At 35.4% G+C, this 230686-nt stretch carries 212 protein-coding genes, 1 tRNA gene, 1 other RNA gene, 19 pseudogenes and 4 other annotated features (1 of these 237 cut by a window edge); of the genes and pseudogenes, 208 read left to right on the top strand and 25 right to left on the bottom strand.

Going from position 1 to position 230686, the window contains the following annotated elements:
• The 4 genes from K6959_RS12290 to K6959_RS12275 form a co-directional block, all read left to right on the top strand.
• Positions 1-854: the 3' portion of a homogentisate 1,2-dioxygenase gene (locus tag K6959_RS12290; RefSeq protein ID WP_223086638.1), read on the top strand. 319 nt of this gene lie to the left of the window's left edge; 854 of the gene's 1173 nt are visible here — the last part of the coding sequence; the start codon falls outside the window, past its left edge; its stop codon occupies positions 852-854.
• 255 nt (positions 855-1109) lie between these two features.
• Positions 1110-2420, top strand: a complete 1311-nt coding sequence (locus K6959_RS12285) for an MFS transporter (protein WP_223088380.1) — start codon at positions 1110-1112, stop codon at positions 2418-2420.
• Positions 2421-2528: 108 nt separating this feature from the next.
• Positions 2529-3404, top strand: coding sequence for an FAD synthetase family protein (locus K6959_RS12280; protein ID WP_163242143.1), 876 nt, complete (start codon positions 2529-2531; stop codon positions 3402-3404).
• Between the two features lie 1057 nt (positions 3405-4461).
• Entirely contained in the window at positions 4462-5115 is a 654-nt protein-coding gene (locus K6959_RS12275; protein WP_223086636.1) for a cytochrome c oxidase assembly protein, read from the top strand.
• Between the two features lie 195 nt (positions 5116-5310).
• On the opposite strand, the gene K6959_RS12270 is transcribed toward K6959_RS12275, so the two are convergent.
• From K6959_RS12270 to K6959_RS12250, 5 genes are all read right to left on the bottom strand, one after another.
• A complete protein-coding gene (locus K6959_RS12270; RefSeq protein ID WP_163242141.1) occupies positions 5311-6528 on the bottom strand; it encodes an FAD-dependent monooxygenase in 1218 nt (405 codons plus the stop codon).
• Positions 6529-6566: 38 nt separating this feature from the next.
• Positions 6567-7709, bottom strand: coding sequence for a cupin domain-containing protein (locus K6959_RS12265; protein WP_223088379.1), 1143 nt, complete (start codon positions 7707-7709; stop codon positions 6567-6569).
• 46 nt (positions 7710-7755) lie between these two features.
• Positions 7756-8256, bottom strand: a complete 501-nt coding sequence (locus K6959_RS12260; protein ID WP_246234713.1) for a DinB family protein — start codon at positions 8254-8256, stop codon at positions 7756-7758.
• Positions 8249-9214 (bottom strand): fumarylacetoacetate hydrolase family protein, encoded by a 966-nt coding sequence (locus K6959_RS12255; RefSeq protein ID WP_223086634.1) that lies wholly within the window; start codon positions 9212-9214, stop codon positions 8249-8251. The genes K6959_RS12260 and K6959_RS12255 overlap by 8 nt, the downstream gene beginning before the upstream one ends.
• A 507-nt stretch (positions 9215-9721) precedes the next feature.
• Positions 9722-10357 (bottom strand): Yip1 family protein, encoded by a 636-nt coding sequence (locus tag K6959_RS12250; RefSeq protein ID WP_223086632.1) that lies wholly within the window; start codon positions 10355-10357, stop codon positions 9722-9724.
• A gap of 377 nt (positions 10358-10734) precedes the next feature.
• On the opposite strand from K6959_RS12250, the gene K6959_RS12245 reads away from it, so the two are divergent.
• The 30 genes from K6959_RS12245 (at position 10735) to K6959_RS12105 (ending at position 45640) form a co-directional block, all read left to right on the top strand.
• Positions 10735-11751 carry a serine hydrolase domain-containing protein gene (locus tag K6959_RS12245; RefSeq protein ID WP_262421784.1) on the top strand — a complete coding sequence of 339 codons (1017 nt, stop codon included), beginning with the start codon at positions 10735-10737 and terminating at the stop codon, positions 11749-11751.
• Positions 11752-11908: 157 nt separating this feature from the next.
• A complete protein-coding gene (locus K6959_RS12240) occupies positions 11909-12352 on the top strand; it encodes a MarR family winged helix-turn-helix transcriptional regulator (protein WP_163242138.1) in 444 nt (147 codons plus the stop codon).
• A 10-nt stretch (positions 12353-12362) separates the two neighbouring features.
• Complete coding sequence (racE, locus tag K6959_RS12235; protein ID WP_163242137.1) at positions 12363-13157, top strand: glutamate racemase; 795 nt, start codon at positions 12363-12365, stop codon at positions 13155-13157.
• 235 nt (positions 13158-13392) lie between these two features.
• The gene (locus K6959_RS12230) at positions 13393-14475 is read left to right on the top strand and encodes a GerMN domain-containing protein (RefSeq protein WP_163242136.1); all 1083 of its coding nucleotides are present in this window, start codon (positions 13393-13395) and stop codon (positions 14473-14475) included.
• A gap of 106 nt (positions 14476-14581) precedes the next feature.
• The gene (rph, locus tag K6959_RS12225) at positions 14582-15349 is read left to right on the top strand and encodes a ribonuclease PH (protein ID WP_163242135.1); all 768 of its coding nucleotides are present in this window, start codon (positions 14582-14584) and stop codon (positions 15347-15349) included.
• Between the two features lie 7 nt (positions 15350-15356).
• On the top strand, positions 15357-15956 hold the full coding sequence (locus K6959_RS12220; protein ID WP_163242134.1) for an XTP/dITP diphosphatase: 600 nt from the start codon (positions 15357-15359) through the stop codon (positions 15954-15956).
• A 50-nt stretch (positions 15957-16006) separates the two neighbouring features.
• Positions 16007-16525: a metallophosphoesterase family protein gene (locus K6959_RS12215; protein WP_163242133.1), complete on the top strand. Its 519-nt coding sequence runs from the start codon at positions 16007-16009 to the stop codon at positions 16523-16525.
• A 114-nt stretch (positions 16526-16639) separates the two neighbouring features.
• Positions 16640-16713, top strand: a tRNA-Arg gene (locus K6959_RS12210).
• A 117-nt stretch (positions 16714-16830) separates the two neighbouring features.
• Positions 16831-17223, top strand: a complete 393-nt coding sequence (locus tag K6959_RS12205; protein WP_163242132.1) for a hypothetical protein — start codon at positions 16831-16833, stop codon at positions 17221-17223.
• A gap of 820 nt (positions 17224-18043) precedes the next feature.
• Complete coding sequence (gene hprK / locus K6959_RS12200; protein WP_163242168.1) at positions 18044-18964, top strand: HPr(Ser) kinase/phosphatase; 921 nt, start codon at positions 18044-18046, stop codon at positions 18962-18964.
• Between the two features lie 300 nt (positions 18965-19264).
• On the top strand, positions 19265-19702 hold the full coding sequence (locus K6959_RS12195; protein WP_262421783.1) for an N-acetyltransferase: 438 nt from the start codon (positions 19265-19267) through the stop codon (positions 19700-19702).
• A 1211-nt stretch (positions 19703-20913) separates the two neighbouring features.
• Positions 20914-21813 carry a branched-chain-amino-acid transaminase gene (gene ilvE, locus K6959_RS12190; RefSeq protein ID WP_223086631.1) on the top strand — a complete coding sequence of 300 codons (900 nt, stop codon included), beginning with the start codon at positions 20914-20916 and terminating at the stop codon, positions 21811-21813.
• 5 nt (positions 21814-21818) lie between these two features.
• Positions 21819-22229: a binding site (T-box leader), on the top strand.
• 120 nt (positions 22230-22349) lie between these two features.
• Positions 22350-24065 carry an acetolactate synthase large subunit gene (gene ilvB, locus K6959_RS12185; RefSeq protein WP_163242130.1) on the top strand — a complete coding sequence of 572 codons (1716 nt, stop codon included), beginning with the start codon at positions 22350-22352 and terminating at the stop codon, positions 24063-24065.
• Positions 24062-24580 (top strand): acetolactate synthase small subunit, encoded by a 519-nt coding sequence (gene ilvN / locus K6959_RS12180; RefSeq protein WP_163242129.1) that lies wholly within the window; start codon positions 24062-24064, stop codon positions 24578-24580. Before ilvB ends, ilvN begins: the two co-directional genes overlap by 4 nt.
• 194 nt (positions 24581-24774) lie before the next feature.
• Entirely contained in the window at positions 24775-25797 is a 1023-nt protein-coding gene (gene ilvC, locus K6959_RS12175; RefSeq protein ID WP_223086629.1) for a ketol-acid reductoisomerase, read from the top strand.
• Entirely contained in the window at positions 25784-27331 is a 1548-nt protein-coding gene (locus tag K6959_RS12170) for a 2-isopropylmalate synthase (RefSeq protein ID WP_163242127.1), read from the top strand. Before ilvC ends, K6959_RS12170 begins: the two co-directional genes overlap by 14 nt.
• Before the next feature lie 53 nt (positions 27332-27384).
• Complete coding sequence (gene leuB / locus K6959_RS12165; protein ID WP_163242126.1) at positions 27385-28497, top strand: 3-isopropylmalate dehydrogenase; 1113 nt, start codon at positions 27385-27387, stop codon at positions 28495-28497.
• A gap of 66 nt (positions 28498-28563) precedes the next feature.
• On the top strand, positions 28564-29979 hold the full coding sequence (leuC, locus tag K6959_RS12160; RefSeq protein ID WP_163242125.1) for a 3-isopropylmalate dehydratase large subunit: 1416 nt from the start codon (positions 28564-28566) through the stop codon (positions 29977-29979).
• A gap of 48 nt (positions 29980-30027) precedes the next feature.
• The gene (gene leuD / locus K6959_RS12155; protein WP_223086627.1) at positions 30028-30612 is read left to right on the top strand and encodes a 3-isopropylmalate dehydratase small subunit; all 585 of its coding nucleotides are present in this window, start codon (positions 30028-30030) and stop codon (positions 30610-30612) included.
• Between the two features lie 264 nt (positions 30613-30876).
• Positions 30877-31827, top strand: a complete 951-nt coding sequence (locus K6959_RS12150; protein ID WP_223086626.1) for a tetratricopeptide repeat protein — start codon at positions 30877-30879, stop codon at positions 31825-31827.
• 237 nt (positions 31828-32064) lie between these two features.
• A complete protein-coding gene (tig, locus tag K6959_RS12145) occupies positions 32065-33354 on the top strand; it encodes a trigger factor (protein WP_163242122.1) in 1290 nt (429 codons plus the stop codon).
• Between the two features lie 838 nt (positions 33355-34192).
• Entirely contained in the window at positions 34193-35458 is a 1266-nt protein-coding gene (gene clpX, locus K6959_RS12140; RefSeq protein WP_223086624.1) for an ATP-dependent protease ATP-binding subunit ClpX, read from the top strand.
• A gap of 571 nt (positions 35459-36029) precedes the next feature.
• The gene (locus tag K6959_RS19885; RefSeq protein ID WP_394372994.1) at positions 36030-36329 is read left to right on the top strand and encodes a hypothetical protein; all 300 of its coding nucleotides are present in this window, start codon (positions 36030-36032) and stop codon (positions 36327-36329) included.
• On the top strand, positions 36313-37305 hold the full coding sequence (locus tag K6959_RS12135) for a reverse transcriptase domain-containing protein (protein WP_394372993.1): 993 nt from the start codon (positions 36313-36315) through the stop codon (positions 37303-37305). The genes K6959_RS19885 and K6959_RS12135 overlap by 17 nt, the downstream gene beginning before the upstream one ends.
• Positions 37306-37571: 266 nt before the next feature.
• On the top strand, positions 37572-39242 hold the full coding sequence (gene lonB, locus K6959_RS12130; protein WP_163241873.1) for an ATP-dependent protease LonB: 1671 nt from the start codon (positions 37572-37574) through the stop codon (positions 39240-39242).
• 488 nt (positions 39243-39730) lie between these two features.
• Positions 39731-42055, top strand: coding sequence for an endopeptidase La (gene lon / locus K6959_RS12125; RefSeq protein WP_163241872.1), 2325 nt, complete (start codon positions 39731-39733; stop codon positions 42053-42055).
• On the top strand, positions 42052-42633 hold the full coding sequence (gene yihA, locus K6959_RS12120; protein WP_163241871.1) for a ribosome biogenesis GTP-binding protein YihA/YsxC: 582 nt from the start codon (positions 42052-42054) through the stop codon (positions 42631-42633). The genes lon and yihA overlap by 4 nt, the downstream gene beginning before the upstream one ends.
• Positions 42634-43347: 714 nt before the next feature.
• Positions 43348-44127, top strand: a complete 780-nt coding sequence (locus K6959_RS12115) for a transporter substrate-binding domain-containing protein (RefSeq protein ID WP_394372992.1) — start codon at positions 43348-43350, stop codon at positions 44125-44127.
• Between the two features lie 126 nt (positions 44128-44253).
• Positions 44254-44901 (top strand): amino acid ABC transporter permease, encoded by a 648-nt coding sequence (locus tag K6959_RS12110; RefSeq protein ID WP_262421782.1) that lies wholly within the window; start codon positions 44254-44256, stop codon positions 44899-44901.
• A gap of 16 nt (positions 44902-44917) precedes the next feature.
• Positions 44918-45640, top strand: coding sequence for an amino acid ABC transporter ATP-binding protein (locus K6959_RS12105; protein ID WP_223088373.1), 723 nt, complete (start codon positions 44918-44920; stop codon positions 45638-45640).
• Between the two features lie 327 nt (positions 45641-45967).
• Here K6959_RS12105 and K6959_RS12100 read toward each other — a convergent pair whose 3' ends face one another.
• A complete protein-coding gene (locus K6959_RS12100) occupies positions 45968-46498 on the bottom strand; it encodes a hypothetical protein (protein WP_374058355.1) in 531 nt (176 codons plus the stop codon).
• A gap of 170 nt (positions 46499-46668) precedes the next feature.
• Here K6959_RS12100 and hemA point away from each other — a divergent pair, with 170 nt between their 5' ends.
• The 8 genes from hemA (at position 46669) to ysxE (ending at position 55745) form a co-directional block, all read left to right on the top strand.
• Positions 46669-48015, top strand: a complete 1347-nt coding sequence (gene hemA, locus K6959_RS12095; RefSeq protein WP_163241868.1) for a glutamyl-tRNA reductase — start codon at positions 46669-46671, stop codon at positions 48013-48015.
• Positions 48016-48029: 14 nt separating this feature from the next.
• The gene (locus K6959_RS12090) at positions 48030-48863 is read left to right on the top strand and encodes a cytochrome C assembly family protein (protein ID WP_223086621.1); all 834 of its coding nucleotides are present in this window, start codon (positions 48030-48032) and stop codon (positions 48861-48863) included.
• A gap of 60 nt (positions 48864-48923) precedes the next feature.
• Positions 48924-49856 (top strand): hydroxymethylbilane synthase, encoded by a 933-nt coding sequence (gene hemC / locus K6959_RS12085; RefSeq protein ID WP_163241866.1) that lies wholly within the window; start codon positions 48924-48926, stop codon positions 49854-49856.
• A complete protein-coding gene (locus K6959_RS12080) occupies positions 49856-50641 on the top strand; it encodes a uroporphyrinogen-III synthase (protein ID WP_163241865.1) in 786 nt (261 codons plus the stop codon). Before hemC ends, K6959_RS12080 begins: the two co-directional genes overlap by 1 nt.
• On the top strand, positions 50641-51621 hold the full coding sequence (gene hemB, locus K6959_RS12075; protein ID WP_223086619.1) for a porphobilinogen synthase: 981 nt from the start codon (positions 50641-50643) through the stop codon (positions 51619-51621). Before K6959_RS12080 ends, hemB begins: the two co-directional genes overlap by 1 nt.
• Positions 51622-51665: 44 nt before the next feature.
• Positions 51666-52955, top strand: coding sequence for a glutamate-1-semialdehyde 2,1-aminomutase (hemL, locus tag K6959_RS12070; RefSeq protein WP_223086617.1), 1290 nt, complete (start codon positions 51666-51668; stop codon positions 52953-52955).
• A gap of 391 nt (positions 52956-53346) precedes the next feature.
• Positions 53347-54540 (top strand): stage VI sporulation protein D, encoded by a 1194-nt coding sequence (gene spoVID, locus K6959_RS12065; protein WP_163241862.1) that lies wholly within the window; start codon positions 53347-53349, stop codon positions 54538-54540.
• 170 nt (positions 54541-54710) lie between these two features.
• Complete coding sequence (gene ysxE, locus K6959_RS12060; protein ID WP_223086616.1) at positions 54711-55745, top strand: spore coat protein YsxE; 1035 nt, start codon at positions 54711-54713, stop codon at positions 55743-55745.
• 17 nt (positions 55746-55762) lie between these two features.
• Here ysxE and K6959_RS12055 read toward each other — a convergent pair whose 3' ends face one another.
• Positions 55763-55954, bottom strand: coding sequence for a hypothetical protein (locus K6959_RS12055; RefSeq protein ID WP_163241860.1), 192 nt, complete (start codon positions 55952-55954; stop codon positions 55763-55765).
• Positions 55955-56239: 285 nt separating this feature from the next.
• Positions 56240-56478, top strand: a binding site (T-box leader).
• Between the two features lie 105 nt (positions 56479-56583).
• On the opposite strand from K6959_RS12055, the pseudogene K6959_RS12050 reads away from it, so the two are divergent.
• The 28 genes and pseudogenes from K6959_RS12050 to pheA all read left to right on the top strand — a co-directional run bounded on the left by K6959_RS12050 (position 56584) and on the right by pheA (position 83492).
• A pseudogene (locus tag K6959_RS12050) lies at positions 56584-59227 on the top strand (valine--tRNA ligase).
• 128 nt (positions 59228-59355) lie between these two features.
• On the top strand, positions 59356-60669 hold the full coding sequence (locus K6959_RS12045; protein ID WP_163241858.1) for a bifunctional folylpolyglutamate synthase/dihydrofolate synthase: 1314 nt from the start codon (positions 59356-59358) through the stop codon (positions 60667-60669).
• 79 nt (positions 60670-60748) lie between these two features.
• Entirely contained in the window at positions 60749-61270 is a 522-nt protein-coding gene (locus K6959_RS12040; RefSeq protein WP_223086614.1) for a pilus assembly FimT family protein, read from the top strand.
• Positions 61267-62025 carry a prepilin peptidase gene (locus K6959_RS12035; protein ID WP_163241856.1) on the top strand — a complete coding sequence of 253 codons (759 nt, stop codon included), beginning with the start codon at positions 61267-61269 and terminating at the stop codon, positions 62023-62025. The genes K6959_RS12040 and K6959_RS12035 overlap by 4 nt, the downstream gene beginning before the upstream one ends.
• 194 nt (positions 62026-62219) lie before the next feature.
• A complete protein-coding gene (locus tag K6959_RS12030) occupies positions 62220-63347 on the top strand; it encodes a hypothetical protein (RefSeq protein WP_223086613.1) in 1128 nt (375 codons plus the stop codon).
• 788 nt (positions 63348-64135) lie between these two features.
• Positions 64136-64702: a Maf family protein gene (locus tag K6959_RS12025; protein WP_163241854.1), complete on the top strand. Its 567-nt coding sequence runs from the start codon at positions 64136-64138 to the stop codon at positions 64700-64702.
• A gap of 76 nt (positions 64703-64778) precedes the next feature.
• Positions 64779-65252, top strand: a pseudogene (gene radC, locus K6959_RS12020) (RadC family protein); the annotation flags it as partial.
• 695 nt (positions 65253-65947) lie between these two features.
• The gene (locus K6959_RS19880) at positions 65948-66037 is read left to right on the top strand and encodes a JAB domain-containing protein (protein WP_374058354.1); all 90 of its coding nucleotides are present in this window, start codon (positions 65948-65950) and stop codon (positions 66035-66037) included.
• A 1608-nt stretch (positions 66038-67645) separates the two neighbouring features.
• Positions 67646-67795: pseudogene (locus tag K6959_RS12010) on the top strand (JAB domain-containing protein); the annotation flags it as partial.
• A 150-nt stretch (positions 67796-67945) separates the two neighbouring features.
• Positions 67946-68965, top strand: a complete 1020-nt coding sequence (locus K6959_RS12005; protein ID WP_163241853.1) for a rod shape-determining protein — start codon at positions 67946-67948, stop codon at positions 68963-68965.
• A gap of 203 nt (positions 68966-69168) precedes the next feature.
• Positions 69169-70068 (top strand): rod shape-determining protein MreC, encoded by a 900-nt coding sequence (mreC, locus tag K6959_RS12000; protein WP_163241852.1) that lies wholly within the window; start codon positions 69169-69171, stop codon positions 70066-70068.
• On the top strand, positions 70065-70574 hold the full coding sequence (gene mreD / locus K6959_RS11995; RefSeq protein WP_223086612.1) for a rod shape-determining protein MreD: 510 nt from the start codon (positions 70065-70067) through the stop codon (positions 70572-70574). Before mreC ends, mreD begins: the two co-directional genes overlap by 4 nt.
• Before the next feature lie 76 nt (positions 70575-70650).
• Positions 70651-71328: a septum site-determining protein MinC gene (minC, locus tag K6959_RS11990; protein WP_163241850.1), complete on the top strand. Its 678-nt coding sequence runs from the start codon at positions 70651-70653 to the stop codon at positions 71326-71328.
• 2 nt (positions 71329-71330) lie between these two features.
• Complete coding sequence (minD, locus tag K6959_RS11985; RefSeq protein ID WP_223086610.1) at positions 71331-72134, top strand: septum site-determining protein MinD; 804 nt, start codon at positions 71331-71333, stop codon at positions 72132-72134.
• Between the two features lie 282 nt (positions 72135-72416).
• Positions 72417-73109 (top strand): annotated as a pseudogene (locus K6959_RS11980) (response regulator transcription factor).
• Between the two features lie 37 nt (positions 73110-73146).
• Complete coding sequence (locus tag K6959_RS11975; RefSeq protein ID WP_223086609.1) at positions 73147-74259, top strand: sensor histidine kinase; 1113 nt, start codon at positions 73147-73149, stop codon at positions 74257-74259.
• A gap of 105 nt (positions 74260-74364) precedes the next feature.
• On the top strand, positions 74365-75255 hold the full coding sequence (locus tag K6959_RS11970; protein ID WP_223086607.1) for a D-alanyl-D-alanine carboxypeptidase family protein: 891 nt from the start codon (positions 74365-74367) through the stop codon (positions 75253-75255).
• Positions 75256-75532: 277 nt separating this feature from the next.
• The gene (locus K6959_RS11965; protein ID WP_163241845.1) at positions 75533-76321 is read left to right on the top strand and encodes a M23 family metallopeptidase; all 789 of its coding nucleotides are present in this window, start codon (positions 75533-75535) and stop codon (positions 76319-76321) included.
• Positions 76314-77180, top strand: coding sequence for a M50 family metallopeptidase (locus tag K6959_RS11960; protein WP_163241844.1), 867 nt, complete (start codon positions 76314-76316; stop codon positions 77178-77180). Before K6959_RS11965 ends, K6959_RS11960 begins: the two co-directional genes overlap by 8 nt.
• A 55-nt stretch (positions 77181-77235) precedes the next feature.
• Positions 77236-77601 (top strand): S1 RNA-binding domain-containing protein, encoded by a 366-nt coding sequence (locus K6959_RS19680; RefSeq protein WP_316252488.1) that lies wholly within the window; start codon positions 77236-77238, stop codon positions 77599-77601.
• Entirely contained in the window at positions 77549-78721 is a 1173-nt protein-coding gene (locus tag K6959_RS11955; protein WP_316252487.1) for a ribonuclease E/G, read from the top strand. The genes K6959_RS19680 and K6959_RS11955 overlap by 53 nt, the downstream gene beginning before the upstream one ends.
• Before the next feature lie 84 nt (positions 78722-78805).
• Positions 78806-78886, top strand: a sequence feature (ribosomal protein L21 leader region).
• Between the two features lie 13 nt (positions 78887-78899).
• The gene (gene rplU / locus K6959_RS11950) at positions 78900-79208 is read left to right on the top strand and encodes a 50S ribosomal protein L21 (RefSeq protein WP_163241842.1); all 309 of its coding nucleotides are present in this window, start codon (positions 78900-78902) and stop codon (positions 79206-79208) included.
• A 13-nt stretch (positions 79209-79221) separates the two neighbouring features.
• A complete protein-coding gene (locus tag K6959_RS11945; protein WP_163241841.1) occupies positions 79222-79554 on the top strand; it encodes a ribosomal-processing cysteine protease Prp in 333 nt (110 codons plus the stop codon).
• Positions 79555-79566: 12 nt separating this feature from the next.
• Complete coding sequence (rpmA, locus tag K6959_RS11940) at positions 79567-79857, top strand: 50S ribosomal protein L27 (RefSeq protein ID WP_163241840.1); 291 nt, start codon at positions 79567-79569, stop codon at positions 79855-79857.
• Positions 79858-80061: 204 nt separating this feature from the next.
• Positions 80062-80598, top strand: a complete 537-nt coding sequence (locus K6959_RS11935; RefSeq protein ID WP_163241839.1) for a Spo0B C-terminal domain-containing protein — start codon at positions 80062-80064, stop codon at positions 80596-80598.
• Between the two features lie 58 nt (positions 80599-80656).
• Complete coding sequence (obgE, locus tag K6959_RS11930) at positions 80657-81946, top strand: GTPase ObgE (protein ID WP_163241838.1); 1290 nt, start codon at positions 80657-80659, stop codon at positions 81944-81946.
• Between the two features lie 33 nt (positions 81947-81979).
• Positions 81980-82435, top strand: a complete 456-nt coding sequence (locus K6959_RS11925) for an ACT domain-containing protein (protein ID WP_163241837.1) — start codon at positions 81980-81982, stop codon at positions 82433-82435.
• Positions 82436-82613: 178 nt separating this feature from the next.
• On the top strand, positions 82614-83492 hold the full coding sequence (gene pheA, locus K6959_RS11920) for a prephenate dehydratase (RefSeq protein WP_223086605.1): 879 nt from the start codon (positions 82614-82616) through the stop codon (positions 83490-83492).
• A 150-nt stretch (positions 83493-83642) separates the two neighbouring features.
• Here the strand turns inward: pheA and K6959_RS11915 are convergent, their stop codons facing one another.
• Both K6959_RS11915 and K6959_RS11910 read right to left on the bottom strand, forming a co-directional pair.
• Entirely contained in the window at positions 83643-84176 is a 534-nt protein-coding gene (locus K6959_RS11915) for a transcription repressor NadR (RefSeq protein ID WP_163241835.1), read from the bottom strand.
• A 17-nt stretch (positions 84177-84193) separates the two neighbouring features.
• Positions 84194-85324 carry an IscS subfamily cysteine desulfurase gene (locus tag K6959_RS11910; protein ID WP_163241834.1) on the bottom strand — a complete coding sequence of 377 codons (1131 nt, stop codon included), beginning with the start codon at positions 85322-85324 and terminating at the stop codon, positions 84194-84196.
• A gap of 337 nt (positions 85325-85661) precedes the next feature.
• On the opposite strand from K6959_RS11910, the gene nadB reads away from it, so the two are divergent.
• The 16 genes and pseudogenes from nadB to yajC all read left to right on the top strand — a co-directional run bounded on the left by nadB (position 85662) and on the right by yajC (position 99316).
• Positions 85662-87257: an L-aspartate oxidase gene (gene nadB / locus K6959_RS11905; RefSeq protein ID WP_223086603.1), complete on the top strand. Its 1596-nt coding sequence runs from the start codon at positions 85662-85664 to the stop codon at positions 87255-87257.
• Positions 87226-88062, top strand: a complete 837-nt coding sequence (gene nadC, locus K6959_RS11900) for a carboxylating nicotinate-nucleotide diphosphorylase (protein ID WP_223086601.1) — start codon at positions 87226-87228, stop codon at positions 88060-88062. Before nadB ends, nadC begins: the two co-directional genes overlap by 32 nt.
• A 10-nt stretch (positions 88063-88072) precedes the next feature.
• On the top strand, positions 88073-89182 hold the full coding sequence (nadA, locus tag K6959_RS11895; RefSeq protein WP_223086599.1) for a quinolinate synthase NadA: 1110 nt from the start codon (positions 88073-88075) through the stop codon (positions 89180-89182).
• 391 nt (positions 89183-89573) lie between these two features.
• A pseudogene (gene safA, locus K6959_RS20030) lies at positions 89574-89721 on the top strand (SafA/ExsA family spore coat assembly protein); the annotation flags it as partial.
• A 909-nt stretch (positions 89722-90630) separates the two neighbouring features.
• Positions 90631-91449, top strand: coding sequence for a phosphotransferase (locus K6959_RS11885; RefSeq protein WP_223086596.1), 819 nt, complete (start codon positions 90631-90633; stop codon positions 91447-91449).
• 186 nt (positions 91450-91635) lie between these two features.
• Positions 91636-92376, top strand: coding sequence for an NAD(+) synthase (gene nadE, locus K6959_RS11880; RefSeq protein ID WP_163241828.1), 741 nt, complete (start codon positions 91636-91638; stop codon positions 92374-92376).
• Positions 92377-92473: 97 nt separating this feature from the next.
• Complete coding sequence (locus K6959_RS11875; protein ID WP_163241827.1) at positions 92474-93070, top strand: spore cortex protein CoxA; 597 nt, start codon at positions 92474-92476, stop codon at positions 93068-93070.
• A 161-nt stretch (positions 93071-93231) separates the two neighbouring features.
• The gene (locus K6959_RS11870) at positions 93232-93960 is read left to right on the top strand and encodes a YebC/PmpR family DNA-binding transcriptional regulator (protein ID WP_163241826.1); all 729 of its coding nucleotides are present in this window, start codon (positions 93232-93234) and stop codon (positions 93958-93960) included.
• 247 nt (positions 93961-94207) lie between these two features.
• Positions 94208-94624 carry a BofC N-terminal domain-containing protein gene (locus tag K6959_RS11865; protein WP_262421781.1) on the top strand — a complete coding sequence of 139 codons (417 nt, stop codon included), beginning with the start codon at positions 94208-94210 and terminating at the stop codon, positions 94622-94624.
• The gene (locus tag K6959_RS19220) at positions 94597-94782 is read left to right on the top strand and encodes a BofC C-terminal domain-containing protein (protein ID WP_316252550.1); all 186 of its coding nucleotides are present in this window, start codon (positions 94597-94599) and stop codon (positions 94780-94782) included. Before K6959_RS11865 ends, K6959_RS19220 begins: the two co-directional genes overlap by 28 nt.
• A gap of 156 nt (positions 94783-94938) precedes the next feature.
• Positions 94939-95537 (top strand): annotated as a pseudogene (gene ruvA, locus K6959_RS11860) (Holliday junction branch migration protein RuvA).
• 36 nt (positions 95538-95573) lie between these two features.
• Positions 95574-96569 (top strand): Holliday junction branch migration DNA helicase RuvB, encoded by a 996-nt coding sequence (gene ruvB, locus K6959_RS11855; protein WP_163241823.1) that lies wholly within the window; start codon positions 95574-95576, stop codon positions 96567-96569.
• Positions 96570-96572: 3 nt separating this feature from the next.
• The gene (locus K6959_RS11850) at positions 96573-96779 is read left to right on the top strand and encodes a DUF2905 domain-containing protein (protein ID WP_163241822.1); all 207 of its coding nucleotides are present in this window, start codon (positions 96573-96575) and stop codon (positions 96777-96779) included.
• 33 nt (positions 96780-96812) lie between these two features.
• Positions 96813-97841: a tRNA preQ1(34) S-adenosylmethionine ribosyltransferase-isomerase QueA gene (gene queA / locus K6959_RS11845; RefSeq protein ID WP_163241821.1), complete on the top strand. Its 1029-nt coding sequence runs from the start codon at positions 96813-96815 to the stop codon at positions 97839-97841.
• A 47-nt stretch (positions 97842-97888) separates the two neighbouring features.
• Positions 97889-99028: a tRNA guanosine(34) transglycosylase Tgt gene (gene tgt, locus K6959_RS11840; RefSeq protein WP_223086594.1), complete on the top strand. Its 1140-nt coding sequence runs from the start codon at positions 97889-97891 to the stop codon at positions 99026-99028.
• Positions 99029-99055: 27 nt separating this feature from the next.
• Positions 99056-99316: a preprotein translocase subunit YajC gene (gene yajC / locus K6959_RS11835; protein ID WP_163241819.1), complete on the top strand. Its 261-nt coding sequence runs from the start codon at positions 99056-99058 to the stop codon at positions 99314-99316.
• A gap of 48 nt (positions 99317-99364) precedes the next feature.
• Here the strand turns inward: yajC and K6959_RS11830 are convergent, their stop codons facing one another.
• Positions 99365-99748: a TIGR04086 family membrane protein gene (locus K6959_RS11830; protein ID WP_223086592.1), complete on the bottom strand. Its 384-nt coding sequence runs from the start codon at positions 99746-99748 to the stop codon at positions 99365-99367.
• Positions 99749-99935: 187 nt separating this feature from the next.
• On the opposite strand from K6959_RS11830, the gene K6959_RS11825 reads away from it, so the two are divergent.
• On the top strand, positions 99936-100601 hold the full coding sequence (locus K6959_RS11825; RefSeq protein WP_163241817.1) for a DUF421 domain-containing protein: 666 nt from the start codon (positions 99936-99938) through the stop codon (positions 100599-100601).
• A 248-nt stretch (positions 100602-100849) separates the two neighbouring features.
• Here K6959_RS11825 and spoVB read toward each other — a convergent pair whose 3' ends face one another.
• The gene (gene spoVB / locus K6959_RS11820) at positions 100850-102415 is read right to left on the bottom strand and encodes a stage V sporulation protein B (protein ID WP_163241816.1); all 1566 of its coding nucleotides are present in this window, start codon (positions 102413-102415) and stop codon (positions 100850-100852) included.
• Positions 102416-102580: 165 nt separating this feature from the next.
• Between spoVB and K6959_RS11815 the strand changes: the two genes are divergently transcribed.
• The 18 genes from K6959_RS11815 (at position 102581) to K6959_RS11740 (ending at position 121200) form a co-directional block, all read left to right on the top strand.
• Positions 102581-102880, top strand: a complete 300-nt coding sequence (locus K6959_RS11815) for a post-transcriptional regulator (protein WP_163241815.1) — start codon at positions 102581-102583, stop codon at positions 102878-102880.
• A 148-nt stretch (positions 102881-103028) separates the two neighbouring features.
• Positions 103029-105302, top strand: coding sequence for a protein translocase subunit SecDF (secDF, locus tag K6959_RS11810; protein ID WP_223086591.1), 2274 nt, complete (start codon positions 103029-103031; stop codon positions 105300-105302).
• Between the two features lie 700 nt (positions 105303-106002).
• Positions 106003-106221 (top strand): hypothetical protein, encoded by a 219-nt coding sequence (locus tag K6959_RS19215; protein ID WP_262421780.1) that lies wholly within the window; start codon positions 106003-106005, stop codon positions 106219-106221.
• Positions 106222-106315: 94 nt separating this feature from the next.
• Complete coding sequence (locus K6959_RS19210) at positions 106316-106540, top strand: hypothetical protein (protein WP_316252549.1); 225 nt, start codon at positions 106316-106318, stop codon at positions 106538-106540.
• Positions 106489-106857 carry a group II intron maturase-specific domain-containing protein gene (locus tag K6959_RS19205; protein ID WP_316252548.1) on the top strand — a complete coding sequence of 123 codons (369 nt, stop codon included), beginning with the start codon at positions 106489-106491 and terminating at the stop codon, positions 106855-106857. The genes K6959_RS19210 and K6959_RS19205 overlap by 52 nt, the downstream gene beginning before the upstream one ends.
• A 333-nt stretch (positions 106858-107190) precedes the next feature.
• Complete coding sequence (recJ, locus tag K6959_RS11800; protein ID WP_223086589.1) at positions 107191-109557, top strand: single-stranded-DNA-specific exonuclease RecJ; 2367 nt, start codon at positions 107191-107193, stop codon at positions 109555-109557.
• Entirely contained in the window at positions 109548-110060 is a 513-nt protein-coding gene (locus tag K6959_RS11795; RefSeq protein ID WP_163240702.1) for an adenine phosphoribosyltransferase, read from the top strand. Before recJ ends, K6959_RS11795 begins: the two co-directional genes overlap by 10 nt.
• Positions 110061-110363: 303 nt before the next feature.
• Positions 110364-110660 (top strand): TIGR04197 family type VII secretion effector, encoded by a 297-nt coding sequence (locus tag K6959_RS11790; RefSeq protein WP_223086588.1) that lies wholly within the window; start codon positions 110364-110366, stop codon positions 110658-110660.
• Positions 110653-111018, top strand: a complete 366-nt coding sequence (locus K6959_RS11785) for a DUF3958 family protein (protein ID WP_163240698.1) — start codon at positions 110653-110655, stop codon at positions 111016-111018. Before K6959_RS11790 ends, K6959_RS11785 begins: the two co-directional genes overlap by 8 nt.
• A complete protein-coding gene (locus K6959_RS11780) occupies positions 111018-112595 on the top strand; it encodes a T7SS effector LXG polymorphic toxin (protein ID WP_163240696.1) in 1578 nt (525 codons plus the stop codon). The genes K6959_RS11785 and K6959_RS11780 overlap by 1 nt, the downstream gene beginning before the upstream one ends.
• Positions 112592-112774, top strand: a complete 183-nt coding sequence (locus K6959_RS11775) for a hypothetical protein (protein ID WP_223086586.1) — start codon at positions 112592-112594, stop codon at positions 112772-112774. Before K6959_RS11780 ends, K6959_RS11775 begins: the two co-directional genes overlap by 4 nt.
• 76 nt (positions 112775-112850) lie before the next feature.
• Positions 112851-113207: a TipC family immunity protein gene (locus tag K6959_RS11770; RefSeq protein WP_262421779.1), complete on the top strand. Its 357-nt coding sequence runs from the start codon at positions 112851-112853 to the stop codon at positions 113205-113207.
• A gap of 19 nt (positions 113208-113226) precedes the next feature.
• Positions 113227-113760 carry a TipC family immunity protein gene (locus tag K6959_RS11765; protein WP_223086583.1) on the top strand — a complete coding sequence of 178 codons (534 nt, stop codon included), beginning with the start codon at positions 113227-113229 and terminating at the stop codon, positions 113758-113760.
• 434 nt (positions 113761-114194) lie between these two features.
• Complete coding sequence (locus tag K6959_RS11760) at positions 114195-116396, top strand: RelA/SpoT family protein (RefSeq protein WP_223086581.1); 2202 nt, start codon at positions 114195-114197, stop codon at positions 116394-116396.
• Positions 116397-116407: 11 nt separating this feature from the next.
• A complete protein-coding gene (gene dtd / locus K6959_RS11755; RefSeq protein ID WP_163243460.1) occupies positions 116408-116854 on the top strand; it encodes a D-aminoacyl-tRNA deacylase in 447 nt (148 codons plus the stop codon).
• Between the two features lie 440 nt (positions 116855-117294).
• Entirely contained in the window at positions 117295-118368 is a 1074-nt protein-coding gene (locus K6959_RS11750) for an extracellular solute-binding protein (RefSeq protein WP_163243459.1), read from the top strand.
• 11 nt (positions 118369-118379) lie between these two features.
• Positions 118380-120008, top strand: a complete 1629-nt coding sequence (locus K6959_RS11745) for an ABC transporter permease (RefSeq protein WP_223086580.1) — start codon at positions 118380-118382, stop codon at positions 120006-120008.
• Between the two features lie 133 nt (positions 120009-120141).
• Complete coding sequence (locus K6959_RS11740; protein ID WP_163243457.1) at positions 120142-121200, top strand: ABC transporter ATP-binding protein; 1059 nt, start codon at positions 120142-120144, stop codon at positions 121198-121200.
• Between the two features lie 258 nt (positions 121201-121458).
• Here the strand turns inward: K6959_RS11740 and K6959_RS11735 are convergent.
• Positions 121459-122019, bottom strand: a pseudogene (locus K6959_RS11735) (GNAT family N-acetyltransferase).
• Positions 122020-122638: 619 nt separating this feature from the next.
• Between K6959_RS11735 and K6959_RS19200 the strand changes: the two are divergent.
• Complete coding sequence (locus K6959_RS19200; protein WP_262421778.1) at positions 122639-122836, top strand: IS110 family transposase; 198 nt, start codon at positions 122639-122641, stop codon at positions 122834-122836.
• A gap of 173 nt (positions 122837-123009) precedes the next feature.
• A complete protein-coding gene (locus tag K6959_RS11730; RefSeq protein ID WP_316252486.1) occupies positions 123010-123876 on the top strand; it encodes an IS110 family RNA-guided transposase in 867 nt (288 codons plus the stop codon).
• Between the two features lie 267 nt (positions 123877-124143).
• Here K6959_RS11730 and K6959_RS11725 read toward each other — a convergent pair whose 3' ends face one another.
• Entirely contained in the window at positions 124144-125910 is a 1767-nt protein-coding gene (locus tag K6959_RS11725) for an N-acetylmuramoyl-L-alanine amidase family protein (RefSeq protein ID WP_223086579.1), read from the bottom strand.
• Positions 125911-126066: 156 nt separating this feature from the next.
• Here K6959_RS11725 and K6959_RS11720 point away from each other — a divergent pair, with 156 nt between their 5' ends.
• From K6959_RS11720 to K6959_RS11700, 5 genes are all read left to right on the top strand, one after another.
• Positions 126067-126240, top strand: coding sequence for a hypothetical protein (locus K6959_RS11720; RefSeq protein WP_163243192.1), 174 nt, complete (start codon positions 126067-126069; stop codon positions 126238-126240).
• Between the two features lie 63 nt (positions 126241-126303).
• Positions 126304-126541 (top strand) — a binding site (T-box leader).
• A 46-nt stretch (positions 126542-126587) separates the two neighbouring features.
• Positions 126588-127853 (top strand): histidine--tRNA ligase, encoded by a 1266-nt coding sequence (hisS, locus tag K6959_RS11715; RefSeq protein WP_163243193.1) that lies wholly within the window; start codon positions 126588-126590, stop codon positions 127851-127853.
• 18 nt (positions 127854-127871) lie between these two features.
• Positions 127872-129644 (top strand): aspartate--tRNA ligase, encoded by a 1773-nt coding sequence (gene aspS, locus K6959_RS11710; protein ID WP_163243194.1) that lies wholly within the window; start codon positions 127872-127874, stop codon positions 129642-129644.
• Positions 129645-129708: 64 nt separating this feature from the next.
• Positions 129709-129896: non-coding RNA, 6S RNA (gene ssrS / locus K6959_RS11705), on the top strand.
• A 222-nt stretch (positions 129897-130118) separates the two neighbouring features.
• Positions 130119-130883: a tRNA threonylcarbamoyladenosine dehydratase gene (locus tag K6959_RS11700; RefSeq protein WP_223086577.1), complete on the top strand. Its 765-nt coding sequence runs from the start codon at positions 130119-130121 to the stop codon at positions 130881-130883.
• Between the two features lie 58 nt (positions 130884-130941).
• Here the strand turns inward: K6959_RS11700 and K6959_RS11695 are convergent, their stop codons facing one another.
• On the bottom strand, positions 130942-131382 hold the full coding sequence (locus K6959_RS11695; RefSeq protein ID WP_163243196.1) for a Myb-like DNA-binding domain-containing protein: 441 nt from the start codon (positions 131380-131382) through the stop codon (positions 130942-130944).
• A gap of 153 nt (positions 131383-131535) precedes the next feature.
• Here K6959_RS11695 and K6959_RS11690 point away from each other — a divergent pair, with 153 nt between their 5' ends.
• From K6959_RS11690 to K6959_RS11670, 5 genes and pseudogenes are all read left to right on the top strand, one after another.
• The gene (locus tag K6959_RS11690) at positions 131536-132309 is read left to right on the top strand and encodes a hypothetical protein (RefSeq protein ID WP_223086576.1); all 774 of its coding nucleotides are present in this window, start codon (positions 131536-131538) and stop codon (positions 132307-132309) included.
• A 4-nt stretch (positions 132310-132313) separates the two neighbouring features.
• The gene (locus K6959_RS11685; RefSeq protein ID WP_163243198.1) at positions 132314-132697 is read left to right on the top strand and encodes a GntR family transcriptional regulator; all 384 of its coding nucleotides are present in this window, start codon (positions 132314-132316) and stop codon (positions 132695-132697) included.
• Positions 132690-133382: pseudogene (locus tag K6959_RS11680) on the top strand (ABC transporter ATP-binding protein). Before K6959_RS11685 ends, K6959_RS11680 begins: the two are co-directional and overlap by 8 nt.
• Before the next feature lie 18 nt (positions 133383-133400).
• Positions 133401-134327, top strand: coding sequence for an ABC transporter ATP-binding protein (locus tag K6959_RS11675; protein WP_163243199.1), 927 nt, complete (start codon positions 133401-133403; stop codon positions 134325-134327).
• Positions 134320-135276 (top strand): ABC transporter permease, encoded by a 957-nt coding sequence (locus K6959_RS11670; RefSeq protein ID WP_163243200.1) that lies wholly within the window; start codon positions 134320-134322, stop codon positions 135274-135276. Before K6959_RS11675 ends, K6959_RS11670 begins: the two co-directional genes overlap by 8 nt.
• A 65-nt stretch (positions 135277-135341) precedes the next feature.
• On the opposite strand, the gene K6959_RS11665 is transcribed toward K6959_RS11670, so the two are convergent.
• The gene (locus K6959_RS11665) at positions 135342-136625 is read right to left on the bottom strand and encodes a replication-associated recombination protein A (protein ID WP_223088371.1); all 1284 of its coding nucleotides are present in this window, start codon (positions 136623-136625) and stop codon (positions 135342-135344) included.
• 165 nt (positions 136626-136790) lie between these two features.
• On the opposite strand from K6959_RS11665, the gene K6959_RS11660 reads away from it, so the two are divergent.
• The 26 genes from K6959_RS11660 (at position 136791) to K6959_RS11540 (ending at position 157266) form a co-directional block, all read left to right on the top strand.
• Positions 136791-137489, top strand: coding sequence for a YczE/YyaS/YitT family protein (locus K6959_RS11660; protein ID WP_223086574.1), 699 nt, complete (start codon positions 136791-136793; stop codon positions 137487-137489).
• Positions 137486-137911: a cysteine metabolism transcriptional regulator CymR gene (cymR, locus tag K6959_RS11655; protein WP_163243202.1), complete on the top strand. Its 426-nt coding sequence runs from the start codon at positions 137486-137488 to the stop codon at positions 137909-137911. Before K6959_RS11660 ends, cymR begins: the two co-directional genes overlap by 4 nt.
• A gap of 69 nt (positions 137912-137980) precedes the next feature.
• A complete protein-coding gene (locus K6959_RS11650; RefSeq protein WP_223086573.1) occupies positions 137981-139123 on the top strand; it encodes a cysteine desulfurase family protein in 1143 nt (380 codons plus the stop codon).
• Positions 139124-139128: 5 nt separating this feature from the next.
• Positions 139129-140244, top strand: coding sequence for a tRNA 2-thiouridine(34) synthase MnmA (mnmA, locus tag K6959_RS11645; RefSeq protein WP_223086571.1), 1116 nt, complete (start codon positions 139129-139131; stop codon positions 140242-140244).
• A 108-nt stretch (positions 140245-140352) separates the two neighbouring features.
• Complete coding sequence (locus K6959_RS11640; protein WP_163243205.1) at positions 140353-141018, top strand: tetratricopeptide repeat protein; 666 nt, start codon at positions 140353-140355, stop codon at positions 141016-141018.
• 24 nt (positions 141019-141042) lie between these two features.
• A complete protein-coding gene (gene recD2, locus K6959_RS11635; RefSeq protein WP_223086569.1) occupies positions 141043-143448 on the top strand; it encodes an SF1B family DNA helicase RecD2 in 2406 nt (801 codons plus the stop codon).
• A 32-nt stretch (positions 143449-143480) separates the two neighbouring features.
• Positions 143481-143957, top strand: coding sequence for a PRC-barrel domain-containing protein (locus tag K6959_RS11630; RefSeq protein WP_163243207.1), 477 nt, complete (start codon positions 143481-143483; stop codon positions 143955-143957).
• A gap of 11 nt (positions 143958-143968) precedes the next feature.
• Positions 143969-144160 (top strand): hypothetical protein, encoded by a 192-nt coding sequence (locus K6959_RS11625; protein WP_163243208.1) that lies wholly within the window; start codon positions 143969-143971, stop codon positions 144158-144160.
• A gap of 29 nt (positions 144161-144189) precedes the next feature.
• The gene (locus K6959_RS11620; protein WP_163243209.1) at positions 144190-144324 is read left to right on the top strand and encodes a YrzQ family protein; all 135 of its coding nucleotides are present in this window, start codon (positions 144190-144192) and stop codon (positions 144322-144324) included.
• A gap of 135 nt (positions 144325-144459) precedes the next feature.
• On the top strand, positions 144460-144981 hold the full coding sequence (locus tag K6959_RS11615; RefSeq protein ID WP_163243210.1) for a GrpB family protein: 522 nt from the start codon (positions 144460-144462) through the stop codon (positions 144979-144981).
• A 277-nt stretch (positions 144982-145258) separates the two neighbouring features.
• Positions 145259-145606 (top strand): DUF4176 domain-containing protein, encoded by a 348-nt coding sequence (locus K6959_RS11610; RefSeq protein ID WP_223086567.1) that lies wholly within the window; start codon positions 145259-145261, stop codon positions 145604-145606.
• A 41-nt stretch (positions 145607-145647) separates the two neighbouring features.
• Positions 145648-146019 (top strand): hypothetical protein, encoded by a 372-nt coding sequence (locus tag K6959_RS11605; protein WP_223086566.1) that lies wholly within the window; start codon positions 145648-145650, stop codon positions 146017-146019.
• 27 nt (positions 146020-146046) lie between these two features.
• Entirely contained in the window at positions 146047-146325 is a 279-nt protein-coding gene (locus K6959_RS11600) for a hypothetical protein (protein ID WP_223086564.1), read from the top strand.
• 96 nt (positions 146326-146421) lie between these two features.
• Entirely contained in the window at positions 146422-146550 is a 129-nt protein-coding gene (locus tag K6959_RS19195; RefSeq protein ID WP_262421776.1) for a hypothetical protein, read from the top strand.
• A 174-nt stretch (positions 146551-146724) separates the two neighbouring features.
• Complete coding sequence (locus K6959_RS11595) at positions 146725-146946, top strand: hypothetical protein (protein ID WP_223086563.1); 222 nt, start codon at positions 146725-146727, stop codon at positions 146944-146946.
• Positions 146934-147971 (top strand): pre-toxin TG domain-containing protein, encoded by a 1038-nt coding sequence (locus K6959_RS11590; RefSeq protein WP_223086561.1) that lies wholly within the window; start codon positions 146934-146936, stop codon positions 147969-147971. The genes K6959_RS11595 and K6959_RS11590 overlap by 13 nt, the downstream gene beginning before the upstream one ends.
• 4 nt (positions 147972-147975) lie before the next feature.
• Entirely contained in the window at positions 147976-148221 is a 246-nt protein-coding gene (locus K6959_RS11585; RefSeq protein ID WP_223086559.1) for a hypothetical protein, read from the top strand.
• A gap of 849 nt (positions 148222-149070) precedes the next feature.
• Positions 149071-149880 (top strand): hypothetical protein, encoded by an 810-nt coding sequence (locus tag K6959_RS11580; protein WP_223086558.1) that lies wholly within the window; start codon positions 149071-149073, stop codon positions 149878-149880.
• A 13-nt stretch (positions 149881-149893) separates the two neighbouring features.
• Entirely contained in the window at positions 149894-150238 is a 345-nt protein-coding gene (locus K6959_RS11575; RefSeq protein WP_223086557.1) for a hypothetical protein, read from the top strand.
• 143 nt (positions 150239-150381) lie between these two features.
• Positions 150382-150861 carry a colicin D domain-containing protein gene (locus K6959_RS11570; RefSeq protein WP_223086555.1) on the top strand — a complete coding sequence of 160 codons (480 nt, stop codon included), beginning with the start codon at positions 150382-150384 and terminating at the stop codon, positions 150859-150861.
• Between the two features lie 12 nt (positions 150862-150873).
• A complete protein-coding gene (locus tag K6959_RS11565) occupies positions 150874-151446 on the top strand; it encodes an Imm64 family immunity protein (protein ID WP_223086554.1) in 573 nt (190 codons plus the stop codon).
• A gap of 591 nt (positions 151447-152037) precedes the next feature.
• Complete coding sequence (locus K6959_RS11560; RefSeq protein ID WP_163243288.1) at positions 152038-153117, top strand: AI-2E family transporter; 1080 nt, start codon at positions 152038-152040, stop codon at positions 153115-153117.
• A gap of 436 nt (positions 153118-153553) precedes the next feature.
• Entirely contained in the window at positions 153554-156187 is a 2634-nt protein-coding gene (gene alaS / locus K6959_RS11555) for an alanine--tRNA ligase (RefSeq protein WP_223086552.1), read from the top strand.
• 80 nt (positions 156188-156267) lie between these two features.
• Positions 156268-156534: an IreB family regulatory phosphoprotein gene (locus K6959_RS11550; RefSeq protein WP_163243290.1), complete on the top strand. Its 267-nt coding sequence runs from the start codon at positions 156268-156270 to the stop codon at positions 156532-156534.
• Between the two features lie 3 nt (positions 156535-156537).
• On the top strand, positions 156538-156954 hold the full coding sequence (gene ruvX, locus K6959_RS11545; protein ID WP_163243291.1) for a Holliday junction resolvase RuvX: 417 nt from the start codon (positions 156538-156540) through the stop codon (positions 156952-156954).
• Between the two features lie 15 nt (positions 156955-156969).
• A complete protein-coding gene (locus K6959_RS11540; RefSeq protein WP_163243292.1) occupies positions 156970-157266 on the top strand; it encodes a DUF1292 domain-containing protein in 297 nt (98 codons plus the stop codon).
• Positions 157267-157411: 145 nt separating this feature from the next.
• On the opposite strand, the pseudogene K6959_RS11535 reads toward K6959_RS11540, so the two are convergent.
• Positions 157412-158226, bottom strand: a pseudogene (locus K6959_RS11535) (DUF368 domain-containing protein).
• A gap of 259 nt (positions 158227-158485) precedes the next feature.
• On the opposite strand from K6959_RS11535, the pseudogene mltG reads away from it, so the two are divergent.
• The 19 genes and pseudogenes from mltG (at position 158486) to istB (K6959_RS11450) (ending at position 176395) form a co-directional block, all read left to right on the top strand.
• Positions 158486-159574: pseudogene (mltG, locus tag K6959_RS11530) on the top strand (endolytic transglycosylase MltG).
• 271 nt (positions 159575-159845) lie between these two features.
• Positions 159846-160501 (top strand): annotated as a pseudogene (locus tag K6959_RS11525) (O-methyltransferase).
• A complete protein-coding gene (locus K6959_RS11520) occupies positions 160498-161427 on the top strand; it encodes a peptidase U32 family protein (RefSeq protein ID WP_163243296.1) in 930 nt (309 codons plus the stop codon). The pseudogene K6959_RS11525 and the gene K6959_RS11520 overlap by 4 nt, the downstream one beginning before the upstream one ends.
• Before the next feature lie 65 nt (positions 161428-161492).
• Positions 161493-162761, top strand: a complete 1269-nt coding sequence (locus tag K6959_RS11515; RefSeq protein WP_163243297.1) for a peptidase U32 family protein — start codon at positions 161493-161495, stop codon at positions 162759-162761.
• Between the two features lies 1 nt (position 162762).
• On the top strand, positions 162763-163401 hold the full coding sequence (gene udk, locus K6959_RS11510) for a uridine kinase (protein ID WP_163243298.1): 639 nt from the start codon (positions 162763-162765) through the stop codon (positions 163399-163401).
• A 430-nt stretch (positions 163402-163831) separates the two neighbouring features.
• The gene (gene greA / locus K6959_RS11505; RefSeq protein WP_163243299.1) at positions 163832-164308 is read left to right on the top strand and encodes a transcription elongation factor GreA; all 477 of its coding nucleotides are present in this window, start codon (positions 163832-163834) and stop codon (positions 164306-164308) included.
• A 109-nt stretch (positions 164309-164417) separates the two neighbouring features.
• A pseudogene (locus K6959_RS19875) lies at positions 164418-166228 on the top strand (peptidoglycan D,D-transpeptidase FtsI family protein).
• A 124-nt stretch (positions 166229-166352) separates the two neighbouring features.
• Positions 166353-166562: a hypothetical protein gene (locus K6959_RS19190; RefSeq protein ID WP_262421775.1), complete on the top strand. Its 210-nt coding sequence runs from the start codon at positions 166353-166355 to the stop codon at positions 166560-166562.
• Complete coding sequence (locus tag K6959_RS11495; protein ID WP_262421774.1) at positions 166555-167043, top strand: YrrS family protein; 489 nt, start codon at positions 166555-166557, stop codon at positions 167041-167043. The genes K6959_RS19190 and K6959_RS11495 overlap by 8 nt, the downstream gene beginning before the upstream one ends.
• Positions 167044-167078: 35 nt before the next feature.
• Complete coding sequence (mtnN, locus tag K6959_RS11490; protein WP_163243302.1) at positions 167079-167777, top strand: 5'-methylthioadenosine/S-adenosylhomocysteine nucleosidase; 699 nt, start codon at positions 167079-167081, stop codon at positions 167775-167777.
• Positions 167778-167879: 102 nt separating this feature from the next.
• Positions 167880-168011 (top strand): YrhC family protein, encoded by a 132-nt coding sequence (locus K6959_RS11485; RefSeq protein WP_223086551.1) that lies wholly within the window; start codon positions 167880-167882, stop codon positions 168009-168011.
• Positions 168012-168525: 514 nt separating this feature from the next.
• Positions 168526-168666, top strand: a complete 141-nt coding sequence (locus tag K6959_RS11480; protein WP_163243304.1) for a YrzI family small protein — start codon at positions 168526-168528, stop codon at positions 168664-168666.
• 487 nt (positions 168667-169153) lie between these two features.
• Positions 169154-170444: pseudogene (gene istA, locus K6959_RS11475) on the top strand (IS21 family transposase).
• Positions 170441-171201, top strand: a pseudogene (istB, locus tag K6959_RS11470) (IS21-like element helper ATPase IstB). Before istA (K6959_RS11475) ends, istB (K6959_RS11470) begins: the two co-directional pseudogenes overlap by 4 nt.
• Before the next feature lie 479 nt (positions 171202-171680).
• A pseudogene (gene ltrA, locus K6959_RS19870) lies at positions 171681-172948 on the top strand (group II intron reverse transcriptase/maturase).
• A gap of 255 nt (positions 172949-173203) precedes the next feature.
• The gene (gene sigK, locus K6959_RS11460) at positions 173204-173920 is read left to right on the top strand and encodes an RNA polymerase sporulation sigma factor SigK (protein ID WP_223086549.1); all 717 of its coding nucleotides are present in this window, start codon (positions 173204-173206) and stop codon (positions 173918-173920) included.
• A gap of 291 nt (positions 173921-174211) precedes the next feature.
• Positions 174212-174361 (top strand): hypothetical protein, encoded by a 150-nt coding sequence (locus tag K6959_RS19170; protein ID WP_262421770.1) that lies wholly within the window; start codon positions 174212-174214, stop codon positions 174359-174361.
• Between the two features lie 17 nt (positions 174362-174378).
• The gene (gene istA, locus K6959_RS11455; protein WP_262421769.1) at positions 174379-175677 is read left to right on the top strand and encodes an IS21 family transposase; all 1299 of its coding nucleotides are present in this window, start codon (positions 174379-174381) and stop codon (positions 175675-175677) included.
• A pseudogene (gene istB, locus K6959_RS11450) lies at positions 175670-176395 on the top strand (IS21-like element helper ATPase IstB). Before istA (K6959_RS11455) ends, istB (K6959_RS11450) begins: the two are co-directional and overlap by 8 nt.
• A gap of 163 nt (positions 176396-176558) precedes the next feature.
• On the opposite strand, the gene K6959_RS11445 reads toward istB (K6959_RS11450), so the two are convergent.
• From K6959_RS11445 to K6959_RS11435, 3 genes are all read right to left on the bottom strand, one after another.
• Positions 176559-177761, bottom strand: coding sequence for a cell wall-binding repeat-containing protein (locus K6959_RS11445; RefSeq protein WP_223086547.1), 1203 nt, complete (start codon positions 177759-177761; stop codon positions 176559-176561).
• A 292-nt stretch (positions 177762-178053) separates the two neighbouring features.
• Positions 178054-178989 carry a F510_1955 family glycosylhydrolase gene (locus K6959_RS11440; protein ID WP_223086546.1) on the bottom strand — a complete coding sequence of 312 codons (936 nt, stop codon included), beginning with the start codon at positions 178987-178989 and terminating at the stop codon, positions 178054-178056.
• 123 nt (positions 178990-179112) lie between these two features.
• Entirely contained in the window at positions 179113-179790 is a 678-nt protein-coding gene (locus K6959_RS11435; RefSeq protein WP_163239523.1) for a response regulator transcription factor, read from the bottom strand.
• Between the two features lie 278 nt (positions 179791-180068).
• Here K6959_RS11435 and K6959_RS11430 point away from each other — a divergent pair, with 278 nt between their 5' ends.
• Positions 180069-181862, top strand: coding sequence for a M3 family oligoendopeptidase (locus K6959_RS11430; RefSeq protein ID WP_163239521.1), 1794 nt, complete (start codon positions 180069-180071; stop codon positions 181860-181862).
• Between the two features lie 88 nt (positions 181863-181950).
• Here K6959_RS11430 and pssA read toward each other — a convergent pair whose 3' ends face one another.
• Positions 181951-182490, bottom strand: coding sequence for a CDP-diacylglycerol--serine O-phosphatidyltransferase (pssA, locus tag K6959_RS11425; RefSeq protein WP_223086544.1), 540 nt, complete (start codon positions 182488-182490; stop codon positions 181951-181953).
• A gap of 239 nt (positions 182491-182729) precedes the next feature.
• On the opposite strand from pssA, the gene K6959_RS11420 reads away from it, so the two are divergent.
• Entirely contained in the window at positions 182730-183515 is a 786-nt protein-coding gene (locus K6959_RS11420; protein WP_223086542.1) for a phosphatidylserine decarboxylase, read from the top strand.
• 63 nt (positions 183516-183578) lie between these two features.
• Here the strand turns inward: K6959_RS11420 and K6959_RS11415 are convergent, their stop codons facing one another.
• Positions 183579-183719 (bottom strand): sporulation histidine kinase inhibitor Sda, encoded by a 141-nt coding sequence (locus K6959_RS11415; RefSeq protein WP_163239515.1) that lies wholly within the window; start codon positions 183717-183719, stop codon positions 183579-183581.
• Between the two features lie 422 nt (positions 183720-184141).
• On the opposite strand from K6959_RS11415, the gene K6959_RS11410 reads away from it, so the two are divergent.
• The 8 genes and pseudogenes from K6959_RS11410 (at position 184142) to K6959_RS11375 (ending at position 189202) form a co-directional block, all read left to right on the top strand.
• A complete protein-coding gene (locus tag K6959_RS11410; protein WP_163239513.1) occupies positions 184142-184657 on the top strand; it encodes a YqeG family HAD IIIA-type phosphatase in 516 nt (171 codons plus the stop codon).
• Positions 184645-185767 (top strand): annotated as a pseudogene (gene yqeH / locus K6959_RS11405) (ribosome biogenesis GTPase YqeH). Before K6959_RS11410 ends, yqeH begins: the two are co-directional and overlap by 13 nt.
• Before the next feature lie 51 nt (positions 185768-185818).
• Entirely contained in the window at positions 185819-186649 is an 831-nt protein-coding gene (gene aroE / locus K6959_RS11400) for a shikimate dehydrogenase (RefSeq protein ID WP_163239510.1), read from the top strand.
• A 7-nt stretch (positions 186650-186656) separates the two neighbouring features.
• Complete coding sequence (gene yhbY / locus K6959_RS11395) at positions 186657-186947, top strand: ribosome assembly RNA-binding protein YhbY (protein WP_163239508.1); 291 nt, start codon at positions 186657-186659, stop codon at positions 186945-186947.
• Positions 186948-186968: 21 nt separating this feature from the next.
• Positions 186969-187538 (top strand): nicotinate-nucleotide adenylyltransferase, encoded by a 570-nt coding sequence (locus K6959_RS11390; RefSeq protein WP_163239506.1) that lies wholly within the window; start codon positions 186969-186971, stop codon positions 187536-187538.
• On the top strand, positions 187528-188094 hold the full coding sequence (gene yqeK, locus K6959_RS11385) for a bis(5'-nucleosyl)-tetraphosphatase (symmetrical) YqeK (protein ID WP_223086541.1): 567 nt from the start codon (positions 187528-187530) through the stop codon (positions 188092-188094). The genes K6959_RS11390 and yqeK overlap by 11 nt, the downstream gene beginning before the upstream one ends.
• A 4-nt stretch (positions 188095-188098) precedes the next feature.
• On the top strand, positions 188099-188437 hold the full coding sequence (rsfS, locus tag K6959_RS11380; protein WP_163239502.1) for a ribosome silencing factor: 339 nt from the start codon (positions 188099-188101) through the stop codon (positions 188435-188437).
• A gap of 15 nt (positions 188438-188452) precedes the next feature.
• On the top strand, positions 188453-189202 hold the full coding sequence (locus K6959_RS11375) for a class I SAM-dependent DNA methyltransferase (protein WP_163239500.1): 750 nt from the start codon (positions 188453-188455) through the stop codon (positions 189200-189202).
• A gap of 87 nt (positions 189203-189289) precedes the next feature.
• Here K6959_RS11375 and comER read toward each other — a convergent pair whose 3' ends face one another.
• On the bottom strand, positions 189290-190123 hold the full coding sequence (gene comER / locus K6959_RS11370; RefSeq protein ID WP_223086540.1) for a late competence protein ComER: 834 nt from the start codon (positions 190121-190123) through the stop codon (positions 189290-189292).
• A gap of 86 nt (positions 190124-190209) precedes the next feature.
• On the opposite strand from comER, the gene K6959_RS11365 reads away from it, so the two are divergent.
• The 3 genes from K6959_RS11365 to K6959_RS11355 all read left to right on the top strand — a co-directional run bounded on the left by K6959_RS11365 (position 190210) and on the right by K6959_RS11355 (position 193835).
• Positions 190210-190860 carry a helix-hairpin-helix domain-containing protein gene (locus tag K6959_RS11365; RefSeq protein WP_246234466.1) on the top strand — a complete coding sequence of 217 codons (651 nt, stop codon included), beginning with the start codon at positions 190210-190212 and terminating at the stop codon, positions 190858-190860.
• Between the two features lie 74 nt (positions 190861-190934).
• Entirely contained in the window at positions 190935-191399 is a 465-nt protein-coding gene (locus K6959_RS11360; RefSeq protein ID WP_223086538.1) for a ComE operon protein 2, read from the top strand.
• Between the two features lie 9 nt (positions 191400-191408).
• The gene (locus tag K6959_RS11355; RefSeq protein WP_223086536.1) at positions 191409-193835 is read left to right on the top strand and encodes a DNA internalization-related competence protein ComEC/Rec2; all 2427 of its coding nucleotides are present in this window, start codon (positions 191409-191411) and stop codon (positions 193833-193835) included.
• 118 nt (positions 193836-193953) lie between these two features.
• On the opposite strand, the gene K6959_RS11350 is transcribed toward K6959_RS11355, so the two are convergent.
• Complete coding sequence (locus K6959_RS11350; RefSeq protein WP_163239492.1) at positions 193954-194088, bottom strand: YqzM family protein; 135 nt, start codon at positions 194086-194088, stop codon at positions 193954-193956.
• Positions 194089-194388: 300 nt separating this feature from the next.
• Here K6959_RS11350 and holA point away from each other — a divergent pair, with 300 nt between their 5' ends.
• Positions 194389-195408: a DNA polymerase III subunit delta gene (gene holA, locus K6959_RS11345; protein WP_223086535.1), complete on the top strand. Its 1020-nt coding sequence runs from the start codon at positions 194389-194391 to the stop codon at positions 195406-195408.
• 652 nt (positions 195409-196060) lie between these two features.
• On the opposite strand, the gene rpsT is transcribed toward holA, so the two are convergent.
• Positions 196061-196327 (bottom strand): 30S ribosomal protein S20, encoded by a 267-nt coding sequence (gene rpsT / locus K6959_RS11340; protein ID WP_163239488.1) that lies wholly within the window; start codon positions 196325-196327, stop codon positions 196061-196063.
• Positions 196328-196627: 300 nt separating this feature from the next.
• On the opposite strand from rpsT, the gene gpr reads away from it, so the two are divergent.
• The 13 genes from gpr to deoC all read left to right on the top strand — a co-directional run bounded on the left by gpr (position 196628) and on the right by deoC (position 212086).
• Positions 196628-197734 (top strand): GPR endopeptidase, encoded by a 1107-nt coding sequence (gene gpr / locus K6959_RS11335; RefSeq protein ID WP_163239564.1) that lies wholly within the window; start codon positions 196628-196630, stop codon positions 197732-197734.
• A gap of 242 nt (positions 197735-197976) precedes the next feature.
• Positions 197977-199179, top strand: coding sequence for a stage II sporulation protein P (spoIIP, locus tag K6959_RS11330; protein WP_223086533.1), 1203 nt, complete (start codon positions 197977-197979; stop codon positions 199177-199179).
• Between the two features lie 61 nt (positions 199180-199240).
• Complete coding sequence (locus K6959_RS11325) at positions 199241-199606, top strand: YqxA family protein (protein ID WP_163239484.1); 366 nt, start codon at positions 199241-199243, stop codon at positions 199604-199606.
• A gap of 285 nt (positions 199607-199891) precedes the next feature.
• Complete coding sequence (lepA, locus tag K6959_RS11320) at positions 199892-201727, top strand: translation elongation factor 4 (RefSeq protein WP_223086531.1); 1836 nt, start codon at positions 199892-199894, stop codon at positions 201725-201727.
• A 143-nt stretch (positions 201728-201870) separates the two neighbouring features.
• On the top strand, positions 201871-203013 hold the full coding sequence (gene hemW, locus K6959_RS11315; protein ID WP_163239480.1) for a radical SAM family heme chaperone HemW: 1143 nt from the start codon (positions 201871-201873) through the stop codon (positions 203011-203013).
• Positions 203014-203099: 86 nt separating this feature from the next.
• Positions 203100-204134, top strand: a complete 1035-nt coding sequence (gene hrcA, locus K6959_RS11310) for a heat-inducible transcriptional repressor HrcA (protein WP_163239478.1) — start codon at positions 203100-203102, stop codon at positions 204132-204134.
• Positions 204135-204218: 84 nt separating this feature from the next.
• On the top strand, positions 204219-204854 hold the full coding sequence (grpE, locus tag K6959_RS11305) for a nucleotide exchange factor GrpE (protein WP_163239476.1): 636 nt from the start codon (positions 204219-204221) through the stop codon (positions 204852-204854).
• Between the two features lie 29 nt (positions 204855-204883).
• Positions 204884-206725, top strand: coding sequence for a molecular chaperone DnaK (gene dnaK, locus K6959_RS11300; RefSeq protein WP_163239474.1), 1842 nt, complete (start codon positions 204884-204886; stop codon positions 206723-206725).
• 179 nt (positions 206726-206904) lie between these two features.
• Positions 206905-208020, top strand: a complete 1116-nt coding sequence (gene dnaJ / locus K6959_RS11295) for a molecular chaperone DnaJ (protein ID WP_163239472.1) — start codon at positions 206905-206907, stop codon at positions 208018-208020.
• Between the two features lie 19 nt (positions 208021-208039).
• The gene (prmA, locus tag K6959_RS11290; protein ID WP_163239470.1) at positions 208040-208978 is read left to right on the top strand and encodes a 50S ribosomal protein L11 methyltransferase; all 939 of its coding nucleotides are present in this window, start codon (positions 208040-208042) and stop codon (positions 208976-208978) included.
• Between the two features lie 23 nt (positions 208979-209001).
• Positions 209002-209748 carry a 16S rRNA (uracil(1498)-N(3))-methyltransferase gene (locus K6959_RS11285; protein ID WP_163239562.1) on the top strand — a complete coding sequence of 249 codons (747 nt, stop codon included), beginning with the start codon at positions 209002-209004 and terminating at the stop codon, positions 209746-209748.
• Positions 209749-209755: 7 nt separating this feature from the next.
• On the top strand, positions 209756-211105 hold the full coding sequence (mtaB, locus tag K6959_RS11280) for a tRNA (N(6)-L-threonylcarbamoyladenosine(37)-C(2))-methylthiotransferase MtaB (RefSeq protein WP_223086530.1): 1350 nt from the start codon (positions 209756-209758) through the stop codon (positions 211103-211105).
• A gap of 321 nt (positions 211106-211426) precedes the next feature.
• On the top strand, positions 211427-212086 hold the full coding sequence (gene deoC / locus K6959_RS11275) for a deoxyribose-phosphate aldolase (protein ID WP_163239466.1): 660 nt from the start codon (positions 211427-211429) through the stop codon (positions 212084-212086).
• Between the two features lie 8 nt (positions 212087-212094).
• Here the strand turns inward: deoC and K6959_RS11270 are convergent, their stop codons facing one another.
• Positions 212095-213015, bottom strand: a complete 921-nt coding sequence (locus K6959_RS11270; protein ID WP_163239464.1) for a Na/Pi symporter — start codon at positions 213013-213015, stop codon at positions 212095-212097.
• 305 nt (positions 213016-213320) lie between these two features.
• On the opposite strand from K6959_RS11270, the gene rpsU reads away from it, so the two are divergent.
• The 19 genes and pseudogenes from rpsU (at position 213321) to K6959_RS11175 (ending at position 230322) form a co-directional block, all read left to right on the top strand.
• Positions 213321-213494, top strand: a complete 174-nt coding sequence (rpsU, locus tag K6959_RS11265; RefSeq protein WP_163239462.1) for a 30S ribosomal protein S21 — start codon at positions 213321-213323, stop codon at positions 213492-213494.
• A 14-nt stretch (positions 213495-213508) separates the two neighbouring features.
• Positions 213509-213955 carry a GatB/YqeY domain-containing protein gene (locus tag K6959_RS11260; RefSeq protein WP_163239460.1) on the top strand — a complete coding sequence of 149 codons (447 nt, stop codon included), beginning with the start codon at positions 213509-213511 and terminating at the stop codon, positions 213953-213955.
• 220 nt (positions 213956-214175) lie between these two features.
• Positions 214176-215501: an NfeD family protein gene (locus K6959_RS11255; protein ID WP_223086528.1), complete on the top strand. Its 1326-nt coding sequence runs from the start codon at positions 214176-214178 to the stop codon at positions 215499-215501.
• A gap of 28 nt (positions 215502-215529) precedes the next feature.
• Positions 215530-216522, top strand: a complete 993-nt coding sequence (gene floA / locus K6959_RS11250; RefSeq protein WP_163239456.1) for a flotillin-like protein FloA — start codon at positions 215530-215532, stop codon at positions 216520-216522.
• A 38-nt stretch (positions 216523-216560) separates the two neighbouring features.
• Positions 216561-216992, top strand: a complete 432-nt coding sequence (locus K6959_RS11245) for a hypothetical protein (protein ID WP_163239454.1) — start codon at positions 216561-216563, stop codon at positions 216990-216992.
• Between the two features lie 112 nt (positions 216993-217104).
• Positions 217105-217393 (top strand): annotated as a pseudogene (gene yqfC, locus K6959_RS11240) (sporulation protein YqfC).
• Between the two features lie 14 nt (positions 217394-217407).
• A complete protein-coding gene (yqfD, locus tag K6959_RS11235) occupies positions 217408-218595 on the top strand; it encodes a sporulation protein YqfD (RefSeq protein ID WP_163239450.1) in 1188 nt (395 codons plus the stop codon).
• 3 nt (positions 218596-218598) lie between these two features.
• Positions 218599-219558, top strand: coding sequence for a PhoH family protein (locus K6959_RS11230; RefSeq protein WP_163239448.1), 960 nt, complete (start codon positions 218599-218601; stop codon positions 219556-219558).
• Positions 219559-219832: 274 nt separating this feature from the next.
• Positions 219833-221998 carry an HD family phosphohydrolase gene (locus K6959_RS11225; protein WP_223086526.1) on the top strand — a complete coding sequence of 722 codons (2166 nt, stop codon included), beginning with the start codon at positions 219833-219835 and terminating at the stop codon, positions 221996-221998.
• Complete coding sequence (gene ybeY / locus K6959_RS11220; protein ID WP_163239444.1) at positions 221995-222465, top strand: rRNA maturation RNase YbeY; 471 nt, start codon at positions 221995-221997, stop codon at positions 222463-222465. The genes K6959_RS11225 and ybeY overlap by 4 nt, the downstream gene beginning before the upstream one ends.
• On the top strand, positions 222443-222859 hold the full coding sequence (locus tag K6959_RS11215) for a diacylglycerol kinase family protein (protein ID WP_163239442.1): 417 nt from the start codon (positions 222443-222445) through the stop codon (positions 222857-222859). The genes ybeY and K6959_RS11215 overlap by 23 nt, the downstream gene beginning before the upstream one ends.
• 146 nt (positions 222860-223005) lie before the next feature.
• Positions 223006-223407 (top strand): cytidine deaminase, encoded by a 402-nt coding sequence (locus K6959_RS11210; RefSeq protein ID WP_163239440.1) that lies wholly within the window; start codon positions 223006-223008, stop codon positions 223405-223407.
• Positions 223397-224311, top strand: coding sequence for a GTPase Era (gene era / locus K6959_RS11205; protein ID WP_223086525.1), 915 nt, complete (start codon positions 223397-223399; stop codon positions 224309-224311). Before K6959_RS11210 ends, era begins: the two co-directional genes overlap by 11 nt.
• Before the next feature lie 141 nt (positions 224312-224452).
• A complete protein-coding gene (locus K6959_RS11200; RefSeq protein ID WP_163239436.1) occupies positions 224453-224596 on the top strand; it encodes a YqzL family protein in 144 nt (47 codons plus the stop codon).
• Between the two features lie 31 nt (positions 224597-224627).
• Positions 224628-225380 (top strand): DNA repair protein RecO, encoded by a 753-nt coding sequence (gene recO, locus K6959_RS11195; RefSeq protein WP_223088369.1) that lies wholly within the window; start codon positions 224628-224630, stop codon positions 225378-225380.
• Between the two features lie 321 nt (positions 225381-225701).
• Positions 225702-226592: a glycine--tRNA ligase subunit alpha gene (glyQ, locus tag K6959_RS11190; protein WP_163239434.1), complete on the top strand. Its 891-nt coding sequence runs from the start codon at positions 225702-225704 to the stop codon at positions 226590-226592.
• Positions 226585-228658 (top strand): annotated as a pseudogene (glyS, locus tag K6959_RS11185) (glycine--tRNA ligase subunit beta). The gene glyQ and the pseudogene glyS overlap by 8 nt, the downstream one beginning before the upstream one ends.
• Positions 228659-228845: 187 nt before the next feature.
• Positions 228846-229484: a transcriptional regulator CcpN gene (locus tag K6959_RS11180; RefSeq protein ID WP_223086523.1), complete on the top strand. Its 639-nt coding sequence runs from the start codon at positions 228846-228848 to the stop codon at positions 229482-229484.
• Positions 229485-229521: 37 nt separating this feature from the next.
• Positions 229522-230322 carry a pyruvate, water dikinase regulatory protein gene (locus K6959_RS11175; protein WP_223088368.1) on the top strand — a complete coding sequence of 267 codons (801 nt, stop codon included), beginning with the start codon at positions 229522-229524 and terminating at the stop codon, positions 230320-230322.
• The last annotated feature ends 364 nt before the right edge of the window (positions 230323-230686 follow it).

Here is a 230686-nt window from a genome sequence, read left to right as displayed (position 1 = left end):
ATCCTGCTGAAAATATGGATTACTTCTATCGTAATGGTAATGGAGATGAGCTATTGTTTGTCCATTATGGCAGCGGGAAAGTTGAAACTACTTTCGGAACGCTTCAATATAAGCCGGGGGATTATATTGTTATTCCTATAGGAACGATTTATCGGATTGTGCCAGATAAGGGAGAGTCAAAGTTTCTTGTGATCGAAACAAACAGTTGGATCATAACACCTAAACGATATAGAAATGAATTTGGCCAGTTGCTTGAACATAGTCCGTTTTGCGAAAGAGATATAAAAGGACCTGAAAAATTAGTGACCTATAATGAAAAAGGGGAATTTGAAGTTCGAACAAAGTCAGGTAATTACCTACATTCTCATTATTACGCCCATCACCCGTTTGATGTAATAGGATGGGATGGTTATTTATTTCCTTGGATATTTAATATTAGTGATTTTGAACCAATCACTCGACGTATTCATATGCCGCCGCCAATCCATCAAACCTTTGAAGGATATAATTTTATTGTTTGCTCATTTGTTCCCCGGTTGTATGATTATCATCCAGAAGCGATCCCAGCTCCATATTTTCATAGTAATGTAGACAGTGATGAGGTTTTGTATTATGTAGAAGGAAATTTTATGAGCCGGAAAGGGATAAATGAAGAGTCTATTACTCTTCATCCCGCAGGTATTCCGCATGGTCCGCATCCTGGAAAAATTGAAGAAAGTATCGGAAAAAAAGAAACATTAGAGTTAGCAGTTATGATCGATACATTCCGACCGTTAAAAGTTGTTAAAAAGGCGAATCAGATGATGGAAGATGAAAGCTATCAATATAGTTGGATTGAAAAAAATAAATTTTGAAATGATTAATGATAAAGGTTAGGCTGTTAACCCACATGATGGAGTGGGGACAGCCTTAAAATAAATTTTTTGAATATCCAGTCTCACCCTATTTTTGTTCCTTTTCTTTTAAAGGAATACATATGAGGAATTCCTTCTATGAGCAGTAGAAGGAGAGCTTAATAGTGATTGACGCATTAAACATTTTATATGCCTAATTTAAGGAGTGAGATCAGAATGAGTCAAGTAGTTAAAGAAACGCCTCATAATATTAATATGGAAACCGAAGCTCCTTCAAAATCAGGGGTGCCAACTTCTTTAATGTATTTTATCTTAAGTATTTGCTTTTTTAGTATATTGGCTGACGGTTATGATTTAGGTATTTATGGGGCTGTCCTTCCAAGTTTATTAGAATATCAACCTTGGGACTTATCGCCAGCTCAAGCAGGTACAATAGGAAGTTATGCCCTGTTTGGAATGTTGATCGGTGCAATTTTAGTTGGTACAATAACTGATATATTCGGTAGAAAATGGACATTAATCCTATGTATTACCTTGTTTTCATTAACAATGGCGGCTTGTGCTATGGCTACATCATCAGGAGTCTTCGGTTTATTTCGTTTTATAGGAGGGATTGGATTAGGCGGGGTTATTCCAACTGCTTCTGCCCTTGCAGTTGAATATTCACCTCCTCATCGCAGATCGTTAAATTATTCAATTATGTTTATGGGTTATTCCTTCGGTACAGTGTTAGGAGCCATTTTATCGATATATCTTTTGAACTCATTTGGATGGAGATTTATGTTTTGGATCGGAGCTGTTCCATTGTTATTAATTCCGATCATGATTAAGTTTTTACCAGAGTCAGTGAGTTTTCTTCTTTCTAAGTCTAAAAATAAAGAAGCAGAAAAGATATGTAAGCGATTTCATATGAATATTTCATTTTTTAAAGATCAAGTAGTTGAAGCAGAAAAAGGTGCAATAAAGGAACAAACATCATTTAAAGGTCTTTTTTCAAAAAAATATATTAAAGCGACATTGTTTATTTGGTTAACGTATATTATGGGATTTTATTTAGTGTATGGATTAAACACATGGTTGCCACAAATCATGAAAGAATTGGGTTATTCGCTTCATTCTAGCTTATCATTTTTACTAGTTATGAATCTTACAGCTGGAATAGGGGCCCTTTTTGCGAGTATGGTTGCCGACCGTTGGGGTTCAAAAAGAGTAATCGGAGTTTCCTATTTTTTCGCTGCGTTGAGTGCTTTCTGTTTAACGATAGGTGCGCCACCAATTGCAATTACTTACTTATTAGTAGGGATAGCTGGTTTCGGTGCGGTAGGTAGTACCCAAATCTTAAATGCTTTTGTTACAAAATATTATCCTGCTCAATTAAGGGCTACCGCGTTAGGTTGGGGTCTAGGGATTGGAAGAATAGGGGCTATTTCCGGTCCAGTTATTATTGGATTCTTGTTAAGTATGAATGTAGATTTAATATGGAGTTTTTTTACATTCGTTATAGCTGGATTAGTTGCTGTAGTTGGAATGATTTTCACTCCAAAGAAGGAAAATGAAGTAGTTTAATTTTTGTGACTCATATTCTTTCAGTTATGTGAAAGGGTATGAGTCAATTTTGACAGAAAGAATGAAACAAAGCCTAAAAAGTTGGACAGCCGTAAGGAGTTGATCATGATGAAAACAACTTTTCTTAAATCTATTTCAACCTGTGTACAAACTAAAGTAAAACCTTGTGTTATGGCCCTTGGCTTTTTCGATGGGGTTCATTTAGGGCATAAACAATTAATAGAAAAAGCGAAGTATATTGCAAGACAAAAGGGATTGGAATTAACTGTTCTGACGTTTTTCCCCCATCCAAAAGAAGTGCTAAATGATGTGAAGTTTCATTATTTAATATCATTGGAAAGAAAAATAGAAATTTTTGAACAGCTGGGGGTTGAGCGGCTATATGTTATACGTTTTGATAAAGAATTTGCAAGTCTTGAACCGGAGGTATTTGTACAAAAATATCTTATTTCTTTACAAGTAAGAGAAGTAGTTGCCGGATTTGATTTTACATACGGCAGTAAAGGATTAGGTACTATTGAAACGCTTGAAACCCATGGAAAAGGGACATTTCGTGTAACAATGATACCAAAAGTAGAATTATATAAAAAGAAAATTAGCTCTACTTATATTAGAAGCCTTTTAAGGTCTGGAAAGGTAGATCAAATTGCTTATTATTTAGGTGATCATTATGAAACAAAAGGTTGGATCACTCATGTATATGAACTTTCCACCTTAAATTGTATATATAAAGTAAAGATCAAAGCATCCTTATTTAATAGTTTACCAAATTACGGTATTTATAAAGTGAATGTGCAAACGAAGCAACGAAAATTTCAAAGTATTTGTTTTATTTGCGAAAGAAAAGATGGCGAGGTTGATGTTGAGATAGACGTTCCTAAGCAGATCAAATTACGTAATCACGAAAAGGTAATCATCAAGTGGCTTGATGACTTATCTGAACAACTCTGGTTAAATGGCCGAGAAGCGATAAAATTGGTTTAATATATCCGCATACTTCAAAATCTTTAGATAGTTAAAAAGAAAAGGGGAAATTAAATGAGGCTTCAAATTAAATCAAAACTATGGACTTTTCAATACATTATTGTTGCCTTATACCATTTTTAATTTTATTAGAGGGAGTAAGTTTTAGAATTATTACAACAATTTTAGCATCATTAGTATTGGCAGTCATGCTAATTGAACGAACAGGGGAAGGCATTGGGTACTTTGCAATGGCTTCGAGTCTTGAAGCTAGTTTTGCATCAGTACAGCTTGATCTATTTTATTCGAAATATTTATCTAAAACAAATAGAAGGAAAGAAAACCCCCTAGCTTTTTAGTGTATTTGCTCTCTTTAACAAGTGAGGGAATATTTAATTTTTATTAATGGGCTTGGTGAAGAAGGGGGACTAGGTTCAAAGGTCTCCTTGTTTTTTTAGTGATTATCTTTGTAATGTTTTTTTTGTGGCATATTTCTAGGAAGATTTTTTTTTGATCAAATGGGTCTAAAGATTTAATATATCCAGTCTGCTTATGTGGTGAGATCGGATTATTATTTTTGGTGTCATAAATAATCTGTCAGTATTGGCAGTTATTTTTATGGAATAGCTTATAAACCAGTACAAACGACGCTTCAATTGTAGGCTGTTAGTCAAGTAAATTCTAAAAAAAAAGAGGGTTATCGAGATGATACTAGTATGCGATTAAGCGATCACAGTAGGGTCCTCAATCCTTGGCATGGTTACTCTTCGATATATTACTGCTTTTACTTCTATTTTTTTTTTATATTTAAAAGTTACAAAAATTAAGGATATGAGGAAAAAAAGCAAAAGATGTTTTAATGTAGTAGAAAGAGACTAGGGTACATATTACAAAAAATAACACAAGTAGATTTATATTGAAATATCATTTAAAATGCTATATGAGACCCCATTCATACTGATAGTTTTCTTGAAAATGTATCAGGCTCAATTACATAAAGCATTTGTAATATGTTGTGTTTTTATGTTAATGAGGTAAATAAAACTTCAAAGATTAGTAGATCGAGATGAGGGATTATATGCCGATATCGACAATAGCGGATTATTTAGGTTTTCGGGTATTATGGAGTCCTTACTTTTTCATAGTACTGATGTTAATTTTAGTCGGCTACTTTTTAATTACAATGAAATTTCGTACTCGTTTTGTTTCAAGTGAAAAATTAACGAAAAGACAAGCGACATTTTTTACGCTTGGGATCGTTCTGCTTTATATGATAGAAGGATCACAACTACCTAAAATTGGATATTTTTACTTTCATGAAACATACTATATTCAAAAGGCTTGTCTTTATTTAGTTATTCCGCCCTTTTTAATTATAGGCATTCCACAATGGATTTGGCGTGCAATCATAAATAATCCCGCCTTTAAGTTGATATTTAATATTTTCATGAAACCTCTTATTGCTTTGATATTATTTAACATCTTCTTTATTTTTTCTTACCTAACTAATATTCCATATTACGGAAGTTATTATATTGAATTACTTTATAATGGTTTCGTATTTATATTGGCCGTTTTTATGTGGTGGCCATTAGTTAACCAATTACCAGAGCAACGAAAACTGAGTAGGTTAAAAAAGGTCGGTTATATTTTTTTAGGGATTGTTATCGCATTTATCACATTAATGTTTATGGTTTCTTTATTTCTGTTAAGTTCTTCGATACGCTATTGAAAAGAAAGCTAGTTTTAAGTTAAAAATAAACATTAAAGTATTAACATTTTTTTTCATAAGAAAAGGGTGTTTTTATTTGTTAAAAAACTGAATCATAAAACACCCCCTCTTGCTGATTCCTGGGATTCCTAGAATTAAGTGGCTTTAACTACTAGTCTTCTAACAACTTTTTTAGAGCGTTTCGAATCTATTTAATTATAAACTTACAAGTGATTCGTATCGTTTGGAATAGAGCCAATCCACATAAGTAAAGTCATACTCGCCACGCTTTGAGAAAATGTCATTACGCAACATAATTGAGATTGGATCTTCTGCATGGATAATTTCTCCCCAATTCCTAGCATACGTTTGAACTTTGGAAGCACGTGGGATTCTTTCTTTTTGATATTCAAGAAATGCTGTTGTATAGTCGTCTCCGTATTTATGAATCATACTTGTCAAATGTGCTACATCTTCTAACGCCTGAATTCCGCCTTGAGCCATATATTGCAGCATTGGATGAGCGGCGTCACCTAACAATGTAACCCGTCCTTTTGTCCAATTTTGGATTGGATCACGGTCCCACATCGCCCAACGAAATTGCCGCGAGATAAAGGATACGGAATGTTTTACAAATGGACAAGTATTTGCAAAGCGCTCATCCATTTCTTCTGGAGTACCCCAATCATTCGCTTTCCAATCGTCAGCGCCTGGTTTGTACTTGAAGCTTTTGAACACAACAACTTGGTTGTAAAGTTCTCCTCGTCGAACTGGATATTGAACAAGGTGAAGGTTAGGTCCAATCCACATGAGGACATCATCTGGGTTCGTTCCTGCTGTTTCGGTCACTTCCTCCATTGGGATTGTCCCACGGTAGGCGACATATTGGGAACAAACTGGTTGATCGTCACTCACTAATTTGCGCGTGTTTGAATGAATCCCGTCCGCGCCAATTACCGCATCAGATTCATAAATATCCCCGTTTACTAAAGTCACTTTAGCTCGATCGGTTAAATCTTCAACTTTTTCTACTTCACTATTCGTTAGCAACGTAATATTTCCTTTTTCTAGACAAGCTTCATAAAGAACTTTGTGTAAATCAGCACGATGCATCACGATGTATGGATGTCCGTACTGATTTTTGAATGTTTCTTCTAAATTAAGAGCGGTTAATTCCTTTCCAGTAATTGCATCCATTAAAACGAGTCGTTTTGGAAAGACTGCTAATTTGCTAATTTCGTCCATGACTCCTAATCTTTCGAGTACAGCAGTCCCATTTGGAGCTAGTTGAATACCTGCACCGACTTCACTAAATTCAGGAGCTCGCTCTAAAACTAATGATTTTCGCCCTGTTTCTGCCATCCCCAATGCTGCAGCAAGACCACCAATTCCTCCCCCGACAATGATAATCTTTCTAGATTTTTTTTCTGACATTGTTAGTCCCCCTTTTGATGACTTAAAAATTACAGCGCTTATAAATTTGTGAAATTAGGCTTTCTGTATAGACATAAATGCAGTTTTTTTTTAATAAGCACTGGTGTAAATTCACTTTTTATTTCTTGATGACCGTTGTTTGTGTCAAGTTCTTGTTTTTGTTCTAGCTCAAACCGTTCCATTATTGGCAAGTCATTAATAGAAAATAAATACGTATCACTTGTTGCAACATGTTCATGCCATGCCCAGTTTGGAACGACAAAATAGTCTCCTTTTGTCCAATCGAACCGAACACCGTTAATGATCGTATATCCGGATCCTTTAAACACGTGATAAATCGATGAATGTGTGTGGCGATGAGCTTTTGTATGGAATCCCTTTGGTAACAATTGCATAATTGCACCCATTGTTGGATTTGCTGTTTGTCCATTTGATGGATTAATATATTCAACTGCGTATCCGTCAAAAGGATCTGGATCAAAGTTTGCTAATCCTTGTATAGCATCTACGGTTCCCTGCCATTTAAAATTAGCAAGTGGTGCAATTGAATAAGAACGATCGTTGAGCGGACGAACCATCCCACCTTGATAACGTAGCTCCGAGAAATTATCTGGTGTGTTAGGCTGTTGCAAATAACCATCAAATGGATCAAAAAATGTTCCGCCAATAGAATAAACGGTTGGAATATCAAGCGCATCCATCCAAATCATCGGCTTTTCCCCAACGTGTTCATGTCCGTGCCATAGTGTTTTAGGAGTAATTAAGAAATCTCCTTCTTCCATAAAGACTCTTTCTCCTTGGACAATCGTATAAGCGCCTTCTCCCTCAGTAATAAAGCGGATAGCATTTTGAGAATGACGATGAGACGGAGCAACTTCACCCGGAAGGAGCAATTGAACCGCTGCATACAAAGTTTGGGTAGTAGAAGCCCATCCCCAAGGTTGCCTATAAGTTAAACCAGGGTTTTGGAAATATATCGCGCGCCGTTCGCCACCTCGCTCGGGTGTAAAAATTTCAGAAGCCTCCATTAGTTTCTTATTTAACAGTTCACCTTTCCACAAGTAAGCTTGTGCTTGCGGCTTAGGAGTACGATTCATTAATTCAGGAATTGCTTCCCAAAGCGGTCCTAAATGGTATTGTTGAATCTCCTTTGTAAAGTCTTGGACAACTTTGCTTTTCATGAATTCTCTTATTTCTGTCAATTTTTATCCCACTCCTCTGAAGATGCTATTTTTTTAGCTTTGAAAGATTTCGGTGAATTTGACCGTAATGACCTTTTAGATGTTCATCAATAAAATGATCAACAATGAAGGATACGGGCTTATTTCCAAACTTAGCAAAATTGATATGTGGAGATTCAATCGTTAGTTGTTCTTCAGTTAAGGTATTTAGAACAGCCGAAATATGATCTTTCTGTTCTTTCAAGCTATCTAAGATAACCTTTACAGATAGTTCATCTGGATTGGCTACTGCTGATAACCGTGCTTGATCTTGTAATCCACGTCCCCAAGTTGTACCAGGTGTTTCGATGATTTTTATAATTTCTCCTAACCAGTATGGTATCGCTTCATTTATGTGAGATAAAATTTGTAAAATTGACCATTCTGCTTCAGAAGGTTTCCAACGAATCACTTCTTCTGAAAGGCTTTCACTTGTTTGAATCATTTTATTGAGTGATTGTTGAATAGAATCAACATATTCTTGAATACTCATTGTATTTTTAACCATCCTCATTCTCCTTTACAAATGATACTTTATTTTCTAATACACCGACCTTGTCAATTTCAATTTTTACTACGTCACCATCTTTAAGAAATAATTGAGGATCCCTAGCAACACCAACTCCACCAGGTGTTCCTGTCAAGATTATATCCCCTGGTTCAAGTGTCATAAGACGAGACAAAAATACCACTAAATATTGCACACTAAATACAAGGTTGTCTGTGTTTGCTCGTTGACGTTCTTCACCATTAACTGTTAATACCATTTCAAGTCCGCTAGGATCGGTTAATTCATCTGTTGTAACCAACCATGGGCCCATCGGTGCGCTTCCCTCGACAGTTTTCCCCTGTAACCATTGAAGGGTGCGTCGTTGAATATCACGATAAGTAACATCATTTGCAATGGTATAGCCTGCTACATAATCAAGGGCTTGATCTTGTGAAATGTTCCGAGCTTTTCTACCAATAACAAAAGCGAATTCAGCTTCATAATCAAGTTGCTCAGAAATTGGGTAAAATGGAATATCGTGTTGTGGTCCAATAACCGTATTTGCAAATTTCGCAAAGATAACAGGGTGGGAAGGTAATTCTCTTCCCATTTCAAGAATATGATCGCGGTAGTTATGACCAACACAAATCATTTTTCCAGGTGAAGGAACAGGTGCTTCAATTTTTACATCTTCCAACATATGAATGATTTCGTGTTTAAAAGTGTTGTGATTTTTGTGATTTTCAAGGGCAAAAGCAACCGCTTCTTTAGCAAGAGACAAGCTTTCACACCCGCCTTGTAAAAATTCAGTCATATTTGCCGGCACATAAGCTTCAGCGATTTTTTCAAAGCGGTATTTTCCTTGCGATTGTAATAAAGCTTGATAAGCATAATTTAAATCAACAATTTTATTTTCGGCTGGTAAGAATACACCTGTACGGGTAAAACCGTTACGTGAAAAAGTTACTAGTTTCATAATCTTCTCCTTTATTTAAAAAAATTTCCGAATTGGGATAATAATTAGAGAATACTGTTTATTAGTTTGATTTCACCACCTTGAATAATTACACGAATAGTGAACTTGATATACTATTTGTGTAATTATGATAACTTAATATTCAAAAAAGTGCAATAAGGAAATTTTTTATGTAATTTAAACTTAGATAAGTTGGAAATTTTTATTTAAATGTGTTAAGAAAGTAGTGATTTGCATTTTAAACAAGTAAGCTAGAACGATTCATTTGTTGCAAATATATTTTTAAGGATTTAATAATCAATCAGAACAATCATGTTACATTGAACTTAATTGTTTCTGATTGAAAAACTCAATTTCTAATTACATAAAAGGGAACAAAAAAAAAAGGAATCGAGGTCGATCCCTTTCTTTTCAATCGATATCCGCATTAAAATGTTAGTTTGCTTTTCACATAATCGAAGATGGATGTATTTTTTTCCTATGATCTTTTATACCTAAACTAGCACATTAAATACCGAATAATAATAACAAAATGAATACAATGAAAGGCAGTAGGATAAGGAAGCTTAGAAAGATGCTTAAGAGTCCTTTCCAAGCTGAAAAACCATGCACTTGACCGATGCTTTTACATGTAATTATGTAATACCAAACTACAATTATCGTATCAATTGCCATGAATAAGAAAAATAAAATTAATAAAGTAGGATTGCTTGTAGTGTTTGGCATCGAACTTGTAAACATTTCATGACCAAAAAGAATAAGTTGTGGTACCCATAATATTAATTTTGCGATCATTGGAACTCCAGACCAGGCAATGGCAATTCTCATGTCTTTCCAATTGCCTTTTCCTCCAATCCATTTACCTGTCCAATACACTAGCGTACTAAAGATGAACCAATATATATATCCATATAATATACCCCATATAATTGAACCGATAAAAATACTTATTGTATTAGGAATATGGTCACCAACATTCCTGGCAGAAGCTTGATCTAAAAATATCGAAATTCCGAACAGAAAAATAAGTATAAACATTTGCGATTTCCGTGTGTGAGGAAGCATTGCTTGAATTGTTGTTCGCGGATCGGTCCATAATGTTATCCATGGACTCTTTATTTGTTCTTTTGTAGACTCACTCATTCTATTAATCTTTCCTTTCAAAACTCTATTATTTAAACCAATATTTTAATCACATCTGTTATTTTTTCACCTCCATTTTTTATTTTGTAATTAAAATATGGAAAATAAATTTTAACATATAATCATTGTAAATAATAACAATTATTGAGCATTAATGATAAAATTCGACAAAAATAGTCTTAAAGATATATATATTAGTTGAATAGTCATATTATTGTAAAGTTGTTAATTTAGGATAAAAATACTTGATTTTCTAAATAATTAGGAAAAAATACACATATAAAAGAAAAATTTAAATTGACTATTTATACTTGATTGGAATTTTAGCCTATATTAACATATTTAAGAATATTAAAATATCGAAAGGTAATGGTCTGATGATGAAGATTGCTAAAAATCTTTCAAATCAATTTGATTCAGTTATTTTGCATGTGAGGCAAACGCATCATCTCTTATCTGCATCAGGATCTGCTGTAATCGTCATCCATAATGATAAAGTTGTAACAGAAGAATATATAGGCAGGCACTCAAAATCTGTTCATGCTAGACCTATTACAGAAGACTCGCAATTTCATGTTGCATCTGTTCGAAAAAGCTATATTGGATTTGCTGCTGCCTACTCTATTTACAAAGGCTATATCTCTTCTATCGATGATCCAGTAACCAAATACTTATCTATAGATAATGACGGGACTTTAAGCGGGACTACGATAAGACATTTACTTACACATACTCATGGCTTACGAAATAAAAATGGTAAAATCATTCGAGAGTTTATTCCAGGAGAGAGTTGGGCATATCATGGGGTAGGTACGGATCTTATTTGCGAAATCATAAAGAACACAACGGATAAAACGATTTCTGAAATCGTTTCAAACGAAGTATTTAAACCGTTAGGATTAAAAGCATCTAACTGGTACGCTGTGAAAAACGAAAAACTCGTTGAAGTGATTCGAGAACGTGAAGACCCTCATTGGAAAACGTTCCAGCAAACTGATGGAAGCAAGATGAATATGTATGTTTCAGCACTAGAATTAGCTTATTGGGGTTATTTTCATTTAAACGAAGGATTTATAAACAATAAACAAATCGTACCGAAAGACATCATTCGGCTAGCTACCTCATTGCAAAGTCCTCCATTAAAAGATCACACCCTGCCGCAAAATGGATTTTTCTGGTTTGTGAAAGATTTACCAACAACAAAAAAGGAGATTGGCGAACTTGTACCTAAAGGTTCATATCAAATTTTAGGTTATACTAACACAGCTGTTCTTGTCATTCCTCAACATGAAGTTGTTGCTGTTTGTATGTTAAATCGGTTTGGTTCTCCAAAAGGATATCAGTATTTAAAAAACATTAGAGCATTTGGAGATACTGTAATGAAATGTTTATAGTTAATCAGTAGAAAGCAACAATAATATCCTGCTTATCTATCACTCTATCAATTAAATTACAATTTTCCCCTTAAAAAATAAATAGATCTTGAAATTTTTCTTTTAAAAGGTAGAGAATAAAAGAAATTGCTCTTTAGGATAGGTGGGAGTTGTTTGCATGGAACAAAAAACTGATATGAGTCTCGTTGCTGACATTGAAAAAGATTTACGTTACATATCCGTCATTATTAAGCAAAAGGGACGAGAAATATTAAGTAATTACACAATTACTCCACCTCAGTTTATTGCGCTTCAATGGTTATTTGAAGAGGGAGATATGACAATCGGAGAACTTTCGAATAAAATGTATTTGGCTTGCAGTACAACGACTGATCTAGTGGATCGCATGGAGAAAAATAAACTTGTTATAAGAATAAAAGATACGAGAGATCGCCGTGTTGTAAGAATCCATCTTTTAGATGAAGGTAAGCGTATTATCAATGAGGTGATTAAGAAACGACAAGCATATTTACAAGACGTGCTAAAGGATTTTTCAAATAAAGAAATCCTCCAACTAAAAACAAATTTAACGAAACTACATCAAGATATGCAGGGAAAATGAGGGAAACGACTTGGAGCAGCCAATCGGAATAATTGATTCAGGAGTTGGCGGATTAACAGTTGCAAAGGAAGTTATTCGTCAATTGCCTTATGAACAAATTTTTTATGTAGGTGATACGGCTCGTTGTCCGTATGGGCCAAGACAAAGTGAAGAAGTAAAGCAGTTTACATGGGAGATGACCCAATATTTACTAGAGAAAAACATTAAAATGCTTGTTATTGCGTGTAATACAGCAACAGCTGTTGTTTTAGATGAAATACGTAATCAACTAGCCATTCCAGTGCTTGGTGTTATCCACCCTGGGTCAAGAGCTGCAATTCGGCTCACAACAAATTTGAATATCGGTGTTATCGGTACAGAAGGAACAGTTAAAAGTGCAGCATACACAAAAACGTTAAAGTCGATTAATAATCGAGTAAACGTTGAAAGCCTTGCATGTCCTAAATTTGTTCCATTAGTTGAAAGCGGTGAAATAAATGGAACAATTGCAAAAAAAATTGTGACTGCAACGTTACAGCCAATAAAAAAGAAAGAGATTGATACCCTTATTTTAGGCTGTACCCATTACCCTCTTCTTGAACCATTAATTAAAGAAGAGATGGGAGACAAAGTAAGTATTATTAGCTCTGGAGAAGAAACAGCGAAGGAAGTATATCTAATCTTAAATGAGAAAGGTTTACTAAACGGAAAAAGAACTGAACCGGCTCATCAGTTTTTTACAACAGGCTCGGTTGCGCTTTTTGCCCGAATTGCCTCCGCATGGTTAGAAAAAACGATTCATAATGTAACGGCAATTAAGCTTTAACTTTTATAAAAGTTGATCCAATATTGACACGAACGAAAGCGAGTAGAAATTATCATTTATAAGTTTATAATAAAGTGCAAGCAACGTAAGGATGCGTGCGTTTGTAAAACAGTTTCCAAGCTCTCTAATTTAGAGGGTTTTTTTATTTGAATAGCAAAATTTTCTTTCTTAAGACGGTCTAAATTAAAAATAGGCTCGTATATATGTAGTACAAACAGTCTTAGGAGGGATTCATATGTTTAAAATGAAGAAAACAGTTATTGTTTCAGCAATAATTGCTACTTCTATTCTTCTATCAGGGTGCGGTCTATTTGGCGGAAACGAAAAGAGTAAGAAAGTTGATCCGCCTCAAAATGTATCGTATTTAGGGGAAGAAGATGAAATAAATGTATCTGAAAAGACAGACGAAGCAGGCAAAAAGAAAGCGAAGGAAGAAACCACACAAGAAAAGGTGAAAACGGAGCTTTATCTTATAGATAAAGATGGCTATGTCGTGCCGCAAACATTAGATCTCCCACGAACAGAGTCAGTTGCAAAGCAAGCGTTGGAGTACTTAGTTGAAAATGGACCAGTAACTGATATGCTACCAAGTGGATTTCGTGCAGTTTTACCAGCAGATACAGAAATTAAAGGGGTAAATATTAAAGACGGAATAGCATTAGTTGATTTTTCGAAAGAATTTACTGAATACAAGCCTGAAGATGAGCTTAAAATTTTACAATCTGTTACGTGGACGCTTACTCAATTCGATCAAATAAAAAGTGTGAAAATCATGATTAATGGTCATGAATTAAAAGAAATGCCAGCGAATGGAACACCAATTGAAGAAGGCTTAACGAGAAAAATTGGCATTAATTTAGATACATCAGAAATTAGTGATGTAGCAAACACTAAATCAGTAACAGTATATTATATTGCGGAAAATGGGGATTCTTCCTACTATGTTCCTGTTACGAGACGAGTTAGTAATAAAATTGAGAATAATGTTGAAGCTGTCGTAAAGAAATTAATTGAAGGACCGAGTTATACATCTAGTCTGTTGACGGAGTTTCTTCCTGATGTAGCATTAATAGATCCTCCAAAAGTTGATAATGGAAAAGTAACATTAAACTTTAATGAATCTATTTTAGGAAGTTTTGAGGAAAAAATGATTTCAAAACATTTATTGAATAGTCTTGTCCTCTCTTTAACTGAACAGCAAGGGATTGAGAGTGTTTCGGTTATGGTGGATGGAAGTACAGAAGTGATCAACGAAGAGGGTGAAAAGTTGTCTGAACCAGTAACACGTCCAGAAAAAATAAATACAGGTAGTTTTTAAAAAAATATTTTTTTTATACTATATAATGATAGGAATAGAGGTTGGCAATTCATGCCACCTCTTCTTTATTGACTTTGTCATGTTAATTATTGAAGGAGGTACATTAATGCGTGTTGATGGACGTGAGCAACAGCAATTAAGAACGATACATATTGATACAAACTATTTGAAGCATCCGGAAGGCTCTGTTTTAATTAGTGTTGGAGATACAAAAGTCATTTGTACTGCGAGCGTTGAAGATCGCGTTCCGCCGTTTATGCGCGGAGAAGGAAAAGGTTGGATTACTGCAGAATATTCAATGTTGCCAAGGGCGACAGAACAGAGAAATATCCGAGAATCCGCAAGAGGTAAAATATCTGGAAGAACAATGGAGATTCAACGTTTAATTGGTCGTTCCCTTCGTGCTGTCGTTGATTTAGAATCTATAGGAGAAAAAACGATTTGGATTGATTGTGATGTCATTCAAGCCGACGGAGGAACTCGCACAGCTTCTATTACAGGAGCGTTTGTTGCAATGACTCAAGCTTTTGCAAAACTATATGAGCAAAAAGCAATTAAAAAGTTTCCAATAACGGATTACTTAGCTGCAACTAGTGTCGGAATATTAAAAGATATCGGTGCTGTTCTTGATTTAAATTATGCGGAAGATTCAAAGGCAGAAGTAGATATGAATGTTGTCATGACTGGAAATGGGGAATTTGTTGAGCTTCAAGGAACTGGAGAAGAAGCGACTTTTTCTTCTGATCAGCTTAACGAACTATTGGCTGCTGCAAAAGGCGGACTCATGCAATTATTTGAACTTCAGAAAAGCGTTTTAGATGAAAAAATCATTGAACTCATTGAAGGTAATGGAAAGAAGGAAGAGGCGGAATAATAATAAAATGGATGAGGTCATTATTGCGACTAAAAACAAAGGTAAAGCAAAAGAATATGAGCAAATGTTTAGCAAGCGTGGGATACAAGTTAAAACATTATTAGATTATCCTGAAATTAGGGATGTTGAAGAAACTGGAATGACATTTGAGGAAAATGCGATTATGAAAGCTGAAACAATTGCAAATCGCCTTGGTAAAATAGTCATTGCTGATGACTCAGGCTTAATTGTCGATGCCCTCGGAGGCAAGCCAGGAGTGTTTTCAGCCCGCTATGCAGGAGAAGAAAAAAATGACGATGCGAATATTGACAAAGTATTATTAGAGCTTAGCACGGTAAAAGAAAAGGATAGAACAGCCCGATTTTATTGTGCTTTAGCAGTAGCTTCCCCGAGTATGGAGACATTTACTGTTTTTGGTACATGTGAAGGGCGGATACTGAAGGAACGGAAAGGAAGCAACGGTTTCGGCTATGATCCGATATTTTATGTGAATGAAAAAGAGAAATCAATGGCAGAACTGAGTAAAGATGAGAAAAATAAAATAAGTCATCGTGCAAAAGCGTTAAAGAAGTTAGAAAAAGATTTTGCACGCATTTTATCTGAATAGTATAATGATTTCTAGATACGCTAATTTTTTCAAAAGAGGAATTAGAAACGATGAATATATTAATTGTAAGTGATAGTCACGGTTTAACGGAAGAGTTAAAAGTGATTAAAAATAAGCATATGGATGAGATTGATCACATGATTCATTGTGGTGATTCTGAGCTGTCCATTGCTCATAATGCGATCGAAGATTTCATAATAGTAAAAGGAAACTGTGACATTGAAAAACGATTTCCAGAAGAAGTAATCCAGGAAATAGATGGATACAGACTTCTAGTTGTTCACGGTCATCAATACGGTGTAAAGCATACATTAATGAATTTGCACTATCGTGCAGCGGAATTAGATGCGGATATAGTCTGCTTTGGACACTCACATATTTTAGGAGTCGAAATCATTGCTGGGAAGTTGTTTATTAATCCTGGAAGCATCTGTTTACCACGAAAGCGAATAGAAAAAACGTATGTTATTTTAAGACTAGAAAATAACTATGCAAATATTTCTATATTTGAATATGAAAAAGGAGAACTTACTGAATTAAAGCAGAGATTTCCTCTTCCTAAAAAATAAAAAATAGCTTATAATACTCTAGGGAAGTAATTCCCTTGAGTTTTTTTAAAAAAACCATTGACATCCATTGGGTAAAATAATATAATAAAACTTGTCTCTGATACACAAAATCATGTCCCAGTAGCTCAGCTGGATAGAGCAACGGCCTTCTAAGCCGTCGGTCGGGAGTTCGAATCTCTCCTGGGACGTCCTAAAAATGCGATAAAAGCCCGTCAAATCAACGTTTTAGCACGCTAGGTAAACGGTCATGTACACGGTTAACCATCCGATTATACACGTAAATATACTTATCGGGGGGGGTTACCATGATGAGGAAAAAAGACGTCCTAAAAGTAGACGCATACTTGACGGATTTATTTACGTCCAGCCCGCAGAAAAGTGTCGAGAAAGTTTCAAGAAATACAAACGGAATAACACAAAAACAAGCGCTCACTACGGTCTTCCGTCAAATGACGGCGGCAGGACTATGTGAGCGTATTTTGCGTGATTATGAAGTTATTGTTAACCATTTCGCAAGGATAACTAATTTAACAGGCTCTATAATAAAGATCGCTTATCAGCTAAAAGAAAGCTATCAGATCTGGTTTATACAAGCGAAAAAAATAGGGAAAACAGAGATCAATCGTGTGAAAGAAGAGTTGAAGGGATTATACGAGTGGATTGAAGAATCTGGAATTCCAGAGGTGAAACATTTATGAAAGCAAAGCGCATATTCAGTTGCTTGGACACTTGAGAGAATCGGAGGATTATCTGGCAGGTACATGAGTGTGATCAAACCCTTACAAAATAATATATTTGAAGAGATAGAACTTCGAGCTGAAGTGTACTCTAATTTTGATTACAGAGTTTTAGAACGCTATAAAAGGATATGTCTACTTGCTTGATTTACGTTGATTAAAAAATATTACCTCTACTATTCATCAAAACGGGAGCTATAAATGAGTAAAAGCACAATTGCTCATAATAAGTTTGGGCAATTGTGCTTGTTTTTTTAAAAGAATGCTTCTTTTTAATTTACAGGTGAAAGGTCATCGAACAGATCGGAGGTATAAGAAAAGCATGAAACGTAACTTTATAGGCGAAAGAGGGGCAAAGGCTGTCCGTAATATCCGCTAGCTATTGGAATGTCCAACAAAAGAATGAGCGTTATGAAAAAATAAATGAGGCGCTAGTAATATTTATTCAAGCGAAAGAAGCTGAGGGGTTAAAACAACGAACAATGGAACAGTACAGCGATTATATAAAGTATTTAATGGATTCAAATTATACTAGATTGGGGAGGTGCCTATTTTTTATTAACCCTTAGCATAAGGAATGAAAATTATAAAATGAACCTCTAATAATTATTTTAATATAAAATGTGCCAAAAATTAAAATGAATTTTGTACTACTTCCATTTACTTGTATCATCATGAGTTATTCATTACACTACATGAAAGATTGCGGCATCCTCCGACTTTTAGTATTATTTTTTTAAGTAGACTGCTTTTAAGAAGGTTAATGGAGAGTGTAATGGGTGTGAAATCTATAACGATTGATAATTTAATACAAAAATTTTCATTAGAAGTATTGACAGGAAAAAATCAACTACATCGTACAATCACGAAGTCAAGAACACATCGTCCTGGATTAGAATTTATTGATTACTTTGATTTTTTCCCGATGGAACATGTTCAAGTACTTGGAAAAAATGAAATTACTTATTTACATATGTTAAATGAAGATGAACGCAAGCTTCGGGTCGGGAATATCGTCAAATATAATCCGCCTTGCATCATCGTGACTGAACAACAAAAAGGATTAAAATATTTAACTCAATTTTGTACGGAAGAAAATATCCCACTACTCCGTACGCATGAAACAACTTACGAATTTATTGGGAAACTAGATGCCTATTTAGTAAAAACAATGGCACCAGAAATCGCAGTGCATGGAGTTTGTATCAATGTTTCAGGAATCGGCATTTTACTGCGCGGTAAATCAGGGGTAGGCAAAAGTGAGACTGCACACACGTTGATCGGTCGTGGGCATCGTTTAGTTGCCGATGACATTGTTGTGTTAAAAAAGCTTAGTCCACAAACTCTTCTTGGTACTCATAATGAGAGGAACAGAGAATTTCTCGCCTTGCGCAGCATTGGGTTGTTAAATGTAGTGCGGTTATACGGAAGAAAAGCTTTTCAGGATGAGACACGGATTGCGCTCGATATTGAACTAGTAAACTGGCAGAATAATGAATTAAATAATGAGTTAGAAGTAGAATCGAAATTTAGAGAATATATGGGTGTTAAAATTCCTCATATTCAAATTCAGCTTCAACCAGGGCGCGATGTGGCAGGATTAATTGAAGCGGCAGCAAATAATTGGTATCTAAAGCAACAAGGATACAGTGCTGCGGAAGAATTTATGAAACGACTTGAAATTGATTCTCCTTCATTTTAAGTATGAATAATTAAGTAGAGCATTAAAATTTCATAAAAAATTTTAAAACAATTCGATCGTTTAATATAGTTCATGTAGTAAACTACACATATATAACATGTCAAATTTAGACAAAATCAGTATTTGAATCAAGATGATCTCAGATTATTTGAAAACGCTTGTCAGTCGAGGCGCAGGAAGCAAATAGAACTGTTGTGTGCGAGCAACAAAGAATACGAATGTTTGTCAATAATTGATGTTTATCTATCATATTTAAAACTATTATTTAAATCTCGAAAAAGGGAGGTGATTCTTATTTCAGTGGATAATATAAGACCTTTAAAAGAAACAGAAATTGATCAAATAATAGAAATTTGGATAACGGGATCTATCAAAGCCCATAATTTTATTGACAAGGAATACTGGGAATCCAAAAAAATGGACATGAAAACGATGTATATACCCATGTCTAAAACCTTTATCATCCAAGAAAATGAAAAAATTGTTGCTTTCATCTCAATGATAGATCATTATTTAGCAGCATTATTTGTTCATATTGACTATCAGAAAAAAGGTTATGGGAAAAGCTTATTACAATATATTAAGCTACATAAAGACATAGTTAAACTAAAAGTTTATCAAAAAAATAAAAATGCAGTTAAATTTTATTTGAATAACGGATTTGTTATTAAAGAAGAACTCTTTGATGAACATACTTCTGAAAAGGAATTGTTAATGAGTTGGCAAAAGAGCAAATAATATTGTCCAGAAAATTTTTTCTGGACTTGTAATTTAATGAGTATGAAAAAACCATTGTTCCCCTAACTTACTTTCACATCTAAATAAATTTCCGATAGTATTTTAAAATGAGCATTATCTCACCTTTTTTATCCATAGTAATTTTTACTTTTAATAATTCTAAAAATCATGTAATAATATATCAATATATCAGATAATTCAGATTACTATAAAAATGAAGGTGATAATGGAATTAAAAAGAAGAACTCAATTTTAAAGCGTTGGTGGTTTTTTAGTTAATCATTATCGCTTTAGTTTAATGATTTCTCAGTTTTTACCTTCGCCCTTCTCGATGATCAAGACGATTTGGTTCATCATCAAAAGTTGGGGGTGACAACTGATCAGCCTGTTTCTAGGCGAATGTGTTGGAAAAGATGCCCCGTCATTTCGGCTTTTGAGAGTTTAATTTTATTGTTTGTTCTTCCATATGCCATTTGATAAAGGAGGCAAAATAGAGTCTAGTAATGCTTTTTCCTTTAAAATAAGAGTCTTCACCACTTTAGATAAACTCCCACTTTTATGAAACTAATAGCGCCTCGTCCAATCAGAAAGTCCTTTTTGCTTGCGTTCGAATACATAAGGTAGTGCTACAAGGTTTGAAAAAGGTGACATCAGTGTTTTTCTTCCTTTAGCCAATGAAAAATAAACTTCGTTCATCTTTGGTGAGAGTCGCTGGGGTACACGTTAAACAACGGTTAAAGCGAAACAGTATCATGTTTTTTTCGTGCTTAAATAACGTCTCCTTTTTTTATGGATTTTGTGTATTTACTTATTATCAATACAACTCTTTATTATTTAATAATGACTTTTTTGTTGTATTGTTCTTCCAAAAAAGACATCTGTATTTCACCTCGCTACAGTTGTTCTGTTTTTTTTTTTTTTCACAAAAAGTTCAAAAAAAAATTTGCTCTTTAAGAACATTAATGTCTCAACATTGTAAGCGTATTCAACCTTTCCAATAAATCGAAATTATCTAATAATTCATAAAAATGGTGTTGACGTCTGCATAAAATCGGCGTAAGATAGTCCTCAAATAAAAGATAAAGGAACAACTGATAGAAAGTTTTAATTGGATTTAATCAAAATAATACCTTATTTTTAGGAAAAAATTTTAATTTGAAATTTCATCCGTTTAAAGCGTTTTATCGTTAAAGAAGAGGAGTGTCTTTTTCGTGTCCGAACAGTGGATTTTTTTAAATGGCGAATATGTGACAAAAGAGAATGCAAAAATTTCAGTCTACGATCACGGCTTTTTGTACGGAGACGGAATATTTGAGGGGATCCGGGTTTACGATGGGAATATTTTTCGCTTGAAAGATCATATGGATCGTCTTTATAACTCCGCAAAATCAATTTTATTAAATATCTCCTATAAGCAGGAGGAGTTAACACAAATTGTTATCGATACGGTGAAAAAAAATAAATTACAAAGTGCTTATATTCGTTTAGTTGTATCCAGAGGAGTAGGAAACCTTGGCCTTGATCCAGCTCATTGCAAAAAGGAAAATATTGTTATTATTGTTGAACCGCTTACTCTTTTCCCGAAAGAACTTTATGAAAAAGGACTTGAAATTGTCACTGTAGCGACTAGAAGAAATAGACCTGATATTTTAAGTCCGCAAGTTAAGTCTTTAAACTATTTAAACAATGTACTTGTAAAAATTGAAGCTCGCTTAGCTCATGTGAGTGAAGCGTTAATGTTAAATGATCAAGGGTATGTAGCTGAAGGATCAGGAGACAATGTTTTTATCGTAAAAAAAAAAGTATTTTATACACCTCCAAGTTATATTGGAGCACTAGAAGGAATTACAAGAGATGCAGTGATAGATATCATAAAAGAACTCGGTTATGAAGTTAGGGAACAGGCATTCACAAGACATGATGTATATACAGCTGATGAAGTGTTTTTAACTGGGACAGCCGCTGAAGTCATTTCCGTTATTAAAGTAGATGGAAGGATGATTGGCAACGGTAAACCTGGAACTTATACACAGGAAATATTGAAAAAATTCAGAGAAAAAGTAGTAACAGAAGGTATTAAAGTATATAACAAAAAAGCTTCTGCAAGTTAAATATAGAAAAAACGTTGAAGAGGATAAGTAATTTTTTGGAGTGGCATTCACAGAGAGTCGGTGAAGCTGAGAGCCGGTAATGCCCCATAAGGTGAACTCGCCTCAGAGTATCAGTTCGAAAGATAATTTAAGTAGGGCTGATCGGGTGCTAAAACACTCGTTATTAAAAAGAACAATTAAAGTTTGTTCACAGATTGTAGACAAAGTCAGTATTTGAATTCAACTCTTCAGACTGTTTGAAAAAAGCTTGTCAGTCTAGGCGCCGAGCAACAAGGCGGAAAAGAGTAGAACAGTCGTTCAAAATACGTTTGTCAACAGCCTAAGAACAATTAAAATTGTTCAAAAGTGCACGTTTTTCGCGTGAATTAGGGTGGTACCGTGGAAAGGTGGTATTTATGAGCCTTTTCATCCCTTAGCCTAGGATAAGTAGGCTTTTAAGGGATGGAAAGGCTCTTTTTTATATTTAAAAAGCAATCAAAGCATACTAGGTGCCGTTTGTTTAAATTAAAACTTAATTTAAGGAGGTTATTTTTAACATGCAGGAAGCTGCTTTTATGGAAAAGAAAGCTGAAGAAGAAATGATGACCGGTGCAGATTTAATGTTAAATGCGTTAAAAAAGGAAGGCGTTGAAGTAATCTTTGGGTATCCGGGGGGAGCGGTTCTTCCAATTTATGATAAGCTTTATCACTCAGATATCCGCCATATTTTGCCCCGGCATGAACAAGGAGGAATTCATGCCGCAGAAGGATACGCTCGGATTACAGGGAAGCCGGGGGTTGTCATTGTAACATCCGGTCCTGGAGCAACTAATATTGTAACAGGATTAACGGATGCGTTAATGGACTCTTTGCCGCTTGTCGTTTTCACTGGTCAAGTATCAACTGAAGTCATTGGAACAGATGCGTTCCAAGAGGCTGATATTCTCGGAATTACAACTCCGATTACAAAATATAATTATCAAGTTCGGAACATTGAAGATATTCCTTATATTGTAAAAGAAGCTTTTTATATTGCGTCAAGTGGAAGACCTGGTCCTGTATTAATCGATATTCCAAAAGACATTTCAGCCTCCCTTGGATTTATTCCTGAAGAGAAAGAAATTAATTTACCTGGATATCAACCAACATTACAACCAAATTATTTACAAATCTGCAAGTTAACAGAAGCAGTTAGTAAGGCAAAACGTCCGGTTATTTTAGCTGGAGCAGGTGTTTTACATTCAAATGCAGCACAAGAGTTAGAACAATATGCAGAACAACAAAATATTCCGGTTGTTCATACTCTTCTTGGTTTAGGCGGATTTCCGGCTGACAATCCGTTATTTACCGGTATGGGGGGAATGCATGGCTGTTACGCGGCAAATATGGCTCTGTATGAATGTGATTTATTAATTAATATCGGGGCACGTTTTGACGATCGTTTAACAGGTAACTTAACACATTTCGCTCCGAAAGCTCTCGTTGCTCATATTGACATTGATCCAGCGGAAATCGGAAAAAATGTTCCGACAAAAATACCAATTGTTGCGGATGCAAAAGAAGCATTAAAAGAGTTAATCAAACAAAAAGGTCGACCCGGTGACAACGAAGAATGGGTTCAGTTATTAAAAGATTGGAATGAAAAGCATCCATTTTATTATGAAAATGACAGCGAATTATTGAAACCGCAGAAAGTAATCGAAATGCTCTACGAGAAAACAAAAGGAGATGCAATTGTTGTAACAGATGTTGGTCAACATCAAATGTGGGCAGCCCAATTTTACAAGTTTAATTATGCGAATCGCTTTGTAACATCCGGGGGACTTGGAACGATGGGATTTGGTCTTCCTGCTAGTATCGGCGCCCAACTTGCAGATCCTGAAGCATGTGTATTAGCAGTTTTAGGAGATGGCGGTTTCCAAATGGCTATTCAAGAGCTTTCAGTTATCGCAGAATTAAATTTACCAATTAAGATTGTCATCTTAAATAATGAAAATCTTGGAATGGTTAGACAATGGCAGGAACTCTTTTACGAAAAACGTTACTCTTATTCAAATATATCATCTCAGCCGTCTTTTACTAAGTTGGCAGAAGCTTATGGAATTAAGGCTTTTGAAATTTCTACTGAAGAGGAAGCGGAAAAGATTTTAAGCGAGGTAATGAACGATCGTGAGCCAGTTCTTCTTGATTTCCGCGTAGAAAAAATGGAAAAAGTATACCCAATGATTGCTCAAGGGAAAGGGCTGCATGAAATGGTAGGTGTGAAAGAATGAAACGGATTATAACCCTAACAGTTTTAAATCGGCCAGGTGTTTTAAATAGAATTACAAATTTATTTTCAAAACGAAATTATAATATTGAGAGCATTACTGTAGGTCATTCAGAGAATGAAGGCGTATCAAGAATTACTTGTGTTGTTCATGTGGAAAACGATCAAGTGATCGAACAAATTACGAAACAGTTAAATAAACAAATTGATGTATTAAAAGTTACTGATATTACTGATCAAGCAATTGTTTCTAGAGAGCTTGCCTTAATTAAAGTTTTGTCGACTCCACAAAATCGCAATGAAATTTACGCCCTTATTGAACCATTTCGAGCTTCTGTTATTGATGTCGGCAAAGACAGCCTAACAGTGCAAATAACAGGAGAATCAGATAAATTAGATGCTTTTATCGAATTAATTAAACCGTATGGAATTAAAGAATTAGCGAGAACAGGTACAACAGCTTTCTTACGGGGGACGCAAAGAAATGTCCATCAGCAAAAGTCTTATTCAATTGTATAAAGCGAACAAATGTATAACGTCCCGTTAGCATTCGGGACTTAATAACTAGGCTATTTTTGTGGCTCATTTCCAAGAACTTTTTTTCATAGCTGAAAATGCGTGTGAGGCTTCGGTCTCATACGGATGAGCTTCAATATATTTTTAATATAGCTAAAAAATAATAAAATTTAAAAATTAAAGGAGAGAAATAAAAAATGACAAAAATGTATTATAACGGAGATGCGAATGAAGCTTATTTACAAGGAAAAACAGTAGCGATTGTTGGGTATGGTTCACAAGGTCACGCTCATGCACAAAACTTACGGGACAGCGGGGTAGAAGTTGTAATTGGTCTTCGGAAAGGAAAGTCATGGGATAAGGCAGAAAAGGATGGTTTTCCGGTATATGCTGTTTCTGAAGCTACTGCTAAAGCAGATATTATTATGATTTTATTACCAGATGAATTGCAGCCTAAAGTTTATAAAGAAGAAATTGAGCCAAATTTAACAAATCAAGCAATTATGTTTGCGCATGGATTTAATATTTATTTCCATCAAATTGTCGCACCAAAGTCATGTGATGTTTTACTCGTTGCTCCAAAAGGCCCAGGTCATCTTGTAAGACGAACATATGAAGAAGGAGCTGGAGTTCCTGCATTGTTTGCAATTTATCAAGACGTTACTGGAGAAGCAAAAGAACTTGCTTTAGCTTATGCAAAAGGTATTGGGGCATTACGAGCTGGAGCGCTAGAAACATCATTTAAAGAAGAGACTGAAACAGATTTATTTGGAGAGCAGGCGGTTCTGTGCGGAGGTTTAACATCGCTTGTAAAAGCAGGATTTGAAACGCTTGTAGAAGCCGGTTATCAGCCAGAGCTTGCATATTTTGAATGTTTGCATGAATTAAAATTAATTGTGGATTTAATGTATGAAGGCGGATTAGAAGGAATGCGTTATTCCATTTCAGATACAGCACAATGGGGAGACTTCATCAGTGGTCCTAGAGTCATTAATGAAGATGTGAAAAAATCTATGAAAGCAGTATTAAAGGATATTCAAGAAGGAAACTTTGCAAAAGGCTGGATTTTAGAAAACCAAGCTAACAGACCTGTTTTCAACGCTGTGAATGAGCGTGAAAATCAACATCTTATTGAAGAGGTGGGAAGAAAATTACGTAAAATGATGCCATTTGTAAATGAGAGAAAGTCGAAAGAAGTGGTCTCAAGTGCGAAAAATTAACATTTTTGATACGACATTAAGAGATGGTGAGCAATCGGCCGGAGTAAACTTAAACTTTTCAGAAAAGCTGGAAATTGCGAAACAGTTAGAACGTCTAAATGTCGATATTATTGAAGCGGGATTTCCTGCCGCATCTAAAGGAGATTTCTCTTCAGTTCAAGCAATTGCACAGACAATTAAAAACTGTTCAGTGACCGGGTTAGCCCGGTCTGTCAAGTCCGATATTGATGCGGCATGGGAAGCATTGAAAGACGGTGTTGAACCTCGCTTGCACGTGTTTATTGCTACTTCTCCGATTCATCGGGATTATAAGCTTAAATTATCGAAGGAACAAGTGATTGAAACGGCAGTCGAAACTGTAAAATATGCTGCAGAGCGTTTTCCGGTTGTTCAATGGTCAGCGGAAGACGCCTGCCGCACTGAGCTTCCTTATTTAGCTCAGATTGTAGAAGCTGTTATTCAAGCGGGAGCAAAAGTTGTTAATATTCCTGATACGGTAGGATATATCACACCAAAAGAATATGGGGATATTTTCACTTATTTAAGGGAAAATGTACCTTCTATAGATGGAGTTTCATTATCTGCTCATTGTCATGACGATTTAGGAATGGCAATTGCTAATTCATTATCGGCAATCGAGCATGGAGCTACTCAAGTAGAGGGTGCGATAAATGGCATTGGTGAAAGAGCTGGTAATGCCGCACTTGAAGAATTTGCTGTAGCTCTTTATACACGGAAAGATTACTACAAAGCTGAAACGAGACTTGTTTTAAATGAAATTAGCAGAACGAGCAGCTTAGTAAGTAAATTAACGGGAATGATTGTTCCAGCGAACAAAGCAGTTGTTGGCAGAAATGCTTTTGCACATGAATCAGGCATTCACCAAGATGGTGTTTTAAAGGAAAAAACGACATATGAAATTATTTCCCCTGACTTAGTTGGCTTTCAATCGAATTCTATGGTACTTGGTAAACATTCTGGACGTCACGCTTTTAAAACACGGTTACAGGAACTTGGTTTTACGATACCTGATGAAGAAATTAAGCATTTATTTACTGTTTTTAAAGATATGGCTGATCGAAAAAAAGAGATGACAGACGAGGACTTAGTGGCAATCGTTCTTGAAGAAAGACTTTCAACAGAACAGCGCTTTTATGACCTGACTTCCATTCAAGTACAATATGGTACAAATCAAGTACCGACAGCAACTGTTACATTAACTGGATTTCATAATAAAATCATTCAGGAAGCTGCACCCGGATCAGGAAGTATTGAAGCTTTGTACAATACGTTGGAAAGATGTTTGCAAGCACCTGTAAAGCTTCTCGATTTTCGAATTCAATCAGTAGGAAAAGGAAGAGATGCCTTAGCACAAGTATACGTAAAATTACGTTATCAAGAAACTGAAACAAGTGGCCGCGGACTTGCACAAGATGTTCTTGAAGCGTCAGCTAAAGCATATTTAAACGCGATTAATCGAGTCATTTATTTAAATGGGAAGGCGAAGGCAGAACCTGTCGCTCAAACACAATGAATAAGATCAGTTAAGTAAGTAGAAAGCCCCAAAATTCACACGGAGGGATGAAGGTGAAAAAGAGAATCGCAGTATTACCGGGTGATGGAATTGGTAAAGAAGTAACTAAAGGTGCAGTGGAAGTATTACAAGCGATTGGGGAACGGTTCGGTCATCAATTTTCCTTCGTGTATGGAAAAATTGGTGGAGAAGCGGTCAATACAGAAGGAACTCCGCTTCCAGATGAAACAATCGATTTGTGTAAAGGAAGCGATGCAGTTTTATTAGGGGCTGTTGGAGGTCCTAAATGGGATCATCTTCCTGTTCATCTTCGACCGGAAAAGGGTTTATTAAAAATCCGAAAAGAACTGAATTTATATGCTAATCTAAGGCCGACAAATTATTTCGAAAGCCTTGCTGATTCTTCTCCGCTTCGAAAAGAATTTATTGAACATGTTGATATGTTGATCGTTCGTGAACTAACTGGCGGGTTGTACTTTGGCAAGCCAAGTGAACGGGTGAATCAAAATGGCAAGGATGCAGTTGTAGACACATTATTTTATGAAAAAGAGGAAATAGAAAGAGTGATTCGGCTGGCATTTGAATTAGCCAGAAAGCGCGGAAGAAAGGTGACTTCAATTGATAAAGCAAATGTGCTTGAATCTAGTCGTATGTGGAGAGAGGTTGCAGAACAAACCTCGAAAAAATATCCTGAAGTCATTCTTGAACATATGCTTGTCGATAACGCAGCGATGCAAATAATTAAAAACCCGAAACAATTTGATGTAGTCGTGACGGAAAACATGTTTGGAGATATATTAAGTGATGAAGCATCGGTATTAACAGGTTCTTTAGGTATGCTTCCATCTGCTAGTCTTTCGCTATCAGGCCCTTATTTATACGAACCTATCCATGGTTCAGCTCCAGACATTGCAGGGAAAGGAATTGCAAATCCAATTGGAGCGATTTTGTCAGCTGCAATGATGCTACGACATTCATTTAATTTGGAAAAAGAAGCGAAATCTATAGAAAATGCAGTTTCTGAAGTTCTTGAAGCAGGTTATCGAACAGCTGATATTGTTTCTTCTAGTTATAAACGTGTTTCAACATCTGAAATGATAGAAGAAATAAGAGCAACTATTTTAGATAATGAAGCAACTATAAATATAATGAACTGTTATGTGTAATTTTCACAATAAAAAAAGGACACGGTCGTAAGGTCGTGTCCGTTTCATTCATGGAAGGGGGATAAAATGGGTAAGTCAGTGATTGAAAAAATATGGGAAAAGCACGTTGTACATCGAGAAAAGGGGAAACCTGATTTATTATATATAGATCTTCATTTAGTACATGAAGTAACTTCTCCGCAAGCATTTGAAGGGTTACGATTAAAGAAACGGAAAGTCCGCAGGCCAGATAAAACATTTGCTACGATGGATCATAACGTCCCTACTGTTAATCGCTTTCAAATTGATGATAAAGTAGCGTTAAATCAAGTAAATGCATTAGCGAAAAATTGCGCCGAGTTTAATGTGCCGTTAGCAGGATTAGAAAGCCCTGATCAAGGTATCGTCCATGTTATAGGTCCAGAACTTGGTTTAACTAAACCCGGAATGACAATCGTTTGTGGAGATAGTCACACTTCTACTCATGGTGCATTCGGAGCGCTTGCTTTTGGAATTGGAACAAGCGAGGTCGAACATGTACTGGCAACACAAACATTATGGCAAACTAAACCAAAAACATTAAAATTACAAATAGATGGTAAATTAATGCCGGGGGTAACAGCAAAAGACGTTATTCTCTATATAATAGCTAAACATGGAATTAATTTTGGTACTGGCCATGTGATTGAATATTGTGGTGAAGTCATAAGAAATATGACAATGGATGAAAGAATGACTGTTTGTAATATGTCAATTGAAGGTGGAGCAAGAGCTGGTTTAATTAGTCCGGATGAAACTACTTTTGCTTATATAAAAGGAAGAAAATACGCTCCTAAAGAGGCGGAATTTGATAAATGGGTTGAGGAATGGAAAAAGCTATCTTCGGATGAAGATGCTGTTTATGATAATGACATTTACATTGATGGCAATAAAATAACGCCAATGGTCAGCTGGGGAACAAATCCTTCCATGACTACATCTATAACTGGCAGTATTCCGAAAATTGACAATTGTGAAACCGAGGTAGAAAAAGAATCGTTAGAGCGAGCCCTTAAATATATGTCTTTAAAAGATGGACAAAAAATTGAAGACATTCAAATTCAACATGTGTTTATTGGATCGTGTACAAACTCACGGTTAGAGGATTTACGTCAAGCTGCACATATTGTGCAAGGTAAAAAGGTTCATCCTTCAGTTCGAGCTTTAGTCGTTCCAGGTTCTCAACAAGTGAAGAAACTTGCTGAAGCAGAAGGGATAGATAAAATCTTTTTAGAAGCAGGTTTTGAATGGAGAGAATCAGGCTGCAGCATGTGTCTTAGCATGAATGCAGATATTGTACCAGCAGGTGAGCATTGTGCTTCAACTTCAAATCGTAATTTTGAGGGAAGACAAGGAGCAGGTGCTAGAACACATCTTGTAAGTCCCGCAATGGCTGCAGCAGCAGCGATTCATGGTCATTTTGTTGATGTTAGAAAGATGTTGACAGAAAAAGCATATCAATAATGTTATCCTTCCTTACAAATAATTTATACAGAAATGGAGGAGAAAGTGATGAGTAGCTTTTCCACTTTGCAAAGTAAGGCAGCTGTTTTAGACCGGGCTAATGTTGATACCGATCAAATTATTCCGAAGCAATTTTTAAAACGGATAGAAAGAACTGGATTTGGTCAGTTTTTATTTTATGGCTGGCGTTTTTTAGAAGATGGGAGCCTGAACCCGGATTTTGAATTAAATAAGCGTGAAAACGAAGGTGCTCAAATATTAATTGCAAACGAAAACTTTGGATGTGGTTCGTCAAGAGAGCATGCTCCGTGGGCATTGTTAGACTATGGATTTAAAATTATTATTGCCCCATCATTTGCCGATATATTTTACCAAAATTGCTTAAAAAATGGCATGCTTCCAGTAGTCTTACCTTCTGAAGACGTACAATATTTAATGGAGAAATCACAAAACAATGATGTCATGATAACAGTTAATTTAGAGGAGGAAACTGTTTCGGATGAATTTGGATTTGTGCGTTTTTTTAAAATTCATCCATATTGGAAGCAACTCCTATTGAACGGATGGGATGAAATAGAAATTACGTTACAATTAGAAGAGAAAATCTCTCAATATGAAAAAACAATCCCGTGAAAATAATGACACAACTCGTAGACAAAACTAAATAAATTTCTAAAAGGCTAGTTGAACACGCTTGTCAATGGCGCCGCACAGAACCTTTAAGTTCATAGGCTTATAACGTTGAATACGAGCGTTTGTTAACAGTAATGACTGACCGGTATCTTATCTTAGGTCAGTCTTCTTTTCAATTAAATTAAATATCATTTTTTTCTCTTTTGTTTTTTATTTTCCTTCGTGCTAAACTACTTCTACAATCTATAAAGGCGGTTATATCTAATGAAAAAGCGGAGGCGAATAAAGAAAAAGAACAACGTTGTCTTGTTTCCGAATCTTGAAAGGAGATTAGTTGAAAAGGCTTTATATAGTTTAAAAAACAAACAATATACAGAGGCAATACGTTTTTTTGAAGAAGCAAAGGCAATAGATCCTCTTAATGAGGAACTTCTTTTCGGATTAGTAGTTGCTTACTTTGAAGCAGGATATTTTATTGAGGCTAAAGAGGCTGCAAAGGAACTGTTAAATAGTGGCATCGGAGATTATTTTCAAATCGTCGATATATATATAATGATTCTCGTTCAATTACATGAACATGACGAAATAGTGAAGACAATTCAATCATTATTAGAAGAAAAGGAAATCCCAGATGAAAAAGTTGCACATTTTACAAGCTTACTTCAGTTTAGTAAAAAAGTGATTGAAGAAAGTACAGAAATAGAAAAAAGTCCGCAAAACGTTGAAAAGCATCAAAATAAGGATGTTTTCTCAGTTGACGGTGATCCGAAAAAACAAATGCTGCTTATTGCTGAGCTAGCAAATCAAAATATTAGACCTTACATAAGGGAAATAACAGATTTCCTTCAGAATCATCATGCTCATCCTTTTCTAAAAACAATGTTGCTAAATGAGTTAAAAGAACAAGAATATCATAAAGAAATGGTCGTCAACAAATTCGGGTTAACGAAAACGGTTAACCCTGTAAAAGTGCATGATGTTCGTTCACAACCCATGCTAAAAAAAATGATATTGACGATAAGAGAACAAATAGAAAATGAAGATCCAATTTTATTTGAAAATATGAAAACGATTCTCGAAAGACACTTTTTTCTTTTATATCCTTTTGAGCTTGAACAATATCAATTAAATGTATGGATAGCTGCATATCATTCAATATGTTTAGAATATATTGGTTTTGAGGATGCTCAAATAAATATCGCAGCCCGTTATTAAGTGTCAGAGAAAGAATTGCTGGAAGCTTGTGCGTTTATTCAGGAGTTGGAGGAAATTTCTTATCCAATTATTTAAGGCTCCCCTGTTGAAACAAAGTGACCTTATGTTATAATATAATGGTTGTATTGTGTAAACGCCACATATTTTTTCATTGAATGGATGGTATTTACCATGAAGAGGTATTCATTCATTTTATACTTAATGATTAATGAGAAATAGATTGTTGGAGGGAAACGTATGTCTACAAATTGGGAAAAAACAGCAGGGAACGAAGGAGTTCTTACAGTTGAAGTAGACGTGGAAAAAGTAAATAAAGGTTTAGATACAGCTTTTAAGAAAGTTGTTAAAACTCTTAATGTACCTGGATTTCGTAAAGGTAAATTACCGCGTCCTCTTTTTGAAAAGCGTTTTGGTGTCGAGGCTCTTTATCAAGATGCTTTAGATATTCTTCTTCCTGAAGCGTATATGAATGCAATAGAAGAAACTGGAATTGAACCAGTTGATCAACCTAACATTGATATTGAGCAAATGGAAAAAGGAAAACCGCTTATTTTCAAGGCAACGGTTACCGTTAAGCCTGAAGTTAAGCTTGGCAGTTATAAAGGGATTGAAGTTGAACAATTTGACACAAACGTAACAGACGAAGATATTGCGAACGAATTAAAAAATCTTCAACAACAACAGGCGGAATTAGTTGTGAAAGAAGAAGGCGAAGCAGAAAACGGAGACACAGTCGTGATTGATTTTGAAGGCTTTGTTGACGATGAAGCTTTTGAAGGTGGAAAGGCTGAAAATTACTCTCTAAAACTTGGTTCAAATTCTTTTATTCCTGGATTTGAAGATCAGTTAATAGGAATTCGCGCTGGTGAAGAAAGAGATGTAAATGTTACTTTCCCAGAAGAATATCATGCAGCAGAGCTTGCTGGAAAAGCTGCTTTATTTAAAGTGAAAGTGCATGAAATTAAAGCAGAAGAACTTCCTGAACTAGATGATGAGTTCGCAAAAGATGTTGATGAAGAAGTTGAAACTCTTGCTGATTTAAAAGAAAAGGTTAAAAACCGTTTACAAGAGAACAAGAACCATGAAGCAGAACATCATATTCGTGACACTGTCATTGAAAAAGCAACTGAAAATGCCGAAATTGATATACCGCCAGTCATGATTACTACAGAAGTTGATCGAATGATGAAAGAGTTTGAACAACGCTTACAAATGCAAGGAATGAATATGGATTTATATTATCAATTCTCTGGTCAAGACGAAGCAGCACTTCAAGAGCAAATGAAAGCAGAAGCTGAAAAGCGTGTTCGTACAAATTTAACACTTGAAGCAATTGGTAATGCTGAAAATATTTCAGTTAGTGATGAAGAAGTAAATGTTGAGTTAGAAAAAATGGCTGAAATGTACAAAATGACTCCAGAGCAAGTTAAAGAAGCTCTAGGGACGTTGGAAGGCATTCAAAAAGATGTAATCATTCGCAAAACAGTTGACTTCCTAATCGAGAACAGCACAACTTTAGAAGAATAAAACCATAATAACAGGGCGCGATGAATCTGTGCCTCAGCTTGTAGACAAAATCAATCTTTGAGCAAATTCCTCAGACTGATTGAAAACGCTAGTCAGTCGAGGCGCCGACTAACGAGATGGAAGCGAATAGAACAAGTCGTTCATGAGCTTACAACGGAGTGCGAGGAACAAAGAATGCGAGCGTTTGTCAACAGTCTGAGGCGCGATGAAATCGTGCCTTGTTTTATACATAAAATTACAACTTATATTGCCCTAAACATTTAAAAAAATACATATTATTTATATAAAAGTATTGATTTAATGAACACAAAAATGGTTAAGCTTAGATAGTACATAACATATAATAAAATAAAGAAATGTTTTATGGACTAAAGCAAGCGAATAGAACATGTATATATAATACATGAGACCATCTCGTTGTTTTTTTAATCATCCAAAAAAGGGGAAACAGCAGCTACTAGAACAAGTCGTTCATGAGTTTATATGGGGAAATGTGGAAGATTGTCGACAGTCAGAATATCTTATTTCTTCTTTTGTGGATTAGCAAACAAATCATACATAAAATACATACAAATGATAAGCTTTTTCATTGTAAAACGTAAGTGTTATTATTACCTGTCCATGCAAAAAGTATGGTACAATGCAATACATACTATTGAACAACAAATTGATTGTATGTATTGATTCATTGCCAATTTTAGCACAATTATAAGGTGAGCGATATTCACCTGCACGAGTATATAAAATGAAAAACAAATTTATAGCTTTTCTTTAAAATTTGTTTGCTGATAGTCCGATAATTTACATTTGTAAGAAGTTTTTTTAAGGGGTGAAATGATTGTTTAAATTTAATGATGAAAAAGGACAATTAAAGTGTTCTTTCTGTGGTAAAACACAAGATCAAGTGAGAAAATTAGTGGCAGGACCAGGTGTTTATATATGTGATGAATGTATTGAGCTTTGTTCAGAAATCGTAGAAGAGGAATTAGGCACAGAAGAAGAAGCAGAGTTCAAAGATGTACCAAAGCCGGCAGAAATAAAAGAAATCCTTGAAGAGTACGTCATTGGACAGGATCAAGCAAAAAAATCTCTGGCAGTTGCTGTTTATAATCATTACAAAAGAATAAACTCAAATAGTAAAATTGATGATGTAGAGCTTGCTAAGAGTAACATTTGTATGATTGGGCCGACAGGAAGTGGAAAAACATTACTAGCACAAACGTTAGCGAGAATATTAAATGTTCCATTCGCAATTGCTGATGCTACTTCTTTAACAGAAGCAGGTTATGTTGGTGAGGATGTTGAAAATATTTTATTAAAGTTAATCCAGGCCGCTGACTACGATGTTGAAAAAGCAGAAAATGGAATTATTTATATTGATGAAATTGACAAAGTTGCTCGTAAATCTGAAAATCCATCAATTACGCGTGATGTTTCAGGTGAAGGAGTTCAACAGGCGTTATTAAAAATATTAGAAGGTACTGTTGCGAGCGTTCCTCCTCAAGGGGGACGAAAGCATCCACATCAAGAATTTATTCAAATTGATACAACAAATATTTTTTTTATTTGTGGCGGTGCTTTCGATGGAATTGAACAAATTATTAAACGGCGTCTCGGACAAAAGGTAATTGGATTTGGTGCCGATCCAAAGCAAAGTGAGATTGAAGAAAAAGAACTTCTTTCAAAAGTTCTCCCAGAGGATTTATTGAAATTTGGGTTGATCCCAGAATTTATTGGACGTTTGCCAGTAATTGCAAGTCTTCAATCTTTAGATGAAAAAGCTTTAATTGAGATTTTAACAAAACCTAAAAATGCTCTCGTTAAGCAATTCCAAAAAATGCTTGAGTTAGATAATGTAACGTTGGAATTTGAAGATGAGGCATTAGCGGAAATTGCTAAAAAAGCAATTGAACGAAAAACTGGTGCCAGAGGCTTACGATCGATTATTGAAGGGATTATGCTCGATGTAATGTATGAGCTGCCATCTCGTGATGATATTGAAAAATGTATTATTACAAAGGAAACAGTTGTCGATAATAAAGCTCCTAAGCTTATTCTTATTGACGGTACAGTTGAAACGAAAGAGCGTAAAACGTCAGCATAAAAAAATTGAAATTCTCGAGAAACTGGTCAAAAACCAGTTTCTTTTTTTTTAGTGTGCCAGGCATGGCATTTATCTAGGTGGTGCAAGTCCACTGTGGGGGAACACATCATCCAACCACTAGGGAAGTGCAAGGTGCTTGTCGTGAGGCAAGAGCTGAAGGAAGCGTGTACCAAAATCTTGGTCTGACGAACAGAAATCTGATACCAAGGCTTTACAGAAGGATAAGACTACTAAACAAGTCAAAGTCCAAAAGATGTGCGTAACTCTGTGAAGTAAATCAGGCAGATAAAAAGAGGAAAGATAAATGTCTTACCCTGGGAGGTCTCACGAACAGTTGAGGAGTCCCCTATATAAAGAAAACTGGTCGAATAAGGTTTATCGTGAGAAGTCAGCAGAAACCATAGTAATGACAAAAGTCATGAAGGGTGGAACAATTTATAGTGTTTCTAACACCATGGATGCATGAGAGATAAATTTCAGAATGTGTTAATGAGGAAAGTATGGGCGTATCCCAAAGGATACTCAAAAGCGAAATGTCTCTCATCACAGAAAAGGAAAGGAAGAAACGAGTATGGAACTTTTAGAAGAAATATTAAGTAATGAAAATATGAATACTGCCTACAAACAGGTATATCGAAATAAAGGTGCGAGTGGCGTAGATGGTATATCCATTGAAGATTTGGCGTACCATCTTCGGAAGAATAAAGATGGCATACGCAATCAAATCCGAAAGCGAAAATACAAGCCAATGCCTGCGTTACGAGTCGAAATACCGAAAGATAATGGAAAGACGAGAAAACTAGGCATTCCCACAGTTGTTGACCGTGTGATTCAACAGGCGATTAGTCAAAAAGTTGAGTCCAATATTTGAACGACAATTTAGTGAGTATAGCTTTGGATTTCGCCCAGGAAGAAGTTGCGAACAAGCAATCGTTAAAGCATTAGAATTTATGAATGAAGGCTACACGTGGTTAATTGATATTGACCTAGAACGCTTCTTTGATACTGTCCATCATGATAAGTTAATGAGAATAATTTCTTATACAATCAAGGATGGCGATGTCATATCACTCATACGAAAATATCTAACAAGTGGAGTAATGGTGAATGGGAAACGTGAAAACACTCCCATTGGAACACCGCAAGGTGGTAACCTGAGTCCGCTATTAAGCAACATCATGCTTAATGAATTAGATAATGAATTAGAAGCAAGAAATCTAAATTTCGTCAGAGATGCGGATGATAGCATCATCTTCGTCAAAAGTGAAAAAGCAGCCAATCGTGTCATGAAATCTATCACAAATTTTATCGAAAAGAAACTTGGGTTAATCGTAAACGCAGAGAAAAGTAGAATATCAAGACCAGGAAATACGAAATTTCTAGGATTTGGATTCTATTATGATACGCATACGAAAAAATATCAACCACGAGCGCATCAAGATTCGGTACGGAAACTCCAAAGAAAGCTAAAACAGCTAACGAAACGCAACCAAGGAATCTCCCTAAATAACAGGATAATGAAATTAAGACAAGTTATTTACGGATGGGTGAACTACTTTAAAATCGCGAAGTTGAAAAAGATACTCACCACTACTGATGCGAAATTGCGCTCTAGGTTACGAGTCATCATTTGGAAACAATGGAAAAGTAATAAGAAGCGAATCCAATCACTTATTCAATTGGGTATACCTGAAGAAGAAGCCAAAGGACTGACCTATTGCCGAAAAGGATATCGGTACATAGGGCTATCGAAAGTTGTTCAAACAGCATTATCAAATAAACGTCTAAAGCAAAGAGGAATCCCCTTTGCCTTAGATTATTACTTAGAAGTTCATACTGCAATATAAGTTGAACCGCCGTATACGGAACCGTACGTACGGTGGTGTGAGAGGGATGGGAAGTTAAATAACTTTCCTCTCTACTCGATTCCTATCTAATTTGGTAAATTTTTAATTACGCCTGGAGTTCGATCCATTCAAATAACAATGAGTAGGAGGGGAAAAAAGTCCCACTACATGAAGTTTTACTCTATAAAATTTCATTGTTTATTCCAACAATGTGACGGAAATACTAGCAAGTATAAACATAAATATATATCGCAGGAGGGAATACAATGAGTTGGACGGGAATTGCCTTAATTGTTCAGCTATTTTTCGGAATTGTGATCGGCTTATATTTTTGGAATTTACTACGAAATCAGCGGACACAAAAGGTTTCAATTGATCGTGAATCACGAAAAGAAATGGAACAGCTTCGACAGATGAGAGCAATTTCTTTAACTGAACCATTATCCGAAAGGGTGCGCCCTTCCAGCTTTAAAGATATTGTTGGTCAAGAGGATGGAATAAAGGCGTTAAAAGCTGCGTTATGTGGACCAAATCCGCAGCATGTTCTAATTTACGGTCCTCCAGGAGTCGGGAAAACAGCGGCAGCAAGACTTGTGTTAGAAGAAGCAAAAAGAAATAGTAAATCGCCTTTTAAGCGATCCTCGGTTTTTATTGAATTAGATGCAACGACAGCAAGGTTTGATGAGCGAGGAATTGCAGATCCGTTAATTGGATCTGTTCATGATCCGATTTATCAAGGTGCAGGAGCAATGGGACAAGCTGGAATTCCTCAGCCAAAACAAGGAGCAGTTACAAATGCTCATGGTGGAGTGTTATTTATAGACGAGATTGGTGAATTACATCCAATTCAAATGAATAAATTATTAAAAGTGTTGGAGGATCGAAAAGTATTTCTTGAAAGTGCTTATTATCATGAAGAAAACAATCAAATTCCCAGTCATATTCATGACATCTTTAAAAATGGTCTGCCTGCAGATTTTCGGTTAATCGGTGCAACAACTAGAACACCAAACGAAATACCACCAGCAATTCGTTCGCGCTGTATGGAGGTATTTTTCCGCGAGTTAACTGTTGATGAAATAATGAAGGTCGCAAAAAAAGCTGCTGAAAAAGTGAACTTATTAATAAGTGATAACGGAGTAAATACTTTAGCTACATATGCCCGTAATGGAAGAGAAGTAGTAAACATGGTGCAAATAGCCGCTGGTCTTGCCATTACAAAGGATCGTAATTTTATTAAGGACGAAGATATAGAGTGGATTATCCATTCAAGTCAAATGACCCCAAGAATGGAACGAAAAATTGGTCATCGAGCTTCTATCGGTCTAGTAAATGGGCTAGCCGTATATGGTCCTAATACTGGTGCTTTGTTAGAAATTGAGGTGACTGTTATCCCTGCAAAAGATAATGGGACAATTAATATAACTGGTATCGTTGAGGAGGAAAGTATCGGTAACCAAGGGAAATCAATTAGACGGAAAAGTATGGCGAAGGGTTCGATTGAAAATGTGATAACTGTACTAAGGTCAATGGATGTTCCAGCAGATGACTATGATATTCACGTAAATTTTCCAGGGGGCATACCAATTGATGGTCCATCTGCAGGAATTGCAATGGCAACGGGAATTTATTCGGCGATTTATAAATTGCCAATTGATCATCAAGTAGCTATGACAGGTGAAATAAGTATTCACGGGAATGTGAAGCCAGTTGGCGGTGTGTATGCGAAGGTAAAAGCGGCTCAAAAAGCAGGTGCTAAAAAAGTCATTATTCCAAAAGAAAATATGCAAGCAATTTTAAATGAAATAGAAGGAATTGAAGTCATTCCTGTCCACTATTTAAATGAAGTATATAATATTGCATTTGTTAACAACAATTTTCATCAAAATGAAGCTACTACAGCCTCTGTAGAATTATCGAAAAAGGGAAATATTTAATTTTAGTTAGCTTCGGTTTCCAAACTTGAAATCGAAGCTTTTTATCAAGTATGAACTAAAAAAAATTAAGAATGTCGATTTGATGTCAATTTGAATGATAGGTTAAATAATTTGAAGGAATTTGATAGTAGACTCATTCGTGGGAGATTAGTTTCATACACAGTCATTCCAAGGATATAAATTAAGAACAACAACTCGCTTTATTCTTGATTTAGATTGTCAAAAGGAAAAATGAACTGAAAATCAAAAGAGCTGTCTAGACCAACTATTTAAGAAAGAAGATATATTAGTACTACAAATACTTCATGTTAATAGACACAATTTCGCAAATAAGATAGAATTGTACAAAGAATTGATTATATTTTAAGGAGATTATTCAAAAAGTTTAGGAAAATAACTGTCGATAAAAATGGTTCCATGTCCCGTTTTTTAGATGTTATTTTAGACCTGATTTTTTTGAAAAAAGATGCATTTGGAGGTGCAAAGTCATGACGAATAGTAAAGAGATCATCGTCCCCCTCCTGCCGCTTCGAGGCTTGCTTGTTTATCCAACGATGGTATTGCATTTAGACGTAGGGCGGGAAAAATCAATACAAGCACTTGAAAAAGCAATGGTAGATAACCATTTCATTTTTTTAACGACTCAAAAGGATACATCGGTCGATAATCCTGTAGAAGATGATCTATATACGATGGGAACGTTAACGCGTGTAAAGCAGATGTTAAAACTGCCGAACGGAACGATTCGTGTTCTAGTAGAAGGGTTAAATAGAGCTGAAATCATTTCTTTTCATGATAAAGAGGACTACTATGAGGTTAGTTTAAAATTATATGAAGACGATGTAGAAAAAGATGTAGAAACTAAAGCATTAATGAAAACAATTCTTAGTTATTTTGAACAATACATAAAGTTGTCAAAAAAAATTTCAGCAGAAACATATGCGACTGTTTCAGATATTGAAGAGCCGGGGAGAATGGCCGATATCATTGCGTCTCATCTGCCGTTGAAGCCAAAAGAAAAACAAGAAATACTTGAAACAATTAATATTAAGGAAAGACTTAAGCGAGTAATTGAAATTATCCATAACGAAAAAGAAGTGTTAAACCTTGAAAAGAAGATTGGTCAGCGAGTCAAACGTTCGATGGAACGAACGCAAAAGGAGTATTATTTGCGGGAACAAATGAAGGCAATTCAAAAAGAGCTCGGTGATAAGGAAGGTAAGGGCGGTGAAATCGACGAACTGACTGAAAAGATTGCTGAATCTGGGATGCCGGATCATGTAAGAGATACCGCAATGAAAGAGTTAAGCCGTTATGAAAAAGTGCCATCTAGTTCCGCGGAAAGTGCTGTTATTCGAAATTATATCGATTGGCTTATTTCTTTACCTTGGACGAAAGCGACTGAAGATGATTTAAATATTCAAAAAGCAGAACGAATTTTAAATAAAGATCACTATGGGTTGGAAAAAGTAAAAGAGCGGGTTCTAGAATATTTAGCTGTTCAAAAACTAACTAATTCATTAAAGGGACCGATCCTTTGTCTTGCTGGACCGCCGGGTGTTGGAAAAACAAGCTTGGCACGATCAATTGCCTCGTCATTAAATCGAAATTTTGTTCGAATATCACTTGGCGGAGTTCGTGATGAGTCGGAAATTCGAGGACATAGACGTACATATGTTGGAGCGATGCCAGGAAGAATTATTCAAGGAATGAAAAAAGCCCGAACAATTAATCCCGTGTTTCTTCTTGATGAAATTGATAAAATGTCAAGTGATTTTCGTGGTGATCCTTCAGCTGCATTGTTAGAAGTGTTAGATCCTGAACAGAATCATAATTTTAGTGATCACTTTATTGAGGAGCCGTATGACCTTTCAAAAGTTATGTTCATTGCTACGGCAAATAATCTTGCTACAATACCAGATCCGCTCCGTGACCGGATGGAAATTATTACGATTGCTGGATATACAGAGCTTGAAAAGCTTTATATTGCAAAAGACCATCTTTTACCGAAGCAAATTGCTCAACATGGCTTATCTAAAGGACAATTACAAATTCGTGAAGATGCAATTATAAAAATAATTCGCTACTACACCCGGGAAGCAGGTGTCCGGAGCTTAGAGCGACAGCTTGCTTCAATCTGTCGAAAAACAGCTAAAATTATCGTTTCTGGTGAAAAGAAACGGGTTATAATTACAGAAAAAAATATAGAAGATATTTTAGGAAAAACAAAATATCGCTACGGTCAAGCTGAACTTGAAGACCAAATCGGAGTTGCGACTGGTCTTGCATATACTACTGTAGGTGGGGATACTTTACAAATTGAGGTTTCTTTATCACCTGGTAAAGGGAAACTTGTGTTGACAGGAAAGCTTGGAGACGTAATGAAAGAATCGGCACAGGCGGCTTTTAGTTTTGTGCGTTCAAAAGCAAAAGAATTAGGTATTGATGACGAATTCCATGAAAAATTAGATATTCATATTCACGTTCCTGAAGGAGCTGTACCAAAGGATGGACCATCGGCTGGTATTACAATTGCAACTGCATTAGTTTCAGCATTAACAGGGAGGAAAATACGCAAAGAGGTGGGGATGACTGGAGAAATAACGTTAAGAGGTCGAGTCTTGCCCATTGGCGGTCTAAAGGAAAAATCATTAAGTGCTCATCGTGCTGGTTTAACAAAAATTATTTTACCGAAAGATAACGAAAAAGATATTGATGATATCCCTAAAAGTGTTCGGGATGAATTGAAATTTATTCCTGTGTCTCATCTCGATGAAGTACTCGAACATGCCTTGACAGGTGGTGAATTATGAAAGTAACAAGCTCTGAAATTGTCATTAGTGCTGTAAAACCAGAACAATATCCTCAAGAAAGCTTACCTGAGTTTGCTCTAGCAGGACGCTCAAATGTTGGCAAATCATCGTTTATTAATAAAATGATCCAAAGGAAAAGTTTAGCAAGGACTTCATCGAAGCCTGGAAAAACACAAACGTTAAACTTTTACCTTATTAATGAAAAACTATATTTTGTTGATGTTCCTGGATATGGATTTGCAAAAGTGTCAAAAAAAGAGCGTGAGGCTTGGGGGAAAATGATTGAAACGTATTTAACAGAACGCAAACAATTGAAAGCAGTCATTTTAATTGTTGATTTACGCCATCCCCCTACGGATGATGATATATTAATGTATGATTTTTTAAAACATTATCAAATTCCTTGTATTGTTATTGCAACGAAAGCAGATAAAATTCCAAAAGGAAAATGGCAAAAACATTTAAATATAACAAGACAGACATTGCAACTTGATGCAAAAGATCATTTAATATTATTTTCATCTGAAACAGGAGAAGGAACTGAAAGAACTTGGTCAGCACTTGAGTTATACATGTAAATTCATCGTAAATGATGATGTAAAGTTTTGCCCCCCGCCATCATGTTGGCGGGGGGCAAAGTTTTTTCCAAGAGTTCATATGATCTGTCTCTAAGGGCGCTTCTTTGAACTAGACGTACCCATCTAATATAAATAGCACATAGCTATTTATGCTATGCAGAGCATGTAGACAAAGTCAATATTTGAAATAAATACCTGAAAGACTAAGTGCAGGTTTCATTATCTTCTGTCATATTCTCATGTTACACGCTCATTTACACAAGATGCTTGAACTTTATCTTCGTCTTTAATTCCACCAGATTTTGTATTTATATGTAACAACAGAAGCGCTTATCCTTAAACTTTAAAACTATATTTAAGTACATAAATTCCAATTATTTTAATTTTTTTAATCATACATAGAATGATACTTCCAGTTAGGTTCAATAAAATAAATTTTATCCATTTCTATATTTAACGATATCGTTTAAAATGATCATCTTTTTAAATAATATTCACCATAAAAATAAGAATATTCCTTTATTGTTAGCAATATGTACTATTTAAATGCATATCGTTGTAAATAACAGCTTACTAGAGTTGATGCAGTGAGAGAAGAATATAGGTTTATAAATTGCGATTTTTCACGAAATATGAATTTTGAGAATATTGTTCTTGAATGTTAAGGTTAAACATATGTTTTTCATAAATAGATAGAAGGGGGGATGTAGCCTGGTGAAGCATTGTTTTAAGGGATTGCTGTTTTTAGTGTTTATGATTGTTCTTACAGCCTGTGGAGGAAAAGTAACAACAAGCAATGGTTATGAACTTGTTGAGAAAGAGAAATTTATTTTTTCAGCTTCAGGCGAATTTAAACCGTTTAGTTACATGGATAAAGATGGGAAAATGATCGGCTTTGACATAGAAGTTGGTGAAGCAATTGCAAAAGAATTAGGGCTTGAGCCCGTACAGAAAAAATTTAAATTTGGGAGTATTGTAGAAGGTGTAAAGTCAGGTCGATTTGATGCAGCTATTGCAAGTCATACAATAACTGAAGAACGCCTCAAAGAAGTGAACTTTTCAACCCCATATTACTACTCAGGAGCACAAATTTTTGTTCGTCCTGATGATCCATTCAAAACCCTCGATGATTTAAAGGATAAAGAAGTGGCTGTTTCAAGGGGCTCCACATTTGCCAATATTCTTTCGGGAGTAACTGATAATATTATTTTATTAGATAGTGATGTAACCGCACTTGAAGCTTTATCTAAAGGAAAACATGATGCAGTCATTACTGATTTTATTACTGGAAAAGAAGCGATTGGTTCAGGTATGAAGATTGAGGGAAGAGACATGCTTGAACAAAGTGAACAAGGAATCGGAGTTGCAAAGGATAATAAAGTTCTCATTGAAAAAATTAATGAAGCTTTAGAAACGCTACGCAAAAATGGAACATTAAAGGAAATTAGTGTTAAGTATTTTGGTGAGGACATTACGGTTCAACCTGGAAGCTAGGTAAGAGGCGAATGTGTGTTATTTATGCATTCGCCTATTTTTTTCAATACGGCTATACTAAATATCCCTGTTTATCAGGATAAGCTTAAAACAACAAGATTGTTTAACAGTTAAGGAGGAATGTTCTTGGAATTATTTACAAAATTCATTAATACCTACGACATGTTTTTAAAGGGAATGGTTCTCACTTTCCAATTAACAATCATATCTGTGTTGATTGCAATTTTTATTGGTTTATTTTTTTCCTTTTTAAAAATTTCAAAGGTAAAATTATTTGAATGGCTAGCGGATCTGTATATTTTCATTATAAGAGGGACCCCATTAATTGTTCAAATTTTTGTTTTTTTCTATGGACTTACAGCAATTAACATCTCACAATTTTGGGCCGTTATTTTAGGTCTTGCTTTTCACAATGGTGCATATATCGCCGAAATTTTTAGAGGATCAATCCAATCCATTGATAAGGGGCAAATGGAAGCTGGTCGTTCTTTAGGAATGACAGCAGGATTGACGATGAGAAGAATTATTTTACCACAAGCTTTTAAACGAGCTATCCCACCGCTTGGTAACCAATTTATCATCGCTTTAAAGGATTCATCACTCGCCTCATTTATCGGAATGTACGAGCTGTTTAATGTTGCAACAACTTACGGTTCTAATGAATACGATTACATGAGTTATCTATTAATAGTAGCCATATATTATTTAATCCTCGTCTTTATTTTCTCAGCAATCGTAAAGATAGTAGAAAAACGAATGGAGGTTAGTGACTAACTTGGATAAATCAATGATGATTAAAGTAGAGAAATTAAATAAATCATTTGGAGATTTGCATGTATTAAAAGATGTTGATTTGACAGTAAAAGAAAGTGAAGTTGTTTGTTTAATAGGTGCGAGTGGTTCAGGAAAAAGCACGTTGCTCCGCTGTTTAAATTTCCTTGAATTAAAAGATAACGGTAATATTTTTATTGCTGGTGAAAAAATTGAAATGGGAACTCATGATTTAAATAATGTGAGATCTAAGGTTGGAATGGTGTTTCAACATTTCCACCTTTTCCCTCATAAAACGGTAATTGAAAATATCGTAGAGGCACCGATTTATGTTAAAAAAAATCAAAAAGATGAGGCGATAAAAGAAGCAAGAAGTTTGTTAAAGAAAGTGGGACTACTTGATAAAGAGAACGTGTACCCAGCTAAACTTTCAGGAGGTCAAAAACAACGTGTTGCGATTGCAAGAGCATTAGCAATGAAGCCGGCTATTATGTTATTTGATGAACCGACATCAGCATTAGACCCCGAATTAGTTGGTGAAGTATTAGCAACGATGAAGCAATTGGCGAATGAAGGTATGACAATGATTGTTGTTACTCATGAAATGGGTTTCGCACGAGAGGTGGCGGATTGGGCTGTATATATGCATGATGGCCGTATCATTGAAGTAGGTCATCCTGATGAACTATTTGTAAATCCGAAAGAGCAGCGGACAAAAGACTTTTTAGATTCTGTTTTGTAAATATTTAAAGTAAAAATGATTACCCGCCAGACTGTTGAAAAACGAACTTATGAACGTCTGGTCAATTCGCTTCTGCTTCATGCTACGCGCCTTGACTGACAAGCGTTTTCAATCAGTCTGGGGGAATTTACAGATTTTTAAACAAATAGCTCCTAAAAAGACGTTTATTCTCTATATTTTTGAAAAACACTCGTTTGGCCTTCATTGTAAGTTCATGAACGAACGATCGTCCTATTCACTTCCGGCTTGCAAGTGTTTTTAATTAGTTTTTCGACATTTTGTTGAAATAAGTATATACAGTCCGATGGGGGTAGTCTCGAAAAGAGGTTACCCTATTTTTTTGTCTCTTATTAAGAAAAAGGTAAAGCCGAGAACGAGTAAGATAGCTGGTAGTATTCTCCATACAAATGCACTGTCAACTTCAGTTATACCAAGCCATTGAAAAATTTGGTCATAAAAAAGGAGCAAAATGGCCAAAATGAGAAAAAGCGCTCCTTGAAAAAAACCGGTTCGAGTTTTTTGGAAACGTAATAAAAATCCAAGAGCTATGATAAGGATAAAAACTCCAATATGATCTGGCCATAGTTTTAGTTGGTTTATAACGTGAAAGTGCAAACCAAAGCCAAATAAAATAACTCCTGGTAAAATGGCTTCATAATCTTGGGCTAAGAAAGCTTGTCCTAAAAAGGAAATGCCAACAATAATTAATAGTGTAGGCCACTCGAAAAAATTTGGAAATATTGTAATATTTGCTTCTTGAAAAAATAAATAAATACTAAAACCTACTAAAATAAAACCTGAGAAAAAACGTTGTTGTTTCATTAAACCACCACTTCCAATTACTTCACTTGAATCCAAAAATCTTTTTTGATACTGTAAAGAAGGAGCTATGTCTGTCGAAATTTGTTATTTTCTTTATTTATGATAGCATATGTTTCAGATTATGTTCACATTTTTTCAAAAAAGTATCGATTTATCATGCTATAATGGATATATATTATGTATTATTAATTGGGGTGAATGTGAAAATGCATATTCTTGTCGTAGGCCTAAATTACAAAACTGCCCCTGTTGAAATTCGTGAACGATTAACGTTTAACGAAACAGAATTAGCGGATGCGATGAGAACATTGAAAGATAAAAAAAGCATCCTTGAAAATGTCATTCTGTCAACTTGTAATCGGACAGAGATTTATGCTGTCGTCGATCAACTTCACACAGGTCGTTATTATATAAAGCAGTTTCTGTCAGAATGGTTTGAACTTGACCAAGAAGATTTTTCTCCTTATTTGTTTATTTATGAGCAAGATGGTGCGATTGAACATTTATTTAAGGTTGTAAGCGGTTTAAACTCAATGATTTTGGGGGAAACGCAAATTATCGGACAAGTTCGCTCAAGCTTCTTGCTTGCACAAAAAGAGGGTACAACAGGTACTTTATTTAATCAACTGTTTAAGCAGGCAATTACTCTTGCTAAACGCGCTCATTCTGAAACAGAAATTGGTGCAAATGCTGTTTCAGTAAGTTATGCAGCAGTTGAACTTGCAAAAAAAATTTTTGGAACCCTCGAAAACAAGCACGTCCTTATACTAGGTGCAGGAAAAATGGGTGAGCTTGCAATTAAAAACCTCCATGCAAATGGTGCAAGTAAAGTAACGGTCATGAATAGAACTTATGAGAAAGCGAAAGATTTAGCAAAACGATTTTCCGGTGAAGCTAAATCTATTGAAGAGCTCCAATGTGCACTTGCAGATGCAGACATTTTAATTAGTTCAACAGGAGCAAAAAACTTTGTTATTACTAAAGAGATGATGTTAAACGTAGGAAAAGCGCGAAAGGGAAAGCCGCTTTTTATGGTAGATATCGCTGTTCCTCGTGACTTAGATCCGCAGCTAAGCGAGATGGAGAGCGTATTTTTATACGATATAGATGATTTAGAGGGAATTGTACAGGCAAACTTAGCAGAACGTAGAAAAGCAGCAGAAAAAATTATGATAATGATTGAAGGAGAAATGATTGAGTTTAATCAATGGCTCAATATGCTCGGTGTTGTTCCTGTTATTTCCGCTCTCCGGGAGAAAGCGTTAACAATTCAAGCTGAAACGATGAAAAGTATCGAACGAAAACTTCCTAACTTAAGTGATCGTGAACGAAAAGTTTTAAATAAACATACAAAAAGTATCATTAATCAGCTGTTACGCGATCCAATTCTACAAGTAAAAGAACTGGCTGCACAACCTAATGCTGATGAATCGTTAGAGTTGTTTATGAAGATTTTCAATATTGAGCAGCTTGTTGAAGAACAAAGAGCGGAAAAAGCAGTTGAACCTAGAAAAGTTCAAGCTCATGCACCTCAAGCTTCCCTTCAATCTTAAAAGGGGTTTCCTCCATGGTTGAGATTTTTTTGGCGAGGCTGCATGAACTTATGGTTGTATTGTATGCCTTGAGCGTTCTTTTATATTTTATTGATTTTCTTCATAGCAACCGGAAGGCAAATTCAATCGCCTTCTGGTTACTTGCGTTTGTTTGGATTTTACAAACTATTTTTTTAATTTTGTATATGTTAAAAACAGGAAGATTCCCTGTCTTGACAATTTTTGAAGGACTTTATTTTTACGCATGGGTATTGATCACTCTATCGTTAGTAATCAATCGGTTGTTACGGGTTGATTTTACAGTTTTCTTTACAAATGTACTTGGATTTTTAATAATGGTTATTCATACATTTGCACCTTTTCAATTTGAATCAAGGGTGATGAGTGAGCAGCTTGTTTCTGAACTTCTGCTAATTCATATAACGATGGCAATCCTTTCATACGGTGCATTTTCTTTATCATTTGTATTTTCTCTTCTTTATTTAATTCAATATGATTTATTAAAACAGAAAAAATGGGGGGACAGACTATTAAGGATAGCAGATTTAACAAAGTTGGAGAATATGTCCTACGTATTAAATGTAATAGGGGTACCGATGCTAATATTAGCCTTAATTTTAGGTATTCAATGGGCATTTATTAAGTTGCCAAATATGAATTGGTTCGATACTAAAATTATTGGTTCATTTGTTGTCTTAAGTGTTTACAGCTTTAATTTATATTTAAGAGTAAGAAAAGATATTCATGGTAAAACGATAGCCCTTTTGAATGTAGGTTCATTTTTAATTGTGTTAATAAATTTCTTCTTGTTTGGACGGCTATCATCGTTTCATTTTTGGTATTCGTAATAGAAAAGACTTATATTTAGGATTACATTAACAAACAGGATAAAATTACAGGAGGCTGCTATGAGAAAAATTATCGTCGGATCAAGACGGAGTAAGCTTGCGATCACACAAACAAAATGGGTAATTGAACAATTAAAAAAACTCGGTGTCCCTTTTGATTTTGAGATGAAAGAAATTGTTACTAAAGGGGATCGAATATTAGATGTAACGTTATCAAAGGTAGGCGGAAAAGGATTGTTTGTTAAAGAAATTGAGCAGGCGATGCTAAATAAAGAGATTGATATGGCAATACATAGTATGAAAGATATGCCTGCTGTTCTGCCAGAAGGGCTTATGATTGGCTGTATACCTAAACGGGAAGATCATCGTGATGCTCTTATTTCTAAAGGAAATGTTCCCTTTCACGAATTAAAACAAGGTGCAATTATCGGTACAAGCAGTTTGCGACGGGGTGCCCAATTATTAGCGAAACGTCCAGATCTTCATATTAAGTGGATTCGCGGTAACATTGATACACGCTTGAACAAATTAAAAACAGAGGAATACGATGCGATTATATTGGCTGCAGCAGGTTTGTTTCGGATGGGATGGGCAAAAGATGTTATTTCAGATTTTTTAGAGCCTGATATTTGTCTCCCAGCTGTTGGACAAGGAGCTCTTTCAATTGAATGTCGCGATGATGATCATGAGTTGCTTGATCAGTTAAGTAAGCTAACTTGTGATCATACTGAAAAAACTGTTAAAGCAGAAAGAGCCTTTCTTCATAAGATGGAAGGGGGTTGTCAAGTACCAATTGCTGGATATGCAACAATCAATCATAAAGACGACATTGCCCTAACTGCACTTGTTGCTTCACCAGATGGAAAAACGATTCTTAAAGAACGAGTTACTGGTCATGATCCAGTAGAAGTAGGGTGTCGTGCGGCCGAGCTTCTTGCGGATAAGGGTGCACTTCAGTTAATCCATTCTGTAAAAAAGGAGCTCGATCAATAATGAGTGACGTTCCTTTGCAAGGGAAAAATATTCTTATTCCTAGAGGAAAGCTTCAAGCAAAGGCATTTTCTGAAGCTATTAAGGAACACGGGGGAGTGCCGATTGAAATTCCTCTAATCGGCTTTCGGCCTACGCAGATTAGAGAGGAACTTCAACAAGCGATTGAACAAATTGATCAGTATGACTGGCTAATTATTACAAGTATTAACTCAGCCCGGTTTTTTTTAACAAAAATCCCTGCTAATTTGCCATCTATGCCAAAAATCGCGGCAATTGGTGAAAAAACAGAACGAGTTATAAAGGAGCTTGGATTTAACGTAGCTTTTACTCCTAGTGAGTATGTCGCTGAAGGCTTTGTAAAGGAGTTTTTACCAATCATATCACAAGGGGAAAAGGCGCTTTTGCCAAAAGGCGATTTAGCAAGAGGTGTCATTGTCTCCGCGCTACAGAAAAATAATATTCAAGTAAATGAACTCATTATTTATGAAACATTTCTTCCAGAGGAAAGTAAGCAACAGTTAATGAAGACATTAACAGAAACAAAATTACACATTTTAACATTTACGAGTTCGTCAACAGTTGATCATTTTATGGCTGTCGTAAATGAGGCAAAATTGCATGATAAAATAAAGGAAAGTATCGTTGCGTGTATTGGACCAATTGCAAAGAAAACTGCTGAAAGTCACGGACTAACAGTGCATGTTTGTCCATCTATTTATACCGTAGATGCAATGATCTTACAATTAATTCACTATGTATCAGAAACGAGATTGGAGGCTAAATGATGAAAGATTTACATTTTACCCGTCATCGCCGTTTACGGCAAAGTGCGAATATGCGTGCGATTGTTCGAGAAACCCATTTACATGTAGAAGATTTTATCTATCCCCTGTTTATTGTTGTAGGTCAAAATATTAAACAGCAAGTACAGTCTATGCCAGGAGTTTATCAGTTATCAATTGATCAGTTAGAAACAGAAATAGAAGAAATTATTTCTTTAGGAATTAAGTCGATTATATTATTTGGTGTTCCAATTGAAAAAGACGAGCTTGGTATAGGGGCTTACCATAATCATGGAATTGTTCAAGAAGCAACTCGATTTATAAAGAAACACTTTCCAGATATAATTGTTGTAGCTGATACATGTTTATGTGAGTATACAAGTCATGGTCATTGCGGTGTTGTTGAAAAAGGAGGAAAGGTATTAAACGATCCTTCATTAGATTTATTAGCGAAAACGGCAGTTAGTCAAGCAGAGGCTGGAGCGGATATTATCGCACCATCAAATATGATGGATGGGTTTGTGGCAGCAATTCGAGCGGGTCTTGATGAAGCAGGATTTGAAGATGTTCCGATTATGTCTTACGCAGTAAAATATGCCTCCGCTTTTTACGGACCATTTCGTGATGCGGCAGATAGTACGCCTCAATTTGGGGATCGTAAGACGTACCAAATGGATCCAGCCAATCGCCTCGAAGCTATGAGAGAAGCAGAATCGGATGTGTTAGAGGGTGCCGATTTTTTAATAGTAAAGCCTGGTATGCCATATTTAGATATTGTGCGTGACGTAAAAAATAATTTTAATTTGCCGGTTGTAGTTTACAATGTAAGTGGTGAATATTCGCTTATTAAAGCAGCCGCACAAAATGGCTGGATTGATGAAAAAGGTGTCGTGATGGAAATGCTTACGAGTATGAAACGGGCTGGAGCAGATCTTATTATTACTTATTTTGCAAAAGATGCGGCTCGTTGGTTAGCAGAGTAATTTTCGATTATTAAAAATGATGATAGAAAAGAGGGATTTTTTAGATGCGGTCATATGAAAAGTCAAAAAAAGCTTTTAGTGAAGCAAAAACACTTATGCCTGGCGGAGTAAATAGCCCTGTTCGTGCATTTAAATCTGTAAAAATGGATCCAATTTTTATGGAACATGGAAAAGGATCGAAAATATATGATATTGACGGTAATGAATATATTGACTACGTTTTATCATGGGGACCATTAATTCTTGGTCATGCAAATGAAAAAGTAGTTGAGGAAATCAAAAAAGTAGCAGAAAAAGGTACAAGCTTTGGTGCACCTACGATTGTTGAAAATGAACTAGCAAAACTCGTAAAAGAACGCGTTCCTTCTATAGAGATTATTAGAATGGTTTCATCCGGAACAGAAGCGACGATGAGTGCTCTAAGATTAGCACGAGGATATACGAAACGGAATAAAATAATGAAATTTGAAGGTTGCTATCACGGTCACGGGGATTCTTTATTAATTAAAGCCGGGTCTGGAGTGGCAACATTGGGCTTGCCTGATAGCCCTGGTGTTCCAGAAGGCGTCGCAAAAAATACAATTACCGTACCATATAACGATCTAGATAGTGTTAAATATGCTTTTGAACGCTATGGTGAAGATATTGCTTGTATTATCGTTGAACCTGTTGCAGGAAATATGGGTGTCGTTCCTCCGCAACCAGGTTTTTTAGAAGGGTTGCGTGAAATTACAGAGCAATATGGTTCATTGTTAATTTTTGATGAAGTCATGACAGGGTTCCGTGTTGATTATCATTGTGCACAAGGCTATTTTGGGATTACGCCTGATATTACTTGTTTAGGGAAAGTAATTGGAGGAGGTCTTCCTGTTGGAGCATATGGGGGCAAGGCTGAAATAATGGAAAAAATTGCTCCAAGCGGTTCAATTTATCAAGCCGGTACACTTTCAGGTAATCCATTGGCTATGACTGCAGGGTTGTACACACTAAGCCAGTTAACACGGGAAAGCTATAGCGAATTTATACGAAAAGCTGATATGCTTGAGGCAGGGTTAAAGAAGGCTGCTGAAAAGTATAATATTCCACATACAATTAATCGAGCCGGTTCGATGATTGGCTTTTTCTTTACGACTGAGGATGTTGTTAACTACGAAAAAACGAAAACTTCCAACCTGGATTATTTTGCGAAATACTATCAAGAGATGGCTAATGGAGGTATTTTCTTACCGCCATCACAGTTTGAAGGACTGTTTTTATCAACAGCCCATACTGATGAAGATATCGAAAAAACAATTAGTGCGGCTGAAACTGCATTTTCAAAATTGAAAGGTTAAATTTTTAAACGAGAACATAGACAAACTCAACATTTGTATCAATTTTATGCAGGTGTCAGTCGAGAAGCGCAGCACTAGGCAAAAACGATAAAAACTGTCGTTCATCAGTTTATTTGTCAACAATCTGACCACTTACTGTTTTTACAGGTAAGTGGTTTTTTTATGCATATTTTTATGTAAAGAAGCATTGATGTTTAAGAGGAACTATTTTTTTAAATCATCTGATGTGTTTTTTTGCAGAGAAACCAATAAAGGAGGTTTCGTCTTTTCACGTAAAAAATTCGCATTTATTATTGTTTAATTGGGCAATCATCATAAAAAAACAGTCTATTCATAAAGTGATTATGACAAAGAAATTTTCGTAAGGGAGGATAAGAAAGGAGGAGTTATTTTGTCTCAAGAAAATCAATCATTTTTGAAGTTTTCAATAGAGGAGTCAATTTGGTTCCAAAAAGGACAGGAAGTAGCAGAACTTATTTCAATTTCACTTGATCCTGATGTTACGCTACAAGAAAGCGAGCGTTTTGTTACTATTAATGGCTTATTACAATTGTCTGGAGAATATAAGCGTGTTGGAGCAGATGAAATAGAGGAGGAGCCATTTTCTGCTCCAAAATTTATTCATTTTGTAGAAGAAAGAGACGATGGTGTTTGTGAGTTCAATCACCACTTCCCTGTTGACATTACGATTCCACTTAATCGTGTGAAAAATATTTACGATGTTAATGTAGAAATTGAATCGTTTGATTATTTATTACCCGAACGCAGTTGTTTAAAGCTTACAGCTGATTTAAGAATTTCAGGGCTATATGAGGAAAACCAACAGAGTGAAGAGATAGTGGAGGAAGCAACTAGGCATGCTGCTTCACTAGTTGAAGAAAAGACAACACATGCTGAACTTGATCAAGAGGAGCAAATAGAGGAAACAGAGGAACCACAAAACACGTTGTTTCAGCCTTTTGAAGTGGAAGCCAGAAAAGAACCGACAGAAAAAATGAATACAGTTGAAACTCATCATATTTCCAAAAAAGAAAATGTACTATCTTTAGAAAACTTTGAAGCTGACAAAAAAGAAGAAGAGATTTTCACAAAAACAAAAAAACCTCTCAAGATTGAGGAAAATAGAGAAACAATTAACATAACAGAGGAAGAAAGCAATGAATCTAGCTTTGAAATATCCTTTTCTGCTCAGCGGAATGAAGAACAAAAAATAACGATACAACAAGAACATGAAATTGGAGAAGAATCATCATTTGAATCTTATGATCTAGAAATTGAATCGATAGAATCTAGTGATGATATTGAAGAAAGTGAATCTTCACCAGAGGATGTAAAATATAAAAAGAAGAAGAAAATAACGAAAAAGAAAGGACTATCATTAACAGAGTTTTTTGCAAGAAAAGAAGAAGAAGAACATACGAAAATTAGAGTATGTATTGTTCAAGAAGGAGAGACATTAGATCGGCTTGCTCAAAAATATAATGTTAGCAGACAACAGATTTTACGAGTCAACGAACTTGATGAAACTCAAAACGTATATAAAGGGCAAGTTTTATATGTACCAGTATTTCAAAAAACTAAATAACAAACTAGTATTTATCTTATGCGTTTCTCCCACCTAATACAATAATAAAGTTTAGGTGGGAGAGATACGTTATCAGATTATGCTTTTTAATATTATTTTTAATTTAACTACTCATAGGGATAAAGATTTCTATTTTATCATTTGTAACGATTCGAAAGAGAGTGACATCTATGGATGAACAGAATCGTCTGAAACACTTTACTCCTATTTTAAAACAATACTCGCTGAAACCATATTTTGTTGAAGATTTTGGGAATATACAAAAAGTATATTCAAATAAAGGTGTTTTTGCCTTAAAAAAAATTACCCCTTTTTCAGGTATTGACTTTATTCATCATGTACAGTTTCTATATCAAAAAGGTTATAATCGAATTGTTCCGATTTATCCAACTATTGATGGCCGTTATGGAATTTTGGATAATCATAAGCTTTATTATTTAATGCCGTGGTTGTCGAATGAAATGAAAGAAAATCGAGATGGGCGTCATAAACAGCTTTTTCGGGAATTGGCAAGGCTACACACATTATCAGCTAAAGAAATAGCGATTGATAAAGATGAAAAAACGGAACACTACGAAAATACCGTTTTAAAATGGCAAAAAGATGAGGAATTTATAAATGGATTTATTGAGATCTGTGAGAAAAATTGGTATATGTCACCTTTTGAATTGCTATTTTGCCTTTATTTTAATGACATCAATCAGGCTCTTCGTTTTGCTAAGGGAAAGCTTGAAGAGTGGTATGAAAAAACAAAGGAAGAAACGAATGTGCGGGCAGTTATCATTCACGGGAAGGTCTCGACTGAGCATTTTTTATACGATGACCGCGGCTACGGCTTTTTTATTAATTTTGAGAATTCCAAACTAGCTCCACCTTTTCATGATTTGCTGCCGTTTCTATCCCGCTCTTTAAAAGGCTATCCTAAACAGCATGAAGCTTGTCTTGATTGGATATACACTTACTTTAAGTACTTTCCTTTTAAAGAAGATGAATTGTCATTATTTTTAAGCTATTTTGCTTATCCAGGATCATTAATTCGTGTTGCCCAAAACTACTACTTAAAAAAAACACGAAAAAAAGAATTTAAATTTGTACAGCAATTGCAACAAGAGTATTGGCATATGAAAAATATTGAGTATATCGTAATGAAAATAGATGAAAGTGAAAGACAAAAAAAGCATGCTCAGGAAGGAGCCAAGGAATAAAAAAAACACTTGGCTCCTTAAATCCATTCGTAATGAAAAGCAACTGCGAGGGCGATTAAAATCGTTAAAAATAAAACATCGAATGTAGTCGGTAATAAAAGTGTGCGGATGCCTTGAAATATTGAAAATGGAATAATAAATTGAGCGGTTACATTTCTAATGTTTTTTAACCATGGCGGAAATGTATATGGGTTAAATTTCTTCCTCATTCATCCATCCCCCCAATCTAGACTTTCTCCACTCTTTTACTATCATATGATTAGACGAATGCGTAAGTGATAAAACTTTTCCGATACTATGTTAGGGTTACAATTATGTTTTGCATCTTCCATGTTGAGGCGACTGATTATATAAAATTTTATTCGTTATCCAGATGGTTCAAGTCATATCACTTACGTTATTCACAGTATAAAGTCAAAAAATTTAGGATATCCTTATTGACGAAACAAGCTTTTTTTCGGTACTATTACTAGTAATGAAGAGTAAATATCATTTAATAAGCAATGAGAGGGAAGAGTATGATGGAAATTCACTTTCAGAGAGGAATATCATAAGCTGGAAGATATTCTAAGTTGAACCATAGGAAAAGTCACCCTTGAGCTTCTTTTGCGAACGGCTAAAAAACGCCTTATAGTGAAAGACGGGAAATCCGTTATCAATTGAAAGTGCCAATTTGTCTATGACTAATTGGAATTAAGGTGGTACCGCGAATTAGACTCCATTCGTCCTTTTAAGGATGTATGGAGTTTTTTTATCGTTTTCTCGTGTATGAGTATCACATTAAAGTAGATGAATGAGGAAGTAATTGCTTATAAATAACAGTAGGAGGACTTAGAAAATGGATACAAATGAATTAACAATGTCAACAAAATACGACCCAAAAGCAATTGAACAAGGTCGCTATGACTGGTGGATAAAAGGAAAGTTTTTTTAGGCAAAGGACGATGAACAAAAACAGCCATATACGATTGTGATCCCACCGCCAAACGTAACAGGGAAGCTCCATTTGGGTCATGCTTGGGACACGACTTTACAAGATATTGTAACAAGAATGAAGCGAATGCAAGGTAACGATGTTTTGTGGCTGCCAGGCATGGACCATGCAGGGATTGCGACACAAGCAAAGGTTGAAGAAAAACTGCGTAATGAGGGAAAAAACCGTTATGATTTAGGCAGGGAAAAGTTTGTTGAGGAAACATGGAAATGGAAAGAAATATATGCCGGACATATTCGTGAACAATGGTCAAAGCTAGGTCTCGGATTAGATTATAACCGGGAACGCTTTACGTTAGATGAAGGGTTATCAAAGGCAGTTCGTGAAGTATTCGTCTCTCTTTATAGAAAAGGTCTTATTTACCGCGGAGAATATATTATTAATTGGGATCCATCTACAAAAACAGCACTTTCTGATATTGAGGTTATATACAAAGATGTACAAGGGGCATTTTATCATATGAAATATCCTCTTGCAGATGGTTCTGGTGAGATTGAAATCGCAACAACCCGTCCAGAAACAATGCTTGGAGATACAGCAGTTGCTGTTCACCCTGAGGATGATCGTTATAAACATTTAATTGGAAAGACAGTAATATTGCCAATCGTTGGAAGGGAGATTCCAATCGTTGGAGATGACTATGTTGATATGGATTTTGGATCAGGTGCAGTAAAAATTACTCCTGCTCATGACCCGAACGATTTTGAAATTGGAAATCGTCATAGTTTAGAACGAGTTTTAGTAATGAACGAAGACGGAACGATGAATGAAAAGGCAGGCAAATACGAAGGATTAGATCGATTTGAATGCCGCAAGAAAATCGTGAAAGATTTACAAGAAACGGGAGTTCTTTTTAAGATTGAAGAACATACACATTCAGTTGGTCATTCAGAGCGAAGCGGTGCTGTTGTTGAACCATATTTATCAACACAATGGTTTGTAAAAATGCAGCCGCTTGCCGAGAAAGCAATTGAATTGCAAAAGAAAGAGGAGAAAGTCCATTTTGTTCCAGATCGATTTGAAAAAACTTATCTTCACTGGATGGAAAATATTCGTGACTGGTGTATTTCCCGCCAGTTATGGTGGGGCCATCGTATCCCTGCTTGGTATCATAAGAAGACGGGGGAGGTTTATGTTGATCATGAACCACCTCAAGATATAGAAAATTGGGAGCAAGATCAAGATGTTCTAGATACATGGTTTAGTTCAGCTTTATGGCCATTTTCAACGATGGGCTGGCCTGAAGTAGACGCAGCTGATTATAAACGTTATTATCCAACAGATTGTCTTGTAACAGGTTACGATATTATTTTCTTTTGGATATCCCGAATGATTTTTCAAGGTCTAGAGTTTACGGGGAAACGCCCATTTAAAGACGTACTGATTCATGGTTTAATTCGCGATGCAGAAGGACGTAAAATGAGTAAATCATTAGGAAATGGTGTTGATCCAATGGAGGTTATTGATCAATATGGTGCAGACTCACTCCGTTATTTTTTAGCAACAGGGAGCTCACCTGGTCAAGACTTACGGTTTAGCGTTGAAAAAGTAGAAGCAACGTGGAATTTTGCGAATAAAATTTGGAATGCTTCACGCTTTGCATTAATGAATATGAATGGTTTAACTTTTGAAGAAATAGATTTAGATGGCGAAAAGTCTGTAGCTGATAAATGGATTTTAACACGTTTAAATGAAACGATAGAAACCGTAACACGACTTTCACATAAATATGAATTTGGGGAAGTTGGCCGTGTTCTGTACAATTTTATTTGGGATGAATTTTGTGATTGGTATATTGAAATGGCAAAACTCCCATTATATGGGGATGATGAAAAAGCCAAGAAAACAACACGATCTATTTTAGCTTATGTTCTTGATCATACGATGCGTCTTTTACATCCATTTATGCCATTCATGACGGAAGAAATTTGGCAAAACCTTCCTCATGAAGGTGAATCAATTACTGTTGTAAAATGGCCTGAAGTGGATGAACGGTTAACAGACAAACAGGCAGCTAGTGAAATGAAGCTACTTGTGGAAATCATTCGTTCAGTACGTAATATCCGTGCTGAAGTCAAAACACCGATGAGTAAAAAAATTAAAATGATGGTCCACGCGAAGGATGAAACAATCCTGCAAACGCTAGAAAAAAATCGCGTATATCTTGAACGCTTCTGTAATCCAGACGAACTGATAATAAAAACACAAAAATGAAACAACTGAGAAAGCGATGACCGCTGTAGTAACTGGTTGTGAGATTATTTTGCCGCTTGAAGGACTTATTAACGTAGAAGAAGAGATTGCCCGTCTTAACAAAGAGTTAGAAAAACTAAATAAAGAAGTAGAACGGGTACAGAAAAAACTAAGTAACGAGGGCTTTTTAAAGAAGGCGCCTGAAAAAGTAATTAATGAGGAACGAGCAAAGGAAAAAGACTACATGGAAAAAAGATCTGTAGTTCAATCCCGCCTTAAAGAGTTAAATGGATAATAGTGTTTTAATAAAATAAGTAAAGCCCTTTATAAAAATAGGGATAAAGCTACAAGACGGATCTCAGATAAAAGGGATTCGTCTTCCCTGTTATTAAAGAGAATTTAATGAATAAGAGGTGTTACAAAATGTTTCATACATATGAAGAAGCATTAAATTGGATTCATTCACGTTTACGGTTAGGTGTTAAGCCGGGTGTCAAAAGGATGGAATGGATGATGGAAAGATTAAATGATCCAGAACGTTCCTTGAAAACAATCCATGTTGGAGGAACGAATGGAAAAGGTTCAACCGTTTCATTTTTACGCTCAATTTTACAAACAGCGGGCTATAAAATCGGGACGTTTACATCTCCTTATTTTGAACAATTTAATGAGCGGATAAGCGTAAATGGAAAACCGATTAGTGATGATGAACTCTTGCAGTTAGTGAATATCATTAAACCACTTGCAGATGAACTTGAAAAAACAGAACTTGGCGGTCCGACTGAATTTGAAATTATAACTGCATTGGCCATCTACTATTTTTCAAAAATAAATCAAGTTGATGTTGTGATTTTTGAAGTTGGACTGGGGGGAAGGTTTGATTCAACTAATATTATCCATCCTATTTTATCTATTATCACAAGCATCGGTTTAGATCATACAAATATTCTCGGTAATACGCTTGGTGAGATTGCATTCGAAAAAGCGGGAATTATTAAAAATGGTACGCCCTTATTAACAGCGGTTAAACAGCCGGAAGCTTTACATGTTTTATTGAAAGAAGCCGAGTCTAAAAAAGCACAAGTTTATAAAATAGGGGAAGAATTCTCCGTTACTAATCATGTACCACTTCCGAAAGGAGAGACGTTTTCGGTTAATAGTATATTTAAACAGTATACTGATTTAAAAATATCGTTAATTGGTGAACATCAAACAGAAAATGCAGCGTTAGCAGTAATGGCATCTATTTATTTAACACAATTTTTTGCCTTTCAAATTGAAGAAGATGATGTGAGGACAGGATTAGAAGCTGCTTATTGGCCTGGAAGATTTGAAATAATTTCAGAAGGACCGTTAATCATCATTGATGGAGCTCATAATAAGGAAGGAATCAACAGTTTAGCGGCAGCAATTCAAGAACGCTATCCAAATAAAAAAATCCATGTTGTTTTTGCAGCACTTAACGACAAAAAACTTGATGAAATGATTAATAAAATAGATGAGTTAGCAGCGGATGTAACTTTCGTCGATTTTCCTTTTCAAAGAGCAGCTTCAGCAGCACAATTGTACCACATAAGTAAATCTCTCAATAAGCATCAGGCGGCGAATTGGAGGGAATTGTTAATAAATAAGCTTCAGTTATTAGAAAAAGATGAGGTTCTCATTATTACTGGTTCACTTTATTTTATATCTGAGGTTAAGCCATTTTTAGTTCAGCTGAGGCAAAAAAATGAGTAACAAAATAATCAAAGAGGTAAAGATAATAAAGAAAAATAAAATAAAATATGGTAAAAAGTACTAAAAGGAGAAAAATCCTATGCTGAAATTTGTGAAGAAGCATCTTAAAAAACAACATGGACTTACGTTATTTGAGCTTTTGGCAATCGTGATGATACTAGGAATAATTGCCGCAATTGCTGTACCAAGTGTTGGAGAAATGATTGATAATAAGAAAAAGGATGTTCATGTAAGGAATGCTCAACAAATGATAAATTCAGCAAAAAAAGCAGTGGAAAAAGACAAAAGGTTTACTCCGAAAGATGTTCCTACTTATGTTTCTCTAAAATATTTAGAAGATGAGCGGTATGTGGAAAAAATATTAGATCCTGACGGGGGAGACACTAAATTAAATCGCGGATATAAAATTGGAAGTTACACGAAAGACAGAAATGAATCATATGTAAAAATAACAAGAATAGGCCCAAATTTGGAATATTCGGTAAAGCTAGTCAATCACACGAGGGGTGTAATGGATCAGAATCAAGGTCCGATATCCGATATTGAACAAGACCTTGACCGAGAAAAAATAATTGAACTAGAATCTTGGAGCGAAAAATGATAAGTGCCTTACACCTACTATTTATTTTTATCATTGGGCTAGTCTTTGGCTCTTTCTTTAACGTCATTGGTTTCCGTGCACCGCTAAAGCAATCAATTGTAAGACCCCGTTCTCGTTGTCCCTATTGTCATGACCAATTAACAGCAATAGAGCTTATACCAGTTATTTCATTTTTTGTTCAAAGGGGAAAGTGCCGTCATTGTAAGAGGAGGATTTCTTTTCTCTATCCGATGATTGAACTGCTAACTGGATTTTTATTTGCTGCTGCATTCTTTCTCATTGGTTGGGAATTTGAATTAGTTGTCGTATGGACTTTCATGTCTTTATTGTTAATTGTGTTTGTAACGGATGTTACATATATGGTCATACCTAATAAAATACTATTAACATTTGCAGCCATCTTTTTAGTTGAACGATTTATTATTCCGCTTAATCCGTGGTGGGACTCATTATTAGGCGGAGTAATTGCTTTACTCATTCCTTTGTTTATTGCAATGATAAGTAAAGGAGGCATGGGGGGCGGGGACATTAAGCTGTTTGCTTTATTAGGCTTTGCTTTAGGAACGCAAACAGTGTTACTATCGTTATTTTTGGCAACTTTTTACGGCGCTTTATTTGGCGGTATAGGTTTACTGCTAGGTATTGTTCAAAAAGGCAAGCCGCTACCGTTTGCTCCGTTCATCGGGATTGGTACATTAACGGCTTATTTTTATGGTGAAAAAATTTTAAATAGTTACTTACAACTATTAAAATAAAGTACTATCTAAATAAAAAAATGAGAGAATACAAAACTTTTACAATTGGTAGAGCTTCAAAAAATAAATAATGAATACGAAAAAACGAATAATTTGACGAAATCATTATGTAACAAGACGACAAAAGTCTTGTTATTTTTTTTTCTTAATATGATAGGATGAAACAAATTGTTATCGGAAAGGAGGCTGTACCATTGGACAAGCGTGAAAATACGATTACAATTAAAATTGATGGAAAAAATCAGCCATTTAATGAACAAAAAAAAGTGACCAAAAAGAATAGACAAACATTTAATCAAAAAAGTAACATTGCAAAAAAGAAAACGTCTAAAGATAATTCACATTCTTTAGACAAAGATCAAAGATTGAAAGGAGCTTCACTAAATAGCAATTTAGGTGAAACAGCAGCTGCCCGAGAGTCGATGGAAGAGGAGTTTGATTGGATTTTACCTGAACAAACAGACAAAATAGAGGAGTTTACACATGAAACAACAAAAGTCGAGGACGTCAGAAAAAAAGGAGAGAAAGGAAAGATTAATTGGGGATTTGTACGGAACGGTAAACAGCGTTGGCTAATCCCTGTTTTCTTGGCTGTCTTTTTTGCGATTTTTTTAGGGACAAGCTTTGGTTTTTTTATTATGAAATTAATTATTACAGATCAAACTGTTGAAGAGGTTGCAAAAGTGGAAGAAACTAAGACAATTAATCAAGTTGAAGGTGATGCAAAACAATTTGATGGTGATAAGGCTTCTGTTCCTGCTTTTACTGCTTATGTTGTTCAAGGGGGAGTGTTTTCTTCTATTGAATCAGCAAAACAAATTGAAACTAAACTTGTTAAGAAAGAACTCCCAGTAAGAATAGTAGAAATGAATAATCAAGCGATTTTGTTTATATCTGTTGCTGACAGTCTCGAACATGCAAAGGAAATTGCTGCAAAACTTGCTGAAAAGGATAGTATTGATGTATTTGCAAAACCGTTTGAAATAGATAGTAAAAAAGTAAAGGGTGTACAAAAAAAAGATAAGGAGGTTTTGGAAAAAAATATTTTACCGTTATATAATACGCTTGTTGGAGGAGCGACAAATGTTTCGATGTCTCATGCTGTTTCGCAATCAATTAAAGATCATATTCAAAAACAATTGTCTACCTTAAAGAAAATGAACATAGGTCATGAGAATTTAATCAAAATGAAAGAAGAACTAGAAAAAGCATTTACTTTATTAAATTCATTTAATCAAATACCAACAAGAAAACAAGTAGCAGAGTTACAAAATCATCTATTAAATTTTGTTATTATATACGAATCTTTCAATGGAGAGTAAGGCAATAAACAAGAGGTAAAATCGTCTTTTGTTTACAAAATAAGATATTTTTCCGGGAAATAAGTTTAAAGGGTAAGGGACTGTTTAAAACAAGCTCTTCGACTGTTGAAAAACGAACTCATGAACTTTATGTTTATTCGCTTCTGTTCGTACTACGCATCACGATAATCGTTTTCAATAGTCGTTCAGGCATCTGCCACTCGTATTGGTATTGTCTACAAACTCAGAGTTGTTTTAAAATAGCCCCTTTTTCGATTTATAATGATTTAAATTTTTTCCTTAAAGGTAAAAATAATTTGATTACTATTTTTTGTAATTAGATAGGATGATAAAAAACTTTCATCATCCTAAACCTTATGATTCACAATTACTAAATTATTAAAATGAAAATTCATAATAAAATGATAGAAGAAAAAAACAGTAAGATTCGTGCCGTTTGTTAAAATCTATTGGGATATCATATTGACTTTGAAAGCGATCGAGTCATAGAAAGTGCTTAAAAATTAAACAAAACTAATTATTATTCGCTAGGATATGAACTTAAAATATTTAAGCTACAAATTGAAACTTAGATGAGATCTTTTTCGTCATAATATAGAGAGACTATATTATGGATATAAAGGTATTTAACTTTCATCATTTAAATTTTGCTGCTATTAGAGTAAGAACAAGTGAATGTTAGATGTTTGAAAAATTTTCAAAAAATAAATTGTTTATAAGAGGGAAATCTGGTACAATTAGCATGTATCTCCTGTTTCTGATATGAGATTTAAGGTAAGGTGATATTTATGAAACGCCTCATTTTAGCCTCTTCTTCTCCACGACGAAAAGAACTTCTAGAAATGCTTCACTTGACATTCGAAGTATCAAGCAGCGATGTAGATGAAAGTTACGATCCTTTACTTTCTCCTGAACAGATTGTTATGGATATTGCCTCTCGAAAAGCAAAAGCTGTAGCTAACAAATGTGAAGCCGCTCTCGTTATTGGCGCAGATACGATCGTTGTATTAGAACACAAAGTATTAGGAAAACCGAAAAATTCAGAAGAAGCGTATGACATGTTAAAGTTACTGTCAGGAAAAACACATTCTGTGTATACCGGTGTAGCTATTGTAGATTCGGATCGGGAAATTAAATTTTATGAAAAAACCGATGTGACATTTTGGGAGCTGACAGATGAAGAAATTACAACTTATATACAGAGCGGCGAGCCGTTAGATAAAGCAGGCGCCTACGGAATTCAGCAGCTTGGAGCTATATTAGTAAAACAAATTAAAGGAGATTACTACTCTGTTGTAGGTTTGCCTCTTTCTAAAACGGTAAGAGAATTAAAAAAACTAGGATTTAATAGCTAATTAAAATTTCTTCCCTGCTGCTCCTTATTTCAGTATCGGACAGTAGGAGGAATGCAGTGTGCAATCAGAATCAATTATGCTTCGTGATTTTCCACATGATGAGAAGCCGAGAGAGCGATTCATTCAAAATGGACCTGAAAGCGTATCTAATCAAGAACTTTTAGCTATTTTACTTCGGACTGGCACTAAAGATGAATCTGTTCTTCAACTAGCCAATCGCCTGTTAACTAATTTTGAAGGGCTTAGAAAATTAAAGGACGCCACTATAGAAGAGTTTACGGCGATAAAAGGAATTGGAACTGCAAAAGCGATTCAAGTATTAGCAGCGGTAGAGCTTGGGAGACGAGTAACTAATTTAGAGTATGATGATCGTTATGTGATACGTTCTCCGGAAGATGGGGCTAAATATGTGATGAATGATATGCGCTTTTTATCTCAGGAACATTTTGTTGCGTTATATTTAAATACGAAAAATCAAGTACTCCACAAACAAACCATTTTTATCGGAAGTTTAAATGCCTCCATTGTACATCCGAGGGAAGTTGTGCGCCCATAAGGGCATTTAGAAAATCTGCTTTAGCAAAGCAGTAGGGAATTTATCACAATCTTTACCCTATCGTCAGCCATCTTATCCGTGAAGGAAACTAAACGGGGAGTGTAGCATGATGGCAAAGTCCTAAGTTATCTAGTTGCCAAGATAAGCTTGAGTGGCGAGATGAAATTCATGGATAAGGATGAAAGCTGCATTGCCTGAATGATAGCTCAAGGTGGATTACTGGGGCCTTTAGCGGAAGGCAGCTACACACGCTAAACAAAATGGAATGTATCTTAAAAACTTCGAGATCAAAAGGTGATACCATTTTGACCGCCTTTTATATAAAGGAAACGAGTAAAAGTCACATCCGAAACCATGAAAGGCTATGTTTCTAAATGTCTAAAAGGGGATTGCCTAAGTTGGAATGCCATATTGGGCTATGACAATCGTGTCTGAATATCCAATAGGGCAACGGAGCTCTCATAGTAGTCTGAGATAGGGAAAGCCTATTACATGGCAAAGGAGAGTAGTTTATCAAGTTTAATACGGAATTTGAATGGAGCGGGAGGTTCTAGCAAATTCAAAATTAATATTAAGCAGTCTTGCTTTCTAGCAAGGTTGGTAAATGGAAAGCCGTATACTTTAAAAGAAGTACGTACGGTTTGGAGGGGAGTTCATAGAAACCTGCTTAAGTAATTAAGTAAGGCGCCATGTGCTTATCCTACTTTAAAGAAGCTATTCGACGCTCAGGAGCTTCAATTATCTGTATTCATAATCACCCGTCTGGAGTGCGCCTGTAAGGTGTGTCATTTTAGCAGTTACTAAGTAACTTGGAATTCTTTACGATTGTTCCATGGTCAGCATCTTACCTTGAAGGGAAACCTAGAGAGGGAAAAAAGCATGATGTGAAAAGGAGAAAGACGATAAAACTGTCTAATGTCGAATCAGTTCTTCAGACCAAGTGGTGTATGGTAAAAGCTAGACTGCTTGAATCCTAGACGTAAGAGCAATGGGTGAGCCGCTGCCTACGACAGTTAACAGGCACCGAGGGCAAAATGGGAGACGTAACTCCAGAACGTCTATTGACACCCATAGTAAAGTTTGTCCTTCAATCTCTATTTAGAGAAAAATCGTCAAAAGGGATACCTAACCATCACGTATCTAAAATGATTGCATAATACAGGGATTGCCTAAATGCAAATGCCTAAAACAGGCTTCAATTGCATACGGCAACGGAGTCTCCATAGTACTCAACGTTTGCCTGTAATGGGTTTAGCATGGGAAAGGGAGACAGGTTGATGTGAACGTCAACGATGAAGGGAAGGCTTATAGGGCAGAAAATTCTTTTTATTCAGTTGACCAAAATAAGGAAAACTTCGCTAATATATGAAACTAAAAAAGATTCTAAAGTTTAAAAAATAAAAAGTGTAAATGATGATAGCCTAAAAATAATAATTTTTAATGTCAACTATGTATGCTACTATACAATTAAACTTATTTTTGAGAAGTAAATTCCGACTAATCAACTGGCGAGCCGTATACACTGAAAGGGTGCGCCGTGTCATTTGGCATCGAAATTGTTCGGATACCGGACCAAGGTACTCGGAAAAACCTTGAGAACGACACCTTACCTAAACCTGAAAGGGGGAGGGGACAAGAGCATGGTGATAAAGCATTGCATGTGGAAGGTTGCATTAAGCATGGCTCTGCGAGTTCTGTGCAATATGATAAAAGCTAAACTGCTTAAATTCCAATCACTAGTAATGGAAGTGTACATTTAGGGATACGCAACCTAAAAACTCCCTACCTGCAACATACTTAAATTCACGTTTCGTTTAAGGAATTCCGAGGTTAGCAGGACATTAAGCAATAGGCTTAATGAAGGTGATGAGTGGAATATCTAAGTTGCGCTAATTGTTTCGATGTTGGAGAACACGGGACTGCCTAAGGAGGGAGACCTCTATGGTAGCGGAGTTTCCATAGTACCCAATGTGGCTTCTGTAATAGGAGCTGCACAGATGGACTGTAATGTGTGCCATTGACCTTGAGTAGGGGAAGGGAAACAGGTGAAAATGATATCATGATTTGATATGATCAGCGAACGAGCTATTCTAAGATGGTAAACAATCATAAATTATATTGGTTATCTGAATATAGCAGATATTCTTCTATTGTTCACTTTCAAATCGTTCATAAATGTATACGGATAAACCGACAGGAAGAAAGTTCACTGATCATCACCGGCGAGCGGAGTGCAGTGGAAACTTGCATGCTCCGTTCTGAGAGGGGCAGTTGGAAAAGTGCTCTTTTTAGTAGCAACTCGCTTGCTGCCTACTCTACTGTACGTACGGTTCTGAGGAAGGGATTGTGAAACCTGCTTTAAAAATAATGAGCAAGGCGCATACTCCCCATCCTACGATCCAACGCCGAGTAGAGAAGATATTGAAGTTACAAAGCGTTTAGCAGAATGCGGAAGAATGCTTGGCATTGATCTTCTTGACCATTTAATCATTGGAGAAAATAAGTATGTGAGTTTAAAGGAAAAAGGTTATTTGTGAGACTATGATTTTTTTTTCCTGTACGTTATAATATTGTTTACGGCTTTGACTGAATCAATAATGAAAACGTATTATAAGACTATTCGATTTTTGAAATAATAAAGCTTTAACTTAAATTGCAATTCGTATTCAGAAAGGGAGATACCGTTTATGCTTGGATTAGGGACTAAAGATCTCGGAATTGACTTAGGAACGGCAAATACGCTCGTTTTTGTGAAAGGAAAAGGCGTTGTTGTGAGAGAGCCTTCCGTTGTCTCATTTCAAACGGATACAAAGCAAATAGTAGCAGTCGGTAATGATGCAAAAAACATGATTGGCCGTACTCCTGGTAGTGTAGTTGCATTACGTCCAATGAAAGACGGAGTAATTGCTGACTACGAAACGACAGCAACTATGATGAAATACTACATAAACCAGGCAAAAAATAAAGGTTTATTTGCTCGTAAACCTTATGTGATGGTTTGTATACCATCTGGCATTACCGCTGTTGAGCAGCGTGCTGTTATCGATGCGACAAGGCAAGCAGGTGCAAGGGATGCTTATCCTATTGAAGAACCGTTTGCAGCGGCTATTGGGGCTAACCTTCCTGTGTGGGAGCCTACCGGCAGTATGGTCGTTGATATCGGAGGAGGAACGACTGAGGTTGCCATTATTTCTCTTGGAGGGATTGTAACAAGCCAATCGATAAGAATCGCTGGTGATGAAATGGACAATGCGATCGTTAACTATATTCGAAAACAATATAATTTAATGATCGGTGACCGTACTTCTGAAATTATTAAAGTAGAAATTGGCTCAGCTGGTGATCCGGAAGGAATCGATAATATGGAAATTCGCGGTCGTGACTTAGTGACAGGATTACCAAAGACAATTGAAGTGACACCTGAAGAAATTTCACACGCTTTACACGATACAGTGTATGCAATCGTTGATACTGTAAAACATACACTAGAAAAAACCCCACCTGAACTTGCGGCTGATATTATGGATCGTGGAATTGTTTTAACAGGTGGTGGAGCACTACTGCGTAACTTGGACAAAGTTATCAGCAAAGAAACACATATGCCTGTTATCATTGCAGAAGATACTCTTGATTGTGTTGCAATCGGAACAGGCAAAGCTTTAGATCATATTGATTTATTCAAAAATAGACAGAACGATTCTCGGTAAAAATAACAACAAAACACATCTTCCTTATTTGTGTACTATTTGTATATGAAAATGGCTGAGAGATGAATGAGTTTAAAAAAGGGAGCATCATATATTTAATGGAAAAATGAAAAACCCACCACTTCAACAGCCAAGCTTGTTAAGCGGTGGGTAATTCAAAAAGTTACAAGATAAAAATCTGCGTAAAAATAGAGGTGTACTCCATGCCACAGTTTTTCCTGAATAAACGCCTAATTATTTTGCTCGTCAGTATTATTATTCTCGTGGCATTAATTGGATTTTCTTTAAGGGATCGAGACAAATTAACTTGGCCTGAGCAGCTTATTAAGGATACAACTGGCTTTGTTCAAAATGTCTTTTCAAGACCGGCAAATTCTGTTGCTGGTTTCTTTGATAATCTTAAAGACTTGCAAAATACATATAAAGAAAATAAGGAATTAAAATCTCGTCTTGATGATTTAGCCCAATTAGAAGCACAAGTCCAACAATTAAACAAAGAGAATATCGAGCTGAGAGGCATTTTAGAAAAAGAAGAGAACTTACGAAAATATGACCCGATACAAGCAACTGTCATTTCCCGTAATCCTGATCGCTGGCAAGAGCTTTTAACGATTAACAAGGGAAGTGTTCACGGAATAAAAGCAAATATGGCTGTTATTACATCTAAAGGATTAATTGGAAAGGTAAAAAATCCTCAGCAATTTACTTCAACGGTCCAGCTTTTAAGTACAACCGATCCAAAAAATCGCATATCAGCCTCGATTTTAGGTGAAGAAAATGGCGAAGTTAGTGGAATGATTGAGGGCTATGATAATGAGAAAAAAATGCTATTACTAAAAAGAATCCCTTATGAAGCAAAAGTGAAAAAGGATCAAATTGTTGTAACTTCGAGGCTTAGCGGTCTTTTTCCAGAGGGTCTTGTAATTGGAAGAGTAGTTGAGGTATTTCCGGATCAATTTGGTCTTACCCAAACTGCTTACATTAAACCAGAAGCTGATTTATATGATATTGATCATGTCATAGTTGCAAAAAAGGAAATGGACGACTCAGTATTAGAAGAAATACTACAGGCTGAGAAGGAGGAGGAGATGAAGAAAAAATGAGAAAATTCCTTCTTCCTGCTTTATTTACAGTCGTTTTTGTAAGTGAAAGTATATTTGTTGAAGTAGCATCTGCGGAAATATTTAATAGCGATCGTATTTTTGTACCACGTTTTTTACTCGCTTTTATATTATTTTTAACGATATATGCGAATAAAGAGACCGGTATTTTTTACGGAGCTATCTTTGGGATGCTCTACGATGTTGTTTATACAGAAATACTGGGAATATATTTATTTTTATTTCCATTGATTGCTTATATCGTGTCAAAAGTGATGAAAGTGTTACAGGCTAATGTGATCGTTTCTGTGATTGTTACTATTATTGGGATCACGATCCTTGAAATTGTTGTGTATGAAATAAACTTTTTAATACATATGACCGAAATGAACTTTTCGAACTTTGCTGCAATGCGGTTGTTCCCTACACTCGTATTAAATTTAGCTTTTATCATTATTTTCGCATATCCGTTGAAAAAAAAATTTGAGAAATTAGCAATTGAGTTCTAAAATGAAGTTACTATCAAAAAAGGGAACGGTACTACTTTTGTCGAATTCTTTTTACCATTGAGGTGAATATTACGACATGAAAAAAAAGCAAAATGTTATGATAAAAGGAACGAAAGCTGGATTAACGCTCCATCTTGATGATTCATGTTCGTATTCCGAGCTTTTACTAGAATTAAATGAAAAACTTTCTACCAGCTATCATGAACAAGTGGAACGACCGCTTATTTCAGTTCGGGTTCAAACAGGCAATCGTTATTTAACTGAAGAACAAGAAGAGGAAATAAAATATCTTGTCCGCCACAAAAATAATTTAATTGTGGATAAAATCGAAAGCAATGTAATAACGAAGGAAGAAGCAACTAAGCGGTTAGAAGAGATGGAAATCATTCCTGTAGCTAAAATCATCCGCTCTGGACAAGTTCTTGAGGTTCCTGGAGATTTATTACTAATAGGTGATGTTAATCCAGGAGGCATGGTTAAGGCTGGAGGAAATATTTATATTTTAGGAGCGTTAAAAGGAGTTGCGCATGCAGGCTGCAATGGTAACAAGGAAGCAGTTATTGCCGCATCTGCAATGGCACCGTCCCAGTTACGGATTAGTGAGTTAATTAATCGTTCCCCAGATTATTTTGTTAATAAACAACGTGAGATGCAGTGTGCTTACATAAGTGAAAATGGAAAAATTACTGTTGATAGATTACAAACTTTAATGCGTCTTAGACCAAGCTTAACTAGATTAAAAGGGGGATTGTAACAGTGGGTGAGGCAATTGTCATCACATCAGGAAAAGGCGGTGTAGGTAAGACAACGACTTCAGCTAATGTAGGAACCGCTTTGGCGCTTCGAGGGAAAAGAGTATGTTTAGTGGACACTGATATTGGTTTACGTAATTTAGACGTTATAATGGGACTCGAAAATCGAATTATTTATGATCTCGTAGATGTAGCAGAAGCAAGATGCAAAATACATCAAGCACTTGTCAAAGATAAGCGGTTTGATGATTTACTTTATTTACTTCCAGCTGCACAAACGAGTGATAAAAGTGCAATTACGACCGAACAGATGAAAAAAAATATTAGTGAACTAAAGCAGGACTATGACTATATTTTAATTGATTGTCCAGCAGGAATAGAGCAAGGATTCAAAAATGCTGTTGCAGGAGCAGATCAAGCGATTGTCGTTACAACTCCAGAAGTTTCAGCCATTCGCGATGCAGATCGAATTATCGGCTTATTAGAAAAAGAAGAGCATATCGCTCCCCCAAAGTTAATTATTAACAGGATTCGTAATCATTTAATGAAAACTGGTGAAATGCTAGATGTTGATGAAATTACAATGCATTTATCAATCGATCTGATCGGAATAGTCTCAGATGATGACAATGTAATCAAAGCATCAAATCAAGGTGAACCGATAGCTTTAGATCCAAATAATAAAGCATCCATGGCTTATCGAAATATCGCGAGGAGAATTCTTGGTGAGTCAGTCCCCCTTCAACAGTTAAATGATGAAAAACAAGGAATGTTTTCAAAGCTTAAAAAACTATTCGGAGTAAAATAAGAGTTTCAAAAAACATCACAGTAGGTGTATCACTTAACAACAATAATATGATTTTGTACATTTTAAAGACCCAATTGGAAAGATGCCTATATTTATAGGTTGTAGCTTACCAATTGGGTATTTTATTATCTAGATCAAGAGCATTTGACTGTATAATTAAATTTACTAATAAAAAGTGAAAATATTGTAAAAAAGGGATGTCTAAAGTATTATTACTATACAAAATGATTGCTTGTTTCTTAAAAAAAGATGTAAAAATGAGTGAAGGGATAGAAAAATAGAATGAGTTCAATTTTAGTTGTCGATGATGATAAAAAGATCGTTGAGCTATTAGAAGTATATTTAAAAAAATGAAGATATATATTATTTTTATAAGCATTTGATGGTGAAGAAGCATTATCTTTACTCGGAAAGCATTCAATAGACTTAATGATTTTAGATATCATGATGCCAAAAATAGATGGATTAGAAGTGTGTAAGCAAATTAGAAGTATGAGTAGTATTCCTATTTTAATGTTAAGCGCTAGGGCTGGAGATATGGATAAAAATCTTGGATTAATGACAGGTGCAGATGATTATATGATTAAACCTTTTAATCCTTTAGAGTTAATTGCTAGAGTAAAAGCCTTATTAAGGCGATCTTCATTTAAACAGGTAATACAATCTTCTATGTCAGACGATTTAAGAATTCATTCTCTTGAAATAAATAAGAAACACCATACTGTGAAAGTTGAACAGAAGTATATAAAGCTTACCTCAATTGAATTTAATATTTTGTTTTTATTAGCAAGTCACCCCGGTAGAGTATTTAGCTCAGATGAAATTTTTGAACGAGTTTGGAAAGAGAGTGGTTATGGTTCTAAAAAAACAGTAATGGTCCATATTAGTAATTTAAGAGAAAAAATAGAGGAAGCAACAAATGGGGAAAAGCTAATACATACTGTTTGGGGAGTTGGCTATAAAATAGAAAAATGATCCTTTTATTTATATTAAATTTATCTCTAAGTGGAAAATGTTTTGCTGGATCATTTTATCATTTTGCCTTACTCCGCTAACTCTAAACTTACTTAGCCGTATTATAACAGGTGTAATCTATACCTCTCCTACGTTGCATGGACTCGTTAATGAATTTATCAATCTTTTTGGCCCAGGTAAATATGATGCGATAAAAAACTCGCCTTTAATGTTCATTTTATATTATTTGTTTATTTTAGGTGTTTTTATGTTTTATGTTTTTTTGTTTTTTCGGCATGAAAAGAAAAAATACGATGAAAGATGTTTTATGCAAATAATCAATGAAGTACACTATATCGCGAACGGTAACTTTGATCATCAATTACCTCTCGTTCAACATAAAGAGCTTAGTCAACTCGCAATATATATTAATAATATTGTCTCTAAATTGAAAGCATCAATTGCAGATGAACTTCGTTTAGAACAAGCGAAGAATGAATTAATTACAAACGTATCTCATGATTTGCGTACCCCATTAACATCAATTGTCGGTTATTTAGGTCTGATTGATCAAGATAAATACAAAGATGAAGTCGAACTGCGCTACTATATTGATGTAGCATATGAAAAAGCGATCAGACTAAATCATTTAATTCATGATTTATTTGAATATACACGTTTTCAAAATAAAAAAATAGAGATAAATAGAAATCCAATTGATATGAGCGAAATGTTAGAACAGCTCATTATTCAATTCCGTATTCAATTACAGGAAGCAAAGCTAGAATGCAGACAATTTTTGCTGCCTGTAAAGTTAATGGTACTTGCTGATGGCGATAAATTAGCAAGAGTGTTTGAAAATATCATTTTAAATGGAATTAAATATGGAAAAGATGGTAAATACCTCGATATTAAAGCATACGAAGAGAATCAGGTGATCGTTACAGAGATTACAAGCTATGGTGAACCGATTCCCAAAATGGATTTGCCTTTTATTTTTGAACGATTTTATCGAGTGGAAAAGTCTAGATCAGAAGATACGGGTGGTTCAGGGCTAGGCTTAGCAATTGCCAAAAGTATTGTTGAATTACACGAAGGGACGATAGAAGCTTTTAGTGATGAAGAAAAAACGATATTTATCGTAAAATTACCTCAAATGAGCCTTAAATAATTTTTTAAAAAACTTTAGAATTTCTTTGCTTTTTCTTTTCTCATTTTTAAATGTTGGAAATTATACTTATCATGTATATGACAAATAGATAAAAGGGGTTTAAAAATGAGAATTTTGAAAACGTTAATGATCACTTTTATTTTAATGATTATTTTAATATTCCTTGGAGCCTTTTTTTTAAGCAAGCCGACAATTAGTGCTGAATCAGGGGTTTTAATGGATGCTGATACAGGAGAGATTATATTCGAAAAAAAGGGCGATGTCCCATCTTCTCCCGCCAGCATGTCCAAAATAATGAGCGAATATATCGTATTAGAGAAAATCCATAACGGTTCAATAAGCTGGAATGATGTAATCGTAATAAATGATCGTACTGTTGATAGTAATGGGGTAAAAAACAACGTTAACATTGGGGATCGTTTAACAGTACGTGACTTATTCAGTGCAATGGTTATTGCTTCAGCGAATAATGCTGCAGTGGCATTAGCAGAGTATATTTCAGGAAGTGAAGAGAATTTTACTGAGTTAATGAATAAGAAAGCAAGAGAAATGGGGTTATCTGATAAAACATATTTTGTCAATGCAACCGGTTTACCAAATTCTCAACTTGCAAATAAAGAATCGCAAATGACCGCAATAGATGTTGCAAAATTATCTTATCAATTAATTAATGACTTTCCTGAAGTGTTGGAGACAACAAGGCTTGATCAATATGAAATGGATTATGCTGGAGTTATTCTTTATAATACAAATGCTATGTTATTTGATCCTAAACTTAATTTTGATGGAATTGATGGTTTAAAAACAGGATTTACTGACCTTGCTGGATATTGTTTTGCAGGAACAGCTAAGCAAGGAGAAAAAAGGTTAATCTCGGTTGTAATGGGGGCTGAAGAAGAAGAGCAGCGTTTTGTTGAGACGAGAAAATTGTTATCATATGGATTTGATCGTTCTTATTTTAATTTTGAATATATCATAAATAAATTTTTAAAATAGTGTTTAATTCATCTAATTAAAAATAAGGATTAAATGGATAAATTTGAAAATTGCCAGGTTATCTTTTCTTTTATTAAGAGTAAAGCAATGATTAAAACGAATTGCGAACTTGCATCACCTTATCCCGCATTTTAGATTATCACTTAAAAAATAAGCTCAAACTGCTTCTAAAAGCCAAGAAGATACAAATGTGAGCACATCATCCCGATTCAATGTCATAGTTTTTTAGACAAGTCATATAAATGATACAAACTATGTGGAAGGAACTGATGGGCAGATGGGCTCCAGAGCGGATGAAATTCGTAAAAGGATGTTAAAAAGAAAGAGGGAAAGGGAAAGAGAAGCAGCTGCATGGAAAAGTAAAGCGCTCCTCCCTGAAGATGAAGAACGGTATGGATTTGAAAAATTACCTATATATGATCATGAAGGGATAAAAGATCATCATCCTTTATTTAACAAAAACTTATTTTTATTTAAGCTTTTATTATCTGCATGTTTATTTTTAATCGTTGCAATCTTATTTCGTAATGAAGCTACCCCTCTAGAACCAATTAGATCATTTGTAAAAAAGTCGATGGATCAAGACTTTCAATTTGCAGCAGTTGCAGACTGGTATGAAGGTCAGTTTGGAAAACCGCTTGCGTTATTTCCACTTTTTGATGACAAAGAAACGAAGAAAAAGAACAATAGTAAACAGAGTAATTATTCACAATATGCATTACCAGCTTCAGGGAGAATTGTTGAAAATTTTGAGACAAATGGGCAAGGAATTATGATTGAGACTGGAAAGGGAGCGCCAGTTGATGCAATGAATGAGGGGATTGTTCGATTTGCAGGGATGAAAGATGAACTAGAAAAAACAGTTATTATTCAACACGCGGATCAAAGTGAAACATGGTATGGACATTTAAGTTCGATTGATGTTAATTTATTTGAATTTGTCGAAAAAGGCGGAAAAGTCGGAACGGTATCGAATAATGTTGATGATACAAAAGGAGCATTTTATTTTGCGATTAAAAAAGGTGAGGACTTTATTGATCCAATACGGGTGATTAACTTTGAATAAATTTAGTTCATTGTTTAAAAAAATTCACATTCATTCGCTTTTATGGGTAATGATAGCGATTGCCATAGCAACCGCCCGTTTTTTTGAGCTTTTTATGCTGCTGTTTATTATTTTTATTCATGAAATGGGGCATGCGGTAACTGCTACTTTTTTTTCGTGGAGAATAAAACGAATTTCATTGCTACCGTTTGGCGGGGTAGTAGAAATGGATGAACACGGGAATCGTCCTTTAAAAGAAGAGGCACTTGTTGTTTTAGCTGGTCCCTTACAGCATTTATGGATGATGGGCGGGGCTATTTTACTATATGAATTGTCATGGCTCTCATTTGCTTCTTTTATTTTATTTATAAAATATAATTTGATGATTTTAACGTTTAATCTTTTACCAATTTGGCCTTTAGACGGCGGAAAATTACTTTTTTTATTATTATCTTTATATAAATCATTTCCTAAAGCCCATCAAACTACGTTAATCCTTTCAGGCTTTTTTATATTTATTTTTATATTATTTGTGTTAATCATATCGCCAACTCATTTAAATATTTGGATTGTTCTTTCCTTTTTGCTGTTTTCGTTAACAAAAGAATGGAAGCATCGGCGCTACGTTTTCATGCGTTTTTTAATAGAACGGTATTCTGGTAAAAAGGATCATTTTCGTTCTTTACGGCCGCTAAAGGTAAGAGAAGAGGAGTTAGTGATTCATGTGCTTGAACGGTTTCAACGGGGATATAAGCATCCAATTATTATTTTGAAAAACGATACAGAAAGTGGTTTTCTTGATGAAAACGAGCTTTTACATGCTTATTTCACAGAAAAATTGTTAACGGCAAAAATCGGTGATTTACATTATAGTTTTTGAAAAAATGAATGATTTTGTATACTAATAAAGAGACGCAAAAAAGTGAGGAATAAATTTGATTAAAATTGTTGTGAATACGGTAACAAGAGAGAAAAGATTTGCCATTTTAAAAAATAACCTTATTGAAAAGGTTGTCATTCATCAACCAAAGTTGCAATCGAAAGTAGGCAATATTTATTTGGGTATCGTAACAAAGATTCTTCCTGGAATGAATGCTGCCTTCGTAGATATAGGAGAAGATATAAAAGGGTTTCTGCATCGGAATAAGCTTCCCTCCTATTTATTATCAGAAGAAGATGCCGAAATAAAACAAAAAAAAACGTCCGATCTCGGCGTTTACTCATCAAGGCGAAAAGCTACTTGTACAAGTGGAAAAAGATGCAACAGGTACAAAAGGCCCGCGTCTAACTGGAATTATTGAGTTTCAAGGGGAAAAGCTTATTTACTTACCTAATGGGCGCTATGTCGCCGTATCGAAAAAAATGAATAATGATGGAACTCGGGAAAATTGGCGGAAAATTGGCTATAACATAAAAGCTGACCAAGAAGGTCTTATTTTTAGAACTGCTTGTCAAATAGGTCCAAAGGATGATGTTATAATTGAATTAAACAAATTGCGTCAAAGTTATCAAGAGCTTAAAAAACAAGCCGAAAAGCATAAAAAACCAAGTCTTCTTCTAGAAAATGATACTTTTTTTGAGCAGCTTTTAACAGAACTTAATCAAGTAGAAACAGCAGAGGTGATCGTCGATCATCATCAAGTAAAGAAAAAAATAGAAGAGGTTTTATTTAATCGCAAAAACTTAACAATTACTCTTTACTCTGGAAAAGAAAATATTTTTACAGCGGAAAAGTTAGATAATGAAGTAGAAAAAACGTTGAAAAGAATTGTTTGGTTAAATAATGGTGCTTATCTTGTCTTTGATGAGGCGGAAGCACTGACAATTATTGATGTAAATACTGGGAAATATTTAGGGAAAAATGATTTACGTGAGACAATTTTACATACAAATATAGCGGCTGTTAAAGAAATTGCTCGACAACTCCGTCTCAGAGATATTGGCGGTATCATTCTCATTGATTTGATCGATATGCCAAATGAAGAAGATCGCCATAAAATTATTAAGCAGATGGAACAAGAATTATCAAAAGATCATAAAAGAACAAATATTATCGGTTTTACACCACTCGGTATTTTACAGCTGACAAGAAAAAAAACAAAGATATCTCTTTCAGAAGCATTGACTACAAAATGTCCTGTTTGTCATGGAACAGGACGAGTTTTCAGTTCCGAAACAATCGCTTTTCAATTAGAACGGGAACTATGGGAGCACCGCTTTATAGATCATGAGGCTGTCTTAATTGAAGCATCAAAGGACGTAGTGGCTGAATTTACAGGAGAAAACCTTATTTATTTACAAAGACTCGAAAAGCTGCTCGGTTTCGCACTATGTTTTTCTATTAGCCAAAGCAATAAACCTTTTTTTGAAATACGTCAGTTCGGTTTAAAAAAAGATTTAAAACTAAAAGCTGATCTGTGAACATTTAGTCATATTTTTCGTTATCTCTTAATATTGACATGGCAATACGATTGTGATAGGATTTTAATGTTATTATTTGTAGCACCTGTGCTACAACCGCACAGAACAGGTTCACAAGCTTTTGCACAATGCAAACACCTGCTAATGGCGAGTCTTAGACAATGAGGAGGTGCAGTTCATGTACGCAATTATTGAAACTGGTGGCAAACAAGTGAAGGTTGAAGAAGGTCAAACGATCTATGTAGAAAAACTTAACGTTGCTGAAGGTGAAACCGTTACTTTTGACAAAGTGCTTTTTGTTGGCGGTGAGGATGTAAAGGTTGGGAGCCCTGTTGTAGAAGGCGCAACTGTTACAGCGAAAGTTGAAAAGCAAGGTCGTCAAAAGAAAATCGTTGTTTTCAAATACAAACCAAAGAAAAACTATCGTCGTAAGCAAGGTCATCGTCAGCCTTATACAAAAGTTGTGATTGAAAAAATCAACGCATAGGCGGCGTGATTAAATGATTGAGATTACGATAAAGCGTTCTAAATTAGGACATATTCAATCGTTTTCGATAAGTGGACATGCAAATTTTGCAAATCGAGGACAAGATATCGTTTGTGCAGGTGTCTCTGCTGTTTCTTTTGGTACTGTAAATGCAATTGTAAAGTTAACAGAAATAGAGCCTGACGTAGAACAAGGACAGAACGGTTTTCTTCGTTGTGTTTTTCCAGAGAATCTGCCAATCAACATACAAGCTAGGGTGCAGTTGCTTTTAGAAGGTATGCTAGTCTCGTTGCAAACGATCGAAAGAGATTATAAAAAATACGTACAAATTAAAATAGTTAAATAGGAGGTGGAACAAATGCTAAGATTAGACCTTCAGTTCTTCGCTTCCAAAAAGGGAGTGGGTTCAACAAAAAACGGTCGTGATTCAATCGCTAAGCGTCTTGGTGCTAAACGTGCAGACGGCCAATTTGTAACTGGCGGTTCCATTCTTTACCGTCAGCGTGGAACGAAAATTTATCCGGGTGAAAACGTTGGCCGCGGTGTGGATGATACGCTTTACGCAAAAGTAGACGGCGTAGTTCGCTTTGAACGTCTCGGTCGTGACCGTAAAAAAGTAAGTGTTTATCCTGTTGCAAAAGAGGCATAAATAAGAAAACTCTAACCATCATTCGGTTAGAGTTTTTTATTTGTTTTGAGGAAAGAAAATCTTGATTTTTATTTAATTCAAAAGAGATTTAAGTATGAAAGTGGGGAAGTAAATGATTATCTAAGGGAGTTTGGATGTTTAAAGACGAATGTGTTTTTTTTTGATATACTATCATGAAGAAGGAAATGAATAGGGGTTTATTGGATGAAGGAGAACTGGACAATTGTCGATGTACTGCGGCATGTACGGCACGATTGGATGAATCAATTACAACTAATTAAAGGAAATCTCGAATTAAATAAAATTGACAGAGCAAAGGAAATCATGAATGATATTATCACTTCGGCTCAACAAGAATCGAGACTAACCAATTTAAAACTTCCGCGTCTTGCCGAATTATTAATCACTTTTAATTGGAGACCACATCGATTTAAAATAAAATATGAAGTAATTGATGATCAAATAAACATAATGAAACATGATGAAATGTTAACGAAATGGTTTAAAGCTTTTTTGGAGAAATTAGAAGAAGGATCTGCTTCTTTTTCTGATAATCTTTTAACAATTTTGATTGACAAGCAAGATCAACAAGCCCGTTTCTTTTTTGATTATCGCGGAACAATAATAAACAAAACACCAATCGAACAATTTTTATCTGAACCTTATCATGATGTACAAACAATTTTAGTACAAAGCCATATTGAAGACATACTTGTATTTGAACTATTTATCTCGCTGTAATGATAAGGATACCTTTTTGCACACTGCAAATGACTTTTAGAAACCGGGAGGAAAAAAGATGTTTGTTGATCAAGTTAAAATATATGTCAAAGGTGGAGATGGCGGTAACGGAATGGTTGCGTTCCGTCGGGAAAAATATGTGCCAATGGGAGGACCAGCCGGCGGGGATGGCGGAAAAGGGGCCGATGTCGTTTTTGAAGTAAACGAAGGGCTTAGAACATTAATGGATTTTCGTTACAAGCGACATTTTAAAGCGCCTCGCGGTGAACATGGCATGTCTAAAAATCAGCATGGAAAAAATGCAAAAGATATGATTGTTAAAGTCCCCCCAGGGACAGTTGTCATAGATGAAGCTACACGGGAAGTAATTGCTGATTTAACGACCCAAGGACAAAGAGCAATTATTGCTAAAGGCGGTCGAGGTGGTCGAGGAAATACTCGATTTGCTACACCAGCAAATCCAGCTCCTGAACTTTCTGAACACGGTGAACCTGGTCAGGAAAGAAATATTATTTTAGAATTAAAGTTATTAGCTGATGTCGGACTTGTTGGATTTCCTAGCGTTGGCAAATCAACATTGTTATCAGTAGTGACGGCAGCAAAGCCAAAAATTGCTGATTATCATTTTACGACGATTGTTCCTAATTTAGGAGTTGTTGAAACAGATGATGGCAGAAGTTTTGTAATGGCAGATCTTCCTGGATTAATTGAAGGAGCTCATCAAGGTGTTGGTTTAGGACACCAGTTTTTACGACATATTGAACGCACCCGCATCATTGTTCATATGATCGACATGGCCGCTGTTGAAGGAAGAGATCCTTTTGAGGACTACAACACAATCAATCATGAGTTAAAAGAATATAATTTAAAATTAACAGAACGGCCACAAATCATTGTTGCTAATAAAATGGATATGCCAAATAGCGAAGAAAATTTAAAAATATTTAAAGAGAAGCTGCAAACGGATATTCCAATCTTCCCAATCTCTGCGATTACAAAAAAAGGCTTGCGTGACTTGTTATTTGCGATTGCTGATAAGCTTGAAGAGACACCAGAAATTACGCTTTTTGAAGAAAAGAAGGATTCAGGTATTCATCGTGTTATTTATAAACATGAAGCAGAAGAGGAAAAATTTATTGTAACCCGTGAACCGGACGGGAGTTTTGTTGTGTCAGGTGGAGAAATCGAAAAACTATTTAAAATGACTGATTTCTCAAGGGACGAATCTGTACGTCGTTTTGCACGTCAACTACGTGGAATGGGTGTTGATGATATGTTAAGAAAAAAAGGTGCAAAAGATGGGGATACAGTTAAGCTGCTAGATTACGAATTCGAGTTTATTGATTAATGAATCTGCTTCGTAATAAACGGGGTGAAATTATTGAAAGTAAGTAAATTCGATAAAAAGTTTTATTTAGTTCGAGAAGACGTGATGCCCGAAGCGATGAAAAAAACACTTGAAGCAAAGGAAATGATTGAACGAGGTAAAGCGGACTCAGTATGGGAAGCAGTTCGAAAAGTAGAGTTAAGTAGAAGTGCTTTTTATAAGTATCGAGATACAGTCTTTCCATTTCATACAATTGTTAAGGAGAAAATTATCTCATTATTTTTCCATTTAGAAGATCGCTCTGGTACACTTTCTCACCTGTTAAGTGTTGTTGCCTCAGCTGGATGTAACGTTTTAACGATTCATCAAACGATTCCGCTTCAAGGAAGAGCAAATGTAACTCTTTCTTTAAATATAACAGGAATGGAAATTGAAATTAATGAACTATTGACACGATTACGCCGTCTAGAGTTTGTTGAACAAGTAGATGTGCTTGGTTCAGGTGCATAAATAAATGGAAAGTTTATTGCTATTTTACATGAAATTAACGTGATTTAATAATTAGGATTTGAGATAATGATACGCAGGCGAAAGTCAGAGACGGTGTATGTTTCGTTAATTAGGAAATCCTGTTGATGTTTGTTTAATATTTGTTTTATTTTTATCGAGTTTAGAAGGGGGATTTAGGGTGAAGATTGGTTATTTAGGCCCGAAGGCAACTTTTACTGATATAGCCGTAAGGGCACTTTTTCCTGGGGAAACAGCTATTCCTTATTTAACAATTCCTGAATGCTTAGATGCTGTAGTCGCTGAAAAAAAAAACATTGCAGTAGTCCCCTTAGAAAATGCATTAGAAGGTTCTGTTAATATTACACTCGATTATTTAATACATGAAGTAAATGTACCTGTTATTGGTGAGATTACCGTCCCAATCCGGCAGCAGTTTATGGTACATCCTGACAATGCTGAACGCTGGAAAGAAGTTGACTATATTTTTTTTCATTCACACGCAATAGCTCAATGCCATAAATTTCTATATACTCATTTTAAGGGAGTGCCATGCGAAAACTCGACGTCAACAGCAGCTGCTGCGAAGTATGTGATGGACAATCCTCATTTAAATGCTGCAGCAATTGCAAATGATTTAGCTGCAAAAGAATATGGACTAAAAATTGTTAAAGAAGATATTCATGACTTTGCTTTTAATCATACCCGTTTCGTTATTTTGTCAAAAAATAACGAAATAATTCAAGGGCAGCTAGATCAGTTTCACGGTTATAAAACAACTGTAATGATCACACTTCCCGATGATCGATCAGGTGCGCTTCACCAAGTTTTATCTGCATTTGCATGGCGTAATTTAAATTTGTCAAAGATTGAATCAAGACCAATGAAAACAGGTCTTGGTAACTATTTCTTTATCATTGATATTGAAATGAAGCTTGATGATGTATTAATTCCAGGTGTTATTGCTGAATTAGAGGCGCTTGATTGCAAAGTAAAATTACTAGGGAGCTATCCGTCATTTAAACTAAAAGGAGCCGATATAACCCAGCCCTCAAAGTGAACTGTTGATTATTGTTTCATTTCCCTACTAAGGTAAATTGCAATCTTACACAAATAAACATTGTCAGCTCTTACTAGTTCAAAATGATCAAAGCCCATGGAAGTCAGATTCCCATGGGCTTTGATCTTGTTCATTAAGACAAACATAAGATTATTCAACTAAAAAATTCGCTTTTCGTAATGCATTTTCTGCTTCAACTAGCATACGCTTCTCTGATGCTAAAATTGTATGAAGATGGTACCCGCCTGTGAGTTCACTTAAAAATGCAGCATTTGTTGTCTCAACCTTTTTAATAAACTGCTTTACTTCATTTCTGTTAGAAACCATAATAGATGCTGTTAAGTCGCCATACACAGGATGCTCGATTTTAACATCTTTTACTTTAACCCCTTGATCGACGAGAATATTTAACTCTTCCTCAGTTCTTTCTGGTGTATGATGACAGGCAATAACACGTTCAAATGTTGTTGTAGGGGAAGATTGCCTTAAATATAAATAGCCTTGACTTGTTGCGATAATTGGTTCATTTCTTGCCTTTAGCAATGTAATATCTCCAACAATTACTTGTCTACTAACATTAGTTAATGACGCAAGTTCACCACCAGTAATTGGTTCGTTCCTGTTTTTTAATAAATTAAGGAGAAATATGCGCCTATCTTCACCAAGTATTTTCTTTTCTTTCATTTTTTCTTTTTTCTCCTTTATTTACCACTAACAATATGAATTAGACTGTCAGCGAGCTGCTTAACATCTTCCACAGTTGTATCAGTTCCAAAGGAAATACGGATAAATTCTTTAGAAGTTTGTTTGTTAACTTTAAGAGCAAGCATTGAGTTTGCTAAAGCTTGTTTGCCTACTTGACAAGCGCTTCCTGTTGAAATAGCAAAGCCTAAACGGTTACATTCAAGCATGATCCATTGGCCTTCAATTCCAGTAATGGCAAGGCCGACAATTCCAGGTAACTGTTCATCGCTAGTTGAGCCAAAAACTCGAGTACGATCATTTATCGGTTGAAGATAAGTTAAGAAGGATTGACGTAGCTTTTTATAATGCTCCTTGTTAATGTTAAGCTGTTGAACGGATTTTTGTGCAGCAACAGTCATAGCGGCAATACCAGGTAAGTTAACTGTTCCTGATCTTACCCCTCGTTCATGAGTTCCATTTGGAAAGAGCGGTTTAGTTGCAATGGCCGGATGAATGAATAATGCACCTACTCCTTTTGGTCCGTTGAACTTATGCCCCGAAATTGATAAAGAATCGACGATCGTAGCAACTGGCTTTAAATCAATTTTACCAAATGTTTGGACACAATCAGTATGAAAATAAATTTTTTCATTTTTACAAATACGGGCTATTTCGCGAATTGGCTGGATCGTTCCAATTTCTGAATTTCCGTTTTGAATAATAGCCAGCACTGTTTCAGGGGTGATCTCCTTTTTAAATGCTTCAACATCAATTGTTCCGTTTGATGTAAACGGTAGATAGCTAATACGGAATCCCTCAGTTTCTAGCCGCTTCATGATGTTCATAATTGATGAATGCTCTCCAAGCGAGGTAATAATATGATTTCCACTATGTTTCTTCGCTGAAAGAAGAGCGTATATAGCTATAATATTACTTTCTGTTCCCCCACTTGTAAAATAAATCCCCCGTTTGTTAACAGCAAGAATATTAGCTAATTCCGCACGACACTGTTCTAGTAACGAGTTTGCCGCACCTCCAGCATCATGTAGGCTATTTGTATTTCCGAAAAATTCCTTTGACACTTTGACATAAGTTAAAAGCGCATCATCATCTATTGGACTTGTTGCAGCATGATCAAAATATTTCATTTTTCCTCCATGTTTTTATGTTATATAACTCTGGGCTTGTAGACTAAGTTATTATTTAAAACAAATGCCCAAAAAAAGAGTACAGAAAAGCTTGTTAGTCGAGACGCATAACCATGAGACGGAAGCGAATAGAACTAGTGGTTCATGAGCTGATAATAAAGGATGTAAGCATTTGTAAACAGGCTCCTCTTCTATTTTTTTGACTCATTTTCCATTTCAGCATAGAGCCATAGTCTCACACGTATAAGCTTAAAAATTTGTTTAAAAAAATACTTGTCATTAGTTTAAATCTATGTAAACATATGTGTCAAGACACCTGTTATTACAGGAGGTAAAAATGAACCATATAAAAGTATTAATTATCGGAAGCGGGATTGCTGCGTTACAATTGGCGAAAAGTCTAGGGCGCCATATTGATGTAACGATTGTAACAAAATCAGATTTTTATGATGGAAATTCATGTTTAGCCCAAGGAGGTGTAGCAGCGGCATTATCTGCTGATGATCATCCTAGTAAGCATTATCACGATACAATGGTTGCCGGTAGAAAGGTTAATAACAAAAAAGCAGTCGAGTTTGTAACAAAAGAGGCACCGCAGCTTATAGAAGATTTAGTTAGAGCAGGATGTGAGTTCGATAAAGATCAAGCTGGAAGTCTTGAACTTGGGTTAGAGGGTGCTCATAGTGAAAAACGAATTGTCCATAGTGGAGGAGATGAAACAGGTAAGCGCATCGTACATTTTATCGCAAAGCAGTTACACGATAATGTGAAAATAAAAGAAAAGATGTTTGCTTATGAATTAATTTTAACTAAACAGAAAGATACATGTATTGGTGTAAAAGTAAAGCTTGCCAATGGTAAAATACAATCTCTTTTTGCTGATTATATTGTCATTGCATCTGGCGGGAGTGGACAAATTTATTCACGAACATCGAATGCAGCGACTGCAACTGGAGATGGTCTTGCATTAGCATATATAGCGGGAGCAGAGCTCGCCGACTTGGAGTTTGTTCAGTTTCACCCGACATTATTATATACAAATGGTAAAGCTCATGGACTTATATCAGAAGCTGTCCGTGGGGAAGGGGCAACGCTCATTACAAAATCTGGATACCCGATTATGCAAAACGTTCATCCGTTAAAGGATTTAGCACCACGTCATGTTGTATCGCAAACAATTCATGAATATATACAAAAAGGGGAACAAGTTTTTTTTGACATTCGTAACATTAAAAATTTCTCATTAAGATTTCCAACTGTTTATACTCTTTGTCAAAAAGCAGGTGTGAATATTAGCCATGGAAAAATTCCTGTAGCCCCTGGCTGTCATTTTTTTATGGGGGGAATTAAAACAGATCTTTATTGCAGAACGAATATTAATCGACTTTTTGCAGTTGGTGAAGTAGCTTGCACCGGCCTACATGGATCGAATCGGCTTGCAAGTAATTCTCTTTTAGAAGGTTTGGCATTCGGTGAAAGACTTGCAAAATGGTTATGTAAATATGGAACTAGCAATAAGGAATTGAATGATGCGAAGAATTGCTCAACTATCAATCATGCTGTGTTACAAAAGCATGTAAATATAAATGAATTGAAAACCAGAATGATGGAGATGACAGGAATTGTTCGGAAAAAGCATCAACTAATTGAGCAGAAGGAATGGCTCGAAAGCTTTGGAATTGAACAGCTTTTAGACGTAAATTTCGATTTGCTGTCAGTTGAAGAGACTACCTCGATATTTATGCTTGTCAATGCCTGGCTCGTAACTACATCAGCTTTATATCGAACTGAAACGAGAGGCAGTCATTATCGACTTGATTGCCCCCATGAAAATAATGAAGTTTGGCTTAATAGACAGATTGTTAGGCAGAAAAAAGAGATAGTCAAAAAGGGTGAGAATAATGAATTTATTGAAGCTACGGTTGTTACTTGAACAGTTTTTTATTGAGGATATTGGGGAGAGGGATGTAACGACTGATTTAATTTTCAATGAAGAAGCGGAAGGAGAAATCGTTTTTATTGCAAAGGAAAAAGGAATCTTTTCCGGTGCTGATATTATTCAAATCGGCTTTACCTTACTTGACAGTAAAGCGAGTATCAGCATGTATGTAAAAGACGGTGATCCCGTTGAAAAAGGTCAACAAATTGCAACCGTAAAGGGACAAGTTAGGAGCTTATTAAAAGGAGAACGAGTCATTTTAAACTTGTTACAGCGAATGAGTGGGATTTCTACATCTACTTTTGAAGCTGTAAAATTATTAAATAGTAAACGAACTAAAATTACCGATACACGTAAAACGACACCGGGATTAAGGATGTTGGAAAAATACGCTGTTCGTTGTGGTGGAGGATTTAATCATCGCTATGGACTGTATGATGAAGTGTTAATTAAGGATAATCATATCGCCTTTGCGGGGACGATTACAAAAGCAGTGGAAGCTGTAAGGGATCAACTCGGTCATATGGTTAAAATTGAAGTTGAAACTGAAACGAAAAAGCAAGTGCTTGAGGCTGTTAAGGCAAACGTAGATTGCATTATGTTTGATAATCGAAACAGAGAGGAAATCAATGAACTTGCTGCACTTGTACCTGATCACATTACAACAGAAGTATCTGGTGGTTTAAGATTGCAAGATCTACCACAATATTCTAATTTAAATATTGATTATATTTCACTTGGCTGTTTAACTCATTCTATTTCGTCTTTAGATATAAGTGTTAAAGTTTTAGTTAAATAGGAGGGTAAATATGGATATTTTACAATTAATTAAAAATGAACCAAAAACAATTCCGGCATACTACCGCCAAATGTCTCAAGAACAGCTTGAACAAAAAATTAGGGAAATAAAAGGGGTGTTTGGAAATAAATTATTTATTCCTGGACATCACTACCAGAGAGATGAAGTCATTCAATTTGCTGACGTAAGTGGTGATTCACTTCAGCTTGCACAAATTGCGGCCAAAAATCGTGATGCACAGTATATTGTTTTTTGCGGCGTACACTTTATGGCAGAGACTGCTGATATTTTAACAAAGGATCACCAAACCGTTATCCTTCCCGATATGCGAGCAGGTTGTTCAATGGCAGATATGGCTGACATTGAACAAACTGAGCGGGCATGGGAACATTTGCAAAGGCTTTATGCTGATAGTATTTTACCATTAACATATGTGAATTCAACAGCCGCGATAAAAGCGTTTGTTGGAAAAAAAGGTGGGGCAACTGTAACGTCTTCAAATGCAGAAAAAATGGTTAAATGGGCACTTTCTTTAAAAGAACGAATATTATTTTTACCTGATCAGCACCTTGGAAGAAATACAGCCTTTAAGTTGGGAATTAAACTTGAAGAAATGGCTGTTTGGGATCCGCATGAGGAACAGCTCCTGTTTGAAGGTGATGATATTAAGAAAGTGAAAGTAATTTTATGGAAAGGGCATTGTTCAGTTCATGAAAACTTTACCGTTGAGAATATTAGTGAAGTTCGTCATAAAGAACCAACAATGAAAGTGATTGTTCACCCTGAATGTCAACATGAGGTAGTCCGTTTAGCTGATGAATCAGGATCAACGAATTATATTATAAAGACAATAGAAAAAGCAGAAAAAGGTTCTTCATGGGCGATCGGAACAGAAATGAATCTCGTTAACCGTTTAATTAAGCAACATCCGGATAAGAAGATTATTTCGTTAAATCCTCATATGTGCCCTTGTTTAACGATGAATAGAATTGATCTTCCTCATTTAGCGTGGGCATTAGACGCAATCAAAAATGATCAGCCTCATAATGTGATTCACATTGACGATGATACTGCTTCAAAAGCGAAACTTGCCTTAAGTCGAATGCTTGAACGAACATAAAAAATAGTTCCAATGAAAAAAATGAAAAATGGTCCTTAGAGTTTAATCTAAGACCATTTTTTTATTCATATCTTTAGAACTATTATTTTTGTCCTGCATTCAATTTCGATAAATGAAATATCGACAAATTCGACATTGTTGTTTCCCCAGATAAGTGTTTGTTCATGCAATGGTTTCTTTTCGATTAATAGAGTAATTTTTTCAAGTTTGCTCGTTTTTATGCTTTTTAGATTTAAGAGGATTTTTTTGTGAATATTTGTTTTTTAAGATTATTTCAGCAATAATGATTCATAATTTACAACGAAATCGCATAAGTTTTTGAGAAGAATAATAGCAATTTGCCCATTTTCACATACAATATATGGACTGATGCCATAGGAGGGAAAAAAGAGTGAAGATCCATATTGTGCAGAAAGGGGATACTCTTTGGAAAATCGCCAAGAAATATGGGGTGAATTTTGAAGAGCTAAAAAAAGTAAATTCCCATCTTAGTAATCCTGATTTAATTATGCCAGGGATGAAAATTAAAGTACCAACTATGGGGGGGACTGTCAAAAAGAAAATGCATGACGGAAAAATGAAGGAAGCCCCCATAGTAAAAGAAAAGAAAAAAAAACAACCAGTAATGCCAAAAGAGGTACCGAAAAAAGTAAAGCCAAAAAAAGAAAAGCCGATTGTTCCAACTGTACCAATTATGCCGCAGCCTACAATGCCGGAAATAGATATTAATAATTACTATATGGTTAATATGGCAAAGATGTCGATGCAACAACAGCAACCACAAGTCCAACCATACATCCCACCTAAACCAGTCTATATTTTACCTGGTATTGAAAAGGAAGAAAGCCCTGAAAGTCCTGAGAAGAAATATGCATATATTCCACCACAACCACAAGGAGGTCTTTGTCAGCCTATGTATTATCATCCATCATGCTGTACACCTATTTCACCAGTAATGCCGGGGTATGGTTATCATTATCCAGTTCAACAGCCGATGACGTGTTGTCACCCACAGCCAATGCCATATCCACAAGTACAAGGTACTGCAATGATGCCAGGTTATCACGGAATGATGCATGGCTCTGAAAGTTCTAGTTATATGCATCATCATATGCATATGAAAGATGAGTCATCATCTTCTTCATTCATGCCTCATATGGGTGATATGAATTACCATATGATGGGGCAATACGGTCCAATGAATGCCCCTGTTGAGAACGTACCTGTACCCCCTCAATACATGCCGCAAGCGCCTGCTATGCAAATTCCGGCCGGAGGGGGCTATGGTCCATCTCCAGCTATGGCCCCAATGGGATATGGGCCGCAAGCAGGATACATGCCGCAACCTGGATATATGCCGTATGGTGCTGGTCCGCAACCGTATATGCAACCATATGATACGATGGGGGCAGGGGCATTTGGGATGCCACGATCTGAAGAAGAAAGCAGTGAATACGATCGTTAATAACAGAGGAGACGATAAAACAATGAATCGTCTCCTCTCCTTTTTAAAAGAAGATATTCAAGTAGAAAATGTAACGAAAATTAGAAAAAACGTTTATTTTTTAACGATATCTACTGGTGAGTATATTTTAAAAGGATTTAAGAGTAAGCGCCAATTAAAACTGCAGGACGACTTTACACAATCTTTAAAAGAAGCTGGTTTTTCCCATAGTTATTCTTTTATTCCTCTTTTTAAGGAGCCTTTGTTTGTTAATCAGCTATACTTCGGATGTTTAGAATATATTAAGCCAAGCGCTGTTCCTTTTCATTATAAGGATGAAAAGGATCGAAAAAATGGCTTGGAGACAATTATAAAATTTCATTATGCTACAAAGCAGTTAGTCGAAAAATTTGAGGAACGATTGCCGAGTTTTAATTTACTAATAAAGTGGAAAGAACGGTATTCGCAATTTCTTCTAAATATTCAGCATTTAAAATATTTTATTCAAGAAGATTTTCTTTATGAGCTTGTAAGATGGGGGGATTGGGCGATAAATGAATTATCTAAAGAAGAAATCATTTTTCCGAATGAACAAAAAGTAATTTTACATGGTGATGTTGCTCACCATAACTTTATCCGTGATATAAATAAGGAGCTTTATTTAATCGATTTTGATCTTATTAGCGTTGGATTTCCTTTTACTGATTTACTTCAATATGCGAATAGAATTTTACCGTTTATAAAATGGTCCGCTTTTGAATTAATGGCTTTCGATCAATTGAAAAAATATATGAAAGAAAAAAAGTTTTTTTATATGCGCTAATATTTCCAACGGATATTTATCGTGAATGGAATAGAATGCTTAAAGAAAAGACATATTACGATCCTGCGAAAATTCGACACCTTTTACAATTAACAATCGGTCAATTCTACTTACGTCAACGATTTATAAACGAGATAAAGAATATGTTAAAATAATTGCAGCACGTTAAGTGAAAGGAAGAACAAAATGAAAGAAGCAATTTCTGAATTAGTAAACTGGTTAAGGATAAAAGTAAACGAAGCAGGTGCAAAGGGGGCGGTTGTTGGATTAAGTGGCGGAATTGATTCAGCAGTTGTTGCCCATTTAATCAAGCGTGCCTTTCCGAATCATTCTTTAGGGGTTATTATGCCTTGCAAAAGTCATTCAACCGATCAAGAAGATGCAATGAAAGTAGTTGAAAGCAGTGGAATTGATTTTCATCTCATTGATTTAACTTCGGCACATAATATTTTATTTTCTGAAATTGAAACGAAACTTAAAGCAAAAAATGAATGGAATGAAAAAATGGTCAAAATTGGTGATGCGAATACACGAGCTCGCCTTCGGATGACAACATTATACACGATTGCTAATAATTATGGCTATTTAGTTATTGGAACAGATAATGCAGCTGAATGGTACACTGGATACTTTACAAAATATGGTGATGGTGGGGTTGATTTATTACCACTTGTACATTTTACAAAAGGAGAGGTAAAAGAACTCGCCAAAACGTTACATGTGCCAGAAAGTGTTATAAACAAGCCACCAAGTGCAGGACTTTGGGAAGGTCAAACAGATGAAAATGAGATGGGAATAACCTACGAAATGATTGATCGTTATTTAAGAGGAGAAGAAATTCCAGAAACAGACCGAGAAATAATTGAAAAGCTACATGAGCGATCAGAGCATAAACGAAAAATTGCAGCAATTCCGCCAAAATTTTAAGTTATAGCTGGATGTAACTGTTAGAATGAAAAATTCCCTTCGCTCACAACATAATCTTGAGCATTTGTATGCTCATATAAACGAGGGGGTTTTTCATTTGAGGAAATGGTGTTATTCATTTTCACTTACTGCACTCGTTGCATCTAGCTTAGCAGGGTGTAATATGAATGATGAAACGGCAGTTCAAGATGAACGTTATACTGATCAAACTCAACCGATCGGTTACTATTCAAATGAAAACCATCAACAAAATAATTCAAACTTTTTTAATGACAACGATGGTCCTGTAATCGATATGCTTGATCGTACTTTAGGTGAAGATGGGAATAACAGCAGAACAAATATAAGAAATAACCTAAACTGGTTTAAGCGTGATCATCATTATAGTCATGCTGATGCAAATTATCATGGGCACTTAAATGTTGATAGAACGAAGCATGAAAATGCTCACGTTAGAGAGCTTGTAAATCAAATTGAAAAAGTGACTGCAGAGACTGATAATGTGAAGGATATTCATTCAATCGCTTACGGTGATGAAAAGGTTTTAATTTCGGTTGTTTTATTTGATCAAGCAAAAGAAAAAGAAACAAAGAAAAAAATTAAACAAAGGGTTAATCCTTTTCTAAATGGAAAATCGATTAAAGTTGTCATTGATGAAGGGACATTAACTAATACTCGTAATAGTCAACGTTAATCTTATGACAGAAACAATTAGAACAAATGATCTTTATGATCTTTGCTCTTTTGTTTCTGTTCTTTTTTTATGTTATAGTAAAAATGGACTTTTATTGTAATAAAGTAAGAAAGCCTTGTTTAAACGAGTGCTATGTATTTTTTAAAGAGAGGGGATTTAGAATGGCTGGACATTCTAAATGGAAAAACATTCAACGGCGTAAAAATGCCCAAGATGCTAAACGTGGAAAAGTATTTATGAAATTTGCTAAGGAGCTTTATGTAGCAGCTAAAAGCGGCGGTGGAGATCCTGCAACGAATGCGGCTCTACGCTTAGTAATTGATAAGGCAAAAGAAGCTAACATGCCAAACGATAATATTCAACGTGCAATTAACAAAGCGACAGGGAATACAGATGGTGCCCATTATGAAGAAATCATTTATGAAGGCTACGGTCCAGGGGGAGTAGCTGTAATGGTTTCATGTTTAACAGACAATAAAAACAGGACAGCATCAAATGTTCGACTCGCCTTTTCAAAGAATAGCGGAAACCTTGGTGAAAGTGGCTGTGTTTCTTATCTTTTTGATCGAAAAGGATATTTAGCTATTTCGAGAGAAGGACTTGATCTTGATGAGGATGAAATGCTGCTTCAAGTCATCGAAGCTGGTGGAGAGGAACTTGAAACAAGTGACGAAGTTTTTGAAATTTTTACAGATCAAGAAAGCTTTTTTACTGTAAAAGAAAATTTATCTCAAGCTGGCTTTACGTTTGTTGAAGCTGAAATAACAATGGTACCGCAAACATATACGAAATTGCCGGAAGAACAAGCGGCTAAAATGGAGAAAATGTTAGACATGCTTGAAGATGATGATGATGTTCAAGATGTTTATCATAATTTTGAAGAAGAGTAATGTGCGATAAATAGAACACTGATTTTTACAAAGTCAATATTTGAATTGTTCCATCAGACTCATTACATGAACTAAAAACAGAAAAAATTTGGGCGCCTGAATATAAAATTTCAGGTGCCTATTGTTTTTATTTTTAGCAAGTCTGTAAAAAATTTATATTACAGGTTTTTAATTTGGATAAACTTGTCATGTGTGGTTAAACTATAAATAATAAAAACAGCTTTTTAATAATATAGAGGTGATCATGATGAGATCCAGATGGACCATGTTAACAATATTAAAAATGATCGTTTCTGTCATATTTGTTTGTGTAATGATTATTATGAATCAAAAAAAAGTGATTGCGGATTCTGATTTGCATGTATCTGATCCATTAAAATTATCAATCATTTTAGAGCGAGTATACTTAGATGGAGAAATGAGCGAAGAAGAAATTGTTGAAACGATATGGTCCTTAGAGGATTTCTGGGCAAAATATGATGAGTGGAATTTAATCGATTTGCAAGAAGGAAAGGCTGTTTTTTTCAGCAGCAAGTTGATGATATTTTTCCCCGTTCTAAAAGAAAACGGATTTTTTGGAATAACTGAGGAAGGGATCTTTACGATTTTTATGGTAAACCAGAAGATGCCAATGTTATTCAATCTTTTTTTCAAATTGATGTAAAAAAATTAGAAAGTCAGCTGCATGATCAATTGAAAAAGGGAATACCGATAAGAACAAAAGACAAATATTTTGAAGTGATAGAAGCATTTCAACATTACTCTTTACTAGAAAAGCAAAAAAAATTAAAGGCACTTATATTCTTCGATGTAAGACCTTGATTAGTCTGAAGGCTTTTATTTTAATTAGTGATTTGAAGGATCGGATTATCCGGTCCTTTTTCCTATTTTTTTGTTGTGTCTAAGCTATTAAGATGTTAATTTTTTTTTAGCGGTATGTTACAATGATGTACGATGAAGACAGAGGAGCGAAGTAAATTGTATGAGTTTATTAAAGGACGGATTCATTTTGTCGGACCTGAATATGTTGTAATTGAAAAAATAATGGGATTGGATATCAAATTGCTACTCCTAATCCGTTTGTATACTCGGGAAAGCTAGAAGAGGAATGAATCATTTACACGTACCAGCATGTAAGGGAAGATATTTTAGCCTTATATGGTTTTCAATCGCGTGAAGAAAAAGCGCTATTTATTAAGCTAATCAGTGTAACAGGGATTGGTCCGAAAGGGGCTTTAGCTATTTTAGCATCTGGTCAGCCAGAACAACTAGTACAAGCGATTGAGAAAGAGGACGATGCATTTTTAATGAAATTTCCAGGAGTAGGGAAGAAAACTGCCCGGCAAATGATTCTAGACCTGAAAGGAAAATTAGACCATTTTTCATATTCACCAGCAGCGAATGTCAAACCTGAAAAAAATACAAAAAGTTCTGTTGAGTTTGACGACGCTATTTTGGCTTTGAAAGCATTAGGTTACTCTGAAAGAGAATTGGCAAAGATTACTCCTAGTTTACAAAAGGAAAAACGGACGACAGATCAATATATAAAGCTTGCATTACAGAAGCTGTTAAAATAAAAAATTTCTTCAAAAATTAGTGAGGGTGATGTATTGGTGGAAGAACGAATTATATCAAATGAAGCTGATAATCAAGATATTACGTTTGAGCAAAGCTTACGTCCCCAAACCTTAAGACAATATATCGGTCAAACGAAAGTAAAGGAGAATTTAGAAGTTTTTATTAAGGCGGCTAAGCTTCGTCAAGAAAGCCTTGATCATGTGCTTCTATATGGACCTCCAGGGTTAGGGAAGACAACCCTTGCAACAATTATTTCTCATGAGATGGGAGTAAGTATTCGAACAACATCCGGTCCCGCCATTGAACGCCCAGGGGACTTGGCTGCAATTCTAACAGCGCTTGAGCCTGGAGATGTTTTGTTTATTGATGAAATTCACCGGCTGCCAAGAGCCATTGAAGAAGTTTTGTATCCAGCAATGGAAGATTTTTGTCTTGATATTGTTGTAGGGAGTGGGGATAGTGCAAGGTCAATTCGCTTAGACTTGCCGCCATTTACTCTCGTAGGTGCTACAACAAGAGCAGGTGCAATATCAGCCCCGTTGCGTGATCGCTTTGGTGTCCTAAGCCGGCTTGAATTTTACGATGTGGAACAGTTAACAGAAATAGTGATTAGAACCTCTGAAGTATTAAGTACACAAATCGAACTTTCTGCAGCAACAGAGATTGCAAGAAGGTCTAGGGGAACTCCAAGAATAGCTAATCGTCTTTTAAGAAGAGTGCGTGATTTTGCACAAGTTAATGGGGATGGAACCATTGACATTATCGCAGCTAATCAAGCACTCGAAAAGTTACAAGTTGACCGTTTAGGTTTAGATCATATTGATCATAAATTACTTAAAGGGATTATTGAGAAATTTCGGGGAGGGCCAGTTGGGCTCGAGACGATATCAGCAACAATTGGGGAAGAAGCACATACAATTGAAGATGTATATGAACCTTATTTATTGCAGATTGGCTTTTTACAAAGAACACCACGGGGAAGAATCGTCACAGAGCTAGTCTATCAACATTTCCACATGGAGGTGCCCTAAAGAGTGACAGGTATGTCAAAGCTGTTCATGATTATTGGAGGTATCATTTTTTTAATTGGCTTTCTCATGCAATTTATTAACATCGGAAAACTTCCTGGAGATATTGTGATAAAAAAGGGAAATACGACATTTTACTTTCCGATTGTGACATCTATCCTTTTAAGCGTTATATTATCTGTTGTTCTTTATTTTTTTAGCCGCTTTCGCTAGCGGGTTATTTGGGATAAATAGAAAGGTGAGATCATGAAAGTAGACTTATTTGATTTTCATTTACCAGAGGAATTGATTGCCCAAACACCATTAGAAAACCGAACTGATAGCCGACTTATGGTATTAAATAAAGAAACGGGAATGCTCACTCATGACATTTTTAAAAATATCGGGTCATATTTGCAAAAGGGTGATTGCCTCGTTTTAAATGATACTCGTGTTTTACCCGCCAGGCTCTTTGGGATAAAAAGCGGTACAGGTGCAAAAATCGAAGTCCTTTTATTAAAACAATGTGATGGCGATCGATGGGAAACACTCGTTAAACCAGCAAAGAGAGTTAAAATCGGAACAAAAATCATCTTCGGAAACGGAATTTTATCTGCAGTATGTGTTGGTGAAAACGAACATGGAGGAAGAATTCTTGACTTTCAATATAATGGGATTTTTTATGAAATATTAGATGAATTAGGGGAAATGCCCCTACCTCCATATATTAAAGAACAACTGGATAGTAAAGAACGTTATCAAACTGTTTTTGCTCGTCATGAAGGATCAGCTGCTGCGCCTACTGCAGGGCTTCATTTTACTGAGGAATTACTGAACCAGCTTAAAGAAGCTGGCATTCATCTTGCTTTTATTACTCTTCATGTAGGACTCGGTACATTTAGACCAGTTAATGTAGAAAATATCGCTGATCATGAAATGCACTCTGAGTATTATCATATTTCAGAAAGAACGGCTCAGCTTTTAAATGATGTACGTGAACAAGGTGGAAAAATTATTACAGTAGGTACAACGTCAACCCGCACTCTTGAAACGATCGCTTCTGCAAATAACGGTATGTTTAAAGGAGAAAGCGGCTGGACAGATATTTTTATTTTTCCTGGTTATCAATTTAAGGCGATTGATGGTATGATAACAAATTTCCATTTACCGAAATCAACCCTTATTATGTTAGTAAGTGCTCTTGCTGGCCGGGAAGCTATTTTACACGCATATAGAACAGCTGTCATGGAAAAGTATCGCTTTTTCAGCTTTGGTGATGCAATGCTAATTAAATAACTTAAAAAAATAAATTAATTTCCAAGCTTTGAAAGGAGTCAACAACTTTGAGTGCGATTCGTTATGAATTAATTAAAAAGTGTAAACAGACTGGCGCACGCCTTGGTCGTGTTTATACACCGCACGGTTCCTTTGATACACCTGCCTTCATGCCAGTTGGAACCCTTGCAACAGTGAAAACAATGTCACCTGAAGATTTAAAAGAAATTGACGCAGGGATCATTTTAAGTAACACATATCATTTGTGGCTTAGGCCTGGGCATGATATTGTAAAAGAGGCTGGCGGCTTACATAAATTTATGAATTGGGATCGAGCTATTTTAACAGATTCCGGAGGATTTCAAGTTTTTAGTTTAAGCGAATTTCGTCAGATAGAAGAGGAAGGCGTTCATTTTCGGAATCATTTAAATGGAGACAAGCTATTCTTATCTCCTGAGAAAGCAATCGAAATTCAAAACGATCTCGGTTCTGATATTATGATGGCTTTTGATGAATGTCCCCCATATCCCGCATCATTTGAATATATGAAAAAATCAGTCGAGCGAACGTCGCGTTGGGCAGAACGCTGTCTAAACTTTCATAAGCGTCCTAATGAACAAGGCCTCTTTGGGATTGTTCAAGGAGGAGAATATGAGGAATTGCGTAAGCAAAGTGTACATGATCTTGTTTCTCTTGATTTTCCTGGTTATGCGATTGGTGGGCTTTCTGTTGGGGAACCTAAAGACATCATGTATCGTGTTTTAGAATTTACAACTCCGCTTCTGCCGACAAATAAACCGCGTTATTTAATGGGAGTCGGTTCACCAGATGCATTAATAGAAGGTTCAATTCGGGGAATAGATATGTTTGATTGTGTTTTACCGACGAGAATTGCTCGTAACGGAACTTTAATGACAAGTACTGGACGTCTTGTTGTAAAAAATGCAACCTATGCCCGAGATTTTAGACCGCTTGACGAAAATTGTGACTGTTATACTTGCAGAAATTATACTCGTGCATATATTCGTCATCTCATTCGTTGTAATGAAACTTTCGGAATTCGTTTAACAACTTATCATAATCTTTATTTTCTGTTAAAATTAATGGAGCAAGTCAGACAAGCGATTTATGAAGATCGTCTAGGTGACTTTAAAGATGAGTTTTTTGAACGATATGGCCTTAAAAAGCCGAATGCTAAAAATTTTTAAAAAAACGAGTGGAAAGGAGTGAATAAGGTGGAAAATTTAATTGCTACAATTGGTCCAATCTTATTAATGTTTGTTTTGTTTTACTTTTTATTAATTCGCCCGCAGCAAAAGCGGCAAAAAGCCATTCAGCAAATGCAAAGTGACTTGAAAAAGGGTGACAACATTGTAACGATTGGCGGCTTACATGGAGTTGTTGATGCTCTAGATGAGAACACAATAGTGATAAAATGCGGTGATGGAAGTCGTCTTACATACGATCGAGGAGCTGTTCGCGAAGTTACTGAATAAAATGATCTTTAAATGTAAGGAAAACTCGCTTGCAATGGCGAGTTTTCCTTAAGCTGCTCTTGATTTAGTCATGTTAACTCCTAAAATTCCACCGATCATAGCCACGATAATATAGCTTATTTGGTAAATAAGTTGATTCATTGTAAATAAACTGTCATGTCCAAGAAATATAAATAAAAAAACAAAGAAAGTATAAATGATCCCTGTTAATCCGCCAAGGAGCCACCCTTTTCTTTTTCCTTTTCCGCCAGAAATAAATCCACCAATAAACAAACTTAAAAAAGAAATGATCGTTATGATTAATCGTAATGATGTTTCTTGTACAGAAGTAAATGTTAAAATAAGTGAAAAAAGAAGGCTGCTTATAATAGCAATTAAAAAAATAGCGATCAAACCATACAAGACTGAAATGCTGAAGCCTTTTGATTCCACCTTTTTACCCCCCTTCTAATTTGTTTCTATACCGAAACAAACAAGTCTTCTTTAGTACAAACATATTCACTCGTCTAAAAAATAGAATAAAAATTGTTAAATATTACTTTTGGAAAAAGATTCGTATTATGTTTCACACTTGATGGTAGAAGCTAAACATATCATATTATAGAAGGGGGAAGCAGTCATGGAAGAGTATTTAACGATTATTTTAAGAACGTTCTTACTTTACATATTAATTTTCGTTATATTTCGTTTAATGGGTAAAAGAGAAATTGGGGAGTTAAGTATTTTAGATTTAGTTGTATTTATGATGATTGCAGAAATGGCAGCGATAGCAATTGAAGATCGACAATCGACGATTTTCTATACAATTGTTCCGATGGTTTTTTTAATGCTGATTCAAATGACATTGGCTTATTTTTCATTGAAAAGTCAACGATTCCGACTGTTAATGGATGGAAAACCGACTGTTATCATTAATAAAGGAAAAATAGACGAGAAGGCGATGAGGAGTCAACGGTATAACTTTGATGACCTTCTTCTTCAGTTGCGAGAAAAGGATATAAGAAATATTGCTGATGTTGAGTTTGCTATTTTAGAAACAAGTGGAAGGCTTTCTGTCATTAAAAAGGAAAAAAATAAGAAAAAAAGTGGTGAGATCACACTTCCACTTATTGTTGATGGGAATGTCCGTGATGAAAATTTAACTAAAATAAATAAAACGAATTTCTGGCTAAGACAAGAGCTTCGAAAACGGGGTTACGATAATTTAAAGGACATTTCTTTTTGCAGCTTTCAGGATGGTCAGTTTTTTATTGATCTAAAAGATGGAAAAGAACAGAAGAGTTAAACGCTTTCTGTTTGTTATTGATTGATGAACGATGTTTTATTTTGCTTTCAGATTGAATGCGTGCTTTTGGATAATCTTTTGATTTTGTCTTGAAATAAGGTTGGAGTCATCAGGTTTTTCTTTCACCCAATAAGAGCATGCTTTGAACAATTTTTTTCAAAACATGCTCTTTCTATTTGCAATTGAGGGCGTAAACTTTTTCTAAGTTACAAATAGGAATCTTTTCTTTATAGATGAACACTCATTTCTTATCTTTTCCAATATACAATTTTAGCTAATAAATTTCCGATTAGTGGAATTCGTAACAGTTCTGCTTTTTTTATTAATCGAAATAACAATAAGAGAAACATATACAAACATGCCATTGTTATAATAGTTGCCAGTACTTTTAATGGAAGAGCATCTATTTGAATAGTTTTAAAAACCGATTTGCCTATGAAACCGGTTAATATGATGACTAAAAATGTTTTAATATAGTAAGGAATATAAATAGAAAAATAAATCCTTTTTAAAATTGTAGCAAAATGGAGTACTGTTACTAGTACAATCCCAATAAGTATCCCTAATGCAGCTCCATTTATTCCAAAGCTTGACTGACTAGCTAAAAGAAAAATGACTGCGGTTTTCACAACCGCCCCAATAAGGCTATTAATCATTGCTGCTCTTGCTAAATCTAAAGCCTGTAAAGTTGCTTGCAACGGGGCTTGTAAATATGAAAATAAGAAAAATGGTGCCATTAATTTTATAAATTGTGCTCCGCTTGTCGAACCATACATGACTTTCATTAAAGGCTCGGCCAAAATGTATAAACTAGCGATTGCGATTCCGCCTGTTAATAAAACAAAACGCAATGCTTGTTGTAATCGATATTCGATTAAAGAATGATCATTTCTTGAGTTCGCTTCACTTATTGCGGGAACAAGAGATGTAGATAAAGAATGGGTGATAAAAGACGGCAACATTAAAAGCGGCAGTGCAAATCCAGTTAATGATCCGTATTGCTTCGTTGCTTCTGCAGTTGCAACGCCTGCTATTGCTAGACCATGGGCAACGACAATTGGTTCAAAAAACCAAGAAATAGATCCGATCATTCGGCTTCCCATTGTAGGTAAAGCAATGCTCATTAAGCTAGAAAACGTACTTTTTCCCGCTTGAACATATTGAAAAAAATCTTTACGCAATTTGAACCGTTTTTTAAGCTTAAATGCTGTAACTAAGTAAAGTAAGGACGCAAACTCGCCAAATACTGAGGCAACCATTGCTGCAGCTGCTGCATATTCAATTCCATATGGTATGAATGCTTTTGTTAATACTGCAATTAAAGCAATTCTTACAAGTTGTTCAAGCACTTGTGAAGTTGCCGCTGGTTTCATGTTTTGCCTACCTTGAAAGTATCCTCTTATGACCGATGAAATAGCTACAATCGGCGTAATTGGTGCAATGGCGAAGAGCGGGTAAAATGTACGTGGATCTGTAAATAACGTTTTTGATAAATATGGAGCCAATAACATGAGCGCTGGTGTAAAAATAATTGAAAGCGAGATTGTTGCAGCAAGAGAAACAACTAATATTTTTTTAACTTTTTTAAAATTTCCTATCGCTTCAGCTTCGGCGACGCGTTTTGAAATGGCGACGGGAAGACCAAGCTGTGTGATTGTAATGACAAGCATAAGTGTCGGAAATACCATCATATATAGTCCAACACCTTCTTCCCCAATAAATCGCGCTATAACAATTCGATTAATAAATCCTAATATTCTCGTGAGCAAACCTGCTATTAATAAAATTAATGTCCCTTTTAAAAACTTAGACACATTTAACTCCCTGCCTTCTCAAAAAAGGTGATATCATATACAATTAACTATATGCATGAAAGTGGACAAAGCATGACAAGTATGTTTTTTCTTTTTGGTTGTTCTGATTAAACTTGAAACATTTAGGATAAAAAGTGATCAAATCATGAGGGGAGGGAAATTTGCATGGATAGTGACCATATGTACGACCGTTTTCGTAAACAAGTACAGCCTGCAATAAACTCAAAAATAGAGGAATTTGCTTTATTTGGATATGAAACGATGACTGATGAGGAGCTATGGATGTTTCTCCAAGAAAAAAAGTGGCGGAAACCGAAAAAGGACAAACGCCTTTATGAAATTGTTCAAGATATTATGTCAATTAGCGTTGTAGAATATATGAACTATGCTATGGTCGAGGCGTATAAAGATATGGATTTTATTTTACATAATGAGAAAGAACGAGAAGAATTACTTAAGGATTAAATATTAATTTTTACGTATAAGTTTTTAAAAGTTTTAATACTCATTTTTTTACTCAAATTGACAGCCTTTATAATCTATTTCATAATGAGAATGTTACTGAGTCCACCGCTAATAAAAGCGGGTTGATATTAAGGGGGATTTCCAAATAATGGTAAAACGAGGTCGCATTATTGCCTTTTTTCTGATCATCATTTTAATCGGAAGTACAATGGGCTTAACAACGAATAATATTTTAAGCAATATCAAGCTTGGCTTGGACCTCCAAGGCGGTTTTGAGGTTTTATATGAAGTAAAGCCAATTGATAAAGACCAAAAAATTGACAAAGATATGCTTACTAGTACCGCTGAAGCTTTAAATAAGCGGATTAATGTACTAGGGGTGAGCGAGCCTAACATCCAAATTGAAGGAGAAAATCGAATTCGTGTGCAGCTAGCTGGAGTTGATGATCAAAATAAAGCGAGGGAAATGCTTTCTACAGAAGCACACCTTTCATTTAGGGATGTTAATGATAACAAAAAATTAGATGGATCTGACTTAGTTGAAGGTGGTGCAACCCAAACCTTTGATGAGAATGGAAGACCAAGTGTTTCTTTAAAATTAAAAAGCGCTGATAAATTTCGTGAAGTAACAGAAGAAATTATGAACATGGGCTCGCCGAACAACCTCCTTGTTATTTGGCTGGACTTTGAGGAGGGAAAAGATTCATACGCGAATGAGGCTGTAAAGGAAGATCCCAAATTCTTATCCGCTCCACAAGTATCAAACGTATTTAATGATGATACTGTTTCAATTGTTGGTAGTTTTACTATGGAAGAAGCGACTACTTTAGCAAATCTTTTAAATGCTGGCGCTCTCCCTGTCCAACTTGACGAAGTATATTCTACATCTGTTGGAGCACAATTTGGGGAACAAGCAATGGAAAAGACTATTTTAGGCGGATTAATTGGTATTGCTTTTATTTTCCTCTTTATGATTGCTTATTACCGTTTCCCGGGATTGATTGCTACGATCACGTTATCTATTTATATTTATTTAATTTTACTAATCTTTGATTGGATGAATGGTGTCTTAACATTGCCTGGAATAGCTGCTCTTATTCTCGGTGTGGGAATGGCAGTAGATGCCAACATATTAACATACGAACGAATAAAAGAAGAAATTAAAGTAGGAAAATCAATAAAGTCTTCATACAAAGCGGGGAATAAAAATTCCTTTTCAAGTATTTTAGATGCAAACCTTACAACTATTTTAGCTGCCGTTGTGTTGTTTATATATGGGAACAGCTCAGTAAAAGGTTTTGCAACGATGTTGATTGTCAGTATTTTAGTCAGCTTTCTAACAGCAGTTTACGGTTCAAGATTTTTGTTAGGACTCTGGGTAAATAGTAAAATCTTTAATAAAAAGCCACAATGGTTCGGGGTAAAGAAAAAAGATATTAAAGATATTGCAGAAAGTTATGATACTTTAGATCTGCCAACAAAATTTGATAAATTCGATTTTGTGAAGCATCGGAAAAAATTCTTCACTTTATCAGGCGTATTAATTTTAATAGGTGTCATCACATTATTTACATTTCGCCTAAATTTAGGAATCGACTTTGCGAGTGGAACTCGGGTTGAAATTCTTTCATCAGAACCATTAGCAACAGCAACAATTAAATCTGACTTAGAAAATTTAAAGCTGGATATAGATGCAAGTGATATCGTTGTATCTGGAAACAACGATGAAATAGGAGTTGTGCGTTTTATAGGGGTACTGTCAAAAGACGAAATTGCTTTAATAAAATCCGAGTTAAAAGAAAGGTATGGGAATGAGCCAGGTGTAAGTACAGTTTCACCTACTGTTGGGAAAGAGCTGGCAAAAAATGCGTTTATTGCTGTCTTAATTGCGTCACTAGGGATTATTTTATATGTAACGATTCGCTTTGAACTTGCGATGGCAATACCTGCAGTCCTCGCATTACTACATGATGCGTTCTTTATTATCGCATTATTTAGTATTACGCGGATGGAGGTTGATTTAACATTCATTGCTGCTGTTTTAACAATCGTTGGATATTCAATTAATGATACGATCGTAACTTTTGATCGGATGCGGGAAAATATGCAAAAGAAAAAACGTTTAAAAACATTTTCAGATCTTGCTGAAGTTGTAAATAAAAGCTTACGGCAGACGTTAACTAGATCTATTAATACAGGACTAACCGTTATCGTAGCGGTAATTGCTTTATTGATTTTTGGAAGTGAGTCAATTCGAAACTTTTCTTTCGCCTTGCTTGTCGGATTAATTGCCGGAACATATTCATCATTATTTATTGCCGCACAACTATGGGTGGTTTGGAAAAATAAAGAGCTTAAGAAAAAAGGTATTTTGAAAACATATAAAGAAAAGCGCAAAAATTCATCACAACCTCAAGTATAATAACTGCAGGATTTTCCTGCGTAAACAGAATCAATATTTAAATTAGTTTTTCTAGACTAGTCGAGGCGCCGAGCAATAAAACGAAAGCGAATAGAACAATCGTTCATAAGCTTACAACGAACAATGCGAGCGTTTGTCAATCGTTTGACTGCAGGATTTTCCTGCGGTCTTTTTATTAGTGTGCCAGGCATGGCATTTATCTAGGTGGTGCAAGTCCACTGTGGGGGAACACATCATCCAACCACTAGGGAAGCGCAAGGTGCTTGTCGTGAGGCAAGAGCTGAAGGAAGCGTGTACCAAAATCTTGGTCTGACGAACAGAAATCTGATACCAAGGCTTTACAGAAGGATAAGACTACTAAACAAGTCAAAGTCCAAAAGATGTGCGTAACTCTGTGAAGTAAATCAGGCAGATAAAAAGAGGAAAGATAAATGTCTTACCTTGGGAGGTCTCACGAACAGTTGAGGAGTCCCCTATAAAGAAAACTGGTCGAATAAGGTTTATCGTGAGAAGTCAGCAGAAACCATAGTAATGACAAAAGTCATGAAGGGTGGAACAATTTATAGTGTTTCTAACACCATGGATGCATGAGAGATAAATTTCAGAATGTGTTAATGAGGAAAGTAAGTATGGGCGTATCCCAAAGGATACTCAAAAGCGAAATGTCTTTCATCACAGAAAAGGAAAGGAAGAAACGAGTATGGAACTTTTAGAAGAAATATTAAGTAATGAAAATGATATTGATCTAGAACGCTTCTTTGATACTGTCCATCATGATAAGTTAATGAGAATAATTTCTTATACAATCAAGGATGGCGATGTCATATCACTCATACTCATACGAAAATATCTAACAAGTGGAGTAATGGTGAATGGGAAACGTGAAAACACTCCCCATTGGAACACCGCAAGGTGGTAACCTGAGTCCGCTATTAAGCAACATCATGCTTAATGAATGAGATAAGGAATTAGAAGCAAGAAATCTAAATTTCGTCAGATATGCGGATGATAGCATCATCTTCGTCAAAAGTGAAAAAGCAGCCAATCGTGTCATGAAATCTATCACAAATTTTATCGAAAAGAAACTTGGGTTAATCGTAAACGCAGAGAAAAGTAGAATATCAAGACCAGGAAATACGAAATTTCTAGGATTTGGATTCTATTATGATACGCATACGAAAAAAATATCAACCACGAGCGCATCAAGATTCGGTACGGAAAATTCCAAAGAAAGCTAAAACAGCTAACGAAACGCAACCAAGGAATCTCCCTAAATAACAGGATAATGAAATTAAGACAAGTTATTTACGGATGGGTGAACTACTTTAAAATCGCGAAGTTGAAAAAGATACTCACCACTACTGATGCGAAATTGCGCTCTAGGTTACGAGTCATCATTTGGAAACAATGGAAAAGTAATAAGAAGCGAATCCAATCACTTATTCAATTGGGTATACCTGAAGAAGAAGCCAAAGGACTGACCTATTGCCGAAAAGGATATCGGTACATAGGGCTATCGAAAGTTGTTCAAACAGCATTATCAATAAACGTCTAAAGCAAAGAGGAATCCCCTTCGCCTTAGATTATTACTTAGAAGTTCATACTGCAACATAAGTTGAACCGCCGTATACGGAACCGTACGTACGGTGGTGTGAGAGGGATGGGAAGTTAAATAACTTTCCTCTCTACTCGATGAGTGAATTTTTAAAAAAGCGGATCAACTATCTACAATAAGCTCTTACTGTTATACTTTCGCCGCAGCCTAAATATTCATAAAAAAGGAATATTGTTTGTTAAAATACATCCTGGGTGACAGTAACATAAAGAATAATCATTTGAAACCAAAATCACCCTTTAGTATAATAAGAAAGGTTGAGGGGTGAAACGTGTGTTAAGATCAAAAACTAGATGGAGTGTTCGACAAGCTGATCAAAATAAAGTACAAGAACTTGTTAACGAATTAAACATAACACCTCTTGTTGCTTCATTACTCGTCAATCGAGGAATAGATACCGTTGAGTCTGCACGGTTTTTTTTATGTGAAGAAAATCAAACATTTCATGATCCTTTTCTATTTAAAGATATGAGCATCGCAGTTGAACGGATAAAATTAGCAATTCAATTGCAGGAATCTATTTTAATTTATGGTGATTATGATGCTGATGGGGTTTGCAGCACATCTATTATGATGCTCACTCTTCAGGAATTAGGGGCAAATGTACGGTACTACATACCAAATCGATTTACTGAAGGCTATGGCCCAAATGAAGCTGCTTTTAAGAAAGCTGCAAAAGCAGGGGTAACTTTAATCATTACAGTTGACACGGGAATCGCAGCTCTTAATGAGGCAAACATTGCTAAAGAGCTAGGAATTGATTTAATTATTACTGATCACCATGAGCCTGGGCCTGCTCTACCAAATGCATATGCGATTATCCATCCAAAACTAAAAGATAGCTATTATCCTTTTACAGAGTTGGCCGGAGTTGGTGTAGCAATGAAGTTAGCTCATGCACTATATGGTCAAGTTCCGACCCACCTTCTTGATATTGCCGCGATCGGCACAGTCGCTGATCTTGTGTCATTGCAAGGGGAGAATCGCTTAATAACTAAATTAGGAATTGAAAAATTAAGAACGACTAACAGGATAGGTCTTAAAGCACTATTTAAAAAAGCACAAATCGAGCAAATAACTATTAATGAGGAGACAATCGGTTTTGCATTAGCCCCAAGAATCAATGCAGTCGGCAGGTTAGACCAAGCTGATCCAGCAGTAAATTTACTATTAACGGAAGATCCTCTCGAAGGAGAACAGCTAGCAAATAAAATTGAACAATGGAATATAGACAGACAAACACTCGTAAATAAAATAACAGAAGAAGCAGTACAAATTGTTGAGGAGCATCATCATTTAGACGAAAATCCCGTCCTCGTCATTGAAAAAGAAGGATGGAACTCTGGTGTAATTGGTATAGTAGCTTCTAGGCTAACCGAGCGCTTCTATCGCCCGACAATTGTGTTAAGTATTGATTCCGAAACTGGATTGGCTAAAGGTTCTGCTCGAAGTATTGCTGGCTTTGATTTATTTAAAAATTTATCATCATGTAAAGATATTCTTCCTCACTTTGGAGGCCATCAAATGGCAGCAGGGATGACATTAAAAAGTGAGGATATTTCTGAGCTTAAAAACCGCTTACATCATCTTGCTAAAAAACAGTTAACTGCTAAAGATTTTACACCGATTACTGAGCTTGATGCAAAAGTTTTTATAGAAGATATTAACATAGACACGATTTTGCAAGTTTTTAAGCTAGCTCCATTTGGTATGGACAACCCAAAGCCGAAAATATTAATAGAGGATGTTAGTATTGCGTCAATTAGAAAAATAGGTGCTGATAAAAATCACTTAAAAGTTCATTTTGAGGAAAACGGTATTACTTTAGATGCAGTTGGTTTTAGAATGGGTCATTTATATGAACATATTTCACCGTCTTCAAAACTATCGGCTATTGGAGAAGTTTCGATTAATGAATGGAATAATATTCGTAAACCGCAACTTTTTTTACATGATTTGGCCGTTACGACATGGCAATTATTTGATTTACGCGGTATAAAAAGATTTGAAAAGCTCGTTGAAGTGATCCCAAATGAAAATCGAAAATGGATCGTTTTTCAACAAAACACAATGGACAAGCTTAAATTAAATTCTAACGAGGAAATTTGTTTGATCCGATCAACTGCTGAAGCGGCTGCATTACAGCTTAAAGGGATAAATGCTGTATTAGTCGACTTGCCGATAGAAAAAGAGTTATTGCATCATTTAATAATGGGAAAAACACTAGAGAGAATTTATGTTCACTTTTATAAAGCAAGCAGTGACTTTTTTAGTACAATACCGACAAGGGAACATTTTAAATGGTATTATGCTTTTTTGGCGAAAAAAGGACCGTTTGATTTAAATAAATTTGGTGATGAACTTGCAAAATATCGGGGCTGGTCACATGAAACAGTTGATTTTATGTCACAGGTGTTTTTTGATTTAAATTTTGCTAAAATAAACAATGGATTTATTTCTTTAACAAATACGGTTAAAAAACGAGATTTAACAGAATCTCCAACATATAAAAGAAAGCAAGCACAAATTGCTCTTGAAAAAGATTTACTATATTCTTCGTACAACCAACTTAAAAACTGGTTTGACGTACATTCACAAGAGCCTGTGAAAAATGAGGAGGCAGCAAAAGAATGGATTTAAAAAAATATGTTACCATTGTCCCTGATTGGCCCAAGCCTGGCATTAAATTTAAAGATATAACGACATTAATGGATAATGGTGAGGCATATAAATATGCAACTGATCAAATTGTAAAATATGCCAATGAAGTAAAAGCAGACATTATTGTAGGTCCAGAAGCACGGGGGTTTATTATTGGATGCCCAGTTGCCTATGCATTAGGAGTAGGATTTGCTCCAGTACGAAAAGAAGGAAAACTTCCGCGTGAGACAATAAAAGTAGAATACGGACTTGAATATGGGAAGGACGTATTAACAATTCATAAGGATGCAATTAAGCCAGGTCAAAGGGTTTTAGTTATTGATGATCTTCTTGCTACGGGAGGAACGATTGAAGCAACAATTAAGCTTGTAGAGGAACTTGGCGGAATTGTTGCCGGTATAGCCTTTTTAATCGAATTAACTTATCTTGAAGGTCGAAATAAGCTTGAAGGTTACGATGTGTTAACATTAATGAAATATTAAAAAGACCTTTTAATTCAATAATATGGAGTGTAAACAAAGGATAGATTATGCAGAAGATTTGCTGCCTCATCTGTCCTTTTCATTTTCCCTTGTATTATAAGCAAGAGCTCTAAACAATCATTTAATTGAAAATTTCTCCCTTAACTTATCTGTCCTACTTTTTAGCAAGTATCCATAACAAGGCAAGCTCAAAAGAGATTTATTAATTATGGTCATTATTCACAATTGACGTAGAAAGAATTATCATTAATTTCAAAATATAGTATAATTATATTATTATTTACAAGTTAAGGGGGCATTCAAATGGGTGAGATAAGATCAGATCAAACGATTGTTCAGCAGTACATAAATGAGATAAAAAATAAAAAGAATGCTTTAAGCCATACAAGTTCAGTGGCAACTATGTCGGGATTTACAAATATTACTCCTAACGATTATATGAAAAAAAAAGCTTTTCCAATTACGTTATTATATACAGATATGATCTCTAGCTATTTAGTAAGTGATCTCGAACGGATTTTATCTATCGCGAAAAGCTTTGAAAAGCATGACCACATGCAAGCAATGGCTATTGCCTATAAGGTGAATAAAAATGGGTAAAAAAGATCGGCATGAAAAAAAGCTGCAAGTATATAATGAATTACAAAAAAATGAAGAAGAACGGTTAGAAGTCATAAAAGAAATTGAGAAAAATGAATTAGCATTTGATGAATTTCATGATGTAATGTTAAAAGGAAAACAGCTTTTAGATGAACTCAGTCATTTTTGGCGGGGGGTAGAAGCTTCTGCTTTTCTAAATGATACGGAAGATACACTATTTGAAACAACGAGAGAGGCGGAAAAAGCATTTCAAGAAGAAAGAGAGTGCTTAGAAAACGAAAAGAAAATCCTTTATGAACAGGAATTAGCTTTAAACAAACAATATGCACAGCTTCGTGCAAATAAGGAGGCGTTATAATGGGACTTAGAGTAGCGATGTCAGAAATGCATCAACAAATTAATGATATAAACAAAATTCTCCAAAGTAAAAATAACGCAGCCTATAGACTTTTAACAGCCATTGAAACATTTAGCAATGATTCGCTCCTTAAAGGGAGATCCTATGAAGTTGCTAAAGAATACATGCGGGATGTATACCTTCCGCTAATCAAAGGAATTATCCGTGCCAATGAAGAGATTATCGAGGGAAATAAATTTTTAATTAGTCGATTCCAAGCACAAGTAGATCCTTCACCGTCCGCTATCATTGATACGGATAAACTGCACGAAATGCTACTAAAAATAAATACTTTTGAAGGTAGATTAAATAGTTTAAAAGAAGATAACTTTCATTTATTTAAGAATGTTCAAGAGCAAATTTTTGAGACGAAAAAGATGGTCGCTACGATCCAACGTTTGTATGCTTTTAACTCTAATAATGCGAGTCTCCATATGAAAGCTCAATCTATTTTAGCTAATATTGAAGTTGGTTTACATATGATTAGTCAAGGTACATGGGATGACTTTGCACATAGTTTCAAATATAAATTAACGGATATGAAATGGGCAAAATCGATTCATAATGAGTGGGAGTATAAGAATTTAACTGCAGAAGAAGAATTCGATAAACACCTTCAAGAAGAATTTGGTTTCGGTGAAGAAGAGGTTAAACTCATGAATAAACTACAAGAGAAATTAAAAGAAAGGTTCCCTTATGCTTCATCAGAAGAACTTGACTGGTATTTTACACGATTAATTGGCGGATTTAGTTATGGAGGAAGTGAGAGTTCAAGCGGTGATCATTTTAAATGGAACGCGACCGCTGGGGATCCGTATACGGTCTTGCCTCAATTTCGTTTTGATGAAAAAGATTTTTTTACAATTTTTTTAGGCTTTTCTGAAGACGAATATAAACTGTTAAGATATAAAGTTCGCGTGCAGAACCAGATTGTTTCATTACCTAAAGAGAATAGTTTAGTCTTTTTAGAAAAGAATAATAGAATTAATATGTACAAAGCAAGTTTAGAAGATGCTATAGGTAAAGAGTTAACAGATACAGAATTTAAAATATATTGGAATGAACAATATAACAGAATGGTAACTAAAGGGGATTTCGCCCATCAGCAAATTACTACCGCAACAATGCTTAATAATCGATTCGTTTTAACTGATATGAAGATTTTCGGATTAGGGATCGGAAAGGAGAAAAAGGAAGATTTAGCTGGTTGGTTGGGCGATGCAACTATAGGAGAGCCGCCAAGCTTTGGAAAAGATGACTATATCGCAGATTTAGATGCCGAAAATATATACTATTTAATAAAGGAAAAACAGCTATCTTATCAAGCCGCTGTAAATAAATATTATAAAGAAGTCGGAATAAAGTATACACGTGCTGAATTATTTACGAAACATACAACCGTAGAGAACGTGAAAAAGCAAATTTTTGCCGAACTTAAAGTTTCCAACTTAGATGAATTAAAATCTAAGGCACCAGATTCGTATCGTTTTATTCGCAGTCTTGAAGAAAATATGAACGAAATGGGAGAATTCAAATGAAAAAAATCGCCTACACGATAATCATTTTAGTTGTTGTACTAGGGGGGATCTATTTGTTTAAAGCAAACCAAATAAAAAATGTATTTGATGAAATGTATTATGCTGAAGTGAAAACTGTGTTAGGAGGATATACATCTACTAGTTTCCAAAATTTAAAAGTATTAAAAAAATATACCTGAAAACTTGAGAGCGAATTATTTACCAAATCAAAATAGAGAAATTTATAATGATGCATCTTTAAATAGCAATGAGGGGATGAGCATATTTTTTGATAAAAAAAAAAAAAAGACAATTGAAGTTATAGGCATTGAAGATTACAAAAATGAATCATTAAGGTTTACCTATTTTTATAATCTTAATTCAAAAAAAATAATAATTAAAAAAAATGAAATGATAAGGGTTTATGATGATCCCACTAAGGAGAGTTACAGCACAAGCGATCCAAAAGAAATAGAAAAGTTTATGAAAAAACATAAGATGACTAAAGAGGAATTAGTAAATAAAAAAAAATATTTCTTATATGATAAGTTGTTGACAGATTGGTTTACATATAACCCAAAAAGCAAATTTTCTCTTGAAGACTTAGGTGAAATATATGTAGAAGAGAAATGAACGAAATGGGAGAATTTAAATGAAAAAAATCGCCTACACGATAATCATTTTAGTTGTTGTACTAGGGGGGATCTATTTGTTTAAAGCAAACCAAATAAAAAATGTATTTGATGAAATGTATTATGCTGAAGTGAAAACTGTGTTAGGAGGATATACATCTACTAGTTTCCAAAATTTAAAAGTATTAAAAAATATACCTGAAAACTTGAGAGCGAATTATTTACCAAATCAAAATAGAGAAATTTATAATGATGCATCTTTAAATAGCAATGAGGGGATGAGCATATTTTTTGATAAAAAAGAAAAGACAATTGAAGTTATAGGCATTGAAGATTACAAAAATGAATCATTAAGGTTTACCTATTTTTATAATCTTAATTCAAAAAAAATAATAATTAAAAAAATTGAAAAGATAAGGGTTTATGATGATCCCACTAAGGAGAGTTACAGCACAAGAGATCCAAAAGAAATAGAAAAGTTTATGAAAAAACATAAGATGATTAAAGAGGAATTAGTAAATAAAAAAAATATTTCTTATATGATAAGTTGTTGACAGATTGGTTTACATATAACCCAAAAAGCAAATTTTCTCTTGAAGACTTAGGTGAAATATATATAGAAGAAAATTAATGATTAGAACTAGTTTTTTTTCAAAAAAATAAGTAAATGTTGCATTAGGAAGTGCTTCGGTCTCTGAAGAAGATGCTTCCTTTTTCTCCGTTATTCCCTTATCGAAAAGGAAAAAATCTACTTTATATTATTACGTTAAAACGATTAAAAATGTTTTTTTCGACAGAAAAGAACAATTTCCTTAAAAAGATAGTTCTTATCCCCTTTACATCTTGCCTTTTTTTTTCGATAATAGTAACAATCATTATAATTAAAAAAACAGTCAAAAATTAAAAAAACGGATATTTAGGACTGGTGCAGTTCTTTTTATAAGAACTTTTTTATATATGATTAAAAAAGGTTTAAATAGGTGATTCCATGGCAAATGATCATGTGTTAACCGCTAAAGAGGTTATTGATCGTACAAAACAATATTTAAATCAAGAGCATGTAGCATTCGTTGAGAAAGCATATGAGTTTGCAAAAAAAGCTCATCGGGATCAATTTCGAAAATCGGGTGAACCGTATATTGTTCATCCAATTCAAGTATCTGGGATACTTGCTGACCTGCAAATGGATCCAGCTACAGTAGCGGCTGGCTTTCTTCATGATGTTGTAGAAGATACAAGTATTTCACTAGAGGACATTAAAGAGTCATTTAATGATGAAGTGGCGATGTTAGTTGATGGTGTTACAAAGCTTGGTAAAATTAAATACAAATCTAAAGAAGAACAACAAGCTGAAAATCATCGGAAAATGTTCGTCGCAATGGCTCAAGATATCCGGGTTATTTTAATAAAACTTGCTGATAGGCTTCATAACATGAGGACGCTAAAACATTTACCATTTGAAAAGCAACGGCGGATAGCAAATGAGACGCTGGAAATCTTTGCACCACTTGCACATCGGCTTGGCATTTCTAAAATTAAGTGGGAGCTTGAAGACACGGCTTTGCGTTATTTAAACCCGCAGCAATATTACCGTATCGTTAATTTAATGAAGCGAAAACGTGCTGAACGGGAACAGTATTTAGATGAAGTCATTGAAGAAGTACGCAGTCGGTTGAGCGACGTTTCAATTAAAGCAGAAATATCTGGTCGTCCGAAGCATATTTATAGTATTTACCGAAAAATGGCATTGCAAAATAAACAATTTAACGAAATTTATGATTTGCTTGCAGTAAGAATTATCGTAAATAATATTAAAGATTGTTATGCTGTTTTAGGAATTATTCATACGTGCTGGAAGCCGATGCCAGGGCGTTTTAAAGATTATATCGCCATGCCTAAACCAAATATGTACCAGTCGTTGCATACAACCGTAATCGGGCCTAAAGGTGATCCTTTGGAAGTGCAAATCCGAACATTTGAAATGCATCGAATTGCTGAATTTGGGATTGCTGCTCATTGGGCTTATAAAGAAGGAAAAAAAGTGAACGAAGGATCTTCCTTTGAAGAAAAATTAACTTGGTTCAGAGAAATTTTAGAATTCCAACATAATACAACAAATGCAGAAGAATTTATGGAATCACTAAAAATTGATTTGTTTTCTGATATGGTTTTCGTATTCACTCCAAAGGGTGATGTAATTGAACTCCCTTCAGGGTCTGTTCCTCTTGATTTTGCTTACCGAATTCATTCTGAAATTGGTAATAAAACAATTGGGGCGAAAGTAAATGGGAAAATGGTTTCTCTCGATTACAAATTAAAAACGGGCGACATTATTGAAATATTAACATCAAAGCATTCATACGGTCCAAGTCAAGACTGGCTAAAGATTGTTCAGACGTCACAAGCAAAAAATAAAATCCGTCAGTTTTTTAAAAAGCAACGACGCGAAGAAAATGTTACTAAAGGTAAAGAACTTATTGAAAAAGAAATTCGTAATATGGAATTTGAGTTAAAAGAAATTATGACACTTGAAAATGTGAAACGAGTAACAGAGAAGTTTAACTTTGCTAGTGAGGAAGATATGTATGCTGCTGTTGGCTATAATGGGATAACGGCCGCACAAATTGCCAACAGATTGACTGAAAAGTATCGGAAACAACGCGAACTAGAACAAGTTAATGAGCAGGGAATAGATCTGGCAGTATCTGAATTAAAATCATTTCCTACAACAAAAAGACGAGAATCGGGTGTTCGTGTTAAAGGAATTGATAATTTATTAATTCGGTTATCACGATGCTGCAATCCTGTTCCAGGAGATGATATTGTAGGTTTTATTACAAAAGGAAGAGGCGTTTCCGTTCATCGCTCAGATTGTCCAAATATTAATTCAGTCGAAGCTAAAGTAAGACTAATTCCAGTTGAATGGGAAACAAATTTATATGATCGAAAAGAATATATTGTTGATATTGAAATTAGTGGCTATGATCGCCGTGGTTTATTAAATGAGGTACTTCAAGCAGTAAATGAAACGAAAACAAATATTTCCGCAGTATCTGGAAAATCTGATCGAAATAAAATGGCAACGATTATGATGTCGATCTATATTCAAAATGTAAGCCATTTACAAAAAGTTGTCGATCGAATTAAGCAAATTTCCGATATTTATTCAGTGCGAAGAATGATGAATTAAGGAGTTTTTTTATGCGAGTTGTTGTACAGCGAAGCAAAAATGCAAGCGTAGCAGTTGAAGGGAAAATTGTAGGGCAAATTCAGAAAGGATTTGTTGTACTCGTTGGTGTAACCCACGAAGATACAGAAGAAGACGCTTTTTATTTAGCTGAAAAAATTGTCCACCTTCGTATTTTTGAAGATGAAAATGGAAGAATGAATCGTTCCTTGCTAGAGATTGGTGGAGAAGTTTTATCAGTCTCACAATTTACTTTGTATGGTGATTGTCGCAAAGGAAGACGGCCAAACTTTATGGAAGCAGCTAAGCCTGATCATGCGTTAAAACTATATAACCACTTTAATCACCTTATTCAGGAGAAAGGTATTAAAGTTGAAACGGGCAAATTTGCCGCAATGATGGATGTTCAATTAATAAACGATGGGCCGGTTACACTTGTCATCGACAGTAAACAAAAATAAACAAAACTATTATTTTAAGTTAGGGTTATTGGGGAAAAATGTACAGTATTATTCACATTTTTGACCAACAGCCTTTTTATTTTTGAAATTGTTTGAGACAGGTGCATGATGAACAAAATGACTAAAAACTATTTATTTTGATATGAATGTAAGCACCTATTTTAAATTTGTTAAAATAGGTGCTTTTTTATTGGGTACTTTTTGGTTCGACTATTTCTATACTGTCTAAAGTTTTCCCGTCTCCGTGCTTTATCTTTTTATTGCTTTGTCATGTATTGTTCATTTCGATAGTGAGAATACAATATACTAATAGGATAAAATAAAAGATAACAAACACTTATTTGACAATAAATAATATTGACATTGATAATCGTTATCAACTATAATGAATCTTGTGATAATTATTCATAAAATTAGATTTACATAGGGGGATAAATGAAATGAAGTTAACCAAAAAACTTTTATTAGGGTTATTATTAGCGCTTTCTTTTGTGCTTTTAGTAGCGTGCGGTTCTTCAAATAAAGAAGATGCTCAAAAAGAAGAAGTGAAAGATAATCCTAAAAAGTCAGGCGAGTTAGTTGTATACTCTTCTCGAAAAGAGAAGTTTGTTCAACCTTTATTGGATAAATTTGAACAAGAAACAGGTATTAAAGTAAAAGCACTACATGCAGATGATACGGTTATAAACCGAATTAAAGAGGAAGGTAAGCGGCCACAAGCCGATATATTGATTTCAAATGATATTGGTGCAATGGAGCATTTACGTATAGAAGGTTTACTTCAAGGATTTGATCCAAAAGGAATTGATAGCATTGATGAAAAGTATCGTGCGGAAGATAATTCTTGGTTCGGTTTATCTGCACGGACTAGAATATTAATGTATAATGAGGACTTAATAACAGAAGAAGAAATGCCTAAAACAATGTGGGAACTAACTGATCCAAAGTGGAAAGGTCAATTTGCAATTACTAGGGGTGGAAATGCTGGTCTTGTTGCACAAGTTTCAGCTCTTAGAAATGAATGGGGCGATGAGAAAACAAGCGAATGGTTAAAGAAAATAAAAGAAAATGCTGGGGCAATTATGAAAGATCATGGTGAAATTAGACTTGCAGTTGGTTCAGGCGAATATAAATTTGGTTTAGTTAATAACTATTACTATCATCAGCAGCTAAATGAACCAACTAATAATCATGTTGGTGCAGTATACACGGATCAAGCAGATGATGAGATGGGCGTATTCGTAAATGCGGCTGGTGTTGCTTTTATAAAAGGAGCTCCAAACGAAAAAAATGCAAAAGAATTTTTGGAGTGGATTCTTTTAGAAGAAAATCAAAAGGAATTTTCATTTGCCTCTAAAGAAGTGCCATTAAATCCTAATGTGCAAACAACGGAGGAAGCAAAACGTATTTCTGATTACAAAACAATGGAAATGCCATTAAGTCAGCTAGGTAAAGTATGGACTGATACCAAAACATTAATTGAAAAAGCAGGGCTTGATTTAGAAGTAAAATAGGAGACCAAATAATGAACAGACAAGAACAGTCAGACTTTAAGGCTCGAAATCGTGCATTTCGAGCTTTTTTCCAAAACTTTATAAAATCTCAAAATGGAAGCCAGCCAGACTACATATTGTTATTACTCAGCATAATGATTGCTTTTGTAATGTTTATCCCAATTTTATATGTAATTTGGAGTTCACTATTTGCTGGAACAGAACAATGGATTAAATTATTAGATACGAGAATCCCAGGCTTACTATGGAATACATTAAGTTTAACATTTACTGTTACCATCTTATCAGTATCAATCGGTATTTCACTAGCTTGGTTTGTAAACAGATGTGATCTCCCAGGAAGAAAGGTTTGGCAATGGCTTTTAGCTTTACCATTAGTTATCCCCCCTTATGTTGGTGCAATGACATATATTATCATTTTTGGACCAACAGGATGGTTAAAGGAAAAATGGATGAATTGGTTTTCTGAATATCCAATTAATATTTATTCCTTTTGGGGCGTTGTTTTTGTATTAACTATGTTTACATATCCGTATGTGTTTCTTATTGCTAGTTCAGCATTAAGAAAAATGAACCAAAGCTTTGAGGATGCAGCAAGAATACAAGGGCTAAACACGTTCCAAGTTTTTTGGAAGGTAAATTTACCTTTTCTAAGACCAGCGATTGGAGCAGGTGCCATTTTAATATCGTTATATGTATTATCCGATTTTGGGGCAATTGCGATGCTTCGATATACGACATTTACTGCCGCTATATACTATCAAATGGGAAATTACGATCATGTTAGTGCTTCAATTTTAAGTATGGTTCTTATACTAATTACTTTAGTGTTTCTCGCGGTTGAAAGGAGAACGCGTCTAAAGCAAAGATATTATCAAACATCAAATACATATAAAAAACCTTCTTTATTATCTTTAGGTAAATGGAAAGCTCCAGTACTTATATATGTGCTTGGGATATTTTCTCTTGCGGTTCTTCTTCCGACTATCGTCCTTATTTATTGGTCAAGTGTTGGGGTGATGGAAGGAGCGTTAGATTCTCGCTTTTGGGGTTATGCTTGGAACAGTGTACTTGTTGCAGGTGTGTCCGCTTTGATTTGTATGATCATAGCACTGCCGATTGTTTATTTTAAAATAAGATATCCATCTGTTTTAACGAACATTATAGATAAGATCACTTATTCAGGGTATGCTTTGCCAGGAGTAATTGTTGCATTAGGAGTTGTTTTTGTTTTTAATCAGTATATTCCTTGGTTGTATAATACAATAGCCCTTCTGTTTTTTGCTTATATTGTCAGATTTCTTCCACAGGCAATGCAATCAGGGGAAGCGGCCCTTAGCCTTGTTTCTCCAAGAATTGATGAAGCAGCAAGGAGTCTAGGTTATTCTCCTGTGAAGGTAATGTTAAAAGTAATTGTTCCGTTAATTATCCCTGGTATTCTTGCAGGTGGTGCATTAGTTTTTGTCAGCTCAATAAAAGAGTTGCCAGCTACTCTTTTATTAAGACCTCCTGGTTTTGATACGTTAGCAGTTCGAGTATGGACGGAAGCGAGTGAGGCAGTTTATCACTTAGCAGCACCTGCTGCATTATTAATTATTATCGTTTCTATGTTACCGTTGCGTTTCATGTTAAAAAAGTAAAGGATATTCCTTATGAATGCAAATGTTTTTTAGGCATATAATTGTGATTGACGTTATTTAGAGACTGTCCTATACTATTATTAATAGAATGATAATCATTATCATCAAAGTGTTTTGAAAAGAGGTAAGACAGATGGCGTTTATTAAACTACAAGAATTGACGAAAACGTTTCCTCATGCTGCGAAAAGTGCAGTTAAAGATTTTGATCTTGAAATTAAAAAAGGCGAAATTATTACTTTACTTGGTCCTAGTGGATGTGGAAAGACAACTACGCTAAGAATGATTGCGGGCTTTGAAAAACCTACATCTGGTGAAATTCACTTTGGCAGCGAAACGATTTTTAAACAAGACTACAGCTTACCTCCTGAAAAACGCGGGATTGGGATGGTTTTTCAAGACTATGCTTTATTTCCACATTTGACTGTTGTGAAAAATGTAATGTTTGGGTTATTGAAATGGAACAATAAAGAGAAAAAGAAACGAGCAATAGAGGTGCTTGAATTAGTTGGCCTTGCCCAATATGCGAATAGGTATCCCCATGAGTTGTCAGGGGGTCAGCAGCAAAGAGTTGCGCTTGCGAGGGCATTAGCTCCTGAACCAAAAGTGATCCTTATGGACGAACCATTTAGTAATTTAGATGCAAATATGAGGGAAAAAATGCGTTACGATGTCAAAAGGATATTAAAATCTACCAATACAACCGCTATTATCGTAACACATGATCAAAAGGATGCATTTGCTGTTTCAGATCGTGTTGTTGTTATGAAAGATGGGGTTATTGAACAGATTGATACACCTATGGAGATGTACCGTTGTCCTAAAAATTGTTTTGTAGCACAGTTTTTGGGGAAAACTAATTTGTTAACGGGTAAAATGGCTAATGATTTAAAACACGTTTATACCCATATTGGGAAAGTATGTTTACCTACAAAATCTGAACAGTTAATCGATGAGGTGACGCTTTCTGTCAGACCTGAAGGGTGTCGTCTTGTTGAAAATGGGAAGTACGTTGCTGAAGTAGAAGATGTTATATATAGTGGAGAGTATCAAGAAGTAACTGTGAAGATTAATACTGAACAAGGTGGGAAGCAATCGATATTCATTCATGTACCGATCGAACAGCAAGTAAAAAAGGGGCAGGTTGTTTCTTTTGATATTAAACCTGAACTTGTTTCATTAGTTGAAAAATAATAGATGCAGTAATGCAATGTCAGCAGGAACATTGCTAACAAATAATAATAGTGATTTGATTCCGAAAGAACTAGTTGAAAACGCATGTCAGTCAAGGAGCAGAGTGCGAGAAGGTGAATAGAACTTGTAGTTTATAGGATTTATGATGTTATATCGAGCACATGCAACAAGGATGCAAGCATTTGTTAATAATTTGGGATCAAATCACATGTGAATGGATCTTTATATATTCATACTTCCATCAAAATATTTTGTGTCTTAAGTAAATTCTTCTTTTAAAATAGAGTACAACTTTACATCATGATGTTTTCCTTTTGCGAATAATCCTTTTCTCATTATGCCTTCAAAAGACATTCCTATCTTTTCCATTACACGTTGTGAACCAATGTTTTCTGCAAAACATTTTGCTTGAATACGAACTAAATCCATTTTCTCAAATCCAAACTTGACAATTTCAGTTGCAGCTTCAGTTGTTATCCCTTTCCCCCACTATTCTTGAGAAATGACATATCCGATTTCAGCGCTTTTATGTTGTGGCTGCCACGAAACAAAATCAATTGTCCCAATGAATTCTCCATTCTCTTTATATTCGATACCCCAAGGAGCCAACTTTTTATTTTCATATTGATTTAAGATATATTTGACAAACTCTTTCGTGTCAGATAAGATCCGATGCGTATCCCAAAGTACGTACCTCGATACTTCTTCATTAGAACAATATAAGAACATACTTTCTACATCATTTAAAGTTACTTTTCGAAGGACAAGTCGTTTCGTTTCTAAAATAGGTAAATCAGTGTATACTTTTGTCATCTTCATCCATTCACCCCTCGTATAGTAGTAGTAAGAGCTCTTTCTAGAAGAATTTCCAGTTGATCCGGATCCTCTACAATTCACTCTAGATTCCTATAGGTTTTTTTAAAGGTTAGCCTCTCGGCTTTCCCATCAATAAATGTTTTTGTTTTACCCTTGTTTCACCCCTCTGGTGGGGAAGCCGAGGTAAAGTCAAACTATCAATAATAGATTTACGTATTGTTGTTATTTCGCAGGGGGATAGTTCCCTACTGCTTCTTTGAAATACCTTTTAACTGAATATCGTGAAATGGCGGAGAATGGAGGATGCTCCAGCGTTTTACTCCGTCATTTTTTTTATAGCGTTTTAGACCTGCTCATGGGACAATGGAACCCGACAGGATCGTATCAGGATATTGCTTTTCCCCCTTGCGGACATCTCGCGATGTACTGCTTAATAAGCCTGCTACCCATGGTTCATTATTGAAGGTCTAACCACTGGTTGCGCCGCCGTAAAAGAAGTGAGTGTAGCGCTCATGATGGACTTCTTTTCTTTGAGTGCTGATGACGAGGAAGACATCGATGATTCCCGTGGGCACCCAGGTCTGAACGTTCTTGATTAACTTACCTACTGGAGGTGATTGGTATGTCACAAATGCTTGTTGGTGTAGACGTAAGCTTGAAGTCCCATCATGTCCATTTCATGAAACAGGACGGATCCACACTTGCCGACTTTTCTGTTTCTAATGATCAAAACGGGGGCCGCAACCCTGATCAAACGAATGCTAGAAGCAGCGGAAAAAAGTCAGGCCAACCAATTGAAGATTGGGATGGAAGCCACTGATCTTTACAGTTGGCATCTTGCCCATTATCTACAAGACCAAATGAAAGGCTATGAACCTAAGTTCCAAGCCTCTATCTACGTACTAAATGCGAGAAAAGTCGCTCGTTTTAAAAAAGGGTATGACTCCCTTGTGAAAAAAAAATCGCATAGATGCCTGGGTCATCGCTGACCACTTGCGCTTTGGCCGACTGCCAGCCCAAATGAAAGATGCCATACAATATGAAGCCCTTCAACGATTAACACGGACAAGGTTTCATTTTATGCGGGAAATTACCCGAAATAAAACGTATTTTCTTAACCAGCTCTTTTTAAAGTTCAGTGGACTGAGACAAGATAATCCATTTTCAGATAAATTCGGAGCTACGAGTATGGCTGTCATGGAAGAACTAGAGCCCGAAACCATCGCTGAAATGAGTATCGAAGAACTCGTCGAGTTCCTGCAGGATAAAGGGAAGAACCGATTTGAAAACCCAGAAGAAATCGCAAAATATCTTCATAAGTTGGCTAGATCATCTTATCGGTTAAATAAGGCTATGCAGGATCCCGTAAATATTTCTATGTCAGTTACTTTAAGTACCATTCAACATATCGAGTCACAAGTAAAGCGGCTAGATAAAGAAATTGCCAAGTTAATGAAAGGCATACCGCAAACTCTAACGTCTGTAAAAGGAATTGGAGACGTTTATGCGGCAGGGCTGATAGCCGAAATAGGCGATATAAAGCGATTTAAAGATCATCATGCCTTAGCGAAATATGCTGGTTTGGTATGGAACCAAAACCAATCGGGCGAATTCGAATCCCAAGAAACGGCAAGAATGAGGACAGGCAATAAATATTTGCGATACTACCTTATTCAAGCTGCTGATAAGATCCGAAAGTATGACTCTGAATATAAAGCTTTTTACACAAAAAAGTACGATGAAGTTCCAAAACATAAACACAAACGCGCTCTCGTCTTAACTGCAAGAAAACTGGTACGATTGGTGTTTTCGCTACTACGCACCAATCAGTTGTACACACCACCTGAAAGGAGAGATTAAAACTTCTCATTCAGACCCTTTCAAACACCCAGCTTCACACTAATAGTGATTGGTAAAAAATCGAAAATAGTGTGAGGTTTATTTGTTATACTCTTTTTTAAGCACTTTTCAATGAAATCCAATATTAATTTCCAATCCACCGAATTTTAGTGCTTGACATATTACCACTGGGCTTAATAACGAATTATCCTTATTATATATGAAATCTTCAGAAAATAAAGAAAAAGTAGCATTCCCTTTTTTAAGAATGCTACTTTAATAAAAATATTATTTAAAATATTGAGCAAGTCCGTTATAAACGCCATTTGCTACTATTTCTTGATATTGCGAAGAGGTAATCAAAATTTCTTCAGAACCGTTGCTTAAATAACCTAGCTCTAACAGAACTGCATTTTGCTCATTTTCACGTAAGACGTAATAATCGCCTTGACGTACTTTACGATCCCGAAGTTTAGTATTAGCTGTCACGGCTCTGTGAATAGAGTCGGCTAAAGGCTTTTGGAACGAATGATAATAATAACTAGTTAGCCCGCGAACACTTTTATCTTTAATACTGTCGTAGTGAATGCTTATAAAAGCATCTGCATTGTAGTATTCAGCTGTACTTACTCTTTCGGGTAAGGAGATGTATGTATCATTTGTTCTCGTTAAAATGACATTTGCACCAGCAGCACGTAATTTATCATGAATTAACTTTGCGGTCTTTAATGTTAAATGTTTTTCAATCGTTCCTTTAACACCTTTTGCACCGTTATCCTTACCTCCATGACCAGGGTCAATTACAATTGTTTTATTTTTTAAATGTATGCCCGCACCAGGTTTTTCAACTTTAGGAATTGGACCTGTGACCGAAACTATCCAACCAGCAACAAAGGCTGTTACATCTTTCTCTAACTGGATTTCATACCAATCATTTTGCTTGCTAATGATTGGGTATGTTTCCCCTTTATTTGCTCTTTCAATAACAGATGATTCAACTGTTGGTGATTTTCTAAGATTCGTTCCATTATGTAAAATGGTTACATAGCTTTTTTCATCGACAGAGGCTTTTCCTCCTTTATTTTCTGTTTTCTCAAGGAACCAGCCTGCGACCCATCCATATTGTCCAGAACTAAATTCAATTTTTGCCCAATTATTTACTTCTTCAAGAATAATAAAGCTCTGTCCTTTTTTAACATGACCAATCACTTTTCCATCGAGAGAATTGCTTTTACGTACATTTAAAGCTGTAGCGGTTACAGTACCTACTGTTCCTTTTAAATGTACGCTTCGGTCTTTTTGTGCTTTTGTTGTTTGATAGTTTTTATTTTTTTGTGCTTTTGTTTTTAATTTAATATGCTTACTGCTGACCCATGCACTTGCTTGTCCATAAGTAATTTCTATCCAATCATTTTTCCGTGAAAGGATTGTTATTTCAGTTCCTTTTTTTAGTTTTCCAACAATGTTGCCTTGTAAAGAAGGCTCATTTCTAACATTTAAATCTTGGACTGTAACAATTCCTACTTTTTCGTAGTTTAGATCCTGACTGCTTTGTTCATCTCCTGTAATATATTCTTTGGAAACCCATCCTATTCCAAACGGAGTATGTCCTTTTACCCAGCTATCATTACTTTCAATAATTTCAATTTTATCTCCATGATTTAAATGGCCAATCATTTGGAAGTTTGTCCCGGGTCCATTTCGGACTCTTAAGTATTCGGTAGCTACGGTTGCGTTTTTATTAGAATAAGAGCTCTTCTCATTTTTATTGGTTGTTGATTTTTTAGAAACAAGCCAATTAGCCACCCAACCTTTTTGTCCGCTTTTTAATTTTATTTCATACCAATCATCTTTTTCGTCAAGAAGAGTATATGTTTCACCTTTAGCTGCCTTCGTAATGACTGGATAACTAAGACCGGGACCTTTTCTTATGTTGACGCTGTTTGATTGAATAGTGACAGAGCCTTTTGCAGCAGCTTCAATTGTCTGTAATGATTCAAAAGAGCTAAAAATTAAGATGACACTAATAAAAAAAACGATCACTTTTTTCTGCAATAAGCTTTTCCTCCAATAATTATTTTTCTTTTAATTTTAACGAAGTTTATTAAAAAAATCATTTGTTTTGATTTAAAAGTTATTTTTTATTGTAAGGTTAGCACATTTATTGGGAAGAATAACGCTTAAAGAAAGGCGAAAAGGGTGATTTTTTGAATGAGATTCAGTGAAAAAGGCTTCAAAATAAAAAGCGGTGAAAATCAATTGTTTGGTGTAAACTTCCAAGATATCATGCAAAATGAAGAGTCAAATATGTTTGAATTAGCAACGGAATTTCATTTAACATTGAGAGATGTAAGAAAGTTAAAAAAACGATTAGAACGCTCGTAATTGCTATTGACATTTTCAATTTTGCTACGTATTATTATATAAATAAAATGGATGAATAGCTAGAGTAAACCAATGAGGAAGAAAAGTAGTTAAGAATCCACATGAAAAGAGAGGAAATGTCTTGGCTGAAAGCATTTCTACATGATGACTTAATGAAAGAACACTTCTTAGGTTTCTCTCTGAAAAAAACTCGTTTTTTAGTAGGAGAAGAACGTATGCAGGCGTTAACTGTTAAAGTGGAAGAGTGGTGTTTACTCTTCAACTAGGGTGGTACCACGGAAGTTAAGCTCTCGTCCCTTGTTATTATAACAAGGGTCGAGAGCTTTAATTTTTAAGGAGGATTGTAAATGAATATAAAAGCCCCTCGCGGAACACAAGATATTGTTCCAGGACAAGTAGAGAAGTGGCAGTTTATCGAGGAGAAAATAAGAGATTTATGCAGGATGTATCAATATAAAGAAATCCGTACGCCAATATTTGAACAAACCGAATTGTTTTTACGAAGTGTTGGAGATACGACTGACATAGTTCAAAAAGAAATGTATACATTTGCAGATCGGGGAGGCAGAAGTATTACACTTCGACCAGAAGGGACGGCTCCGACTGTTCGCTCATTTATTGAAAACAAAATGTATGCCAATATAAATCAGCCTGTTAAGCTCTACTATTTAGAGCCGATGTTTCGCTATGAAAGACCTCAAGCAGGTCGTTATCGACAATTTGTACAATTTGGGGTTGAAGCACTTGGGAGTGCTGATCCTGCAATTGATGCAGAGGTTATATCTTTAGCAATGTCTTTATATAAGGATTTAGGTCTCAAAAAGCTGAAGGTAGTGATCAATAGTCTTGGAGATAAAGAAAGTCGACAAGCATATCGTAATGCATTGATTGACCACTTTAAACCGCAAATTCATGAATTTTGCTCGGATTGTCAAAATCGATTGGAAAAAAATCCACTGCGAATTCTTGATTGTAAAAAAGATCGCGACCATCAATTAATGAAATCAGCACCAGCTATTATAGATTATTTAAATGAAGAATCACGTAAATACTTTGAGAAAGTACAACAGCATTTACAGGCACTCAACATACCAATAGAAGTTGATCCAAATCTTGTTCGCGGATTAGATTACTATACTCATACTGCCTTTGAAATTATGAGTGATGCAGAAGGATTTGGTGCGAATTCAACGTTATGCGGTGGAGGACGATATAATGGACTTGTTGAAGAAATTGGCGGACCTGAAATACCGGGTATCGGTTTCGCACTAAGTATTGAACGGTTATTAGCCGCATTAGAGGCGGAAATGATTGAGCTTCCTCTTAATGAAGGAATCGATTGTTTTTTTGTTTCCCTTGGTGATGAAGCAAAAGATTATACAGTCCGTCTCGTTCATACTCTTCGTCAAGCCGGCTACTCCGCCGAAAGAGATTATTTAGATCGGAAAGTAAAGGCACAGTTTAAAGCTGCAGATCGTTTACAGGCAAAATATGTAGCGATTTTAGGTGAGGATGAATTAAAAAGGAACATCATTAATGTGAAAAATATGGCCACTGGTGATCAAAAGGAGCTTGCACTCGATTCATTTGTAGAGCAATTTAAAAGGTTGTAAAAGACAAGGAGGATGGAAATGTTTGGTAGAACATGCTATTGTGGGGAAGTAACAGAAGCTGTAATTGGTGAAAGGGTCATATTAAAAGGATGGGTACAAAAACGTCGTGATCTTGGCGGTCTAATTTTTATCGATCTTCGTGACAGAACAGGTATTGTTCAGATCGTCTTTCATCCTGATGTATCAGAAAAAGCGTTATCTGTTGCGGAAAAAATTCGCAGTGAATTTGTTCTTGATGTTGAAGGTGTAGTTGTTGCTCGCGATGAGGGAACAATTAATCATCAATTAAAAACCGGTAAGATTGAAATACAAGTTGAAGCAGTCACAATTTTAAACGAGGCAAAAACACCTCCATTTGTCATCGATGATCGCACGGATGTTGCAGAGGATATCCGTTTAAAGTATCGATATTTAGATTTGCGCCGCCCAGTTATGTACAAGACATTTAAAATGCGTCATAATGTAACGAAAACGATTCGAAATTTTCTCGATCATGAAGGCTTTTTAGATATTGAAACACCAGTTTTAACAAAAAGTACACCTGAAGGGGCTCGTGATTATTTAGTACCTAGCCGTGTTCATCCCGGAGAGTTTTATGCTCTTCCTCAATCTCCACAGCTTTTTAAACAGCTATTAATGGTTTCAGGATTTGATAAGTATTATCAAATTGCCCGCTGTTTTCGAGATGAAGATTTACGAGCAGATCGTCAGCCTGAATTTACGCAAATCGATATTGAAGCAAGCTTTATGAGTAAAGAGGATATCGTTGAATTAATGGAAAAGATGATGAAAAAGGTAATGAAGGAAGTAAAGGGGATTGACATTGTAACACCTTTTCAGCGGATAACTTATGACGAAGCGATGAGCAGATATGGATCAGATAAACCAGACACGCGTTTTGAAATGGAGCTCATTGATCTTTCAGAAATTGTTAAGGATTCAAATTTTAAAGTGTTTACTGGAGCAGTTGCAAACGGCGGTCAAGTAAAAGCAATTAATGTTAAAGGCGGAGCAAGTAAATATTCTCGAAAAGATATTGATGGACTTACAGAATTTGTATCTGTCTATGGAGCAAAAGGATTAGCGTGGCTTAAAGAGGAAGAGGGTTTAAAAGGACCGATCGCAAAATTTCTTTCAGAAGCAGAACAGGAAGGAATAAAAGCTCAGCTTAAAGCTGAAGCAGGCGATTTATTATTATTTGTTGCAGACAAGAAAAATGTAGTTGCTGATGCGTTAGGAGCGCTCAGGTTAAAACTTGGAAAGGATCTCGAGCTAATTGATCAATCGAAATTTAATTTCCTTTGGGTTACAGATTGGCCATTGCTTGAATACAACGAAGAGGAAGGACGTTATAATGCAGCACATCATCCTTTTACAATGCCTGTGAGGGAAGATGTAGCACTCTTAGAATCAGAACCGGAGAAAGTTCGTGCAGAAGCTTACGACCTTGTTTTAAATGGATATGAACTTGGAGGAGGATCTCTCCGTATTTTTGAACGGGATATTCAAGAAAAAATGTTTGCAGTACTTGGCTTTACACCTGAAGAGGCTAAAGAGCAATTTGGATTTTTACTTGAGGCTTTTGAATATGGTACACCTCCTCATGGCGGAATTGCACTTGGTTTAGATCGCCTTGTGATGCTGTTGGCAGGAAGATCTAATTTACGTGATACGATTGCTTTTCCAAAAACGGCAAGTGCCAGTTGTTTATTAACTGAAGCACCAGGAGCTGTTAGCTCAACACAATTAGATGAACTTCATTTGTCACTAAATATTAACAATGAAAAATAAATAATTGAGCAGTGCCTTCTTGAAAATTAATAAATCATATGCTATTATACAATCAGAAAGAAGATGAGTCCTGATGTGTTCGTTGTGCAACCTAGTTTTGACCGAACATTTTCTTGTACGGGAGTTTGGAGTTTTCAGGCAGAGTACATGCCTCGCTGAAGAGGACTTACACAAGCTCGAAACAGAACACCCACCTGCTGAGAGCGGGTTCAAAGCAATGGCACAACATACGACGGCACGATTGGGACTCTTATACATAGGAGTAAAACCCTTGATGTAATTTACATCAAGGGTTTTTAATTCGATATTTTTGCAAATAATGGTAGGCGATGTGATATCATTCTGTTGATTTTTAGTTTCTTTAGAGGGAGCATTCACCTAAAAGTCGCCTGAAATTAGAAGTTTATACGAATTATTTAACATAGTTTAACGATAAAATAAATGAAGTCTACTTTATAGTTGGAGTTGAAAAATATGCTACATCAATTTTCGCGCAATGAATTAGCAATTGGCAAAGAAGGATTAGAAATAATGAAAAATAGTACAGTAGCAGTTCTCGGAATTGGCGGAGTCGGCTCTTTTTCTGCTGAAGCGTTGGCACGCTCTGGGATTGGCCGACTAGTGCTAGTTGATAAAGATGATATTGATATAACAAATATTAACAGACAATTACATGCTTTACTGTCTACTATTGGAAAATCAAAAGTGGATGTAATGGAGGAAAGAATTAAAGATATTAATCCCGCCTGTGAAGTCATTACGTTAAAAATGTTTTATACAGATGAAACATACGAAGAATTGTTCCATCACAAATTAGATTTTGTCATTGATGCATCTGATACAATCGCTTATAAAATTCATTTAATGAAACAATGTTTAATAAAAGATATTCCGATGATTTCAAGTATGGGAGCAGCAAATAAACTTGATCCTACAAGATTTCAAATTGCCGATATTTCGAAAACACATACTGATCCAATTGCAAAGGTGATTCGCACGCGACTTCGTAAAGAAGGAATTGTAAATGGCATTCCGGTAGTTTTTTCTGATGAGAGCCCAATTGTTGCTCGTGAAGATGTAATAAAAGAAGTGGGAGATGACGAGGCAACGATTCGAAAAGCAAAAATGCCGCCATCATCAAATGCTTTTGTTCCTTCAGTAGTTGGACTTATCATGGCTAGCTATGTTGTTCGCCAGTTGTTAGAAGATATAAAAATAATGCGTGTGAAAGATCAATGAGTGTTTTAAAATGCACAAGCTGATGTAAATTTCGGCTTGTGTAACAACATTAAAATAATTAATTTTCTATTGAGTCTTTAGCCTCTGAAATAACATTCATTAAACCTCTATATTTCCTCCTTAATTCGGCAAATTGTTTTTCCCGTTCTTTTAATTCGTTTTTTAACTTTAAATGATCAGATTTAATCATTTCGTTTTCGGATTTAAGTCTATTATTTTCTAATTGTTCTATTTTTAACGTTTGTAAATGTTCTATAATCGTTTCTAAATTTAACTTGTTACAATCCTCTCTTCCCGAGATCGGATGCCCCTTTTCATTCTCATTTTTCCGAAGTTTATTGTTCCAGCGGTATCGACATGCCGCAGCAGTTCTCTGCAGCTTTTGCCCTGCATCTTTAAAAGCTTCGGTTTGAGTTTTCCCACTATTTTTATAGCATGTAACGATTTCAATTAATATTTTATCTTCTTTTTGAGTCCAAACTTTCTTTTTGCGTACCATTTCATCACCCCAATTTTTCTATTCGTTATCCTCACCCTCAAAGAAAAAAATATATATGGTTATATGGTTAGATATGTATTGACATAAACAAAAGTATTAGTGTACTATTTAACTAATACACTAATACGAAATGCGAAATTGGAGGTTAATGAAGTGGCTGCTTTCAAAGGATTGATTATAAAGGAATTTAAAATAACGCAATATTTTTTTATTACATATATGATTTTACTTGTAGCAGCAATTGTAGGAGGATATAGCTTCACCAACTATATTGATGAGCCAAAATTGTTTTCCATAGGCATGTTATTAATGATATTGGCTCACTTTTTCTATCTCCCTCTTTATTTGCTTACGTCTTTAAATATTGAAGGGAGAACACAGCTTTGGCTCCATAACCCGAATAGTGTGTTGAAATTAATATGTGCTAAATTGATTCCCGGATTAATATTTCAACTTATTTCGTTATCACTAAGTATTTTGATCGCGATAATATTAATAAAGCAGTTTAATTTCTTTATAGAAGATTTCTTAATCATAAATATATTGATGTTTGTAAGTATTTTTCTTTGTTCAATTTATGTATCAATTTGGGTGTTATTTTATTGGACTTTAAATTATGCGTTAAGTCGGATTTTACATATTAAAAGTTTTCGCTGGTTATTCATTATCTTTATATGGGCTACCATCACTACGTTGGCAACTTATATACGTTCTCACTCGTTATACAAAAAAATAATTAGTTTAGGGGAAATAAAGTTAAACATTATCCCTTTTGAAATGAAGAGTAATACTGACTATGGATTTTATGAAATATTTATTCATGTCCCACAAGAATTTAGTTTCATTCCTTTTCTGCTTTATATAATGACTGCTTTACTTATTTTCTTTGTTTCCGCATGGATGTTAGAACGGAAAGTAGAGGTGTAGTGAGATGAGTAAGCAGTTTCAAGCATCTCAGCCTATTTATTTACAAATAGTTGATCGGATTTGCCGGCAAATTGTTCGGAATGAACTTTTACCTTCTGAAAAGTTGCCATCTGTTCGGGAAATGGCTCTTCAATGCGGGGTAAATCCAAATACAATTCAACGAACATATAGTGAATTGGAAAGGATGGGAATTGTGGAAACGAAACGTGGACAGGGGACGTTCGTATGTGAAAATGGGAATGCTGTTCAAGAACTTAAATTAAAATTGCAATCAGAAATAATTACCAATTTTGTTAAAGATATGAAAGAAATGGGCTTATCAGAAGCAGAAATGCTTTTGGGAGTTAAACGACATTTAAAAAAAATCGCGGAGGAGTCTCATGATTGAATTTGATAACGTTTCAAAAAAATACGGTAAAGGACGTTCCTTGAATGAAGTATCTTTTATGTTAAAACCGGGGGAAATTTATGGATTAATTGGGCCCAATGGCAGCGGGAAATCGACAACATTAAAGCTCATTGCCGGACTTGTTTTTCCTACTTCAGGGTTTGTCAAAATAAATGGAGAAATTGTTGATAGAAGGATTAGTAGTAAAGTAGCTTATTGAACAGAACTAGATATTTATTATCATCCGTTAACTGTTATGGATATGATTAAATTTACAAGCTCTCAGTTTTCTGATTTTCAAATGAATAAGGCTGAAAAATTATTACAATTTATGAAAATTGACAAAAATAAACCGCTTAAAAAGCTTTCAAAAGGAAACCGCGGCAGATTAAAGCTAGTTCTTACGTTAGCCCGAGATGCTCCTGTTCTTTTATTAGATGAACCGTTTTCTGGTTTAGATCCGATGGTGCGTGAATCGATTGTTAAAAGTTTAATTTCTTTCATTGATTTCGAAAAGCAAATTGTGATCATTGCAACCCATGAAATAGAGGAGATTGAACCGCTCCTTGATGAAGTATTAGCAATTCACGAAGGTAAAATTATTGCTAGGGAACATGTGGAACAATTACGTGAGGAAGAAGGCTTATCAATATTAAATTGGATGAAAAAGATATTTCCTTACTAAAATAGGAGGTAGAACGGAATGAAGTCATTAGTTGAATTGAAGGATGTCACTAAAACGATTAAAGGAAAAACAATTATTGATTCACTTAGCTTTGATGTGTATGAAGGGGAAGTATTTGGATTTCTAGGACCGAATGGTGCAGGGAAAACGACAACGATTCGAATGATTGTGGGCTTAATTAGTATGACAAGCGGAAATATTAGCATTTGCGGATCTAGTATAAAAACTCAATTTGAACAAGCAGTGCGGAATATTGGTGCAATCGTAGAAAATCCTGAAATGTATAAGTTTTTGACTGGATATCAAAATTTACTTCATTTCGCAAGAATGACAAAAGGGGTAACAAAACAGAAAATTGACGAAACAGTTCAACTTGTTGGCCTTACAGACCGTATTCATGAAAAAGTAAAGACGTATTCTCTTGGAATGAGACAAAGACTTGGAGTGGCTCAAGCGCTTTTGCATGACCCGAAGGTTCTTATTTTAGATGAACCGACAAATGGTTTAGACCCAGCTGGAATTCGAGAAATCCGTGATTATATTAGAAAGCTGGCAAAAGAAAAGCAAATGGCTGTTATCGTTTCTAGTCATTTATTGGCGGAAATGGAAATGATGTGTGATCGAATCGGTATTATTCAAAAAGGAAAACTTGTTGATGTTCAAATGGTGCACGATATTGTTGCTGATTCCGATAAAATATTTGAATTTGAGGTACAGCCAAAAGATAAAGCATTTAAGCTTATCAATAGTCTTGATGTTGGAGTCAACATCAAACTATTAGAACAAGGATTCACTATACAATTGAAAAAGGAACAAATACCGCTTATTGTAAAATCGCTCGTTGAAACCGATATCCAAATATTTGGTGTTAAAGAAATAACTAAGACGTTGGAAGAGCGCTTTTTAGAAGTTACGTCTGCTGAGGAGGTCGCTGCTCATGCTTAATTTAATCCGCAATGAGTTAATGAAAATTTTTAAACGTCCTGGAACGTATGTAATGATCGGTTTAATTATACTTTTAACGATCGTAACAGGAATATTCATAAAATATGCAAATGATCATACAGAAGTTCCGCAAGGGCATGATTGGAAAGCAGAGCTTGTCGCACAAAATGAAAACTATAAAAAAGATATCGAGGAATTTAAAAACAATAATCCCATGTTGGTAAAAAACTTAGAACGGAATATTGCTATTAATGAGTATCGAATAGAGCATAATCTTTCTCCTAATGAAAAGTATACAATGTGGGGATTTATTGAAGATTCAGCCCAAAATATTCAAGTGATCGGCATGTTTGTAATTATTATTGCAGCGGGGATTGTTGCCAGTGAATTTAGCTGGGGCACAGTTAAACTGTTACTTATTAGACCAATAAAACGAAGTAAAATTTTAGCTGCTAAATATATGACTGTGTTTATATTCGGAGCTATACTGTTAGCTATTTCGTTTCTATTCTCGGCGATTAGCGGAGCACTTTTATTTGGAATGCCTGAAGCGCCGGTTCCACATCTTGCGTACATGAATGGAGAAGTAGTGGAACAGCCGATGGGAGTTTATCTTCTTATTTACTATGGTCTTAATTCAATCGACATAATCATGTTGGCAACGATGGCATTTATGATTTCGGCAGTATTTCGAAATAACTCTTTAGCAATTGGTATTTCATTATTTTTGTTATTAATGGGAGGTAACTTAACACAGTTACTAGCATTAAAGTTTGATTGGGCGAAATATATTTTATTTGCCAACACAAGATTAATGGACTACTTTAACGGAGAACCAATGGTTGAAGGAATGACGCTTACTTTTTCAGTTGTCATGCTCGCAATTTACTTCTGCCTGTTTCATTTTTTAGCTCTGTATATTTTTAAAAAGCGAGATGTGGCCGCGTAATAGTGAACTTCATGTTAAAGGGTACAGGGGCTGTCCAAGTTAACAGCTCCTGTAAAGTTATTATGTTATAATTTTTTTTTTGATGACTGTTGCTTTCGAATTTTTTCATATATCGAAGCTAATGCTAGTTCAAATTTTCCAGTATGTTTTGGTTCATAGTACGTACGATGTTTAAGTGGATCAGGTAAATATTGCTGCTTAACCCAGCCATTTTCATAATCATGAGGGTACAAATAATCAATTCCCCGCCCAAGCTCTCGTGCACCTTTGTAATGAGCATCTTTAAGATGTGCGGGTACTTCTCCGCTTTTGCCTGAGCGAATATCAGCAAGAGCTGCATCAATTGCTTTATATGCGGAATTAGACTTTGGTGAAAGACACAATTCTATTACCGCATTTGCTAGCGGGATGCGTGCTTCCGGAAATCCGACCCGTTCTGATGTTTCAATAGCCGCTAATGTCCTTGGGCCTGCCTGCGGATTTGCAAGACCAACATCTTCGTAAGCAATGACAAGCAGTCTTCTTGTAATGCTTTGTAAGTCTTCGGCTACAATTAATCTTCCTAAATAATGAAGTGCTGCGTTAACGTCGCTACCCCTTATCGATTTTTGTAGTGCTGAAAGGACATCATAATGGGCGTCCCCATTTTTATCGTGAGTAAAGCTCTTCTTTTGAATGCACTCTTCAGCAGTGTGTAAATCAATGTGAATTGTCCTATTCTCATCTTCTTCTGTCGATAAAACTGCTAGTTCTAATGCATTTAAAGCTGAGCGGACATCTCCGTTTGAAGCAGTTGCTAAGTGTGTCAACGCTTCATCAGTCATGTGAATTGTTTTATTTCCAAATCCCCGTTCTTTATCTGTTAATCCATGAACTAAAGCTGTTTTGATTTCATCAATTGATAAAGGGTGTAACTCAAATATTTGACAGCGACTTCTTATCGCCGGGTTTATTGAATGGTACGGATTACTTGTTGTCGCACCTATTAATGTGATCATGCCATTTTCTAAAAATGGAAGCAAAAAATCTTGTTTCCCTTTATCTAAACGGTGTACCTCATCTAAAAGAAGAATGACTTTACCGGACATTTTAGCTTCTGCAGCAACAATTTCGAGATCCTTTTTATTGTTTGTTACTGCGTTTAAAGTTCTGAACGCATATGTTGTACTTCCAGCAATGGCACTTGCGATTGAAGTTTTTCCAATTCCGGGAGGACCATATAAAATCATTGATGAAAGCTGTTTTGCCTTTACCATACGATAGATAATCTTATCTTCACCAACAAGGTGCTGTTGACCGATCACTTCATTTATTGTTCTGGGTCGCATTCGATACGCTAACGGTTTTATACTCATGTTCAATCTCTCCATTGTATTTAACTCATATTTCAACTATACAACAAGAATTCTAAAAATGCATTTGAAGGCCTAATATGCTATAATGTCAAAAGTCTATCTATTTACTAGTTATTACTTGTTAAATGATTATCCAGAGCACAGAGGATGGAGAGCTTAATGGTTCAAAAAAAGAAAGGTCAAGTTGGTCCACGCTTCATCATGTACATTCTAGGGCTGCTCATTATGTCTCTAGGAATCGTTTTACTTATAAAGGCTGCCCTTGGAGCAACTCCTTGGGATGTGTTTCACGTCGGTCTATTTTTACAATTAGGTTTAACGATTGGCTCTTTGTCAATCATTGTTGGTGTGTTCATTTTACTTGCAGCGTCTATAATAAGTAAAGAATTACCTCAAATTGGAGCCTTATTAAATATGTTATTAGTTGGTGTTTTTATCGATTTATACTTACTTCTTCCTGTCATTAAAACACCAATTTCTTTCTTAGGAAAAACTACAATGTTAGTTAGTGGGATCATCTTAATTGGTTATGGGATGGGTCTTTACATTTCTGCGGGATTCGGAGCTGGCCCGCGCGATAGCTTAATGATCGCCTTAACGTCAAAAACAGGGTGGAAGATCGGTCATGTAAGGTCAATAATGGAAATCATTGTTCTTATGATCGGATGGTTATTAGGAGGCCCAGTGTCCATTGGAACAGTTATATTTACGATTGTAATCGGTCCAATTGCTAGCATTGCGATTCCTCAATGTGAAAAGTTTACAAACACTTTTTTAAAACGGCTTAAAAAACGGCAGAAAAATTTATCCCTTTCCAAACAACACGATAAATCAATAAATCGAGGTGCAAATGTATGAAAATTTCAACGAAAGGAAGATACGGACTTACAATAATGATTGAGTTAGCACGAAAGCATGGGGAAGGTCCGATCTCATTAAAAACGATTGCGCAAATGAATGATCTATCTGAGCACTACTTAGAGCAAATTATTGCCCCCCTGCGTAATGCAGGTTTAGTAAAAAGTATTCGCGGAGCATATGGAGGATATATTCTGAGTGATATTCCTTCAAAAATTACTGCTGGAGATGTCATTCGTGTATTAGAAGGTCCAATCAGCCCTGTAGAGGGAATTGAAGATGAAGAACCTGCCAAACGAGAGCTTTGGATTCGGATTCGTGATGCTGTAAAAGATGTGTTAGATAATACTACTTTAGATGATTTAGCTAGTTATACAGGTACAGGTGACGGTGAAAGTGATCCATACATGTTTTATATTTAAATATTTTCTTTTTATGTCTTTCTAATAATGGAAAGATTGTATTTTTTAATAGTTGAAGAAGGTGAAATGATGGAACGTATCTATGTCGATCATGCTGCGACTTCTCCGCTTCATCCTAATGTAATTAAAACAATGCTGTCAGTCATGGAAAACGAAATTGGAAATCCATCAAGTATTCATTCGTTTGGACGAGAAGCTCGACGGCTTGTCGACGAGGCGCGCGAAGTTCTAGCAAATTCCATTCATGCAAGTGAAAAAGAAATTATTTTTACAAGCGGTGGATCAGAAGCCGATAATTTAGCATTAATCGGAATATGTGAAGCTTATAAAGAAAAAGGACGTCACATTATAACCACTTCTATTGAACACCATGCTGTTTTACATACATGTGAACAATTAGAGAAAAGGGGTTATGAGGTGACGTATTTACCTGTTGATAACACAGGTGTTATTTCTGTTACAGACTTAAAGCGTGCACTGCGTAACGATACAATTGTTGTATCTATCATGTATGGGAATAATGAAGTTGGTACAATACAGCCAATTAAAGAAATCGGTCAGTTGTTAGAACATCATCAGGCAAAATTTCATACTGATGCAGTCCAAGTTTACGGGATAGAGAAAATTGATGTTAATGAGCTTAAAGTTGATTTATTATCAGTTTCAGCGCATAAAATAAATGGTCCGAAAGGAATTGGCTTTCTTTATGTAAGAGATGGCATTCAGCTTGTTCCTGCAATATTTGGAGGAGAACAAGAACGAAAGCGCCGAGCAGGGACGGAAAACGTTGCAGCAATTGCCGGTTTTAAGGAAGCTGTATTAATAGCTCAAAGGGAATTAGATAAAAGACGTATACAATATCAGTCGTATAAAAAGCTAATACGCGATTATTTTCAAAAAGAAGAAATTAATTATCATATAAATGGTAAATGTGAGCAAACGCTGCCGCATATTATGAATATTAGCTTTTCTGGAATCAATGTCGAAGCGATGCTTGTGAATTTAGATTTAGCTGGGGTTGCCGCTTCTAGCGGTTCGGCATGTACGGCAGGTTCAATTGAACCATCCCACGTTCTAGTTGCAATGTTTGGAAATGAGTCTGAAAGAATTCATACTTCAATTCGATTTAGCTTCGGATTGATGAATACAAGAGAGCAAATTGAACAGCTTGCAAAGATCGTTGCAATAATTGTTAAACGGTTAATGAGGTGAAATAAATGAATAAGGCGTCCAAAGATACACGGGTTGTTGTCGGAATGTCTGGAGGAGTAGATTCATCAGTAGCTGCGTTATTGTTAAAAGAGCAAGGTTATGATGTAATTGGGATCTTTATGAAAAATTGGGACGATACAGATGAAAATGGTGTTTGTACGGCAACAGAAGATTATAATGATGTTATCCGTGTTTGTAATCAAATTGGAATACCATATTATGCTGTTAATTTTGAAAAACAATATTGGGATAAAGTATTTACGTATTTTTTAGACGAATATAGAGTGGGCAGAACACCAAATCCTGATGTAATGTGTAATAAAGAGAGTAAATTTAAAGCCTTTTTAGAACATGCTTTACATTTAGGTGCTGACTATTTGGCTACCGGTCATTATGCCCAAGTCAAATTTGTTGATGGTGAGTATAAAATGCTGAGAGGCTTTGATAAAAATAAAGATCAAACATACTTTCTTAATCAGTTAAAGCAGTATCAGCTTGAAAAAGTTATGTTTCCAATTGGCGGATTAGAGAAAGCAAAAGTCAGGGAAATTGCAAAAGAAGCAAATCTTGCAACTGCCTCTAAAAAAGACAGCACTGGAATTTGTTTTATTGGTGAACGAAACTTCAAAGAATTTCTAAGTAACTATTTGCCGGCTCAGCCAGGGAATATGGAGACTTTGGATGGGGAAGTTAAAGGAAGACATGACGGACTTATGTACTATACAATTGGCCAGCGGCATGGACTCGGAATCGGTGGCGCTGGTGATCCGTGGTTTGTCATTGGAAAGGACGTAAAGAAAAATATTCTTTATGTTGGGCAAAATTTCCATAATGATAAACTTTATTCGACTTCAATCATCGCCACTCATGTAAGCTGGACATCAAATAAGAAAAAACCAGCTGAATTCCATTGCACAGCTAAGTTTCGTTATCGGCAGCCAGATCATCATGTGACGGTTTCTTTTCTTGATGATCAATCTGTAAAGGTTGTGTTTCGTGAACCGATTCGTGCAGTAACCCCTGGACAAGCCGTCGTCTTTTATGATGGTGAAGAGTGTTTAGGCGGGGGTACTATTAATGAAGTATTTAAAAATGGCGAAAAACTTACGTACGTTGGTTAAGAGATAAAACCTCGATTTTCTTTTGTAAAATCGGGGTTTTTCATTGTAGATATGAACGTAAAATCGTTAAAGATGCTATAATTCTTTTAGAAATGGAGTGAATTTTAAATGGATAAAAACCAACTTGGTATTAAATATATGAAAGAAGGAAATTGGGAGGAAGCGATAAAAGCATTTAATGAAGCAATTGAACAAAAACCGAATGAACCTGCGGCTTATATTAATTTTGGAAATGTTCTTACTGCTGTCGGTGAATCAGAGCGAGCGTTAAAGTTTTTTGAAAAGGCCATTGAACTTGATTCAAATGCAGCAGCAGCCTATTATTGCGCAGGAAATATGTACTATCAGTTAGAACGTTTTCATGAGGCGAAACAAATGTTTGAAAAAGCAATGAAAATAAATCCTCATGATGGGGATACATATTTTCAACTTGGAATGTCACTTGTTCAGCTCGATCAATCCCGCTTTGCTCTACCATATTTACAAAGAAGCGTAGAACTAAATGAACGGGATAGCGAAGCTTGGTTTCAATACGGATTATGCTTGGCAAAATTAGGACTGATTGATGAGGCGATCAATCAGTTTGAACAATGTGTACAAATTGATCAAAATCACGCTGATGCTTATTATAATTTAGGTGTAGCTTTCGGTTATAAAGAAGACGATAAAAAAGCACTTGCGATGTTTAATAAAGCATTACAAATTCAGCCAGATCACCTTCTTGCAAGTTACGGAAAAAAGTTAATTGAAAAGGAAGGCAACGGTTTGCATTAATGTTTTTTGAAAGGAGCAGACATGATGGAAAAGCAAAGCTCACTTCATTTGTTTGAAGAACAAAAAAAAAATATAAAGGGGCGCCATCTTGTCACGATTTTTCATAATGAGCAAAATTTATATACTGTATTGCGAATCCGTGTAGAAGAAACAAATCTTGCTTATGCTGAAAAAGAGGCGGTTATTACCGGTTATTTTCCCGTTGTTCATGAGCAAGAAACGTATTTTTTTTATGGGGATTTAACAGAACATCCGAAATTCGGGACGCAATTTCAAGCAAGTCATTACAAAAAAGATATTCCGCAAACAAAACAAGGAGTTATTAATTATTTGTCGAGTGAGCTTTTTCAAGGAATTGGGAAAAAAACGGCTGAAAATATCGTAAGTGCATTAGGTGAAAATGCGATTAGCCGTATTTTAAATGAACCATCTCTTCTAGATGGAGTACCGAAGCTGTCTCCAGATAAAGCAAAAAGTTTATATGATAAGTTAAGAGACCATCAAGGGTTAGAACAAATCATGATTGCTTTAAATCAATATGGATTCGGTCCGCAGCTTTCCATTCGTATTTATCAAATGTATAAAGAAAATACGTTAGAGATCATTCAAAGAAATCCTTATAAACTTGTTGAAGATATTGAAGGGATTGGTTTTGGACGGGCAGATGAATTAGGGCATCAGCTTGGAATTAGCGGAAATCATCCTGATCGGATAAAAGCCGGTTGTTTGTATACACTTGAAACAGAATGTATGCAAGAAGGTCATGTTTATGTTGAGGCGAAAGAGTTACTTGAAAAAGTAAAAACTCTTCTCGAAGAAAATAAGCGAGATATGATCGAATATACAGATATATCAAATGAACTCATTAAGCTTGGAGAAGAAGGAAAGCTTATTATAGAAGAGACAAGAGTTTACTTACCATCCCTTTATTTTTCTGAGAAAGGATTTGTAACGAATATTAAGCGAATTCTTACTCAAACTGAATATAACGAACAATTTCCTGAATCAGAATTTTTACTTGCTCTAGGAAAGTTAGAAGAAAGATTAAATGTGCAATATGCTCCGTCACAAAAAGAAGCAATTCAAACAGCTTTAATGTCGCCAATGATGATTTTAACTGGGGGACCCGGTACCGGGAAGACAACGGTTATTAAGGGGATTGTTGAGCTATATAGTGAATTGCACGGATGCTCCCTAAACCCTAAAGATTATAAAAAAGATGAACTCTATCCATTCTTACTAGCTGCCCCTACAGGACGAGCTGCAAAACGAATGAGTGAATCAACAGGGCTTCCAGCAGTAACAATTCATCGTTTGCTCGGTTGGAATGGAACAGATGGTTTTACGTATGATGATAACAACCATCTTGAAGGAAAAATTATTATTATTGATGAAACTTCAATGATAGATATTTGGCTTGTACATCAACTGTTTAAAGCATTACCTAATCAAATTCAAGTAATTCTTGTTGGAGATGAAGATCAGCTCCCATCAGTAGGACCAGGACAAGTCTTAAAAGATCTTCTCCGTTCCGAACGTATTCCAACTGTGCGGTTAACAGATATATATCGTCAAGCAGAAGGATCTTCAATTATTGAGCTCGCTCATAAAATAAAAGTCGGTAAAATTCCTGAAACGGTTTCCGCTCAACAAGTTGATCGTTCCTTTATAAAATGTTCAGCGGTACAAATTCCTGAGGTAGTTAAAAAAGTTGCATTAAATGCTAAGAAAAAAGGGTACAGTTCAAAGGATATTCAAGTATTAGCGCCAATGTATCGGGGACCGGCTGGGATAGACCGCCTAAACGCCTTGTTACAAGAAATCTTTAATCCAAATGATGGAACCCGAAAAGAAATAAAATTTGGTGAGATGAAATATCGGATTGGCGACAAAGTTCTTCAACTTGTTAACAAACCGGAAAATCATGTTTTTAATGGTGATATTGGGGAGATTGTTTCGATTTTTTATGCTAAAGAAAATACAGAAAAGCAAGATATGGTAATCGTATCGTATGACGGAGTTGAAGTGACCTATACAAAGCAAGATTTAAACCAAATTACTCATGCCTTTTGCTGCTCCGTTCATAAAGCTCAAGGAAGTGAGTTTCCGATTGTCATTTTTCCGATCGTTAAAAGCTATTATCGAATGTTAAGAAGAAATTTAATTTATACTGCGATCACAAGAAGCAAACAATTTCTCATTTTATGTGGAGAAGAAGAGGCGCTGCGGATTGGTGTAGAGCGAATAAACGATCAAGTTCGAAAAACAACGCTTTATGAAAGGCTGCAAGATGGAATTTTAGAGGATCAAGGGGTAGCTGTTGATGAAAAAGGCATCTATCAATTAAGTTATGAAGAACGAATGATGAATACAGACCCGCTGATCGGAATGGAAAACGTTTCACCTTATGATTTTATGGAGGATAGGTGAAACTAAAAATGTTCCGAAAGGTGGGATAATCTTTGCGGACATTTTCGTTGCTAAAAGGCCTGCCAATTTATGAGCTATCAACCGGTTCTAAGATCGGAGAAGTATGTGATTTAAGTATTTCTGATCAAGGAACTGTCAATGGTTTGCTTATTAAAAACGGAGCATTCATCAAAAAAACACGGTTTATTCATATTTCCAATGTTCATTCTTTCGGTCATGATGGTGTAATGGTCGAAAGTATGAGTAAACTTGAGCCGATACAAGAAAATGTCGATTATACATTTCAACATCATCGTCATTTGTTAGGAAAAGAAATGTTAACGACTGAAGGAGAGCGTCTCGGTTTATTAGAGGATGTATATTTTTTGGAAGAAATGGGCACAATTATAGGGTATGAATTAACGGATGGCTTCTTTTCAGACATCATGGAAGGGAAGCGAGTGGTTAAAACCGTAAATCCACCCTCAATTGGGAAAGATGCCATCATCGTAAATGTAGATAAAGAGTGAGGTGCCTTTCCATGTTCATTTGTCCAAACTGCCAAAGTAAAAACATTGGAAAAATTGGGGTAAACCAATATTATTGTTGGCATTGCTTTATTGAGCTTTCCTTATCAAATGGTATCATTCATACGCATCAAGTAGAGGAAGATGGGACATTAAGTTCACTGGATGATTTATTTGATGAAAATGATCGTCGATACAGCATGTAGCACACAATTCATTATTAGAGGTGAAAAAAATGAATCGAATGTTAACCTCTGCATTGGCAATTGGTGCCGGAATGGCAGCATATAACTATGCCCGAAAAAATAACCTGATTTCGACTAGACAAATGAAAAGAATCCGAAAAACAGTATCGAAAATGTTGTATTAACATCTAACCCGTACCAATAATTGGTGCGGGTTTTTTGATTGCTGTTTTATATCATTGATTAATCTTGTTGTAACCATTTGATATGATATGATGTAGTGGTAATTTTACTAAATGACTTTAAAAGGGGTTTCAAAGATGAGAAAAGTCGAGGTCAAGCCATATGATGAGCAATGGATTTCAATGTTTGAAACAGAGGCGAAAAAGTTACTTCATATTTTTAATGCTGAAATAATTGAAATTCATCACATCGGGAGTACGTCAGTAGGTGGGTTAAAGTCAAAGCCGATCATTGATATCATGCCTGTCGTTAAAGATATAAAACAGATTGATCAGTTTAACAATAAAATGATCCTGATTGGTTATGAATCAAAAGGGGAAAATGGAATAGCAGGTCGTCGATATTTTGAAAAGGGAGGAGCTCAGCGAACACATCACGTTCATATGTTTGAAATAGGTGATTCACAAATTGAACGTCATCTTGCTTTTCGTGATTATTTACGTATACATCAAGACGTTTCACAAAAGTATGGAGACTTAAAAGAGGAGTTATCTAAATGTTTCCCAGATGACATTGCCTCCTACATGAAAGGGAAGGAACAACTAGTGTTAAAGATTGAACGAAAAGCATTAACTTGGTATAAAAGTGTTAGAAAGTAGTTGTGGAATATGTTTATTTATCGAATCAATTGGTATCCCAGAATCGCCAGGTGAGTTAGCTGTTATAGTAATATACATGTATTAGATGATGACATAGACATAAAATTAGTGAAATTAAATCATATCCAATAAAAGAATGATTAGTTAAGATGATAAAATACCTATTTTTTTTTTTTCAAACGACAAAAAATATTGACGATAGAGTAATAAATTATTAATATTAGTAACAATATTGTCATCTTACATACTAAAATTAAACATATTTTTGCCGAAGATTATGACGTGCAGAATCCGCTTTTTTAATGAAGATGAGGTGAAAACAATGTTACCGCTTGGAAGCATCGTTCTATTAGAACGTGGAGAAGAAAAGTTAATGATTATTGGTCGGAAACCAATTGTTGAAAATATAAATCATGAAAATGTTTATTTGGATTATATGGCATGTCGCTATCCTGTCGGAATGGCAGAAGATGAAGTATATTTTTTCAATGATGAGGATATTGAAGAAGTGATATTTTACCGGATATGCCGAAGCGGAAGAAGCACAGCTTCTACATTTTATAAAAGATTGGGAACAACTGACACCGTTAAAAAAAGGACGAGTAAACGACGAGTTTTTAATTGAATAAAAAAGGCACTATAGATGAAGGAAAGGGGACGAAGAGGATGGATTATGATACACGGATTCGCCGTTTAGAAACTGCCATTCAACAATTATCAAATCTTGACGGCATTGATCACGTTTGTCTAGCACCAATCAGTTCAAGCGATTGGAATCATAGTCTAGCAAAAACAGCGTCGGAGGACCTATTTGAAAGATTAGATACGTTTCTCCTTCATTATGATCAAAAGTATAGCGCCTTGTTGACTGTATTGCGTACACGAAAACAAACGTTAGAAATGGAGAAAATGTCCTCTTATCATGATCATGCGAGGAAATTAGTAGGGATTCCGCAAGCGGAACGCTCGCTTTATGTAACGACAACGAAAATCGATCCGAGTGTCAAAACAATGCTCGTGAAAGGTGGATATGTATGACGACAGCTGGAAAAGGCAGCGCCAACATTGAATATGATTCTGAAAAAAACAATGACTGGGATGACGAAAGTACAAACGCAATTAGATGCGTTCATTGATTCAACAAATCGGATCGTCTCTAAGTTTAACTTAGTTTTTGCCGACTTATCCGGGGAATCGATTGAAAGCTATCAAGAAGTTGTTCAACAATATGTCGAAGGAACAAAATTAGCCGAGCAATATATTGAAAAATTGCTTCATCTCATCCAAATGACAGATGCCGAAATAGTAACTGCCGAACAAAAAAAAAAAAAATATGTTCGATAGAGAAGGGTGATGTAAATGGGACAAATTAAAATTGATCCTGAGCGCATAGAGGAATGATATCAAACACTTTTCGAAGAGCGATTTCAAGCTGAATCGATGATCGGGACGCTCATTCAGTTTAAGCGAAATTTAGAAGAACAAGGATTTGAGCATACAAGCTTAGCAGGCATTCATCATTATGTCGATTCGCTCATTAACTTAATGGAAGTTTTAGCAAATAAATAATATCGTCACACTCCAAGATAATGCTTCAGAAATGGCCACTCAATTTACGAACACAGACGCAGAATTAGCTGCAATGTATCACACATCAAGTTCAGACACAACAAGCTATCAAACTTACGAAACGAAACAAATGGAAGATCTATATGGGAAACTAGATTAGCAGGAGGTGACCCAGTGGGAAAACTAATCGTTCACACAGAAGAAATAGCAGCATATTTAAAAAAGATGTACAGGCATTATGAACAGCAAGCTGAAACCATCGAAAGTCAATTAGCAGTGCTCCGTGAAGCTTCTCATCTTCTTGCCCCAGAAGATCTCGCTGCGGTAGAATATGAGATGGACGCGGTTAAGCAAAAAGGGAACGAATTTATATCAACGAAAAAATGCCGTCCTTAGAGCAAACCCTTTCTACTGCAAAACCAATCGATCCTTATTTAGAAGCGATATCAAACATTAACGCATTTTTAAGTCAACATAACATTCCAGAATTTAATCAAATGATTCGCACCATTCAGCCTGTTAATCGAACAACACAAGTAAGCGAAGGAATAACGCTTAAGGGCTTTCTTCAAGGAACTGGGGAAGTGATTGGAGTAAACGATCTTTACCGAGCGTTTAATGGGAAAGATCCATTCACAGGGAAAAAACTTAGCTTTCCCGAATGGCTCGAGGCAGTTGGCTGGACTGTTTTAACAGTCGCACCACCTAGTTGGTTTATCAGAACCGGGAGAGCCGGAAAAGCGGCAAAAGGAATGTTAGCATTCCAAAACTCGACTCGAATTCAAGCAAGGAAAAAACTAGCGCAAGTCAGTGAAATGTCAAAACTGTCTCTCCGGACAGTGAAGGATACGGGAAAGCAAATCACCCAAAAAGAGCTAGAAAGAATTCGCCAGTTCATCGATACATATTCCCCATTCATTGGAAACCGCCTCATGCCAGCATATGCGACAGGTGTGGTCGGAACTCGCGGAGTGAGATTAGCTGAAGAGCAAATTTATCGGATTAGCGGGGGCAAATTGTCGGTAGGTGTGGGTGGAACTGGTAAGAAGGCTAGTGGAGCTAAGGATATTAAATCATATCAAGACTATAGAATGTTTTTAATTAAAGATGATATAATTGAAAACTCTAAAGCTATTATTCCTGGTAAGAACTTAAAGGATCCTAAAGTAATTTCCGAATTGACTAAAAATGGTAGCTTGATATCTGATTGGGCTAAAATGGAATCAATCTATAGCTACGAAACATCTATGGGAACTGGGAAAATTCACTATTATAGAAATTTGGACACAGGTGATATTAGCTATTATGATGTAAAAATGAAAGTACCGATTCCTAGAGATTTGAAAAAAAGAAACGGAATAACAGATAATTTTTGGATTATTGATTTAGATGAAAATTTTATTCCAAAAGGGGTTAGGTAATTTTATGATTGTAAAAACAATAAGTAATAATTTTAAAAGAGATATAACTATTAATAAATTATATCCTGTTGTTTTTGGAGACATAGGGAAAAATAATAAGATAGAAGAAATCCGAATCGTCGATGATTTTGGTGGGTTGTCGGTTTATGATAGTGTTGATTTTGAAATCTATAAAGATAATTTGATTAATTATGATAGAGAGGGAAACCACTATGTATATAGTCTAATAAATACTAGCTCTTTTCTTTGAAGATTACTACAATGATGATGAAGAAAACTATAAATATGCTAAAAAAAAAGTATAGTAAATATCTTTCAAGAGGAATTGTCAGAAAAAGAGTTACTAACCTGCATTACTTCTGAAATGTATGCTGAAGAAGAAAAAAAATTACTTTTACTTGATGCAATTTCAAAAAAAAAAAACGATGACAAGTATTGAAATACTTACACAGTATTTCAATAAAAAAAAAATTGAAAGTGCAGGCTCTGAAATCATAGAATTTTTATTAACAATTTTAAAAACATATAAGAATCAAGCTGTATATGACTTATTTTTGTCTTATATTACTGATAGTACAATAGATAGTCCATCTATAAATAAAATTATCACTAATTATTTTGATGAGTATTAAACTAACATCGGGATTATCTACCTTAATAGATTTTAATGGTAAAAAAGACAACGTTAAATGGAAATACTAAACTTTATGGTGATCCTAAAAAAGCAGGTTTGGTGGCGTTTTAAAATATAGTATATTAGATGAGATAGATAGTATCTAACTGGGGAAAAGGATTATGAAGAAGCAAACGAGAATCGTTTTCAGTAGAAATTCGTAAATATAAAACACTTATTACGGATTTCTTCGAAGGTATGTATGATGATTTTGATACTTTTCGATCCTATGAGATTGATTCACAACAATTAAGAGATTTGGTTATAATGTTGAAGAAAAAAGAGAAGAGCTTAAAAAAGAACATAGGTATGAATAAAGTAGCTATACAATAAATGATAAACGAAATCCATAGAGAAGCAATCTCTATGGATTTTTTTTTTTAAAAAAAGGATAAAGCAAGGAAAAAACTAGCGCAAGTCAGTGAAATGTCAAAACTATCTCTCCGGACAGTGAAGGATACAGGAAAGCAAATCACCCAAAAAGAGCTAGAAAGAATTCGCCAGTTCATCGATACATATTCCCCATTCATCGGAAACCGCCTCATGCCTGCATATGCGACAGGTGTGGTCGGAACGCGCGGAGTGAGATTAGCTGAAGAGCAAATTTATCGGATTAGCGGGGGCAAAGTGTCGGGAGGTGTGGGTGGAACTGGTAAGAAGGCTAGTGAAGTTGGTGTAAGTGCATTTGGTGAAATGAGTTTGAGAGATGCCAAAAGATATAATCAATTTTGGGATGATGTAGTATCAGGAAAATCAGTGAACCAAAGAATGGGTTTGGATGATATGAATTTAAAAACAGTAGGGAAACAGCCATATAAATTTAGTCAATATGATCCGGATCCAGCAAAAAAAGTGTGGGGTTCAGGAAAAAATAGTCATCTTACCGAGTGGAATCAAATTATTGGTAAGTTAAAAAAAGATGGAGTAGAAGTAGTAATGAAAGAAAACGGTACAATGGGATATAGTCCTAAAACAGACTTTCGAGCTCCGCAACTAAATATTGATAATAATGCTTCATTTAGTGCTTTAATGCATGAACAACAACATTATTTAGATGATTTAGCTGATGGTTTTAGAGGGATGGAAACGTTATTTGATGAGCAATTCAGAATTCGAACAGAATTTAATGCTTATATGAGAGAAATAAAATTAGCTGAAGAAGCAGGAAACAAAGAATTAGCTAGAAAATTGTATGAAAATTTTTTAAGAGAACGAAATAATATTCTAGGAAAGTAAAAGGAGAGTTTTTATGAATCCTATAAGGACATTAAAGAATAAAATAAAGAATAATGATTATACACTTGAGGATTTAGAAAATGGTCTTAGTTACAAAAATGAATTTCTATTATATCTTATTATGTTTGAAATTGCAAAGAAAAAACTAATTTCTGATAAGATAATTGAGTCGTTAAAAGATTTAGTGAATGGTCATGAAGAAATTAGTGATAGAGGTGTTGGGAATTTTACAATGAGAGTTGTGGCATGTGCTACATTAAAGAAGCTTGGATATGAAAATGAGTATAATATAATGGAGAATGAAAAAAAAAAGTGGGTAGACGCAATTCTAAGCGATAAAGTTTGGAAAGATATATAAGAAGAATAGCATACTTGTGAAGTAAAGAAGTAGTAGGAAAGTAAACTGTAACTATTACTTCTTTTGTTTTTTTTTTCTTTAAAAAGCTAGAAAGAATTCGCCAGTTCATCGATACATATTCCCCATTCATCGGAAACCGCCTCATGCCTGCATATGCGACAGGTGTGGTCGGAACGCGCGGAGTGAGATTAGCTGAAGAGCAAATTTATCGGATTAGCGGGGGCAAAGTGTCGGCAGGTGTGGGTGGAACTGGTAAGAAGATAGCAGAAAATCAATATCAAACAATTAGTAAAGGTAGTACAGGAGCTGGAAAGTTATATAATCTACCTGAAATAAACATTAATAAAGCAAAATTACAAAAAAAATATAAACATGCTGGTGATTTTGGAATTAAAGGAAACTATAATAAGGTAAATGCAGAGTTATTTGAAAAAGAAATAATCAAACATGTAGAAAAGGCTACGAATATTTTTAAATCTAACTATCGAGGACAAGAAGTATATGTTTATATAAAAGATGGTATCGGTGTCTATACAGGTATGAAAGGTGAATTTATTAGTGGTTGGAAATTTAACCAAAAACAATTAGAATTTCATGTTGAAAATGGAATAAGAATTAAGTAATGGGGTGAAATCATGGGAAGTAATATTAGTCTAGGAATTGTTTATGCTAGTAAACAGTTAGCAAATGCCGAAAATATTACAAGAAATGTTAGTAATCTTTTCGTAAGTGATGATGGTTATATTAAATCTTTCAAATACTCTACGGACTTACAAGGTACTAAATGGAAAGAATTTAGTGGAATAAATAGTGAACTAGCGAAATCAATGTATAGTTCTTTAATTAATTCATACTATGGGAGCATAACCATCATGTCCAATTTATTTAATGAAAAGCTAAAGGAAATGGTTATTTCCATTGAGGTAACGAATGAGTATTTTGGATTTCTCGTTGACATTAAAGAGGAATTGCTTGAGGGGATAAATTTGGATGAATTAGAAGAGAATATAATTAACTTTTTTATGAAAAATTATGAATGTCTCAAATTTAATTACGCTTTTTGTGATCATGAAGCTGAAATTGAATTTTCTCCCGATGAAATAGCCCATATGACTGATGAAGTATATTCCATACTACTTTTGCAAGTGAATAACGAGTTAGTTTTAGAAAAATCTAGCTGGAAAATAGACGGATTAACAGAAAGATAATTAAATCCTTCTGTTTTATGCAATACCCAAGTTAATGGGATGGGGAAGATTCAAAATTGAAGCCCCCAATCCCCAAACTCTCCTGAAAAACATACAATTAATAAGGAAGAGTATCCTAAGCAAATGAAGTTGTCGGCATAAGGCTCGCTAGTTTTAAAGGGTAAAAGGTAGAAGGAAAAAACTAGCGCAAGTCAGTGAAATGTCAAAACTGTCTCTCCGGACAGTGAAGGATACAGGAAAGAAATTCATCCAAAAAGAGCTAGAAAAAATTCGCCAGTTCATCGATACATATTCCCTATTCATCAGAAACCCCCCCCCGTTTTGCAGTTCCTTTTGGAACAAATTTATGTCGACTTATAAAGAAGAAAGTACATACCGGATTTTATGAACTAGTATTAGATTAAGAAGTTACAATTGATGAGATTGTAGCAATTAATAAGCATTTAGCTCAAAAAATAAAGAGGTAAATGCTTATTTTTTATATAAAAATCTATTAAATATTTAGAAAAAAGACGGTTTTTTTCCTTTTTTTTTTTTTTTCGTATAAATAAGTGTTTGACACTAACAATAATAGGAAGGAGGGCTTGCGTAGTGGATATCCAAATAAAATGGTTTTACCGGCTTGGGTTTCTTCTCCTTTTGTTTATTGTGACGTTTATCTTTTGGAAGCTTCAACAAGTGTGGCTTCCAATTTTAAAAGTGACGATGACAATTTTATCACCATTTCTTATTGCAGCATTTATTACTTATTTATTAAATCCTATAATTGAAAGACTGCATGACAGCGGTTTACATAGAGGAGTCTCCGTGTTAATCATTTATTTATTGTTTTTTGGAGGAGTAGGCTATGCACTTTATAAAGGCATTCCCGTATTTATTGATGAATTAAAGGATTTATCTGAAGATGTTCCGGCTTTTGCTGAGCAATATCGAAATTGGCTCAGTAGTATTCAAAAGGAAGCTGCCGCATGGCCGAATGGGATTAAAGAACGAATTTATGATGGAATCATCGAGATGGAAAAAGCAATTGATCGTTTTTTAACAAGTATTCTAAATGGAATGTTAAATGTTTTAAATGCCTTTGTATTAATTGCTTTAATTCCTTTTATTGCTTTTTATATGCTTAAAGATTATAACGTTCTAAAAAAAGCTGTTTGGTATTTAACACCTCGTAAATGGAGGAAAGAAGGAGTTTTATTTTTACAAGATGTTGATCAATCTTTAGGAGGATATATTAGAGGACAACTTTTAGTTTGTGTGATTGTAGGTGCTTTGTCTGCTTTATTGTTATGGCTAATTGGGATGAAATACGCACTGCTCCTAGGTTTTATAATTGGTATAACAAATGTAATCCCATACTTTGGTCCTCTTATCGGTGCATTTCCAGCTGTTGTGATTGCGGCAACAACGTCAATGAAAATGGTTGTGATTACTTTAGTAATTGTATTTACTTTACAGTTTGTTGAAGGAAATATTTTATCACCGTTTATCGTAGGAAAAACGTTGCAAATGCATCCATTGTTAATTATGTTTTCTTTGCTTGCAGGCGGAGAAATTGCGGGTATTCTTGGTTTAATTCTTGCTGTTCCTGTTTTAGCCATTTTGCGGGTTGGACTTCTTCATGGGCGTGTGCATTTTGCGAAACGTAAGCGTGAGTCAGAATCAACCTAAACATTAGTCCTTTTCTCCCATGCTGGACTCCCGACTGTAAGATCGTAAAAATAAGTGCACCCAAACAATGTTTGAAGTTTCGCTTTATCGAACGACAACATTGACAAAGCCTGTTTTTCTCGCTTATAATTTCGACTAGAACAATATAATCGGAAAACAATGAAGGATTGAGTACGTTATAGTCCATTTGAGTGCATCTGCATGGAAGAGAGAGGTTTTCATAGGCTGGAAGAAACCTTAAATGAAGGATAACTGAACGCTAATCCCGAGTGCAGCTAATCCCTGCCGGCCGCCCCGTTAAGGCATTTTTGAGAAATGGATGTATTATACATCCGTAATCAGGGTGGTACCGCGGGAAAACTCTCGCCCCTGTCAGGGGGATGGGAGTTTTTTTTTTTTTTTATAAAAATTGAAATACATTATAGGAGGATTAATCATGAAGCAACTAAAAAGTGCTGAAATTCGTGCAATGTTTTTAGATTTTTTTAAAGAAAAAAATCACTCAATTGAACCTAGTTCTCCACTAGTACCTCATGAAGATCCATCGCTATTGTGGATTAATAGCGGGGTTGCAACATTAAAAAAATATTTTGACGGACGTGTAATTCCAAAAAATCCGCGGATCGCAAATGCTCAAAAGTCTATTCGAACAAATGACATTGAAAATGTAGGTAAAACGGCTCGCCATCATACGTTTTTTGAAATGCTTGGAAACTTTTCAATTGGTGACTATTTCAAAGAAGAGGCGATTGTTTGGGCTTGGGAATTTTTAACTGATAAAAAGTGGATTGGTTTCGAGGAAGAACGTTTGTCGGTAACTGTTCATCCAGAAGATGATGAAGCTTATCATATTTGGAAAACGAAAATTGGTATTCCAGAAAAGCGAATTATTCGCTTGGAAGGGAATTTTTGGGATATAGGTGAAGGTCCAAGTGGTCCAAATACAGAGATTTTCTATGATCGCGGTCCAGAGTATGGAAATGATCCGCATGACTCTGAGTTATACCCGGGAGGAGAAAATGACCGATATTTAGAAGTTTGGAACCTTGTTTTCTCGGAATTTAATCATAACCCAGATGGAACATATACTTCACTTCCTAAGAAAAATATTGATACAGGAATGGGTCTTGAGCGGATGGCATCAGTTATTCAGAACGTTCCTACAAACTATGAGACTGATTTATTTATGCCAATTATAAAAGCTATCGAATTAATAGCTGGGGAAAAATATGGCGTTGATCAAGAGAAGGATGTAGCATTTAAAGTAATTGCTGATCACATTCGGACAGTCGCTTTTGCAGTCGGCGATGGTGCGTTGCCTTCAAATGAAGGAAGAGGATACGTATTGCGCCGTCTATTGCGCCGGGCTGTTCGCTATGCAAAACATCTTAATATTAATCGTCCGTTCATGTTTGAACTCGTTCCAAAAGTCGGTGAAATCATGCATAGCTTTTACCCTGAAGTAAAAGATAAGGCAGATTTTATTCAGAAAGTGATTAAAAATGAGGAGGAACGTTTTCACGAAACGCTTCATGATGGACTTGTTAAATTAGCAAATGTGATTAGCCGTGAAAAAGCAGCAGGTAATGATACAATTCAAGGAGTTGATATTTTTCAACTTTATGATACGTACGGTTTTCCTATTGAGTTAACAGAAGAGTATGCAAAAGAAGAAGGATTGAAAGTCGATCATGCTGGTTTTGAAAAGGAGATGGAGCGTCAGCGTGAGCGAGCAAGGGCGGCGCGTCAAGAGGTTGATTCTATGCAAGTTCAAGGTGGAGTATTGGGCGAGATTATGGAAGAAAGTATGTTTGTCGGCTACGATCAACTACAAACAAAATCAAAAGTATTAGTTATTGTTAAAAATGGAAAAATAGTAAGCGAAGCAACAGAAGGAGATGAAATACAATTTATTTTAGACGTCACTCCTTTCTATGCTGAAAGCGGAGGTCAAATTGCCGATGAGGGAACAATTGAGGGAGAAGGTGTTAAAGTTTTAATTAAAGATGTTAAGAAAGCACCAAACGGACAAAATCTCCATAAAGGAATTGTTGAGTCAGGGACAATTAAAGTGAATCAGCATGTTAAAGCATCAATAAACGAATTAACGAGAGCTAAAATCACAAAAAACCATACCGCAACTCACTTGTTGCATCAAGCATTGAAAGATGTACTAGGAGATCATGTTAATCAAGCTGGTTCATCAGTTGAGCCTGATCGTCTCCGTTTTGATTTTTCTCATTTTGGACAAGTTAAACAGGAAGAGTTAGAGCAAATTGAAGCGATTGTTAATAATAAAATTTGGCAAAGTATTGATCTAAAAATCGAAAATAAATCATTGACTGATGCAAAAGCGATGGGGGCAATGGCTCTATTTGGTGAAAAATACGGTGAGATTGTGAGAGTAGTGCAAATTGACCGCTACAGTATAGAACTATGTGGTGGATGCCACGTTCCGAATACAGCAGTTATTGGTTTATTTAAAATCGTTTCAGAAGGTGGAATTGGTGCCGGAACACGTCGAATTGAAGCTGTAACAGGGGAAGCGGCATATAAGTTATTAAATGATCAAATCGGATTATTAGAAGAAGTCGCTGCAAAACTAAAAACAAATACAAAAGATGTGGTGAACCGTGTTGATAGCTTATTAATGGAAGTGAAGCAGCTGCAACGGGAAAACGATTCACTTACTGCAAAAATGATGAACGTAGAAGCCGGAAATCTTAAGGATAAAGCAAAAGCTGTGAACGGAATTACTTTTCTTGCTGAAAAAGTTCAAGCAACTGATATGAATAGTCTTCGCAATATGGCTGACGATTTAAAGCAAAAGCTAGGATCTGGAATTATCGTTCTTGGAAGTGTAAATGGAGAAAAGGTGCAGTTAATTGCTGCTGTCACGAAAGATTTAATTGCTAAAGGCTATCATGCTGGAAAAGTAATTAAAGAGGTTGCTAAACGCTGTGGCGGCGGGGGCGGTGGACGTCCTGACATGGCCCAAGCAGGTGGAAAAGACCCTAACAAGCTTGAAGAAGCGTTAAAATTTGTTGAGGATTGGATAAAATCCGTTTAATATCGTATAAAAGTAGTGTAGAATGAAGGTAACAATTAACAATAACGTTCTCTGCTTAATGAAAAAGCGAGGTGCAAGTAGTGAGTTCATATGATAAGACGATGAGATTTAACTTTTCTGAAGAACCTTTCGAGCATGACGTCAATGAAGTTTTATTGCATGTGTATAAAGCTTTGCAAGAAAAAGGCTATAACCCAATTAACCAAATTGTCGGTTATTTATTGTCAGGGGATCCTGCATATATCCCTCGTCATCAAGACGCACGCAATATTATCCGTAAGCTGGAACGGGACGAAATTATTGAAGAATTAGTAAAGTCTTATTTAAAAGAGCATCGAAAGGGGTAATCCATGCGAACGATGGGGTTAGACGTCGGCTCTAAAACAGTCGGTGTTGCACTCAGTGATGAATTGGGCTGGACAGCCCAAGGTTTAGAAACGATTCAAATTGATGAAGAAAAAAACGTATTTGGAATTGACAAAATCGGTACAATAATTAAAGAGTACGAAGTTAGTAAAATTGTTGTTGGTCTTCCTAAAAATATGAATGGGACAATCGGACCAAGAGGTGAAGCAAGTCAAAAATTTGCCGACCTTTTAGAAAAAACATTCGGCTTACCTGTCATACTGTGGGACGAGCGTTTAACAACAATGGCGGCTGAGAGAGTATTGCTTGAAGCGGATATGAGTCGTAAAAAACGCAAGAAAGTAATTGATAAAATGGCCGCGGTAATGATTTTGCAAGGATTTTTGGATAGTAAAAATTAAAATGAGGTGAATGCAATGGATAACGGAGAAAATCAAATTACCGTAATCGATGAAGAAGGAAACGAACAGTTGTATGAAATACTATTTACGTTTGACTCAGAAGAATATAATAAATCTTATGTACTATATTATCCAGTCGGTGCAGAAGAAGATGAGAATGAAGAAATTGAAATTCATGCTTCAAGTTATGTAAGCGGTGATGAAGATGATGCTCAAGGTGATTTAAAGCCGATTGAAACGGATGAAGAATGGGATATGATCGAGGAAATGCTCGAAACATTCTTAGCTCAGGAAGAAGAGGAGAATGAGTAGAAAGTTTTAGTTTTCTTTATAATCGATGAAATCAATTAAACAAAAAATCCACTGAAAAAATGAATGACTTGTCAGTGGATTTTTTTGTGATAAAAAATGGAAGAAATGATTCCGTTCCATTAATATAATCATATGAATTTTTATCTTAATGTTCTTTTTTTCCTAAGGTTACAGCTGTAAATAGTCCCAAAGCTAATGCAAGGACACTTAAAACAAGTAAAAACATATCGGCTGTAATCCCTGGATAAATTACGACGATGGAGCCTAAAACAAGTCCAATAATAACAGCATATGTAACGACACGAAACTTGCTTAATAAAAAACGAATAACTTTGCTGCTAATGATAAAACCTACAGCAACACCAGCGCCGATTACAATAAGAATCGGAAGATTAAATGTTTTAAGTGCATTGATTGCGGTCCCGTAAACCCCGATTAATAAAAGAATAAATGAACCGCTAATCCCAGGGAGCAACATTGCCATACTGCCAAGCCAGCCTGAAAAAAACAATCCAATAGCTGTTAATAAAGTTAATGACTCAATATTTAATTGAGTGTCGGGTTTTAAAAAAGCGGTGGCTCCGATTAAAATAGCAGATACGATTAAAATGCTGTAATGTTTTGCTGTAAAAGTTCGTTTTAAAATCGATCTCTTTAAGTAAATAAGGAATAATCCCTATAATCAACCCTAAGAAAAAAAAAGTGTGTAGGTTGAGGATAATTGGTAAGAAGCCAATCAATGACCCTGCTTAATAGCATAAATACGATGCCTACTCCAATCCCAAGCGGGATTAAAAACCCTAAATGCTTTTTCCACTCTTTCGTGAAAAATCCGCTTATTGCCTCAATTAAGCGATCATAAATCCCAAGAATAACAGCAATTGTGCCACCGCTTACGCCAGGAATAAGATCACTAGTTCCGATTAGCATCCCGCGAAATATATTTTTCCATTCAAACATAATGTTCCTCCATCCATTTATAAAAATATCAATTTATAGTTAAGCTAAGGTGTATATACGAATACTTTTCATTTTATATCATTATAATAAAAAATGTCGAATTTTTTCTAAAAAAGCAGTTTTATATCTTTTCGTGCTTCTATAATAAAAAGAAAATGTAGTATAATGATTCGAGATACATTGTTAGAGGGTTTTGTTAATCCCAAAAAGGAGGAGCCGGATGTCTAAAGATCCGAGGAAAGAAATGATTATGCAAAAAATGATAGAGCGGCAAAATGAAGCAAAGGTTGTCAGGAAGATCGTCTTAGTCATCTCTATTATCTTATTTATTGCGATTTTTCTTGTCGCAGGCGGTGGATATATTTATGTTAAATCTGCTTTAAAGGCTGTAGATCCGGATAATAAAAAAGAAATACCAGTAGAAATTCCGATTGGATCTTCGATTACAACGATCAGTAAAATTTTAGAAGAAAATAAAGTAATTAAAAACGCTAAAATATTCAAGCTTTACATCAAGATAAAAAATGAAGGTGATTTTCAGGCAGGTAATTATAAATTGACTCAAGCGATGACGTTGCCTGAAATTATTGATACGTTAAAAAAAGGGAAGTTAGTCGAAGAAGTTGTTTTAAAAAATACAATTCCTGAAGGAAAGCAGCTTGTTCAAATCGCTGATATTATCGCAGAAAAGACGAATCAAAAGAAAGAGGATGTTTTTAAGCAATTAAATGATCGAGCCTTTATTAAAGAAATAATGGAAGAATATTCGGATATTTTAACGGATGAAATTTTGCAAAAAGATATTAACTATCCGTTGGAAGGTTATTTATTCCCAGCTACTTACCCGTTTTATAAAGAAAATCCAAGTACTGAGGAAATTATTAAGTCAATGCTAGATAAAACAAGAGAAGTGCTTAATGACTACACTGGTCAAATGGAAGAAAAGGAATTTACACCGCATAAGCTCTTGACAATGGCGGCTCTTATAGAAGAAGAAGCGACAAAAAAAGTTGACCGAGAAAAAAATGCAAGTGTTTTTTATAATCGAATAAAGGCTGGAATGCCTTTGCAAACTGATCCAACCGTACTATATGCTTTAGGTGAGCATAAAGAACGAACTCTTTATAAAGATTTAGAGGTTGATTCACCGTATAATACGTAGAAGCATAAGGGGTTGCCGCCAGGACCAATTGCTAATGCTGGAAAGATGTCAATAGAGGCTGCATTAAATCCTGAAGAAACCGATTTCCTTTATTTCTTAGCAACCTCTAATGGTGAGGTTATTTTTACAAAAACACTTGATGAGCATAATCAAGAAAAGGCAAAACATATAACTAATAAGAAATAGAAGTGGTAATTTAAGGATTAGTTAAAAATGCTTGTAAGTCGAGCGTCGGGTAACGGCGCGAAAAACGAGTAGAACATCTAACTTTCGAGCTTACAACGGAGAATGCGAGCGTTTATCAATAGTCCATGAGGGATTAAATTAGCAATCCCTCTTTATTTATGATAAAATAACTAAGTATTCATCATAAAAATATCCGGCTAGAGCTAACATATCAATAGCTCTAGCCGAGTTTTTGTTGTTTTAATTCGTCTAGGATAGAGGTGAGGGCAGCTTGGAAGCAGAAAAGCTGCATGAATATATAAATAAATCGATTCCAGAACGGCCATCTCTTTTAATCGAGATGGAAGAGTACGCTAAAAAGAACAATGTACCAATTATGGAACTATCAAGTATGGAAGTATTACTGCAAATATTACGTATTCAACAGCCAAAGGCCGTTTTGGAAATTGGAACAGCGATTGGTTATTCAGCACTACGTATGGCTTATGCCTTACTAGATACGAAAATTGTGTCAATTGAGAGAGACGATGATCGATTTTCACTTGCTGAACAATTTATAAAAAGATCTGATAAGCAAAATCAAATTCATTTAATAAAAGGTGACGCACTTGAAACGGTGACAGCCGTTAGTCAGTTTGGATTGTTTGATGCAATTTTTATTGATGCTGCAAAAGGACAGTATAGACGCTTTTTTGAATTATATGAGAATGATTTGACACCGGATGGAATTATCATTACAGATAATGTACTTTTCAAGGGACTAGTTTATAATAGCGAGAAAATAGAAAAATAAGCGTAAGAAAAGCCTTGGTTAACAAAATTACTCAGTTTAATCAATGGCTAGTAAATAATGGTAAATATGATACAGTGATTATTCCTGTTGGTGATGGAGTAGCAATAAGTAAAAAACGGGGTGATCTGAAATGAAAAAACCTGAATTATTAGTAACTCCAACATGTGTTCATGATATTCCACTTTTAGCAGCAGCAGGTGCAGATGCTTTCGTAATCGGTGAACAGCGCTATGGATTGCGTCTTTCAGGTGAATTTAATCGTGAAGATGTTCAAAAGGCAATTGCTCTTGCCCATTCTAAAGGGAAAAAGGTTTATGTGGCGATGAATGCAATTTTTCATAACGATAAAGTCGGTGAGCTTGCCAATTATATTAAATTTCTGAAAGAAATAAAAGCAGATGCAATCATTTTTGGTGATCCAGCTGTATTAATGACAGTTCGGGAAATCGCACCTAAAATGAAGCTTCATTGGAATACAGAGACAACTGCAACGAACTGGTATACATGTAATTATTGGGGGCGCAAAGGGGCAGCACGTGCTGTATTGGCTCGTGAAATTAATATGGACGCAATGATCGAAACGAAGGAAAATGCTGAAGTTGAAATTGAAGTTCAAGTGCATGGAATGACTTGTATGTTCCAATCAAAACGCTCTCTCCTCGGAAATTATTTTGAATATCAAGGAAATGTGATGGAGATAGAGAATCGAAAGTATGAACGAAATATGTTTTTACACGATAAAGAGCGTAACAATAAATATCCAATTTTTGAAGATGAAAATGGAACTCATATTATGAGTCCAAACGATATTTGCATCATTGATGAGTTGGAAGAGCTAATTAATGCAGGAGTTGACTCATTTAAAATTGACGGTATTTTTAAAAGCAGTAAGTATTTAATCCGGGTAACTGAACTGTATCGTGAAGCAATTGATCTTTGTGTAGAAGATGCCGAAAAGTATGAAGAAAAACGAACAGAACTATTAAATGAAATAGAAAAAATTCAACCGGAGCATCGTCCGTTGGATACGGGCTTTTTCTTTAAAGAAACAGTGTATTAAACCGCTTAAGTTTTTTTGAAAAAACCGTGATAAGCCTTGCAATGACTAAAAAAGGAGGGAACAAGATGGCAGTATTAAAGGACAAAATTTCCGAAATTGTGAATGGGAAAAGAGTAATAGTAAAAAAGCCTGAACTTCTTGCTCCTGCTGGTAATTTAGAAAAATTGAAAGTTGCAGTTCTCTATGGAGCTGATGCAGTCTATATTGGTGGTCGAGAGTACGGTCTGCGTTCGAATGCTGATAATTTCTCTTTTGATGAAATGAAAGAAGGCGTCGAATTTGCTCAAAAATATGGAGCTAAAATATATGTGACAACTAACATTTATGCACATAACGAAAATATAGATGGATTAGAAGATTATTTAAAGGGATTACAAGCAGCTGGGATTACAGGAATAATTGTCGCTGATCCCCTTATTATTGAAACATGCCGACGTGTCGCCCCAAACGTTGAAGTTCATCTAAGTACACAGCAATCTTTATCAAATTGGAAAGCTGTTCAATTTTGGAAAGAAGAGGGATTAGACCGGGTAGTTCTCGCTCGTGAAACGAGTGCAGAAGAAATAAAAGAAATGAAAGAGAAAGTCGATATTGAAATTGAAACATTTATTCACGGTGCAATGTGTATTGCCTATTCAGGCCGCTGTACATTAAGCAATCATATGACAGCCCGTGATTCAAATCGCGGTGGCTGCTGTCAATCATGCCGCTGGGATTACGATTTATATAAGCTAGAGGGAGAAAAAAATACCGCCCTATTTACGGATCAGGATGCTCCTTTTGCGATGAGTCCAAAAGATTTAAAACTCATTGAGTCCATCCCAAAGATGATTGAGCTTGGAATAGATAGTTTGAAAATCGAAGGCCGAATGAAATCAATTCATTATGTAGCTACAGTCGTAAGTGTTTATCGTAAAGTGATTGATGCATATTGTGCCGATCCTGAGCATTTCGTCATTAAACAAGAGTGGCTTGATGAGTTGGATAAATGTGCTAATCGAGAAACCGCTCCAGCGTTTTTTGAAGGAACTCCAGGGTATAAAGAGCAAATGTTTGGAAATCATAGCAAAAAGACTAAATTCGATTTTGTTGGTTTAGTGCTTGACTATAATCCTGATACGCAAATAGTGACACTTCAGCAAAGAAATTATTTTAAGTCTGGAGATGAAGTTGAATTTTTCGGTTCAGAAATTGAAAACTTCACGCATGTAATAGAGAAAATATGGGATGAAGATGGAAATGAGCTTGACGCTGCACGTCATCCACTTCAAATCGTTAAGTTTAAAATGAATAAGCTTGTTTACCCGAACAACATGATGCGAAAGGAGAACTAGAATGAAGCAGAAAAAGCCAGTTGTTATTGGCGTAGCAGGCGGTTCGGGATCAGGTAAGACAAGCGTAACGAGAGCTATTTATGATCGCTTTCGCGGTCATTCAATTTTAATGCTTGAGCAAGATTATTACTATAAAGACCAAAGCCATTTACCGTTTGAAGAACGCTTAAAGACAAATTACGATCATCCACTTGCATTTGATAATGATTTATTAATTGAGCACATTAAAAAGTTGCTCCGTTATGAATCGATTGCAAAACCAGTATATAATTATAAACTGCATACTCGCTCAGACGAGGTCATAGATGTCCATCCGAAGGACGTTATTATATTAGAGGGAATTTTAGTTCTTGAGGATGCTCGTTTAAGAGAACTGATGGATATTAAGTTATTCGTTGATACTGATGCAGATTTGCGCATTATTCGCAGGTTGCTCCGTGATCTTAATGAGCGTGGACGGTCCATTGATTCTGTTATCGAACAATATGTAAATGTTGTTCGCCCGATGCATAATCAATTCATTGAACCAACGAAGCGCTATGCGGACTTAATTATACCAGAAGGTGGTCATAATCATGTTGCAATCGATTTAATGGTTACAAAAGTACAAACAATTCTTGAACAAAAATCGTTTTTATGAAACAATAACATAAATAAAGTGAAGCTCGGCCATTTTTAGTTTCGATATGAATAGGTTTTTTATTTTATAGAAGCAATAAAATAAAAAATTTAAATCGTTTAAAAAGGGCAGAGGAAATAGAAGTAATAAGAACAGCTCGTAGATAAACTCTATCCTGACATCTAAGACTGGTTGAAAATGCTTGTCAGTCGAGGCAAAACACATGGTAAAAATGAATAGAACGATCATTCATATGAGAGTTGATAATGAATTGCAAGCAACAAAGAACGCGATTGTTTTTTTTTTTAACAATCTGATAAGATCGAAGCGGTCTCATTAATTTGCGCGCCCTTTATAGGACGCGCACATGTGTATTTATGTTGTAATAAATACACTACATAATGTATTTACACAATTTGAAGTAGTGAAGAAGGATAAGGAGTGAAGGAGATTGACTACAGAAAAAGTATTTCCAATGACAAAAGCAGGAAAAGAAAAGCTCGAACAAGAGCTAGAATATTTAAAAACAGTAAAACGTAAAGAAGTAGTAGAGCGGATAAAGATTGCCCGAAGCTTCGGTGACTTATCCGAAAACTCTGAGTATGATTCAGCAAAAGAAGAACAGGCATTTGTTGAGGGACGAATTACAACATTAGAGAATATGATTCGTAATGCAAAAATTATTGAAGAAGATGAGGCGGCAGGAGATACTGTTTCTCTTGGACGCTCCGTAACATTTGTTGAATTACCAGATGGTGAAGAAGAAACGTATACAATTGTGGGTAGTGCAGAGGCTGATCCGTTTGAAGGCAAGATTTCAAACGATTCTCCGATTGCCAAAAGTGTGATTGGCCGTAAAGTTGGCGATGAAGTAACAGTACAAACACCTGGTGGCGAAATGAACGTTAGAATTATTTCAGTGAAGTAGAGCCAAAAGGTTTTTAGATAAGAAGAAATATTGTTATTTAAAAAAATAATTGAATAATCTGTTTTGAAAAGATGAAACCTCGTCAACACTTTTGACGAGGTGTTTTTTTATTAGGAGAAGACGAGCTGTATTGTTTTTATGCTTTTTTATTGGGGGTCTTTTATTTTTAATCGGGAGACTGATTCAGTTGCAATTAGTGCAGACAGAACATTTTTCCAAGCATCATGTGAATTTACTTGAAGAAAGTGTCCGTCAGCGCTCTCAAGAAATTGTGATTGATAATGGACGGGGGGACTTTTTAGATCGTAACGGTCATTCTCTCACTAAAAAAAATGAGCCCGTTTTAGTTTTATTTCCATTTTTTTTAAAGAATGAATTGGAACATTAAAGAGGTAGCACGGATCATTAACGTTTCCGAAGAAGAGTTAAAAGAAACGATTGAACGAGAGAAAAAACCATTTGTGTTCGGTGGCTCTAAACCACTTTTATTGTCAATAAAACAAACAAGGCAAATAAACGAGTTAAAAATACCTGGTGTATTTGCTGTAGAAAGGCAAGTTGAGGTAGAAGATCGTTTAGCTGAGCAATTAATTGGGATTATTGGAGAAAATGAAAAAGAGCTGCAACAACGTTATCCTGATCGTGAAGTTTCATCTAAAACGTTAATCGGGCTAACAGGCTTACAGGCAAGCTTTGATGAATTTCTTATCCCAGAAGGAGAAACAAAGCTTGTTTATCACGTTGATGCAACTGGGGCCCCTCTATTTGGCATCAATGTTAAATATGTTGGCCCAGCTAACCCGTTTTATCCAGTAAATATTAAAACGACATTAGATTTAGAAATTCAAAAAATGGCAGAAAAGCTCGTTGATAAACATCAAATTAAAAAGGGTGGGCTCGTTATTCTTGATATTGAAACCAATAGTGTGCTTGCTTTAGTATCAAGACCAGCAATTGATCGTGCTAATCCATTTGATAACAATGGAATTAATAATATGATGCTAAAACAACAAATAATGGGTTCTGTATTTAAGACGGTTGTCGCAGCTGCTGCGATTGATCATAAGTTAATTTCAGAAGAGCGAGTGTTTGACTGCAGTAAGAAAATAAATGGCGATCCTGATCAAACGTACCAGCACGGATTTCTTAATTTTAAAAATAGCTTTGCTAGAAGTTGTAACAATGCGTTTGGAGAGTTGGCGAAAGAATTAAAAAACATTGATCCTGGGATACTTGAAAAATATGCTGAAAAAATGTCGCTAGTTAATCGAGTTGGGTGGGAAGGAGATATTTATCACTTTCTTAATTTTAGGCAATTTAATAAAGAGGAAAAGGGAAGAGTATTTTTTTTCCCGCGAGGCACGAAATGATGACAATTTTGTTGCACTTACAGGGATTGGACAGCATGAAGTTAGGTCATCTCCTTTAGCGGTTGCAAATATGATGGCAACAATCGCGCGAGGTGGTAAAAAAGAGATGGTCAGAGTTGTCTCAAAAATTGAATATAAAGGCGGGACAGTGATGACAAAGTTTAAACAGCGGCAAATAAGAGGAGAATCACTAGCCCCATCCACAGCGATGAGGCTACAAAAGCTTTTACGTGAAGTTGTTGAAAATGAACATGGTACAGGCAGGGTTTTTTATGATTTGCCATTTGAAGTTGCTGGTAAATCTGGAACGGCAGAAACAGGTAAATTTAAAGAAGATAAGCAGCTTCATAATAAATGGTTTGCAGGCTTTTTCCCTTACGAAAAGCCAAGGTTTGCTCTTGTCACAGTAAATTTAGATGTATTTTCAGATGAGGGTGCAGTAAATCCACTTTTTATGGACATGGTGAAAGGAATTTATGAATTGGAACAAAAAAATGGAAAAACAGCTTCTAAAATAGAAATTGATGCGAATATAAACCTTGATAATTAAATCCCACTCTATTACAAGCTTATAACAATATCGTTTAAGGGTAAATAAAAAAGGGTAAATTTCTTCATGTTTCGATTAACTCATGTTAAAATATTGACAACCTTATAGACGGAGGGGAATTATTATGAAGAATGATTTTGATGAATTTAATGATCGTTCTCGTTCAGAGCAACGTGCTAAACGTCGAAAAACAAACATAATTTTAAATAGCTTAATTATTGCTGTCCTTATTCTCATTATTATTGTTGCTGTCTCAATTTTTTCAAGTGGAGATAAAGAGCAAGTAAAGACAGATGATAAAAAAACGGTTGAAAAGAGTGAAAAAAATGAGTAAAAAAATTCAAGAAAAACCTAACGAGAAGGCGGAAAATAAACAACCAAAAAATAAAGACAACGAAAAGGTTGATGAAGAAGAGATAAATAATAACGAAGAGACGACAGAGACGGACGCAGAAACGGAGGATTCAGAGCCGGTGATTACTGAGGGGGGCTCAAGTCCTAATGTAAAAAACACGGTAATAAATCCTGCATGGAAGCCAGTAGGCACAGATCAAACTGGAGAACATACAACAGTGTTTAATAAAGATTCTGCTGATTGGAGTGAAATGGAGAACGCGATTTCATATGCAACAGGACTTTCACACGATAATATGACGATTTGGTTTCTTGGAAATGGAGGGGAAAATAAAGCAATAGGAACAGTAACATCTAAAGACAATCAACAAGTATATCGAGTGTATATTGAGTGGGTAGATGGACAAGGTTGGAAGCCGACTAAAGTTGAAGAATTGTATGAAAACGATAAGGGAAGATAGTTTTATCTTAATTAAAAAGAGAGAAGGTATTTTTTATGAAGATTGCTGTAATTGGAGCGATGGAAGAGGAAGTTACAATACTTCGCGACCATCTAGAAGATTTGAGCCAGGTGACAATCGGAGGTTGTGAGTTTAATATTGGTACATATAATGGAACAGAAATCATTTTATTGCGTTCAGGAATCGGAAAAGTAAATGCAGCGATGTCAACAGCGATTTTACTTGAAAAATACAAACCTGATTATGTGATTAATACTGGCTCAGCAGGTGGTTTTAATCCGAGATTAAATGTTGGCGATATCGTCATTTCAACAGAAGTTCGTCATCATGATGTTGATGTGACAGCCTTTGGTTATGAATATGGACAAGTTCCAGGATTGCCAGCTGCTTTTACAGCGGATGAGCATTTAGTTAAAGTTGCAAAAAATTGTGCAAAAGAGATTAAAGGTGTTCAAGTTGTTTCTGGCTTAATTGCAACGGGTGATTCATTTATGAGTGATCACGTTCGTGTTGAGTTTATCCGAGGGAAATTTCCTTATTTACAGGCGGCTGAAATGGAAGCTGCGGCAATAGCACAAGTTGCTCATCAATTCGAAGTTCCGTTTGTTATCATTCGCTCCTTATCTGATATTGCCGGAAAGGAATCGAATGTTTCTTTTGACCAGTTTTTGGAAAAGGCTGCTTTGCATTCTGCTACACTAGTTATAAAAATAATTACGAGATTACAAAGATAATAACATTTTTCACTAATTATTGAATTAATTACATCATCAGTAAGTAACTTATTTATGTTAAAGTAGAATCATAGTTTTTTTAAGAACGCAGGTGATGTACTAGTGAAGCAAAATGTTAAAGAAATATATGAAAAAATGATCGATTATAAACAATATGCTGTTGTTTTATTAGCTTTTGGAGCTTTTTTATACTTAGGATTAATCATTCCTTCAGTAGAAAAAAGTGTGAAATAGGTTTATATGTAATTGCAGCAGCATCAATTTTTTATCATTAATCGGATCAATTTTCTTTTTCTCTAGATCAAAGTTATACAGAAATAAATTAGCTGAAACGGATGAAGGACAAGATTATTTGATGAAGTAATCTATCCTTCAACTTGAAAAACGTCCATTTTATTTGGGCGTTTTTTTTTTTTTTTAAAAAAAGGTTTACAAATGATTCGATTGTGGATATAATTACCACGTAAGCTATTGTAAAGGAGGTCGAGTGAAATGGAAAAGAATATGTTAGTTTCAACAGTAAATTCATATCATTCATTCACGTTTTCGACCGCTTTGGAATGGATAGCTTTCATTTAATTAGTTCAAAATGATCCATGCCGTAGGGAGAAGCGTGTCCTGCGGTATTTTTGTGTCTTTTTTTTATAAAACCGCAGGGACATATTTCCTTGCGGCTTTTTTATTTTCAATAATCAAGCATAAGAAACAAATGGATCAAATATTTTTAGAAGGAGGTGATCTCTATATAATGACACTGCATATTTTATTTTTTACAATTACAATTAAAAGGCGAAAATTTACAATTGATGAAATGCTTCGGGAACAAGAAGTGAATGAAATAATGGAACAACATAAAGATCGTCAATTTTCTCGTTACAATCATTTTTAGTCTTCAAAAAATCTGATAAAGGAGGAATAAATAAATGACTTATTTAATGCAAGGGAGAAAAGGTTTTTACTGGGTGGAGAAGGACACAACCTAACGAATGATTGGTTGGAGGTAATGTATGTCATTGCATATTTTGTTATTAACATTAATCTTTAGAAGAAATAAAAGTAAGAAACATAAAGGAAATATTGAATCATACGAAAAATAATTTCCAAGTAAAGGCATTAACTGAGTGTGAAATTCAGTTAATGTCTTTTTGGTGTGCCCGGCATGCGCATGAACTATAGGGTGCAAGTCCCGAACCCCGAAGACAGAAGTAGAGGTTAGCCAAGAGCAAGGGTGTCCGTGGTGACATGGAATCTGAAGGAAGCTGGAGGCAAAACACCGATCCGAGGTAGAAATGCTATCTTAAATATGTACAAAAACGCTTGGATAAATATGTACATTCTTGCTTCCATTCTACATACTAGTCTTGAGGTGACTAGTTATGTATATATCGCTAAATGTTGATGTTAATATTGAGATTAATAGTCTTTCAGACTTACCAAAATTTAAACAAATAATGGAGTATATGAAAATGAAAATTAATAAGAGCAAGTTGGCAAAGGAGTTAGGGGTAGACCGCCGAACGATTGATAAATATTTAAATGGTTTTGTACCTAAGAAAACGAGACAGAGAACGTCAAAAATTGATGAATATTACGAAGTAATTGCTGCTTTGTTATCAGAAGACTCCAAACAGGTGTTTTATTATCGACGAGTGCTATGGCAGTATTTAAAGGACAATCATGGCCTTGATTGTGGGGCTTCCACTTTTCGAGCCTATATTGCACGTACACCAGAATTTAATGCTTATTTTGAAGAGGATCAGCGCATCGCTTCCCCAAAGGGAACGGTTCGTTATGAGACGCCGCCTGGTGAACAAGCGCAACTAGATTGGAAAGAAAAACATTTTATTTGAGACGAAAGATGGTGAAAAAGTTGAAGTCAATGTGGCTGCACTCATTCTTTCTAGTTCAAGATTCCGCGTATTTCATTTAAGTGTATCGAAGTCACAAAGTACATTGTTTTCCTTTTTAACAGAAGCCTTTGAAACCTTTGGTGGTGTTCCTAGGGAAATCCTTACGGATAATATGAAAACAGTCATGGATGAGGCTAGAACAGAACATTATAGAGGTAAAGTGAATGCAAAGTTTGAGCAATTCGCAAAAGACTTTGGTTTTAAGGTAAGGGCATGTATTGCTGGACGGCCAAGGACGAAAGGGAAAATAGAAACAACCATGAAGCTGATAGATGAAATACACGCTTATCAAGGTCAATTAACATTAGAGGAGTTGCATCAGTTTATACAGGATCTGGCGAATCGAGTGAATCATCAGATTCACCAAGGTACAGGGAAACTTCCAATCATTGAATTCAAAAAAGAAAGGAATCACTTACTCCAGCTACCAACTGAAAATGTAAGAGATTCCTATCGCATCACGCATACACTTGTAAAAGTCAATGCGTCGAACATGATTTCCTACAAATCAAACCAGTACTCCGTACCACCACCAGAATATCAAGGAAAGAAAGTAGGCCTACAGGTGTATGATGATCAATTGTGGATTTATTATAACATGAAACTTATCGCACAACATCCAATCGGCAAATCAAAATTAAATTATCAGGAGGCGCATTATAAAGCAACCCTAGTTATTTCGGCCCCTTACTATCCCGAAATAGATGAATTGGCTAAAAGAAATCTAGCAACGATTGGAGATGTGTATAAGTCATGAATCCAGCTACTAATTATCAGCAGCTATTAAGCAATTTGGAGTATTTAAAGCTAAAGCAAATGGTCGTGCATTTAAATGAGGTTGTTGATTTTGGTGTAAAGAACCAGATGTCATTCATTGATACGTTAATTAAATTGACCAACTATGAAATTGATGTACGGGAACAAAATATGATTCAATCGATGGTGAAAGTCGCTGCGTTTCCACATTTGAAGGAAATAAAGGATTTCGACTTTACCTTCCAAGCGTCAGTCAATCAACAGCAAATTCTAGATTTTTTAACACTTCGCTTTATTGAACAGAATGAGAATATTGTGTTTTTAGGACCAAGTGGGGTAGGCAAGACCCACTTGGCGACCGCGATAGGGATTGCGGCAGCAAAGAAACGGACGAGCACCTATTTCATTAAGTGCCACGATTTAATTCAAAATTTAAGACGAGCACGACTAGAGAATCGCTTGGAAGCCCGTTTAAAGCATTTTACAAAATATAAACTACTAATTATTGACGAAATCGGTTATTTACCGATTGAGCAAGAAGATGCAAAAAACTGTTTTTCCAGCTGATTGATATGCGATATGAGAAGCGAAGTACCATCTTAACGACCAATGTGAATTTTAAAGCATGGGATGAAGTTTTTCAGGAACCCAAACTAGCAAATGCCATTCTAGATCGTATTTTACACCATGCGACAGTCGTCACAATGATCGGAGACTCGTATCGTTTAAAGGATCATTTTACAATAGAAAGCGAGTAATTTTGTACATTCTTAAACAAGCGAAATTGTACATATTTATGTTGACATTTATAATCCGAGGAACACGAATCTCATACAAGGCTAGATATGATTGAGTGAGTTTGCCAAACAAAATAAAGCTCTTTCTGTCGAAGGTCATATCAAGTAAATGAGGCGGATAGATGGTGTGAAAGTGGATGCGCTTACCCGGAGAGGTCTGACAGAAACGTGAAGTTCCCTTCATAACCTACTTGGTGACAAGTAACTGAACGGTCAGAAGTCAGCAGAGGTCATAGTACGAGTTGGTCTAGAACAACTTGGAAGGACTGAACAATTAAGAAAGAATAGCCCTTGGCTTTCCAGTTTGGATGAATGAACACAGAAAACAGAGAAACCTCACGCTTAGAAAGTAGTGGTGAATCCCACGAGGGTATTTGCGGAGGGTGTAGTCCAACTGGGCAAAAGAAGATAAGCTATTCACGGGAAGGAACGAAATGGTAATGTTGAATCAAATTCTGGAACGGCAGAACATGATACGAGCATTAAAGCGAGTAGAAGCGAATAAGGGAAGCCATGGAGTAGACATGATGCCCGTACAAACCTTACGTCAGCACATCCTCGAAAATTGGGCAACCATTAAATCGCAGATTCTAACGGGAACCTATGAACCGCAACCAGTACGTCGAGTCGAAATCCCGAAACCAGACGGCGGTGTGCGCTTATTAGGCATCCCTACCGTGACAGACCGTTTAATTCAACAAGCCATATCGCAGATATTATCGAAGGAATATGACAAAACATTTTCGGATAACAGTTATGGATTCCGACCAAATCGGAACGCCCACGACGCTGTCCGAAAAAAAGCAAAGGGTATATAAAAAAGAGGGGTATCGCTGGGTAGTAGATATGGATTTAGAAAAAAATTTTGACAAAGTCAATCATGACCGACTAATGGCAACATTAGCGAAAAGAATTCAAGATAAACCACTCTTAAAACTGATCCGCAAATATCTTCAAGCTGGTGTCATGATAAACGGAGTCGTTTCGAGTACAGATAAAGGAACACCTCAAGGTGGACCTTTAAGTCCACTTCTTTCAAACATCGTATTAGATGAGCTTGATAAAGAGTTAGAGAAACGTGGACATAAATTCGTTCGTTATGCAGATGACTGACTGCAATATTTATGTAAAAAGTGAACGTTCAGGAAAGCGAACAATGGCAAGTGTGCAGCGATTCATTGAAGGACAACTACGATTAAAAGTAAATGAAACAAAATCGTCAGTAGACCGACCATGGAAACGAAAGTTCCTGGGTTTTAGCTTTACATTTCATAAAGAACCTAAGGTTCGCATTGCGAAAACAAGTCTCCAACGAATGAAGAAGAAAATACGAGAAATTACCTCTAGAAAGATGCCATACTCTATGGAATACAGAATCAAGCAATTAAACCAATATTTAATTGGATGGTGTGGTTATTTTGCGCTAGCAGATACACCAAGTATCTTCAAGTTGTTAGATAGTTGGATTAAACGAAGATTGAGAATGTGTCTATGGAAGAATTGGAAGAAACCTCGGACAAGAGTCAGAAACCTCACTCGCTTAAACATCCCATACGGAAAAGCATATGAGTGGGGGAATACCCGGAAAGGGTACTGGCGCATTTCAAAAAACCCCATATTACACAGAACCCTTGACAATTCCTACTGGGAAAGCCAAGGGCTGAAAAGTCTGCAAATTCGTTACGAAACTTTGCGTTATTCATCTTAATTGAACCGCCGTATACGGAACCGTATGTACGGTGGTGTGAGAGGTCGGGGGCTAATCACCCCCTCCTACTCGATTTCTTTTTAAGTTGAGCTAGTTCGGACAAACAATAAAAATACAATTGTAATTGAAATAAAGATGCAAGCTAAAACAGATAAATTAATATTTGTTGCTGGACAGACAAAAACATCTCTACTCTTACATAGGAATTAGTGATAGGTGGGATCCGGGAGAAACATTTCACATGGAGGTGGAAAAATGTCCGGTATTTTTACAGCCCTTAGTTATTTAGTAAAGGAAATTATTTTCCTCGTTTCATACGTAAAAAACAACGCATTTCCTCAGCCCCTATCAGCAGCAAATGAACGAAAGTATATCAGATTGATGGCTGAAGGGGATATTCACGCACGAAACATTCTAATTGAACATAATTTGCGACTTGTTGCACATATTGTAAAAAAATTCGAAAATACGGGCGAAGATGCAGAAGATCTCATCTCCATAGGTACAATCGGCTTAATTAAAGCAATTGAAAGCTACTCTGAAGGGAAAGGTACAAAATTAGCAACATACGCAGCGAGATGTATCGAGAATGAAATTCTAATGCATTTAAGAGCATTGAAGAAGACAAAGAAAGATGTATCCCTCCATGATCCAATTGGTCAAGATAAGGAAGGGAATGAGATTTCATTAATCGATGTGTTGAAATCTGAATCAGAGGACGTGATTGAAACAATTCAATTAAACATGGAGCTTGAAAAAGTGAAAAAAAACATCGATGTATTGGATGGACGTGAGAAAGAAGTTATTATCGGCCGTTTTGGCCTTGACTTAAAAAAAGAAAAAACACAGCGTGAGATAGCTAAAGAGCTTGGAATTTCCCGAAGCTATGTTTCTCGTATAGAAAAGCGTGCCCTGATGAAAATGTTCCATGAATTTTACCGCGCCGAAAAAGAAAAACGGAAAAACAGCTAGTAGGGAGGTAAGCAACAAACTTTCATTAATGTTTTAATGAATCATCATACAATTGAATTATCTGCCCCTTTTTGGTTAGAAGGGGATGGACTAAAAGGGCAAATATATTAAAAGGGGCGTCCAATAGTCGAAAATCGACTTATGGGATCCCCTTGTTTAATGCAAAATAAAAGTTAAGAGTATTGCAACCAAAATGTTAGAAGGTTGCACATATAAAAAAGGCTTGCCAGCCCTCTCAATATACCCTACCGTTATTGGTGTCTAATCAATTAAAGGTGGGGGGATGAAAGGATGCCAGCAATGCCTGAAATTAATCATATCAAAAAATTAAGGAATATAAAATCCTTGTCAATCAACGAAATCTCAAAACGCACTGGTTTTAGTTGGACAACTGTCAAAAAGTATGCAGATGAAGATCAGTTACCTGAAGAAAAAACGTAGTTGTAAAAAAGGGGATGATGTATGAGGAAAAGTGGGGAGAAATTGTCATTGATTGGCTAGTTGAGGATTATGCACTTAAAAAGAAACTAAGAAGGAATAACACGATTCTGTTTAAGCAATTACAGAAGTTAGATTTTCCCGGTTCTTATCGAACCGTTTGTAACTTTATCAAAGAAGAATGGAAAGAAAAAAAAATGTTGGATGAAGCGGATGAATGGAAAGTAGAATACGAAAGGCTGACTCATCCACCCGCTGAAGCTCAAGTAGACTTTGGAATTACAGAGGCAATCGAAGATGGCAAAGTGAAAGACATACATTGTTTAGTGATGAGTTTCCCGTATAGTAACGGGGGGTTTGCAGTTCCTTTAAGGGCAGAAAACCAGGAATGTTTTTTGGAAGGTCTTAAAGTACTTTTTGATGAAGCAGGTTTTGTACCAAGAAAGCTTCGTTTGGATAATCTTCCGGCAGCGGTTGTTAAAGCAAGAAGCCGGAATCAAGAAACTATTTTCACTGAGGCATTTCAACGTTTTGCGAGTTATTACGGATTTGAAGCACAAGCCTGTAATCCGAGAAAAGGAAATGAAAAAGGACACGTAGAAAACAAGGTTGGATATGTTCGTTATAACTTTTTCACTCCATCCCCCGTCATTAAAGATCTAATTCACTTGCGCGAGTTGTTATTTGAACATTCTAAACAAGACCATCAACGACTTCATTACAAGAAGAAGCTCGTTATCGTAGATTTATTGGAGGAAGAAGGGAAATTTGGATTAGCTTTACCTGAAGTAGATTATCCAGTATTTAAACAATCAATGGTAACAGCTAACAAATATGGTGAAGTCCGTATTGATGGAGCATTGATTCATGTGCCTAGAAGTTACCACTATAGCAGTTTATATTTGATTTTGTATTGGGATCACTACAAAGTTGTTTCTACAAATGGTGAGCTCCTCTCTAAAGGACCCCGACCGTATATGAATCAAACGAGAGAAATCCCATGGCAATCTATATTAAAAAATTGGAGCTGGAAGCCACGATCCATTGTATATTCTCGGTATTTTCCTTATTTGCCTGGAAGAATTGCACATTACTTAAATATCGAATCAATAACACTAAGAAAAGAGCGTGTTGAGTGGTTATTAAGTCTAATTCTAAATCATGACATGCAAGAAATAGATGAACGATTCTATGAATTATTACCAGAAGAAGTTTACGGTGATTCTACGAACCACCCTTATGATGTAGACTGGAATATCTATGATTCCCTCCAACCCATGAATGATTCTCCTGCAAAGGAGGCTGTGAAGCATGTCTGACTTGATTAAAGAAAGGTGTAAGATGCTTCGTTTAGCATACGTTTCCGACCTGTATCAGAAGATACCCTTCGAGAGTCCAAAACAGTATCTAATGGAATTATTACAGCAGGAGATCGATTTAAGAGAACTAGCAAAAGGTGAACGTTTAATCAAAAAAGCAAAATTTATGAATGAAAAAGAGTATAACGAGTACCAATGGGGTGAGCACATTCACTTTCCGCCAAACATTAATAGAGAAAGTCTTGAATCCCTTTCTTTTATTAAAAGAAAAGAAAACGTAATTTTAACTGGAGCCCCCGGAACAGGAAAATCACACATTTAGCCACTGCATTAGGTCGAAAAGCTTGTAGAAGTGGATATGAAGTCCGTTTCTACCGAGTCGCCGATTTAATAGAGCTATTGGAAAAATCATGGGCCGAAGGTCGATTTCAACTTTTTCGTAACAAGTTTACTAAAGTCGATATGATCATTCTAGATGAAATGGGATACGCGCCTTTTAGCAAGGACGGAGCGGAATTATTATTTCAATTGATTTCCGATTGGTATGAACAAAAGAGCCTTGTGATTACGTCAAATTTGGAGTTTAGTCAGTGGAATAAAGTATTCGTTGACGCACGCTTAACAGCTGCCTTGGTCGATCGAGTGATTCATCACGCTCATATTTTTAAGTTTTACAGGTGATAGTTATCGCGTAAAACATGCTTTATCGAATCGTTAATACAAAGAAAATAAGGGCTGGCAAAGTTCTAAACTTTTCGTTGCATTTTTATAAACTTTTTACTTGCAAAACACAATTCTAAGCATTTTCAGAGTTAAGTTTTTTGATCCTGATAGAAACCCACCCTTTTTTTACAAAAGGATGGGTTTTGACGTTATTAATTTTAGTCTTGGACGTATATTTCTAATTTATCATCAACAATTCCTTGTGTCTCATGTGGAATGTTATTCATTGTACCGAACAGAAAACCGTGATTATAGTATTGTTTTGGTGAATCCTTTCTTATGATAGGTTTAATGTCAGCAAGGAAGTTGTATACATCATCTGTTAGTTGTCCTTCTTGAAGTAGAATAATGGGAGCGTGTTTACCAATATGGGAAAAAGCTGCTGCCCCGAATGCTAAGTCTGGCGTTTTAGTGGAAACAAATGAAATCGCATGGCTACTCTCCGTTATTCCCCAGCCAAAACCTGTTTTTTGATCTTTAAAAGTGGCAAATTGTATCGCATTGGTCACAGGGGTTTCTCCAAAGATTCTAACAACATTTCCGTATTTTGTTAATTCTTCTTCGACTTGTTTTGAAATTATTTTTTCTGGACCAAGAATATATATATTTGCTTTTTTACGTTGCTTTAAAGCCGTAATTGTCTCTTTAGGAAGAACGTCTTTTGATACAAATAAAATTGGATCTGGCATATATGCACTCCAGCCCATAGCGGGGATTGAATAGAGCTTTGCTTTGTTATCACTAGATACTATGATGATATTTTCAGGATAACTATCTGTTAGTTGAGCATAGAATTCATCAATTATTTGTGCTGAATGTGCCGGATCTTCTCCAAATAGTTGAATATAGTTATACATACTAAGTGCCTCTAATACTTCTTCGGAAACTTCGCCAATTAGTATTATTTTTTTTCCATCTTTACTGCCTTTAGGATTTAATCTTGTAATTTCCTGCAATGTTTTTTCAGGGATGTTTGTTTCATTAATAAACAATAATGTACCATTATACGGATGATGAATTAAATTACTTGCAGATAAAGATGTTTGCCATTTTTCCACGGGTGCTAAAATAACAATCTCAGGCTGATTTCCTTCATGTGTTGCTGGCCACATCATTTGGGAAACAATCACTGCTTCATCAATTACTGTATTTGAATTTATTCGGGTAGTATTTTTCGTATTGTCTGTATATAAGTAAGATGTAGCATTAGGATTTATTTTTTTAGGTGGTTCCGTAAATGTCTTTTTTAGTTTTGAATGAAGTGCTTGTTCACTTTTATATTGATTGTCATTGGTTGTGCATGCACACAAAAAAAGTAGTATTAGCATTGTATGAATGATTAAAATAACTAATCTTTTCATCATTAAAATCCTCCTAAAGGAACTATTGTTTATCATCATAACCATGAAGAGGTTATACTATTACTTTTAACGAAATGGTTTGTCACTACTGTTCTAAAAGAGACATATTATTCAGTGGAAGTTTTAACTTGTGCCTAAAATAAAAAAAGTAGGATTTAAAAACTACTCTGTGGACTTTGACAAACCAACTTATGAACGATTGTTATATTCGCTTTCCCTCGTTTGCTCAATGCCTCGACTGAAGCGTTTTCAAATATTGATTTTGTCTACAATCTTAGAATAGGGTTTAAGCCTACTTTAATCGACCGTTTTCGATTAGTTTATTCCAATTTTTCTTGAAATCATTTGTTTCATACACATCATGATTGTAAGTTGAAAAAGCAATTTGTTCTGGGTTACTTACATTAACAGCAATATAAGTGATCGGGTTTTCATCATTAAGGGAGGGTATACTTATATCGTCTATTTTTTTTGTTTTTAAATCATAGCTTTTTAAGTAAATTTTATTATTTTCAACTGTGGAGAAGTACAGTTTTGTTTCGGAGAAAGCTATCGCAGTAACCATAGTTGAATCAAATAACTGTTTAAATGTATTACCATTGTCTATTGAAAAATAAATTCCATTTTTCGTGGCAATTGCCACTGTTGATCCTATTGATGGGTGAACAGCCATCATTCCAAATGTATTTGAGTTAAATCCATTAAATTCACATTTCTTCCAGTAACGCCCATCATTTTCGGTATAGTATACACCAGTATTAAGTTTTGAGTTTGGCTCTTCATTCAAAATATATATTGTCTTATCATAAAAGCTTGTTGCTATAAAATGAAGATCACTTTCTCCATAAAAGGCAAGTGTTTGAAGAGATTTTCCTAAATCTGTACTTTTCACAAGTCCTAGAGGATTTCTTAAAGATGAGCCTTCTTCTGGATGCCCGCTTGCATAAAAACCCTCCTTTGTAGTTTGAAATCCCATATAATCGTGAAAATATTGATTTGTTTCCAGCCAATGCCCTTCTGTAAAAATTTTAATTCCTTTAGGAGAAGCGATAATTAGACTATCACCGTCACCAGAATACCCAATTCCATGTATATGATCAATTGTTTTCGTACGTGCTTTTTCAATTGTAAATGTTTTATTTGTTTTGTTTTCTATTGAGCAGCCTGCTGTAAACGATGTAGTAGTTATTAAAAATAATATGAACAGAAATTTTTTATTTAAATTCATCATTTACCTCCATTTTCAATATTATATAACAGCTACAATGAAAGAATGCTTTCATTGAATATTAAATTATTCGTTCTTTCAAATTTTACAGTTAGCTACACATAAGAATTTGTAAAAGCAGAGTTATTTATCGGTAACCCATTTATATCCAATTCCCCATACAGTTGTTAAATGTCGTTCAATTGGAAACCCAGATTTACGTAGTTTTTCCCGTAAGTTCCGTAGGTGAGAATCAACAGTTCTGTCTTCAGTATTAACAGCATAACCCCATATAGAAGAAAGGAGATGTTCACGCGTAAATACTTTATTTTCGTTTTTTAAGAACAAGCTAATTAGCGCAAATTCTTTTGGTGTTAATAGGATTAATTGATCGTTATAGTGAAGTTCAAAAGCTTCTTCATTTAAGTTTAAGCCGTTAAAATGAATTATTTTATCGCTTTGTTTTTTACGGCGTAAAACCGCATCAATTCTCGCTAAAAGTTCATCTTCGTCAAAGGGTTTTGCTACATAATCATCCGCTCCTATTTTTAATCCTTTTACAACATCGACTTTTTCACTTCTTGCAGTCAATATAATAATCGGTACATCAGAAAATTGCCGAATTTCAATGCATGCTTCCCAGCCGTTCATTTCAGGCATCATTACGTCTAGTAATACTAAATCCACATGCTGGTCATGTAAGTAAGAAATTGCTTCTAAAGCTGATGATTTTTTAATACAGTGATAACCATAGGGCGTTAAATATAATGAGAGGAGATCGAGCATCCTCACTTCATCGTCGATAAGTAAGAGTTTCTTCATTTTATCTCACTCCTTACCAATATTTCCTTTTCAAACTCAATATTGATATTGTACAACAAAAGTTTGATAAAACGACAGAGAATAAATAGTTTTTTCACATTTTTTTATCGTTAAAGCCTATTTATTAAAAATGTGCTACAGTCATTCTTTAATTACGGACTCACTGGCTTTATAGAAAATGAAACTTTCACAATTGGAAATTATTCGTTTGAATGAATAGAAAATGTTAAGAAACTATTTTACAATGAAAATATGTGATAAAAAAGGAGGAGAAATGATTGATAGAAAATAACTATTCAACCGTTTGGGACTTAGATATTTTTTTTAAAGGTGGGAGTTCTTCGTCGGAGTTTGCTGCCCATCTAAAAGAGACATTAAAGAAAGTAAGCGATTTTACTAACTTAGTTGAGGAATGGCTTCCTTCAAATACAGTTAAAGATCATCAAAAGTTAACATTGTTCATAGAGGATCTTCAAATAATAGCAAAACGGATTCGTCAAGAAGGTGCGTTTATAAGTTGTCTTCAAGCGCAAGATACGACAGACAAAAAAGTAGCAGAGCTGCGTGCCAATCATACTGAAATAAGTGCAGCTTTTCAAACGGGGTTGACAATTTTTGATCATAAGCTCAGAAAAATCGATCAGGATGTATGGGAATTAGTTCTCGAACACGAGCCGTTAAAAGATATTTCCTTCATTTTATCAGAACGCCGTACTCGTGCCTTCGAAAAGCTTTCACAGGAAGAGGAGTCGTTAATTAATGCCCTTAGTATTGATGGTTACCACAGCTGGGGACAAATGTACGATCTTATTGTAAGCTCGATAAAAATCAAGCTAAAAGAAGACGGGGAAGAAAAGTTGTTATCTGTTGGTCAGGCTGCAAACTATTTTTCGAATTCAGATCGTACCATTCGTCAAAAGGTATTTAAAGAATGGGAAAGGGCTTGGGGAGAAAAAATAGATTACTTAACGAAAACATTGAATCATCTTGCTGGCTTTCGTTTGAACGTATATAAAAGCCGCGGTTGGAATGATGTACTTAAAGAGCCATTAAACTATAATCGAATGGAAAAAGATACACTTGAAACGATGTGGACTGTTGTATCTGAAAATAAACAATCGCTTGTAAACTTTTTAACTAGGAAGGCGAAACTTCTAGGTTTAGAAAAGCTTAGCTGGTATGATATTGAAGCACCTCTTAATAGTCAAAAAGAAAAATTGTCCTTTCAACAAGGGGCTGAATTTATTTTAGAACACTTTTCAAAATTTGGTTCTGAGTTAACAAAGTTTACAAAACAGGCGTTTGAGGATAAATGGATTGAAGCGGAAGATCGTCCTGGAAAAGCCCCTGGCGGTTTCCATACTTATTTTCCAGAGAGTGGACAGTCCCGTATTTTTATGACCTATTCTGGAACACTCTCAAACGTTTCAACGTTAGCTCATGAGCTTGGGCATGGGTTCCATACTTATGCGATGAGAGATTTACACGTTTTAAATCGAGATTATGCAATGAATGTTGCTGAGACGGCTTCAACATTTGCTGAGATGATTGTTTCTGATGCTTCAGTAAAAAGCGCAACAAATAAAGAACAGAAAATTGCCTTGCTTGAAGATAAAGTTCAGCGATCAGTTTCTTTTTTCATGAATATACATGCACGCTTTCTATTTGAAACGAGATTTTATGAAGAAAGGCAAAAAGGGATAGTCAGTACTGAAAAGTTAAATGAATTAATGCTTGCTGCACAGCAGGAAGCTTATTGTGGTGCACTTGAGGAATATCATCCTTTATTTTGGGCTTCAAAGCTTCATTTCTATATTACGCGTGTTCCGTTCTATAATTTCCCTTATACATTTGGCTATTTGTTTTCTCTTGGTATTTATGCAAAAGCACTTGAAGAAGGAAAAGGATTTGAAAATCAGTATATTGCGTTATTAAAGGATACTGCATCGATGACAGTTGAGGAGCTGGCAATGAAGCATTTGAATGAAGATTTAACGAAGCGTGATTTTTGGGAACGGGCAGTTAAACTTTGCGTTGCGGATATTGAAGAGTTTCTTGCATTAACAGAATAAGAAAGCTTTAAATGTCAGTCAACGTGCTAGCATGCACGGTAAGCATACTTTTATATGCTTATCGTGCAACTATCACCTTACCTTAAGATTAAACCTTTTTTAATTTGAATGGACTAATCATTAGGAACGATAAAATAATCATGATAAATAAAAATAATTGCGCAGGAGCATACGGAATAGCAAGAAAGCTTAGTGTAGCTAAACAACCAGCCGCGGTAATTGGCAAGCCAGTAAAATAACCATTATTTTCGCTAATATTAAAGCGGGCAAGGCGAAAAGCACCACAACCGATATAAAAAAAAGTGAAAAATGAACCTGGCGCACCGAACTCAAATAAAATTCCTTGATACATTAACAGTGCAGGTGCAACGCCAAACGAAATAATATCACTCATTGAATCAAGTTGTTTGCCTAATTCTGATTCAATGTTAAATTTTCTAGCAGCTGCTCCATCAAATCGATCTGTAAGTACAGCAATAAAAATTAGCAGCAGACTTAAATTTAGCTGTCCTTTTAAAATGAAAATAATAGCAAATCCGCCTAGCGATAAGTTTGTCAATGTAAGAACGTTTGCTGTTTGAGACTTTATTTTTTTTAATGTTTGATCTAAAACGTTTGATAAAAACAATTCACTCACTCCTTTCATCCCATAAAAATACACATCAATCCTTTTTTAATCCTCACTCATTAAAAGATAATGATATTATAATGGTTAGGATGCACGGTAGTGCTAGTGCAACAGTAGACATACCACATAACTATATTTAGCTGCAAGAAATAACATTGTATTATATAATGGTATTTTTATTCTAGCTTTTTTATGATCGTAAGTAAAGATAATATCTGTATTTTTTTGGAGGTATTGGCATGATTCAAACAATTTATCGCGCCCTCATTGAACTTACTAATGGAAAATGGACTTCATATTTATTGAAAAAATTAGCAACATCAAAACTAAGCCGCTTACTTATTCCGTCATTTGCAAAAATTTATCAGTTGAATAAACAAGAAATGGAGTTCCCGCTAAATCATTACGCAACATTACATGATTTATTTGTAAGAAAACTAAAAGCAGATGCTCGGAAAATCAATGATGAAACAAATTCTGTTTTTAGTCCTGTTGATGCAGTTATAGAAGATATTGGGGAAAAAGAAGCAAATAATCAAATTATTGTGAAAGGAAAAGTTTATTCAGTTTCAGAAATGATTGGAAGCGATGAGCATTTACAAAAATATTTGAACGGTACTTATATGATCTTTTATTTAAGTCCAAGCCATTACCATCGTATCCATAGTCCAGCAAGTGGAAAAATAACAGATCATTGGACTTTAGGAAATAAATCGTTTCCTGTTAATAAACTTGGACTAAAATACGGAAAAAGTCCTCTTTCAAAAAACTACCGAAAAATAACAGAGATGCAACATGAAAGGGGTCATATTGCGATTGTTAAAGTCGGAGCTATGTGTGTGAACTCAATTGAGTTAACTTATGAGCAAGTCCAATTAACAAAAGGCCAAGAAATAGCTTATTTTACGTTTGGATCAACTGTGGTACTTTTATTTGAAAAAAATACATTTCAAGTTTGTCCTTTATTGCAAGTTCCTATGAACATTAAAGTTGGGGAAAAAATTGGTCATTTCATCACAAAATAAAGGAAAAAAAGCCCCTGCTAGCGGGCTTTCTTCAAGGAAAGTTTACATATTGTGTAATAGATTTTATGATGATACCTTAATTTTAAAAGGCAAGGAGCGTCGGTGAATTTCTATTTCAATGAGGCGTATAAATTCAGGATTTAAATTTAGTTCAATTGCTTTATAATACGATTCTATTAATAACTTGTCTGATAACCTTCTCATTAGTTATTCACCTCCAATGGAATAGAAAAGCAATTCTAAATTCATACAAAGATGTGTATAAAATGGGACAAGTTATTTGCTTATTCATACTTTAACAAATATACGCAGTTAGAACAATTGTTCCGTTATCCACAAACACTAGTGGATAACCTGTGATTAAGTTGTTTATAATTTAGCGAAACCTATATAAATCATTGTGTGAATTGTGTATAAAGTTATCCACAGATGTTTAAAACGGTGCTATATTGTCGAAAAGTTTTTTGAAAATTACGAAACTCGTCATACTTTGACTAAGTTTTTAAAATAAACGCAAAAAGCTGGATTTTTTGCCGAAAATACAGTTATGCTTTGAAAGCTGTTATAAAATTAGTTATGATTACGTTATTAAAAATTTGGAATAAACTCTAATGAGGTGTAAGTCATTGTTGAAGAAATTTTTACCTAATGAACATGTAAAGAGTATTTTTGAAATTACGCCAGAGAGATTAAAAGAAAAAGGCATTAAAGGAATTATTACTGACTTGGATAATACTCTAGTAGAATGGGATCGTCCAAATGCAACGCCAAAGCTGATTAAGTGGTTTGAAAGCATGCAACAACATAATATTTCCGTTACAATTGTTTCAAATAATAATGAAGATCGAGTAAAAGCTTTTTCAGACCCACATAAGATTCCATTTATTTTTCGTGCACGAAAGCCGTTTACAGCTGCTTTTCATAAAGCACTTACGAGGATGAAATTAAACAAAACAGAAGTTGTTGTAATTGGTGATCAGCTTTTAACCGATATATTAGGAGGCAATCGATCCGGATTTTATACAATTCTCGTTGTTCCTGTTGCTCAAACAGACGGTTTTGCAACAAAGTTTAACCGGATGATTGAAAGGAGAATTTTAAATTGGTTTAAAAGAAAAGGAATGATTCAATGGGAGGATTGAATGTGAATCGACATCAACATATTTGCGTAGGCTGCGGGGTAAAAATTCAAACAGTGAACCGTAACGAAATCGGTTATGCGCCTCCTTCTTCGTTAGAAAAAGAACAGATTATTTGCCAACGTTGCTTTCGGTTGAAACATTATAATGAAGTGCAGGATGTGTCTCTTACAGATAATGATTTTTTAAATATTTTACATGAAATTGGAAATAAAGATGCGTTAATTGTTAAGATTGTTGATATTTTTGATTTTAATGGAAGTTGGTTACCTGGTCTTCATCGTTTTGTTGGCAAAAATAAAATTTTACTGATTGGAAATAAAGTTGATCTTTTACCAAAATCAGTTAAAAAATCTAAATTGATTAATTGGATGAAGTATGAGGCTAAGCAGCTAGGTTTAAAGCCAGAAGATGTATTTTTAATTAGTGCTGCAACAGGTCATTTTGTTAAAGAAGCAGCAGAAGCAATCGATTATTATCGTGATGGGAAAGATGTTTATGTTGTCGGTTGTACAAATGTAGGAAAGTCTACGTTCATTAATAGAATAATAAAAGAATTTTCTGGGGAAGATGACGTAATTACTACTTCCCATTTTCCTGGGACAACTCTTGATGTGATCGAAATTCCGCTTGAAGATGGCAAAGCAATCATTGATACCCCAGGAATTATAAATCATCATCAGATGTCTCATTTTGTTGATAAGCGGGATTTGAAAATAATTACACCTAGCAGAGAGATAAAACCAAAAGTATACCAGCTTAATGAAGGACAAACATTATTTTTTGGAGGATTAGCAAGACTAGATTATATAAAAGGCGGACATCGTTCGCTCGTATGTTATTTTTTTCAATCGGATCAACATTCACCGCACTAAAACAGAAAAAGCGGCTACGTTATTTGAAAACCATGTTGGAGAGATGTTAACTCCTCCAAGAAAAGAACAGCTTAAATCATTTCCTAAATTTAGAAAAAAAGAGTTTTCAATAACAGAAGGCAAAGTTGATATCGTTTTTTCAGGTCTTGGCTGGGTAACCGTTGTTGAACCTAAAGCTAAAGTTATTGTCCATGTTCCAGAAGGGGTTCATGTTTTAATTAGAAAATCGCTCATATAGTGGAGCAATCATTTTTAGAAGAGAAATGAACGGTTTTTAAGGGGGGATTTTGTGGAAAATTTATTTGCTGTTATTGGGGACCCAATTGCACATTCAATGTCTCCTATAATGCATAATGATTTATTTTCTTTTTATAAAATAGATGCCCATTATCATCCATTACGAGTTCAGCAAGAATATTTAGAAGATGCGATCAAAGGTTTAAAAGCTATTGGTATTTCCGGATTTAATGTGACAGCCCCGCATAAAACGGCGATCATCCCTTTTCTTGATCAGCTTGATCCGCTTGCAAAAACAATTGGAGCAGTAAATACCGTAGTTAACGAAAATGGAAGGTTAATTGGGTATAATACAGACGGAAGCGGTTTTGTCCGCGGTTTACGTGAAAAGATAGTTGAATTGTTAGGAAAAAAGGTATTAATCATTGGTGCAGGAGGAGCGGCACGGGCGATTTATTTCTCGCTTGCCAGTGAAGGGGTTAGTGATATCGACATTGCCAATCGTACAATCGAAAGAGCTGAATCGCTTATTTCTACATGTCCCTTTTCAGTGCGATCCCGCTCTTTAACAATGAGTGAAGGTGAAGAATGTGCGAATGATTATAATATTATTATTCAAACAACGTCTATTGGAATGTCGCCACAACTAGAGGGTATCCCTTTTTCTGCAAAAAATATAAAAAGCGGTACAATTGTGAGTGATATTATTTATAATCCACTTGAAACGAAATTTTTACGAGAAGCAAAGAAGAAAGGAGCAATTGTTCAGAACGGTTTACAAATGTTTGTCTATCAAGGTGCACTTGCATTTGAAAAATGGACCGGAATGTTTCCAGATACAGAAATGATGAAGCGAAATATGATGAACCAGCTGGGGGGTTAAGACGAATATGTTAACTGGAAAACAAAAAAGATTTTTACGAGCAAAAGCTCACCATTTAAATCCCATTTTCCAAGTTGGAAAAGGTGGCGTAAATGATAACATGCTAAAGACAATGAATGATGCACTTGAAGCTAGAGAATTAATTAAAATAAATATTTTGCAAAACTGTGAAGAAGATAAGGGAACAATTGCTGACAAGCTTAAAACTGGTTTGAATGCAGAACTTGTACAAACCATTGGCAATATAATTGTTTTATATAAAGAATCGAAGGAAAATAAGCAAATAATACTTCCTTAAAGCAAACTTGGAGAGAATGAAATGAAAAAAATCGGTATATTTGGAGGGACTTTTGATCCGCCCCACTATGGACATCTCCTCATTGCAAATGAGGTTTTATGCAGTTTGCAGCTTGACGAAATTTGGTTTATGCCTAATCAAGATCCTCCTCATAAAGAAAAATCAGCAAATGTTTGCAATGAAGATCGGGTAAACATGTTACAGTTATGTATTAAGGATCACCCAAAATTTCGCGTTGAAACAATTGAATTAAAGCGTCCTGGGCGGTCTTATACGTATGATACGATGAAAATGTTAACTACATTATATCCGAATCATCAATTTTATTTTATCATCGGTGCGGATATGATTGAATATTTACCGAAATGGCAGCAAATTGATCAATTAGTTCAACTTGTTCAATTTGTAGGGGTGAAGAGGCCGACTTTCAAACACGAAACTACTTATCCAGTCGTTTATGTAGATATTCCTGAGATAGGTTTTTCATCGAGTATGATTCGTGAACGTTTAAAAACAGGAAGATCGGTCCGGTACTTACTGCATGATTCGGTTAGACTTTACATAAAGGAGAATCATTTATATGGATCGTGAAGCAGCATTGCAGCTTGTCAAAAAGCAATTAACTGACCATCGCTATCAACATACGATAGGTGTGGCGGAAACGGCTGTTAAGCTTGCAAATAACTATGGAGCTAATGAAAAAAAAGCTGAATTAGCAGCAATATTTCATGATTATGCAAAATTTCGTCCTAAAAGTGAAATGAAGGAAATTATTATCAGTCAACATTTACCGAAAAATCTCCTTCATTTTCATTCAGAACTTTGGCATGCTCCAGTCGGTGCATATTTAGTGGAAAAAGAAGCGGGTATAACGGATGAAGAAGTTTTAGATGCAATTCGCTACCATACATCGGGACGTCCTAAAATGTCTCTTTTAGAAAAGATTATTTTTCTTGCGGATTATATTGAGCCCGGAAGGCAATTCCCTGGTGTTGACGAAGTAAGGGAAATTGCTAAAGTAGATTTAAATGAAGCATTAATTGTTTCAATTAGAAATACAATAACGTTTCTTTTAAAAAAGAAAAAAGCCATCTATCCAGAAACATTTCACACTTACAATGATCTTGTCATGAACAAGGAGGATTGATTGAATGAGAGAACGTCAATTGTTAGAAACTGCCTGTAAAGCAGCTGATGATAAAAAGGCCGAAGATCTCATTGTGTTGAATATGAAAGGCATTTCATTAATTGCCGATTATTTTATCATTTGTCACGGCAACTCTAATAAACAAGTTCAGGCAATTGCTCGCGAGATAAAAGAAAAAGTAGAAAAGCAAGGCTTTACAGTTAAAAGGCTTGAAGGCTATGATGAAGGAAAATGGGTGTTAGTCGATCTCGGCGATGTTGTTGCTCATATATTCCATCGGGAGGAAAGAAGTTATTATAATTTAGAGCGGCTTTGGGGAGATGCTCCAATTGAAAATATATAATCTAGGGCTAGAGCGATGACGTACGAGCATTTTGCTTATCTTTATGACCACTTAATGAAAGACGTTCCATACGACAAATGGGTTGATTTTACTCGCTCAAAAATAGCAAAATATCATGTACAGGGAAAGAAGCTTCTTGACCTCGCTTGTGGTACTGGGGAGTTGTCAGTTAGAATGGCACATGCAGGTTATGAAGTGACAGGAGTCGATTTATCGAGTAATATGCTAACGATTGCTCAAGAAAAAGCAAAAAAAGAATGTGCAGACATTTCTTTTTTTCAACAAAATATGGCTGAGTTAGAAGGATTAGATCATTTTGATGTGATAGTTGTTTTTTGTGACTCTTTGAATTATTTAGAAGAGGAATGTGACGTTTTAAATACGTTTAAACGAGTATATGACCATTTAAATGATCATGGTTTATTTATTTTTGATGTTCATTCTATTTATAAATTAACGAATATTTTTATGAATAATACATTCGGTTTAAATGATGAAGATATTTCATACGTGTGGCATTGCTATCAAGGAGAACACACAAATAGCGTTGAACATGAATTAACTTTTTTTGTGTTGGATGAACGAACAGGTCAGTATAAACGCTTTGATGAACTTCATATGCAGCGTATTTTTGCTGTTGAACAATATGAAATATGGTTAAAAGAAGCAGGATTTAAATTGCTTGAAATAAACAGCGATTTTGGAGATAATCATTATAAGAAAAATGCAGAAAGACTATTTTTTACTGCAATAAAGTCATATTAGGGCAGATAAAACGATCATGAGCTGGCTCTTAATAAGCGCAGCTCACGATCGCTAAAAAGATTAAAATAAAAAAAGGAATTTTGATTTTTACGTAGAATTTTTTACTGAAAAGTGTTTTGTTGTCTCATCTAGATCCTCTTCATATTTTAAATGTGTAGCTCGAAACAGCTGTTCAAAGACGTCTTCAAGCTCCTCTTCTAGAACTTTTATCCCTTCTCCAGTAATTCCGCCTTTTACACAAACTTTCTCTTGTAACGTTGGCAGTGTATAATAGCCTTTCCGTAAAAGTTCCCCAAGTCCAATTAACATTTCACTAGCTAACTTTGTTGCCGTATTTATATCAATCTTTGTTTCTTTAACGGCCGCATTAATAAGGCGCTGGGTTATATAACTGTAAAAAGCTGGTCCGCAGCTGACAATATCAGAAGCAACTCTTGTAATATCATTATTTATCTCTACAGGCTTGGAAATTTCCGAAAATATATTCCAGATCACTTCTTTCCAAAAAATAGAACAGTTTTCTCCAAAAGTGATAAGGGCTACACCAGCAAGAGCTCTATTCGTGATACTTGGAATTGCCCTTGCAACAGAGCAAGATACAACTGTTTTGAGTTGTTCAACTGATACTGGGCTTGTGATAGAAATGAGACAATGATTTTTTGTTAAGCTTGGTTTAATTTTGTGTAAAACAGCAAACATATCATGAGGTTTTACACAAAGAAAAATTAACCTTGAGTTTTGAACAGCTTCCTCTGCATGATCTACTACATTAATCTCTTTATATTTATGTTTAAGCATGATTGCTTTAGATTTTGTCCGATTCATTATCGTTACAGAAGAAGGGGAAACAACTTTTCCATCAATCATGGCCTCAGTCAAAATTCTCCCCATATTGCCAGTACCAATTATCCCTAACTTCAATGTTTCATCCCTCCTTCATACAAATATTTATTCTTTTATTACATTATGAGAAAAATCTTTTAATATGACATTTAAAGAAAGGATTGATGAAAATATTTACTTGGATTTCTGAGCATAAGAAACTTTTGCTTATATGTATGGGTGTTTTGTTTTGCGTTTTCTGTGTTATAAGTTTTTATAGCTTTGATTACTTCCGAGATCAATCTACTACCCAGCAACAGGATGATTGGCTATTACAAGAACAGCAAACAGCAGAAAAGAAAGAAGCAGAAAAAAATGAAGCAGGTGAACTAAATAATCAAGTTCTTATGATTGATCTTAAAGGTGCGGTGCAAAAACCGGGTGTGTACACAGCGATTGCTTCTGAGCGGGTAATTGATTTAGTAGATAGAGCTGGCGGATTAACTGATGAAGCAGATGAAAAACAGATTAACTTTGCGATGCATGTTGAAGATGAAATGGTCATTTATATTCCAACGAAAGCAGAAGAAGGACATGTCGATTTTAGTACTAATATCACAACAGCAGGAGGTAGTGATGGTGGAAAAGTTAATATAAATAAAGGAAGTCAAGAAGAGCTTGAAACTCTACCAGGGATCGGACCTTCTAAAGCGTCAGCAATCATTGAATATCGTGAAAAAAATGGACCTTTTAAAGCAATAGAAGATTTAATGTCAATTAGTGGGATAGGAGAAAAGACATTTGAAAAATTAAAAGCTGAAATAACAGTAAAGTAAAGAATTGAAATTGACGTCATTTCTAAAAAGAGGCTACACTTAAGACTGAACATATTTAGAAACGAGGGTTGAAGATGAACCGGATTTCCTGGGATCAATATTTTATTGCACAAAGCCATCTATTGGCATTAAGGAGTACATGCACCCGTCTCGCTGTCGGGGCCACGATTGTAAGAGATAAGAGGATTATTGCGGGCGGATATAATGGATCTATAGCAGGCGGGGAACATTGCATTGATGCTGGTTGTTATGTAATTGATAACCATTGTGTAAGAACAATTCACGCTGAAATGAATGCATTATTGCAATGCGCAAAATTTGGTGTTCCAACCGAAGGAGCCGAAATATATGTCACGCACTTTCCTTGTTTACAATGCTGTAAAGCTCTCATTCAGGCTGGAATTAAAGCTGTTTACTATTCAGAGGATTATAAAAAACACCCTTATGCAATTGAATTATTTGAAAAAGCAAACGTAACTGTCGAAAAGGTTGTTTTTTCTGAAAATATTTTTAACATGAACAACGAAAAACAGATTTAATTAGGAAAAATGCCGGACATTCATTTTATAACCCTCGCTTTAAATAGGGGGACAGTAGCAATTAAGTCACTTGTCCGGCATTTAAGAAAAAGGGATGTGATAAATATTGCTGAAAAATCTATTTATTTAGCAGTTGCGGCGTTATTTGGAAGCTTAGCTTCTACATGGTCATTTTGGATTTCTTGTATAGGTTGGATTGTTTTTAATATTTTTTTAATTGGAATAAAAAAATATTCCGCATTCATAATGATTTTTATTTGGTTTATATGGATCATATATTTTTTTAATGGAGTATGGAATGATAGCAAAAATACTGCCTTTAACGGATCTGAACGAAATTTTATTATAAATATTAAGGAAAATATGAAGATCGATGGTGATTCAATGCAAGGGATTGTTACCGTCTATCCATCGAATGAAAAGCTTATGTTAAAATATAAAATAAAAACAAAACAGGAAAAACGAGATCTTGAAAAAAAATTCATTTACCCTTCAAGCTGTAAAATAACGGGCACATTACAAGCCCCTTCAAAGCCAAGAAATGAAAATGCCTTCAATTATCACTCGTATTTATTAAGACAAAAAATTTACTGGATATTATCCCCCGATCGCTTCAATCCTCAATCTTGTCAACCACTCAAAGCAACTCCATACACAGTGCTAATGAAGTTTCGCCAAAAGGGGATTTCTTATCTTAAAAAACATTTTCCAGAAGCAGCTGCCTCCTTATCTGTAGCTTTAATTTTTGGTGAACGAGACTTGCTTGATGAAGACGTTCTAAAAAATTATCAACAGTTAGGTATTATTCATTTATTAGCTATCTCGGGACTTCATGTCGGACTTTTAACAGGAATGCTTTATTATTTAGCCATTCGCTTTGGTTTAACGAGAGAAAAAACATTGATGGCACTAGTCATTTTTTTACCAATATATGCGCTTTTAACAGGTGGAGCACCTTCAGTGATTCGTGCGGTGATGATGTCAATTTTTGTTTTACTTAGTTTGTTGTGGAAAAGAAAAAGAAGGGAACCGTTAGTTGGTCTTTGTATTGCCTTTTTATTATTTTTATTTGTGAGCCCATATAGTGTATTTGAGCCTGGTTTTCAATTGTCTTTTATTGTTAGCTTGGCACTCATTTTATGTGCACCGTATATTTTTACCCGTTATAAGCAGTGGGGTATGCAGTTAATCGTTGTTTCCTTAACTGCTCAACTCGCATCTTTACCAATAATCATTTATTATTTTTACGAATTTTCACCACTTTCCATTTTAATGAATATTTTTTATGTTCCAGTGTTTTCAATCATTGTTCTTCCTCTTTCACTATTAACGTTTCTTTTTCATATGATATTTCCTTTCATCGGATTACCGTTACTATTTATATTGAATTTCATCATTGCATTTATTAATAAGCTTGCACAAATGTTTGCAGCACTTCCTTTTTCCACTGTTACTTTAGGTCGTCCTAACTTCATTATTCTTCTTTGTTTAAGTGGAAGTATATGCTTGTTTTTTTATTTGTGGGAAAATAATGAGAAAAAGAAAAAGCTCATTTTCCCTCAGTTTTTTATACCATTATTTGTATTATGTATACATTGGGGGATAACAAAGTATTCCTCCTATGGTGAAGTAACCTTTATTGATGTTGGTCAAGGTGATAGTATTTTTATTCAACTTCCGAATGATAAAGGAAATTATTTAATTGATACAGGTGGGGTTTTGCATTTTGAAAAAGATGCTTGGCGTGAAAGAAGGAAACGTTTTGATACAGGTAAAGATATTTTAACTCCATTTTTAAAAAGTAAAGGAATAACATGTGTTGATAAATTAATCCTTACACACGGTGACGCAGATCATATTGGAGGAGCATTAGGCCTACTTGATGAGGTAAAAGTAAAAGAAATTTTGCTACCAAATATGAGTAAACGTTCAAAAATTGAAAATATCATTTTAGACAAAGCGAAGGAAAAGAAGATAAACGTCCGTTTTGTTACAGAAGGGGAAAAATGGAAAAAAGGAAATGCCCTTTTTCAAATCATTTCCCCAGAAAAAGATCGCGAAGAAACAGAAAGAAATAACAGTTCAATTGTTATTTATGCAAAAATTGGCAGACTTAATTGGTTATTTACTGGAGATTTAGAAATAGATGGGGAAGAACGACTTATTAACACGTATTCAAATCTTAAAGTCGATGTTTTAAAAGCAGGTCATCATGGAAGTAGAACATCAACTTCTGAGCATTTTCTCGATCATATTCATCCGCTGATAGCGATTATTTCTGCTGGAGTTTCAAACCGCTATGGTCATCCTCATGTAGAAGTTTTAAGTAAACTAGCTGAAAGAAATATCCGTGTATATCGGACAAACGATCATGGCGCGATCACTTATAAATTTCGGGATAAAGAGGATGGAACGTTTTCACATGTACTTCCATAGTATAATACTGAAAACAATGATTAAAAACCTCCCGCTCACAATGTAAAAAATCCTTCAAAAATAAAGAGACTGCGTATTGCATGCAGTCTCCATTAACATTAAGAGCGGTTATCCCGCATTAGGAACCGGCAACTTTAATAACAGTTCCTATAATAAAGATGGTTGCGAAAAATCCGAAAGAAACGATGAAACCTACTCCGGAATCGACAGCATCATTGCGTTTACTTTGGACGTTCTTTTCAAATTCGTTCACAATTACCCCTCCTATTTCGTTATAAGTATACGTTATTCATCAAGAAAAATCTAGCGTCCTTTTGGCTACTTTCCTTTAATGACAAGAGTTGTCACAAATAGTTTACATCCAATCGGCTAAAATAACTAGTACAAAAAGCGTTACCGTTGGCAATAAGTATCCTAGGCCTTATTTGCCAGCGTTTACTATAGATCGGGAATTGGTTGCATTTTTGGAATGCCAATTCCCTTATTACTTGTCAAAAGGCTTACGCTTCTTTACGATAAGACTATAATGAAATATAGAACGGAGCGAACGATATTGGTTTTTAACATTTGGAAAAAAATCAAAAAAAAACAATTTGCCTCGCTTTATTTAGTATATGGAACGGAAGCCTTTCTTATTAATGAGACGAAACAATTACTTGTTCATCATGTTTTGGAAAAAGAAGAAATCGAATTTAACTTTTCTTCTTATGATCTAGAAGAAACGCCGATTGAAACAGCATTGGAAGATGCAGAAACTTTTCCATTTATCGGAGATAAGAGATTAATTATTTTGCAAAACCCCTTTTTTTTAACATCAGCAAAAGGAAAGGTAGACCATCATTTAGCTAAATTGGAAGCCTATTTAAAAGAGCCGGCGCCTTATTCAATTGTTGTTTTTTTAGCGCCTTATGAAAAATTAGATGAACGGAGAAAATTAACAAAGGAATTAAAGCGAAAAGCTGAAACCATTGAAGGAAAGAAGCTCAATGAACGCGAGTTAAAGGAATGGATTCATGAGCGTGCTTCGCTTCATTCGATTTTAATTGATGAAGATGCAGTTGATTTATTACTATTATTAGTAGGTACTAACTTATTTTTATTAACAAGTGAAATCGATAAACTAGCACTTTATGCAAAGCATATTGATATACATACAGTTGAAAAGCTTGTATCAAGATCACTTGAAGAAAATATCTTTCATCTAGTTGATAAAATTGTTCATAGAAAAATTGACGAAGCTTTACGAATTTTTTATGACCTCTTAAAACAAAACCAAGAACCAATCAAAATTTTATCAATAATTTCCGGACAATTTCGGCTTATCTATCAAGTAAAAGAACTTGCTCGCCAAGGGTATGGTGAAAAACAAATAGCTGGATATTTGAAAGTCCATCCTTATCGGGTAAAACTTGCAGCTGGACAAGCACGGTTTTTTTCTAATGAAGAGCTTATTCGAAAGATTGACTTACTTTCTCAGGCTGACTATGAAATGAAAACTGGTGCTATGAATAAAGTACTAATAATCGAAATGTTTTTATTCAAACTAAATGATACTCCTATAAAACAATCTTAAGGTTGATTGTTTTAACTTTTGGCATAAGGGGAAAGGGAACTGAGTTATCGTATATTAGCTTTCATTGAAACACAAGTGTTATTCAAAGTTTGGAACGATCCAAAAGTGGATCGTTTTTTTTTCTTTTTCTCCTTCCTTTCTACATCAAAGAATTTTACCGTTAATGAAAAACAAAAAAGCATATCTTGAGTGAAGAACAGTGTCTTAGGCTGCAATTTAAAATTTATTTGAATTTTTTTAAAAATAATAGCAAAAAACCATTTAAATAAGCAACAGAACATAGATTGGTGAGCCCAGAGTTTTTGTCCAAATTTTAATATTACAACACTATAGTAAAACTAACGTAAGTATTAATGCAGCCGAATGAGTAATATTTGTATTTTTTTTGAATCATGAATCATTATTGTCTTAACTGTTTAGCTTGTTTACGCTAATGGCAATACAAATAAAGGGAAAATTTAGGATGCAAAATACTCATAATAGAAGGAATGAATGACATTATATGGGGTTTTTTATTGGAGCATAGCGCTTAGCCCTTCAAGCTACGTAACCTTTTAATTGGATTAAAGGCATTTTGCTTGTTAGGGCTGATGATGCGCTCTACTTTTTATTCTTAAAACATGATCATGTTTAAGATAAAGTTATAAGTTAATTAAGCGTTTAATTTGTTTATTTTCTTCATTAAACGGGACTTTTGGCGAGCAACAGAGTTTTTATGGATAAGTCCTTTACTAGCAGCACTATCTAATTTTTTAACAGCAACTGTGAAAGCTTCCTTCGCAGCAGCAACATCATTATTAACGATTCCAGCTTCAACCTTTTTAATTGCAGTACGCATTGCAGATTTAGTTGCTGAGTTTTGAGCATTAATAGCTTGCGCTTTTTTAACACGCTTAATAGCAGATTTAATGTTCGGCATTACATTCACCTCCTACAAAGACATTAAAATATATGAACTTGTCTTCCACGTTCATTAACAATAAAGAACAAGTGATATTCTATCAAACAGCTGTTAATATTGCAATACTGTTCGTTCTTATTTTTTCATCTTCCTATTCCTTTTTAAAAGTGTGCTATTAATCGATGATTGATCTTAAAAATCCTACAGTTATAAAAACGAAGGATAAATTGTAAAAGCGCAGTGTATGAATGTTTTTTTTATCATAGGTAAAGATAAATTCATAAAGATTGCACTAGAGAAGGTGGGCCTAAAATAATGATGAAAGAATCCGTTGATTTAAGTAAATATTCAGTTAGAACTGATTTAGCTCTCGAAGCGAAGGAAATGATCGAGACTAAAGATGAAAAGAATTTATCTTCAATTAAGGGAGTCATTTTAAAGGAACGAGAAGAAGATGTATGTAAAGTTTCTGTTGTTGAAATTACTGAAGAAGGAGAAAAGGCGATCGGAAAAAAGCAAGGCCGCTATTTAACGTTAGAATTTACAGGGGTAAACAAACAAGATACCGATATACAACATAGAGTGCAAAAAGTGTTTGCAGCAGAGTTTTCAAACTTTTTGCAAGAAATAGGTATAAACAAAGAAGCGAGCTGTTTAGTAGTTGGTCTTGGAAACTGGAACGTAACTCCTGATTCACTTGGCCCCCTTGTTTGTGAGAATGTATTAGTTACGAGACATCTTTATAAGCTTCAACCAGAAAATGTTGAGGAAGGTTTTCGCCCAGTAAGTGCCCTTGCACCTGGGGTTATGGGGTTAACTGGGATTGAAACGAGCGACATTATTTACGGAGTCGTTGAACAATCACGACCTGATTTTGTCATTGCAGTAGATGCACTTGCTTCAAAGTCAATTGAACGAGTAAATTCAACAATTCAAATTTCAGATACAGGGATCCATCCTGGATCAGGGGTTGGAAATAAGAGAAAAGAATTAAGCAAAGAAACTTTAGGAATACCGGTCATCGCTATTGGAGTACCAACTGTTGTCGATGCTGTTTCTATTACGAGTGACACAATTGACTTTATCTTAAAACATTTTGGAAGAGAACTGAAGGAAGGAAACAAACCATCTCGTGCTTTAGCACCTGCCGGTTTAACTTTTGGTGAAAGGAAAAAACTTACTGAGGAAGATTTACCTGAGGAGCATCAGCGTAAAACATTTTTAGGGATCGTTGGAACATTACAAGAAGAAGAAAAGCGAAAATTAATTTATGAAGTATTAGCCCCACTCGGCCACAACTTAATGGTTACTCCGAAAGAAGTCGATGTGTTTATTGAAGATATGGCGAACTTACTAGCCAATGGGTTGAATGCAGCTCTTCACCAATCAATTGATCAAGATAATACCGGGTACTATACACGATAGATTTAGTATAAAAAATAAGTTTTTCTATACCGTTCCCCCTTAAAAAATGAACTTTACCCCAATTGTCAGATGTGTGTTAACAATTGAGGTCGAAGCTAAAATAGAGGGGGAATTTTTATTTATTTCAAATAGGGCTTGTTCAACTAATTGTTTTTAGGAATGAAAGAAAACTCCACGAAATTTGTTCTATCTTCTCTAGTAACTACATATGATTTACTAGACTTGCAAAGAGAGGTGGAACGATGAATCGCTATAAACAATCTGGGGTGATTATAACTGTTCATGGCTCAAGTATATTAAAGGTTGGTACATTCATTATACTATTTATGTTTGTAGTATTTTTTCTAAGTAGTGTACTCACCTCTTTGAAGCCCGGTTACAGACTTACTTCATCCTCAATTACTACCGCAGCAACAAATATAACAGGGGAAATGCTTTATCAATTAATTGGTCGAGAAAATCATAGTTTTTTGCAAGTACTGCCAGAGGAAAATAGAACACCAGGCATTACGAAGGTCATGTTTTCATTATCCACTAATGTTAGTTTAGATGATCCTAGAAGTCTGTTAGGCAGAGAACTTCCTGGCTTTTCAGCTTTTGATAGTCAAATTATCGTTGCTGGGGAAGGGACAAACTATACAAACATGCCGTTTGAATCATCTCCCCCTTTGGAAGTATTAAGAGCAGAACAAGAAGCAGCCTTACAAAATCTAGAGGAGCTTGATAAGGGTGTTGATAGCAGTAAGCCAGAGACTCCACAACAAACGACTGGAGATAAACAAGTTGTTTATTTATATTTTACCCATAATCGAGAATCATTTTTACCATATTTAAAGGGAGTTAATGATCCTAATTCCGCATATCATTCCGAAGTAAATGTAACGAAGATTGGAGAAACATTAAAACAAGAGCTTGAAAAACGGGGAGTTGGCACAAATTTAGATAAAACAGATGTGATGGGGTTATTAAATAAAAAGGGCGGTAAGTTTTGGCAAGCGTACGATGAATCAAGACCAATCGTTGAAGCTGCTATAGCGGGGAGCCGAGACTTACAATATTTTATCGATATTCATAGAGATTCGAGCAGAAGAGATAAGACAACTATTGAGATTAATGGGGAATCATATGCGAAGTTAATGTTTGTGATCGGAAAAAAACATCCTCAATATGAGAAAAACGTCCGATTAGCAAATGAAATGCATCAAAGGCTTGAAAAAAAATATCCAGGTTTAAGCCGAGGGGTGCTTGGTAAAAATGGAGAAGGAGAAAACGGTAAATATAATCAAGATTTATCAGAAAACGCCATTTTGATTGAATTTGGTGGAGTAGACAATACATTTGAAGAGTTAAATCGATCTGCGGCTGCTGTAGCAGAAGTATTTAGTGAGTTTTATTGGCAGGCGGAGCAAGTAAACAAACAGGAAAATGAAGCAGAAGAGAAATAGCAGATTTATGATCATGTACGGAGAAATTGTTCAATGATAGAGAAACAGGTGGTGATTTGTAATGAAGGGGTTTTTTATTAAATTAATGCTTCTTGTAGCTTTAATGTTTTTTTGTATCCTTCTAGGAATGCAAAAAGCTAGTGAGGGTATCCAAAGTATGCGGGGGTATGATGACCCTGACTTTAAAAGTGCATTTTCAGTAGAAGAATTAAATGATGGGGAGTTGCAAGCTTCTGTTTTAGGAACAGACATTACAAGTCACGATCTTGCTGCAAAAAAAAAGAAACTTGAAGAATTTAAGACGTTTAACTTTTTCTCCTCAGCAGGAAAAAAAATATCTGAAGGTGTATCGAATCTCTCAAAAAAAGGTATTGAGTTTTTAACTGAACTTTTTGAAGATCGTCATGATGACAAACAAGATCATTAAATGCGGCAAATTTTTCGCTACAGACTGTAAACAAAAGGTAGTTGGATTTCCTTTTCTCTATAGCCATAGCGGATATTTGCCGCTTATTTTTACATTTTTTAAAAAATAACATGAACTAATACAGTGGATTATCTTACTCTTCATATTCTCATATGGTGCTTTATAAGAGGAAAAAATAAATTAGAAGTCCTTGACTATCATTAGTTTTCATTGAATGTTAATAGACGTACTGTTATAATCAAAACTAGTTTACATGTGTAAGACAGTAGGAGTGAACAAAATAATATGAACAGAGAAGAGAAGTTAAAAAGACAGTCAAAGATACGAAATTTCTCCATTATTGCTCATATTGACCACGGAAAGTCAACATTAGCTGACCGAATATTAGAAACAACCAATGCATTAACGGCTCGGGAAATGAAGGATCAGTTGCTTGACTCAATGGATCTTGAGCGAGAACGAGGAATCACGATAAAATTAAATGCTGTTCAATTAAAATATAAAGCTAAAGATGGTGAAGAGTACACTTTTCATTTAATAGATACACCTGGACATGTCGACTTCACATATGAAGTATCTAGAAGCTTGGCAGCATGCGAAGGTGCTCTCCTTGTTGTTGATGCAGCGCAAGGAATCGAAGCACAAACGTTAGCAAATGTTTATTTAGCAATTGATAATGATTTAGAAAACATCCCTGTTATCAATAAAATAGATTTGCCGAGTGCTGATCCAGATCGAGTTCGTCAAGAAATTGAAGATGTCATTGGACTAGATGCCTCTGGAGCAGTCCTTGCCTCGGCTAAAGCAGGAATTGGAATTGAGGAAATTTTAGAACAAATTGTCGAGAATGTCCCAGCTCCAAATGGTGACCCTGATAAACCGTTAAAAGCATTAATTTTTGACTCGGTCTATGATTCCTATCGCGGAGTTGTGGCGTATATTCGCGTTGTTGATGGAACGGTTAAAGTGGGCGATAAAATTAAAATGATGGCAACGGGAAAAGAGTTTGAAGTAAATGAAGTTGGTGTTTTTGCGCCAAAAGCTGTTCTTTGTGATGAGCTAACAGTTGGAGATGTTGGCTATCTAACTGCTTCGATAAAAAACGTCGCTGATACTCGGGTCGGTGATACGATAACAAATGCTAAAAACGGAACTAAAGAACCGTTGCCAGGATACCGAAAGTTGAATCCAATGGTGTTTTGTGGGCTATACCCGATTGACACGTCGAAATTTAATGATCTTCGTGAAGCGCTTGAAAAGCTAGAATTAAATGATTCAGCTTTGCAATTTGAACCGGAAACATCACAAGCATTAGGATTCGGGTTTCGCTGTGGTTTTTTAGGACTTCTTCATATGGAAATCATTCAGGAGCGGATTGAACGGGAATTTAAGATCGATTTAATCACAACAGCACCGAGTGTAATTTATACAGTTTATATGACAGACGGAACAAGTGTAAACGTAGATAACCCATCAAATATGCCGGATCCACAAAAAATTGACAAAATTGAAGAGCCGTATGTTAAAGCAACAATTATGGTTCCAAATGATTTTGTAGGTGCAGTGATGGAAATTTGTCAAGAAAAGCGGGGGATTTTTATCGATATGCAGTATCTTGATGAAAATCGAGTAAGCATCATTTATGAAATTCCTCTTGCTGAAATTGTTTATGATTTTTTTGACCAGCTTAAATCTCATACTAAAGGTTATGCTTCGTTTGATTATGAATTAATCGGCTACAAGCCATCGAAGCTTGTAAAAATGGATATTTTACTAAATGGAGAGCAAGTCGATGCATTAAGCTTTATTGTTCACAAAGATTCGGCGTATGAACGAGGTAAGCTCATTGTAGAAAAGCTAAAAGAGCTTATCCCTCGCCAACACTTTGAAGTTCCAGTCCAAGCCGCGATTGGGCAAAAAATTGTTGCGCGTTCAACAATTAAAGCGATGCGCAAAAATGTACTTGCAAAATGTTATGGCGGAGATATTTCGCGAAAACGAAAACTTTTAGAAAAGCAGAAAGAAGGAAAGAAAAGAATGAAACAAGTAGGTTCTGTAGAGGTGCCGCAAGAAGCTTTCATGGCTGTCTTAAAAATGGATGAATCTACTACGAAAAAATAGCCTGAATCTAGGTAATAATAATAAAAACTTATATATCGTTATTGAGGTTAGAACGCTTAATAGGCGGTACTAGCCTTTTTTCTTTATTCATCCAACTATAGATCAAAGTTACTGTTTATATTAATTTAAGGTAGTGAGACAAAATGGTAAACGCTGCATATATTCACATTCCCTTTTGTGAACACATTTGCTATTACTGTGATTTTAATAAAGTATTTATTCATAACCAGCCAGTTGAGGAATATTTGAATAATTTAGAAAAAGAAATTCAATTAACAATCGCTTCATCTTCGAAGTCATCTATACTTAAATCTATATTTGTCGGTGGAGGTACTCCGACTGCTTTAAATGAACATCAACTAGAAAAACTATGTCACATTATACAAAGACAATTACGATACAATTATCAGACTGAATTTACTTTTGAAGCGAACCCAGGAGATCTGTCAATTGACAAGCTGGAAATTTTAAAAGAAATTGGCGTAAATCGAATTAGCTTAGGTGTGCAAACGTTTAATGACCTGCTTCTTGAGAAGATTGGGAGAGTGCACCGAGCAAAAGATGTATTTAAGTCAATTGATTTGGCAACAAAAGTAGGCTTTAAAAATATAAGTATAGATTTAATTTATCGTTTACCAGGGCAAACGATAAATGATTTTAATGAAACATTGGAAACTGCTTTATCGCTTAACGTCCAGCATTATTCAGGCTATTCTCTCATTGTCGAGCCAAAAACGGTTTTTTACAATTTAATGAGAAAAGGGGCACTTCCTCTACCAGAAGAGGAAACTGATGCGATGATGTATGAATTATTAATAGAGAAAATGGATAAACATGGATTTAAACAATACGAAATTAGTAATTTCTCACTTCCTAGTTATGAAAGTAAACATAATTTAACTTATTGGAACAATGAAGAATATTACGGATTTGGAGCTGGAGCACATAGTTATTTAAATGGTTATCGACGCTCAAACGTTGGTCCATTAACAAAATATTTTGGTTCCATTCAGAAAAATGTGCTTCCTGTTTTTGAAGAAAATCACGTATCAAAAAGGGAAAAAATGGAAGAAGAAATGTTTCTTGGTTTAAGAAAAACAGAAGGTGTTTCAATTCGACAATTTACGAAAAAGTATGGTTTAAATCCACTTCAACTATTTTTCGGTGAGATCCAAACGAATCAAGAAAAAGGATTATTAACAATAAAGGAAGATTGGATTCGGCTGACGAAAAAAGGCAGATTTTTAGGTAATGAAGTATTTCAATCTTTTATCGGAGTAATCTAAATTATTGACATCCTCCCCTCCTTTTTGTTAATTTAATAGTAGAATTAGCACTCACGCACAAAGAGTGCTAACAGAGGTGATGACAGTTGTTAACAGATCGTCAATTGTTGATTCTCCAAGTGATTATTGATGATTTTATTCGATCTGCACAGCCAGTTGGTTCTCGAGTTTTGTCGAAAAAGAGAGACATAAATCTTAGTTCAGCGACAATCCGCAATGAAATGGCTGATCTTGAAGAACGTGGTTTTATTGAAAAAACACACACATCTTCGGGGAGAATCCCTTCGCAAAAAGGGTATCGTTATTATGTCGATCATCTTCTTTCACCAGCAAAGCTTACTAAAGCAGATATTTTTAAAATACAGTCAATTTTTGCTGAGAAAATTTTTGAATTTGAAAAGATTGTTCAAAATTCTGCAAAAATATTATCTAATTTAACGAACTACACTGCGATTGTTTTAGGACCAGATGTGAAAGAAAACAGGCTTAAAAAACTCCAAATCGTCCCATTAAATAAGGAGACAGCAATCGCACTTATTGTGACAGATACTGGTCATGTTGAACATCGAATGTTTTTAATCCCGCCTTCAATGAAAGCAAGTGAAATTGAAAAAATGGTCAACATTATCAATGACCGGTTAATAGGGGTTCCTTTGGCTGATTTAACGGATAAAATTTATTTAGAAGTAGCAGCATTATTAAGACAGCATATAAATAATTATGAATTTATCCTTCAATCAATGGTGAAATCTTTAAAAATGCCTGTTAGCGATAAAGTGTTTTTTGGCGGAAAAACAAACATGTTGCGACAACCTGAGTTTCATGATATTGATAAAATCAGTGTTCTCTTAAATATGATTGAGCAAGAAGATGGAATAACTGATTTACTTACTAAAAATCCTACAGGTATTCATGTGAAAATCGGCCGAGAAAATGAAAATATTGCGATGGAAAACTGTAGTCTTATTACCGCAACTTATTCAGTCGGAGCAGAAAGTCTTGGTACAATCGCAATTTTAGGACCGACAAGAATGAAATATTCCCGAGTAATTAGTATTCTGGAACTATTATCAGATAATTTATCAACAGTCTTAACGAGGCTGTATCAAAATAATGAGTGATGGAAAATATCAGTTATGGGTGGAAAAAAGTTTCCATCCTTCCCTATGCCTATTTTTAGTTAAAATTATTTGGAGGAGGTGAAAATGATGGAAAAAGAACAAAAACCCGTTAATAAAGACGAAGAGAAGCTTGAAGATGAAACAAAAACATCCGTAACGAAGGAAACGGTAGAAACAGTGTTAGAAGAGGAAAACTCTGCAGCAGATCAAGCTTCTGATGAAAAAGAAGAGGAACAACAGCAGTCGTTAGAAGAGCAGCTTAACCTTGCTAATAATAAAATAAATGAACTGGAACAAAAGCTGGAAGAATCAGAGAACCGTTACCTTCGTCTTCAAGCAGATTTAGAAAATTACCGCCGCCGAGTAAAGCTTGATCTTGAGGCGAGCGAAAAATATAGAGCGCAAAGCTTAATTTCAGACATTTTACCAGTTATCGACAATTTCGAAAGAGCTTTACAAACAAAAACAGATAACAAAGAAGTTAATTCCATTCTTAAAGGAGTGGAAATGGTCTACAAAGGCTTATTAGAGGCATTAAAGAAAGAAGGAGCTTTACCGATTGAAGCGGTCGGTAAAGATTTTGACCCTCATTTCCACCAAGCAGTAATGCAAGTGAATGAGGAAAATTATGCTTCAAACATAGTAGTAGAAGAGCTTCAAAAAGGTTATGTATTGAAGGATAGAGTACTTCGCCCTTCAATGGTAAAAGTGAATGAGTAAATACATAAAAAAAATGGGAGGTTTAAGCTATGTCTAAAATTATTGGAATTGACCTAGGTACGACTAACTCATGTGTTTCAGTACTTGAAGGAGGAGAACCGAAAGTAATTCCTAATCCGGAAGGTAACCGCACATCACCATCAGTTGTTGCATTTAAAAATGGTGAACGACAAGTTGGGGAGGTAGCAAAACGTCAAGCGATTACAAATCCGAATACAATTATGTCAATTAAGCGTCACATCGGTTCAAATCACAAAGAAACGATAGAAGGAAAAGACTATTCACCACAAGAAATTTCTGCGATTATTTTACAATATTTAAAATCTTACGCAGAAGAATATCTTGGTGAAGAGGTAACAAAAGCAGTTATTACTGTACCAGCTTATTTTAATGATGCTCAACGTCAGGCAACAAAAGATGCAGGTAAAATTGCGGGTCTTGAAGTAGAACGGATTATTAATGAGCCAACTGCAGCTGCTTTAGCATATGGTCTAGATAAAACAGAAGAAGATCAAACGATCCTTGTTTATGACCTTGGCGGCGGTACGTTTGACGTTTCTATTTTAGAACTTGGAGACGGTGTTTTTGAAGTAAAAGCAACAGCAGGAGATAATAAGCTTGGCGGTGATGACTTTGATGAAGTGATCATCGATTATTTAGTAGATGAATTTAAAAAAGAAAACGGAATTGATCTTTCAAAAGATAAGATGGCATTACAAAGATTAAAAGATGCTGCCGAAAAAGCTAAAAAAGATTTATCTGGTGTAACTTCTACACAAATTTCGTTACCATTTATTACAGCTGGTGAAGCTGGTCCGCTTCATTTAGATGTAACGTTAACAAGAGCTAAATTTGATGAATTATCTGCTCATTTAGTAGAACGTACAATGGGTCCAACACGACAAGCATTGAAAGATTCTGGACTTTCTCCAACTGAAATTGATAAAGTTATTTTAGTTGGTGGTTCAACTCGTATCCCTGCTGTACAGGAAGCAATTAAAAGAGAAACAGGTAAGGAACCTCATAAAGGAGTAAACCCTGACGAAGTTGTAGCAATGGGAGCAGCTATTCAAGGAGGAGTAATTTCTGGAGATGTGAAGGACGTTGTTCTTCTTGACGTAACTCCACTTTCTCTAGGAATTGAAACAATGGGCGGTGTGTTTACAAAATTAATTGATCGAAACACAACGATTCCTACATCAAAATCACAAATTTTCTCTACAGCTGCTGATAACCAAACTGCGGTTGATATTCACGTACTTCAAGGTGAACGTCCAATGGCAGCTGACAATAAAACGTTAGGACGCTTTCAATTAACAGATATTCCACCAGCTCCAAGAGGAATACCGCAAATCGAAGTTACGTTTGATATCGATAAAAATGGGATCGTCAATGTTCGTGCAAAAGATCTTGGTACAAATAAAGAACAGACTATTACAATTAAATCTTCCTCTGGTTTATCAGATGAAGAGATCGAACGAATGGTAAAAGAAGCAGAAGAAAATGCTGAAGCTGATAAAAAGCGTAAGGAAGAAGTAGAACTGCGCAATGAAGCGGATCAGCTTATTTTCACGACAGAAAAAACATTAAAAGATTTAGAGGGTAAAGTAGACGAAGCAGAAGTTACGAAAGCTAACGAAGCTAAGGACGCTTTAAAAGCGGCAATTGAGAAAGACGATATTGAGGAAATCCGCACTAAGAAGGATGCTTTACAAGAAATAGTCCAAAACCTGACAGTAAAACTTTATGAAGAAGCTGCAAAACAAGCAGAAGCACAAAAAACACAAGGTGAAGATGGTGCAACAAAAGCTGACGACGTTGTTGATGCAGAGTTTGAAGAAGTGAAAGACGACGATGAGAAAGATAAATAATTGAATTGCAGTTCGAAGATAACAGGTCAAAGTCAGGTCTTCTTGGCTTTGACCTTTTCTTTCGGAGTACATGTTCTCAATTAAAGGTTTAGCGCTATTACGGCTATCAAGTCACTTGCGCATTTCTGTTTTAAAATGTTAAAATTATTTTCATGTGAAATTATTTGGGAGTGGTAATCATGAGCAAACGGGATTACTATGAAGTGCTTAATGTTAGTAGATCTGCCTCAAAAGATGAAATAAAGAAAGCATATCGCAAATTATCTAAAAAATATCATCCAGATATAAATAAGGCTGAAGATGCAGCTGATAAGTTTAAAGAAGTTAAAGAAGCTTATGAAGTATTAAGTGATGATCAAAAAAGAGCTCATTACGATCAATTTGGTCATACTGATCCAAATCAAAGCTTTGGTGGAGGAGATTTTAGCGGCTTTGGCGGCTTTGAAGATATTTTCAATTCGTTTTTTGGCGGTGGCCAAAGACGAGATCCAAATGCGCCGCGTCAAGGTGCAGATCTCCAATACACAATGACGTTATCTTTTGAAGAAGCTGCATTTGGTAAAGAAACAGATATCGAAATTCCTCGTGAAGAACCTTGTGAAACGTGTCATGGCAGCGGAGCAAAACCTGGAACGAAACCAGTTACATGTTCACATTGTGGAGGATCAGGACAAATAAGTGAACAACAAAATACTCCGTTTGGACGGATCGTGAATAGACGTGTTTGTCATTACTGTAATGGAACAGGTAAACAAATTAAAGAAAAGTGTTCAAAATGTTCAGGAACCGGTAAGGTAAAGAAACGTCGTAAAATACATGTTAAAATACCTGCTGGGATTGATGATGGACAACAACTTCGAGTTTCTGGCCAAGGAGAACCAGGTAAAAATGGAGGGCCTCCTGGTGATTTATATGTCGTCTTTCATGTTCGTCCACACGATTTCTTTGAACGTGATGGTGAGGACGTTTATTGTGAAATGCCGATTACATTTGTGCAGGCAACGTTAGGTGATGAAATTGAAATACCTACACTTCACGGAAAAGTTAAATTGAAAATACCTGCTGGTACGCAAACTGGCACAAGGTTTCGCCTGCGTGGAAAAGGTATTCAAAATTTAAGAGGATATGGAGTAGGAGACCAGCATGTTGTCGTTCGTATCATTACTCCGACAAAACTAACAGAAAAACAAAAGCAGCTTCTTCGTGAATTTGCCGATATTAGTGGCCAAGTACCGCACGGTGAACAAGAAGAGAGCTTTTTTTCGAAAGTAAAACGAGCCTTTAAGGGAGATTAGGAATGGAGTTGGTAGAAGGATGAAATGGACCGAAATAAGCATTCATACAACAAACGAAGCGATTGAACCAATTTCAAATATTTTACATGAAAGTGGTGCAAGCGGGGTTGTAATCGAAGATCCGTCTGAATTAACGAAAGTACGGGAAGACCAATTCGGTGAAATCTACCAACTCAATCCTTCTGACTATCCTCATGAAGGGGTTATCATTAAAGCATATTTACCTGTAAATAGTTTTTTAAGTGAAACGATTGATGAGATAAAAGAAGCAATACATAATCTTATTTTATACAACATTGATATTGGAAAAAACAAAGTAACGATCAATGAAGTGAATGAGGAAGATTGGGCTACTGCCTGGAAAAAATATTATCACCCTGTCAAAATATCAAAAAGATTCACAATCGTTCCTACGTGGGAAGAGTATACGCCTATTAACACTGATGAATTAATAATTGAACTTGATCCAGGAATGGCTTTTGGAACGGGAACTCATCCAACAACAGTTATGTGTATTCAAGCATTAGAACGTACTGTCCATAAAGGAGATACTATTATTGATGTCGGGACAGGATCAGGTGTATTAAGTATCGCTGCTGCAATGTTAGGGGCTAAAAAAATAACTGCTTTTGACTTGGATGAAATTGCCGTTACAGCAGCAAAGCAAAATATTGAGCTTAATCATGTTCATCATATTGTGTCTGTAGCCCAAAATAACTTGCTTGATGGTGTAATAGAAGAAGCTGATATGATCGTTGCTAATATTTTGGCAGAGATAATTGTTAAACTAATAAAAGATGCTTCCCGTGTGATTAAAAAGAATGGATACTTTATTGCATCAGGTATTATTCAGCCAAAAAAAGAGGAAGTAAAAGCTGTGCTTGTTTCACACGGGTTCGAAATAGAAGAGGTTATTGTAATGGAGGATTGGGTTGCTTTAATTACAAGGAAAATTTGAATACAGGTAAAGCAGGTGGAAAATTGCAGCGGTATTTTAATACAGAAATAAAGGAAAATTCATTTTATATTTCCGGGGATGATTTTCACCATATTTCCAAAGTGATGAGAATGAAAATAGGCGACCATATTATTTGTGTAACGAATGATGGAAGAAGTGCTATTTGTTCAATTACAAAAATTGCCGATGATTATGTTGCGGCTGACGTTGTACAATGGGAAAGTAGTTCTAAGGAACTTCCAATTCAAATGACCATTGCGAGCGGACTGCCTAAAGGGGATAAGCTTGAATGGATTATTCAAAAGGGGACAGAATTAGGAGCATATGAGTTTATCCCTTTCATTGCAACTCGCTCTATCGTAAAATGGGATGAAAAAAAATCATTAAAAAAATTGGAGCGCTGGAAAAAGATCGCGAAAGAAGCTGCTGAACAATCACAACGCAACAGGTTGCCACTTGTCCATACTCCAATTTCCTTAGAAACTTTATTGAACAATAGCCAAAAGTACGATCGTAAATTAATTGCCTATGAAGAAGCTGCAAAGCATGGCGAAACTTCTACTTTTGTACAAGTTCTAGAAGAGATAAAGAAAGGCGAATCTCTTCTTATTGTGTTTGGTCCTGAAGGTGGATTAACACCTAATGAAGTTCAGCTTTTAATAGAAAACGGGTTTTATTCATGCGGATTAGGCCCGCGGATTTTACGGACAGAAACGGCTCCACTTTATGCTTTAGCAGCCGCTTCTTATCATTTAGAATTATTGAGGTGATTAAATCATGCCTAAAGTGGCTTTTCATACATTTGGATGTAAAGTAAACCATTATGAAACAGAAGCAATTTGGCAAATTTTCAAACAGCAAGATTATGAGCGTGTAGAATTTGAGGAAACAGCTGATGTTTATGTTATAAATACTTGTACTGTTACAAATACAGGTGATAAAAAAAGTCGACAAATTATTCGTCGAGCAGTTAGAAAAAATCCTGATGCAGTGATATGTGTAACAGGTTGTTACGCACAAACATCTCCTGCAGAAATCATGGCGATTCCAGGTGTTGATGTTGTCGTTGGAACACAGGATCGTAAGAAAATGCTTGACTATATTGAGCAATATAAGTTAGAACGGCAACCGATTAACGGGGTTCATAACATTATGAAAAACCGTATTTATGAAGAGTTAGACGTGCCTTCATTTACTGACAGAACAAGGGCTTCATTAAAAATTCAAGAAGGATGCAATAACTTTTGTACATTTTGTATTATTCCATGGGCTCGTGGGTTAATGCGTTCTCGTGATCCAAAGGAAGTCATTCGTCAAGCCCAGCAACTTGTTGATGCAGGCTATAAAGAAATTGTATTAACTGGAATTCACACTGGCGGATATGGAGAAGATATGAAGGATTACAATCTAGCAATGTTACTGCGAGATTTAGAAGAGCAAGTAAAAGGTTTAAAGCGGATTCGGATTTCTTCTATTGAAGCAAGTCAAATTACTGACGAAGTCATCGAAGTAATAAAACAATCTTCAGTCATTGTCCGCCATTTGCATATTCCTCTTCAATCAGGATCAGATTCTGTTTTAAAGCGGATGCGACGTAAATATACGATGGAATTTTTTTCAGACCGCTTAAATAAGCTTAAAGAAGTATTACCAGGTTTAGCAGTAACATCTGATATCATTGTTGGTTTTCCAGGTGAGACAGAAGAGGAATTCATGGAAACGTACAATTTTGTTAAAAAACATCACTTTGCAGAGCTTCACGTATTTCCGTATTCAAAACGTACGGGTACCCCTGCTGCAAGGGTGGAAAATCAAGTTGATGAGGAAGTAAAAAATGAGCGAGTTCATCGGTTAATTGCACTCTCAGATCAACTTGCGAAAGAATATGCATCACAATTTGAAAATGACGTGTTAGAAGTTATTCCAGAGGAAAAGTATAAAGAAGACCAAGCTAGCGGTTTGTATGAAGGTTATACAGATAACTATTTAAAAGTTGTCTTCCCGGCTACTGAAGAGATGGTTGGTAAAATAGTAAAGGTGAAGATTACAGAAGCAGGCTACCCATACAATAAAGGACAATTTGTCCGAATAATAGATGAAGCTGTTAAAAAACAGGCAATTATTTAAATAATAAATCGGCTTATTGGCTAACTTCAGCATAGAGAAAAAAATATGCAGCAACTCCCCTTAGGCTGCCTGAAATATTTGTCAGTGAAGGCGTAAGCGAATAGAACAGTTGTTCATAAGCAACGAAGGATGCGAGCGTTTCTCAACAGTCTAAAATCGGCTATATTGGCCGGTTTTTTTTTACTCCAATTTATTTATTAAGTAAAGTTTAGGAAAATATTTTAAAAAAAAGACATATTTAATTACTCGTATTATTTTGGATACAATGATATCATAAAGAAGGTACGGACAACTAAATGAAATATGGAGGAAGATACGATCATGACAAATAGTATTGCAAAAATGATTGATCATACACTGTTAAAGGCTGATGCGACGAAAGATCAAATTAAAAAGCTTTGTGAAGAAGCAAAAGAATTTTTATTTGCTTCTGTTTGTGTAAATCCTTCTTGGGTAAAGTACTCAGCAGAGTTATTACAAGGAACCGACGTCAAGGTTTGTACAGTAATCGGTTTTCCGCTTGGAGCCTCTACTCCTAAAACAAAAGCGTTTGAAACAAAAAATGCGATTGAAAATGGGGCAGAAGAAGTAGATATGGTTATAAATATAGGTGCTCTAAAAGATGGAAATGATGAATTGGTTGAAAAAGATATTAAGGCAGTTGTAGAAGCTGCAAAAGGAAAGGCTCTCACGAAAGTCATTATCGAGACTTGTTTATTAACAAATGAAGAAAAGATTCGTGCTTGCAATATAAGTGCGAAGGCTGGAGCTGATTTTGTAAAAACTTCAACAGGTTTTTCTACTAGTGGTGCTACAATTGAAGATGTTGCATTAATGCGTAAAACAGTAGGTCCGAATATGGGTGTTAAAGCATCTGGGGGAGTGAGAAGTGCTCATGACGCGCAACAAATGATTAAAGCCGGTGCAACCAGAATAGGAGCTAGCTCTGGAGCTGCAATTGTCAAAGGATTATCAATTTAAATGGACCGTTATTTTTTATGAATTGCTAAAATGAACTTCCCAAAACGATGAGCAAAAGGTAAAACAATTAAAGAAGAGATTAGATTAAATATGACGCTGCTATGGGCAAGCTGAACATCCAATTGATCTGTAGCAAGTGAAGTAAAAACTGTTAAATGATTAATAAAAGGAAAGAACAAGATTACCCCTAAAATATTTAACCAAATATGAGCGTATGCACATAATTTAGCTTCTCTGCCTGCACCGATAGAAGCAATGAAAGCAGTCATACATGTTCCTATGTTAGAGCCAAGCATTAAAGCAATACCAGTATCAACATTTAAAGCAGCACTTGACAAAAATCCCATAACGATTCCTGTCAACGCAGTACTTGATTGGATAATTGCCGTTATAAATGATCCAACAATAACACTTAGAAAATGATTATGATCAATTAACTGAAAGATTTGTGTAACAAACGGCAATGAAGCTAAAGGATCGGCAAGCTTCTTAAACCCTCTCATAGCTGTAAAAACGGCTGCAATGCCAAATAAACTTAATCCAATACTACAGATACGAGAATGATTCGATAACAATAAAGCGGCTCCTAAAACAAATAGAGGGATAAGGAATGGATCAATGTTAAAAGTAATAATTTCTGTTGTGACCGAAGTTCCAATATTTGTACCCAAGATAATCCCGATTGATTGAGGAAAAGAGATCATTTTAGCGGAAATAAGGCCGATTGTTATGACCATTACTGCTGAACTGCTTTGGAGAACCATTGTTATGATTGTCCCGACAATTAATCCTTTCCACGCTTTATCCGTTAGTTTTGTCAACCATGAGCGTAATGATTGAGCAGATAAATTAAATAGACCTGTTCTAAGAACAGTCATCCCAAATATAAAAAGAAAGAGGAAAAGAATAAACATAAAAAAATAAAGCATGCCATAGCCTCCTACTTTTAGCAATTTGAAAACACGAATGATCTCTATACTATGTGTATGGTAAAACAAAAGAGACATGCCTAGCTTGACTATTTTATCTTCCATCACCATCTCAAGTGAGGTTTCAATAGTGGATGTTTTACGAAAAATGTGCTTGATTAATGGAGGTTAACGTTAGAAACAGGAGCTTTCGGAAGGCTAATTACAGTTGACCTCTTTTCGTCGTTATTATATAATTGCAAAGTACATGAATTTATTTCATGGGCGATATGTTAGGGTGTTGTGTTCGGAGGGAGGGAAAGAGAATGTCTAAAACAGTCGTTCGTAAAAACGAATCACTTGATGATGCTCTTCGTCGCTTCAAACGTTCTGTATCTAAAACTGGTACTTTGCAAGAAGCAAGAAAGCGTGAATTCTACGAAAAACCTAGCGTAAGACGTAAGAAAAAGTCTGAAGCTGCAAGAAAACGTAAGTTTTAAGAGAGGGTGTAATGATGAGTCTTCTCGACCGTTTAAATCATGATTTAAAACAAGCGATGAAGAATAAGGAAAAAGACAAACTCTCTGTTATTCGACTGATTAAGGCTTCATTACAAAATGAGGCTATTAAGTTTGGCAGAAGCGAATTAACCGAAGAGGAAGAGTTAACAGTACTTTCTCGTGAATTAAAGCAACGCAAAGACTCCCTCCATGAATTTGAAAAAGCTGGTCGGGATGACCTTGTTGAAAAAATAAAGACTGAATTGACTTATGTCAAGCTTTATATGCCCAAACAGCTTTCTGAAGAAGAACTGTTAACGATTATTACCGAAACAATTGAGGAGATCGGCGCAACGTCAAAAGCTGAAATGGGAAAGGTAATGGCTGCAATCATGCCAAAAGTAAAAGGTAAGGCAGACGGATCAACTGTTCAAAAACTTGTACTAAAACATCTTTCCTAACTAATTATTTTAAAAAAGACCCGTAGCATGAAGCTACGGTCTTTTTATTTAGAACTTTCAAGTTTCTAATGATGCTCATTTTCTCTTTTCGGGATAAAATAAATATCAGTTATACTTACTGTAATTCAGGTTTTTTTATTTTTTCATGAAACTTTTCATGAAAAATATCGTATAAAAATATAGTAGGAGCTCTATTTACCGAAAGGAGGGGAATTTGTATATGCGTCGAATGATTACCGTATCCTCTATTTTATTCGCTTTCCTTTTGATGCTGTTACCATCATATGGGTCTGCAAAACAAGAAATTGTTTATGTGGTCCCTATTGAGGACACGGTAGAAAAAGGGCTATATGAATTTTTAAAACGGGCTGTTAAAACAGCTGAAGAGGAAGGAGCAGAAGCAATTATTTTTGAAGTGCATACTCCAGGAGGAGCTGTAGACGCTGCTGGGGAGATTGCAAAACTACTCTCTAATACAAAGCTAAAGACAATCGCCTATATAAATCATGATGCCCTTTCGGCAGGTGCATATATTTCTTTATATGCTGATGAAATTTATATGGTACCAAACGCTTCAATAGGTGCTGCTGCAATTATTGATCAAGAAGGAAATACAGCAGGTAAAAAAGCAGAATCAATGTGGTTAACGGCAATGGAAAATGCCGCTAAGCATAGTGGACGTGATCCGATTTATGCTTTAGCTATGGCAGATGAAAGCATTGACTTGCCACAATATAGAGCGGAAAAAGAAAAACTTTTGACATTAAGTGCAGATCAAGCTCTTGAAGTAGGTTATACAGAAGGTATTGTAAACAATATGAACGACCTTTTAAAGAAACTCGGTTACGAGAAGGCAGATGTCCGCTCCCTTGATGAAACTTTTGCGGAAAAGCTCGCCAGATTTATTACCAACCCTATTGTAATACCGATACTGTTATCAATCGGCAGTTTAGGATTAGTTTTAGAACTTTATTCCCCAGGGTTTGGAATTCCAGGTTTTATGGGGATCAGCTCTTTATTGTTATTTTTCTATGGACATTTAATTGCAGGATTAGCAGGATATGAATCAATCATCTTATTTGTAATTGGAATCGGATTCATTATAGCCGAGCTTTTTATTCCAGGAGGTATTTTAGGTATACTAGGGTTAGTTTCGATTTTTACTAGTATCATTTTAGCGGGAGGAAATATAACTCAAATGGCAGTGTCCCTCTTAATTGCTATTGGAGTCGCTATTTTAGTATCTACTATCATGTTAAAGGTGTTTGGTAAAAGAATGAAATTCCTACAGAGAATCATTTTAACGGATTCAACGAATACAGAAAGTGGCTATGTATCGAATAGAAGTCGTCTTGAATTAATTGGGGTTGAGGGTCATACGTTAACGGATTTAAGACCATCAGGCACCGTTATTATAGATGGCGAACGAATAGATGTTGTGAGTGAAGGGGGCTTTATTCAGAAAAATAAAAAAGTAAAAGTAGTTAAAGCTGAAGGCTCACGGATTGTTGTAAGAGAGATTGCTGATTTAAATAAACATCCTTAAATTATTTATTTTATGAGGGGGAAAGCAAATGGAAACTGGAACTGTATTTTTGATATTAGTTATTGTTGCTGGGGTTATTTTATTATCTATCCTATTTACATTTGTACCAGTAATGCTGTGGATTTCAGCATTAGCTGCAGGTGTACGTGTTAGTATTTTCACTTTAATTGGTATGAGACTTCGCCGTGTTATTCCTAGTCGAGTCATTAATCCGCTTATTAAAGCGCAGAAAGCAGGACTTGGTGTAACGACAAATCAACTTGAAAGTCACTATTTAGCAGGGGGTAACGTCGATAGAGTTGTCAATGCTTTAATTGCTGCTCAACGAGCAAACATTGAACTCACTTTTGAACGTTGTGCTGCGATTGATTTAGCAGGCCGTGATGTATTAGAAGCTGTGCAAATGAGTGTTAATCCGAAAGTGATTGAAACTCCATTCATCGCTGGTGTAGCCATGGACGGAATTGAAGTAAAAGCAAAAGCAAGAATTACTGTAAGAGCGAATATTGAGCGACTCGTTGGTGGAGCTGGTGAAGATACAGTTATCGCCCGTGTTGGTGAAGGGATTGTCAGTACGATAGGTTCATCTAATGATCATAAAAAAGTATTAGAGAATCCTGATATGATTTCTCAAACGGTATTGGCAAAAGGACTTGATGCAGGAACAGCGTTTGAAATTTTATCAATCGATATTGCTGATGTTGATATCGGTAAAAATATTGGTGCTATTTTACAAACAGATCAAGCTGAAGCGGATAAAAATATTGCGCAGGCAAAAGCGGAAGAACGACGGGCAATGGCTGTTGCAAACGAACAAGAAATGAAAGCGAAAGTTGAAGAAATGAGAGCAAAAGTAGTTGAAGCTGAGTCACAAGTTCCGTTAGCGATGGCAGAAGCACTCCGTACAGGGAAAATTGGTGTAATGGATTATATGAACTATCAAAATATAGCTGCCGATACTGATATGCGTGATTCAATTGGAAAATTGTCTAGTGATCAAAAAGACAAAAGGAATGATTAAGAGACAACTCCATAGCTTTGGAAGGGAGGGAAGTTCTCTTGTTAGACTTTTTCATTGATAATCCTATTATCGTCTTTATTTTAATTGGAGTCATTTCTTCGATATTTAGTAAATCTAAGACAGATGCGAAGGAAGAACGGAAACAGTCAAGACAAACAGAGCGGCGTGCACCGAATCAATCAAAGCAAACGCAGCCGCCAAGACCGAAACCGGTTTCTAACAAGCAAGCTCCTGCTAAAAAGAAGAAAATAGAGGAACGAAAAACGGTTCAAAAGCCAATTGAGCAAATGAAGCCTGAATTTAATCATCATCATTCTACAAATTCAAATGAGAAAAAAATGAAAGAAAAGTTGAACATACCTGAAGAAAAATCACTTCCATCGTATCAATCACGACTTATTGATGGAATTATTTTATCAGAGGTATTAGGACCGCCTCGTGCTAAAAAGCGGCATCGGGCAATAAAATAAAAGCTTTCATTAATTTATTTTATAAAGAGACATGAACGGTGCTATAACTAAAAAATAAGTGCTAGAACCTCTTTTCAGCTCATACATATGAGATGAAAGGGGGTTCTTTTTTATGACTAAAAAATGGGGACAGTTCGTTCGAAACTGGATGACGAAAAAAATGGATATTCCTCAAGACGTCATGATGGATTTGCCCCGAATTACAATGGTTGGGCAAATACATATTTATATATAGAGAACCACCGTGGATTAATCACACATTTTCCGATAAAGAGTTGCGTTTATTATTAAAGAAGGGACAGCTCTTAATTAAAGGAAAATCATTTGTTATTAAAACAATTTTACCTGAAGAACTTTTACTAGAAGGAAATATTGATCAAGTCACATATATAAATGAATAATGCAGGAGGACAAAATGAAAAATCAGTGGTTCGAATATTATTTAGGAATTGTAACAGTAAAAGTGAAGGGAAAAGGTATTGAACGGTTAATAAATAAGTTATCAAGAAATGATTTGTTTATTTGGAGTGTAAGGCGGCATGGTCCTGAAACAATCATCTTTAAGATGAGGCTTAATGACGTAAAAAAGCTAAGAGTTTTAAGTAGAAAAAGCGGTTGTAAAATCGCTTTTATTAAACGGGACGGGCTCCCTTTTTTATTGAATAAATTTAAAAAAAATAGCGGTATAGTAGCAGGAATCGTCGTATTTTTAGGCGTTATTATGTTTTTATCAAATATGGTATGGGGAATTCAAATTGACGGAGCTAATCCAGCTACTGAATATAAAATTCGTAAACAATTGGACGAAATAGGTGTAAAGGTAGGAACTTTGCAATTTTTTGTTGATGATGTAGATACGATTCAAAAAAAGCTTTCAGACCATATTGAGGAGATTACTTGGATCGGTGTTGAGTTACAAGGGACAAACTATCATTTTCAAGTAGTGGAAAAAGAAGAGCCGGAAGAACAGAAGTATATTAGTCCAAGAAATTTAGTCGCCAAAAAGAAAGCGGTTATTGTTGATTTATTTGTAGAAGAAGGCAAGCCGCAAGTGGGTGTCAATGATTTTGTAGAAAAAGGACAGTTGCTTGTTTCAGGAATGATCGGAAAAGAGGGCGAAGAAAAAGCAGTTCCTGCAAAGGGAAAAATTTTTGGTGAAACATGGTACAAGTCTCATGTTACCTTACCCCTTAAAGCTAACTTCCAAGTTTTTAATGGGAATGAAAAACAAAAGCATATGATAAAAATTGGTAAGATTACAATTCCTTTTTGGGGGTTTGGAAAACATAAATTTGCACAATTTGAAGTAGAAGAGAAAGAACATAAAGTAAATTTTTTAAAATGGAAATTACCAATATCTTATATTAAAAAAACATATAGAGAGAAAGAAAAAGTGACAAGAATTTATTCAAATGAAGAGGCAATCAAAATGGCAAAAGAGATGGCAAGAAAAGATCTAAAAAATCAACTTGATGAGGATGCGGAAATTAAAGGGGAAAAAGTTTTGCACCAAGCAATTGAGAATGGTAAAGTAAACTTATCGATCCATTTTCAAATTATCGAAAATATTGCAGTAGGAAAACCAATTATTCAAGGAGATTAGTGAATGACAGAAGAAGTAAAAACAATGAATGTACAGCTTCAAAATTCGAATGAAGCAATCGCTTTATTCGGAGTATCCGATTCAAATTTAAAGATAATTGAACAACAGCTCCAGGTCTCAATTGTTACAAGAGGAGAAACGGTAAATGTGTTTGGTGATCATGAACATGTGGAGCTTGTTTGCCATGTTTTAGAGAAACTACTTCATGTTATCCGAAAAGGTATCAACATTAGTCAAAGGGACGTTACGTATGCTATTCAGATGGCCCAAAAGGGTACTCTAGAGTACTTTGAAGAGCTGTACAATGAAGAGATCACGAAAAATACTCAAGGGAAGGCAATTAGAGTAAAAACGTTAGGCCAACGTCATTATGTAAATGCAATAAAGAAGCATGATCTCGTTTTAGGAATTGGCCCTGCCGGCACTGGTAAGACATATTTAGCAGTTGTCATGGCTGTCAGTGCATTAAAAAATGGTGATGTAAAACGGATTATTTTAACACGTCCTGCTGTTGAAGCTGGGGAAAGCTTAGGTTTTTTACCGGGAGATTTAAAAGAAAAGGTTGATCCGTATTTAAGACCTTTGTATGATGCTCTTCATGATGTTTTAGGAGCAGAGCAAACTGGAAGACTAATTGAGCGTGGAACGATTGAAATTGCACCTCTCGCGTATATGAGAGGAAGAACACTTGATGATGCATTCGTTATTTTAGATGAAGCACAAAATACAACACAAGCCCAAATGAAAATGTTTCTTACTCGTTTAGGCTTTGGATCGAAAATGGTTATTACTGGAGACGAAACACAAATTGATTTACCTAAAGGGATAAAATCCGGTTTAATTGCTGCACAACATGTGATAAAAGACGTCCAAGGTATTGCGATTATTTATTTAGAAGAAAGCGATGTAGTCCGTCATCCACTTGTTGGAAGAATTATTGAAGCATATAATAAATATGAATAATCAATCCGCTCAAAACGATTTTGGGCGGTTTTTCTTATAAACTAAATAAAAAGTCTCAATGATCTAAATTTATTTAGGTGGAATTTAACAAATCATAGTAAAATAATAATAAATAAATGTTTCAACAAATTAACAAATTCCTAACCAAAAGTGTCATTTATTCTGTTTAAAGGTGAAATTTATAAAAAAAGCTGTTATCATTTTACGTAATCGCAGCAAAAAATGATGTTCGCTATCTGGCAAAAATGATTTGCTAAGATAGGAGGGAGCTAATTTGAAAAATTTTCAACGGCAATTTTCAAAAATAAGGAATCTTTTGGAAATCACTTTCTTTAGAATTGTCCTATTTATTTTAGTAGGGGCCATTCTGTATGGAGCAATGTTTAGTAATATTAAGCCTGAAAAATTAGACTTAAACTTATTTTCTATTGCTGAAAAGACGATTCGTTCGCCAATAACGATTGAGGATAAGGAGAGCACGGAGAAAAAACGTAGGGAAGCACTTGATCAAGTTCAAGATGTTTATACATTGAAGAAAGAATATACACAAAATCGAGTTGATTTAATCACCTCAATTTTTCAATCAGCATCTGAAGTAAATGAGGAAATTAGAGAAGAATTAGAAAGAGCCAATCGTGATGGGAATAATACGGTTGCGGAGCCCCCTATTAACGAAAAGCTAAAAAGACTGAAAGCTAAGCTGACGGAAAATGTGGCAAAAGATATTTCTGATCCTGTTTTTTTAGCCATTTTACAAGCATCAAAAGATGAATTGTCGATTGCAAAAGATTTAACTGTTACCGCAATTAACAATATGATGAGCAACCGTATTCCAGCCGATGAGGTTGAAAATGCAAAAAAACGTGTTGAGGAAGAATTAAAATACACGAGCTTAAGTGGAAATTTAAAAAATGCTGCTATTGAGTTAGGACGCTACGCTATTATTCAAAATGAATTTTACGACTCTGCAGCAACAGAGGAATTAAGACAACAAACTATTGAAAGCATCGACCCTGTTAAAGTTCTGCAAGGACAAATTATTGTTGAAGAGGGACAGCTGATCAGTCGGGATGTTTATCGACAGCTTGAACTTGTCGGGATGTTAGATAATGAAAACTCATTTCAGCCATTTTTTGGTTTAGGTGTATTGATTTTTGTTTTACTTTCAGCAGTTTATTATTATTTTTTTGAACTGGATGTACCAAACGAAACGAAACAAAACTATTTACTTTTATATAGTTTAGTTCTTATTATTGCGACTGCACTGATGAAAACAATTAGTTTATTTCAAGCATTCGATGACTCAGAAATAGGCTATATATTTCCAGCCGCGATGGGAACAATGATTATTAAAATATTAATTGATGAACGCCCAGCTATATTATTAACTATTATGATGGCGGTTTGTGGAAGTATTATTTTTAATGGTGGCTTCACCGGAACCTTTCACATTTCAATAGGCATTTATATTTTGTGCAGCGGATTAGCTGGTGTATTATTTTTAAGCAAGCATAATCACCGTTCAAAAATATTGCAAGCAGGATTATTTGTCTCAGCGGTTAACGTAGTAGTTATTTTATCATTAATTTTTTTACAGAATGGTCAGTATTCGGGCTTTGATTACGGACTTTATTTTACAGTAGCTTTAATCTCAGGAATTGCATCAGCAGTATTAACAATTGGTTTTTTACCATTTTTTGAAGTTGGATTTGGCATTTTATCAACAATGAAATTAATTGAACTGTCTAATCCGAATCATCCATTGTTAAGGAAAATATTAACGGAGGCGCCGGGCACATACCACCATAGTATTATGGTTGCAAATTTAGCTGAAACTGCATGTGAAGCAATTGGTGCAAATGGACTGTTAGCAAGGGTAGGCTGTTACTATCATGATATCGGAAAAACAAAACGACCACAATTTTTTATTGAAAATCAAATGAATATTGAGAACCCGCATGATCGACTAAATCCGAAGGTAAGCAGAAATATTATCATCGCACATGCCACAGATGGAGCCGACATGTTAAGAAAGCATCGGATGCCTAAAGAGATTGTAGATATTGCAGAGCAACATCATGGGACAACTTTACTTAAGTTTTTTTATCATAAAGTCAAGGAAAGTGAAGAGGATGTAAAGGAAGAGGACTACCGTTATCCTGGTCCGAAACCGCAATCAAAAGAAGCTGCCATTATTGGAATTGCTGACAGTGTAGAAGCAGCAGTCCGCTCGATGTCACATCCAACATCAAAGCAAATTGAGCAATTAGTAAAGCAGATCATTGCAGATCGTTTACAAGATGGGCAATTCAATGAATGCGATATTACATTAAAAGAATTAACAACTGTGTCAGAAACTTTATGTGCAACATTAAATGGGATCTTTCATTCAAGAATCGAATATCCAGAAATGACGAAACAGAAGGTGAAGGAAGCATGATATTAGCGATTGACCTATTAGATGAAACAAATGAATTAACAGAAGAGCAGCTTATGAAAATAGAAAGTCTTCTAAATTTTGCAGCCGACAAAGAAGGGATTCAACAAGAGGCTGAAATGTCAGTTACTTTTGTAACAAATGAGCGGATAAAAGAAATGAATAAAGAATATCGTGGTAAAGATTACCCGACTGATGTTATCTCGTTTGCGATGGAGGAGATGGGTGAAGGAGAAATTCAAGTGTCAGGTGCCGATATGCCGAGAGTACTTGGAGATATTATTATTTCTGTTCAAAAAGCTAAGGAGCAAGCTGATGAATACGGACATTCTTTTATGCGTGAATTAGGCTTTTTAGCTGTCCATGGATTTCTGCACCTTTTAGGATATGATCACGAAACTGAAGGGGAGGAGAAACAAATGTTTTCAAGACAGAAGGATATATTAAATGAGTACGGACTTAAAAGGTAAGGGAAATAAAGACCGGTCGCGATTATTCCGGTCTTTTTCCTATGCCTTTCAAGGAGTAAAGTATGTTATCACTACAGAAAAAAATATGAAGATTCACCTATTTGTAACGGTAATCGTCGTAATTTTAGGGATGGTGTTATCTCTTTCTCCAATAGAGTGGCTTTTTATTTTATTTGCTATTGGCGGTGTATTATCTTTAGAAATGATCAATACCGCAATTGAACGAACAATTGACTTAGTTACAAAAGACTATCACCTTTTAGCGAAAAGGGCTAAAGACGTTGCGGCAGGTGCTGTATTGATTTATGCGATATTAGCAGTAATTGTTGGAATGATTATATTTGGACCGAAGCTTTATCACATTTTTGTTACAAATGTAATAAAAATAAATTAGAATATATGGCTGTCCATGATAGCCATTATTATATATTTTTTGAAAATTCAAATTTTATATTATTATTTTGTAACAACCGATGAAAATGATACTAAAATAAGGTAAAATAAAGATGCGGCTAACTTCTTGAGAAAGGAAGAATGATTTTGGATATTAATCAACTAATTGAAGAAGCAAAAAAAGCAAGAGAAAGAGCGTATGTTCCATATTCGAAGTTTAAAGTCGGCGCAGCGCTTTTAGCAGAGGACGGAACAGTATTTCTTGGTTGCAACATTGAAAACGCCGCTTACAGCATGTGTAACTGTGCAGAACGTACAGCATTGTTTAAAGCATACTCAGAAGGTGTACGTAACTTTAAAATGCTCGTTGTCATTGCTGATACAGATTCACCAGTCTCGCCATGCGGTGCATGCAGACAAGTAATTTCTGAGCTGTGTCATCGAGATATGAAAGTGTTCTTAACAAATTTAAAAGGCGACATGCAGAAGCTAACTGTTGAACAACTGTTACCAGGTGCGTTTTCATCGGAGGATTTACATGGAAAATAAAGCCAATTATTATAAATCAGGGTTTATTTCAATTATAGGGAGACCGAATGTTGGGAAATCAACATTTCTTAATCAAGTAATCGGCCAAAAAATTGCAATTATGAGTGACAAGCCGCAAACAACAAGGAATAAAGTTCAAGGTGTGCTGACGACGGACGATGCCCAACTGATTTTTATTGATACACCTGGAATTCATAAGCCGAAACATAAGTTAGGCGATTTTATGATGAGAATTACGTTAAATACATTAACAGAAGTGGATCTTATTCTTTTTATGGTAAATGCCGAAGAAGGGTATGGTCGCGGTGAGGAGTTTATTATTGAAAAGCTGCAATTAATAAAAACACCTGTATTTCTTGTTATTAATAAAATTGACAAAGTTCATCCGGATAAGTTGTTACCAATAATAACATCTTATAAAGAAAAATTTGAGTTTAAAGAAATTATTCCGATTTCAGCCCTTGAAGGAAACAATGTAGAAAGACTGCTTGCTCAAATTAAAAAATATTTACCTGAAGGCCCGCAGTTCTATCCAGCCGATCAAGTAACAGATCATCCAGAAAGATTTATTATTTCTGAGTTAATTAGGGAAAAAGCCCTTCATTTAACTCATGAAGAAGTACCTCATTCTTTAGCGGTTGTTATTGATAAGGTTGAACATCGCAATGAAAAAGATGTTGTCCATGTGATGGCAACAATTATTGTTGAGCGTGAATCGCAAAAGGGAATTATTATCGGGAAGCAAGGTAAAATGTTAAAGGAAATTGGGAAAAAAGCAAGAGTTGATATTGAGAATTTGCTTGGCTCAAAAGTTTTTCTAGAGCTTTGGGTGAAAGTACAAAAGGATTGGCGTAATAAAATGTCCCAAATTCGCGATTTAGGATTTCGAGAAGATGAATATTAATAAATTAAAAAATATATAAGTTATTCATAAAAATTATTAACAATTTTTTCGTCACATGAATTTTTAAAAGACAGGCTATGATAATGATAAGAATTTGGGATAGAAGTTGCTAGTTTGAATATGTGAAAGGTGGGGTTCTCAATGTTAGATTTTACCTGGAAAGTCTTTTTGCAAACAGGTAACATTGATACTTATCTTCTCTTTAAAGAAATTGAGAAAGAAAAGCAAGACATACCCAGTAGTCAGGATGAAGAGCTAGCAGATGTTGATTTTCCCATTTCATAGGTTTGTCTCCTGCAATGGAAGGTGACTAGTGGTGCTGCAAAAATGTGAAGCCATCGTCATTAGAACAACCGATTACGGTGAAACAAACAAAATTGTCACTTTATATACACGTGAATGGGGAAAGGTTGGTGTGATGGCAAGAGGGGCGAAAAAGCCGAACAGCCGCCTCGCTGCTATCACCCAGTATTTTACATATGGGTATTTTCTATTACAGCGTGGAAAGGGGTTAGGCAGTTTACAGCAAGGAGAAATAATTTCCTCATTCCGTTCCATTCGGGAAGATATCTTTTTAACAGCATATGCTAGCTATGTTGTTGATCTAACAGATAAAGGTACTGAGGAAAACAAACCTAATCCGTATTTATTTGAATTACTGTATCAAACATTAAATTATATGAACGATGGCTATGATCTAGACATTTTAACAAATATTTTTGAGATGAAAAAGCTAAATACACTGGGACTATATCCATCATTAAATGAATGTAGTTTTTGTGGAAGTACTGAAGGAAACTTTTCCTTTTCTATTCGCGAAGGCGGTTTTATTTGTCATCGCTGTTTAACAAAAGATCCATATCACTTAAAAATTTCTCCTGCTACCGGAAAGCTTTTACGGCTATTTTATTATTTTGATTTGACCCGTCTCGGTTCTATTTCTGTAAAAAAAGAGACGAAACAGGAGCTTAAAAAAGTGATAACTGCTTATTATGATGAGTATTCGGGTTTAAAGCTTAAGTCAAAAAAATTTCTTGACCAAATCGAGCAATTAAGAAATAAATTATAGGTATGACATTGACAAGAAAATATTATTCAGTTAAAATTTTTATTAAAATTATTTTTTTGTGCTGTGAAGGAAAGGAGTACTTAATGGCCTTTATAAAAGCGAACCTAGGATGGTGAGAGCTAGGGTATAGAGCATTAAGGAAGGCGTTCTGGAGCATGTTTTGTCGCTTAGACATAAAGAGGCTAATCATATGTTTTGAATATGATGGCAAGTAGGGTGGAACCGCGGGTAACAACTCCCGTCCCTATGCGTTAAGCATAGAGACGGGAGTTTTTTATTTAAGTTGACTAAAATTGTCGATCATTTTCGGAGGTGTTTTTAATGAATATACAAGAAATGATTTTAATGCTTCAAAAGCATTGGTCTACCGAAGGCTGCATATTAATGCAGGCATATGATGTTGAAAAAGGAGCAGGTACAATGAGCCCTTATACGTTTTTAAGAGCAATTGGCCCTGAACCATGGAATGTTGCGTACGTTGAACCATCGCGTCGTCCAGCTGATGGACGCTACGGAGAAAATCCAAATCGCCTTTACCAGCACCATCAATTTCAAGTCATTATGAAGCCATCTCCTGATAATATTCAAGAGTTGTATCTTGATTCACTTAAAGCTTTGGGGATTAACCCGCTTGAGCATGATATTCGATTTGTTGAAGATAACTGGGAAAACCCATCATTAGGTTGTGCTGGATTGGGGTGGGAAGTGTGGCTTGATGGCATGGAAATTACCCAATTTACTTATTTTCAACAAGTAGGTGGATTAGATTGTAAACCTGTCTCCGTTGAAATTACTTATGGAATTGAACGACTTGCATCATACATTCAAGAAAAAGAAAATGTATTTGATTTAGAATGGACGAACGGATTTACAGTTCGGGATATATTTCTTCAGCCTGAATATGAACATTCAAAATATACATTTGAAACATCAGATCCTGAAATGTTATTTCACTTATTTAATATTTATGAAAAAGAAGCTCATCGCCAAATGGATGAGGGATTAGTTCATCCAGCGTACGACTATGTATTAAAGTGCTCACATACTTTTAATCTTTTAGATGCACGGGGGGCGATTTCCGTTACTGAACGAACAGGCTATCTTGCAAGATGCCGGAGCTTAGCTAGAAAAATAGCGAAGACATTCTATGAAGAACGAGAAAAGCTTGGTTTTCCAATGTTAAAGAAAAAGGAGGAACTGGAAAATGAATAAACAAGATCTCCTTATAGAAATTGGTCTTGAAGAACTGCCAGCAAGATTTGTGACTAATTCGATGAATCAGTTTTCTGAAAAAATAACAAAATGGTTATCTGAAAAAAAAATTATTTTTGGAGAAGTTGAAGCATTTTCTACTCCGCGTCGCCTTGCCGTGTTAATAAAAGATGTGGCTGAAGCACAAGAAGATATTCAAGTTGAAGCGAAAGGACCTTCAAAGAAAATTACCGTTGATAAAAGCGGAAATTGGTCAAAAGCAGCAGTTGGTTTTAGCCGTGGCCAAGGAATGACAGTAGAAGATATCTATTTTAAAGAAATAAATGGAGTAGAGTATGCTTTTGTAAATAAATTTATTAAAGGTCAAAAAACATTACAACTTTTACCAGATCTTAAAAATGTAATTACTAGCTTACATTTTCCAAAGACGATGCGTTGGGCTAATCAAGATCTTCGTTATATTCGGCCTATTAAATGGATTGTAGCACTATTTGGAACTGATATTATTCCATTTTCGATTACAAATGTGAAAACAAATCGAATAACGTTTGGACATCGTTTTCTTGGTAAAGAAACTGAAATTACTAATTGTAATGAATATGCCTCTCTTTTATTAAAAGAGTTTGTTGTCGTTGATCCAGCAAAAAGAAAAGAAATGATTCGCTCACAAATAGAACAAATTCAAATGAAAAATGATTGGGTTATTCTAATTGATGAAGATCTTCTTGAGGAAGTAAATAATTTAGTAGAATATCCGACAGCTTTGTTCGGTAAGTTCGATGACAGCTTTTTAAATTTACCAGAAGAAGTATTAATCACATCAATGAAGGAGCATCAACGTTATTTTCCGGTAAAATCACCTGATGGAAAGCTCCTTCCATATTTTATAACCGTTCGAAATGGGGATCAAAACCATATAGATATCGTTGCGAAAGGGAATGAAAAAGTGTTGCGGGCTCGACTGGCTGATGCGGACTTTTTCTATAAAGAAGATCAACAGTTAGAAATTTCTACTGCATTAAAGAAGCTTGAAAAGGTTGTTTATCATGAAAATATTGGAACCATGATCGATAAAACGAACCGCGTTCGAAAGTTAACTAGTTGGCTAGCAAATCAATTGGAATTTTCGAAAACTGAACTACAGCTAGTTGATCGTGCTGCGGAAATATGTAAATTTGACCTTGTAACAAATATGGTGAATGAGTTTCCCGAACTTCAAGGGTTTATGGGGGAAAAATATGCCCTACAAAAAGGAGAAAATGCCGATGTAGCAAAGGCGATTAATGAACATTACATGCCGCGGAATGCAGATGATCATACTCCACAAACGCACATTGGTGCTACGCTTGCTATTGCAGATAAGCTAGATACGATCGTGTCATTTTTTGCAATTGGAGTTACTCCAACCGGTTCGCAAGATCCATATGCATTAAGACGACAAGCGGCTGGAATCATTGACACTCTTTTAAATCAAAAATGGGAAATAGAAATAGAAGAGCTAGTTGCAACATCATTGCATTTTGTTAAAGAGGATGGTATTTTACAAGGAGATATCACACAAGTTGAAAGCCAAATCATTCACTTTTTTTAAGCTTCGAATAAAGCATTTATTGCAAGACGCCGGAATTCGATATGATTTAATTGAAGCTGTGATTGGTGGTACGATTGGCTCGATTCCTTCTCTCATTAAACGTTCTGATATTCTAGAAAAAGAGAAGGATTCTCTGGATTTTAAAGAAAACATTGAAGCATTAAGCCGTGTGTTAAATATTTCTCAAAAACAAGAAAAGAGCGGGGAAGTTGACAGCTCATTATTTGAAAATAATTTTGAACTAGAACTACATGAAAAGATTGAAAAAGTAAAAATAAGTTTGAATGCTGTAAAATCAGAGCATGAGTACTACCAACTCCTTGTCTCATTAAAGCCAGAGATTAATCAGTACTTTGATCATACGATGGTGATGGCGGAGGATAAGAAGATTCGCAACAATCGCCTCAATCAGCTCAATGAACTCGCGCAATTAATCATTACATTTGCAAATGTAAATAAAATTATAGTTAAATAATAATTAAATGATTCTAAACAGAGCCTGCTTAGTAGATAGGCTCTGTTTTATTGAAAATAAATGTGTTTTACTGAGCAATAAATTTGCTCAATCTCCACTTTCCAAGATTAAATTCCCTTTCTATTTCAAATAAATAGTATATAATAATGGTAATAAAGTATAACATATTTAACTGGATTGTTAGGCGGTGAGAAAAATCGAACTTAATAAACGTCAGGAACAAATTTTACAAATCGTTAAAGAAAATGGACCAATAACAGGTGAACATATTGCTGATCGATTGAATTTAACTAGAGCTACTTTACGACCAGATTTAGCGATATTAACAATGGCAGGATTTTTAGACGCAAGACCTCGGGTTGGCTATTTTTATACAGGTAAAACAGGTACACAGCTATTGACAGAGAACTTAAAAAAAAAAAAAATCTGTGTAAAAGATTATCAATCAATTCCAGTTGTTGTAAATGAAAGTGTTTCTGTTTATGATGCGATTTGTACAATGTTCTTAGAAGATGTAGGAACGTTGTTTGTTGTTGATGGGACAGGAATTTTAGTTGGTGTTTTATCACGTAAAGATTTATTGCGAGCTAGTATCGGAAACCAAGAGCTAACGACTCTTCCAGTTAATATCATCATGACGAGAATGCCCAATATTGCAATGTGTCAAAAAGAAGACCCACTAATTGAAGTGGCAGATAGATTAATTGAAAAGCAGATCGATGCGATGCCTGTCGTCAAAGAAACATCAAAAGGGTATGAGGTGATAGGCAGAATTACAAAAACAAATATAACGAAAGCCTTTGTTGCCCTTGCGAATGATGACTAGCCTGATAGATTAGAGGAGGAGTGTGATAGCCGTGAATATGCCAATCATATATGTTGTTTCTGACTCTGTTGGAGAGACAGCGGAACTTGTAACAAAAGCAGCAGTTAGTCAATTTAATGGCTCGGGCATTACAATTAAGCGTTTTCCGTACGTTGAAGATAAATCAGATATTGCTGAAGTGATTTCTTTAGCAAAATTAGATCATGCAATGATTGCTTATACACTTGTAAAGCCAGAGATGCGCAACTATATACGAGAGTTAGCGGAAAAGGAAACGATTGAAGTATGTGATTTAATTGGACCATTAATGGATAAAATCCAGCAAGTATGTGGGAAAACACCACTATATGAACCAGGACTTGTTCGAAAGCTCGATGCTCATTATTTTAAAAAAATTGAAGCGATTGAGTTTGCAGTTAAATATGATGATGGTAGAGACCCAAGGGGGATTTTAAAAGCAGATATTGTTCTTGTTGGGGTATCGAGAACATCGAAAACACCACTTTCCCAATATTTGGCTCATAAGCGGTATAAAGTCGCAAATGTTCCGCTTGTTCCAGAAGTAGATCCTCCTGAAGAATTATTCCTAGTCCAAGCGAAAAAGTGTATTGGATTAAAAATTAGTCCTGATAAGCTTAATCATATTCGACGTGAGCGGTTAAAATCATTAGGCTTAAATGATCAAGCAATTTATGCAAATATTGAACGAATAAAAAAAGAATTACATTATTTTGAGCAAGTTGTTTCAAAAATCGGATGTCCTGTTATTGATGTAACAAATAAGGCTGTCGAAGAAACAGCAAGTATGATTATGAATCTTGTTGATAAAAATAAATAGCTTAATGTATAAATGGAGTTAGTTTATTTACTCCATTTAGTTCATCGACAATTTAAATACAATATATAAAGCAATTGGCTCAACAATTAGAAAAACGCAATTGTCGTTCATGATAAGCAAGCAATACGACCGTAAGTCAATAGTCTGATGGAATTGGTTTATCCAATTCCTTTTCTCTGTCCTCATCAAGCAAAAACAGTGGTAATATCCACATTTGTATACTATAATAAAAAATTGTGATAAAAATAAATTTCTTAGGTTTAGAGTTCGTTCTGAACGAATAAACTATTTATAGTCAGATGTCAAGGAAGATGGGGAAATTTTTTTCGACAATTTTTCGATAGTAAAGTTCATTCCTGCAAAG

Source organism: Bacillus aquiflavi, from assembly GCF_019915265.1.
Taxonomy (GTDB): domain Bacteria; phylum Bacillota; class Bacilli; order Bacillales; family Cytobacillaceae; genus Bacillus_BT; species Bacillus_BT aquiflavi.
Note: the sequence above shows the minus strand (reverse complement) of the source record. Positions and strands in the feature narration are given on the sequence as shown.

What these genes read in the sequence shown, in the direction of transcription:
- K6959_RS11355 (WP_223086536.1), top strand. Translation starts at nt 191,409, where the DNA reads ATGCCGGACATTCATTTTATAACCCTCGCTTTAAATAGGGGGACAGTA.
- K6959_RS11365 (WP_246234466.1), top strand. Translation starts at nt 190,210, where the DNA reads ATGAAAATATTTACTTGGATTTCTGAGCATAAGAAACTTTTGCTTATA.
- yhbY (WP_163239508.1), top strand. Translation starts at nt 186,657, where the DNA reads ATGTTAACTGGAAAACAAAAAAGATTTTTACGAGCAAAAGCTCACCAT.
- nadB (WP_223086603.1), top strand. Translation starts at nt 85,662, where the DNA reads ATGAACCATATAAAAGTATTAATTATCGGAAGCGGGATTGCTGCGTTA.
- K6959_RS11825 (WP_163241817.1), top strand. Translation starts at nt 99,936, where the DNA reads ATGGAAGAGTATTTAACGATTATTTTAAGAACGTTCTTACTTTACATA.
- K6959_RS11685 (WP_163243198.1), top strand. Translation starts at nt 132,314, where the DNA reads ATGAGTAAGCAGTTTCAAGCATCTCAGCCTATTTATTTACAAATAGTT.
- K6959_RS11440 (WP_223086546.1), bottom strand. Translation starts at nt 178,989, where the DNA reads ATGAATTTAAATAAAAAATTTCTGTTCATATTATTTTTAATAACTACT.
- dnaJ (WP_163239472.1), top strand. Translation starts at nt 206,905, where the DNA reads ATGAGCAAACGGGATTACTATGAAGTGCTTAATGTTAGTAGATCTGCC.
- K6959_RS19885 (WP_394372994.1), top strand. Translation starts at nt 36,030, where the DNA reads ATGGAACTTTTAGAAGAAATATTAAGTAATGAAAATATGAATACTGCC.
- K6959_RS11360 (WP_223086538.1), top strand. Translation starts at nt 190,935, where the DNA reads ATGAACCGGATTTCCTGGGATCAATATTTTATTGCACAAAGCCATCTA.
- K6959_RS11520 (WP_163243296.1), top strand. Translation starts at nt 160,498, where the DNA reads ATGAAAAAACCTGAATTATTAGTAACTCCAACATGTGTTCATGATATT.
- rpmA (WP_163241840.1), top strand. Translation starts at nt 79,567, where the DNA reads ATGCTAAGATTAGACCTTCAGTTCTTCGCTTCCAAAAAGGGAGTGGGT.
- udk (WP_163243298.1), top strand. Translation starts at nt 162,763, where the DNA reads ATGAAGCAGAAAAAGCCAGTTGTTATTGGCGTAGCAGGCGGTTCGGGA.
- K6959_RS11445 (WP_223086547.1), bottom strand. Translation starts at nt 177,761, where the DNA reads ATGAAAAGATTAGTTATTTTAATCATTCATACAATGCTAATACTACTT.
- K6959_RS12025 (WP_163241854.1), top strand. Translation starts at nt 64,136, where the DNA reads ATGAAACGCCTCATTTTAGCCTCTTCTTCTCCACGACGAAAAGAACTT.
- K6959_RS12105 (WP_223088373.1), top strand. Translation starts at nt 44,918, where the DNA reads ATGATTAAAGTAGAGAAATTAAATAAATCATTTGGAGATTTGCATGTA.
- K6959_RS11420 (WP_223086542.1), top strand. Translation starts at nt 182,730, where the DNA reads ATGATTCAAACAATTTATCGCGCCCTCATTGAACTTACTAATGGAAAA.
- hisS (WP_163243193.1), top strand. Translation starts at nt 126,588, where the DNA reads ATGAATATAAAAGCCCCTCGCGGAACACAAGATATTGTTCCAGGACAA.
- K6959_RS11740 (WP_163243457.1), top strand. Translation starts at nt 120,142, where the DNA reads ATGGCGTTTATTAAACTACAAGAATTGACGAAAACGTTTCCTCATGCT.
- dtd (WP_163243460.1), top strand. Translation starts at nt 116,408, where the DNA reads ATGCGAGTTGTTGTACAGCGAAGCAAAAATGCAAGCGTAGCAGTTGAA.
- K6959_RS11975 (WP_223086609.1), top strand. Translation starts at nt 73,147, where the DNA reads ATGTTTTGCTGGATCATTTTATCATTTTGCCTTACTCCGCTAACTCTA.
- mreC (WP_163241852.1), top strand. Translation starts at nt 69,169, where the DNA reads ATGCCACAGTTTTTCCTGAATAAACGCCTAATTATTTTGCTCGTCAGT.
- queA (WP_163241821.1), top strand. Translation starts at nt 96,813, where the DNA reads ATGAAAGTAGACTTATTTGATTTTCATTTACCAGAGGAATTGATTGCC.
- gpr (WP_163239564.1), top strand. Translation starts at nt 196,628, where the DNA reads ATGAAAGAATCCGTTGATTTAAGTAAATATTCAGTTAGAACTGATTTA.
- obgE (WP_163241838.1), top strand. Translation starts at nt 80,657, where the DNA reads ATGTTTGTTGATCAAGTTAAAATATATGTCAAAGGTGGAGATGGCGGT.
- K6959_RS11785 (WP_163240698.1), top strand. Translation starts at nt 110,653, where the DNA reads ATGGGTAAAAAAGATCGGCATGAAAAAAAGCTGCAAGTATATAATGAA.
- K6959_RS11575 (WP_223086557.1), top strand. Translation starts at nt 149,894, where the DNA reads ATGAATCCTATAAGGACATTAAAGAATAAAATAAAGAATAATGATTAT.
- rpsU (WP_163239462.1), top strand. Translation starts at nt 213,321, where the DNA reads ATGTCTAAAACAGTCGTTCGTAAAAACGAATCACTTGATGATGCTCTT.
- K6959_RS11200 (WP_163239436.1), top strand. Translation starts at nt 224,453, where the DNA reads ATGTTAGATTTTACCTGGAAAGTCTTTTTGCAAACAGGTAACATTGAT.
- ilvN (WP_163242129.1), top strand. Translation starts at nt 24,062, where the DNA reads ATGAAACGGATTATAACCCTAACAGTTTTAAATCGGCCAGGTGTTTTA.
- K6959_RS12255 (WP_223086634.1), bottom strand. Translation starts at nt 9,214, where the DNA reads ATGAAACTAGTAACTTTTTCACGTAACGGTTTTACCCGTACAGGTGTA.
- nadA (WP_223086599.1), top strand. Translation starts at nt 88,073, where the DNA reads ATGGATATTTTACAATTAATTAAAAATGAACCAAAAACAATTCCGGCA.
- K6959_RS12245 (WP_262421784.1), top strand. Translation starts at nt 10,735, where the DNA reads ATGATGAAGATTGCTAAAAATCTTTCAAATCAATTTGATTCAGTTATT.
- K6959_RS11255 (WP_223086528.1), top strand. Translation starts at nt 214,176, where the DNA reads ATGCGTCGAATGATTACCGTATCCTCTATTTTATTCGCTTTCCTTTTG.
- K6959_RS11565 (WP_223086554.1), top strand. Translation starts at nt 150,874, where the DNA reads ATGGGAAGTAATATTAGTCTAGGAATTGTTTATGCTAGTAAACAGTTA.
- K6959_RS11585 (WP_223086559.1), top strand. Translation starts at nt 147,976, where the DNA reads ATGATTGTAAAAACAATAAGTAATAATTTTAAAAGAGATATAACTATT.
- mreD (WP_223086612.1), top strand. Translation starts at nt 70,065, where the DNA reads ATGAGAAAATTCCTTCTTCCTGCTTTATTTACAGTCGTTTTTGTAAGT.
- K6959_RS12270 (WP_163242141.1), bottom strand. Translation starts at nt 6,528, where the DNA reads ATGTCAGAAAAAAAATCTAGAAAGATTATCATTGTCGGGGGAGGAATT.
- K6959_RS11760 (WP_223086581.1), top strand. Translation starts at nt 114,195, where the DNA reads ATGGCAAATGATCATGTGTTAACCGCTAAAGAGGTTATTGATCGTACA.
- K6959_RS11970 (WP_223086607.1), top strand. Translation starts at nt 74,365, where the DNA reads ATGAGAATTTTGAAAACGTTAATGATCACTTTTATTTTAATGATTATT.
- K6959_RS12285 (WP_223088380.1), top strand. Translation starts at nt 1,110, where the DNA reads ATGGAAACCGAAGCTCCTTCAAAATCAGGGGTGCCAACTTCTTTAATG.
- aspS (WP_163243194.1), top strand. Translation starts at nt 127,872, where the DNA reads ATGTTTGGTAGAACATGCTATTGTGGGGAAGTAACAGAAGCTGTAATT.
- K6959_RS12040 (WP_223086614.1), top strand. Translation starts at nt 60,749, where the DNA reads ATGCTGAAATTTGTGAAGAAGCATCTTAAAAAACAACATGGACTTACG.
- K6959_RS11215 (WP_163239442.1), top strand. Translation starts at nt 222,443, where the DNA reads ATGAGTACGGACTTAAAAGGTAAGGGAAATAAAGACCGGTCGCGATTA.
- K6959_RS19200 (WP_262421778.1), top strand. Translation starts at nt 122,639, where the DNA reads ATGTCACAAATGCTTGTTGGTGTAGACGTAAGCTTGAAGTCCCATCAT.
- prmA (WP_163239470.1), top strand. Translation starts at nt 208,040, where the DNA reads ATGAAATGGACCGAAATAAGCATTCATACAACAAACGAAGCGATTGAA.
- K6959_RS11675 (WP_163243199.1), top strand. Translation starts at nt 133,401, where the DNA reads ATGAAGTCATTAGTTGAATTGAAGGATGTCACTAAAACGATTAAAGGA.
- secDF (WP_223086591.1), top strand. Translation starts at nt 103,029, where the DNA reads ATGGTAAAACGAGGTCGCATTATTGCCTTTTTTCTGATCATCATTTTA.
- K6959_RS12230 (WP_163242136.1), top strand. Translation starts at nt 13,393, where the DNA reads ATGTTTAAAATGAAGAAAACAGTTATTGTTTCAGCAATAATTGCTACT.
- leuC (WP_163242125.1), top strand. Translation starts at nt 28,564, where the DNA reads ATGGGTAAGTCAGTGATTGAAAAAATATGGGAAAAGCACGTTGTACAT.
- dnaK (WP_163239474.1), top strand. Translation starts at nt 204,884, where the DNA reads ATGTCTAAAATTATTGGAATTGACCTAGGTACGACTAACTCATGTGTT.
- K6959_RS11750 (WP_163243459.1), top strand. Translation starts at nt 117,295, where the DNA reads ATGAAGTTAACCAAAAAACTTTTATTAGGGTTATTATTAGCGCTTTCT.
- K6959_RS11945 (WP_163241841.1), top strand. Translation starts at nt 79,222, where the DNA reads ATGATTGAGATTACGATAAAGCGTTCTAAATTAGGACATATTCAATCG.
- K6959_RS11515 (WP_163243297.1), top strand. Translation starts at nt 161,493, where the DNA reads ATGGCAGTATTAAAGGACAAAATTTCCGAAATTGTGAATGGGAAAAGA.
- cymR (WP_163243202.1), top strand. Translation starts at nt 137,486, where the DNA reads ATGAAAATTTCAACGAAAGGAAGATACGGACTTACAATAATGATTGAG.
- K6959_RS11605 (WP_223086566.1), top strand. Translation starts at nt 145,648, where the DNA reads ATGGATTATGATACACGGATTCGCCGTTTAGAAACTGCCATTCAACAA.
- K6959_RS11935 (WP_163241839.1), top strand. Translation starts at nt 80,062, where the DNA reads ATGAAGGAGAACTGGACAATTGTCGATGTACTGCGGCATGTACGGCAC.
- recD2 (WP_223086569.1), top strand. Translation starts at nt 141,043, where the DNA reads ATGGAAAAGCAAAGCTCACTTCATTTGTTTGAAGAACAAAAAAAAAAT.
- K6959_RS11375 (WP_163239500.1), top strand. Translation starts at nt 188,453, where the DNA reads ATGACGTACGAGCATTTTGCTTATCTTTATGACCACTTAATGAAAGAC.
- mtaB (WP_223086530.1), top strand. Translation starts at nt 209,756, where the DNA reads ATGCCTAAAGTGGCTTTTCATACATTTGGATGTAAAGTAAACCATTAT.
- K6959_RS11390 (WP_163239506.1), top strand. Translation starts at nt 186,969, where the DNA reads ATGAAAAAAATCGGTATATTTGGAGGGACTTTTGATCCGCCCCACTAT.
- spoIIP (WP_223086533.1), top strand. Translation starts at nt 197,977, where the DNA reads ATGAATCGCTATAAACAATCTGGGGTGATTATAACTGTTCATGGCTCA.
- lon (WP_163241872.1), top strand. Translation starts at nt 39,731, where the DNA reads ATGACGAATAGTAAAGAGATCATCGTCCCCCTCCTGCCGCTTCGAGGC.
- hemB (WP_223086619.1), top strand. Translation starts at nt 50,641, where the DNA reads ATGAAAGATTTACATTTTACCCGTCATCGCCGTTTACGGCAAAGTGCG.
- K6959_RS11260 (WP_163239460.1), top strand. Translation starts at nt 213,509, where the DNA reads ATGAGTCTTCTCGACCGTTTAAATCATGATTTAAAACAAGCGATGAAG.
- K6959_RS11580 (WP_223086558.1), top strand. Translation starts at nt 149,071, where the DNA reads ATGTCAAAACTATCTCTCCGGACAGTGAAGGATACAGGAAAGCAAATC.
- ruvX (WP_163243291.1), top strand. Translation starts at nt 156,538, where the DNA reads ATGCGAACGATGGGGTTAGACGTCGGCTCTAAAACAGTCGGTGTTGCA.
- ybeY (WP_163239444.1), top strand. Translation starts at nt 221,995, where the DNA reads ATGATATTAGCGATTGACCTATTAGATGAAACAAATGAATTAACAGAA.
- K6959_RS12150 (WP_223086626.1), top strand. Translation starts at nt 30,877, where the DNA reads ATGAAAAAGCGGAGGCGAATAAAGAAAAAGAACAACGTTGTCTTGTTT.
- ilvB (WP_163242130.1), top strand. Translation starts at nt 22,350, where the DNA reads ATGCAGGAAGCTGCTTTTATGGAAAAGAAAGCTGAAGAAGAAATGATG.
- K6959_RS12090 (WP_223086621.1), top strand. Translation starts at nt 48,030, where the DNA reads ATGGTTGAGATTTTTTTGGCGAGGCTGCATGAACTTATGGTTGTATTG.
- mnmA (WP_223086571.1), top strand. Translation starts at nt 139,129, where the DNA reads ATGAATAAGGCGTCCAAAGATACACGGGTTGTTGTCGGAATGTCTGGA.
- K6959_RS12045 (WP_163241858.1), top strand. Translation starts at nt 59,356, where the DNA reads ATGTTTCATACATATGAAGAAGCATTAAATTGGATTCATTCACGTTTA.
- K6959_RS11815 (WP_163241815.1), top strand. Translation starts at nt 102,581, where the DNA reads ATGGATAGTGACCATATGTACGACCGTTTTCGTAAACAAGTACAGCCT.
- K6959_RS12005 (WP_163241853.1), top strand. Translation starts at nt 67,946, where the DNA reads ATGCTTGGATTAGGGACTAAAGATCTCGGAATTGACTTAGGAACGGCA.
- ysxE (WP_223086616.1), top strand. Translation starts at nt 54,711, where the DNA reads ATGGATGAACAGAATCGTCTGAAACACTTTACTCCTATTTTAAAACAA.
- K6959_RS11670 (WP_163243200.1), top strand. Translation starts at nt 134,320, where the DNA reads ATGCTTAATTTAATCCGCAATGAGTTAATGAAAATTTTTAAACGTCCT.
- K6959_RS11415 (WP_163239515.1), bottom strand. Translation starts at nt 183,719, where the DNA reads ATGAGAAGGTTATCAGACAAGTTATTAATAGAATCGTATTATAAAGCA.
- K6959_RS19190 (WP_262421775.1), top strand. Translation starts at nt 166,353, where the DNA reads ATGAAGAATGATTTTGATGAATTTAATGATCGTTCTCGTTCAGAGCAA.
- K6959_RS12280 (WP_163242143.1), top strand. Translation starts at nt 2,529, where the DNA reads ATGAAAACAACTTTTCTTAAATCTATTTCAACCTGTGTACAAACTAAA.
- K6959_RS11435 (WP_163239523.1), bottom strand. Translation starts at nt 179,790, where the DNA reads ATGAAGAAACTCTTACTTATCGACGATGAAGTGAGGATGCTCGATCTC.
- K6959_RS19215 (WP_262421780.1), top strand. Translation starts at nt 106,003, where the DNA reads ATGGAACTTTTAGAAGAAATATTAAGTAATGAAAATGATATTGATCTA.
- K6959_RS11615 (WP_163243210.1), top strand. Translation starts at nt 144,460, where the DNA reads ATGAGAAAAGTCGAGGTCAAGCCATATGATGAGCAATGGATTTCAATG.
- K6959_RS11570 (WP_223086555.1), top strand. Translation starts at nt 150,382, where the DNA reads ATGCCTGCATATGCGACAGGTGTGGTCGGAACGCGCGGAGTGAGATTA.
- lonB (WP_163241873.1), top strand. Translation starts at nt 37,572, where the DNA reads ATGAGTTGGACGGGAATTGCCTTAATTGTTCAGCTATTTTTCGGAATT.
- K6959_RS12220 (WP_163242134.1), top strand. Translation starts at nt 15,357, where the DNA reads ATGGATGAGGTCATTATTGCGACTAAAAACAAAGGTAAAGCAAAAGAA.
- rpsT (WP_163239488.1), bottom strand. Translation starts at nt 196,327, where the DNA reads ATGCCGAACATTAAATCTGCTATTAAGCGTGTTAAAAAAGCGCAAGCT.
- lepA (WP_223086531.1), top strand. Translation starts at nt 199,892, where the DNA reads ATGAACAGAGAAGAGAAGTTAAAAAGACAGTCAAAGATACGAAATTTC.
- K6959_RS11745 (WP_223086580.1), top strand. Translation starts at nt 118,380, where the DNA reads ATGAACAGACAAGAACAGTCAGACTTTAAGGCTCGAAATCGTGCATTT.
- tig (WP_163242122.1), top strand. Translation starts at nt 32,065, where the DNA reads ATGTCTACAAATTGGGAAAAAACAGCAGGGAACGAAGGAGTTCTTACA.
- K6959_RS11780 (WP_163240696.1), top strand. Translation starts at nt 111,018, where the DNA reads ATGGGACTTAGAGTAGCGATGTCAGAAATGCATCAACAAATTAATGAT.
- nadE (WP_163241828.1), top strand. Translation starts at nt 91,636, where the DNA reads ATGAAAGAAGCAATTTCTGAATTAGTAAACTGGTTAAGGATAAAAGTA.
- K6959_RS12240 (WP_163242138.1), top strand. Translation starts at nt 11,909, where the DNA reads ATGGAACAAAAAACTGATATGAGTCTCGTTGCTGACATTGAAAAAGAT.
- K6959_RS12035 (WP_163241856.1), top strand. Translation starts at nt 61,267, where the DNA reads ATGATAAGTGCCTTACACCTACTATTTATTTTTATCATTGGGCTAGTC.
- nadC (WP_223086601.1), top strand. Translation starts at nt 87,226, where the DNA reads ATGAATTTATTGAAGCTACGGTTGTTACTTGAACAGTTTTTTATTGAG.
- hemC (WP_163241866.1), top strand. Translation starts at nt 48,924, where the DNA reads ATGAGAAAAATTATCGTCGGATCAAGACGGAGTAAGCTTGCGATCACA.
- K6959_RS11540 (WP_163243292.1), top strand. Translation starts at nt 156,970, where the DNA reads ATGGATAACGGAGAAAATCAAATTACCGTAATCGATGAAGAAGGAAAC.
- minC (WP_163241850.1), top strand. Translation starts at nt 70,651, where the DNA reads ATGAAAAAAAAGCAAAATGTTATGATAAAAGGAACGAAAGCTGGATTA.
- K6959_RS11700 (WP_223086577.1), top strand. Translation starts at nt 130,119, where the DNA reads ATGCTACATCAATTTTCGCGCAATGAATTAGCAATTGGCAAAGAAGGA.
- deoC (WP_163239466.1), top strand. Translation starts at nt 211,427, where the DNA reads ATGACAAATAGTATTGCAAAAATGATTGATCATACACTGTTAAAGGCT.
- floA (WP_163239456.1), top strand. Translation starts at nt 215,530, where the DNA reads ATGGAAACTGGAACTGTATTTTTGATATTAGTTATTGTTGCTGGGGTT.
- K6959_RS12250 (WP_223086632.1), bottom strand. Translation starts at nt 10,357, where the DNA reads ATGAGTGAGTCTACAAAAGAACAAATAAAGAGTCCATGGATAACATTA.
- K6959_RS11610 (WP_223086567.1), top strand. Translation starts at nt 145,259, where the DNA reads ATGACGTGCAGAATCCGCTTTTTTAATGAAGATGAGGTGAAAACAATG.
- K6959_RS11770 (WP_262421779.1), top strand. Translation starts at nt 112,851, where the DNA reads ATGAGCATATTTTTTGATAAAAAAAAAAAAAAGACAATTGAAGTTATA.
- K6959_RS19880 (WP_374058354.1), top strand. Translation starts at nt 65,948, where the DNA reads ATGTGCTTATCCTACTTTAAAGAAGCTATTCGACGCTCAGGAGCTTCA.
- yqfD (WP_163239450.1), top strand. Translation starts at nt 217,408, where the DNA reads ATGAAAAATCAGTGGTTCGAATATTATTTAGGAATTGTAACAGTAAAA.
- K6959_RS11695 (WP_163243196.1), bottom strand. Translation starts at nt 131,382, where the DNA reads ATGGTACGCAAAAAGAAAGTTTGGACTCAAAAAGAAGATAAAATATTA.
- hemW (WP_163239480.1), top strand. Translation starts at nt 201,871, where the DNA reads ATGGTAAACGCTGCATATATTCACATTCCCTTTTGTGAACACATTTGC.
- K6959_RS19195 (WP_262421776.1), top strand. Translation starts at nt 146,422, where the DNA reads ATGATCGGGACGCTCATTCAGTTTAAGCGAAATTTAGAAGAACAAGGA.
- ilvC (WP_223086629.1), top strand. Translation starts at nt 24,775, where the DNA reads ATGACAAAAATGTATTATAACGGAGATGCGAATGAAGCTTATTTACAA.
- K6959_RS12055 (WP_163241860.1), bottom strand. Translation starts at nt 55,954, where the DNA reads ATGAGGAAGAAATTTAACCCATATACATTTCCGCCATGGTTAAAAAAC.
- K6959_RS12275 (WP_223086636.1), top strand. Translation starts at nt 4,462, where the DNA reads ATGCCGATATCGACAATAGCGGATTATTTAGGTTTTCGGGTATTATGG.
- K6959_RS11965 (WP_163241845.1), top strand. Translation starts at nt 75,533, where the DNA reads ATGGGCTCCAGAGCGGATGAAATTCGTAAAAGGATGTTAAAAAGAAAG.
- glyQ (WP_163239434.1), top strand. Translation starts at nt 225,702, where the DNA reads ATGAATATACAAGAAATGATTTTAATGCTTCAAAAGCATTGGTCTACC.
- hemA (WP_163241868.1), top strand. Translation starts at nt 46,669, where the DNA reads ATGCATATTCTTGTCGTAGGCCTAAATTACAAAACTGCCCCTGTTGAA.
- sigK (WP_223086549.1), top strand. Translation starts at nt 173,204, where the DNA reads ATGTCCGGTATTTTTACAGCCCTTAGTTATTTAGTAAAGGAAATTATT.
- K6959_RS12260 (WP_246234713.1), bottom strand. Translation starts at nt 8,256, where the DNA reads ATGGTTAAAAATACAATGAGTATTCAAGAATATGTTGATTCTATTCAA.
- K6959_RS11790 (WP_223086588.1), top strand. Translation starts at nt 110,364, where the DNA reads ATGGGTGAGATAAGATCAGATCAAACGATTGTTCAGCAGTACATAAAT.
- rsfS (WP_163239502.1), top strand. Translation starts at nt 188,099, where the DNA reads ATGAGAGAACGTCAATTGTTAGAAACTGCCTGTAAAGCAGCTGATGAT.
- K6959_RS11480 (WP_163243304.1), top strand. Translation starts at nt 168,526, where the DNA reads ATGACACTGCATATTTTATTTTTTACAATTACAATTAAAAGGCGAAAA.
- yihA (WP_163241871.1), top strand. Translation starts at nt 42,052, where the DNA reads ATGAAAGTAACAAGCTCTGAAATTGTCATTAGTGCTGTAAAACCAGAA.
- K6959_RS11590 (WP_223086561.1), top strand. Translation starts at nt 146,934, where the DNA reads ATGCCGTCCTTAGAGCAAACCCTTTCTACTGCAAAACCAATCGATCCT.
- K6959_RS11865 (WP_262421781.1), top strand. Translation starts at nt 94,208, where the DNA reads ATGAGATCCAGATGGACCATGTTAACAATATTAAAAATGATCGTTTCT.
- K6959_RS11720 (WP_163243192.1), top strand. Translation starts at nt 126,067, where the DNA reads ATGAGATTCAGTGAAAAAGGCTTCAAAATAAAAAGCGGTGAAAATCAA.
- K6959_RS11325 (WP_163239484.1), top strand. Translation starts at nt 199,241, where the DNA reads ATGAAGGGGTTTTTTATTAAATTAATGCTTCTTGTAGCTTTAATGTTT.
- K6959_RS12265 (WP_223088379.1), bottom strand. Translation starts at nt 7,709, where the DNA reads ATGAAAAGCAAAGTTGTCCAAGACTTTACAAAGGAGATTCAACAATAC.
- K6959_RS11775 (WP_223086586.1), top strand. Translation starts at nt 112,592, where the DNA reads ATGAAAAAAATCGCCTACACGATAATCATTTTAGTTGTTGTACTAGGG.
- K6959_RS11230 (WP_163239448.1), top strand. Translation starts at nt 218,599, where the DNA reads ATGACAGAAGAAGTAAAAACAATGAATGTACAGCTTCAAAATTCGAAT.
- hemL (WP_223086617.1), top strand. Translation starts at nt 51,666, where the DNA reads ATGCGGTCATATGAAAAGTCAAAAAAAGCTTTTAGTGAAGCAAAAACA.
- K6959_RS12215 (WP_163242133.1), top strand. Translation starts at nt 16,007, where the DNA reads ATGAATATATTAATTGTAAGTGATAGTCACGGTTTAACGGAAGAGTTA.
- alaS (WP_223086552.1), top strand. Translation starts at nt 153,554, where the DNA reads ATGAAGCAACTAAAAAGTGCTGAAATTCGTGCAATGTTTTTAGATTTT.
- istA (WP_262421769.1), top strand. Translation starts at nt 174,379, where the DNA reads ATGTATGAGGAAAAGTGGGGAGAAATTGTCATTGATTGGCTAGTTGAG.
- K6959_RS11795 (WP_163240702.1), top strand. Translation starts at nt 109,548, where the DNA reads ATGGATTTAAAAAAATATGTTACCATTGTCCCTGATTGGCCCAAGCCT.
- leuD (WP_223086627.1), top strand. Translation starts at nt 30,028, where the DNA reads ATGAGTAGCTTTTCCACTTTGCAAAGTAAGGCAGCTGTTTTAGACCGG.
- K6959_RS11915 (WP_163241835.1), bottom strand. Translation starts at nt 84,176, where the DNA reads ATGAAAGAAAAGAAAATACTTGGTGAAGATAGGCGCATATTTCTCCTT.
- K6959_RS19170 (WP_262421770.1), top strand. Translation starts at nt 174,212, where the DNA reads ATGCCAGCAATGCCTGAAATTAATCATATCAAAAAATTAAGGAATATA.
- K6959_RS11495 (WP_262421774.1), top strand. Translation starts at nt 166,555, where the DNA reads ATGAGTAAAAAAATTCAAGAAAAACCTAACGAGAAGGCGGAAAATAAA.
- rph (WP_163242135.1), top strand. Translation starts at nt 14,582, where the DNA reads ATGCGTGTTGATGGACGTGAGCAACAGCAATTAAGAACGATACATATT.
- K6959_RS11765 (WP_223086583.1), top strand. Translation starts at nt 113,227, where the DNA reads ATGAAAAAAATCGCCTACACGATAATCATTTTAGTTGTTGTACTAGGG.
- K6959_RS11270 (WP_163239464.1), bottom strand. Translation starts at nt 213,015, where the DNA reads ATGCTTTATTTTTTTATGTTTATTCTTTTCCTCTTTCTTTTTATATTT.
- K6959_RS12080 (WP_163241865.1), top strand. Translation starts at nt 49,856, where the DNA reads ATGAGTGACGTTCCTTTGCAAGGGAAAAATATTCTTATTCCTAGAGGA.
- K6959_RS11650 (WP_223086573.1), top strand. Translation starts at nt 137,981, where the DNA reads ATGGAACGTATCTATGTCGATCATGCTGCGACTTCTCCGCTTCATCCT.
- grpE (WP_163239476.1), top strand. Translation starts at nt 204,219, where the DNA reads ATGATGGAAAAAGAACAAAAACCCGTTAATAAAGACGAAGAGAAGCTT.
- yqeK (WP_223086541.1), top strand. Translation starts at nt 187,528, where the DNA reads ATGGATCGTGAAGCAGCATTGCAGCTTGTCAAAAAGCAATTAACTGAC.
- K6959_RS11910 (WP_163241834.1), bottom strand. Translation starts at nt 85,324, where the DNA reads ATGAAATATTTTGATCATGCTGCAACAAGTCCAATAGATGATGATGCG.
- K6959_RS11660 (WP_223086574.1), top strand. Translation starts at nt 136,791, where the DNA reads ATGGTTCAAAAAAAGAAAGGTCAAGTTGGTCCACGCTTCATCATGTAC.
- era (WP_223086525.1), top strand. Translation starts at nt 223,397, where the DNA reads ATGGAAAATAAAGCCAATTATTATAAATCAGGGTTTATTTCAATTATA.
- mtnN (WP_163243302.1), top strand. Translation starts at nt 167,079, where the DNA reads ATGAAGATTGCTGTAATTGGAGCGATGGAAGAGGAAGTTACAATACTT.
- K6959_RS11625 (WP_163243208.1), top strand. Translation starts at nt 143,969, where the DNA reads ATGTTCATTTGTCCAAACTGCCAAAGTAAAAACATTGGAAAAATTGGG.
- K6959_RS11870 (WP_163241826.1), top strand. Translation starts at nt 93,232, where the DNA reads ATGGCTGGACATTCTAAATGGAAAAACATTCAACGGCGTAAAAATGCC.
- K6959_RS11620 (WP_163243209.1), top strand. Translation starts at nt 144,190, where the DNA reads ATGAATCGAATGTTAACCTCTGCATTGGCAATTGGTGCCGGAATGGCA.
- rplU (WP_163241842.1), top strand. Translation starts at nt 78,900, where the DNA reads ATGTACGCAATTATTGAAACTGGTGGCAAACAAGTGAAGGTTGAAGAA.
- K6959_RS11640 (WP_163243205.1), top strand. Translation starts at nt 140,353, where the DNA reads ATGGATAAAAACCAACTTGGTATTAAATATATGAAAGAAGGAAATTGG.
- K6959_RS12205 (WP_163242132.1), top strand. Translation starts at nt 16,831, where the DNA reads ATGATGAGGAAAAAAGACGTCCTAAAAGTAGACGCATACTTGACGGAT.
- K6959_RS11175 (WP_223088368.1), top strand. Translation starts at nt 229,522, where the DNA reads ATGCCAATCATATATGTTGTTTCTGACTCTGTTGGAGAGACAGCGGAA.